The 230686-nt window shown below is 60.6% G+C and carries 201 protein-coding genes and 4 pseudogenes (1 of these 205 cut by a window edge); 89 read left to right on the plus strand and 116 right to left on the minus strand.

Annotated elements, in window-relative coordinates:
- The first annotated feature begins 165 nt into the window (after window positions 1-165).
- Complete coding sequence (locus CHC01_RS08995; protein WP_089263983.1) at window positions 166-615, plus strand: nuclear transport factor 2 family protein; 450 nt, start codon at window positions 166-168, stop codon at window positions 613-615.
- Window positions 615-1451 (plus strand): SDR family NAD(P)-dependent oxidoreductase, encoded by an 837-nt coding sequence (locus CHC01_RS09000; RefSeq protein WP_244558278.1) that lies wholly within the window; start codon window positions 615-617, stop codon window positions 1449-1451. The genes CHC01_RS08995 and CHC01_RS09000 overlap by 1 nt, the downstream gene beginning before the upstream one ends.
- Before the next feature lie 15 nt (window positions 1452-1466).
- Here CHC01_RS09000 and CHC01_RS09005 read toward each other — a convergent pair whose 3' ends face one another.
- The 3 genes from CHC01_RS09005 to pdxR all read right to left on the minus strand — a co-directional run bounded on the left by CHC01_RS09005 (window position 1467) and on the right by pdxR (window position 3493).
- Complete coding sequence (locus CHC01_RS09005) at window positions 1467-1712, minus strand: DUF6719 family protein (RefSeq protein ID WP_089263984.1); 246 nt, start codon at window positions 1710-1712, stop codon at window positions 1467-1469.
- Window positions 1713-1725: 13 nt separating this feature from the next.
- Window positions 1726-1878, minus strand: a complete 153-nt coding sequence (locus CHC01_RS32280) for a hypothetical protein (protein WP_165826841.1) — start codon at window positions 1876-1878, stop codon at window positions 1726-1728.
- Between the two features lie 121 nt (window positions 1879-1999).
- The gene (gene pdxR, locus CHC01_RS09010) at window positions 2000-3493 is read right to left on the minus strand and encodes a MocR-like pyridoxine biosynthesis transcription factor PdxR (RefSeq protein WP_089263985.1); all 1494 of its coding nucleotides are present in this window, start codon (window positions 3491-3493) and stop codon (window positions 2000-2002) included.
- A gap of 73 nt (window positions 3494-3566) precedes the next feature.
- Between pdxR and CHC01_RS09015 the strand changes: the two genes are divergently transcribed.
- Entirely contained in the window at window positions 3567-4319 is a 753-nt protein-coding gene (locus CHC01_RS09015; protein WP_502695638.1) for a pyridoxamine 5'-phosphate oxidase family protein, read from the plus strand.
- 42 nt (window positions 4320-4361) lie between these two features.
- Here the strand turns inward: CHC01_RS09015 and CHC01_RS09020 are convergent, their stop codons facing one another.
- On the minus strand, window positions 4362-5144 hold the full coding sequence (locus tag CHC01_RS09020; protein ID WP_089264649.1) for a cobalamin-binding protein: 783 nt from the start codon (window positions 5142-5144) through the stop codon (window positions 4362-4364).
- Window positions 5145-5257: 113 nt separating this feature from the next.
- Between CHC01_RS09020 and CHC01_RS09025 the strand changes: the two genes are divergently transcribed.
- Both CHC01_RS09025 and CHC01_RS09030 read left to right on the plus strand, forming a co-directional pair.
- The gene (locus CHC01_RS09025) at window positions 5258-5656 is read left to right on the plus strand and encodes a PaaI family thioesterase (RefSeq protein ID WP_089263986.1); all 399 of its coding nucleotides are present in this window, start codon (window positions 5258-5260) and stop codon (window positions 5654-5656) included.
- Window positions 5657-5829: 173 nt separating this feature from the next.
- A complete protein-coding gene (locus CHC01_RS09030; RefSeq protein ID WP_089263987.1) occupies window positions 5830-6462 on the plus strand; it encodes a GNAT family N-acetyltransferase in 633 nt (210 codons plus the stop codon).
- A 90-nt stretch (window positions 6463-6552) separates the two neighbouring features.
- On the opposite strand, the gene CHC01_RS09035 is transcribed toward CHC01_RS09030, so the two are convergent.
- Together CHC01_RS09035 and CHC01_RS09040 are read right to left on the minus strand one after the other, a co-directional pair.
- Window positions 6553-6852 carry a hypothetical protein gene (locus CHC01_RS09035; RefSeq protein WP_089263988.1) on the minus strand — a complete coding sequence of 100 codons (300 nt, stop codon included), beginning with the start codon at window positions 6850-6852 and terminating at the stop codon, window positions 6553-6555.
- 126 nt (window positions 6853-6978) lie between these two features.
- Entirely contained in the window at window positions 6979-7662 is a 684-nt protein-coding gene (locus CHC01_RS09040) for a DUF2161 domain-containing phosphodiesterase (protein WP_089263989.1), read from the minus strand.
- Between the two features lie 128 nt (window positions 7663-7790).
- Between CHC01_RS09040 and CHC01_RS09045 the strand changes: the two genes are divergently transcribed.
- Entirely contained in the window at window positions 7791-8270 is a 480-nt protein-coding gene (locus tag CHC01_RS09045; RefSeq protein ID WP_244558279.1) for an MgtC/SapB family protein, read from the plus strand.
- 264 nt (window positions 8271-8534) lie between these two features.
- Window positions 8535-10640 carry a DEAD/DEAH box helicase gene (locus CHC01_RS09050; RefSeq protein ID WP_089263991.1) on the plus strand — a complete coding sequence of 702 codons (2106 nt, stop codon included), beginning with the start codon at window positions 8535-8537 and terminating at the stop codon, window positions 10638-10640.
- 141 nt (window positions 10641-10781) lie between these two features.
- Here CHC01_RS09050 and fabG read toward each other — a convergent pair whose 3' ends face one another.
- From fabG to CHC01_RS09070, 4 genes are all read right to left on the minus strand, one after another.
- Entirely contained in the window at window positions 10782-11462 is a 681-nt protein-coding gene (gene fabG / locus CHC01_RS09055; RefSeq protein WP_089263992.1) for a 3-oxoacyl-ACP reductase FabG, read from the minus strand.
- 12 nt (window positions 11463-11474) lie between these two features.
- Entirely contained in the window at window positions 11475-12692 is a 1218-nt protein-coding gene (locus tag CHC01_RS09060) for a multidrug effflux MFS transporter (RefSeq protein ID WP_176454540.1), read from the minus strand.
- Between the two features lie 46 nt (window positions 12693-12738).
- On the minus strand, window positions 12739-13887 hold the full coding sequence (locus tag CHC01_RS09065; RefSeq protein WP_283805443.1) for an MFS transporter: 1149 nt from the start codon (window positions 13885-13887) through the stop codon (window positions 12739-12741).
- A gap of 225 nt (window positions 13888-14112) precedes the next feature.
- Complete coding sequence (locus CHC01_RS09070) at window positions 14113-14700, minus strand: TetR/AcrR family transcriptional regulator (RefSeq protein ID WP_089263994.1); 588 nt, start codon at window positions 14698-14700, stop codon at window positions 14113-14115.
- Window positions 14701-14899: 199 nt separating this feature from the next.
- Here CHC01_RS09070 and CHC01_RS09075 point away from each other — a divergent pair, with 199 nt between their 5' ends.
- From CHC01_RS09075 to CHC01_RS09090, 4 genes are all read left to right on the plus strand, one after another.
- Window positions 14900-16108 carry an efflux RND transporter periplasmic adaptor subunit gene (locus tag CHC01_RS09075; protein WP_089263995.1) on the plus strand — a complete coding sequence of 403 codons (1209 nt, stop codon included), beginning with the start codon at window positions 14900-14902 and terminating at the stop codon, window positions 16106-16108.
- Window positions 16109-16234: 126 nt separating this feature from the next.
- Window positions 16235-19465, plus strand: coding sequence for an efflux RND transporter permease subunit (locus CHC01_RS09080; RefSeq protein ID WP_089263996.1), 3231 nt, complete (start codon window positions 16235-16237; stop codon window positions 19463-19465).
- A 192-nt stretch (window positions 19466-19657) separates the two neighbouring features.
- Entirely contained in the window at window positions 19658-20365 is a 708-nt protein-coding gene (locus tag CHC01_RS09085; protein WP_089264651.1) for a GrlR family regulatory protein, read from the plus strand.
- Between the two features lie 81 nt (window positions 20366-20446).
- Window positions 20447-21298 (plus strand): tetratricopeptide repeat protein, encoded by an 852-nt coding sequence (locus tag CHC01_RS09090; protein ID WP_089264652.1) that lies wholly within the window; start codon window positions 20447-20449, stop codon window positions 21296-21298.
- 5 nt (window positions 21299-21303) lie between these two features.
- Here the strand turns inward: CHC01_RS09090 and CHC01_RS09095 are convergent, their stop codons facing one another.
- Window positions 21304-21777, minus strand: a complete 474-nt coding sequence (locus tag CHC01_RS09095; RefSeq protein ID WP_089263997.1) for a ClpXP protease specificity-enhancing factor SspB — start codon at window positions 21775-21777, stop codon at window positions 21304-21306.
- Window positions 21778-21925: 148 nt separating this feature from the next.
- Between CHC01_RS09095 and CHC01_RS09100 the strand changes: the two genes are divergently transcribed.
- Complete coding sequence (locus CHC01_RS09100) at window positions 21926-22207, plus strand: hypothetical protein (protein WP_089263998.1); 282 nt, start codon at window positions 21926-21928, stop codon at window positions 22205-22207.
- A gap of 17 nt (window positions 22208-22224) precedes the next feature.
- Here CHC01_RS09100 and CHC01_RS09105 read toward each other — a convergent pair whose 3' ends face one another.
- The 7 genes from CHC01_RS09105 to CHC01_RS09135 all read right to left on the minus strand — a co-directional run bounded on the left by CHC01_RS09105 (window position 22225) and on the right by CHC01_RS09135 (window position 29221).
- A complete protein-coding gene (locus CHC01_RS09105) occupies window positions 22225-22842 on the minus strand; it encodes a CPBP family intramembrane glutamic endopeptidase (RefSeq protein ID WP_089263999.1) in 618 nt (205 codons plus the stop codon).
- Between the two features lie 162 nt (window positions 22843-23004).
- Window positions 23005-24033 (minus strand): Bug family tripartite tricarboxylate transporter substrate binding protein, encoded by a 1029-nt coding sequence (locus tag CHC01_RS09110; protein WP_089264000.1) that lies wholly within the window; start codon window positions 24031-24033, stop codon window positions 23005-23007.
- The gene (locus CHC01_RS09115) at window positions 24026-25165 is read right to left on the minus strand and encodes a mandelate racemase/muconate lactonizing enzyme family protein (protein ID WP_089264001.1); all 1140 of its coding nucleotides are present in this window, start codon (window positions 25163-25165) and stop codon (window positions 24026-24028) included. Before CHC01_RS09115 ends, CHC01_RS09110 begins: the two co-directional genes overlap by 8 nt.
- 7 nt (window positions 25166-25172) lie before the next feature.
- Window positions 25173-26126 (minus strand): hydroxyacid dehydrogenase, encoded by a 954-nt coding sequence (locus CHC01_RS09120; protein ID WP_244558280.1) that lies wholly within the window; start codon window positions 26124-26126, stop codon window positions 25173-25175.
- 1 nt (window position 26127) lies between these two features.
- A complete protein-coding gene (locus CHC01_RS09125; RefSeq protein ID WP_089264003.1) occupies window positions 26128-27033 on the minus strand; it encodes a fumarylacetoacetate hydrolase family protein in 906 nt (301 codons plus the stop codon).
- A 16-nt stretch (window positions 27034-27049) separates the two neighbouring features.
- A complete protein-coding gene (locus tag CHC01_RS09130; protein WP_089264004.1) occupies window positions 27050-28189 on the minus strand; it encodes a mandelate racemase/muconate lactonizing enzyme family protein in 1140 nt (379 codons plus the stop codon).
- 57 nt (window positions 28190-28246) lie between these two features.
- A complete protein-coding gene (locus CHC01_RS09135; protein ID WP_089264005.1) occupies window positions 28247-29221 on the minus strand; it encodes a Bug family tripartite tricarboxylate transporter substrate binding protein in 975 nt (324 codons plus the stop codon).
- A 122-nt stretch (window positions 29222-29343) separates the two neighbouring features.
- Between CHC01_RS09135 and CHC01_RS09140 the strand changes: the two genes are divergently transcribed.
- Entirely contained in the window at window positions 29344-30048 is a 705-nt protein-coding gene (locus CHC01_RS09140; protein WP_244558281.1) for a GntR family transcriptional regulator, read from the plus strand.
- Window positions 30049-30057: 9 nt separating this feature from the next.
- Here CHC01_RS09140 and CHC01_RS09145 read toward each other — a convergent pair whose 3' ends face one another.
- Window positions 30058-30519 carry an MEKHLA domain-containing protein gene (locus CHC01_RS09145; protein ID WP_089264006.1) on the minus strand — a complete coding sequence of 154 codons (462 nt, stop codon included), beginning with the start codon at window positions 30517-30519 and terminating at the stop codon, window positions 30058-30060.
- Window positions 30520-30847: 328 nt separating this feature from the next.
- On the opposite strand from CHC01_RS09145, the gene CHC01_RS09150 reads away from it, so the two are divergent.
- The gene (locus tag CHC01_RS09150) at window positions 30848-31831 is read left to right on the plus strand and encodes a Bug family tripartite tricarboxylate transporter substrate binding protein (protein WP_210291553.1); all 984 of its coding nucleotides are present in this window, start codon (window positions 30848-30850) and stop codon (window positions 31829-31831) included.
- A 30-nt stretch (window positions 31832-31861) separates the two neighbouring features.
- Window positions 31862-32656: a class II aldolase/adducin family protein gene (locus CHC01_RS09155; RefSeq protein ID WP_089264008.1), complete on the plus strand. Its 795-nt coding sequence runs from the start codon at window positions 31862-31864 to the stop codon at window positions 32654-32656.
- A gap of 231 nt (window positions 32657-32887) precedes the next feature.
- On the opposite strand, the gene CHC01_RS09160 is transcribed toward CHC01_RS09155, so the two are convergent.
- From CHC01_RS09160 to CHC01_RS09170, 3 genes are all read right to left on the minus strand, one after another.
- Window positions 32888-33205, minus strand: a complete 318-nt coding sequence (locus CHC01_RS09160) for an NIPSNAP family protein (RefSeq protein ID WP_089264009.1) — start codon at window positions 33203-33205, stop codon at window positions 32888-32890.
- A 33-nt stretch (window positions 33206-33238) separates the two neighbouring features.
- Window positions 33239-34213 carry a Bug family tripartite tricarboxylate transporter substrate binding protein gene (locus tag CHC01_RS09165; protein ID WP_089264010.1) on the minus strand — a complete coding sequence of 325 codons (975 nt, stop codon included), beginning with the start codon at window positions 34211-34213 and terminating at the stop codon, window positions 33239-33241.
- 218 nt (window positions 34214-34431) lie between these two features.
- Window positions 34432-35331: a helix-turn-helix domain-containing protein gene (locus CHC01_RS09170; protein WP_089264011.1), complete on the minus strand. Its 900-nt coding sequence runs from the start codon at window positions 35329-35331 to the stop codon at window positions 34432-34434.
- 334 nt (window positions 35332-35665) lie between these two features.
- Between CHC01_RS09170 and CHC01_RS09175 the strand changes: the two genes are divergently transcribed.
- Window positions 35666-36088: a group III truncated hemoglobin gene (locus CHC01_RS09175; RefSeq protein ID WP_089264012.1), complete on the plus strand. Its 423-nt coding sequence runs from the start codon at window positions 35666-35668 to the stop codon at window positions 36086-36088.
- A gap of 84 nt (window positions 36089-36172) precedes the next feature.
- Window positions 36173-36394, plus strand: a pseudogene (locus CHC01_RS09180) (hypothetical protein).
- Between the two features lie 94 nt (window positions 36395-36488).
- On the opposite strand, the gene yghU reads toward CHC01_RS09180, so the two are convergent.
- On the minus strand, window positions 36489-37361 hold the full coding sequence (gene yghU / locus CHC01_RS09185) for a glutathione-dependent disulfide-bond oxidoreductase (RefSeq protein ID WP_089264013.1): 873 nt from the start codon (window positions 37359-37361) through the stop codon (window positions 36489-36491).
- Between the two features lie 197 nt (window positions 37362-37558).
- On the opposite strand from yghU, the gene CHC01_RS09190 reads away from it, so the two are divergent.
- A complete protein-coding gene (locus CHC01_RS09190) occupies window positions 37559-38806 on the plus strand; it encodes an MFS transporter (RefSeq protein ID WP_089264014.1) in 1248 nt (415 codons plus the stop codon).
- A 20-nt stretch (window positions 38807-38826) separates the two neighbouring features.
- On the opposite strand, the gene CHC01_RS09195 is transcribed toward CHC01_RS09190, so the two are convergent.
- Together CHC01_RS09195 and blaBJP are read right to left on the minus strand one after the other, a co-directional pair.
- Window positions 38827-39231 carry a GFA family protein gene (locus tag CHC01_RS09195; RefSeq protein WP_089264015.1) on the minus strand — a complete coding sequence of 135 codons (405 nt, stop codon included), beginning with the start codon at window positions 39229-39231 and terminating at the stop codon, window positions 38827-38829.
- Window positions 39232-39327: 96 nt separating this feature from the next.
- The gene (blaBJP, locus tag CHC01_RS09200) at window positions 39328-40215 is read right to left on the minus strand and encodes a BJP family subclass B3 metallo-beta-lactamase (protein ID WP_089264016.1); all 888 of its coding nucleotides are present in this window, start codon (window positions 40213-40215) and stop codon (window positions 39328-39330) included.
- 178 nt (window positions 40216-40393) lie between these two features.
- Here blaBJP and CHC01_RS09205 point away from each other — a divergent pair, with 178 nt between their 5' ends.
- A complete protein-coding gene (locus tag CHC01_RS09205; protein ID WP_089264017.1) occupies window positions 40394-41377 on the plus strand; it encodes a zinc-binding metallopeptidase family protein in 984 nt (327 codons plus the stop codon).
- Window positions 41378-41576: 199 nt separating this feature from the next.
- Here CHC01_RS09205 and CHC01_RS09210 read toward each other — a convergent pair whose 3' ends face one another.
- The gene (locus tag CHC01_RS09210) at window positions 41577-42560 is read right to left on the minus strand and encodes a Bug family tripartite tricarboxylate transporter substrate binding protein (RefSeq protein ID WP_244558282.1); all 984 of its coding nucleotides are present in this window, start codon (window positions 42558-42560) and stop codon (window positions 41577-41579) included.
- An 839-nt stretch (window positions 42561-43399) separates the two neighbouring features.
- A complete protein-coding gene (locus tag CHC01_RS09215; RefSeq protein WP_089264018.1) occupies window positions 43400-44149 on the minus strand; it encodes a cation efflux transmembrane domain-containing protein in 750 nt (249 codons plus the stop codon).
- Window positions 44150-44210: 61 nt separating this feature from the next.
- Between CHC01_RS09215 and CHC01_RS09220 the strand changes: the two genes are divergently transcribed.
- Together CHC01_RS09220 and CHC01_RS09225 are read left to right on the plus strand one after the other, a co-directional pair.
- Window positions 44211-44603 (plus strand): MerR family transcriptional regulator, encoded by a 393-nt coding sequence (locus CHC01_RS09220; RefSeq protein WP_089264019.1) that lies wholly within the window; start codon window positions 44211-44213, stop codon window positions 44601-44603.
- A 220-nt stretch (window positions 44604-44823) separates the two neighbouring features.
- On the plus strand, window positions 44824-45114 hold the full coding sequence (locus CHC01_RS09225; RefSeq protein WP_089264020.1) for a hypothetical protein: 291 nt from the start codon (window positions 44824-44826) through the stop codon (window positions 45112-45114).
- 85 nt (window positions 45115-45199) lie between these two features.
- On the opposite strand, the gene aptA is transcribed toward CHC01_RS09225, so the two are convergent.
- Window positions 45200-46531 carry an omega-aminotransferase AptA gene (gene aptA / locus CHC01_RS09230; RefSeq protein WP_244558283.1) on the minus strand — a complete coding sequence of 444 codons (1332 nt, stop codon included), beginning with the start codon at window positions 46529-46531 and terminating at the stop codon, window positions 45200-45202.
- A 147-nt stretch (window positions 46532-46678) separates the two neighbouring features.
- On the opposite strand from aptA, the gene CHC01_RS09235 reads away from it, so the two are divergent.
- Complete coding sequence (locus tag CHC01_RS09235; protein ID WP_089264656.1) at window positions 46679-47227, plus strand: cupin domain-containing protein; 549 nt, start codon at window positions 46679-46681, stop codon at window positions 47225-47227.
- Window positions 47228-47248: 21 nt separating this feature from the next.
- On the opposite strand, the gene CHC01_RS09240 is transcribed toward CHC01_RS09235, so the two are convergent.
- Window positions 47249-47875: a TetR/AcrR family transcriptional regulator gene (locus CHC01_RS09240; protein WP_089264021.1), complete on the minus strand. Its 627-nt coding sequence runs from the start codon at window positions 47873-47875 to the stop codon at window positions 47249-47251.
- Window positions 47876-48111: 236 nt separating this feature from the next.
- On the opposite strand from CHC01_RS09240, the gene CHC01_RS09245 reads away from it, so the two are divergent.
- Genes CHC01_RS09245 through CHC01_RS09255 form a run of 3 tightly spaced genes read left to right on the plus strand, consistent with a single transcriptional unit; the run spans window position 48112 to window position 50180 of the window.
- Entirely contained in the window at window positions 48112-48390 is a 279-nt protein-coding gene (locus CHC01_RS09245) for a hypothetical protein (RefSeq protein WP_231080520.1), read from the plus strand.
- A gap of 23 nt (window positions 48391-48413) precedes the next feature.
- The gene (locus tag CHC01_RS09250; protein ID WP_089264022.1) at window positions 48414-49625 is read left to right on the plus strand and encodes a patatin-like phospholipase family protein; all 1212 of its coding nucleotides are present in this window, start codon (window positions 48414-48416) and stop codon (window positions 49623-49625) included.
- Window positions 49626-49679: 54 nt separating this feature from the next.
- The gene (locus CHC01_RS09255) at window positions 49680-50180 is read left to right on the plus strand and encodes a hypothetical protein (RefSeq protein WP_244558284.1); all 501 of its coding nucleotides are present in this window, start codon (window positions 49680-49682) and stop codon (window positions 50178-50180) included.
- 35 nt (window positions 50181-50215) lie between these two features.
- On the opposite strand, the gene CHC01_RS09260 is transcribed toward CHC01_RS09255, so the two are convergent.
- Complete coding sequence (locus CHC01_RS09260; RefSeq protein WP_089264024.1) at window positions 50216-50512, minus strand: type II toxin-antitoxin system RelE/ParE family toxin; 297 nt, start codon at window positions 50510-50512, stop codon at window positions 50216-50218.
- Window positions 50512-50745, minus strand: coding sequence for a hypothetical protein (locus tag CHC01_RS09265; RefSeq protein ID WP_089264025.1), 234 nt, complete (start codon window positions 50743-50745; stop codon window positions 50512-50514). The genes CHC01_RS09260 and CHC01_RS09265 overlap by 1 nt, the downstream gene beginning before the upstream one ends.
- 112 nt (window positions 50746-50857) lie before the next feature.
- On the opposite strand from CHC01_RS09265, the gene CHC01_RS09270 reads away from it, so the two are divergent.
- The 3 genes from CHC01_RS09270 (at window position 50858) to CHC01_RS09280 (ending at window position 54403) form a co-directional block, all read left to right on the plus strand.
- Window positions 50858-51217, plus strand: a complete 360-nt coding sequence (locus CHC01_RS09270) for a hypothetical protein (RefSeq protein ID WP_089264657.1) — start codon at window positions 50858-50860, stop codon at window positions 51215-51217.
- Between the two features lie 214 nt (window positions 51218-51431).
- Entirely contained in the window at window positions 51432-52688 is a 1257-nt protein-coding gene (locus CHC01_RS09275; protein ID WP_089264026.1) for an amidohydrolase family protein, read from the plus strand.
- Between the two features lie 242 nt (window positions 52689-52930).
- Window positions 52931-54403: an amidase gene (locus CHC01_RS09280; RefSeq protein ID WP_089264027.1), complete on the plus strand. Its 1473-nt coding sequence runs from the start codon at window positions 52931-52933 to the stop codon at window positions 54401-54403.
- Window positions 54404-54432: 29 nt separating this feature from the next.
- Here the strand turns inward: CHC01_RS09280 and CHC01_RS32970 are convergent, their stop codons facing one another.
- Window positions 54433-54645, minus strand: a complete 213-nt coding sequence (locus CHC01_RS32970) for a hypothetical protein (protein ID WP_244558343.1) — start codon at window positions 54643-54645, stop codon at window positions 54433-54435.
- Between CHC01_RS32970 and CHC01_RS09285 the strand changes: the two genes are divergently transcribed.
- Together CHC01_RS09285 and CHC01_RS09290 are read left to right on the plus strand one after the other, a co-directional pair.
- Complete coding sequence (locus CHC01_RS09285; RefSeq protein WP_244558327.1) at window positions 54542-55420, plus strand: Dyp-type peroxidase; 879 nt, start codon at window positions 54542-54544, stop codon at window positions 55418-55420. The two genes, CHC01_RS32970 and CHC01_RS09285, sit on opposite strands and share 104 nt — an antisense overlap.
- A gap of 48 nt (window positions 55421-55468) precedes the next feature.
- Window positions 55469-55870: a DUF1330 domain-containing protein gene (locus CHC01_RS09290; protein ID WP_089264029.1), complete on the plus strand. Its 402-nt coding sequence runs from the start codon at window positions 55469-55471 to the stop codon at window positions 55868-55870.
- Window positions 55871-55918: 48 nt separating this feature from the next.
- On the opposite strand, the gene CHC01_RS09295 is transcribed toward CHC01_RS09290, so the two are convergent.
- Together CHC01_RS09295 and CHC01_RS09300 are read right to left on the minus strand one after the other, a co-directional pair.
- The gene (locus CHC01_RS09295) at window positions 55919-57382 is read right to left on the minus strand and encodes an L-lactate permease (protein ID WP_089264030.1); all 1464 of its coding nucleotides are present in this window, start codon (window positions 57380-57382) and stop codon (window positions 55919-55921) included.
- Window positions 57383-57489: 107 nt separating this feature from the next.
- A complete protein-coding gene (locus CHC01_RS09300; protein WP_089264031.1) occupies window positions 57490-58167 on the minus strand; it encodes a nitroreductase in 678 nt (225 codons plus the stop codon).
- A gap of 266 nt (window positions 58168-58433) precedes the next feature.
- On the opposite strand from CHC01_RS09300, the gene CHC01_RS09305 reads away from it, so the two are divergent.
- The 6 genes from CHC01_RS09305 (at window position 58434) to CHC01_RS09330 (ending at window position 65438) form a co-directional block, all read left to right on the plus strand.
- On the plus strand, window positions 58434-58892 hold the full coding sequence (locus tag CHC01_RS09305; RefSeq protein ID WP_089264658.1) for an ester cyclase: 459 nt from the start codon (window positions 58434-58436) through the stop codon (window positions 58890-58892).
- 188 nt (window positions 58893-59080) lie between these two features.
- On the plus strand, window positions 59081-59494 hold the full coding sequence (locus CHC01_RS09310; protein ID WP_244558285.1) for a hypothetical protein: 414 nt from the start codon (window positions 59081-59083) through the stop codon (window positions 59492-59494).
- A 54-nt stretch (window positions 59495-59548) separates the two neighbouring features.
- Window positions 59549-60820 carry a divalent metal ion exporter subunit IhpA gene (ihpA, locus tag CHC01_RS09315; protein WP_089264032.1) on the plus strand — a complete coding sequence of 424 codons (1272 nt, stop codon included), beginning with the start codon at window positions 59549-59551 and terminating at the stop codon, window positions 60818-60820.
- A complete protein-coding gene (gene ihpB, locus CHC01_RS09320) occupies window positions 60817-61827 on the plus strand; it encodes a divalent metal ion exporter adaptor subunit IhpB (protein ID WP_089264033.1) in 1011 nt (336 codons plus the stop codon). Before ihpA ends, ihpB begins: the two co-directional genes overlap by 4 nt.
- 21 nt (window positions 61828-61848) lie before the next feature.
- Entirely contained in the window at window positions 61849-65070 is a 3222-nt protein-coding gene (locus CHC01_RS09325) for an efflux RND transporter permease subunit (protein WP_089264034.1), read from the plus strand.
- Window positions 65070-65438 (plus strand): hypothetical protein, encoded by a 369-nt coding sequence (locus CHC01_RS09330; protein ID WP_089264035.1) that lies wholly within the window; start codon window positions 65070-65072, stop codon window positions 65436-65438. The genes CHC01_RS09325 and CHC01_RS09330 overlap by 1 nt, the downstream gene beginning before the upstream one ends.
- Before the next feature lie 65 nt (window positions 65439-65503).
- Here CHC01_RS09330 and CHC01_RS09335 read toward each other — a convergent pair whose 3' ends face one another.
- The 3 genes from CHC01_RS09335 to CHC01_RS09340 form a co-directional block, all read right to left on the minus strand.
- Entirely contained in the window at window positions 65504-66301 is a 798-nt protein-coding gene (locus CHC01_RS09335) for a lysozyme family protein (RefSeq protein ID WP_244558286.1), read from the minus strand.
- Between the two features lie 16 nt (window positions 66302-66317).
- Window positions 66318-66494, minus strand: a complete 177-nt coding sequence (locus tag CHC01_RS32285) for a hypothetical protein (protein WP_158005736.1) — start codon at window positions 66492-66494, stop codon at window positions 66318-66320.
- Between the two features lie 264 nt (window positions 66495-66758).
- Window positions 66759-67205 (minus strand): lipid-binding SYLF domain-containing protein, encoded by a 447-nt coding sequence (locus tag CHC01_RS09340; protein WP_089264036.1) that lies wholly within the window; start codon window positions 67203-67205, stop codon window positions 66759-66761.
- A gap of 336 nt (window positions 67206-67541) precedes the next feature.
- Here CHC01_RS09340 and CHC01_RS09345 point away from each other — a divergent pair, with 336 nt between their 5' ends.
- Window positions 67542-68885, plus strand: a complete 1344-nt coding sequence (locus tag CHC01_RS09345; RefSeq protein ID WP_244558287.1) for an alpha-hydroxy acid oxidase — start codon at window positions 67542-67544, stop codon at window positions 68883-68885.
- A gap of 198 nt (window positions 68886-69083) precedes the next feature.
- Here the strand turns inward: CHC01_RS09345 and CHC01_RS09350 are convergent, their stop codons facing one another.
- From CHC01_RS09350 to CHC01_RS09390, 10 genes are all read right to left on the minus strand, one after another.
- Window positions 69084-69434: a hypothetical protein gene (locus tag CHC01_RS09350; RefSeq protein ID WP_089264037.1), complete on the minus strand. Its 351-nt coding sequence runs from the start codon at window positions 69432-69434 to the stop codon at window positions 69084-69086.
- Window positions 69435-69661: 227 nt separating this feature from the next.
- Window positions 69662-70522 carry a hypothetical protein gene (locus CHC01_RS09355; protein WP_089264038.1) on the minus strand — a complete coding sequence of 287 codons (861 nt, stop codon included), beginning with the start codon at window positions 70520-70522 and terminating at the stop codon, window positions 69662-69664.
- A 524-nt stretch (window positions 70523-71046) separates the two neighbouring features.
- Window positions 71047-72900 carry a TniQ family protein gene (locus CHC01_RS09360; protein ID WP_141137064.1) on the minus strand — a complete coding sequence of 618 codons (1854 nt, stop codon included), beginning with the start codon at window positions 72898-72900 and terminating at the stop codon, window positions 71047-71049.
- Window positions 72901-72912: 12 nt separating this feature from the next.
- On the minus strand, window positions 72913-73995 hold the full coding sequence (locus CHC01_RS09365) for an ATP-binding protein (protein WP_244558288.1): 1083 nt from the start codon (window positions 73993-73995) through the stop codon (window positions 72913-72915).
- 2 nt (window positions 73996-73997) lie between these two features.
- Window positions 73998-76172, minus strand: a complete 2175-nt coding sequence (locus tag CHC01_RS09370) for a TnsB C-terminal domain-containing protein (RefSeq protein WP_089264041.1) — start codon at window positions 76170-76172, stop codon at window positions 73998-74000.
- A 17-nt stretch (window positions 76173-76189) separates the two neighbouring features.
- A complete protein-coding gene (locus CHC01_RS09375; protein ID WP_089264042.1) occupies window positions 76190-76750 on the minus strand; it encodes a PDDEXK family nuclease in 561 nt (186 codons plus the stop codon).
- A 98-nt stretch (window positions 76751-76848) separates the two neighbouring features.
- Window positions 76849-76995, minus strand: coding sequence for a hypothetical protein (locus tag CHC01_RS32290; protein ID WP_176454541.1), 147 nt, complete (start codon window positions 76993-76995; stop codon window positions 76849-76851).
- A gap of 491 nt (window positions 76996-77486) precedes the next feature.
- Entirely contained in the window at window positions 77487-79469 is a 1983-nt protein-coding gene (locus CHC01_RS09380) for an AAA family ATPase (protein WP_089264043.1), read from the minus strand.
- Window positions 79470-79511: 42 nt separating this feature from the next.
- A complete protein-coding gene (locus CHC01_RS09385) occupies window positions 79512-79850 on the minus strand; it encodes a DUF6634 family protein (RefSeq protein WP_089264662.1) in 339 nt (112 codons plus the stop codon).
- A gap of 216 nt (window positions 79851-80066) precedes the next feature.
- A complete protein-coding gene (locus CHC01_RS09390) occupies window positions 80067-80516 on the minus strand; it encodes a hypothetical protein (protein WP_089264044.1) in 450 nt (149 codons plus the stop codon).
- 764 nt (window positions 80517-81280) lie between these two features.
- Between CHC01_RS09390 and CHC01_RS32295 the strand changes: the two genes are divergently transcribed.
- The 6 genes from CHC01_RS32295 to CHC01_RS33460 all read left to right on the plus strand — a co-directional run bounded on the left by CHC01_RS32295 (window position 81281) and on the right by CHC01_RS33460 (window position 103294).
- A complete protein-coding gene (locus CHC01_RS32295; RefSeq protein WP_176454542.1) occupies window positions 81281-81421 on the plus strand; it encodes a hypothetical protein in 141 nt (46 codons plus the stop codon).
- Between the two features lie 656 nt (window positions 81422-82077).
- The gene (locus CHC01_RS09395) at window positions 82078-83325 is read left to right on the plus strand and encodes a hypothetical protein (RefSeq protein ID WP_141137065.1); all 1248 of its coding nucleotides are present in this window, start codon (window positions 82078-82080) and stop codon (window positions 83323-83325) included.
- An 11-nt stretch (window positions 83326-83336) separates the two neighbouring features.
- Window positions 83337-99845 (plus strand): calcium-binding protein, encoded by a 16509-nt coding sequence (locus tag CHC01_RS33285; RefSeq protein WP_089264046.1) that lies wholly within the window; start codon window positions 83337-83339, stop codon window positions 99843-99845.
- Between the two features lie 19 nt (window positions 99846-99864).
- The gene (locus CHC01_RS09405) at window positions 99865-101625 is read left to right on the plus strand and encodes a type I secretion system permease/ATPase (RefSeq protein WP_502688607.1); all 1761 of its coding nucleotides are present in this window, start codon (window positions 99865-99867) and stop codon (window positions 101623-101625) included.
- Complete coding sequence (locus tag CHC01_RS09410) at window positions 101622-102947, plus strand: HlyD family type I secretion periplasmic adaptor subunit (RefSeq protein ID WP_089264047.1); 1326 nt, start codon at window positions 101622-101624, stop codon at window positions 102945-102947. The genes CHC01_RS09405 and CHC01_RS09410 overlap by 4 nt, the downstream gene beginning before the upstream one ends.
- Before the next feature lie 80 nt (window positions 102948-103027).
- Entirely contained in the window at window positions 103028-103294 is a 267-nt protein-coding gene (locus CHC01_RS33460; protein WP_176454543.1) for a helix-turn-helix domain-containing protein, read from the plus strand.
- Here CHC01_RS33460 and CHC01_RS09420 read toward each other — a convergent pair.
- From CHC01_RS09420 to CHC01_RS09430, 3 genes are all read right to left on the minus strand, one after another.
- A complete protein-coding gene (locus tag CHC01_RS09420; RefSeq protein ID WP_089264049.1) occupies window positions 103253-104092 on the minus strand; it encodes a metallophosphoesterase family protein in 840 nt (279 codons plus the stop codon). The two genes, CHC01_RS33460 and CHC01_RS09420, sit on opposite strands and share 42 nt — an antisense overlap.
- A gap of 491 nt (window positions 104093-104583) precedes the next feature.
- Window positions 104584-105456 carry an NmrA family NAD(P)-binding protein gene (locus CHC01_RS09425; protein WP_089264050.1) on the minus strand — a complete coding sequence of 291 codons (873 nt, stop codon included), beginning with the start codon at window positions 105454-105456 and terminating at the stop codon, window positions 104584-104586.
- A 45-nt stretch (window positions 105457-105501) separates the two neighbouring features.
- The gene (locus CHC01_RS09430) at window positions 105502-105924 is read right to left on the minus strand and encodes a DoxX family protein (RefSeq protein WP_089264051.1); all 423 of its coding nucleotides are present in this window, start codon (window positions 105922-105924) and stop codon (window positions 105502-105504) included.
- 125 nt (window positions 105925-106049) lie between these two features.
- On the opposite strand from CHC01_RS09430, the gene CHC01_RS09435 reads away from it, so the two are divergent.
- Together CHC01_RS09435 and CHC01_RS09440 are read left to right on the plus strand one after the other, a co-directional pair.
- Window positions 106050-106994: a LysR family transcriptional regulator gene (locus tag CHC01_RS09435; RefSeq protein ID WP_089264052.1), complete on the plus strand. Its 945-nt coding sequence runs from the start codon at window positions 106050-106052 to the stop codon at window positions 106992-106994.
- Window positions 106995-107002: 8 nt separating this feature from the next.
- Window positions 107003-107407 (plus strand): annotated as a pseudogene (locus CHC01_RS09440) (SRPBCC family protein); the annotation flags it as partial.
- Between the two features lie 318 nt (window positions 107408-107725).
- Here the strand turns inward: CHC01_RS09440 and CHC01_RS09445 are convergent.
- Window positions 107726-108619, minus strand: a complete 894-nt coding sequence (locus CHC01_RS09445) for a hypothetical protein (RefSeq protein WP_089264053.1) — start codon at window positions 108617-108619, stop codon at window positions 107726-107728.
- Window positions 108620-108758: 139 nt separating this feature from the next.
- Here CHC01_RS09445 and CHC01_RS33290 point away from each other — a divergent pair, with 139 nt between their 5' ends.
- The gene (locus tag CHC01_RS33290; RefSeq protein WP_283805444.1) at window positions 108759-108881 is read left to right on the plus strand and encodes a hypothetical protein; all 123 of its coding nucleotides are present in this window, start codon (window positions 108759-108761) and stop codon (window positions 108879-108881) included.
- 320 nt (window positions 108882-109201) lie between these two features.
- Window positions 109202-109423, plus strand: coding sequence for a hypothetical protein (locus tag CHC01_RS09455; protein WP_089264055.1), 222 nt, complete (start codon window positions 109202-109204; stop codon window positions 109421-109423).
- An 819-nt stretch (window positions 109424-110242) separates the two neighbouring features.
- On the opposite strand, the gene CHC01_RS09465 is transcribed toward CHC01_RS09455, so the two are convergent.
- Window positions 110243-110887, minus strand: coding sequence for a hypothetical protein (locus tag CHC01_RS09465; protein ID WP_089264057.1), 645 nt, complete (start codon window positions 110885-110887; stop codon window positions 110243-110245).
- Window positions 110888-111367: 480 nt separating this feature from the next.
- Here CHC01_RS09465 and CHC01_RS09470 point away from each other — a divergent pair, with 480 nt between their 5' ends.
- Window positions 111368-111889, plus strand: coding sequence for an MltR family transcriptional regulator (locus CHC01_RS09470; RefSeq protein ID WP_089264058.1), 522 nt, complete (start codon window positions 111368-111370; stop codon window positions 111887-111889).
- A gap of 74 nt (window positions 111890-111963) precedes the next feature.
- On the opposite strand, the gene CHC01_RS09475 is transcribed toward CHC01_RS09470, so the two are convergent.
- Window positions 111964-112200 (minus strand): hypothetical protein, encoded by a 237-nt coding sequence (locus CHC01_RS09475; RefSeq protein WP_089264059.1) that lies wholly within the window; start codon window positions 112198-112200, stop codon window positions 111964-111966.
- Between the two features lie 48 nt (window positions 112201-112248).
- Between CHC01_RS09475 and CHC01_RS09480 the strand changes: the two genes are divergently transcribed.
- Window positions 112249-112740, plus strand: a complete 492-nt coding sequence (locus CHC01_RS09480) for a hypothetical protein (RefSeq protein ID WP_089264060.1) — start codon at window positions 112249-112251, stop codon at window positions 112738-112740.
- Window positions 112741-113174: 434 nt separating this feature from the next.
- Here the strand turns inward: CHC01_RS09480 and CHC01_RS33465 are convergent, their stop codons facing one another.
- Window positions 113175-113270, minus strand: coding sequence for a hypothetical protein (locus CHC01_RS33465; RefSeq protein WP_502695639.1), 96 nt, complete (start codon window positions 113268-113270; stop codon window positions 113175-113177).
- Between the two features lie 183 nt (window positions 113271-113453).
- Here CHC01_RS33465 and CHC01_RS32995 point away from each other — a divergent pair, with 183 nt between their 5' ends.
- Window positions 113454-113594, plus strand: coding sequence for a hypothetical protein (locus CHC01_RS32995; protein ID WP_176454544.1), 141 nt, complete (start codon window positions 113454-113456; stop codon window positions 113592-113594).
- A gap of 51 nt (window positions 113595-113645) precedes the next feature.
- Here the strand turns inward: CHC01_RS32995 and CHC01_RS33295 are convergent, their stop codons facing one another.
- Window positions 113646-113771 (minus strand): hypothetical protein, encoded by a 126-nt coding sequence (locus tag CHC01_RS33295; protein WP_283805445.1) that lies wholly within the window; start codon window positions 113769-113771, stop codon window positions 113646-113648.
- A gap of 832 nt (window positions 113772-114603) precedes the next feature.
- Between CHC01_RS33295 and CHC01_RS31865 the strand changes: the two genes are divergently transcribed.
- Window positions 114604-115143, plus strand: coding sequence for a hypothetical protein (locus CHC01_RS31865; protein ID WP_141137067.1), 540 nt, complete (start codon window positions 114604-114606; stop codon window positions 115141-115143).
- On the opposite strand, the gene CHC01_RS09500 is transcribed toward CHC01_RS31865, so the two are convergent.
- On the minus strand, window positions 115140-115343 hold the full coding sequence (locus tag CHC01_RS09500) for a hypothetical protein (protein WP_089264063.1): 204 nt from the start codon (window positions 115341-115343) through the stop codon (window positions 115140-115142). The genes CHC01_RS31865 and CHC01_RS09500 overlap by 4 nt on opposite strands.
- Before the next feature lie 244 nt (window positions 115344-115587).
- Here CHC01_RS09500 and CHC01_RS32425 point away from each other — a divergent pair, with 244 nt between their 5' ends.
- Complete coding sequence (locus CHC01_RS32425) at window positions 115588-115755, plus strand: hypothetical protein (RefSeq protein WP_176454545.1); 168 nt, start codon at window positions 115588-115590, stop codon at window positions 115753-115755.
- Window positions 115756-115773: 18 nt separating this feature from the next.
- Here the strand turns inward: CHC01_RS32425 and CHC01_RS33470 are convergent, their stop codons facing one another.
- Window positions 115774-116319 carry an OmpA family protein gene (locus tag CHC01_RS33470; protein WP_089264065.1) on the minus strand — a complete coding sequence of 182 codons (546 nt, stop codon included), beginning with the start codon at window positions 116317-116319 and terminating at the stop codon, window positions 115774-115776.
- A 221-nt stretch (window positions 116320-116540) separates the two neighbouring features.
- On the opposite strand from CHC01_RS33470, the gene CHC01_RS09515 reads away from it, so the two are divergent.
- Entirely contained in the window at window positions 116541-121721 is a 5181-nt protein-coding gene (locus tag CHC01_RS09515; protein WP_089264066.1) for a tetratricopeptide repeat protein, read from the plus strand.
- Window positions 121722-122271: 550 nt separating this feature from the next.
- Here CHC01_RS09515 and CHC01_RS33000 read toward each other — a convergent pair.
- From CHC01_RS33000 to CHC01_RS09530, 3 genes and pseudogenes are all read right to left on the minus strand, one after another.
- Window positions 122272-122496 (minus strand): annotated as a pseudogene (locus CHC01_RS33000) (hypothetical protein); the annotation flags it as partial.
- Window positions 122497-122577: 81 nt separating this feature from the next.
- Complete coding sequence (locus CHC01_RS09525; RefSeq protein WP_089264067.1) at window positions 122578-123006, minus strand: hypothetical protein; 429 nt, start codon at window positions 123004-123006, stop codon at window positions 122578-122580.
- Window positions 122985-123254, minus strand: coding sequence for a hypothetical protein (locus CHC01_RS09530; RefSeq protein ID WP_141137068.1), 270 nt, complete (start codon window positions 123252-123254; stop codon window positions 122985-122987). The genes CHC01_RS09525 and CHC01_RS09530 overlap by 22 nt, the downstream gene beginning before the upstream one ends.
- A 468-nt stretch (window positions 123255-123722) precedes the next feature.
- Here CHC01_RS09530 and CHC01_RS09535 point away from each other — a divergent pair.
- A pseudogene (locus CHC01_RS09535) lies at window positions 123723-123986 on the plus strand (thiamine pyrophosphate-dependent enzyme); the annotation flags it as partial.
- Window positions 123987-124018: 32 nt separating this feature from the next.
- Here the strand turns inward: CHC01_RS09535 and CHC01_RS09540 are convergent.
- The 4 genes from CHC01_RS09540 to CHC01_RS09555 form a co-directional block, all read right to left on the minus strand.
- A complete protein-coding gene (locus CHC01_RS09540; protein ID WP_089264069.1) occupies window positions 124019-124381 on the minus strand; it encodes a hypothetical protein in 363 nt (120 codons plus the stop codon).
- 9 nt (window positions 124382-124390) lie between these two features.
- Window positions 124391-125206, minus strand: a complete 816-nt coding sequence (locus tag CHC01_RS09545; protein WP_141137069.1) for a hypothetical protein — start codon at window positions 125204-125206, stop codon at window positions 124391-124393.
- 22 nt (window positions 125207-125228) lie between these two features.
- Window positions 125229-126101: a hypothetical protein gene (locus CHC01_RS09550; RefSeq protein ID WP_089264071.1), complete on the minus strand. Its 873-nt coding sequence runs from the start codon at window positions 126099-126101 to the stop codon at window positions 125229-125231.
- A 336-nt stretch (window positions 126102-126437) separates the two neighbouring features.
- Complete coding sequence (locus CHC01_RS09555) at window positions 126438-128057, minus strand: hypothetical protein (protein WP_089264072.1); 1620 nt, start codon at window positions 128055-128057, stop codon at window positions 126438-126440.
- A 734-nt stretch (window positions 128058-128791) separates the two neighbouring features.
- Here CHC01_RS09555 and CHC01_RS09560 point away from each other — a divergent pair.
- Entirely contained in the window at window positions 128792-129250 is a 459-nt protein-coding gene (locus CHC01_RS09560) for a hypothetical protein (RefSeq protein WP_141137070.1), read from the plus strand.
- A 1-nt stretch (window position 129251) separates the two neighbouring features.
- On the opposite strand, the gene CHC01_RS09565 is transcribed toward CHC01_RS09560, so the two are convergent.
- The 3 genes from CHC01_RS09565 to CHC01_RS09575 form a co-directional block, all read right to left on the minus strand.
- Window positions 129252-129494, minus strand: coding sequence for a hypothetical protein (locus tag CHC01_RS09565; protein ID WP_089264074.1), 243 nt, complete (start codon window positions 129492-129494; stop codon window positions 129252-129254).
- A 196-nt stretch (window positions 129495-129690) separates the two neighbouring features.
- Window positions 129691-130155, minus strand: a complete 465-nt coding sequence (locus tag CHC01_RS09570; protein WP_141137071.1) for a hypothetical protein — start codon at window positions 130153-130155, stop codon at window positions 129691-129693.
- A gap of 460 nt (window positions 130156-130615) precedes the next feature.
- A complete protein-coding gene (locus CHC01_RS09575; protein ID WP_176454547.1) occupies window positions 130616-131686 on the minus strand; it encodes an HNH endonuclease in 1071 nt (356 codons plus the stop codon).
- A gap of 149 nt (window positions 131687-131835) precedes the next feature.
- Between CHC01_RS09575 and CHC01_RS09580 the strand changes: the two genes are divergently transcribed.
- Complete coding sequence (locus tag CHC01_RS09580) at window positions 131836-133095, plus strand: T6SS phospholipase effector Tle1-like catalytic domain-containing protein (protein ID WP_089264077.1); 1260 nt, start codon at window positions 131836-131838, stop codon at window positions 133093-133095.
- A gap of 16 nt (window positions 133096-133111) precedes the next feature.
- On the opposite strand, the gene CHC01_RS09585 is transcribed toward CHC01_RS09580, so the two are convergent.
- The 6 genes from CHC01_RS09585 to CHC01_RS09610 all read right to left on the minus strand — a co-directional run bounded on the left by CHC01_RS09585 (window position 133112) and on the right by CHC01_RS09610 (window position 142556).
- Window positions 133112-133807: a hypothetical protein gene (locus CHC01_RS09585; RefSeq protein WP_089264078.1), complete on the minus strand. Its 696-nt coding sequence runs from the start codon at window positions 133805-133807 to the stop codon at window positions 133112-133114.
- Entirely contained in the window at window positions 133794-134330 is a 537-nt protein-coding gene (locus CHC01_RS09590; protein ID WP_089264079.1) for a Mov34/MPN/PAD-1 family protein, read from the minus strand. The genes CHC01_RS09585 and CHC01_RS09590 overlap by 14 nt, the downstream gene beginning before the upstream one ends.
- Window positions 134327-136111, minus strand: coding sequence for a ThiF family adenylyltransferase (locus tag CHC01_RS09595; protein ID WP_089264080.1), 1785 nt, complete (start codon window positions 136109-136111; stop codon window positions 134327-134329). Before CHC01_RS09595 ends, CHC01_RS09590 begins: the two co-directional genes overlap by 4 nt.
- Window positions 136104-137321 (minus strand): nucleotidyltransferase domain-containing protein, encoded by a 1218-nt coding sequence (locus CHC01_RS09600; protein ID WP_089264665.1) that lies wholly within the window; start codon window positions 137319-137321, stop codon window positions 136104-136106. Before CHC01_RS09600 ends, CHC01_RS09595 begins: the two co-directional genes overlap by 8 nt.
- Before the next feature lie 16 nt (window positions 137322-137337).
- Entirely contained in the window at window positions 137338-138570 is a 1233-nt protein-coding gene (locus tag CHC01_RS09605; RefSeq protein ID WP_141137096.1) for an SAVED domain-containing protein, read from the minus strand.
- Window positions 138571-138812: 242 nt separating this feature from the next.
- Complete coding sequence (locus tag CHC01_RS09610) at window positions 138813-142556, minus strand: vitamin B12-dependent ribonucleotide reductase (RefSeq protein WP_089264082.1); 3744 nt, start codon at window positions 142554-142556, stop codon at window positions 138813-138815.
- 754 nt (window positions 142557-143310) lie between these two features.
- Here CHC01_RS09610 and CHC01_RS09615 point away from each other — a divergent pair.
- The gene (locus CHC01_RS09615) at window positions 143311-144210 is read left to right on the plus strand and encodes a DMT family transporter (RefSeq protein ID WP_089264083.1); all 900 of its coding nucleotides are present in this window, start codon (window positions 143311-143313) and stop codon (window positions 144208-144210) included.
- Here the strand turns inward: CHC01_RS09615 and CHC01_RS09620 are convergent.
- Window positions 144173-144784 (minus strand): cytochrome b, encoded by a 612-nt coding sequence (locus CHC01_RS09620; RefSeq protein WP_089264666.1) that lies wholly within the window; start codon window positions 144782-144784, stop codon window positions 144173-144175. The genes CHC01_RS09615 and CHC01_RS09620 overlap by 38 nt on opposite strands.
- A gap of 177 nt (window positions 144785-144961) precedes the next feature.
- On the opposite strand from CHC01_RS09620, the gene CHC01_RS09625 reads away from it, so the two are divergent.
- Window positions 144962-146422, plus strand: a complete 1461-nt coding sequence (locus CHC01_RS09625) for a glycosyltransferase family 2 protein (protein WP_089264084.1) — start codon at window positions 144962-144964, stop codon at window positions 146420-146422.
- 3 nt (window positions 146423-146425) lie between these two features.
- On the opposite strand, the gene CHC01_RS09630 is transcribed toward CHC01_RS09625, so the two are convergent.
- Together CHC01_RS09630 and CHC01_RS09635 are read right to left on the minus strand one after the other, a co-directional pair.
- The gene (locus CHC01_RS09630) at window positions 146426-147622 is read right to left on the minus strand and encodes a GAF domain-containing sensor histidine kinase (protein ID WP_089264085.1); all 1197 of its coding nucleotides are present in this window, start codon (window positions 147620-147622) and stop codon (window positions 146426-146428) included.
- A 200-nt stretch (window positions 147623-147822) separates the two neighbouring features.
- Window positions 147823-148338 (minus strand): BA14K family protein, encoded by a 516-nt coding sequence (locus CHC01_RS09635; protein ID WP_089264086.1) that lies wholly within the window; start codon window positions 148336-148338, stop codon window positions 147823-147825.
- Window positions 148339-148625: 287 nt separating this feature from the next.
- On the opposite strand from CHC01_RS09635, the gene CHC01_RS09640 reads away from it, so the two are divergent.
- A complete protein-coding gene (locus CHC01_RS09640; RefSeq protein ID WP_089264087.1) occupies window positions 148626-149036 on the plus strand; it encodes an NADH:ubiquinone oxidoreductase subunit NDUFA12 in 411 nt (136 codons plus the stop codon).
- 306 nt (window positions 149037-149342) lie between these two features.
- A complete protein-coding gene (gene aspA, locus CHC01_RS09645) occupies window positions 149343-150758 on the plus strand; it encodes an aspartate ammonia-lyase (protein WP_089264088.1) in 1416 nt (471 codons plus the stop codon).
- A 22-nt stretch (window positions 150759-150780) separates the two neighbouring features.
- Here aspA and aroQ (CHC01_RS09650) read toward each other — a convergent pair whose 3' ends face one another.
- The 4 genes from aroQ (CHC01_RS09650) to CHC01_RS09665 all read right to left on the minus strand — a co-directional run bounded on the left by aroQ (CHC01_RS09650) (window position 150781) and on the right by CHC01_RS09665 (window position 154166).
- Window positions 150781-151218, minus strand: a complete 438-nt coding sequence (gene aroQ, locus CHC01_RS09650) for a type II 3-dehydroquinate dehydratase (protein WP_089264089.1) — start codon at window positions 151216-151218, stop codon at window positions 150781-150783.
- A gap of 14 nt (window positions 151219-151232) precedes the next feature.
- Complete coding sequence (locus tag CHC01_RS09655; protein ID WP_089264090.1) at window positions 151233-152513, minus strand: TRAP transporter large permease subunit; 1281 nt, start codon at window positions 152511-152513, stop codon at window positions 151233-151235.
- Window positions 152510-153085 (minus strand): TRAP transporter small permease, encoded by a 576-nt coding sequence (locus CHC01_RS09660; RefSeq protein ID WP_089264091.1) that lies wholly within the window; start codon window positions 153083-153085, stop codon window positions 152510-152512. Before CHC01_RS09660 ends, CHC01_RS09655 begins: the two co-directional genes overlap by 4 nt.
- Before the next feature lie 61 nt (window positions 153086-153146).
- Entirely contained in the window at window positions 153147-154166 is a 1020-nt protein-coding gene (locus tag CHC01_RS09665) for a TRAP transporter substrate-binding protein (RefSeq protein WP_089264092.1), read from the minus strand.
- 163 nt (window positions 154167-154329) lie between these two features.
- On the opposite strand from CHC01_RS09665, the gene CHC01_RS09670 reads away from it, so the two are divergent.
- On the plus strand, window positions 154330-155064 hold the full coding sequence (locus CHC01_RS09670) for a GntR family transcriptional regulator (protein ID WP_089264093.1): 735 nt from the start codon (window positions 154330-154332) through the stop codon (window positions 155062-155064).
- On the opposite strand, the gene CHC01_RS09675 is transcribed toward CHC01_RS09670, so the two are convergent.
- Genes CHC01_RS09675 through CHC01_RS09685 form a run of 3 tightly spaced genes read right to left on the minus strand, consistent with a single transcriptional unit; the run spans window position 155061 to window position 157337 of the window.
- Window positions 155061-155552 carry a GFA family protein gene (locus tag CHC01_RS09675; protein WP_089264094.1) on the minus strand — a complete coding sequence of 164 codons (492 nt, stop codon included), beginning with the start codon at window positions 155550-155552 and terminating at the stop codon, window positions 155061-155063. The genes CHC01_RS09670 and CHC01_RS09675 overlap by 4 nt on opposite strands.
- A 30-nt stretch (window positions 155553-155582) precedes the next feature.
- Window positions 155583-156530: a LipP1 family hormone-sensitive lipase gene (gene lipP1, locus CHC01_RS09680; RefSeq protein WP_089264095.1), complete on the minus strand. Its 948-nt coding sequence runs from the start codon at window positions 156528-156530 to the stop codon at window positions 155583-155585.
- A gap of 27 nt (window positions 156531-156557) precedes the next feature.
- Entirely contained in the window at window positions 156558-157337 is a 780-nt protein-coding gene (locus CHC01_RS09685) for an SDR family NAD(P)-dependent oxidoreductase (protein ID WP_089264096.1), read from the minus strand.
- Window positions 157338-157562: 225 nt separating this feature from the next.
- On the opposite strand from CHC01_RS09685, the gene CHC01_RS09690 reads away from it, so the two are divergent.
- Window positions 157563-158513 (plus strand): DUF2155 domain-containing protein, encoded by a 951-nt coding sequence (locus CHC01_RS09690; RefSeq protein WP_089264097.1) that lies wholly within the window; start codon window positions 157563-157565, stop codon window positions 158511-158513.
- 15 nt (window positions 158514-158528) lie between these two features.
- Here the strand turns inward: CHC01_RS09690 and aat are convergent, their stop codons facing one another.
- Window positions 158529-159215, minus strand: coding sequence for a leucyl/phenylalanyl-tRNA--protein transferase (aat, locus tag CHC01_RS09695; RefSeq protein WP_089264667.1), 687 nt, complete (start codon window positions 159213-159215; stop codon window positions 158529-158531).
- 287 nt (window positions 159216-159502) lie between these two features.
- On the opposite strand from aat, the gene CHC01_RS09700 reads away from it, so the two are divergent.
- Window positions 159503-160858: an NAD(P)/FAD-dependent oxidoreductase gene (locus CHC01_RS09700; protein WP_089264668.1), complete on the plus strand. Its 1356-nt coding sequence runs from the start codon at window positions 159503-159505 to the stop codon at window positions 160856-160858.
- 429 nt (window positions 160859-161287) lie between these two features.
- Window positions 161288-162733, plus strand: coding sequence for a DASS family sodium-coupled anion symporter (locus CHC01_RS09705; protein ID WP_089264098.1), 1446 nt, complete (start codon window positions 161288-161290; stop codon window positions 162731-162733).
- Between the two features lie 57 nt (window positions 162734-162790).
- On the opposite strand, the gene upp is transcribed toward CHC01_RS09705, so the two are convergent.
- From upp to CHC01_RS09720, 3 genes are read right to left on the minus strand one after another with little or no spacing between them, the layout of a single operon-like run.
- A complete protein-coding gene (gene upp, locus CHC01_RS09710; protein WP_089264099.1) occupies window positions 162791-163420 on the minus strand; it encodes a uracil phosphoribosyltransferase in 630 nt (209 codons plus the stop codon).
- Between the two features lie 39 nt (window positions 163421-163459).
- Window positions 163460-164704: a URC4/urg3 family protein gene (locus CHC01_RS09715; protein WP_283805446.1), complete on the minus strand. Its 1245-nt coding sequence runs from the start codon at window positions 164702-164704 to the stop codon at window positions 163460-163462.
- Window positions 164705-164714: 10 nt separating this feature from the next.
- A complete protein-coding gene (locus CHC01_RS09720) occupies window positions 164715-165971 on the minus strand; it encodes a GTP cyclohydrolase II (RefSeq protein WP_089264101.1) in 1257 nt (418 codons plus the stop codon).
- A 251-nt stretch (window positions 165972-166222) separates the two neighbouring features.
- On the opposite strand from CHC01_RS09720, the gene CHC01_RS09725 reads away from it, so the two are divergent.
- Window positions 166223-166720, plus strand: coding sequence for a Crp/Fnr family transcriptional regulator (locus CHC01_RS09725; RefSeq protein WP_089264102.1), 498 nt, complete (start codon window positions 166223-166225; stop codon window positions 166718-166720).
- Here the strand turns inward: CHC01_RS09725 and CHC01_RS09730 are convergent.
- From CHC01_RS09730 to CHC01_RS09770, 9 genes are all read right to left on the minus strand, one after another.
- Window positions 166647-167486, minus strand: coding sequence for a metallophosphoesterase family protein (locus CHC01_RS09730; RefSeq protein ID WP_089264103.1), 840 nt, complete (start codon window positions 167484-167486; stop codon window positions 166647-166649). The two genes, CHC01_RS09725 and CHC01_RS09730, sit on opposite strands and share 74 nt — an antisense overlap.
- A 147-nt stretch (window positions 167487-167633) precedes the next feature.
- Window positions 167634-168728, minus strand: coding sequence for a response regulator (locus tag CHC01_RS09735; RefSeq protein ID WP_089264104.1), 1095 nt, complete (start codon window positions 168726-168728; stop codon window positions 167634-167636).
- Complete coding sequence (locus tag CHC01_RS09740; RefSeq protein WP_089264105.1) at window positions 168725-169165, minus strand: response regulator; 441 nt, start codon at window positions 169163-169165, stop codon at window positions 168725-168727. The genes CHC01_RS09735 and CHC01_RS09740 overlap by 4 nt, the downstream gene beginning before the upstream one ends.
- On the minus strand, window positions 169162-170685 hold the full coding sequence (locus tag CHC01_RS09745) for a sensor histidine kinase (RefSeq protein ID WP_089264106.1): 1524 nt from the start codon (window positions 170683-170685) through the stop codon (window positions 169162-169164). Before CHC01_RS09745 ends, CHC01_RS09740 begins: the two co-directional genes overlap by 4 nt.
- Window positions 170686-170801: 116 nt before the next feature.
- On the minus strand, window positions 170802-172154 hold the full coding sequence (gene accC / locus CHC01_RS09750) for an acetyl-CoA carboxylase biotin carboxylase subunit (RefSeq protein ID WP_089264107.1): 1353 nt from the start codon (window positions 172152-172154) through the stop codon (window positions 170802-170804).
- A 30-nt stretch (window positions 172155-172184) separates the two neighbouring features.
- Entirely contained in the window at window positions 172185-172679 is a 495-nt protein-coding gene (gene accB, locus CHC01_RS09755; protein ID WP_089264108.1) for an acetyl-CoA carboxylase biotin carboxyl carrier protein, read from the minus strand.
- Between the two features lie 51 nt (window positions 172680-172730).
- Window positions 172731-173198, minus strand: coding sequence for a type II 3-dehydroquinate dehydratase (aroQ, locus tag CHC01_RS09760; RefSeq protein WP_089264109.1), 468 nt, complete (start codon window positions 173196-173198; stop codon window positions 172731-172733).
- 289 nt (window positions 173199-173487) lie between these two features.
- On the minus strand, window positions 173488-174225 hold the full coding sequence (locus tag CHC01_RS09765) for a DUF1236 domain-containing protein (protein ID WP_089264110.1): 738 nt from the start codon (window positions 174223-174225) through the stop codon (window positions 173488-173490).
- Window positions 174226-174338: 113 nt separating this feature from the next.
- Entirely contained in the window at window positions 174339-174545 is a 207-nt protein-coding gene (locus CHC01_RS09770; protein WP_089264111.1) for a DUF6894 family protein, read from the minus strand.
- Between the two features lie 134 nt (window positions 174546-174679).
- Between CHC01_RS09770 and CHC01_RS32435 the strand changes: the two genes are divergently transcribed.
- Together CHC01_RS32435 and CHC01_RS09775 are read left to right on the plus strand one after the other, a co-directional pair.
- On the plus strand, window positions 174680-174847 hold the full coding sequence (locus CHC01_RS32435) for a hypothetical protein (protein WP_176454549.1): 168 nt from the start codon (window positions 174680-174682) through the stop codon (window positions 174845-174847).
- 141 nt (window positions 174848-174988) lie between these two features.
- Window positions 174989-177001 (plus strand): pyrroloquinoline quinone-dependent dehydrogenase, encoded by a 2013-nt coding sequence (locus CHC01_RS09775; protein WP_089264112.1) that lies wholly within the window; start codon window positions 174989-174991, stop codon window positions 176999-177001.
- Window position 177002: 1 nt separating this feature from the next.
- Here the strand turns inward: CHC01_RS09775 and CHC01_RS09780 are convergent, their stop codons facing one another.
- From CHC01_RS09780 to CHC01_RS09790, 3 genes are all read right to left on the minus strand, one after another.
- On the minus strand, window positions 177003-177911 hold the full coding sequence (locus CHC01_RS09780; protein WP_089264113.1) for a cation diffusion facilitator family transporter: 909 nt from the start codon (window positions 177909-177911) through the stop codon (window positions 177003-177005).
- 198 nt (window positions 177912-178109) lie between these two features.
- Window positions 178110-178874, minus strand: coding sequence for a DsbA family protein (locus CHC01_RS09785; RefSeq protein ID WP_089264114.1), 765 nt, complete (start codon window positions 178872-178874; stop codon window positions 178110-178112).
- 133 nt (window positions 178875-179007) lie between these two features.
- Window positions 179008-180267: a GGDEF domain-containing protein gene (locus tag CHC01_RS09790; protein ID WP_089264669.1), complete on the minus strand. Its 1260-nt coding sequence runs from the start codon at window positions 180265-180267 to the stop codon at window positions 179008-179010.
- Window positions 180268-180573: 306 nt separating this feature from the next.
- Here CHC01_RS09790 and CHC01_RS09795 point away from each other — a divergent pair, with 306 nt between their 5' ends.
- Together CHC01_RS09795 and CHC01_RS09800 are read left to right on the plus strand one after the other, a co-directional pair.
- Window positions 180574-181587, plus strand: coding sequence for an adenylate/guanylate cyclase domain-containing protein (locus CHC01_RS09795; protein ID WP_089264115.1), 1014 nt, complete (start codon window positions 180574-180576; stop codon window positions 181585-181587).
- A 111-nt stretch (window positions 181588-181698) separates the two neighbouring features.
- Window positions 181699-182826: a patatin-like phospholipase family protein gene (locus CHC01_RS09800; protein ID WP_089264116.1), complete on the plus strand. Its 1128-nt coding sequence runs from the start codon at window positions 181699-181701 to the stop codon at window positions 182824-182826.
- Between the two features lie 241 nt (window positions 182827-183067).
- Here CHC01_RS09800 and CHC01_RS09805 read toward each other — a convergent pair whose 3' ends face one another.
- The 4 genes from CHC01_RS09805 to CHC01_RS09820 all read right to left on the minus strand — a co-directional run bounded on the left by CHC01_RS09805 (window position 183068) and on the right by CHC01_RS09820 (window position 187530).
- Window positions 183068-184297: an ATP-binding protein gene (locus tag CHC01_RS09805; protein ID WP_176454550.1), complete on the minus strand. Its 1230-nt coding sequence runs from the start codon at window positions 184295-184297 to the stop codon at window positions 183068-183070.
- 26 nt (window positions 184298-184323) lie between these two features.
- Window positions 184324-185049 carry a response regulator gene (locus CHC01_RS09810; RefSeq protein WP_089264118.1) on the minus strand — a complete coding sequence of 242 codons (726 nt, stop codon included), beginning with the start codon at window positions 185047-185049 and terminating at the stop codon, window positions 184324-184326.
- A gap of 105 nt (window positions 185050-185154) precedes the next feature.
- Window positions 185155-186003: a DUF3313 family protein gene (locus CHC01_RS09815; RefSeq protein ID WP_089264119.1), complete on the minus strand. Its 849-nt coding sequence runs from the start codon at window positions 186001-186003 to the stop codon at window positions 185155-185157.
- A 114-nt stretch (window positions 186004-186117) separates the two neighbouring features.
- Complete coding sequence (locus CHC01_RS09820; RefSeq protein WP_502695646.1) at window positions 186118-187530, minus strand: M48 family metalloprotease; 1413 nt, start codon at window positions 187528-187530, stop codon at window positions 186118-186120.
- A 114-nt stretch (window positions 187531-187644) separates the two neighbouring features.
- On the opposite strand from CHC01_RS09820, the gene CHC01_RS09825 reads away from it, so the two are divergent.
- From CHC01_RS09825 to CHC01_RS09835, 3 genes are all read left to right on the plus strand, one after another.
- Window positions 187645-188847, plus strand: coding sequence for a pyridoxal phosphate-dependent aminotransferase (locus CHC01_RS09825; RefSeq protein WP_089264121.1), 1203 nt, complete (start codon window positions 187645-187647; stop codon window positions 188845-188847).
- A gap of 17 nt (window positions 188848-188864) precedes the next feature.
- Window positions 188865-189473 carry a biotin transporter BioY gene (locus tag CHC01_RS09830; RefSeq protein ID WP_089264670.1) on the plus strand — a complete coding sequence of 203 codons (609 nt, stop codon included), beginning with the start codon at window positions 188865-188867 and terminating at the stop codon, window positions 189471-189473.
- 118 nt (window positions 189474-189591) lie between these two features.
- Window positions 189592-190932, plus strand: coding sequence for a dicarboxylate/amino acid:cation symporter (locus CHC01_RS09835; RefSeq protein WP_089264122.1), 1341 nt, complete (start codon window positions 189592-189594; stop codon window positions 190930-190932).
- Between the two features lie 75 nt (window positions 190933-191007).
- Here the strand turns inward: CHC01_RS09835 and CHC01_RS09840 are convergent, their stop codons facing one another.
- Entirely contained in the window at window positions 191008-194190 is a 3183-nt protein-coding gene (locus CHC01_RS09840; RefSeq protein WP_089264123.1) for an Rne/Rng family ribonuclease, read from the minus strand.
- Window positions 194191-194890: 700 nt separating this feature from the next.
- Between CHC01_RS09840 and CHC01_RS09845 the strand changes: the two genes are divergently transcribed.
- The 5 genes from CHC01_RS09845 (at window position 194891) to CHC01_RS33300 (ending at window position 201620) form a co-directional block, all read left to right on the plus strand.
- A complete protein-coding gene (locus tag CHC01_RS09845) occupies window positions 194891-196189 on the plus strand; it encodes an N-acetylmuramoyl-L-alanine amidase (protein ID WP_089264671.1) in 1299 nt (432 codons plus the stop codon).
- Between the two features lie 246 nt (window positions 196190-196435).
- The gene (locus CHC01_RS09850) at window positions 196436-198928 is read left to right on the plus strand and encodes a penicillin-binding protein 1A (RefSeq protein ID WP_089264124.1); all 2493 of its coding nucleotides are present in this window, start codon (window positions 196436-196438) and stop codon (window positions 198926-198928) included.
- Between the two features lie 108 nt (window positions 198929-199036).
- A protein-coding gene (gene prfB, locus CHC01_RS09855; RefSeq protein ID WP_139285829.1) for a peptide chain release factor 2 occupies window positions 199037-200168 on the plus strand; the annotation gives its coding sequence in 2 pieces (ribosomal slippage) (window positions 199037-199105 and window positions 199107-200168; 1131 coding nt in all).
- Window positions 200169-200183: 15 nt separating this feature from the next.
- Window positions 200184-201062, plus strand: coding sequence for an NAD(P)-dependent oxidoreductase (locus tag CHC01_RS09860; RefSeq protein ID WP_089264126.1), 879 nt, complete (start codon window positions 200184-200186; stop codon window positions 201060-201062).
- Window positions 201063-201236: 174 nt separating this feature from the next.
- Window positions 201237-201620: a hypothetical protein gene (locus CHC01_RS33300; RefSeq protein WP_116662286.1), complete on the plus strand. Its 384-nt coding sequence runs from the start codon at window positions 201237-201239 to the stop codon at window positions 201618-201620.
- Between the two features lie 85 nt (window positions 201621-201705).
- Here the strand turns inward: CHC01_RS33300 and CHC01_RS09870 are convergent, their stop codons facing one another.
- Window positions 201706-202335: a helix-turn-helix domain-containing protein gene (locus tag CHC01_RS09870; RefSeq protein ID WP_089264128.1), complete on the minus strand. Its 630-nt coding sequence runs from the start codon at window positions 202333-202335 to the stop codon at window positions 201706-201708.
- A 228-nt stretch (window positions 202336-202563) separates the two neighbouring features.
- Here CHC01_RS09870 and CHC01_RS09875 point away from each other — a divergent pair, with 228 nt between their 5' ends.
- Together CHC01_RS09875 and CHC01_RS09880 are read left to right on the plus strand one after the other, a co-directional pair.
- Window positions 202564-203433, plus strand: coding sequence for a fumarylacetoacetate hydrolase family protein (locus tag CHC01_RS09875; protein ID WP_089264129.1), 870 nt, complete (start codon window positions 202564-202566; stop codon window positions 203431-203433).
- Window positions 203434-203629: 196 nt separating this feature from the next.
- Window positions 203630-204610: a tripartite tricarboxylate transporter substrate binding protein gene (locus CHC01_RS09880; protein WP_089264130.1), complete on the plus strand. Its 981-nt coding sequence runs from the start codon at window positions 203630-203632 to the stop codon at window positions 204608-204610.
- On the opposite strand, the gene CHC01_RS09885 is transcribed toward CHC01_RS09880, so the two are convergent.
- From CHC01_RS09885 to CHC01_RS33010, 5 genes are all read right to left on the minus strand, one after another.
- Window positions 204607-206754 carry a carbamoyltransferase C-terminal domain-containing protein gene (locus tag CHC01_RS09885; protein ID WP_210421661.1) on the minus strand — a complete coding sequence of 716 codons (2148 nt, stop codon included), beginning with the start codon at window positions 206752-206754 and terminating at the stop codon, window positions 204607-204609. The two genes, CHC01_RS09880 and CHC01_RS09885, sit on opposite strands and share 4 nt — an antisense overlap.
- A 74-nt stretch (window positions 206755-206828) precedes the next feature.
- Window positions 206829-208187, minus strand: a complete 1359-nt coding sequence (locus CHC01_RS09890) for a M23 family metallopeptidase (protein ID WP_089264672.1) — start codon at window positions 208185-208187, stop codon at window positions 206829-206831.
- A 91-nt stretch (window positions 208188-208278) separates the two neighbouring features.
- Window positions 208279-209073: a peroxiredoxin gene (locus CHC01_RS09895; protein ID WP_089264132.1), complete on the minus strand. Its 795-nt coding sequence runs from the start codon at window positions 209071-209073 to the stop codon at window positions 208279-208281.
- A 20-nt stretch (window positions 209074-209093) separates the two neighbouring features.
- Window positions 209094-209234 (minus strand): hypothetical protein, encoded by a 141-nt coding sequence (locus CHC01_RS32440; RefSeq protein WP_158005733.1) that lies wholly within the window; start codon window positions 209232-209234, stop codon window positions 209094-209096.
- A 195-nt stretch (window positions 209235-209429) separates the two neighbouring features.
- Entirely contained in the window at window positions 209430-209990 is a 561-nt protein-coding gene (locus CHC01_RS33010; RefSeq protein ID WP_244558289.1) for a hypothetical protein, read from the minus strand.
- On the opposite strand from CHC01_RS33010, the gene CHC01_RS09900 reads away from it, so the two are divergent.
- Entirely contained in the window at window positions 209946-213179 is a 3234-nt protein-coding gene (locus CHC01_RS09900) for a YhdP family protein (RefSeq protein ID WP_244558290.1), read from the plus strand. The genes CHC01_RS33010 and CHC01_RS09900 overlap by 45 nt on opposite strands.
- A gap of 45 nt (window positions 213180-213224) precedes the next feature.
- Here CHC01_RS09900 and CHC01_RS09905 read toward each other — a convergent pair whose 3' ends face one another.
- Window positions 213225-213968, minus strand: a complete 744-nt coding sequence (locus CHC01_RS09905) for an IclR family transcriptional regulator (RefSeq protein ID WP_089264134.1) — start codon at window positions 213966-213968, stop codon at window positions 213225-213227.
- 238 nt (window positions 213969-214206) lie between these two features.
- On the opposite strand from CHC01_RS09905, the gene CHC01_RS09910 reads away from it, so the two are divergent.
- Window positions 214207-215430 (plus strand): ABC transporter substrate-binding protein, encoded by a 1224-nt coding sequence (locus tag CHC01_RS09910; RefSeq protein WP_089264135.1) that lies wholly within the window; start codon window positions 214207-214209, stop codon window positions 215428-215430.
- Window positions 215431-215535: 105 nt separating this feature from the next.
- On the plus strand, window positions 215536-216306 hold the full coding sequence (locus CHC01_RS09915) for an SDR family NAD(P)-dependent oxidoreductase (protein ID WP_089264136.1): 771 nt from the start codon (window positions 215536-215538) through the stop codon (window positions 216304-216306).
- 75 nt (window positions 216307-216381) lie between these two features.
- Here CHC01_RS09915 and CHC01_RS09920 read toward each other — a convergent pair whose 3' ends face one another.
- The 4 genes from CHC01_RS09920 to tyrS form a co-directional block, all read right to left on the minus strand.
- Window positions 216382-218076 (minus strand): methyl-accepting chemotaxis protein, encoded by a 1695-nt coding sequence (locus CHC01_RS09920; RefSeq protein WP_089264137.1) that lies wholly within the window; start codon window positions 218074-218076, stop codon window positions 216382-216384.
- Between the two features lie 176 nt (window positions 218077-218252).
- Window positions 218253-219947: a methyl-accepting chemotaxis protein gene (locus CHC01_RS09925; protein ID WP_089264138.1), complete on the minus strand. Its 1695-nt coding sequence runs from the start codon at window positions 219945-219947 to the stop codon at window positions 218253-218255.
- Window positions 219948-220057: 110 nt separating this feature from the next.
- On the minus strand, window positions 220058-221275 hold the full coding sequence (locus CHC01_RS09930) for an MFS transporter (protein ID WP_089264673.1): 1218 nt from the start codon (window positions 221273-221275) through the stop codon (window positions 220058-220060).
- A gap of 84 nt (window positions 221276-221359) precedes the next feature.
- The gene (gene tyrS, locus CHC01_RS09935; RefSeq protein ID WP_089264139.1) at window positions 221360-222610 is read right to left on the minus strand and encodes a tyrosine--tRNA ligase; all 1251 of its coding nucleotides are present in this window, start codon (window positions 222608-222610) and stop codon (window positions 221360-221362) included.
- Window positions 222611-222765: 155 nt separating this feature from the next.
- On the opposite strand from tyrS, the gene CHC01_RS09940 reads away from it, so the two are divergent.
- From CHC01_RS09940 to CHC01_RS09945, 3 genes are all read left to right on the plus strand, one after another.
- On the plus strand, window positions 222766-223875 hold the full coding sequence (locus tag CHC01_RS09940) for an anhydro-N-acetylmuramic acid kinase (protein ID WP_089264140.1): 1110 nt from the start codon (window positions 222766-222768) through the stop codon (window positions 223873-223875).
- 107 nt (window positions 223876-223982) lie between these two features.
- Window positions 223983-224117, plus strand: coding sequence for a hypothetical protein (locus CHC01_RS33305; protein ID WP_283805447.1), 135 nt, complete (start codon window positions 223983-223985; stop codon window positions 224115-224117).
- A gap of 75 nt (window positions 224118-224192) precedes the next feature.
- Window positions 224193-225719, plus strand: a complete 1527-nt coding sequence (locus tag CHC01_RS09945; RefSeq protein ID WP_244558291.1) for a porin — start codon at window positions 224193-224195, stop codon at window positions 225717-225719.
- A gap of 99 nt (window positions 225720-225818) precedes the next feature.
- Here the strand turns inward: CHC01_RS09945 and CHC01_RS09950 are convergent, their stop codons facing one another.
- The gene (locus CHC01_RS09950; protein WP_068736626.1) at window positions 225819-226466 is read right to left on the minus strand and encodes an alpha/beta hydrolase; all 648 of its coding nucleotides are present in this window, start codon (window positions 226464-226466) and stop codon (window positions 225819-225821) included.
- Window positions 226467-226742: 276 nt separating this feature from the next.
- On the opposite strand from CHC01_RS09950, the gene CHC01_RS09955 reads away from it, so the two are divergent.
- The 4 genes from CHC01_RS09955 to sufD form a co-directional block, all read left to right on the plus strand.
- On the plus strand, window positions 226743-227951 hold the full coding sequence (locus tag CHC01_RS09955) for a cysteine desulfurase family protein (protein ID WP_089264141.1): 1209 nt from the start codon (window positions 226743-226745) through the stop codon (window positions 227949-227951).
- A gap of 108 nt (window positions 227952-228059) precedes the next feature.
- Complete coding sequence (sufB, locus tag CHC01_RS09960) at window positions 228060-229541, plus strand: Fe-S cluster assembly protein SufB (protein WP_089264142.1); 1482 nt, start codon at window positions 228060-228062, stop codon at window positions 229539-229541.
- A gap of 155 nt (window positions 229542-229696) precedes the next feature.
- Window positions 229697-230455, plus strand: coding sequence for a Fe-S cluster assembly ATPase SufC (sufC, locus tag CHC01_RS09965; protein ID WP_089264143.1), 759 nt, complete (start codon window positions 229697-229699; stop codon window positions 230453-230455).
- A gap of 11 nt (window positions 230456-230466) precedes the next feature.
- Window positions 230467-230686 carry the beginning of a Fe-S cluster assembly protein SufD gene (sufD, locus tag CHC01_RS09970; RefSeq protein WP_089264144.1) on the plus strand. 1100 nt of this gene lie beyond the right edge of the window, so the window shows 220 of its 1320 coding nt (coding positions 1-220); the start codon lies at window positions 230467-230469; the stop codon falls past the right edge of the window.

The following is a 230686-nucleotide window of genomic DNA, read 5'->3' on the forward strand; positions in this document are numbered from 1 at the left end:
TAGTTCGCGTGATCTTTTTGCGCTGCGTTGTCGCGCCAAAATGATAGCGGATTTCTGTCTTTCCCTCTCGTCATCCCGTTACTGCCGATGATAGCGTTTTGCTACACCACCGTTAGGTGGGTGGATTCGCTACTAATTGAATTGGTGGGAACCGAGGGATTTTTTATGCGATTTGTTTCGATCGGCTTGACGTGTGTCTCGATATTTCTGACCGGCGCGGCGTTAGCTGCAGATGCCAGCACCCAGGAAGCCAACAAGAAAACCGTCGTCGAATTCTATGAGAAGGGCCTCAATCAAAAGGACTTCGAGGCGGCATCCAAATATTTCGGTCCGCGTTACGTTCAGCACAATCCCAATGCGGCTGACGGCATCGAGGGCTTCAAAGGCTTTATTGGTTTCCTGCGGGAGAAATTCCCGGACTCGCATAGCGAGATCAAGCAGGTCTTCGCCGACGGCGACTATGTGATCCTGCATGTGCATGCCGTGCGCGAAAAGGGCACGCGCGGTAACGCGATCATCGACATCTTCAAGCTTGAGAACGGCAAGATCGTCGAACATTGGGATGCCGTTCAGCCGATCCCGGAAAAATCCGCTAACACCAACGGCATGTTCTGATGGATATGGCGCAGCCCCAGCGTGACGATCGATTGAAAGGCAAGGTCGCCATTATCACCGGTGCGGGTTCCCGCGGCGATGGCATTGGCAACGGACGTGCCGCAGCGGTGTTGTTGGCGCGGCATGGCGCGCGCGTCGCGTTGGTCGACACCGACGTAGACGCTGCCGAAGAAACCGCGCGATTGATCGCTGTGGAGGGCGGCATCACGCAGATCTATGACGGCGATGTCAGTGATCGCGCGTCATGCGAGGCGATCGTCGAACGCACCGTCGAAGGCTTTGGCCGTCTTGATATCCTCGTCAACAATGTTGGCCTCACCGGGCCGCGCGGCGACGCCATCGAGGTCGACGACCGCGCCTGGGACGGCGCCATGCGTATCAACGTTGCCTCAATGATGCTGATGGCGAAGTATGCGATTCCGGAAATGATGAAATCCGGCGGCGGCTCGATTATCAACCTGACGTCGATCGCCGGCCTGCGTGGTGGCCATCCGAGCTTGTTGTATCCAACGTCGAAATCGGCGGTGATCGGCCTCACCAGAGCGATGGCGGCACATCACGGCCGCGACGGCATTCGCGTCAACTGCATCGCGCCCGGCACGGTCTATACGCCGATGGTGGCGTCGCGTGGCATGAGCGATGAGATGCGCAAGGCGCGCGCAGCGGGCACACTGCTGGGCACCGAAGGGACCGGCTGGGATATCGGCTATGGTGTTCTGTTTCTTGCCAGCGACGAGGCCCGCTGGATCACAGGGATTACGCTAGCGATCGATGGCGGTGCGAGTGTGGGCCAGACCGGTTCACCGGTGCCGCCAAGCGAGCCGCTGCGGCATTGATGAGCATGTCTTCGACTAGCGCGTCTTGGTGCCCGCGCGGGGAACGCATTTGCGAACACGCGTCACACCGGACGTGGTCAGCGTCGTGCCGGACACTTCCTTGATCTGGCCGGTGGGGCAAGAGCCGTCATCGACCAGAATGCGCTGGCCGAGGCGGACATCAACAATGTCCTGTTCGCGGTTGACCTGATCGATCGCAAGCGCCGGCGTCGCTAACGCAAGCGAAGCCAGAATTCCTGATAGCCAAATTGCCGAGCGCATTGTGCGACCTTTATTACTTGTTCTGGATCTTGAGGCCGTCGGGGCCGACATTGATCTGCAGCCCGCTGGGTTCTTTCTTGGTCTGGTAGAGATTGTAGCCGAGCACGCCGATGCCGACGATCAGCGCGCCGATGATCAGATAGAGCACGTTGCGATTGCCGGACATGAGGTCTCCGTTGGGGGCAGATCTGCCTGCTGGGCATTTTGTCTGCCTGGATTGTAGGGATGCGCATCCGATTCTAGAAGCGCAGCGGTTGCCGGCATTGAGTGCCAGCCAGCCTCAAGTTTTAGCCCCCCACGCGGGTTCCACGCGTCTTTGCTGCAGGCTTGCGGTGGGCGCGCAAACTCGCCGCTGAGGCTTTCGCCAGTCTTTCCGCCGATGTGACAAGCTCACGAATGGGATGGCCGGCGAAGCCGAGCACGAAGCCCGGCGCAGGGCGGGCGCGCAGATAGGTGTCAGCCAGCAACCAGCCCTCGACGCCGGCTGCAGCCTTGGCCTTTGCGGCGATCTCAAGCGACGTCGCGGGCGCGAACTTCGCCACCAGATGCAGGCCCTGTGACGGCACCGGCACGGTCAGTTGCCCGTCCGACGCATCCGTCAACGTTGTCGCCAGAGCGTCGCGCGCCTCGCGATAGATGTTCCGCATCTTGCGCAGGTTGGCCGCGAAGGCGCCGGAGTTCAACATGTCGGCGACGGCGCCTTCCATCAATGTGCCGGGAAAGCGGTCCATCGCCGCGCGCGCCGTCGTGACCGGGCCAATCAGGCGTTCGGGCAGGGCGCAGTAGCCGATGCGCAGACCGGGAAACAGAGTCTTGGCAAACGTGCCCATATAGATCACGCGTTGCAGGTGATCGATGCCGGCGAGCGACAGCAACGGCGCGCCGTCATAGCGAAACTCGCTGTCGTAATCGTCTTCGAAGATCCATGCGCCGGCGTCCTTCGCCCAGTCGAGCAATTCAAGACGCCGCGGCATCGCCATTTGCACGCCGAGTGGAAATTGATGCGAGGGCGTGACATAGGCCGCGCGCGCAGATGGCGCCGTGGCACGGCCCCTGGCGACGATCAGGCCGAAGTCATCGACCGGCACCGACACCGGCCGGGCGCCGCAATGTTCGATCGATTTTCGTGCGGCGGGGTAACCGGGGTCCTCGCACCAGATCTGTTCGCCTGGCTTGAGAATGGCTGACAGCACGATGCGCAGCCCGTGCTGTGTGCCCGATGTCAGCATGATCTGATCGGGATCGCAGCGCAGCCCGCGCGCTGACAGAAGATGATTGGCGATGGCGGTGCGTAGTTCATGACTGCCGCGGGGATCGCCGTAGTGCAGATGCTCGGCGCCGAAAGCGCGCAGGCGGCGGCCGGCGAAAGCGCGAAAACGGCGCAGCGCCTGTTCGTCGATATCGGTACAGCCGAGAGCGAGCGTGCCCCGCTGCGGCGCGTCGATGGCGATGGCCTTTGTCGGCTTGCTGCTACTCCGCGTCGGAATCCGCGCGGCGACGAAGGTGCCGGAGCCGACGTGTGCGACGGCAAAGCCATCGGCGATTAGACGCTCATAGGCATTGGTGACGGCATTGCGTTGAAAACCGGTTTGCTTCGCAAGGATACGCGATGGCGGCAGAGCTTCGCCGGGTTTGGCAACGCCGCCGGTGATGGCATGGCACAGCGCCTGATAGAGCCGATCCTGCGAGGACGATCCTTCGGTGATATGTGCGCCCGTGAGATCGAGCGGTAGCTCGGGTTTCGGAATTGGCTTCGCCAAATTGGTCGGAATTTTTCGCATGGAATTGGCACTATCGCAGACCAAATGCGGCGGTACAACACATTCGAACACTTCCAATTGACGGGGGATTGCCGTGACCACAGCCCAACTGAAGACCGCTGAACCGACGAACGCAGACATCGCGTCATATCCGCTCACGGCGCGCAATCGCGTGAAGCGACGCCATGACCGCGGCTTCTACGACCACGAGACCGTGCATCAAATTCTGGACGCATCGATGATGTGCCATGTGTCCTATGTGATCGACGGGCAGCCCTATTGCACGCCGACCTTCTTCTGGCGCGAAGGCACGAAACTGTACTGGCACGGCAGTAGCGCGAGCCGCATGCTGAAGAACCAGACCGCGCAGCAACGCGTCTGTCTCACGGTGGCCTTTCTCGACAGCCTCGTGCTGGCACGTTGCGGCTTCAATCATTCGGCGGACTACCGTGCGGTGATGGCATTCGGAAACGCTTATCTCGTCACCGATCCCGACGAGAAGGAGCAGGCTGGCATCGCCATGGTCGACCGTTTCTTTCCGGATCGTACGGCAAGTCTGCGCGAGACCACGGCACAGGAGATGAAGGCGACGTCCTTTATCGCCATGGAGATCGAGGAGGCGTCGGCAAAAATTCGCGCCAAGGGCGTGGCTGACGATGACGAGGATTACGAACTGCCGATCTATGCCGAGCGCATTCCGGTGAGGACGGTGATCGGTGCGCCGGAGCCGTGTCCGCGGTTGTTGCCCGGCGTCGAACGGCCGGCATCCTTGCAAGCATATTCGGAAGGCCGGCTGCTCGAAGATGCGCTGACAGATGCCTATTTTCTGCAGTACCCGAAGGGGTAAGGGGCGAGCATCTCAGGATGACGGCGTCGGTGCTCGTGCCGGTTACGGCCACAGCGCCGCGACGATCGCGTCGAGTCCGTCCGTCAACGCTGCTGGTCCTGGCTGCAGGATCAGCGGCGATTTGATCTCATAGATGCGATTGTCGCGCACGGCAGGAATCGCGTTCCAGTCCGGTCGCTGCCGGATTTTATCGGGCACGACTTTCTTGCCGCACCACGAAGCGAGGATCACATCGGGGGCCGCGGCAATCACGTCGGCTGGCATGACGATGCGATCCTTCGCTGCCTTCTGATGTCGAAGCTGGGGAAAAGCGTCTTCGCCGCCGGCGATCTCGATCAGTTCGGACACCCAGCCGATCCCGGTGATCAGCGGATCGTCCCACTCCTCGAAATAGACGCGTGGCTTCGTCTGCCGCAAGTCTGCCGCAGCTTTGACGCTAGAAAGTCGCAGCTCAAACTGCGTTGCGAGTTGATTTGCGCGTTCGCTCGCGTCCACCATCGCGCCGAGCGTTCGGATCATCGCCAGAATGCCGGCGATGTCGCGCTGGTTGAATACATGAACGGCGACGCCGGCGCGCGTCAGGTCTGCGGCGATTTCAGCCTGCAGATCGGAGAAGCACAGCACAAGGTCAGGATCGAGTGCGAGGATCTTCGGCACATCGGCTGAGATGAACGCGGACACCCGCGGCTTCTCGCGCCGCACCTGCGGCGGCCGCACCGCATAGCCGGAGACGCCGACGATGCGATCCTGTTCGCCGAGCAGGTACAGCGTCTCCACGGTCTCTTCCGTAAGGGAGACGATCCGGCTTGGCGGGAAGTGGCGCATGATGCCGATATGCCTGTTAACAAAGCTCTTGTCACGACATGCCGTTGTGTCGTGAAATTTCATCAAGCCCGCATGATGATGGGCAAGACAAACCGCAGGGAGTTGAGGCCAGCATGACGCCGCTCGACAAGATCCACAGCCTCGCGATGCCGTTTTCCGTCTCGATGGGTGTGACCTTTACCGACGCCGACCAGGAACGCGTCGTTGCCACGATGCTGGTGCGCGAGGACCTGTGCACACTCGGCCATACGATCCATGGCGGCGCGGTGATGGCGCTCGCCGATGCGGTTGGTGCGGCGGCGACGGTCATCAATCTGCCGGAGGGCGCCAAGGGAACGACGACCATCGAGAGTAAGACCAATTTCACAGGCGGGGCGAAAGCAGGAAGCACCGTGCGTGCGATCGCAACACCGGTTCATCGGGGGCGCAGAACGCAGGTATGGCAGACCCGAATCGAGACCGAAGAGGGCAAGCTGGTGGGCGTCGTGACGCAGACCCAACTGGTGCTGTAAGGCGGTGGTATGTCGCGTTTAAGGTTTTGTTAATGCTGGATAATTGCATGGCTCACTTGCAGTGGGCGCTGGCAGGTGCGGCATCTGCGCCCTTGTATTTTATGGTGCGTCGCACAATATAGGGTGTCTAGGGAATCGACGCTTTCCTCGAGGGCAACTTGAGGATTTTGACCATGTTAGACGCAGCCACCACCATCGCCATTTCGACCAGGGCTCCGGCCCGCGGACATGTGCGTGTCCTTGCAGCCCGCGAGCTGCCGCTGTTCCGCGATCATCTCTTGAGATTGGACCGCGAAAGCCGCCGCGATCGTTTCAACGGTTCGCTCGACGACGAATGGGTCGCACGTTACGCCGAGAAGTCCGTCAATACCGGCACCGTCATTCTCGTTTACTTCGAGGATGGCATCGTACGCGGCGCCGCTGAATTGCATCAGGCCGACCTGTCGCCGGACTCGCTGCCCGAGATCGCCTTCAGCGTTGAATCGATCGTGCGCCGCAAGGGCGTTGGCAGCATCCTGTTCACCAAGCTGATCGCCAAGGCGCGGTCGATGGGCTACGCGAGGCTGCGTATTACCACCGGCGCGCAGAACGATGCGATGCGCGCACTGGCCAACAAGTTCGGTGCGCACCTGTCGTTCCGGCACGGTGAATCCACGGGAGTTATAGACCTGCGCGATCCCATGGGCGCAGGTGTCGCGCCGCAGCCCAAGACCTCGGCGCTCGATGTGGCGCGCGCGGTGGCCGACTATAACCGGGCTTATTGGGGTCTGTGGTTGAAGCTCGCCGGCTGGGGCAAATCGTCCTGAGCCAAGAAACTATCGCGACAAAGAATAAAGGCCTCGTGGTGAACGAGGCCTTTATTGCGACTGCGGGCAGGGCTGTGAGCGCCCTCAAAATCAGATGCGCTTGTCGTTACCGAATTTGCGCGTCACGCGACGTTCCACGACCACCGAACGCTGAGCACCTTGCTCGCCTGCGATAACGCGGGTCACGCGCAGTGTGCCGGTCGAACGATTGGCCTTCTTCACTTCAGCCTGCACGGCGTCGAACGGCATGCCCATCAGCGAGGCGGCGATCTCCGCCTGCTGATCGAGATCCTCGGTGATACCCATCGCGGCGAAGATGGCTTCTTCCAGGGTCGGGGGATCGCGCCGTACGCGCCGCGTTCCATATTTCGTGTTCCAGTCTTCGCTCATCGCTCGCCTCAGTGTTGATTTGCGATACCTAAGCGAGCAGTTGTTGCATTGCAATATGGAATTACCGCGACAAAGCAGCCATGCAAACTTGTTCCCGGAAAACGAGAAAGAGTTTGATCGGTAGCTTTACGACAAAGCGGATGGCGGGGCGGTATCCCGTTGGGGTTGCGGCCAACGTTTCAGCGCCGCGTAACCCGCATCGGTGAGCGCGTAGGTGCCGCGCGCCGGACTTTCGAACCAGCCATAGACGTTGCGATGCAGGATCTTCTGCGCATCCGGATAATCCGGCGTGAGCTCACGCACCTTGCGCGGACCGACGACAAGCATCGCTGCGCAAGCGAGCGCCTGCTGACGATAGGCCGTCATGATCGGCGCGCGCGTGCTGCCGCCAAGGGCAGGATCGCCTTGACGTTTCTTGTGTTCGGTAACGAGGCGTGAACGCTTCTTCGGATTGCGTCGGGGCGCGACAGTGGCAGGCGCGACGAGAACCTCGACACCGCCGGCTTCCGTAATTCCGAGCATGCCGAAACCGAGTCTGCGGCACAGGTTGCGGTAGCGCGCATCGCTTTCGCGCCCCTTGCCGCGGATGGAGAGCTTGGCGGCGACCCAGACTTCATCACAGGCGCCGGCGCGATCGACAGCCTGCAGGATCAGTTCGAGATTGAAGCTGAGCTTGAGCTCGCCGATCACGACGATTGGCGGATCATCGCCATTCAGCGCCACGAGATCGCAACCTGATATCTCGCCTTTGACGGTAAAGCCAAGGCCTTCGAGGAAGCGTTTCACCGGGAGGTAGAGCGAGGTTTCCAAATCGAACGTCCAAGCCGAGGTCCATGAGACGATGCGCCGCTGCAACCGCGACTCACCGGCGGAGTTTATCCGGGTTGGCCCGCGGCGACACCCGAGGCGCCTTATCCCTGTGCGATCGGAGACCCGCGGTGAAGACCCTTCTGGAAATGTCGGACAGCTTTCGTCTGTTGCCGCATCTGATCGCTATGTCGATCGCTTATGTTCTAGCGCTGCCCATCGGCTGGAATCGTGAGCGCGCCGAGCGCAGCGCCGGGCTGCGGACCTTTCCGCTGGTGGCGCTTGCCACCTGCGGCATCGTCCAGGCGACCGAGGGGTTTCTGAACGGTCATCCCGAAGGCACAGCGCGCATTGTCGAAGGTCTGATGACCGGCATGGGGTTTATCGGCGGTGGCGCCATTTTGAAAGACAACGGCTCGGTGCGTGGTACCGCCACAGCAGCCAGTCTGTGGGCAACCGGCGCAACTGGCGCTGCCGTGGGCCTCGGCGCCTATGATGTGGCGGTCGTCATCTCGCTGTTCACCTTCCTGACTCTTTGGCTCCTGGTACCTTTCAAGCAGGAGGGGCCAAAGACGGAAGAGGACGTTAAAAAGCCTCCCAGCGAAATTTGAGCGACAAAATACCGGTGCTGGCGCAATTCTGTGAGGGTTAACCTCAATTCGCCCGATTTCGCCGGCACATGGCAGCAATGATTGGCCTTTTGCTGCGAAGCAGCGTAAAGCTCCGTCGATCCCGATACGCACCGGACTCCTGGACCCGACGTGACCGCCAACTGAAGGGCGGCAGATTCGTTTCCGTTTGGTCCCAAGTATTGATCCCGTGGATCTCAATGAGTCCGACCGCGACGCGGTCCGCTGCAACCAAGGTTTACATCTGTGTCATTTCTCTCGACTGGTCTGTCGCTCGCCCGCGCGTTGGCTGAGCGCAACTACAATGAATCCACCCCCGTCCAGGCCGCTGTCCTCGCTGACGATGCTGTCGGTCGTGATCTTCTCGTGTCGGCGCAGACTGGCTCCGGCAAGACCGTCGCTTATGGTCTGGCGATCGCCGAAAATCTGCTCGAAGGCGCGGAGAAGCTGCCGAAGGCTGGATCGCCGCTGGCGCTGATCGTCGCACCGACGCGCGAACTCGCGCTGCAGGTGCATGGCGAGCTGACCTGGCTCTATCAATATGCCGGCGCACGCGTCGTTTCCTGCGTGGGCGGTATGGATCCGCGCAAGGAGCAGCGCGAGTTGGCCGCAGGCGCGCACATCGTTGTCGGTACGCCCGGACGTCTCTGCGACCATCTGCGTCGCAATCGCCTCGACGTCTCCGAACTGAAGGCCGTGGTGCTCGATGAAGCCGACGAAATGCTCGACATGGGCTTTCGCGAGGACATGGAGTTCATCCTCAGGACCACGCCGGCATCCCGCCGTACGCTGCTGTTCTCGGCGACGCTGCCGCGCGGCATCGCCAATCTCGCCAAGCAGTATCAGCAGCAGGCGTTCCGCGTCGAAGTCGCAGGCACCGAAGGCGGTCACTCCGACATCGAATATCGCGCGATCCGGATTTCGCCGAACGACGTCGAACACGCTGTCGTCAACGTGCTCCGCTATTTTGAATCGCCGAGCAGCATCGTGTTCTGCAACACCCGCAACGCGGTGAACCATCTGCAGACCGTCCTGCTGGAGCGCGGCTTCTCGGTCGTCGCTCTCTCGGGCGAACTGTCCCAGAACGAGCGTACTCACGCGCTGCAGGCGCTGCGCGATGGTCGCGCACGCGTTTGCGTCGCTACCGACGTGGCTGCGCGCGGTATCGATCTTCCGAATCTCGGCCTCGTCATTCACTCCGATCTGCCGAACGATCCCGAAGTGATGCAGCATCGTTCGGGTCGTACTGGGCGTGCCGGCCGCAAGGGCGTCAGTGTTCTCTTGGTGCCTCCATCGCGCCGTCGCCGCGCCGAGATGCTGCTCAATCTCGCTGGCACGGATGCCGTCTGGGGATCAGCGCCGACCGTCGAGGAAATCCGTGTGCTCGATCAGCAGCGCATGCTGCAGGACACGCTGTTCACTGAAGAGTCCACCGAGGACGATCTGACGCTGGCGCGCGCGATGCTCGCCGAGCGTTCGGCCGAGGAGATCGCAGCGGCGCTGGCGCGGCTGTATCGCTCGCGTCTGCCGTCGCCTGAAGATGTGCAGGATCCCGGCACGTTCCGCGGTCGCGAGGATCGCCCAGGCAGCCGTCGCCGGGACGAGGAAGGCGCGCCGGTCCGCAAGACCCCGAAGAAGAGCGAACCGATGGGCGAGGGCGCCAAGTGGTTCCGTGTCGCCATCGGCCGGCAGAAGAATGCCGAAGCGCGCTGGCTGCTGCCGATGATCTGCCGTCGCGGCGGCATCGAGAAGGCGGATATCGGCGCGATCAAGATCTATGACGGCAATTCGGAATTCGAGATTTCGGCAGCCGCGGCCGAGAAGTTCGCGACGATGATCAAGCGTCCGGACAAGGAAGACAATATCCACATCGAGCCGCTGGCCAACGGTCCGGAAGGCGCGGTCGCATCGAACCGCACGGCGCCGGAAGATCGCGACTATTCCAACAAGCGCCCGCGCAAGCCCAGCTTCAGATCCGATGGCGACCGTCCAGATTTCAAGGACAAGGGTGCCTATAAGGAGAAGTCCTGGAAGGACAAGCCGAAGAGCGATAAACCTTATCAGGGCGACAAGCCGCGCTACGAGGGCAAACCGCGTTTCGACGACAAGCCGAAGTATGAAGGCAAGCCCAAGTTCGACGGCAAGCCGAAATACGATCCGGTGCGCGCCGACAAGCCGGCTTATGCAAAGCCGCGCAGCGAAGACACGCGTTACGAAGGCAAGCCGAAGTTCGACAAGAAACCTCGCGCGGACAAGCCGCCCTACGTCGCCAAGGCCAAGCGCGATGGCGGTGCGCCAGCTGCCAAGCCGGCTTTCGGCAAGAAGAAAAAGATCTGGGGCAACGCCGGGTAGTCTGGGCTCCGACCTCATGGTGAGGAGCGCGCTACTTTAGCGCGCGTCTCGAACCATGAGTTGGTGATATGCAATCATCCTTCGAGACGCGGCCAAGCGGCCGCTCCTCAGGATGAGGGCGGAGCGTGGGACAAATAGTGGCTAAACCCGTCCGCTTACCGGCAGCAGCGCGCCGGTCAACGCACTCGCCGCATCGCTCGCCAGGAACAGGATCACGCTGGCGAGTTCGTCCGGCGTGACCCACTTTGAAAAATCGGCATTGGGCATATCGCGGCGGTTCGCGGCTGTGTCGATCGTCGACGGCAATACGGCATTGACCGTGACCTTGCCCTTCAGCTCGGCGGCGAGCGTTTCCGTCAGCCGATGCACGCCAGCCTTCGAGGCGGCGTAAGGCCCCATGCCGGCGCCGGCCTGTAGCGCACCCATCGCACCGATATTGATGATCCGTCCGGCCTTCGACGACGTCAGATGCGGGATTGCCGCGCGCGAGGCATTGAGAGCCGTGAGCAAGTTGAGCCGATGCATCGTCTCCCAGCTCTTGTTGTTACCGTCGGCAATATTCTCGAAGGTGAATGCGCCGGCGATATTGATCAGCACGTCGATCTTGCCGAATTGTTTGACCACTGCAGCGATGGCGGCGTCGGCTTGCGCGGCATCGGAGAGGTCGACGCCGCCGATCTGCAAGCGATCTGGCGTTGAGGCCGGCGTCTTGGCGGAATGGTCGATGGCGGCAATGGTTGCACCGCTCTTAACGGCGCGGTCGAGCACGACCTGACCCAGCGCACCGGACGCTCCGGTGATGACGACGATCTTTCCGTTCATGGGGTACTCCTGTTACGCGCGATGATCCTGCCCGGAATTGGCCTTGGGTAATAGCCACAGATAGATCGCGCCGGCGGCGAGCGCCATGCCGGCCATCAGGCCGGTCATCACCAGCGCCGGATGCCCGAACGGTTCGAACACCGCGATCATGGCGCTGGCGAAGGCGCCCATGACCATCTGCATACATCGCATCACGCCGGCTGCCGCACCTGCCACATGCGGCAGGTTCTGCAAGGCTTCGTGGTTGGTGCTCGGTGCAAGCAGGCCGAAGGAAAAGATCGTGAGCGCCATCAGCGGCATCAACGACAGCGTCGTGATGGCGCCGGCAGGCACCAAAGCGACGGCTACAACAGCGCTGGCGATCATCAGCAGCAGACCGGCCATGATGATCTTGCGTGAGGCCACATGGCGGCGGCTCAGGCTTCCGCTGATCAGCGAGGCAACCAGCACGCCGCAGGAGGTCAACCCGAACAGCAGCGCAAACATCGTGGTGGAGAGACCGAGGCTGCCGATCAACACGGATGGCGCGCCGGAGATGAAGGCGAACATGCAGGCAAAGGCGAAGGCATAGAGCAGGGAGAAGCCGACGAAGATGCGATCGGACAGCACCATGCGATAGCTTTCGATCAATTGCGCGGGATTGAGCGAGCGGCGTTTCTCGACCGGCTGGGATTCATCGAGGCTGATGGCGCCGACGATCAGCAGGATAAGTCCGACGGCGGCCTGGGCCGCGTAGATGGTGCGCCAGTCGCTGACGGTCATCACCCAGCCGCCCAGCACGGGCGCGATCATCGGCGCGATGCCGAGGACCGCCGCGATCTGCGACAGCTTGTGGCGCGCCGTGCCGTGTTCGAACAGGTCGCGCACGATGGCGAAGGGCAGGATGGCGCAAGCGCCTGCGGCGAGGCCCTGCAGCAATCGAAACGCGAGGAGCACGCTAAACGACGGCGCGAGCGCACAGGCGCCCGCCGCGGTCGAGAACAGCAGCAGTCCATCCAGCAAGGTTGCGCGGCGCCCGAAGCGGTCAGCCAAGGGACCGCAGATCAGCGGCGAGATCGCAAAGCCCGCCAGGAACAGGCTGAGCGTCAGCGGTCCGCGTCCTGCGGCGTCGGCGAAACTCGCCTCGATCGCCGGAAGACCCGGCAATCCCATGTCGATCGACAGAGGGGGTAATGCGGTCAATGTGCCCAGAAAGGCAGTGAAGGCGAAACTGTCGCGCCTGAGGGCCAAAATCGATTCCTTGAAAATGCGAAAAAGTGTTTACGCGGTCGCGGCGCTATTCTGCCGGACTGATCTGCGCCGGCAAGATCCGGCGGTCAATGGAGCTGCTCAGCGTGAGCCCGAGCCCGGCCATGGCGACGAGCGCTGCGAGCAGCGGAAGCTGCGCGTAGTGCATGCCGGCATTCAGCGCGACGCCGCCGATCCATGCGCCGGTGGCGTTGCCGAGATTGAACGCGCCCTGGTTCAGGGTCGAGGCGAGGTTCGGCGCATCCGTGGCGGCATCGACCACCCAGATCTGCAGCGGCGAGACCAGCGCGAAGGCGATACCGCCCCACAGGATCAGCAGCACCAGCGTCGGGAGCGCCATGTGCACCACAAGCGCCAGTGCGCCGAGCACGATGACGAGACAGATGAATGCACCGATGATGGTCGAGAGCAGGTTGCGGTCGGCGAGGCGGCCGCCGATCAGATTGCCGATGGTGAGACCGACGCCGATCGCCAACAGCGCGCCAGTGACACCGTGTGGCGTCAGGCCGGTGACCTCTTCGAGCAGTGGTGTGATGTAGGTGAACAGGCTGAACATGCTGACTGAAGCCATGGTCGAGATCAGCATCGGCAGCAGCACCGGCCAGCGGCCGAGCGCGCGAAACTCTTTCGCCAGTCCGCCGCGCGTGCCCGGCATGCCCGATGGAACGAAACGCGTGATCGCGAGGAACGCAACGATACCGATCACCACGACCGCCCAGAATGCCGCACGCCATCCGGCGGCCTGTCCCAGAGCTGTGCCGAATGGCACACCGAGCACATTGGCCAGCGTAAGGCCGGCGAACATCAACGACACCGCTTGCGTGCGCTGCTCACGTGGCACCAGATTGCTGGCAACGACGGCGCCAATTCCGAAGAACGCGCCATGGGCAAAGGCAGTGACCACGCGCGCGGTCATCAGCAACCAGTAATCCGGCGCGAGGGCGCAGCCGAGATTACCGATCGTGAACAGCGCCATCAGAGCCAGGAGAGCAGTCTTGCGCGGGATGCCTGCGGTCGCCATTGCCACGATGGGTGCGCCGATCACGACGCCCAATGCATAACCCGACACGAGATAGCCGGCTTGCGGGATGGTCACCGACAGGCTGCGCGCGACGTCGGGCAGCAGGCCCATAATGACGAACTCGGTCGTGCCGATGCCGAAAGATGCCGCAGCCAATGCGAGAATAGGAAGGGATAGTCGGATGGGTATTCTCCTGAGCGGAAATATTGCGATGCAATATCAGGAGATGTGCCACGACCTCAGGGATTTGGCGACCGCCTCGCGGGGGAGGCAGCATTGCGCATCTCGGTCATCAAACTGTCGAGAGGCGTTTCGATGGAGCGGCTGTCAGCGGACAATAGGCCGGCTGTGCGATCTCAGCATAAAATGCAGGCGGACGGCTCAGACCGGAGGCCAGCTGCGCATGGCCATGTCGGCGAGTTTTCGCAATTGCTCGCGCGGTGCGCCGCCTGCGGCTTGCACGGCCATGCCCTGCAAGATGGCAGACACGTAGCGCGCGAGATCGCCGGCATCCGCATCGGCTGGCAGATCGCCTTCGGCGATCGCGCGTGTAAAACGGAGGCGCAGATCGTCCTCGCTCTTCGAGCGACGCGCCATCAGTTCCTGCTTGATCGTCTCCGCGGCATCACCGCAGCAGAGGGCGCCCTGGACCGCGAGACACCCGGGATTCCTGGGATCAGTCACCGCCTCAACGGATTCGTAGAGGATATGTTCGACCGCTTCACGGGCCGTGGCCTTCTCCAGGCCGGTGCGGAAATAGCCGCCGGGGCCATCAACGTAGCGATCCAGCGCCTTGCGGAACAGATCTTCCTTGTTGCCGAACGCGGCGTAGAGACTGGGCTTGGTGATGCCCATGGCTTCGGTGAGGTCGGCCATCGACGCGCCTTCGTAACCCTTGCGCCAGAACACATGCAGCGCGAGGTCGAGGGCCGTTTCGGTATCGAATTCACGAGGACGTCCCAGTGCCACGACGGGCCCTCCAAAGTTTTCTACCGTTCAGTAGATAAGTCTCTTGACAGTGGATGTCGATAGTCCATCTATACCGGACGTTACGAATGTGTGCGTTGCAGCGAGATGCCCGGCGGGACCGGCCAGACGCGGAATGTACAGCTTAGCTACTGAAATGACAGGGCTTTACAAGGCCCACGCAGATTAAATGGGGTTCACAATGGCACATAATTTCCCTCGCAAGATCGCTTTTGGCGCCGGAATCGCCTTGGTAGCGGTCGCCGTTGGCGGCGGTGCGGCGCTGATGAATCTGTCCAGCGTTGCAGCTCAAGCCGAGTCCGGTGCGGTTGTTCCCGCTGCTGTTCAGGCTTCGGTTGCCCTGGTGGAAGCCAAGGCCACGGCGCCTTCGGACGAGTTCTCTGGCCGCCTTGAGGCCATCGAGCGCGTGGAGATTCGCTCCCGCGTCGCAGGCGCCGTCCAGGAGATCCACTTTCGCGAAGGCGCGCTGGTCAAGAAAGATGACCTGCTCGTGCTGATCGATCCGGCGCTCTACGCCGCAGATGTCGATCGTGCCCAGGGGCAGGTGTCCGCGTCGCGGGCGCGCCTGATCCTGACCAAGGCCGATTTCGACCGCGGTCAGCAACTGACCAGCTCCAGCATCACCCAGCGCGACCTCGACAATCGTATCAATGCGTATCGTGAGGCCGAAGCCAACCTCAAGGCTGCAGAAGCCGCGCTCAAGACCGCCGAGCTCAATCTCAGCTACACTGAAGTGCGCGCGCCGGTCGCGGGCCGGGTCGGCAAGGTGGAGATCACCGTCGGCAACCTGATTTCGGCCGGCCCGTCCGCGCCGCTGCTGACGACGCTGGTCTCGGTCAATCCGATCTATGCAAGCTTCAATGCCGACGAACAGGTGGTGTCGCGCGCGCTGAAGACGCTGGCAGACGAGAAGACGCCGGGCGATATCGACCGCATCCCGGTTCACATGACCACCGTCACTGATAGCGCACCGGTGAAGGGCCGCATGCAGTTCATCGATAATCAGGTCGATCCGCGCAGCGGCACGGTGCGGGTGCGTGCGATGTTCGACAATGCCGATGGCCGGTTGATGCCCGGCCAGTTCGCGCGGCTCACAATGGGCCAGCCGAAGGCAGAACAGACGCTGCTGATTAGCGAGCGGGCAGTTGGCACCGACCAGAACAAGAAGTTCGTCATGGTGGTCGATGCCAAGGACAAGGCGCAATATCGCGAAGTGATCCTGGGGCCCTCGGTTGATGGCATGCGCGTGATCCTCAACGGCCTCAAAGCCGGTGAACGGATCGTCGTCAACGGACTTCAGCGCGTGCGGCCGGGTGTGACCATCAAGCCGGAGATGGTGGCGATGAACGCCGCGTCTCTCGTCTCGATCAAGGCCGTTGCGCAGAACTGATAACGACCGCCCTGTCCGCAGGCGGGCAGGGCGCACTTCCCAATACACAGCACGTCATCGAGGTCGAGCGATCGGCCGCGCGGGGCCCTTGTACCCCGCAGGTTTGGATTATCACGGAATAGCGCCATGAACTTTTCAAAATTCTTTATTGATCGTCCGATCTTTGCCGGCGTGTTGTCGACGGTGATTTTTCTCGCCGGCCTGTTGTCGATGCCGGTGCTGCCGATCTCCGAATATCCGGAAGTCGCGCCGCCGACCGTGGTGGTGACAGCGAATTATCCCGGCGCCAATCCGAAGGTGATTGCGGAAACGGTCTCGACGCCGATCGAAGAGCAGATCAACGGCGTCGAGAACATGCTCTATATGAGCAGCCAGGCGACCACCGACGGCAGGATGACTCTCAACGTCACTTTCCGTCTCGGCACCGATCCCGACAAGGCGCAGCAGCTGGTGCAGAACCGCGTTTCGCAGGCCGAGCCGCGTCTCCCCGCGGAAGTCCGTGCGCTTGGCGTGACCACAATCAAGAGCGCCCCCGATCTTACCATGGTCGTGCATTTGCTGTCGCCGAACGACCGCTATGACATGACCTATCTGCGCAATTACGCCGTGCTCAACGTGAAGGACCGCCTCGCGCGCATCGAAGGCGTCGGTCAGGTTCAGCTGTTCGGCTCGGGCGACTACTCCATGCGCGTCTGGCTCGATCCGCAGAAGGTCGCCGAGCGCGGTCTGTCACCCGGCGACGTGGTGCGTGAGATCCGTGCGCAGAACGTGCAGGCGGCAGCGGGGCAGGTGGGCGGTTCGCCCAATGAGCCAGGCCTCGATCTACAGCTCTCCATCAATGCACAGGGACGCCTGCAGACCGAAGAAGAGTTCGGCGAGATCATCGTCAAGAACGGCGACAATGGCGAGGTGACGCGGCTGCGCGACATCGCGCGCATCGAGCTCGGCGCTGCCGACTATGCACTACGCTCGCTGCTGAACAACAAGTCCGCAGTGGCGGTTCCGATCTTCCAGTCGCCGGGCTCCAATGCGATCCAGATCTCCGACAATGTCCGCAAGACGATGAAGGAGCTGAAGGAAAACATGCCAGACGGTGTCACCTACGACATCGTCTACGACCCCACGCAATTCGTTCGCGCCTCGATCGAGGCGGTGATCCATACGCTGCTTGAAGCTATCGCACTGGTGGTGCTCGTCGTCATCCTGTTCTTGCAGACATGGCGCGCCTCGATCATCCCGCTGATCGCCGTGCCGGTATCGGTGGTCGGCACTTTCGCCGTGATGCATGTGTTCGGTTTTTCGGTGAACGCGCTGACGCTGTTCGGCCTCGTGCTGGCCATCGGCATCGTCGTCGACGACGCCATCGTCGTGGTCGAGAATGTGGAGCGCAATATCGAGCGCGGGCTCGATCCGAAGAGCGCGGCCTATCAGGCCATGCGCGAAGTGACCGGCCCGATCATCGCGATCGCGCTGGTGCTGGTCGCCGTGTTCGTGCCACTGGCCTTCATCACAGGTCTGACCGGCCAGTTCTACAAGCAGTTCGCGCTGACGGTGGCGATCTCGACTGTGATCTCCGCCTTCAATTCGCTGACACTGTCGCCAGCACTCGCCGCGCTGCTTCTGAAGGGCCATGACGCGCCGAAGGATGCGTTGACGCGCTTCATGGACAAGACGCTCGGCTGGTTTTTCGTCCGCTTCAACCGCTTCTTTGCCAGAAGCTCCGACGCTTATAGCGGCGGCGTGAAGCGCGTCGTCTCGCGCCGCGCGGCGGTGATGGGAATCTACGTTCTGCTGATTGGCGTCACCGGTTATCTGTTCCATGCAGTCCCGGGCGGTTTCGTGCCCGGTCAGGACAAGCAGTATCTGGTCGGGTTTGCGCAGCTCCCCGACGGCGCTACGCTGGATCGTACCGAAGAGGTGATCCGTCGCATGGGCGAGATTGCGCAGAAGGAGCCCGGCGTCGAGAATTCGATCCAGTTTCCGGGTCTGTCGATCAACGGCTTCACCAACTCGTCCAACTCCGGCATCGTCTTCATCGGTCTGGATGCGTTTGACAAACGCAAGGATCCGAGCCTGAGCGGAAATGCCATTGCGTTGTCGCTGAACAAGAAGTTTGCCGGCATTCAGGACGCCTTTATTGCCATGTTCCCGCCGCCGCCTGTGTCGGGTCTTGGCACGATCGGTGGCTTCAAGCTGCAGATCGAGGATCGCGCCGGTCTCGGCTATGAGGCGCTGAACGACGCCACCAAGGCTTTTATCGGCAAGGCAATGCAGCAGAAGGAGCTGGCCGGTCTGTTCTCAAGCTATCAGATCAATGTGCCGCAGCTCTATGCGGATGTCGATCGCACCAAAGCGCGGCAGCTCAATGTGCCGGTTACCTCGGTGTTCGACACGATGCAGATCTATCTCGGCTCGCTCTATGTGAACGACTTCAACAAATTCGGTCGCACCTATTCGGTGCGCGTCCAGGCTGACGCCAAATTCCGGGCGCGGGCCGACGATATTGGCCAGTTGAAAGTTCGCTCCGACAGCAACGAGATGATCCCGCTCTCGACGCTGCTGCGCGTTAAGGAAAGTGCAGGGCCGGAGCGCGCCATGCGCTACAACGGTTTCCTGTCGGCCGACATCAATGGCGGCGCGGCGCCCGGCTATTCCACCGGCCAGGCGCAGGACGCCGTGGCGCGTGTCGCCAAGGAGACGCTGCCCAAGGGCATCGACTTCGAATGGACTGAACTGACCTATCAGGAAATCATCGCCGGCAATTCGTCGCTGATCGTGTTCCCGGTGGCGATGCTGCTGGTGTTCCTGGTGCTCGCCGCGCAATACGAAAGCCTGACACTGCCATTGTCGATCATCATGATTGTGCCGATGGGCTTGCTGGCGGCGATGTTCGGCGTCTGGTTGACCAAGGGCGACAACAACGTCTTCACCCAGATTGGTTTGATCGTGTTGGTGGGTCTGTCGGCGAAGAACGCCATCCTGATCGTGGAGTTTGCCCGCGAGCTGGAATTTGCCGGGCGGACACCGATCCAGGCCGCGATCGAGGCCAGCCGTCTGCGGTTGCGGCCGATCCTGATGACGTCGCTGGCCTTTATCATGGGCGTCGTGCCGCTGGTGACGTCCATTGGCGCAGGCTCGGAGATGCGTCATGCCATGGGTGTCGCGGTGTTCGCCGGCATGATCGGCGTCACGGCCTTCGGCATCTTCTTCACGCCGATGTTCTATGTGTTGCTGCGTGCCATGGCAGGCAACCGTCCGCTGACCCAGCATGGCGAAGCGACGGTCGATCAGGCGGCGCCGCTGGCACCGGGATCGCACGAAGCAGAATCGCGCCCGCACGCCACATCGCATTCGTGACACGCGGGAGGGTAAGGTAACGCCTGACGAGGGCTGCTGGTCCACGGATGCGCCGTTTCGACCCATTCTAAGGCGAGGAATTGCGTAGCCTGCGTCCAAGACTGTTGGAATCGCCCCCAATTGGCCGGGTGCGCTTTCCTCCACTGCACATCTTCCGCTACAATGCGAAAGGCGCTGCAGGGGAATGGTGGGTTGCGGACGGGTTTCTACAAATGCGAATACCGGGTTGATGAGGCGGTCGGCCGCAGTGTGATGTTTGTCGAGCATGGCAGCATGCTCGGCGGCAATTCCGCTTTTGCCCATATCGGCAGCTATGAGCTCCGGGGTGACGAGGTGGTGGCGGAGATCGAGAGCCGCCGCCACATGAACGATCCCAACTATCCCTCGCTGCTCGGCCAGGATGTGGCGACCATCAGCGTCACCGGCCGGCCCTATGGTGACACCTATCGTTTTCAGGGTTCGTCGCCGCAAATGCCGGGTGCGAAATTCGAGTCGGTCATGACGACGATCGATGACGGCGAGATGCCTCCGGCCGGACCGATCGGTGCGGGTGGCATCGCAAACGGGCTGTATTCGATCCATCTGCGCACACTCGACGGCATCGATGGCGGGCTCAACGGCGTGATGCTGCTGCATGACGGGCGCATCCTCGGCGGAGATGCGTTCTTCTATTATCTCGGCGCCTATTCCTCCGCGGACGGACGCTGGAAGGGCGAGATGCTCAATCAGGAGCACACGCCGGCAAAGGGCGAGAACCCGGTCTTCGGCGGCTATGAAATCGGTATCGGCTTTTCCGGCACCTGCGACGAAACCGGCGCCGAACTGGAAGCCACGGCGCTGGCCGGCAAACGGAGCCTGCGGTTGCAGGCAGTGCTGAAGCTGATCCGCAAGGCCGCGTAGGTTCCAGGCTGGCGCACGGCTTGATGGGGTGCGCGCCTGTCCGTAATGTCACCGGCGAATGACACAGGTGGCGACAAATCCATGACCCAGCGTATCGGCGCGACCGCTCTGATCTGTTTGCTCGGCGTCGCCGCCGGACTGGCTGTGCTGTCCGCGCCAACACGCGCGCAGGCCCAGTCCGCCGATCTGGTTCTGTGCGATCGCCTCGCGGCCGATCCTGCCGATCCCGACAAGCCTGCCGATGTGAAGGGCGTGGCCGATATTGCCAAAGCCGATATTGCCACCGCCATCAAATTCTGCCGGACCGCGTCCGGCGGGTCGCGCCGTGCGATGTTCCAGCTCGGGCGTGCTTACGCGGCCAATGCGCAGGCAGCTGAGGCGCTCGCGGCATGGCGCAAGGCGGCTGACAAAGGCAGTACCTCCGCCATGGTCGAACTCGGCGTCGCCTATGGCAACGGAACCGGCGTCGCGCGCGACGAGGCGCAGGCGCGCAAACTGTTCGAGCGTGCGGCTGAAGCCGGCAATCCGCGCGGCGTCAGCAATCTTGCGGCACTATCCGGAGGCGCAGGCGCGGGTTCAGACCCGGTGCGTGCACGGCAATTGCTGGCGAAATCCGCGGAGACCAATGCCGAGGCGCAATATCAGCTCGGCATGATGTTGTCGGAAGGCATCGGCGGCGCGAAAGACGATGTTGCGGCACGCAGCCTGTTCGAGAAGGCGGCAGCACAGAACCATGCGGGAGCGTTGGAGCGCATGGGCGCGTTCGCGCAAAGCGGCCGCGGTGGTGCGTCGGATAAGGATGCCGCGAAGGCCTATTATGAGAAGGCCGCAGTGCTCGGCGACGACGATGCGAAGAAGGCGTTGGAACGCATCAAGTGCCCTTATGTGCTCAAGGACAAGCGCGGCAACGTGGTCAGCAATATGTGCTTCTGATCAGCCTAGCCTGACTGCGGTCTGTCGCAGGCGCGCGCCGGCGTACCCACGTCGAATTCGCGCCGGTCATTCACCGACGGATCAACGAAATAGATGACGGCGTTGAACGGCACCGTGACGCGCGACTTGATCCCCTTGAACCACAGGTTGACGCTGAAGCGATCCGCGGTGACGTTCAGTCGTTCGAACTGGTGCTGCAGCACGAACGTCATCTTTTCGGGATATTTGGCGCGCTGGGCATCGGGCACGATGACGCCGTCGAACGAGGTCCTGAACGTGATCTCGTAATAATGACGGCCGCGCAGACCGCGTCTGGCGACGTCGGCAAGCGTGAATCTCATCTCGGCATACTGGGCGAGCGGGTCGGTGGTGCAGGGCTGCTGTGCTGCCGCGTGTGATGTGAGCGCGGCCAGCATCATCATGGCAACGGCGAGTGATGCGGCGAGGGTGCGGATGTCGCGAGGCAAGGACGGGGTCATGATCCTTTGTCGCGGCGGGAGTGAGCGGGTTCATGACGCTCGACCATGGCAGCGATTTTCTGCCGCATGCGTCCGCAACCATTTGTTTGAAATTGGCCGCCTAAACTCCCGGCTCTGAGTCGCCTTTTGCGTTTCCCTGGAGCCGCCTGTGAACGAGAGCCTGATCGCCATCTGCCAGTTGTTTCTGGTGCCGCTGACCATTCTGTTTGCCGCGGTGGGGGTGGCCAATGCGCGCTTCGTCAAGCTGTTGGTGTGTTTGCTCGGCGTCGGTCTCGCCGGCCTCTGGCTCTATCGCATCTATCTCTGGACCGGCCTGTCGGTGATCGATCGCCGCACGGCCTACGGCCTCGCGGGAGCTTTTGCGCTATGCTGGGTGCTGACGCTGCTGCATCAGATCAAGAGCAGCTTCGGCGGCGGATACGATCGCTAGGCTCAGGCAAATCTGAATCAGGCCAGCCCGAGCGAGAAGGCCAGCGTGCCGATCGCGGCATGCGACAGGATCACCGGCCAGATGTTGCGCATCCGCAGATAGGCGAAACCCCAGACGATGCCGACCAAGAAAGTGTTGAGCAACAGGACGCTGTCGCCATAGGCGACATGGATCAGCGAGAACACTGCTGCGGAATAGATCACATAGGTCCAGGGCCTGACCTGCAGCCGATCGGTCATCAGTTTCGGTATAGACCGGCACACGACTTCCTGGCATGGGCTGGAGACCAGGACATAGAACGGCGCGAAACTGAGCCAGACTGGCGGTTTGTGGTCGAAGGTCAGAAAGCGGGTCTGCGCCACCATGATTGCCGCGATGCCTGCCGTGATCGCGGCACAGAACAGCCAGTGCCTGATGTCAGAGGGACGGCTGAGGCCGAGTTCCGCGACCGAGAAGCCGGCCAGCAGGCACAGCGCGATACACAGCACGGACACCAGCAGCAACGCGGGAATGCGATATTCGAACGGCAGAAAGCCCCAGTGAATGGCGAGACCAGGCGCCAGCAGCAGCGCGGCAAATCCCGGCAGTGGAGCGATCAATCGCCATTGGAATCGTTGCTGTCGTAAAACCGTCATGATGTTCTTTAGCGGACATCATGCGGTGTTTTAATGGCAGAGCGGTCGTGCAAGCCGCTATAGACGAAAGCGTGATCGGCAACATGGTGACACGCGTCGGCCGAAGCGGCGCGTTTTGAACGTCGGTCAACGGCAATGCCGGCGGCGGATCACCACGGCCGTCTATTCCGGTTTGATACCAGCGTCTTTCACGACCCGGGCCCATTTCTGGATCTCGGTCTTGATCTGATCGGCGAATTGCGCGGGCGTGCCGCCAACGGGTTCTACGCCCTGGTCGATGAAGCGACGCCTGACGTCGTCCTGTTTCAGGATCGCATTCATCTCGGCATTGAGCTTGCGCACGATCTCCTCGGGCATGCCCGCGGGACCGACGACGCCGAACCAGACATTGACCTCATAGCCGGCCACGCCGGCATCCGAGACGGTGGGAATGTCGGGTGCGAGTGTGGATCGCGTCTTACTGCTCACTCCAAGGGCACGAAGCTTCCCGCCGTTCACTTGCGGCAGCACGTTGGGCGTGTTGTCGAAGGCGACATCGATATGGCCGCCGAGCATGTCGTTCACCATCGGTGCGCTGCCCTTGTAGGGAACGTGCACGATGTCGATCCGCGCGAGACTCTTGAACAATTCCATCGACAGATGGTTCGACGAACCGATACCGGTCGAGCCGTAGCTGACCTTGCCGGGATTCTTGTTGGCGTAGTCGATCAGCTCCTTGACCGTATTGATCGGTAGTGACGGCTTCACCACCAGCAGGTTCGGTGTCTGCCCCGCAAAGACCAGCGGCGTGAAATCCTTCACCGTGTCATAGGGCAGGTTCTTGTAGATGCTCGGATTGGAGCCGAACGGAAAGGCGACCCCGAGCAGCGTATAACCATCGGGGGCGGACTTGGCGACGGCTTCGGTGCCGATCAGCGTGCCGCCGCCGGGCCGGTTCTCGACCACCACCGGAACGCCCCAGGCGTCCTGCAGTTTCTGCGCGAAGATCCGCCCGAGCGTGTCGTTGAAGCCGCCGGGCGGATAGGGGACGATGTATTTGATCGTCTTGCTTGGAAAGGTCTCGTTTGCGGGCGCGGTCGCCTGCGCATGAACGCAGGCGGTGCCGGCCAGCAGGAGAATGAGTGTGCGGCAGGCGAAGTGAACGAGACGCGAGGCGCGCAGTACAACTTCAACCTGTCGCGAATCAGACATAGCAGGGACCCTCGATCAATGGATGAGCGTTGATGAAGGCTTCGTCGATCTCGACGCCAAGGCCTGCGATCTCCGACGGCGCAACGCAACCATTGGCGTCAAGCTTGTAGGGAATGCCGCCGACTTCATCGCGGAACGGGTTGTGCTTGGCGACGTCACCTTCGAAGTAACCGGGGTCCTCGACGGCGGCGAGCACGTTGATGGTCGCGGCCATATTGATCCCGGTCGCCGAGGTGTGCGGATTGAACGACAGCTTCCACGCCTGAGTCATGCCGGCGATGCGCATGGACTCGGTGACTCCGCCGGTCTTCGACAGATCCGGCTGCACGAAGCTCACGGCGCGATCCTCGATCAGGCGATTGAACTCATAGCGCGTGAAGTGGTTCTCGCCGGCAGCAAGCGGCGTCGACCCCATCGCGGCGGCGGCCTGATAGGAGCGATAGTCGAGCGCCGGGAACGGCTCCTCGAGCCAGCCGATCTGCAGATCGTCATAGGCCGGCATCACGCGGCGGACATCGTCGAGCGTATAGCCGGTGTTGGCATCGACCAGGATTTCGATGGCATCGCCAACGGCCTTGCGGACGGCAGTGGCGCGGGCGACGTCGTCACGCGGATTGTCGCCGACACGCAGCTTCACCGCGCGGTATCCTTTCGCGATGTAACCCTGCGCTTCCTCGGCGAGCGACTCCGGCGCCTGCCAGCCCAGCGAGATGCCGCCGGCATAGGCCTTGATCGGCTTCGACGCACCGCCGAGCAGTCTGTAGAGCGGCCAGCCGGCTGCCTTGGCGCGGATGTCCCACAGCGCCAGGTCGAGACCGCTCAGCGCCATGGCTGCAGCATAACCCATGCCATGGCTCGACAGCTGCATCTGATAGACGCGGTGCCACACGCCGACGACATTCATCGCGTCCATCCCGATGACGAGTTCAGCGATTGTTGTGTCGATAAGCTTGGCGATCGCACCCGGGCAGCGACCGTGATGCGCTTCGCCCCAGCCTGTAACGCCGCCGTCGGTCGTGACCTTGACCAGCACGGCGTCACGCTTGACGGCGCGGCCGATACCGAGGCGGACATTCTGTCCCTGCGGAACGCGATAGGAAATCGGAACGGCTTTGATTGCAGTAATCTTCATGGGAGCCTCACGCTGCCTTGTGACCGGGATTGACGAGATTGAGCGGTTGTTCGCCGCGCAGGATGCGCAGCATTTCTTCGGCAGCGCCGATGGCCATGCTGCGGCTGCTGCTGGCGGTAATCGCCGCCGAGTGCGGCGTCAGCAAAAGGTTGGGACAATCGAATAAAGCGTTATCCGCGGGCAGAGGCTGGATGTCGAACACATCGAGTGCCGCGCCACCAAGTTTGCCGGCCTTGAGCGCGGTGATCAGCGGGGCGCTCTCGACGACGGCGCCGCGCGAAACGTTGACCAGAACTGCATCGGGTTTCATCTGGTCGATGCGCGCGGCATTGACGAGGCCGCGCGTCTCGTTGGTGAGCGCGCAGCAGATCACGAGGGCATCGCTGCGAGCGAACAGCTGATCCAGCGATACTTCCTCGACATCGGCGGGCAGCGATCCCTTGCGCCGAGATGTCCCGATCACCTTCATGCCAAAGCCTTGCCTAGCGATCTGCGCGACACGGCGACCGATGGTGCCGACGCCGAGAATGCCGAGCGTCGAGCCGTTCAGCTCGATAAAGCTCTCGGCGGTCGCGCGCGATGCACCCCATCCCTTGTCGCGCATCAGCGCGTTCATGAGATGAATCGGGCGGCGCTGATGCAGCAGTGCCGACATCGCATATTCCGCGACGGCACTCGTATTGCTGCCCGGTAGATTAGCGACCGCAACGCCGCGTGCCGTAGCCGCATCGACGGGGATGAAATCGAGGCCGACGCCGTGACGGACCATGCCCTTCAGGCGCGGCGCGTGATCGACGATGTCGTCGGGCAGTTTTGCGCGTACGATGATGCCGTTGGCGTCTTTCGCCCATGCGCGCAGCGTGTCCGGCTTGGTATCGGGCGCCGTGATCAGCCGCGCATGCGGCGACAGGATCGCTTCGCCATCGGCATGCATCGGGTTAGTCAGGAGAACGGTGGGCATGTCAGGCATCGAAAGCCGGTCCTTCGGTAATGGGGTTGGCGAGCTGGCCAAGTCGCTCGACACTGGCGGTCACGGTCGAGCCGGGTTTCAGCCAGGCCGGTGGCTTGTGCATGGCCGCGACACCAGCCGGTGTTCCGGTCGCAATGACGTCGCCAGGCTCAAGCGGCCCGCGATGCGACAGCCAGGACACGAGGTCGGCAACGCCGAAGATCATGTCCTTGGTCGATCCCTTCTGCAGTACCTTGCCGTCGATGGTCAGCGACACCTGCAGCGCCTGCGGATCGGCGATCTCGTCAGATGAGGCGAGGAACGGTCCGAACGGGCCGAAACTCGAAATGTTCTTGCCACGGTCGAAATGGCCGTCGGCCTTGATCATTTCGCTGGCGCTGATGTCGTTGAAGCAACCATAGGCCGCGACGCATTCGAGTGCTTGTTCCTTCGAGACATTCACGGCGCGCTTGCCGATCACGGCGGCGAGTTCGGCCTCATAGGTGACGCCGCCGATCCCTGCGGGCAGGATGATCGACCGGCCGGCGGCACTGACTGTGCGCGCAGCTTTCATGAACAGGACTGGTTCGGATGGCGGGACGATGCCACGTTCGGCAACCGCGTCGCGATAGTTATGAGCGATCCCGAAGATGCGCCGCGGCGCGGGGAGCGGCGCCAGCAACGTCACTCGGTCCGCAGTCAACCGCGCGGCATCGGCCAGCCCGTGAGCCGTGATGATACTGACGACCTTGCCAAGACCTGCGTCGAGAAACGCCTGAATTTGTGGTGCTATGCCGTTGAGGCCCACCCGCATCGCCGGGTGAGCCAGATCGATGACAATATCAGTCGGACGCGTGGCGTCGCCCACAAGGACGCCGGCGCGCGTCAGGCCGGACTCGACGAAGGTGACAAACTTCATGCGTGCGTCCTCGTCATCACGCTACGCGATACTTGTCGATCACCGCGCGGTCGACCTCGACGCCGAGGCCTGCGCCGGTCGGGACAGCGATGACGCCGTTGACCTGCTGGATCGGTGTTTTCGCGAGATGGTCGCGGAACGGGTTTTCTTCCTGTTCAAATTCGAGCATCGGCGGCATCGGGAACAAGCTGGGCGGCTGGTTCGGGATCGAGGCGAGGAAGTGGATCGTGGCGGCGAGGCCGACCACCGAGCCCCAGGCATGCGGCACGCATTCGACGCCATGGGTGCTGGCGAGCGCTGCGATCTTCTTGCATTCGGTGATGCCGCCGGCGGCGCAGACGTCCGGCTGCACGATGTCCATCGCCTTGCGCACGATGGCGTCGCGAAATCCCCAGCGGGTGAATTCGTTCTCGCCGCCGGCGACCGCCATGTCGAGTGCGCGGGTGACTTCGATATAGCCGTCGATATCCTCCGGCGAAATCGGCTCCTCGAACCATTCGATATCGAGCTCTTCGAGCTTGCGGCCGAGCTTGATCGCTGCGGGCACCGTGAGGCAGTGATTGGCGTCGACCATCAGCTTGATGTCGGAGCCGATGGCTTCGCGCACGGCCTTGACGCGCTCATAGTCGCGCTTGATGGAGCCGAGGCCGATCTTCATCTTGATCGCCTTGAAGCCGGCCTTCTTGTAACCGACGGCTTCCTCGACTGCTTCATCGACAAGACGTTCCATGTCGGTGAAGTATAGGCCCGTCGCATAGCAATCGACTTCGGTGCGGAAGGCGCCGCCGATCAGCTTGTGCACCGGCTTGTTGCAGGCCTTGCCGATGATGTCCCAGAGCGCGATGTCGATGCCGCTGATGGCGGCGATCGACATGCCCTTCGGGCCATAGTCCTTGATGCGGTTGTAGAGATCTTCCCAGATCACCTCGACATCGAAGGGATCGCGGCCGATGACGCGCGGCGCCAGCTGGGTGTCGATGAAGGCCTTGGCGACAGCGGAGGGGCCGTAGCATTCGCCCCAGCCGACGATGCCGTCGCTCGTTTCGATTTCAACGAGGCAGGTGCCACGCGTCTTGTAGAGCCAGCCGCGTGACGACGTGAACGGACGCTGCACGGGAGCGGCGACGACATGGCAGGTGATCTTCTTGATATTCAATGTGGTGTCCTCGTCGAGATCGATCAGGTGGATGCGGCCGGCGGGTGCCGGCAGCGGTTATTCTTTCGGGAAGGTCTGCGCCGCGACCTTGCCAATCGCGGCGGCAACGCTGTCGACTTCCCTGGTGAGCGCGTCGCCGGTCACATCGTCGACCAGGAAGACGTTCTTCTTGGCGAATTCCTTGAATCGCGGATCTTGGATGGCGGTGCGGAAGGCGGTGGTCAGCTTGGTGCGGACATCGTCCGGCAGGTTCGCAGGGCCGACCACATAGGCCATCTGCACGACGGGCCCATACGGGAAGACGTCGATGCCCTTTTCCTTGAAGGTCGGGACATCTGGAAACATCTCAAGCCGCTCATTGGCGAAGATGCCAATGGGCTTAAGCAGGTTGTCCTGAATCTGGCCGAGCGTTTCGGACGGTTTGAGCACGCCGGAGTCGACATGCTGTCCGATCAGATCGGCAACGACTTTCGAGCCGCCGGTATAAGGAACATTGACATAGTCGACGCCGGCTGCGCGTGCGGTCATGGAGGCGAAGATGTGGTTGAGATTATAGTTGCCGGGCGTGCCGATAGTGACCTTGCCGGGCTTCGCCTTCATGTTGGCGATGTAGTCGGGGAGGGTCTTGATCGTGCCGGTGGAAGGCACAAGCAGCATCAGAGGATCGGTGGAGACGCGCGCGACGTGGGTGAAATTGCTGTTGGTGAGTCCGTTCGCCTTGTTCTGGGCTATCAGCGCCAGCGTCGAACTGGTCCCCATGCCGATGGTGTAGCCATCCGGCGTGGAGCTCGCGACGCGTTTCATGCCGATGACGCCGGTGGCGCCGACGACATTCTCGATCACGATCTTGATGCCATGCTCGCGCAGGATCGGGTCCAGCGCACGTGCGGCGACGTCGTTGGAGCCGCCTGCATTCCACGGCACGATGAAGGTGATGTCCTTCTGCGGAAAGTTGGATTGCGCGTGAGCAGGCAGGGACCAGCATCCCAATACCAATCCGAGCGCGGCAAAGCTGACGCGTTGAACAAACATTGTTTTCCTCCCATTTTTGGTGTTTGTTATAACAAACATCTTAATGGGTCAATGGAACATTTCACCGCGGGTTGCAGGGCACGAATTTGCGGGACTCGGCAGGGTGAGGTAGCGAGCACGGAATGACCGCACTGAAACGGATCGAACGCGAACCGCTCTGGGACTTGGCGCATGCGCAGCTCCGGGACGCGCTACTGGCTGGCCGTTTCGCGCCGGGCACGGTGCTGACCTTGCGCGCGCTCGCAGAGAGCTTCGGCACGTCGATCACGCCGGTACGTGATGCAGTCACCCGGCTCGTCGCACAGGGCGTGTTGCAGCAGGGACCGCGCAATGCGGCGATCGTCCCGCATCTGACGGCGCGCGAACTCGCGGACCTGACGGTGGTACGCTGTGCACTGGAGGGGCAGGCGGCAAGGGAAGCCGCGACCCGACGCAACACGGCGGGACTCGAACGTCTGAAGTCACTACTGGCGACGATGCAGTCGCTGATTGCGGCAAAAAATCTCGAAAGCTATCTCGATTATCATCGCGAGTTTCACTTCGAGATCTATGCGATGTCGGGCGTCCCGATCCTCGTGGAGACCATCGAGAATATGTGGCTGCGCTGCGGCCCGGTGCTGTCCTTCGTGATCCCCGAATATGTCGTGCTGCTGAAGGGCTGGGATCACCACACGGCAGCGCTCAAGGCTATCGTCGCAGGCGATGCCGATGCCGCCGAGCGCGAGATCGTCGCCGATATCACCGAGGCCGCCGACTATCTCGCAAGCCTTGCCGATGCCAACGGACAGTTGCGCCGGCCGCTGCGCGAGGCGCTGGCGACGTTGTAGCTGCTGCGCTCACACATCCGTCCATGACGTGAACAGCGCCGCCTGACCGCGTCGCTCGCCGTTCTCACTTCTCAGTTCCCAGACGATGCCACCTTCGATCCAGAAGCGGCGACCGGACTTCGCGATCCGCAACCCACGATAATTGTCGATGAAGCCGTTGCGCGCGACGGCATCCAGCAGGCGCTGGCGCTCGTCGCGGTTCGGCGCTTCCGCCGACAGCCGCGACGGGATGGTGACGAATTCGTCCCACTTATATTCGAAGCAAGATTGCGCGGTGCGATTGGCATAGGTGAACACCGGATCGGCGTCGGTGTTATGTGCGAGCACCGCGAATGGTGCGTCGCTGTAGAGCCACGCTGCATCTTGCCCAGGCGCCAACAGGGGCTTCCCGACAGTGCGGAGATAGCTCCCGGTGAGGAGTTTGAAGAAGGGTGCATCGAGTGCGAAAGCAGGGAGCGTCGGAGCGGTCACGGGACTCTCTCGGGGATAGGCTATGAGGACATAGCCCGCATGGCTCTATACGACATCGGCAGCGAAAGCGGTGCTGACTGCCCCGGAATGCATGGAGCAGCCGCTATCGGTCGGCAGGAAGGATCAGGTCGTGATCAACCTGTTTTCGAACGCCACGGTGCATTGATTCACCGAGACGGCCGCGTCCCGTTCGTCGATTGCGCGTCCCGTGTAATCCGATAGCTGCCCGGCTTATTTAGTCGTCGCATCGGCTGGGCTCTTGTTTTAGCCTCTCCCGAAAATGTCGTTCCAGGCGAAAGCCCAATGGACCGGCGCAAAGGGAGAAAACGTGAGCAACAACAAGAAGGGGCGATGGTTTGCCATCGCCGCGGTCCTTGCCGCATCGCTGTTCGCCGTAGCGCCAGGGCAGGCGCAGCAATATCCCGAGCGCAACATCACCATGGTCGTGCCATTTCCGCCCGGCGGAACGACCGACATCGTCGCGCGCATCCTCACCGAACAGCTCAGCACCGAACTCGGCAAGCAGGTGGTGATCGAGAACCGCGGCGGCGCGAGCACATCGATCGGTGCGCAAGTCGTGGCCGGTGCCGACAAGGATGGTTACACCCTGCTATTCGCCAGCGCGACGACCTTCACGACCAACCCGCATCTGCTGGCCTCCATCAAATACAAGCTCGAGGACTTTGCGCCGGTCGCGATGGTGGTGAAAGTGCCGTTTGCCTTCGTCGTGAAGAAGGACTTTCCGGCCGCCGACGTCGCGGCGTTTCGTGCCTATGCGCTGGCCAATCCGAGCAAGGTCAACAATGCCACCAACGGACCGGGCAGCACCGTGCACCTCATGGGTGAGATCGTGGCCCGCGGACTCGGCGTGAAGCTGCAGCATGTACACTATCGCGGTGCTGCGCCGGCGATGAACGACATGCTTGCGGGCATCGTCGACAGCAATGTGGAGGCGCTGACCAATACCGTGCCAAACCACAAGGCGGGCATGTACCGCGCGCTGGCGGTCTTGTCCGAGGAGCGCCTTCCGCAATTGCCTGATGTGCCGACCTTCAAGGAGCTCGGATTCCCCTCGATCGTCGGCGCGACATGGTTCGCAGTCTTCGCGCCCGCGGGTACGCCGCAGCCAGCACTGGACAGGTTGAGCGCTGCCATCACCCGCATCGTCAAGACGCCGGAATTTGCAAAGAAGATGGAGCCGATCGGCAATCAGCCGTGGCCGATGACGCCGGCGGAACTCGAGACCCATGTGAAGAGCGAGCGCGACCGCCTGGGCAAACTCATTCGCGAAGCCAACATCACGGTCGACTGACCGCGTGAACCAGATCAAGGGAGAACATCAATGAATGCAGCCGTCAGCTCACCCGCCGTGAAAGTCGTCCGTTCGGTGCAGGATCAGGTCAGCCCCGAGGAATGGCAGTCGCGCGTCAATCTCGCGGCCTGCTACCGCCTCACGGCGATGTACGGCATGACCGAGATGATCGCCAACCACATCTCCTGCCGCGTGCCGGAAACGGAAGACCAGTTCCTGATCAATCCCTATGGGATGCTCTATGAGGAGATCGATGCGTCGAGCCTCGTCAAGATCGACGTCGACGGCAACACGCTGTTCAACGCGTCCGACTACGCTGTGAATGCTGCGGGCTTTGTGATCCACAGTGCCATCCACATGGCGCGTCACGATGTCGATTGCGTCGCGCATACTCATACAGTGGCCGGCATGGCTGTATCGGCGATGGAATGCGGGTTGTTGCCGGTGGCGCAGACCTGCATGCGCTTCCTTCATGTCGCCTATCATGACTTCGAGGGCATCGCGGACAATCCAGAAGAGCGGGAACGACTGATCGCGCATCTCGGCAATCACGAGGCGATGGTGTTGCGTAATCACGGCCTGCTGGTGGTGGGCAAGACCATCGCCGCGGCTTTCAACGTGCTGTTCCGGATGGAGCGGGCCTGTCAGGTTCAGGTTGCAGCGTTGTCATGCAACACCAAGCTGATCACGCCGCCGCAGAAGGTCCTGCAGGATACTTATGACCGCATGAAGCCGCGCGACAATGTTCCGGGCCTCAGCGGCGAACTGGCCTGGCCGGCGCTGCTCCGCAAGCTCGACCGGGTCGATCCGTCCTATCGAAACTGAGCTTGCGCTAGAGTCTGATCCATCTTCGATGGATCAGACTCTAGCTATTTTCTCTATGAGAGCATGATCTTGTCCGAAAACCGGTGTCCACTTTTCGGGATCATGCTCTAGCAGGCTCCGCGGCTGCCGAGCCCGCAGGCGTGGCATCCACCTGATGAACAGAAGGATGCGCGGCATCAAGAATGCGGCGCATCATAGGTTCGGCAGTCAGATGCGCGACTGCAGGTCCGCCTACGGCTTGAAGAAGGACACCGGCGTCATCAACTGGTTTTCCTGGCTGATGAGGTAGGCGGCCTCGGCGCTGATCTTCAGGTAGTCGGCCCAGGCCGGGTCCTTCTGCAGCGCCTGGCGCTTGGCCTCGCGATCGGCTGGGCTGTCATAGACCCAGATGTGCATATAGCTGTTGACGTTGCCGGTCTCGGTTTGCATGTAGGCCAGCGGCTTGCCCAGATGGCGGCTCTGGATCTCGTAACCGTGCTCGGCATACAGCGCCAAGTGTTTCTTGATCGTGCCGGGGCGGCAGGTGTAGGTGCGAACGTCAAGCAGCATGGGGTTTCCTCGAGCGGTGGCGGATCAATAGGGTCATTCGGCGGTGGCGCCGGACTGCGCGACAAGCACGGCCCAGCGCGCCACCTCGTCGTTCACGTATTTCTGGAATGTCGCCCGATCGTCGCCGACGGGGTCGGCGCCGAGCCCTTTGAGCCGCTCCTGGACAGCGGGGTCAGCCACGCTCTGAACAATGGTCTGCGCAAGCTTCTCGACGATAGCGGGGGGCGTGCCGGCCGGTGCGAACAGGCCGAACCACGAGCGCGCGTTCATGCCGGGGAACGGCGTTTCTGAGAAAGCGGGCACGTCGGGCAAGGCGGCGTGACGCGTGCTGCCCGTCACCGCCAGCGCCTTGAGCTTGCCACTCTGCACCAGAGAGAGAACTTCGGGCAGGTTGGCGAACATGATCTGCACTTGGCCGCCGATCATATCGTTGAGCGCCTGCGCGCCGCCCTTGTAAGCGACGTGCGTGATCTTCGCACCAGCCAGTGTGCTGAACTGCTCGCCGGACAGATGGGACGCGGTGCCCACGCCGCCCGACGCATAGTTGACGCTCGCGGCATTGGCCTTGGCGTAAGCGGCGAGTTCGCTCACCGAATTGACCGGCACCGACGGGTGCACCACCAGCAGCAGGGGCACCGACGCCAGGTTTGACAAGGCCGCGAAATCGCGGGTGAGGCTGTAGCTGAGCTTCTGGTAGAGCGATGCATTGATCGCGTGGCTCGATGTGGCCATCAGCAGCGTATAGCCGTCAGGCTCCGAGCGCGCCGCCGCGGCACCGCCGATATTGCCGTTGGCGCCGGCCTTGTTTTCCACCACGATCGACTGGCCGAGCCGTACCGACATGGCTTGCGCCACGGTGCGCGCGATCACGTCGGTGGCACCACCGGCGGCGAACGGCACGATCACGCGCAGGGGACGTTCTGGATAATCGGCCATCGCGCTGACTGAGGTGAGGGCCAATGCTGCGGCCACGACGAGGCTCCGCAACGGGATGATTGCTTTGTGCATTTTGTTTCCTCTGCCTCTTGTTTTTATGTCCTGCCGACGGCGCGCTCCGCAGATGCGGGGCGGTCGTGGCGGTGGGCGTCATGCCATGCCGACCTGCGCATACAAACGCGCAGGTGGCGATGGCAGCGCCCGGTCAGGCGTCCATGCGGGACACTCTATGCAGCCGCGCGGCGACGGCGCTAGGACGGATCAGACGTTGTGTTGGACTTTTTCGCGTGTCAGTCCAGTGGACGGCAATGCTTCCTCCGGAAGTCGCCCGGCGTGAGGCCGGTCTGCTTCTTGAAGAAGCGCGCGAAGTAGGCCGGATCCTCGATATTGAGGCGGAACGCGATCTCGGCGATGCCCGTTTCGGTGTTGCTGAGCCAGCGCTTGGCTTCGAGGACCACGCGCTCCTGCACCACCTGGCTGGCCGTGCGCGCCACAGTGCGCTTGACCGCATCGTTGAGCTGGCGCTCGCTCACGCCAAGCGCCTCGGCGTACTGGCCGATGGTACCGAAGCGCAGGTAGTGCGTTTCCACCAGCATCGCGAAACGGCGCGCGAGCGCCTGGTGTGGACCAACGCCACCGGCGGGCTCGTTGTCGGGGCACACACGGCGCAGGCGCGTGAGCAGGATCAGCAGGCTGGCCCGCACCACATCGGGAAATCCCGGCTGGCGATCGCGTGCCTCACGCTCCATCTCGCAGAGCAGTGGCAGCATGCCGTCATGCTGGGCCTGCGTGAGATAGAGCGCGCTGTTGCCGCGCGCAGGGTGGAAGAATGGAAGTTTCGCGACATCTTCGGCGCGCGGAAACATCCGCGCGAAGAAGTCGGTGCTGAAGTTCAGCACGTAGCCGTGAGGCTTGACCGATGACGTCCAGGCATGGACCTGGCCCGGCGAAAGAAAGAACACTGAGTGGTCGCGCACGTCGAAATGCGCGAAGTCGAGTGTGTGCGTGCCGCTCGCCCGGGTCATCCAGAGCAGATGGTAGTAGTTGTGCCGGTGCAGGAAACCGCGCGGGATGTCGTCGCGGTCCTCCAGTCGTACGAGGTCGAAGTAGAACGAGCCTTCGCCCGCGAAATCCGAGGTTTCAAAGGTCGGAAACTCGCCGGAGCGGGCGGAGAGGAGAGCTTCGGGCAAGTGAAGGTGTCCTTGCGGTTTCGGGGCACGGTTATCAGCGTCATCCTATCGCAAAAAGCCGGAGAGTACCGGGTGTTGGCGAATGCGACGCCGGACGGTCTCTCCGAGGAGTTCGGCAGCTCTATAAGAATTCTGGGTGCCGCTCCATCACACCCGGGAAATTGCGTCGGGGGATGCTCCTGCAGGCATTTTATGGCGTTCGCTCGGAAGGGGACCTGATGGAACGGACGCAGACGGCGGGTCGTCGCAACTGAGCTTGCGCTGGATCAATTGCAAAACGGATTTCGGGCGATGGCGGTTGCCGAGCTGGCCGCCGTCGCCTACATCAGGGCGCATGACGCAGACCTCCGAAATCGGCTTCACCAGCTTCCAGCCCTCCCTGAATGAAGAAAATATCGCGCTTCTGGTGCAGACCTTTTACGGCCGTGCCCGCGAGGATGATTTGCTGGGGCCGATCTTCAACAGCGCCGTGACCGACTGGGATCATCACATCGCGCAGATCAGCGATTTCTGGTCGTCGATGATGCTGAAGACCGGGCGCTATAATGGCCGGCCGATGCGTCCACATCTCGTGCTGCCGCTGAAGGGCGAACATTTCGATCGCTGGCTTTTGCTGTTCGAACAGACCGCGCGCGAGATATTTCCGGCTGAGGTCACCGAGGCCTTCATGATCCGCGCGCGCCGTATCGCTGACAGTTTCGAGATGGGCGTTGCCTCTGTGCGCGGCGAAATCGCTGCGCCGCGACATAGCGTTTAAGCGGTAGGAACGTGATGCATAGCCGGTCTTGCGAGAGCCCGTGGTTGCGCTAGGCTGCAGCTCCAACAAACCGGGAGTCGGTCCATGAAACGTCTGTCTGTCCTCGTTCTCTTGAGCCTGTTCAGTGCTGCGCCCGCAATGGCGCAATCCTGCAATGCCGTCAGCGGCGACGGCAAGCCGCTCGCGGGCGCTGCCAAGAAGAGCTTCATGAAGAAGTGCTGCTAGGACAACGCCAAGAGCGCCGAGGGCAAGCCACTGGCCGGCGCCGCCAAGACCTCATCGGTCAACAAGTGCATGAAGGGCTGAGGCTGCAGCCTCACGCATCCAGACGTGCAAAAGCCCCGCTTATGCGGGGCTTTTCGATTCCGGGCCGAAGCGACATCAAAGCGAGGTCTTCGCCTCAGCTCTTCGCTTCGAGCTTGTCCTGAGTCTTCGTGTCGAAGTCGCTGGCGTCATGGCGTTCGCGCAACTGGCCGGCCGGGTCGCCCGAGGTGCGATTGACCATGCGACCGCGCTTCACGGCAGGTCGTGCTGCGATCGCCTTGGTCCAGCGCTGCAGGTTCTTGTAGCTCTGCACATCGAGGAACGTGCCGGCATCGCCATAGATCGCGCTCTCCGCGAGGCCGCCATACCAGGGGAAAATAGCCATGTCGGCGATGCTGTAGTCCTTGCCGGCGATGAACTCGTTGTTGGCGAGTTGGCGATCGAGCACGTCAAGCTGACGCTTGGTTTCCATCGCGTAGCGGTCGATGGCGTATTCGATCTTGGTCGGCGCATAGGCATAGAAATGGCCGAAGCCGCCGCCGAGGAAGGGCGCGCTGCCCATCTGCCAGAACAGCCAGGACAGGGTTTCGGCGCGCGCCTCGCCGCCCTTTGGAAGGAAGGCGCCGAATTTCTCGGCGAGATGCATCAGGATCGCGCCGGATTCGAACACGCGAAACGGCTTGTCGCCGCTGCGGTCGATGAGAGCTGGAATCTTGGAATTAGGGTTCACATCGACGAAACCCGAACCGAACTGGTTGCCGTCGATCCGGATCAGCCATGCATCGTATTCCGCGCCTGTATGGCCGGCAGCGAGCAGTTCCTCGAACATGATCGTGACCTTCTGGCCGTTCGGCGTCGCCAGCGAATAGAGCTGGAACGGATGTTTGCCGACCGGGAGCTCCTTGTCATGGGTGGGGCCGGCGATGGGCCGGTTGGTCGAGGCAAATTTGCCGCCGTTTTCCTTGTCCCAGGTCCAGACTTTGGGAGGCGTGTAGGGGGCGTCGGTCATGTCAGGCTGGCTCCGGAAAAGGGGCAGGGTTGATGGTTGCCGGGGACAGGTAGGGATGAATGCAATTGCATGCAAGATGGCGAGGCGTCCTATGCCGGAAGCCGCCTTGTGCCGGGCGAAGACATGCGATGTAACGACTCCGCACCGCCGTCGCTGCCGATGGCGGGATTCTCCTGCTTGCGAAGATTCCCCTCCCGATGAGCGACACCCCAGCGCAGACCGTCGGCGCACCGCCCGCCAAACGATCTTTCGCGGCGCTGCATCACCCGGGATTCCGCGCCCAGTTCATCACCTATGTGCTGGCCATGATGGCCGACAATATCGAGCATGTGATCAGCTACTGGGTGGTGTTTCAGAAATTCCAGTCGCCCGCGCTCGGTGGGTTTGCCATCGTCTCGCACTGGCTGCCGTTCCTGCTGTTCTCGGTCACATCTGGCGCGCTGGCGGAGCGTTTCGACCCGCGGCGCGTGATCCAGTGCGGCATGGCGCTGTTCATTCTGGCATCGCTGGGCTGGGGCTATTTCTTCATCACTGACACATTGCAGATGTGGCAGGCCATGGTGCTGCTGGTGATCCATGGCTGTGCGGGCGTGCTTTGGCAGACGCCGAACCAGATGCTGCTCTACGATGTCGTCGGTTCCGCCGACCTGCCGAGTGCGGTGCGTTTGAACGCGATGGCGCGCTATCTCGGCGTCATGGTCGGGCCTGCGGTCGGCGGCGTGATCCTGCTCGCGCTGGGCCCGGCCTATGGCATCATGCTCAACACCATTTTCTATCTGCCGCTGGTGCTGTGGCTGATCAAGGCGCCCTATGGTCCGCGCTTTCGCACCGGCGCGCCCGCGCCTCAGCGCGCCGTGCGGGGCTTTGCGGACATCGTCCAGACCATGCGCGACGTGCGCCACCGGCCGGTGATCGTCTCCATGATCGCACTGGCCGGCGCGGCATCGTTCTTCGTCGGCAACGCTTATAGTTCACAGATGCCGGGCTTCGCCAGTGATCTCGGCCATGGCGATCCCGGCATGTCCTACAGCATGCTGCTGGCGGCTGACGCAGCCGGTGGCCTGCTTGCCGGCCTGGCGCTGGAGGGCAGGCAATTGCTGGCGCCGAAGCCGCGTACGGCGATCATTCTGGCGCTGCTCTGGTGCGGTGCGTTGGCGATCTTCGCGCTGACCGGTCACTACGCCATTGCGCTGGTGTTCCTGTTTGCGGCGGGATTCCTCGAATTGTCGTTCAACGCGATGGCGCAGAGCCTCGTGCAGCTCGATGCACCCCTGGACAAGCGCGGCCGCGTCATCGGTCTGTTCAATATGGCGAGCCTGGGCTTGCGCGCCTTCAGCGGCATCTCGGTCGGCGTCGTCGGCAGCATGATCGGGATCCATTGGTCGCTGGCGCTGTCGGCGCTGGCGACCATGATTGTTGCTGGAGGCCTGCTGGCGCTGCCCTAGCGAGGAAAAACCTCGGTGTCCTACCAGTCGACCAGCCGGTCGTTGCCGCCGAACGCAGCCGGCATGGCAGCGTAATGCGGCAGGCCGTCGCGGACCGGAGCAATCGCCTCGCTGCAATTGATATGCAGGCTCGGCTTGAACGCGTCCCCGAGCAGATAGCCGTTGATGCTGCGCATGCCGATCCCGTCGAGTTCGATAATCAGCCGCGTGGCACATTTTGCGCAACTGAGGCGCGGGGTCGTCTTCAGCGCGAACGACGTCGTGTCGCCTTGTACGACTTCAACGCCGTCAGCCGGATAGACGGCCTCGGCCACATAAGCCGCGCCGTGGACGGTCTGGCAGTCGGCACAGTGGCACCAGAAATGGGCGATGGGGTCGGCTGAAATCCTGAGCTTCACGGCGTTGCAGGGGCAGGCGAGTTCCATGGGCGCACCTCATCTGATGCGCAAAACTACCAGCCGACCGCAATCGCCGACAACTGCCGCGGCTTGCGACAAATCGCTCGCCGCGGCTGGCAGTCGCTATTTGCCGCTTTGCAGCGCAGCCGTTTGCTTGGCGAGCTGCTTGTCGAAATCCTGTTCGAGCGTTGCAGCGTAAGCGGCAAGCTCGCCCGGTTTCACGAACGGATTCGGCGCGCCGTCCTTCATCGCCGCGCGTTTGGCCTGCATGCCATAGACTTCCGGATGCGGTCCGAGCAGTACGTCGATCTTCATGGCCTTGGCCTTGGCATAGGTCGACCGATAATCGTCGACGATGCCGGCATGGGTTGGATTGCCGACCAGCCGGTTCAGCGCCACGGTGCCGCTGCAGAAGAACAGGACCTCTCGGTTCTCGCTGCCGTCCTTCACGGTCATTTCCCAGCTCGTGCAGCCCGGCGAATGGCCGGGCGTCGCATGCGCCGTCAGCGTGGTGCCGCCGAGCGTGACCTTATCGCCTTCGGTGACGGTGCGATCCACCTTGACCGGCGGGAAGCCTATATCGGCGTTCTTTTCATCGCCCGGATAGGTGCCGCTTTCGAGCAACGGCTTGTCCCGTAGGCCTGCGATCAGTTGCGCGCCGGTGTCCTTCTTGATCTCCGCAAAACCGCCAGTGTGATCGAAATGGGCATGGCTGTTGAGGATGATCTTGATATCGGCTTCCTTGAAGCCGAGCTTCGTGATGTGCTCCTTGATCATCCCGGTCGATTGCGGGACGCCGGTGTCCATCAGGATCAGGCCGTCGGATGTCTTGATGAGATAGACCGCGATGCCGTCGGTGCCGACGTAATAGATGTTGTCGATCAATTGAAAAGGCTCGAATGGCGCGGTCCATTTGACCATCACCTGCGCCAGAAAATCCTTCACCGTTTGCGCTTGTGCGCCACTTGCGAATAGTGCCAGCGCGCAGATGGCTCCTGCGAGTGTCTTCATGATGGCCTCCCGGTTTGATTTTTATTGGTTCTTTTGAACGCCGGGATTGAAGCGCGATTTGGGCAGGTCTCTCAAGCGCCATTCCTGCATGCCGGTATCGCGCATAACAGGCACGGCCGGGCGGCGAATGTTGCGAGCGCGTTGAACCATCCCGGCCGTTTTGGGTTAGACTTCACCCATGAAACAACTGATCTGCCCCAACTGCCAGACGCGCGTCTTCTTCGAGCAGAGCGATTGCGTGCAATGCGGCGAGGCGCTGATCTTCGACACCGCGCAGTCCAATGTCGTCAGCGCCGCGGCGGCCATGTCCTGTGCCAATCGCGATCTGATCGCGTGCAACTGGGCCACGGATGACAGCGATCCGTTCTGTCCGTCCTGCCGGCTTACGCGAACAATTCCCAATCTGGTATCCGATCGCAATGTCGCGCTCTGGAAGCGGGTTGAGCAAGCCAAGCGGCGTCTGACCTACGACCTGATGCGACTCAGGCTACCCCTTGCTGTGTCGAGCGGCGCGCATATCGCGTTCGACATTCTCTCGGACGAGACCGCCGGACATCCGATCATGACCGGGCATTTGTCGGGGCTGATCACGATGAACCTCTCGGAAGCTGACGATGCCGAGCGCGAGGCGCGGCGCGCGGCGTTTCGCGAACCGTATCGAACGCTGCTCGGGCATTTCCGCCACGAGGTCGGGCATTTCTACTGGGAAGCGCTGGTCGATCAGTCGCAGCTCATCGGTCCGTTCCGTCTGATCTTCGGCGATGAAACGCGCGACTACGGTGAAGCACTCGCGGCCTATCACAATCGCGCCGATCGCTCGTGGAATAGCGATGCCTTCATCAGCGAATATGCGACATCGCATCCGTGGGAAGACTGGGCCGAGACCTTCGCGCATTTCCTGCATATCGTCTCGACGCTGGACACCGCGTCGTCGCTGCCGCTGTCACTGGACGAACGCTCGCGCCATACGCTGGACGATCCCTATCTCGAGCGTGACTTCGAAGCGTTGCTGTCGCTGTGGGATGCTGTGTCCTACAGCATGAACGAACTCAATCGTTCGATGGGCATGAGCGACGCTTATCCGTTTCACCTGACGCAAGCGGTGAGGGGAAAGCTACATTTCGTGCATCTGGCGATTTTGAAAACGCGCAGCGAAAGCTGAAAGGCCTTACGCTGTCATTCCGGTTCGGGCCGAAACGCGAAGCGGTTCGGCCCGAACCTCAGCCACTCCAATTGGAGTGGCGGGGAATCTCCAAGTGTTCATCACTCTTCAGCGCCGCGGAAGGAGGAACTCTCGTCTTGAGATTCCGGGTCCGCGACCGCCAAGTGGCGCTCGCGTCCCGGAATGACGATGTTGGCTCTTACTGCTCCATCTTGATGCCGGCGTCCGTGATCACCTTCTTCCAGCGCGCGATTTCGTCGGTGACGAAGGCGCGGAATTCATCCGGGGTGGTGCCCATGGGGACGATGCCCTGATCGTCGAGCTTCTTCTTCAGCTCGGGATCGGTGAGGGCTTTCTTCGCTTCGAGCGCGACGCGATCGACGATCTCCTTCGGTGTGCCTGCGGGCGCGATGATGCCGGACCAGGTGCCGGAGACGAAATCCGGCACGCCGGCTTCCGCCATGGTCGGCACGTCGCCGGCCGCCGGGACGCGCTCCTTGGCGGCCACGGCGAGCGCCTTGGCATTGCCGGACTTCACCTGCGACATTAGCGGACCGATGACGTCGAACATCACATTGATCTGGCCGCCGACCGTATCCTGCAGTGCGCCGGACGTGCCCTTGTAGGGAATGTGCTGCAGGTTGATGCCTTCGCGGCTCTTCAGCATTTCCATGGTCAGATGCGCCGCCGAGCCGATGCCTGACGAGGCGAAGTTCAGCGAGCCGGGCTTCGCCTTGGCGAGCGCGATGAATTCCTTCATGTCCTTGGCGGGCAGAGATGGCGTCGCGATCAGGATCAGCGGCGCGACCGAGGTCAGCGACACATAGGTGAAGTCCTTCATCGCATCATAGGGCAGCTTCGGATTGAGCGTCGGATTCACCGAATGCGCCGCGATCACGGTGCCGAAGGTGTAGCCGTCGGGGGCTGCCTTGGCGACGGCGTCGGTGCCGATGGCGGCATTGGCGCCCGGCTTGTTCTCGATGACGATGGGCTGGCCCAGCGCGATCGCCATCTTTTCCGAGACGAGGCGCGCCATCAGGTCGGTATAGCCGCCCGGCGTATAGGGCACGACCATGCGGATCGGCCGGTTCGGCCAGCTCTGCGCAAAGGCAGTCTCGGCGCTGCCGGCGCAGGCGGCCATAACGGCGATCACGCTCGCGGCGCGGACGAAGCTCTTCATCATTTCATTTCCTCGACTGCCGGCGCGCTCCAGAGCGGCGGGAGCGCCGTAGCGCTCGCTCTGGATCGCAGACCGTTCTTCTTGTTGTCTGCCCGTTCTGCGCCGTGACGGATGTCGCGGAATGCAGAGTCCCGCATGCAGGCTACCGCATCGCATGGTAACGGGGAAAGTAGACGAAAGGCCGCTAACGTCTGCTGCCGCAGCGTGGAATTTGTCGATGTGAGACGCGGATGCATGTGACCAGGATGCTTGTGACCAAGGAGCATGTGACCTCCCGTGATGACGTTGTTGATCGCTGTGATGCAGGTGAGGGACGGGCGTGAGCCATCGATGCCCGCGCCTGTGCGCGTGAGTGGCAGTCCCGATGGCCTCCCTCAAGAATGAGGGAGATGAAGCGCCGAAAGGCGCGACTTGGTAACAGTGCCGCAGCGTAGTGTCCGGATCGCCGGACAGCAGAGGCCGCGGAAACGCCTTTCGACGCTCCATCGTGGCGATTTCTGTCCCCGGGACCGTTCTTCCGGGCAAAGGCGCAGACTTCCGCAGTCCGCTTATCCCGACGGTTTCCCGCCGTTCACCAATGCCACGTCCAGCCAGCATGAGTGGCAGACCCCCGTAGTGGGGCCGGACGGTGACCCAAGGCCTCCCGAGTGCGTGAGGAAACGTCTTCCTCCCGCCCGCAGGCGCCACATCCCGCCCCGCGCCAGTCGGCGTCCCGGTAACGCTCCCTCAAGTGGAGCGGGATGGATGGGAATATATACTGGAATGGATTGGCGTCAAGGATTATTTTCAGAATTGTCGCCGCGGGGCGAGGATGCCGGCGATGAAGAGATGGCATGTCAGACTCAGGAACGCCCTGAAACACCGGCGCGCGCGGGCTGTTCGGAATATTCAGCCCAGGCCTGACGGAGTATCTGCACCGAGGAGGAGAGAAAGATGAAGGCCATCACGGCGGCCACCGCCAGATCCGGCCACGCACTCGACGAGCCCCAGACTCCCAGGGCTGCGAACATGACAATGACATTGCCAATGGCGTCGTTGCGGGAACACAGCCAGACAGAGCGCACATTGGCATCGCCGTCCTTGTAACGCATCAGCAGCAGCACCGAGGCGAGGTTGGCTGCCAGCGCCAGGAAGCCGATCGCGCCCATGACCTCGGCACTTGGAACGCCGAGGATAAGCGTGTGATAGACGGTCGAACCGAACACCCACAGAGCCATGACGCTGAGCGAAAGGCCCTTGAACAAAGCCGCCGTTGCCCGCGTCCTGATGCCGGTGCCGATGACCGCGAGGCTCAGCCCGTAAGTGACTGTATCGCCGAGGAAGTCGAGCGCATCCGCTTTCAGCGCCTGCGACCCCGCGATCTGTCCCGCGATCATCTCGACAAGAAACATGATGCCGTTGATGGCAATGACCGTCCACAGCACGCGCTTGTAGCGGGGATCGACGCCGTCGAAGACCGGAACGCCACCGGAGCAACCGCATGCCTCGGTCCCGCAGGCCGCCGGGGAGACAGGTTCCGCGTTCGCCTTCGAAAAATCGATGGGCGGCGGCTCGCAGCAGGTATCGGTGGTGCAACAGGTCTTGTCGGACATCGGCTTCCTCTCAATATGAGACAAGCGTACAATCTCTAGCGACTAGAGGTTCAAGAGAAAAATGGATTACGCAATCGGAGAAGCGTCGCGCCTGACGGGCATCAAGGTGCCGACGATCCGTTACTACGAGGGGATTGGCCTTCTGGCCGCGCCCACGAGGACGGAGGGAAAGCAGCGCCGTTATCGCCCGGAGGATGTCGCCCGCCTGAATTTCATCCGGCACGCACGCGAGCTCGGCTTTGAGATCGCCGACATCGCCGAATTGCTGACCCTGAGCGAGGGACCCGATCAGTCTTGCGCAGAGGTCGACCGGATCACGCGCCGGCACTTGTCGGACGTCGAGCGCCGGATCGCGCAACTCACCGCGTTACGCGGAGAATTGAAGCGCATGGTGGAAGAGTGCAGTCATGGCAGGGTCAGTGACTGCCGGGTGATCGAGACGCTGTCCGAATAAAGCGAAGCGCGGCGATTGCTCGCCGCGCCGAGGTACCCGTCCTCATGAAGATGTGATGACCGATATTGGGCGACTCGTCGCGACGTGATCGGTTGCGAGCTTTGTTGTTCGCGGCATCAGACCGGATAGTCACAGTTGATCGCTAAAATGGCGCGCGACGTCGACCCGTCGGCGCGCTCCCACCTTGGTGCGTGCGCATCCTCAAGCCAATGAGCCCGCGATGCCGATCCAATTCCGCAAGACCTCAATCAGATCTCGCAAGCGAACACTGGGACTGGCCGCCTTCGGCCTGATCGTGGACGCGATCGTCAGCCATCCCCGCGTCGACGTGCCGGCGATGGTGAATGTCGCGATGATGTCGCGCTTTGCCATAGCGCCTGTCATGGCGTCGCTCGGCGGTCTCTCATGGACGACCAGCACAGGTTCGAGCGACACCGTTGCGCCGACGCCGGTGATGAGCGTGGATCATGTGACACGGATGTGCGCGCGGGCGCATGGCAGCGCCAGCTGATCGACAGCCGGGATCTCTTGAACAACAAGGCCCGGATGAAGCAGGCGCTTCCTCCGGGCCATGTGGGATCAGACGAGGTGTCGGCTCAGGCGACGCGCTTGATGGCGTCGCTCAGGATCGAGACGATCTCGTCGATCTGGTTCTTCTCGACGATGAGGGGCGGCGACATCGCGAAGGCGTCGCCGCTCTGGCGCAGATAGAGGCCGCGGTTGAAGCAGTCGACCATGACGTCATAGCCGCGCGCAGCCGGTGCATCCTTGCGGGGCGCCAGTTCGACGGCGCCCATCAGGCCGCAATTGCGGATGTCGATGACATTGGGCAGGTCGCGGAGCGCGTGCAGGCTATCGCGCCAGTAGTCGGACAGCGAGGCACCGCGCGTCAGCAGTCCCTCGCTCTTGTAGATGTCCAGCGTCGCGATGCCCGCGGCGCAGGCGACGGGATGCGCCGAATAGGTGTAGCCGTGGAACAGCTCGATCTGGCTTTCCGGACCGGTCATCAGCCCATCATAGATCTTGCGGCTGGCGAACACGGCGCCGCAGGGCACGGTGCCGTTGGTGATGCCTTTCGCGGTGGTCATCAGGTCCGGCGTCACGCCGAAATAATTTGCGGCGAACGGCGTGCCGAGACGGCCGAAACCGGTGATGACTTCGTCGAAGATCAACAGGATGCCGTGCTTGGTGCAGAGCTCGCGCAGGCGCTGCAGATAGTTCTTCGGCGGCGGCAGCACGCCGGTCGAACCGGGCACCGGCTCGACGATGACGGCGGCAATGGTGTCGGCGCCATGCAGCGCGACCAGCCGTTCGACGTCATCAGCCAGTTCGGCGCCGTGTTCGGGCAGATCCTTCGAGAACGCGTTGCGTGCGAGATCGTGGGTGTGGCGGATGTGGTCGGTGCCGGGTAGTTGGGCTGACGAGAAGGCGCGGCGGTTATTGACCATGCCGCCGACCGAGGTGCCGCCGAAGCCGACGCCGTGATAGCCGCGCTCCCTGCCGATCAGGCGCGTGCGCGAGGCCTGGCCGTTGGCGCGATGATAGGCCAGCGCGATCTTCAGCGCGGTATCGCCCGACTCCGAACCGGAATTGGTGAAGAAGATGCGGTCGAGGCCGGCGGGTGCGATCTCGGCCAGACGATTGGCGAATTCGAAGGCGAGCGGATGGCCCATCTGGAATGCGGGGGCGAAGTCGAGGGTGGTGAGCTGCTTCTCAACGGCGCTGGCGATCTCGCGGCGGCCGTGGCCGGCATTGGTGCACCAGAGGCCAGCCGATCCGTCGATCACCTTGCGGCCGTCTTCGGTGGTGTAATACATGCCCTGCGCGGATGCGAACATGCGCGGTGCCGCCTTGAACTGGCGGTTGGCCGTGAACGGCATCCAGAACGACTCGAGTTGTAGCGTGTTCGGAATCTGATGAACGGTCACGGCGCGGCTCCCTTGGCTGATTCAGCATCTGGATCATGTTCGCCCGAATGCAACAAGTCCTTTTCTCGATCTGATTAACCTGTTGATTTTATTGAATGGGCCGGGTCATATTTGTTCGATCAGAAACACTCGCAACAGGGATTTGGCGTGACCATCGATCTAGGCGAACGGCTGCGCTTCGTGCGTGGGCGTCACAAGCTGTCGCAGCGTGAACTGGCCAAGCGCGCGGGCGTGACCAATTCGACGATCTCGCTGATCGAGTCCAACCAGATGAACCCGTCGGTCGGCGCGCTCAAGCGTATTCTCGATGGCATTCCGATGGGGCTCGCCGACTTCTTCGCCATCGAACCGGACCGGCCGCGCAAGGCATTCTACCGCTCGGATGAGCTGACCGAAATCGGCAAGACGCCAATCTCTTATCGCCAGGTCGGGGACAATCTGTTCGGCCGCAGTCTGCAGATCCTGAAGGAGCGCTACGAGCCGGGCAGTGACACCGGACGGGTGCCGCTGGTGCATGACGGCGAGGAGGGCGGCATCGTGGTGTCAGGCCGGCTGGAAGTGACCGTCGACGAGGAGCGCCGCATCCTCGATCCCGGCGATGCCTATTATTTCGAAAGCCGCCGCCCGCATCGCTTTCGCTGCGTCGGCGCGAAACCCTGCGAAGTGATCAGTGCGTGCACGCCGCCGACGTTTTGAGGACCTAAGCTCACGCCCGGGCTAACGGGAAGTATCGATTCCTCGCATCAGCAGGTCGATACTGGCATCGGTGAAGACCGCGACGTCGATCTGCCTTCGCGTTCCAAACAACAGTGACCACACGGTCAACAGCAGCGCGGGGCTCATCACGATTTCGGTGAATGTGCTTGTCTGCGACGGGCGGAATTCGCCGGCCGCGACTCCCGCTTCGATCACCATCCGGAACTGGTCGATGACCGGCCGCATGAACTCGTCATAATGCCGGTCGACGAGGTCGGGGAAACGGGAGCCGTCGGCGATCAGGAAGCGGAGTGTTTCGCGGAAAGGTCTGTCCTCGGCAATCTTGCGATAGACGAAGACCATGAGCGCGCGCAGGCGCGCGTTGTATGATCCTTCCAGCGTCCCGGCATAGCTTTCCAGTTCGGGAAAGAACGCCTGGGACTTGTATCGGATCATCTCGTCGAACACGCGCTCCTTGGTTTCGAAATAGAAATAGATCGTGCCCTTGGTGACGGACGCGCGGGCGGCGACATCCTCCAACCGGGTGGCGGCATAGCCGTTTTTGGCGAATTCCTCGAAGGCCGCGTCGAGGATCTCGATCGGTCGTTCCGCTTTTCGTCGGGCGCGCTTCTTCAGCTCAGCATTCATGGGGGCAGGATAATCGATCCCTTGCACAGGTGCTATTGACTTTTGAGTCAGTCAATAATAGTGAGTGATTGCTCACTTAACACGCGCGGTCAAATGCATAGTGCTTTCAAAATGATGTCTCCGTTGCCAGCCGATGCGGCTGGCACCGCAGATCGGCGACGCAAGCTGATCGAAACCGTGGCCACAGCGAAAGCGACACTGATTGCCCATCAGGCGCCCGACCGGGTGAGGGCTGCATGATGAATGCGGATAGTGACGCATCGCCGCCGCGACTGTTCCGTGGTGCCCGTGTCCGGATGAGCGTTCTCGGTCGTGAGCGGCATCCCAAATACGGCGATCGCCAGGGAGTCATCGTGGGCCGCGGCTCGCCGAGCAGTTGGCGGGTGAAGTTCGACGAGCGCACGACCGTCCAGGCGATCCACCGGGACTACCTCGAACTCGTCGCTCAACCCGCGGCGGCATCCCTTCAGGTCGCCCAGCGACGCGGTTCTATGGACGGGGCGTCGAACCCGTGAGCGCTCTCCTGACCGAACATGTCATGCGTGGCTATCGTTGGCGGCCGTCGGTTTCGTTGCTTGTCGCTGCGGCGCTGAGCCTTCTGGTCGCCGGATGTGCGTCACTGCCACGGACGCCGCATAGCGCCGCGGATGCATCCAGTGCGCGCGTCCTCGATCTTACGGACCTGCGCCGTTATGCGGACGAACCGGCCTCGACATTCCGAAGCGGTCAGAATCAGGTCGTGTTGCGGGGACCTCGAACCTATCTGGCGCTGTCCGGAGGCGGGGCGGACGGCGCCTATGGCGCCGGCGTGCTCAATGGCTGGACCGAGGCAGGGACGCGGCCGTCGTTCTCGATGGTATCCGGTGTGAGCACCGGCGCACTGATCGCGCCCTTCGCATTTCTCGGTCCCGACTATGACGCGACCTTGCGTGACGTCTACACCAGCGGCGTTGCCGCGAGCCTGCTCGATGCACCCAATCCGTTCAATGCGATCTTTGGTTCTGGCCTGTTCGGCAACACGCGGCTGCGCGAGCTGGTGGCGAAGTATATCGACGAGACCTTTGTCGCGGCTGTCGCAGCCGAACATGCGAAGGGGCGGATGCTGTTCGTCGTCACGACCAACCTGGACTCCCAGCGCACCGCCATCTGGGACATGGGACGGATCGCTTCGCTGCGTACGCCCGAAGCACTGAACCTGTTCCGGGATGTTGTCGCGGCTTCGGCAAGCCTGCCCGTGGTGTTTCCGCCGATGCTGGTGACCGCGGAGGCGAACGGCAAGCGCTTCGAGGAGATGCATGTCGATGGCGGCGTCACCGCGCCTGTCCTGACATTGCCGGAGGCCTTCCTGCTGCGCGACGCCACATTCGCCAAAGCAGAGAAGCTGCAACTCTACGTCCTGATCAACAACAAGATCGAACGGGAATTTCAGGTCATTCCCAATTCCACCATCGAAATCGCTGCGCGGGCGTCATCGACTGTGACGAAGATTCAGACACGCTCCATCCTTTACAGCACCTATGCCTTCGCCCGCCGCAACAAGTTCGGATTCAATCTGACCTATATCGAGGGCGATCGACCGCCATCGCCGATGTCCGGCTTCGACACCGCCTATATGCGCGCGCTGTTCCAGTACGGTTACGAGAGGGCGCGGGACAACCGTCTCTGGTCGAAATCCCCGCCCTCCGACGATCAGGATTCCGTGGCGGCGTCACACACAGCAATCACGCGGCAAGTCGCAAGCGGCAACTGATGCGCGATGCGACGTTCAAACCCGGCACATGCGTGCTGAAACAGGAGTGACCTCATGAGACTTTCCATGCTTCGCAAGATCGTTTCGCCCCGCCGGCTTGCGCTGGTGTCGATCCTGCTCGTCGCCGCCTCAGGTTCGGCGGCGGCGCAGTCGCCGCCGTTCACAGGTCTTACCGGATCCTGGGCAGGCGCGGGAGCGATCTCGCTGTCCGACGGATCCAAGGAGCGGCTTCGCTGCAAGGCGACATACCAGGTCAGCAATGGCGAAAGGCGGCTCCTGCAGAGCTTGCGTTGCGCGAGCGACAGCTACCGCTTCGATCTCAACAGCGACGTGGTCAGCCAGGATGGGACCATCGCCGGAACGTGGAGCGAAACCAGTCGCGGAATCAGCGGAAGCATCGCGGGCAGGGAGTCCGGCGGCCTCATCTCGGCCGTCATCGATGCGCCGGGCTTCTCGGCCAGCCTGTCGCTCTCGACGCGCGGCAACAAGCAGTCTTTCTCGATATCGTCCGAAGGCGACATCCGGAACGTCACCATCAATATGAGCAGAAACTGATCGGGGATCGCGTCGCAGCGATCGCAGGTGTTTCGCTATGTTTTCTCGTTGTCGTCGGGCAATTGTCGCGCTGCATGGTGGACGTGGAGGATTTCAATCGTGTCTGCTGTCACGCGATAGAAGACGACATAAGGATAGCGGCCGAGCGGTGCGGCGCGAACATGCGGGCGATCGGGAACGAGGCGGGCACTGTCTGGCCATCGTGCGATGCGCGCGACGACAGCCTGGATACGCCGTCCGACAGTGGGGGCGATCGCCGGATAATGGGCGATAAGCCAGTCAGCAATCTGATCGATGTCTGTGAGAGCTTCGTCTGTATAGACGACCTTCATCAGCGGCGGAATTTGGCGAAGGCGGCTTCGACATCAGTCACGGTGGCAAACCGGCCAGCATCGGCAGCCCGCAATCCGCGATCGATGCCGGCAAGTTCTTCCGGCGTTGGCTGATACGCGTCCCCCTTCACGCCGGCTTCAAGCTCGCGGGCATAGGCCGCCAGCTCGTCCTGCACATGTGGCGGCCACGTCTCGACGCGTTCCAGGATATCGGCAAGGGGCTTGGTTTTCATGGCGTCAAGGTATCACGACGGAGACACAACGTCACGGGGATGCCCTGAGGAATCCATCCGACCCACCTGAATTTGAATGGCTGCCCGCGTGCCAAATCTCTATGCTGTGGGCATGTCGCGATTCATGTGTCTATCGATTGCTCTCGTCCTGTCGCTCACCTCCGCCGCTGCGCTGGCGGCGCCGGTCAAGAAGAAGCCGCAGCAATGGAAGGGCTACGGCTTCCTGCCGGGCTACCACCAGCCACTGAACAACAGCGTTCCGCTGTTCATGCAGAAGCGCGCGGACCTGCGCATGGCCAAACGTGATCGGCGCCATTGGTACATCGACCGTACCCCGGTCTATTACCGCTGGTCCGACGGCGAGAAGTATTATTTCGGCCGGCCCGGCTTCTATCGCGGCCAGTACAATGGCGGCAGCATGGGCCCATGCTGGACGCGAACCCCGATCGGACCGATCTGGAATTGCGGCTAGGCGAGGCGGCGCATCTCGCAGCGCCGATTCCCGTGAAAGTTTCCGGTCGACGTTGTCGCGACCTTCATTAAATCATCGCAGCGACTATCTGTTGCTCCGGGTTGATCGCGGCGGAGTTCAAAAGCGCCGTGAAATCAAAATCAACGAAAGCACATTTCGAGTTCCGGCCACTATCTTCGCCCGACAGGACTTTGGTTCAGGGGCGGAGATATCAGTGGCTAAGATTTCACGACGTGATGTGTTGGCAGGTGGCGCGGCCATGCTTGGGTCGCTTGGCGCATCCGGGGGGACGTTCGGCCAGCAGCCCACTGAGAGTTTCGATCTCGTAATCCGGGGCGGCGAGGTCATCGACCCCAGCCAGAATCTGCGCGGCATTCGCGATATCGGCATCAAGTTCGGGCAGGTCGCCGCCGTTGAGCCGAGCATTCCAGCGGAGCGCGCAAAGCAGAGCATCGATGCCAAGGGCAAACTGGTGACGCCCGGCCTCGTCGATCTTCACACCCATGTCTATCCCTATGGTTCGGCGATCGGCATTCCGCCGGATGAGCTAGTGCCGTTCTCGGCGACGACGACCTATGTGAGTGCCGGAGATGCCGGCGCCAACACATTTGCCGGATTCAAGCGCGATGTCGTCGGGCATTCGCGCAGCCGGCTGTTTGCCTTCGTGCACATCTCGACCATCGGCCTTGCGGGCTTTCCCGTCGGCGAGTTGCTGAATATCGATTACGCCAATGTCGATGCCGCGGCGCGCACGATTGCGGAAAATCCCGATCTCGTGCTCGGCGCCAAGGTGCGCGAGACGCTGGCATTCGTCGGCAATAACGGTATCGAACCGCTGAAGCGCGCCATTCTGGCCGTCGAACGCTCGGGCACCAAGGGGCGGGTGATGTGCCACATCGGCAATGCACCGGGCGATCTGTCGGTGCTGGTCGATACGCTGCGTCCCGGCGATATCCTGACTCATCCTTACAGCGCACTCGGCAACAACACGGTGCAGAACGGCAAGGTGCTTCCCGCGCTGTTGGAGGCCAAGAAGCGCGGCGTCATCATCGATGTCGGTCATGGCGCCGGCAGCTTCGACTATGACATTGCCGAGGAGGCGATCCAGCAGGGGCTCGTGTTCGATACGATTTCCAGCGACGTCCATGTGGCCGCGGCGAACACGCCCAGCAGGCCGTATTTGCCCTGGGTGCTCAGCAAGTTTCTCGCGCTCGGCTTCTCGCTCGACCAGGTGATCGCGGCCGCCACGATCAAGCCGGCCAATGTCATCAACCGCGTGCCGAAACTGGGCACGCTGCAGGTCGGCGCGCCCGCCGATGTCGCCATTCTCGAACTCGTCGAGGGGCCGATCGAACTGCTCGATACCTCGAACAAGCCGCGCACCGGCAAGGCCTATCTAAAGGCGGTTCAGACCGTGCGCGGCGGGGTCCCGTTCGGACGGCCGTATTCTCTGCCGTTCTCGGCAAACTGACGAGAGCGGCGCGGTGCCCGGGTGAGCGAAGCGACAACCGGGGCTATGCTGGCCCGGCTATGGTGCCGCACGCTGACGTCCTGCTGGAATTTACCGCCGCCGGGGAGGGGGACGGCGATCGCGCTTCGGCACGCTGGTCTGCCCTGCGTCTGCCGCGCGCTCAAGGCACCTGCCACGGCTTTCGAGAAAACAGCCATCCGGTCTAGGCTCGCACCAACCGAATCTCGAATTGGACGTGCGACATGACATTGGCGATGAGCTGGGACGAATGGGCCAAACACGACGCCGTGGCGCTGGCCGCGCGCGTGCGCAAGGGCGACCTGACGCCGGCCGATCTGGCGGCGCAGGCCGCCGCCGGCATCGCCAGCACCAATCCCGCGCTCGATGCCGTCGTCGAAGTGTTCGACGACGTCGTCGCCGATCCTGCCAAGGACGGTATGAATGCCGAGGGCGCGTTCGCTGGCGTTCCTTACCTGATGAAGGATCTCGGCCCGACCCTGAAGGGACGGCTGCAGGAATTCGGCTCCATGATCATGCAGGGGCATCGCCCCGCGCAGGACAGCTTCCTGACCGGCAAGATCCGGGGCGCCGGGCTTAACATCATTGGCCGCAGCACTACGCCGGAATTCGGCGTCTGCAGTTCTGCCGAGAACAAGCTCTACGTCACCCGCAATCCCTGGGACACCGACTACACCACCTGTGGCTCCTCCGCCGGCTCTGCGGCGATGGTCGCGGCCGGCGTGCTGCCGATCTCCCACGCCACGGATGGCGGTGGTTCGATCCGCATTCCCGCAGGTGTGAACGGCCTGATCGGTCTGAAGGTCTCGCGCGGCGTCTATTCGCTGGCGCCCGCGCTGTCGGATCTCTCCGGGTTGGTCTCGATCCAGGGCTGCGTGAGCCGCAGCGTGCGCGACACCGCAGCCTTCGTCGACAATTGCCGCGGCGGAGCTCCTGGCGAATTCATGCCGTTCTGGTCGCCGGCCGAACCCTATAGCGACCTGATCAAGCGCGACCCGGGCAAGCTGCGCATCGCGCTGTCGCATGAGTGGGGCGACTACAAAGCGCCGCCGCATTTCGTTGCAGAGCTGGAGCGTGTCGGCAAAATGCTCGAAGGGCTCGGCCATCACGTGGAATGGGCGCTGCCGGAGGTGGATTTCCGCAAGGCGTTCGCCGCGCAGACGACCTGCTACATCAGCAATTTCGCGCAGGTGATCGCCGGTCATCTGGCGCGGCTCGGTTTGGATAAACCGACCACCGATCTGCTGGAGCCGATCAACATCAAGATCTGGGAGAGCGGGCTGAACACGTCCTATACCGAGCGCAACGCGATGCAGGCCGTGTTCAATACGACGTCGCGCGCTTTCGGTAATTTCTTCGAGCGCTACGACATCATCCTGACGCCGATCACCGCCAAGCCGACACCGAAGGTCGGCACATCGGAATATCTCACCACCAGCACCAATCCGTCGGTGCATGACTGGTTCGCCAATCTCTGGAAGAATTTCGCCTATACGCCGCTCGCCAATCTGTGCGGCATCCCCGGCATCTCGCTGCCGCTGGCGGCGCAGGAAAACGGGCTGCCGCTCGGCATCCAGGCGCAGACGCGTCAGGCGAATGACGGCCTGCTGCTGCAACTGGCCGCGCAGATCGAGCGGGCGATCGATGGCAAGTGGAATGGCGGTAAGCTGCCGGCAAAGCATGTGAGCCGGCAATAGGCGTGTCGGCGTATCTTGTCTTCGTCGTGCTAAAGATGCGTGACACAGCGGATATCGAATGGATCGAACATGGTTTCAAGCTTGCCGGCTCCCGTGTCCCAGTCGGTCGCTGCCAGACTAACGCGGGCGGCGATATTCCTGGTCGTGACGATCAATCCCGGACCGGCCCCCGAGAAGGCGGTTCGTGGCTTGTGCGGCGACCTGTCGAGCTTGCTGCGCGGCGTGGGATTCCGCAATCTCAATGGGCAGTTGTCCTGCATCATGGGGTTCGGCTCTGACGCCTGGAGTCGGGTGTTCGGAGCGCCGGGTCCGAAAGACTTGCATCCGTTTCGCGAAATTCGCGGCGTGCATACCGCCGTTTCGACACCCGGCGACATCCTCTTTCACATCCGCGCGGCGAGCATGGATCTCTGTTTCGAGCTGGCGACGCACATCATGTCGCGGCTCGCCGACGCGGTTTCGGCCGTGGACGAGGTGCACGGTTTCAAATTCTTCGACGACCGCGATCTGATCGGCTTTGTTGACGGAACTGAAAACCCTGTCGGTCTGGCCGCTGACGCGGCCACCCTTGTCGGCGATGAAGACCCCGGCTTTGCCGGAGGCAGCTACGTGATCGTGCAAAAATATCTGCACGACGTCGCGCGATGGAACAAGGTGCCCGTCGAGGAACAGGAGAACATCATCGGCCGGCACAAGCTGTCCGATATCGAACAGCGCGATTCCGAGAAGAAGCCGTATGCGCACAACGTCCTGACGTCGATTGAAGAGAATGGGGAGCAGCTTCAAATCCTGCGCGACAACATGCCGTTCGGCGAAGTGGGCAAAGGTGAGTTCGGCACCTATTTCATCGGTTACGCCCGTTCCCCGCAGCGCATTGAGAAGATGCTGGAGAACATGTTCATCGGCAACCCGCCGGGCACTTACGATCATCTGCTGGATTTCAGCCGCGCGGTGACGGGGACGCTGTTCTTCGTTCCCACGGCGACGTTCCTGGATGATGTCGATCCCGAGGCTTAACCGGTGTTCGCTTATTTGCCCGCGGCTTGCTGAAACAGGAGATTGTGCATGGGTGTCGATCTCTTGAACATCAAGGGGCTCAAAGAGCTGGAGCATCAGGGCCCGATCGTCATGGTCAATCTGATGCGATTCCGCGAGCGCTCGCTCGACGGCGATGGGTCGGGCTGGGACGCCTATCTGCGTTACAGCGCGCTGACCGTGCCGATGATCAAGGCCCGCGGCGGCACCTTGCTGTGGACCGGTGACGCCAAGGCCGTCGCGCTCGGCGAACCGGACCACCAGCAGTGGGACTATCTGGCGCTGGTGTATTATCCCTCCGTTGCAGCCTTCATCGAGATGATGACGTCACCGGATTATGAAAATCACTGCGACCCGCACCGGACCAACGGCTGCGCCGAGCACGTGATCATCTGCACCAGCGAGGCTTACAGCAAGTTCAAGATCGGCTGAGTGGGCCGCCACCGGCTTTCAGCCAACCGGCGGCATCGATCCAGAACCTCAGATGAGCCGGGTGGCGATGAGGACGGAGATGACGAGCAGCACCACGACGATGACCACGACGAAGGGGAGCATCGCGCGATAGGCGTCCCGCTCGTGGCCGGGGGTGCCTGCGAGATTGCAGACGATCGACATTCGCACCGGCGAGACCATGTTGAGCGACAGTGCCGCGGCGTGCTGAAGCGCGACGACGGCGCCGACGTCGAGACCGGCCTCGGTCGCAAGGCTGAGCTGCGACGGCATGAACAATCCGTTGGCCGCATTGCCGCTATTCGCCAGGGCGCCGAACACGGCCGAGATCATCGGCGTGACCGTCACCGACCAGACCCCGAACGTGTCATACATGCCGCGGGCGAGGCCGCCGGCGATGCCCGAGCGCGACAGCAGTTCGGCCATCATCGAGAACACGATGACGGTAAGCACCGCGAGCCGACCGGTCTTCCAGGCGGCTGCGATCTCGGCTGGGAAGGCTTGCCGGTGGCCGCGCAGCAGCGCCGTCAACACCGCCGCTGCGACCAGCCAGGTGCCCGCGTGAAACAACGGCGCCCAGACCGGCGCGCCGTCGAAGGGCTGCATGCTCCATGTGGTCTGGAGCAGTTGATTGAGCGGCGGCACGAGGCGTGTCAGCGCGAGCCAGCCGATCAGCAGCGTGAATGGCAGCATGCGCCGTGCCGCAGCGGCGATCGCCCCGCGGTCCGGTTTTTCGTCGATGAGATAGCGCAGCACGATGGCCGGCCCGAACGCCGCCAGCATCGCCGGCTCGGGTCCGAGAAACGCCGTCGCAACGATGGCGAGGCCGAGACTGCCGAGCAGCCAGAGCGCTTCACTGGCGCGCTCGCGCCAGTCTGCTCCGATGCCGGCGCGCTCCGCCATGCGCCAGTAGATCGGCAGCCACAGGATGTTGAACACGAGGTAGATGAGGCTGGTGCGCAGCGCGAGCGCCGTGGGATCGGTCCGCGCGAAGGCGGCGCCGACCACCGCGCCGCTGCCCATGGCGCCCCACACGATCATGGTCTGGCTGATCAGCGAGAAGGCGAGAAGCTCGATTGGTTTCAGGCCCAGGCGGCGGATCAGCACCATCGTCCCCATGATGCCGATGCCGAATCCGGTGGCGGATTCCGCGAAGGGCCCGATCAGATAGCAGGCGGTGAACAGCAGGCGGCGCCGCGCATGCGCATCCGGCAGTGACGTCTCGACCGGCATGGCGGCGTCGCCGGGGCGGATCGCCATCTGCCAGAACAGCAACCCGCCGAGAATATAGGGCACGACGATCCAGCCGATCCATGCGCCGCGCAGCAGCGCCGTTCCAGCGTCAGCGATCCCGAACAGTTGCGGGGCGGTGGCCAGCGCGACTGCAAGCGCCGTGGCGAGGCCGATGAGCGAGGCGGGGAGCGTGCCGGCGAGTCCGCTCGCGATGGCGCCGATCACCGCCAGCGCGGGCAGCGCCCAGATCAGGTAAAGCACGTTCCGCCCCCAGGTTTCTCGTTGGGGGCTGGATGCGCGGGAAAGGCAGGGACGTCAACCGCGCTGCGCGCATAGGGCGCGTGCAACGTCGATCAGCCCAGCGCTTGCTAACCGTCGAAGCCGACGAACACCGTCGCTTCCTCGACCGACTTGCGTTCGGACACCACCGCATTGGCGGGAAAGCTGTCATCGGGCCATCCGAGCGCAATGCTTTTCATGATGACCTGATCGTCGGCAATGCCAGCATGCTCGCGCACGACTGGCGACTGCATGATGCCCTGGCTGTTGATCACGGCGCCGAGGCCGCGCGACCAGGCCGCATTGACGAGGGCGGTCGCAACGGCGCCGCAATCGAACGGCGTATCGTCGCTGCCGTCCAGCACGCGGTCATAGGTCACGATCACGCAGACCGGCGCGTCGAACTGACGGAAGCCGCGCAGCACCCAGTCCTGCCGCATCTCCTTGTCGTCCCTGGCGATCCCCATGGCCGAGAACAACTGCTTGGCGACGCCGACCTGCCGGTCGCGGTGATGACCCGCAAACGCGTGACCGGTACGGAATTCGCGCGACTGCGGGATGCCTGCGATCATCCGTTCGGTATTGCCGGCGCGGATCCTGTCGAGCGGCTCGCCAGTGACGACGTAGAAATTCCATGGCTGCGTGTTCATCGACGACGGCGCGCGCATCGCCAGATTGATGATTTCCTCGATCAGCTTTTTGGGGACCGGATCTGGTTTGTAGCCACGGATGCTGCGGCGGCCGAGAATGACGTCATCGAACTTCATAGGCCTGGAATCTCCCGGGGGCGTTTTCTGAATTGGGCGGGATATTCCCGGTTTCTTCGGCCGTGTGCAAGATTGACGTGAGGGGCAGGAGGCGGTCGCCGCTCAGTTGCAGGGCGGAACAGCGAAGCGTATTCCGCCGCGCAAACATCTCGACGGCGGCGGATTACGCTTCGCTAATCCGCCCTGCGATTGCTAGTGTCGTTGTTCAATCCCATCATGCCGGGCCGAGGGCGATGAACACACGCAGCGATCATCTTGAAAAGCCAATGACGTTCGACGGCGTAACGCTCACGCCGCAGAAGGAGGTGGTCCGTGCCTTCTACAAGGATATGTGGGACCATGCGGACGTGACTTTGATCCCGCAAATTTTCCATGAGGACTTCACCTTCAGGGGATCGCTCGGACCGGTACTGGTCGGACATGCCCAGTTCGCCGACTACGTCCGCTGGGTCACCGGCGTGCTGCAGAATTACACGACGGACATTCTCCTGATGATCGAGGAGGGCGATCGCGTTGCCGGCAAGGTCTACTTCCATGGCGTTCAACGCGAAGCAATGTTCGGCAATCCGCCGACAGGAAAGCTCGTCGGCTGGCTTGGAGCGCCGATCTTTTCGTTCGACGGGCCGAAGGTGCGCGACCTGTGGGTGCTCGGTGACATCTACGGCCTGCTGGGACAGATCAGGACAGATGGCATGCAGGGCAACGAATTTTCCACGTCTCGGTGAGACCGGGCGAGAGCGAACTCAATCCGTCCGATTGAGTTCCTCTCCTGCAGCTACCTCCGGCGATCATGACCATGTGGCCAGACGTCGCGCTTGCCACATTTGCGATCTGGTTACTCGTTAACATGGTAACACGCAGGCAATGCGTACCCTGCGCATAACCATACGTTGTTACATTGTTGCGGATCGACATGAATCGCCGATCCGTGCTACCTCGCTCGCAGAGTTTGAAAGAGACGCTGAAAGTGATGATTTTCGCCCGCATTCTTCCCCATGGCCTGCTGCGCATCCCGCGCAGGGCGTTGGTGATGGTCGTGCTGGCGACGTACATTTTCGCCGGCGCCATGCACGGTCTCTGCGAATTCGATGTGACCAATCCGTCCGGAGCGACGACCGTCTCGCTTGCGGAGAAGGCGACCGGCCATTCCGACAAGGGAGTCGTCGCGGACAATCACTGCCACGGCTGCTTCTCTGTGACGGCACAGCCGCTCGTCTTTGCGGCGATGCCCGTCTCCATCGAGACCCGCACTGCGGTTTTCCACGATGTCGAGCGTCGCAGCCTGCCGCGCGGGATCGATCCTCCCCCACCCAAATTCCTGACCTGACCGTCATCGCCGGGCGCTTGGCGCCCAGACTCCGTCATTCGTCAGGTTTCCATCATGTTCTCGAAGATCGCCACGCGTTTCGCGTGCGCGGCTGTGCTCTTCGTCAGTTCGTCGCTGACGGGGGTAGCTCATTCGCAAACCCTCACCATGGGTGCTGCGCTTCAACGCGCGCTTGCCGCCAGTCCGCGTCTGACAGCCGCCGAGCGTGACGTCGGGATCGCGCGTGGCCAGCGCATCCAGTCCGGCGCGCTGATCAATCCGGAGATTTCGTACGAGCAGGATAATTCGTTCGGGTCGGGTGCCTACAGGGGAACCCGCTCGGCGGAGACCACGCTGCAGGTCAGCCAGATGTTCGAGCTGTGGGGCAAGCGCGATGCGCGCGTCGCCGCCGGTCAGGCGGGTCTCGATGCGGCGGGCATCGGACGCCAGGCGGTCCGGCTCGAAGTGCTGTCAGAGACGGCGATCGCCTTCGTGAGCGTGCTCGGCCTGCAGCGGCGGATCCAGATCCTCGACGAACAGAGCGAGGCGATCGACAAGATTTCGCCGCTGCTGCAGCGGCGCGTCGAGGCCGGTGCATCATCCATCGCGGAGACCGGACGTGCCGAGGTCGCATCGGCACTGGTCAAGGCCGACCGCGAGCGCACCAGGTCGTCTCTCGCGAGCGCGCGCCGTGAACTGGCGATCCTGATGGGCGATAGCGCGCCGAAATTTGCGGCCGTCTCCGGACGGCTGGACGCGACCGGCAGACCGCCGACCTTTCAGTCGGTGGTCGCGGCCATCGATGCCAACCCGCAGCTCGTCCGCTGGAAGGCGATCTATGCGCAGCGCAACGCCGAACTGCTGCTCGCCCGGCTGAAGCCCTATCCGGACGTCACGGTATCCGCCGGATGGCGCCGCTTCAGTGAGACCGGCGACAACGCCGTTCGGCTTTCGCTGTCGGTGCCGATCCCGGTGTTCGACCAGAACCAGGGCAACATCCTCTCGGCGCAGGAAAGCCTCGCCAAGACCGCCGCCGAACGCCAGGGCAACCGCAACATGCTGATCGTGGTGGCGGGCCGCGCCTACGACTCGCTGCAGGGCTCGCTGCGCGAACTCGCCATCCTGCGCGAGACCGCGATCCCCAAGTCCAGGGACGCGGCCGACGCGATTTCCGAAGGCTACGGGCAGGGACGCTATTCGCTGCTCGAAGTGCTCGACGCCCAGGCCAGTGTCGCGCAAGCGCGCCTGCGCGAACAGGAAGCCCAGCAGAATTTCCACGTTGCCGTCGCCACCATCGAGGGGCTGGTCGGCAATCCGTTTGCACTGGCGCGGGGGAGCGCACGATGAACAAGCCAATCATGGTCCTGGTGAGCGCCGCCGCGATCTTCGCGCTCGGCGCCGGGGTCTACGCCACCGCACCGAGCAAGTCCGACACGCAGACCGCGGCTACTTCCAAGGCTGCCAAGCAGGGCGACAAGACCAAAGGTGAAAAGGCGAAGGGTGAGAAGGGCCACGACGAGAAAGACCACGGTGAAGAGGGCGTCGTGGAAATGAGCGATGCCCGCGTCGCCTCGTCGAACATCGAGATACTCTCCGCCAAAAGCGAGACGCTGCACGACTCTCTGGTGCTGAACGGCATCCTGCAACCCAATCAGGAGACGCTGGTGCAGGTGACCCCGCGCTTTCCGGGCGTCGTGCGCGAGATCAAGAAGCGCATCGGCGACACCGTCGAGAAGGGCGAACTCCTCGCGAAGATCGAGAGCAACCAGAGCCTGAGCGTCTATGAGATGAGGGCGCCGATCTCGGGGACGGTGATCGATCGCCAGATCTCGCTCGGCGAATATGCCTCCGAGCAGAAGCCGGCCTTCATCGTCGCTGACATCTCGACGGTCTGGGTCGATCTGTCCGTCTACCGTCGCAACCTGCCGCGCGTCCGGATCGGCGACAGGATCCTGATCGATGTCGGCGATGGCGGAAAGCCGATCGAGGCCAGCCTGTCCTACATCTCGCCGGTTGGCAGCAGCGATACGCAGAGCGCGCTCGCCCGCGCCGTCGTGCCGAATATCGACATGCGCCTGCGCACGGGCCTGTTCGTCTCGGCACGGCTGATCCTGTCAGCCAAGCCGGTCGCGATCGCCGTTCGGGCGTCGGCGATCCAGACGGTCGAGAACCGCAGCGTCGTATTCGTCCGCAACGGCGACAAGTTCGAGGCGCGTGACGTCGAACTCGGCGCGCGCGACTCCGACAATGTCGAGATCCTGTTCGGACTGCTCGACGGCGACAAATACGCGGCGAAGAACAGCTTCATCGTGAAAGCGGAGCTCGGAAAGGGATCGGCGTCCCATGAACACTGAGCTCGCTCTGGGAGTTAGGTCATGATCGACAGGCTTCTTGCATTCTCCGTGCACCAGCGCTGGCTGGTCATGATCGCCGTGTTGATGATGGGCGCCTTCGGCGTATGGAACTTCACGCGCCTGCCGATCGATGCCGTTCCTGACATCACCAATATCCAGGTTCAGATCAACACCAACGCGCCGGGCTTCTCGCCACTGGAGGTCGAGCAGCGCATCACGTTCCCGATCGAGACGGGGATGGCCGGCCTGCCGAACCTCGTGAACACGCGCTCGCTGTCGCGCTATGGCCTCAGCCAGGTCACCGTCGTGTTCAAGGACGGCACGGACATCTATTTCGCGCGCCAGCTCGTCAATGAACGCGTCCAGCGGGTGAAGGACTCGCTGCCGACGGGCATCGAGACGGCGATGGGACCAGTCTCCACCGGCCTCGGCGAGATCTACATGTACACGGTCGAGGCGAAGGAGGGCGCGAAGAACGCCGAAGGCAAGCCCTACACGCCGAGCGACCTGCGGACCGTGCAGGACTGGATCATCAAGCCCCAGCTCCGCAACGTGCAGGGGGTCAACGAGGTCAACACCATCGGCGGTTTCGAGAAGCAGTTCCACGTGCTTCCGGATCCGGCCAGGCTGATGGCCTATCGCCTCAGCTTCCGCGACGTCATGACGTCGCTCGCCAACAACAATGCCAATGTCGGCGCCGGCTATATCGAGAAGAACGGCGAGCAGTATCTGGTGCGCACGCCCGGACAGGTCGCCGACGTCGAGGAGATCCGGCAGATCGTCATCGGCTCCCGGAACGGCGTCCCGGTCCGCATCCTCGACATCGCGGAGGTCAAGGAGGGCACCGACCTGCGAACCGGCGCGGCGACCGTCGACGGCAAGGAAGTCGTGCTCGGCACAGCGATGCTGCTGATCGGCGAGAACGGCCGGACCGTCGCGCAGCGTGTTGGGCAGAAGCTGGAGCAGATCCAGAAGTCGCTGCCGGAGGGCGTCTCTCTCCGTGCGATCTACGACCGCACCCATCTGATCGATGCGACCATCGCGACCGTCGAGAAGAATCTGGTCGAGGGCGCGCTGCTCGTCATCGCGATCCTCTTCCTCATCCTCGGAAACTTCAAGGCGGCCTTCGCCACCGCGCTCGTCATTCCGCTGTCCATGCTGTTCACCATCACGGGCATGTTCGAGAACAAGGTCAGCGCCAATCTGATGAGTCTCGGCGCCATCGATTTCGGCATCATCATCGATGGCGCCGTCATCATCGTGGAGAACTGCCTGCGTCTGCTCGCCCATGAGCAGGCGAGGCGAGGGCGCCTGCTCAGCCGCGAGGAACGCTTCGAGACGATCATCGAAGCGTCGCGCGAGGTCATCAAGCCCAGCCTGTTCGGCACGCTGATCATCGCGGTGGTCTATCTGCCGGTGCTCACGCTGACCGGCGTCGAAGGCAAGATGTTCACGCCGATGGCGCTGACCGTGCTGATGGCGTTGCTGGGCGCCAGCATCCTGTCGATGACGTTCGTTCCGGCCGCTGTCGCGCTGTTCGTGACCGGCAAGGTCTCCGAGAACGAGAACTGGTTCATGCGTGCCGCACGCCGGACCTATGTGCCGTTGCTCGAACTCGCGATCCGTCTGCGCGTCGTCGTGGCGGCTGCGGCCGTGGCGCTGGTCGTCGTGAGCGGATACGCTGCGACGCGGATGGGCGGCGAGTTCATCCCGAGCCTCGACGAGGGCGACGTCGCGATCCAGGCGATGCGCATCCCCGGAACCAGCCTCACGCAATCGCTCGAGATGCAGATGGCGCTCGAGAGGCGGCTATTGAAGATTCCGGAGGTGAAGGAATCCTTCGCCCGCACCGGTACTGCGGAGGTAGCAACAGATCCGATGCCGCCGTCGATCTCCGACGGCTATGTCATGCTCAAGCCGCGCGACCAGTGGCCCGATCCGAAGAAGCCGAAGCTCGATCTGATGAAGGAGATCGAGGCCGCATCCGAGGAGGTCGCGGGTAGCCTGTACGAACTCTCGCAGCCGATCCAGCTTCGCTTCAACGAACTGATCTCGGGTGTCCGCAGCGACGTCGGCGTCAAGATCTTCGGCGACGACCTCAATGTGCTGGCAGGGATCGCGGGGCAGGTGCAGTCGGCGCTACAGAACATCCAGGGCGCCGCGGACGTGAAGACCGAGCAGGTCGCAGGGCTTCCGGTGCTGACGGTCAAGCTGGACCGCAAGGCACTGGCGCGCTTCGGCATCAGCGTCTCGGACGTGCAGAACCTGGTCGAGATTGCGGTGGGCGGCAAGACCGCCGGTCTGGTGTTCGAGGGCGACCGCCGCTTCGACCTCGTCGTGCGCCTTCCGGACGAACTGCGGACGGATATCGAGGCGATCAAGGCGCTGCCGATCCCGCTGCCGCCGCTGGAGGGGCTGCCGAGCCCAAACAAGGCGATGCCGGCGGCGTTCGGCACCTCGCCGCTGGCCCAGATGCGTTACGCGCCGCTGTCGGAACTGGCGGAGATCTCGGTCGCACCGGGCCCGAACCAGATCAGCCGCGAGGACGGCAAGCGCCGCATCGTCGTCTCCGCCAATGTGCGTGGACGTGACCTCGGCTCCTTCGTCGGCGAGGCGCAGCAGCAGATCGCGCAGAAGGTCAAATTGCCGGCGGGTTACTGGATCGGCTGGGGCGGCCAGTTCGAGCAGCTCGTCTCGGCAACGCAGCGTCTGACCATCGTGGTTCCGATCGCGCTGTTGCTGATCTTCCTGCTGCTGTTCATCAGCCTCGGCTCCGTAGCTGACGCTTTGCTCGTCTTCAGCGGCGTACCGCTGGCGCTCACGGGCGGCATCTTCGCGCTGCTGCTGCGCGACATTCCGCTGTCGATCAGCGCGGGCATCGGCTTCGTCGCGCTCTCGGGCGTGGCGGTGCTCAACGGTCTTGTCATCATTACCTTCATCGCGCGGCTTCGCCGCGACGGAAAGAAGGTGGTGGAGGCCGTGCGCGAAGGCGCGCTGACCCGCCTCCGGCCTGTGCTGATGACGGCGCTGGTGGCCTCGCTCGGCTTCGTGCCGATGGCCATCGCGACGGGGGCGGGCGCCGAGGTGCAGCGCCCGCTCGCGACCGTTGTCATCGGCGGCATCGTCTCGTCGACCATCCTCACGCTGCTCGTTCTTCCCGCGCTCTACATCCTGTTCCGCCGGGAATCGTCACCTGCCCATGTGGAGGCGATGCCTGTCCACGCCACTCACGGAGACCATTGATGAAGACAATCCTGCTCGTCCTATCCGCGCTGCTGCTGGCGGCTCCGGCGATGGCGCAGCACGCTCATCAGAAGGGGCCGAATGGCGGACCCATGGAGGATGTCGCCGGCGTGCATGTCGAGATGATCGCTGCGGGGAAGGTGCTGACCTTCAACATCCTCGACGAGGCCAACAGACCGCTCCCGGCCAGCGGCTTTTCCGGCGCGGTGTTGCTGATAGCCGGAAGCGACCGCGAGACGCTGCCGCTCGTCACCGCCGGGACGGCATTGAAGGCCGAAGCGAAAAGCGACATCGCCAAGGGCGCGTCGGTGAGCGTCACGCTGAAGACCGCCGACGGCAAGTCCGGGCAGGCGAGGTTCAAGAACTGAGGGGATCAATCCCGGATGACGCAAGAGCTTCATCCCGGCTGCGCTTGCTCGACCCAAACTACGCGCTATTTATCGCTATCGGATGCCATCAGCAGGAACTTGCGCTTCAGCGCGTTGACCCTGGAGACGTAACTCGCAACGGAATGGTCGCCGCATCGCTCATTGGCCGTCATCTGGAAGCGACGGCGTGCATAAGCGGTGGCGGGTCCTCCACCGCACAGATGGATGAAGGCGGCGAGATCCTGCACCTGTTGCGGGGTCGGCGCCACGCCGCCGGCGCGCGCGAGGACCGCGGCGACATTGCGGTCCAGATAGATCGATGCGAGCTCGGTGGCATGGCTCGGGATGGCACGAATATAGGGGCCGAAGCCGCAGCCCGTATCCTGAACCGCGTTCGCCCGGATGCAGAAGCGCGAAACTTCGGCATAGGCCGGATCGGTCATTTGAAAGAGACCGACGGCGCTGGATGCCGGCCGGTAGATCGCGAACGGATTGAAGCTGAACCGCCAGCGCCAATAGGTGCGATCCAGGGGATTGCCGGAACTCTCGACCTGCGCCAGCGCGGCGAGCAATTCGGGCGTGATCGACCGCGTCGAAAAGGCGCGAAACAACGGCCCGTAATGCCGCCACGTCTCGGCCGGCTCCTTGTCCAGCCTGTGGCCGACAAAGAAGAACAACTCGGTCGGCTTGTGGATCACGTGATAGATGAGGTTGGACAGCACGAGGGTGACAAGCACGATTGCGACGGCGCCAGTGATTTGAATGGCGCGCGGCAGTTTCGCGAGCTTCCGTTGCGCCGAGCGCAGGCTGCGCCGCCAGCGGCGACGGCGTTTGGCGCTGAAGATGAATGGGCCCTTCGTCATGGCTGATGGCAGCGCGCTAATCCGCTTGCGGCTGGCTGATGCCGAGCTTCTTGACGCGGGTGCGGACTGATAGCGGTGACCGCTTCAACCGGATCGCGATCTCGTTGACGCTGCGACCGACCGACAATTGCCGCCGCAATTCTTCGTCCTGCTGTGAGGTCCAGACGGCGTCGGATTTCTGGCTTAGTTTCATGAGAACTTATAATAGTCTGTAGCCCGGATGAAGCCAACGGGTCGCGCGTCGCGCGCCCGATGATAAACTCCGCGTAATCCGGGCTACGCTTGCTTTCGCAATACGCAGTCGCCCCGCTTCACAGCGCCGGACGGCGAGCGGCCAGGTTTCGTGACGCGCGGGTCGCGATGGTTTCGCCGGCAGCAAGCATCCCGACGTTGGTGGATTACGCTTGCTGGTTGGATGTCGCAGTGAAGGCCAACGCATTGACGTTGGTGCATCCGATTACTGGTTCTGGATGGAGACGCTCATTCCGCTCAGGTCGAAATCGAACTGGAGGCCCAGTTGCTCGCCTTCCAGCGTCAGGACGACGCCCTTGGCGTTGCGCATCTGGATGGCGCGCCTGCCTGCACCGACCGCCACACCTGCACCGAGCGCCGTATAAATGCCTTCGATGTCCGAAGCCTGATGCATATTTTGCGCCGCGCCGACCAGATCGGTCGAGGAGCCCCCAAACGTCAGGCCCGCGCTCACGCCGCCGATGCGAAACGGATACATCTCCCCACGGAAACTGAGGATTCCGCTCCCTGCCTGCGCGCCGATGAACCATCCGGCCTTGAAGAACTTGAAGCGGACTTTGCCGGTGTCCGCGTGAGCGGGCAGCGACAGTGCGGCGGACAGCAGAGTTGCGACGGTGAGACGCGTGAGGCAGCGAGCTATTTGAAAGCGCATATTGATATTCCGGTCATCGGGCTGCCGCGTGACGGCCCCGCGGCAACTAGATAGAGCATCGCAGGACTCGTCAATAACGGAGGTCGACGCGTGGTCGCCTCCCAACGGGCGCAACGTCCGACATCAACGCGTGGGGCGCAATAGGGAAGCGTATTGCGCCGATACGACGATGGCGGATTACGCTGCGCTCATCCGGTCACCGCTTGCCGATGGACATGCGACCAGAATTGTCATTATATCGCCGGAATGTCATTGCCTACCTGATGATACAGACGTGACGACGATACAGACCAATCCGCCTAACCTGCAGCACTCATTCGCATTCGAAAGAACACGATGACAGGTCTCTCGCGCAGGACGACGCTGGTGAAGGCGACAAGTGCAGCCGGGGCGCCGGACGTTTCAGAGCGCACCATGATCGCGCGCCGCCAACTCCTGCGTTTTTTCGCCGCTAGTCCTCTTCTCACGGCGACCTCTCTCGGTGCGATCACCACCCTGTTGACGGCTAACTCGGATGCGCTCGCGCAGAGCTACGACGTGCTGCGCGGCTCGCGACGAGCGTTCGGCCCGGACGGCATCATCACCGCTCCGGCCGATGCGCTGGACGTGTTTGAGTTCGAGCCGGCGGCGAAGAAGGCCGTGCTCAGCCAGGACGCGCCGGCCCACTGGGGCTACCTCCAGAGCGGCGTCGACGGCGACGTGACGCGCGACGCCAATCACACGGCCTTCGCGAAGTACAACATTCGCGTCCAGCGTCTCATCGATGCGCGAAAGATCGATACCAGCGTGAAGATCTTCGGCGAAACCTGGGCCAGCCCCATCTTCATGTGCCCGGTCAGCAGCCTCGGCGCCTACGATCCCGAGGCGGGGGTCACCGTGGCGCGCGCCGCTGCCAAGCGCAACCATCAGATGATTCTCTCGACGGTCGATAATGCGAGCATCGTCGACGTCAACAAGGCGCACGGCCGGCCCGCCTGGTTCATGTTGTATCCGACCGATGACTGGAATGTGACGCGCGCGCTGGTGCAGCGCGCCGAGAGCGCGGGCTCTCCGGCGATCGTCCTCACGGTCGACCGCCAGGGCGGCCGCAACACCGAAACCCTGTTCCGCGAGCGGCGCCAGGACCTGCGCGAGTGCTCGGGCTGTCACACACCGGGCTTCACCAATGAGGTCAGCCGCAAGGCCAACTTCGCGGACATCGACGTTTCCAAAGTCACCAACCTCTACGGCACCGGGATGACGTGGGAGTTCGTCGATCGCCTGCGCGGGATCGTCAAGGGCAAGCTCGTGCTCAAGGGCATCATGACGGGTGAGGACGCCAAGGAGGCGTTGCGCCACGGCGTGGACGGCCTGATCGTCTCCAACCACGGCGGGCGCGCGGAAGAGAGCGGGCAGTCGACGATCGGTGTGCTGGCAGAGGTCGTGGATTCGGTGGGCGGCCGCATCCCTGTGCTCATCGACGGGGGTGTACGCCGCGGCACCGATGTCCTGAAGGCGCTCGCTTTGGGCGCCGCGGCCGTCGGCATTGGCCGGCCATACGTGTGGGGCCTGGCGTCGTTCGGCGAGGCCGGCGTGGACCGGGTGCTGCAGATCCTGGACGATGAGTTCATCACGATCATGCGGCAGGTGGGGGCGCTGGACATCAACCACATCACGCGGCGCTGCGTCACCAGCGCCTAGCCGTGCCCGACCTCTGATGAATGAACGGCGCCTCGTGCCTCGACCATGGCCGTCGATGGCTTGACTGCGCACTGCGTCGAGAGACAGTTGCGGCGGATTACGCTGCGTATTCCGCCTTATGCTTTCTTGCTGTTCGCTCCCCGAGATGAACAGCTTTTTCTGTTCATCTCGGGTCAGTGATTGTTCGTCTACATAAGATTAGCTGGTCTTATCGTCTGCTGTAGGCAATGCAGTCGCACTTCCGATTTCGAAATCGGTGTCAAAATGATTGAGAAATGTTTCAATCAGATGGCCATGATAGTAACCATACACGACCTTAGTGATATTTGTGTTTTGAGGTTTCACGATATTGAATACGAGCTGATTTGCTTCGATTGACGGTTTGAACCATGCCTTCTTACGCCACTCATTCGCTTTGTGCGTGTAGTATTTGCCGTCGTCACTTTTTTCCCAAGTCTCGATCTTTCCGCTTTTTTCGTGCTGCAGGATTGCAGCGTCGAATTTAGACAATAGAGATTTAGGCGTCCCGGTCGAAAAGATAATAGCCATCTGCTGTACCTTTGCTCATAGGTCATCGTGCCCCGAAAGGGCATTTGAGCCAAGGATTCCGCCTAGACGCGTCAAGAAGAAATCGCTACTTTCCTATTGCGAGTAGGGAAGCGACTCTTGCTTTCCGAATCTCCGCAAGTGCCTTGGCGGGTGCTTCGCGGTGCCAGCGTCGGAGTTTCCGCTCCGGCGCTGGTAGTTTTTTGAGGTGTAGTCATCTTTTCAGGCTATCACCCCGAGATTTTAGGAAGAGTATCGCTGACGGCGTGTTGCATATCGATTTTCGAGACCGTGCGGCCCGCTAAGTAAGCATTCCACGCCTTGATAATTAGTGCATTTCGAACATTCTCGTGAACGCGATTGTTGCTAGCGGCTGCAATTTCGACCAAACGTTTCTGCAGATATCTCGATGGCGCGCGAATGCGTTTAGCTCGTCCTGTTGCCCACTCGTCAAAGAACGCGTCGGCCTTTTGCGCGTCGCGCTCGGAAAAAAGATAGTGAAGAGCGGCCAAGGGGCCAACCGGATGATAGCAAGTTCTCCTAACGTCGAGTGCCATCTGAATGGAGTGCTCCAGTCGATTGGCGTCAATCTTCTCACGATAGGCCGCTAAAAGTTCTTCGTTAGAGAATTGTGCGCCTCGATTGGACGGGTCGGTACTGCTTAATATCATCAACCATCGTACGGCGGCTGCAACGTGATTTGCATACTGTACGCCGGCTATAAATAAGACGTCCGCGCCGCTTCGGTTTTTTCCAATATCCATTCTAGCAAATAGCTGAGGATCGATTCCAAATACAACATGCGTAGTAAGTGGCTGGCCGGTGCGTACGCAGGCGGCAAGACGATTTTGCCCATCCTTCAGGAATCCATCAGTCCCAAATTTGATAGTGTCGCCAGTGAGGCCCCACATGCCTGACAAGAGATCTGCCGCGTATTTTTTAATCTTGGCGGGTTTTGTGGGGCGATTACTCGGATTCAAGTCGGCTAAAGTATACTCCGCCAACTTCGGAGAAAATTCGATAACGCGACTGTTCGCTGGCGGGTGTTTGATAAGTGCGTCTAGCGTGGTTACCTGATCCTTGAACGTCATGGACGAAGTTATCTTTCGCTCCACAACAGTAGTCCCAGCTGTTTGGCTGCTAGCTCGTTTAAGGACAGTCCTTTTCAGCATGGTGCAACCTCGATTATCTCTGAGCTAAGAATATGAGTTTGTAAGTAAAAATCAATGGAAATCGCTGAATTTTTTGCTTATCTTCGTAAGTCATTGAAAATACTATTATTTGTAATGTAAAAAAATGATTTTTTGGATTTTTCTTATCCGTTTCTTCGAGACTAAAACGAAAAAAAAGCCGCTCTTTCGAGCGGCCCTTTTTATTCGTAGATGCCTGGGTCAAGCCCGGCCATGATGTTACGGCGGCCAAAGGATGCCGCAGTCGCCCGCACAAATCATTGAACTTACGGTGCAATTATTTGAGAGTGCCGCAAAGTAACGCCTTTGTTCGCATTAAAACGCCGCAGCTTCGCTATCGATACATTGCCGCGGGTGCGGCGAACTAAAAAAGCCCCCGGCGATAACCGAGGGCTTCATTGTCATTGATTGATGAGAGTAAGATATCAGCGCTTGCTGAACTTCTTTGCGATGGTCCGGCGATCGTAGAATGGCAGATCGACCTCAGAGAGAACGAACGCCGGAACAATATCCAAGGCGTCAAGTTTCGAGCGGATAGGTTTTCTGCGGGTCCCGAGTTCTCTCGCCAATGTATCGATGGACGCAAACTTTGCCATAAAATCGTGGAGATCCGCTTCACGTACATAACGCTGAGGACAGCGGTTCACGGGATTCAGCATCATACCGGAGGTCAAGTGATTGCTGCTGATAAGAGCCTTCACCGCGGCGGACGATGCCCGAAGATTCCGCTCGACGGCACGCAACGTCAGGCCTTGCAATTCAGGCCCACGAACGTGGTGCTTCACCTCGTCGGGATCGACAAGGACCGAAAGGTAGCCAAACTCGTCAGCACGTCGACGGACACGGGATAATTTTCGGTCAAAAATGAGTTGTACGATTTCCGCGGCCGCACAGTTTGCGCGCTTTGCTGCATCGGGAATTGAGGACATCGAGTTATCGTCCGGACCGGCGTTTGTTGCATGGGCCAGCAACCGAGCCAGGAAGGCGTCGAGGTCCTGTTTTGCGAAGGCGTGGACTTTGAGAGTTTCGGTTCCGCCTCGAATGAACGGTTTGATGAACCCCGCTTCGTACAGGAGATGTTCATGGGGACGAGGTGCATTGATGTATTGCCCAACCTCCTTGAGCGACATTGCGCCCGCTACCCGCTCAAGGAAGTCTTGTGTCGTCGTTGCATCGAATACAATCCGGTCATCGGTAAGCGTGATAGATTCAGATGAAATATGACCCGCTGCGTGCAGAAGCTTGCGGAGTCGTTTTGGGTGAGCCCCAAGTTCCAGCGAAGCGGAGCGAACGGAGTGCAGTCGGCGAGTTTGAATTTTTACGCCGAAGATATCGTAGCCCGGTCCAACGGGCATCGTTTCTGTTACATGGTTCGTGATGATCTCACGAAGGGGATCATAAGCAAAGTCGTCAGATTCATGCGCCAGCCACTCGTATAGCCGCCCAAAAATCGATCGGGGACCCCAGTCGTTCTTGCTTAGTGCAAAGGTTTCTTGAAGTCGGGAGAGCAGGGACCGAATCCCAGGTTCTCCAGAGTTTGCGATCTCGAAGCCGACCGCGCCAGCCTCGTGCCAATCGTAATCCGTAAGTCTATTGGCTCGAAATCGGATACCGTGCGTTTCAACGGCGCCGAGCACTTCACACACTTTCGCAGCCGCGTAAAAGGGCAGTCGCTGCAACCAAGCGGTCGCATCGGCCGGATGGCTCAATCGATCAATCAGATGGTTCTCCAAAGCTGACGGCCGGCGTTCCTGCGATTTTCGGAGGAAGTCAGGCATTTGCTGCAAAGACGGCCCGATCAGCTGAGCAAAGTCATGCACGCGGTGTGGATTGTCATCACTAGCTACCTCGACTAGCGCCGTTTTGTGCCGCAGACAGGTCCTGATAGGGGCAACGAGCCATTGGGTACGTCCATAAGGGCGCAGGGCATCGGCACCTTTGCCCATATCCATGTCCTCAGTGAGGCAATGAGGGCAAGCCCGCATCGTGGCCCTGCTGAGGGTGTCACGAACCAGATCCTGGTCATGAAGCCGATAACGACGGTCAGCGACCTTCACGATCGATGCCATCGTAAGGCGATCGAGATCGGCTCGACATCGCGTGGCTACCGCTTGCAGGGCTTTCGGATCGCCATCGACGATCGCCTGAAACTTGAATCCCATATCGAGACAAAAATCTCTCGCCGTCCGGCTAAATACTTGAGCCATTCGGGAGCAGAAGCTCATGGGTGATTCACCATCACCCATGTCGACGATCATTCTGGAATGAAGTTGGTTCAACGGTTCCTCCCGTTACGATTTCTTGCTTTTCTTTTTTCCGGCTCGCTTGACCTCTTCAGGAGGCGGATCGTCGGTTCCTTGGAGTCCGGAAGTGTCAATCAGGTCCCAATCCGTCGCGACCAAGAAAACATTCTCGTCGCGAATGCACCCGGTGCGTGCTGCGTAGGCTGCTCCGAAATGTTCGATCGAGAGTGCGTCCTCCGCCAGCCGGAGCGCTTGTCCGACTGCATCCTGGATGAGCTCAATGACCACGCCGAAACGTCCCATTGCCGCGTGAAGCAGGCGGGCAATAAACTCACTGTTCTTAGCGATTTCGACCGAACGACCGCCTTTCTCGTTCGCGTAGAACGTAATCAGGCGACGGACCATCGGCCCATCGTCCGGGAGCTGGAGATTGCGGAATACGACGTGACGCGTGCGGCGCCAGACCTGCGGATCTTTGGCCAGGAAGGTCGCAATGCTCGGAAGGCCGGACAGAATGAGCCAGACGGGCCATTCCTTGTCCTGCATTAACCCCTTCAGGGTGTCCTGAACCTTTCCGATCTCAAGCGAACTTCTCGATTGGAATACGTGTTGCAGCTCGTCGATGTGAAGGAACCGAACGCGCCGTAAAGCGAGATTCGTGTGGACTAGGTCCCATGCCACGTTCTCGTCGAGCTTGCGCTCAACGGGATATCCGATGGCCTTAAGAATGCTTTCGCCGAGAAGTCGCAACGTACAGGGCGACGGCGCGGTAACGGAGACCAACGGACAATCTGCTTCCTTGCGGCCGTAATCTGCGAATTCCTCCCGCTTCAGGAATAGGCGCTCAAGCGCACGGGATTTCCCGGCCCCGGATTCACCGGTCACCGTAAGCGCGCGGCCTTCGCGCAGACGTCCGACGCGACGGTTATCCTCGACGGCTTCGGCCTCCAGGAGCGCGTCGATCAGGAAGTTCATCTCTTCGTCCAGGAGTTTGTCGCGTTCCGTTCCGAAGTATGCGGAGTGAAGGTGGGTCATCGTGCTACTCACGCTTGCTCGCTGCTGCGACCGGAGCCGCCGCATGCGCGACACGGGATCTTCATCGTCAAGATTAAGGGAAGTGATGTCGGTCATGCTCAGTCCTCTACGAACCAGTTGCCATCGGTCGTGTCGTCACGCGGCTCTTCGGCCGTAGAGCCGGTGTCCACTCCAGCGTCGTCCGATTGATCTTCGTCGCCGGTGGACACGTCCAGGACATCGGGAGCATCTTCGCCGCCACCGTCACGGACGAAATCGAAATTGCGGACCACGTCACGATCGAATTTCTCAATGTCCGGAGCGGTCAGGAGGGGCGAGGCAATCCCCGCGCGTTTGGTCGCCATCTGGGAGAACTCCGCGATATCTTGGAGCGCCTGTTGCACGATGTGCGCGGTGATTTTTGCCATGTCGGCGTGCTTCTGTCGGAGAACGCGTGCCGCACGCATCCAGTGCTCGACCGACACGCCTTGGAATCCAGACGTCAAGCAATCGACCGAGATCCATCCCGTATCAGCAACCCCTTCAGATCCGGGCTTAGGACGGACGGAGATGCGGCTCAGATCCGTGCGGTCGATGCGCACCAACACCGGTTTCATTCGCGTCGTTCGGCGAAGGCGCTGAAGCTCGGGCGATTGATAGTACAATCCAAGGAAGCGGACACCGCGATTTCCGATTCTGGCCTCGAGGGTGAGGCCGAAGATGTGGCGGTTGACCTCCTCATCGGGCGGCGGCATGACCGGGAAGATCTTGTTCAGGCGCAGCCATGCGTTGCGCGGGGTTTCTCCGCCGAGACCCGAATGAGGCGTGTTGTGATAGACGTCGACGATCCACCGAACGATCATCCGGCCCATTTCGAAGGGGTCGAGCTCCGCGTTCGCTTCGGACTCATAGTTGCCCTTGGCGACGGGGTTTTCGAACGACCGTCCTTGAAACTTCGAGACCAGGCCGGAGTGGAGGGTCCGGTAGAACCGCTCCTGGGTGCCGCGCATTTGCGGCACTCCCGTCGTCGGAAATTGCGTCTCCGATCCAAGATCGATAATGCAGGAACGATACCCGATGGTTTTATACCAGGTGGCGGAGTCGTTAGCGTAGCACTCGCCGGTCCCAAACATATCCCACGGCGTTACGCACCCGGCGGCGGAAGCATAGGCGGACTTGTCGTTGACCGACATTTCCAGCGTTGCGACCGCGCTGGCTTCAGACGGATTGTCGACGACGAGGGCTGCCAGACAACACCGGGTGCGAGTATCCATTGCCGTCGACACCCAAAGGCGTCGTCGCTCCACTTCGGCCTGCTGCTTGGGCGTGAGACGGTGCCAGAGTTGTGCGTCGGTCAACAGCGTCTGCAGCGGAATCCTGTTTTCGTCGATTTCAACGCGTTCCAGCGGACGCGTCACGGAAAGACCGTTATGGACGATAAAGAATTTCTTGCGCGCCGCCGCGGGGGATTCACGCCCGGCGTAGACGTGGAACGGATCCAGGCCGTCGATCACGCGCTCGAATGCAGCTCGGCTCGGCACCTTCAGCAGGCGCTCGCCCGAGATCTTGCGCCTGTCGTTCTCCTTGCTGATTTCTCCGTGAAGAAGGATCAGGAGCGAAATCTTGCTCGGCTGTAAGCGGCTTGCATACATGTCGGCGTATTTTTGCATCAGCGCGCGCTCCTCGCTTCCGAAACGCGGGGTGCGATTACCGGAGCGGCGATAGCTATGACAGAGCGCCATCGCATCCCACGCACAGGCGGAATACGCAGCAAGCCATCGGCGAAGGGCTCGGGGGCTAGGGGGGCGCCGAACAGCGACATCCTCGCTTCCGCACCGGCCTCCGTTCAATTCGGACAGGACCAGGTTTGCAAGAATGGAACGGACCGCTGCCTTCATGGAATCATCGGAGCGGGTGGCAACGCCTTCCGCTTCCATCCGCAGAAACTCGTCACAGAATCCCTTCCGGAACAGCACACGTGCCAGCAGCTTGGGCGGGAGGTCGCTGACGAGCGTCTCCGGCCGGGCCGCTCGCAACTGCGCCTTGCTGGAGAGGAAGAAGCCCCGGCAGTGACGCCACTTTCCGCTCTTGCGCAATTCATCGATCTGCGTGTGGGTAAAGGACTCGCACATGTCGGGATTGTCGAGACGACGCAGCACGTGTCCAAATTCGTCGTCGGACTTCGGCACATAATCGACGCCGTCGATCGTGACCTTGTCGGTCGGATCGAGACGAAAACGCGGTACAGAGGTGGTCGAGAGGGCCGTAGAATTTTGAGAGGTAGCGTTGTTCATCGTGTTTCCTGACTTGTCTAATGGGGTTTGACGAGACTGCTGTACGTGATGCGGCCAGGGCCAACGTGCTCCAGAACGCAATCATCGATCAGGCAGACCACGGCGTAGAAGCCGTGGCCGTTGTTGATGGAGGCCGCGAGCAGGGAATTGATGCTCGCCGCACCGCGCATTGTTGCAACGACCTTGGCGATCGCTGCGATGTCGTCCTCGCACCGTGTGCGACGAGCGCGATGGATCAGCCGCGCATTGTCAGCGCGGACGCGAGTGATGTGCTCACCGGTACGGACCGCAAAATCATCGGCGAACCCTTTGGGCGCTTGCGCCCGGATCAGGTCGATCGTTTCCGTGATCCCGCTGGAGGCAACCCGCTTCGAAGGCTTCACGGCGAATGCGGTTTTCTGACCGCTTTTCAGGTGAGCCACTAGGTCGAACGTGTGTTTTCGCTGTTTGTCGTCGACGTATCCGATCGCATCCTGATCTCGAACATCGTCCACGTCCGGATGGGCGAGGAGGATGTATGCGAGATCACGTTCGAGGGTGCTCTCGTAGGTGATTTCTCGGTTCTTCTTGGGATTCACGAAGGCTCCGCTGGTTGACCGTGAAGATGGGGAGGGCCGCCGACTGGCGAGCGAGGCAGACGGCGGACACCAGGCGGTGCCTTCATCCGCTCGAAGCGTCAGGGCCTTCCTATGCGCAAGCCCTCGTCATCGTCCTTCACCGCGGCATCGCAGGTGGACGCGAGGTGCTGGGCAATGTCATCTACAGGGGAGAGCGACTGCGGATGGATGGGGAGGTAAATGCGGGTCTTCTTCCGGGTCGTCATGACGCACGTCTCCTTCGTTCGGCGCACGTAAGGGCGCCAAGATGAGGCCTTATCGAGAAATCGAGTCCAAGCGGACCGGGTCGTCGGAATGGAATGTTCGAATGCGGAGATTGATCTGCGAATGAATCCGCAGCGTCAGCGCGATATGATGTCGTTAGTCTGATGGCTGGTGGTGATCATGGGTGATATCTCCTCATCCAGCGCAGGGGATGCGCCGGATAGCCTTCGATTGACAGTTCAGGCGGGCAAGCCGCCAGACCGTCAGGCCGATATGTTGAGGATCGCCGATTTGACGTAGAACGAGCCACAGATGGAGGCGCGAACGAATGCGTTGAACATAGTGTGCCTCCTCTGGTCATGATCACCGCAGTTGATGATCGGGTGCTGTTCCCTCGCGATGCGCGAAGTAGATGTTCGCACAAGGCAAGTTCGTCGGTGGTGCTCAAATACGGCAGCAACGATTTTAGCGCAAGATCTCAGTAGACGGCGTGCTAATCCACTGGAGTCTGAGTTGCTCCTTCATTATCCAGGCGATCACAATTCGATGAAAAATTATTCGGATTAATTTCGCCGAGCAGTTCGGAAACATCCGTCGTAGTTAGGGTTTTTCGAAGTGCAAGAGAGGTTTCGAGTAATTCGAGCGCCTGTTTGTTTTGGCCAATGATCGTTCGCGCTCGATGTGCGCACGCCTTGAGCCTCGCGTGGACCTGGCGACGGAGGTGAGAATCGCGACGAACCTGTGCGAGGATTTTCGCTGGGTCGTCCGAAGTCAGGTAGACAAGACTTCCGCCCAGCCCAAGCGATGCGTCCATCCGTGCCGCCAGGATCGTGGCGAGGTGAATGTCTGAGTTTTCCTCTCCTCCGCCACCGTCTGCGTGGCCACCCAGAACGACGTCTTCAGCAGCGAGACCAGCGAGCAGGGTGGTGATTTCGGCGAGATAGCTTGCTCTCGATCGATCAAAGCCAGGTGTTCGGCGAAACGTCGTCTGTCCGCCAGTATTCTGTTGCGTGATCTCTTGCATCACCCGGATGTCGATCAGGGTGCTTCCAGATTCAGCGCTCAACAGGCTCCCGACTAACGCATGCCCGGCCTCGTGAACACACATGCGTCGAAGGGCGGCCTCCGACAGACGGATGCGAGAAGGAAGGCCATGCTCGAGATCGGTGCTCGTCATTGGCCGGTGTGCATGTCGCGCGCGCCTGCGTGCATCACGGACCAGCTGTTCGATGATTGCGCCGGTCGCGCCCTCAAGGTGGGTTGCGATATCGGCAAGATCGACATCCAGCAGATCTTCACCGAGGTGATAGCGCAGAATACTGAGGCGCGCCTGACGATCCGGAAAGGGAATCTGGAGGTGCCTGTCGAGACGCCCTGGTCTGAGAAGGGCCGGATCGACCTTTTCAGGGTAGTTTGTCGCCGCAACCACGACGACGCCTTCCCGCGCTTCCGCGCCGTCCAGACATTCCAACAGGGCGTTCACGACTTCCCGAGAGTATTTCTCATTTGGCCCGCGGAGATTTCGGCGATCTCCCACAGCATCGATCTCGTCGATGAACAGAATGCTCGGTGCAGATTTGACGGCTTCATTGAAGGCGGCGCGCATCGCTTTCAGCAGGTCGCCGAGATGACCCCGGGCTTGCCACCTCGCAAGGGAATGGACATGCACAGGAACGCCGCAGGTGTTGCCTAAGGCTCTTGCAAACGTCGTTTTCCCGGTTCCAGAAGGACCACTAACCAGGACTCCGCGATCGACGTCCGTCCACGGGATGCGCTGCTCGCGGTAGTCCAAGATGTCTCTTGCCAGCGATTTTCCCCAGTCGGCCACTTCGCCGAGCCCGGCCATATTCTCGAGACGAGGGTGGTTGGACGCGGCGGTGATCGGCGGCTCCTTGGAAGCGGACAGGTATCTCTGGATTCGCCCGGTGGCTTGCCGCAGAGTAATTCCTCGCTGCAAGCAGATGTTCAACACATCGATTGGGAGGGCGGCTGCCGCGGAGAGGATGCTGGTGGACGGTGTGCTATGGAAGAGCGTTTGAAACGTTGCGGCCAGTGCGCGTTCATCGACCGGGTCGAGCATTACGATTCCGTCCGCGAGGGTCCGGAATGCGGCAGGCATGTCCGTTCGGTCCGAAGCGAATCCGAAAACGGTTCCTTTGTCCGATAGCGTTTGAATTGCATCGCTTGCGTTCGTGACCTTTCGCGTATTCTCCTTCAGCCACGCCATTACGTCATAGATCGCTCTCTTCTCCGTAGTTTCGCGCAAAAGCGACAGGCTTTCTTGGGCGAATACTTCGATATCTTCCGCGCGATGGACGACGAAACCGACGAATGCTGGCCTGCCGCGTAAGGCATGATGCAGGTCAAGTTGGCGCAACCCTCGAACGATGAGATTGCGTGCGATCAGCGCGGCGGCGTTCTGGGGGCGAGTTTTGACATGACGCCGCGACGGATCTGCGAACTTCTGACTGTTCATAGACAACTCCCAAACATCGGAAAACGGATCAACGGGCGACAGTCAGTGACGGTCTTCTGGCGCGAAGGCAGGCTCGCCCAAGGCATAAAACCGGGACAGCGTTCGCGCATATCCAAGCGTTGGCGCCAGCAGCCAAAGCTGTGAAGTGATGGTCGTCCGTCGGTCCCGGATCCGCGGATGGCCGTGGACGATACCCGTGAGACATGGTTCGGTGCGCACCGTCGTCTCCCAGTTCTCCAAGACGGGTGCGTCGTCGAGCACTCGCCGCCCGGGGTGTTGCCCAACTCGAACGCGCTCAAGATCGCGCAGTAATTCGCGCAAGAGATTGATTTCGACATCAAGTTGGGGACTAGGAGAACGATCTTTGATCAGACTAGCCATGACATAGCTCCGCCTCTTGCGGTCCCGGATCATTCCGGCACCAGGGAAATTTGTGAATTTGGTGATGAACGAGCCGCAGATGCGAAATTCGCGGCATCGGCATGATCAGGATGAATGGAGATTGAGTTCGAGAGTGCACGGTGAAACCCGCACCGACCGATCTTCAATTGGCCTTAGATCGGCATCAGCAGCGCATTTCCCGAAACGTCCCGGTGGTCAGAAATCTACAAGCAGCCAGGAATCGCTTAGTGCGCGGTATCGCGGATCGATCACAGACCGCAAATTCAACGCCCATGAAATCAGAATCGGCGAAGCGGCATCGCGTTGGATCGCGCATGCAACCGTGGCGGACAGCGCAAGATCAATTTCCCGAGCGCCCTTTGGATGGATCTTAAGTTGCCGAACCGCAATGCCAATGGCTGCGGCGGCGTCACCGCTGACTGCGGCCGACCATCGCGGCTCGAAGTTTATCTGCGTGCCCTTTAACGCTCCTCGCAATGGAGCGAGATCGCTTCGCGAAAAGTCGTCTGCCATCCGGGTGCGCCACCAAACCAGCGGCGAATCGGCGTCCGGCGTGGCGAGATTCAGTGGCGTCGCTGGTGGCTTGAAAGGCCAAGGCTGAAAGGTTTCACCGGAAATACGGGCATGATTCATCGTCACGGGCATGCGCTATCCTTCGTGCTTGATAGATTTGAGGACTGCTTGTTCGAGATGACACGGCGACCCAGCGAGGATTCGATACGCGAATCCTTACTGTGTGAAAGACTCAATGATGGAGGAGCTTTGGTGCTTTCTGCCCGGACTGGTCTCGCGCCTCGTCGGTGCGAAGGATCCAACCTTAGGTAAAATAATATCACGGACGAGTATTCGTGTCCGGGAGGGAGCTTCCGGGATGGTTAACGGCAGAGGGCGCGAGATGAAAGTGCTAACCACAGGCAGTCGTGACTGAGCGTCGGACGCTAAATGTTCTTCAGCACTCGTTTTGCTGAAGCTCTATCCGGTTCGGATTTCCGTTTCATCTTTGCTCCATGCGGCGACGAAGAGGCAGAAACCTGCTCTTCGCGAAGTCGATCAATTCTCATTCCGGATGAGCCGCGCCAACGGAAGCATCGGACGCGGACGCCCGTTCAGCGAGGCGTCGTTCATCGGATTGTCATGTGGGATGATGACGCCCCCTAGCTGCCAGTGCACAATTAGTCGCTTCCAAGTATTTGGTGATGTCCTTCCATGGATCGACGCTACAGTGGATTGTGCCGGGGGCGCCTTCCTCCAGGATCATCCTTTTCGATAGTGGGCCTAGCGGGCTCAGTCCTTCCGCGGAAAGGAGATCTCGGATTTTGCGTTCAGCGAACTTGGCATACGCATAGCATCTCAATGGGTCGCCTCGCGATCTCGCAACGGAGAAGTGTGACAGAGCAGACAATCCGGAAATGAGCACTCTGCTAGATGGCTGGCCGCTCGATGACGACGGCTCCGCGAAGCTCGGCGAGCGGCGCTATGTCGCAGCTTGGGCTGATGACGGCAATGGGGCAGGTGGGTATTTGGAATTCAGATTTAACAAGCCGAACTGACGCCACGCTCTAAAGCAAGCCGCCTTGATAAAATGGCTGGATACACCCAACCAGAGGCGCGAAGTGAAAATCATAATTGATATCAGTGGGGATAACCAATGGCGCTTGTCCCCAACGTCGCTTACAAACGCGAACCGCTCGTCTCCGCTCTCTTATACTCACGCCGCGTGGGCTTCTCTAAAAGCGGGGCGCTTTAAGTTTACCGAAGGGAGAATGCCGTACATTTATTCTAGAATAAATAGGAGCGCTGCGTCTTTACAATCTTAGAGGGATTGTTACTGTTAATGTCTGGGCATGAAGTGAACTAACGAAACAGTTAGACGGCGGCCCTTGAGGCACTTCCTCAATGGCGGCAATATATTATTTGGCGGCACCAACGTGTTCTGCCGCTGTGCGCACCTTACTGATAGCCGCCCTAATCAGCATCACTCTAGCTCTTCCTTGCTACGAGCCGACCGGGCGAGACACGGTCAAATTCGATTGGTTTGACAGGATGGCTGTCGAACGATCCCATGTAGGCCAGCTGCTGACGATCGATGTCGGATGCGGGTCTGAAGTCCGGCAGATTCGTGGTGAGGCGCGAAGCTCGCACTCACTCTGGGCTCCCTACTTTCTCGAAAAAATTTCAATGTTCCCCGGTCTGGGAGAGAGCGCGGTTGCGTAGGCTCATCATTTTCGGGGCAATTACTGCTGTGCTGCTATTCGGTGTGCGGCAATGGGGGGCTTGGCGATCAACGCCGGTTCAGCAATACGCGCAGGAACGCGGCTACTTCTATCGGCTCAGGGCTGGATTTGAAGTCAAGGAAACCGGTGAGCGGCTGGATTTCGATTATGTGGTGGCCTGCAATATACGCCTGACGCGTTGGCGTGACGGCGGATTGTCCAACGATACCAGCTTCAGTCCGCGTGTCATGGTCAAGGCGGTCGCAGGCGGTCAGGCGGTGATGCTGCGCACGCTGGACGCCTGTCACGGTCTGACTTCGGAGAACGAGGATATTCCGCCGGATGTACTGCCGCTGGCGATCTGGTTCGACAGCGTCGCGAGTTTGTCGACAGGGCTCGGTTATGTCAGCGAAGCCGCCTACGAAAATCCGCTCGGGAAGCTGAGATTCCACGGCGCCCGCGTCGATCACGCAACCCGCGCCGACTGGGAAGCCTGGCGCAAGGCGTCGGCCGACGACTATGTCGAGCAGGGTATGTTACCAGGGCCATGGGGGTACGACTTTCCAAATATTCCTGACGCCAGCGATCCAGAGCTCTACAGGTACGTGTCGCAATGTGACGGCTACATGCGGCAAAAGCTGCCAGAAAACATGCGCGAAAAACTTCGTGCGATCTGGCCGCAGGAGCGTCCGCGGTTCTGGACGCTGTCCAGCGAAGAAGAGCGTCTGACCATCGGGGAAGTCATTTCCGATCCCAATCAGCCGTTTCCACCGGGCATTGGGCCATGGAGCCGGCGATTCGGTTCGCCTGGCGACTCGCGCGCCAGCGGGTTGCCTGTCCAAAGCGGGCGATTGGTCGGCAGTTCGTTGAATGCAGATGGCAGCCGCAGGGCCCATGTTCCAAGCCGCTGGCCCACCGAAAACTATCCTTCGCTGTGGCCGACACTGACCTCGGTGCTTCCCGTCACCATGGGGCCGATCCCTTCACCCGGCGCCTATGCGCAAAAGCTTGAGTATCGCGAAGGCCAACTAAATGGCTTCGCTGCCTGCCAGAATAGCGCGGAAGCGCAGGGGTACAGGATCCGGAGCGAGGATCCGGCCTGGATGACCAAGCGTCATTTGTTCCAGGTGGATGATGTGGTCGTCAAGGAACTAAGTCAGAAGACGCCAATGCTTTCGCATCCGGTGTACGTCGGCGAACGAGACGAGGCCGTATTTGTTTACTTTTCAACTCTCTTTTAGGGGATAGACCGATGGCTGGCTCACTTACCGGAATGGCGCTCTATGCTGCTCTGTCGGAGCACATCTATCGACGCGATGCCTCGCTGGATCAGTCGATAAAGCTCGTGGACATCACAGGAGCAAATGCCCCTCTTGCAATTCAAAATCTGCCTGCGGGTCTGAATCTATCTAGTGACAACGGGTACATTTATTCCACTGGCGGCGGAACGAGCGGCTTCGTAGCCATGGTAAATGTCATCGGCGACAAGTATGTCGTCACGTTCCGAGGGACTGACTCGAATGTCTCAGCTTGGGAATCCGTTTATGCTGGATTCATGAACGGAAATACGCCGACTGCGCCGACGACGCCCAACACATATCAAGGCGTGCTCGACTACGGAGACCTTTATACAAGCAGGAATCTTGGATTCGGATCGACATCGACAACACAGTGGGACGCTGCAAAGGCGTTGGTTGATCTCGTGCTCAACACGCTTGCCAACGGCGACAAATCGAAAGTCGTCGTCACCGGGCAATCGATGGGGGGCGGACTTGCAGGACTGGCTTCGGCATATTTTGGCGTTGAGGGCGATGTATTCGCTCCGGCTCCATATGCGGCCCAGCTCAAAATCGAAGCGGTCCGGCTGGCGCTGCCAGAGTTCTTGCAGCAGAACTCAAGTTATTTCAGTGGTTTGTTTTTCAGCTTGAGCGCTGATGCAAAGGTGCAAGCGCTCGCGACCTCGTCATTTACGGGTTTCCGCGATTACCTTTTTGCAGATACGCAAGCGTCATTCGAGGCGATGAAAGCTGCGCTGGCAGCTGCGACACAGACATATACGGATTCGTTTCAGCTAAACATCAACAGCAAACTGCATGTCCAGCGGGTTGATGGAGAGATGCTGACGGCGCCGACATTTCTCGGCACGTTGACGGGAGCTGTTTCCGAACAGCTGAAGGCTGCCGAGAAAATCTACCAGATCGGTGACGCGAGCGACGAAGGAAAGCACAGCCCAGCGCTTCACGCATTACTTGCTCTGACCGACCAAGGCTCACAGAAATTCGAGGATCTGCTGAGGAAAGATCAGATACTTCGCTACAGTATCGTAGGCGAGCCAAACGCTGGCGGTTCAAAATTGAATTTGGTTTCCGCACCTATCGACCATGGCCGAGTAGGGCCGACCGACGATCCAAGCAAGCTGCTTTCAAGCGGACCGAATTCAAATCTGATGGAAGATCTGCTCTGGAAAGCCTATGGGACCGGCGCAAACAATCTGTACGATTATTTCTACAAGTTATTCAATGACACGCTTACAAAGGGGGCGGCTTCAACAGGAATGGACCGCGATAACAGGTCGGCTTTGTCAATCCATGACGGAGTGGTCAAGCTGGCGCTGCAGGTTCTCCGTGATGCAGCGCAGAACACCAGTACGCTTAATCAAGTGAAGGCCAATCTGGGCGGGACCTGGAATTTTGCGGGAGGGAGCGCTGACGGCGTCCCCTATCAAGATAAAGTCATTATCAACCTGTCCCAAATTACCGCGACAGATCCCCTTCTCAAGGATTCCAACGGCCAGGCGTTCGGCGTTCGTGACATCAATTATGCCATTGCTACGGCGGCCAAAGAGGCGATCGCGACCGTCGTCCGCGATTCTGCGTCGCAATCAATCTTGGTAAAGCAGCTGATTGGTCGTTCTCCCGCCGAGATCGAGGCGGGCGTCGCTTTTGGGAATTGGGATAAGCTGGTCGTCCAGGCCGGCTTAAACCCTTTGAGCTACGACGCTCGCGCCACAGGCGTGACTGCGGATGCCACAAAGTCCCATGTTGTCTTTGGCGGCAACGGTGAGGATACCATCAAGGGATCTACAGTTAAGGACTATCTCATCGGCGGCGACGGGAAGGATACGTTTGAGAGCGGTGGCGGAAATGATCTGATCATCGGAGGAAACGGGGAAGACAGGTTCATTGCGCGGATTGGATCCACGGTCGCGGACGGCGTCATCTTTCTCGGTGGGCCGGACAAGGACACCGCGGTCTACGGCGATGATTTCAACGGAATCAGCCTGTCGATCACCGCATCTCGGGCAGCGCAGTATTCAGGTCAAGTGGGAGCAAATGTCGGCTACGGCGCCCGGATCGATCAACTCATAGGTGTTGAGCGCCTGGAGCTTGGAAAGGGTAACGATACCGCTGCATTCACCAATGCAGCTCAAAAATTGGGTATGACCATCGCGCTGTCAGGTGGCAGCAACACGTTCTTGCGGACCCAAGATCAGCAGTCGCCCAATCCCGCACAAGTCGAGGCAAAGAAAGGCGCCTTCACCACCATCGAATTCTCGACGGTGGGCGCAACGGGTGCGCAGACCCAGACGCTGACGACGTCCGCTGACTTTCAGGCCAGTGAGCGATCTAACGCCGTCATTGTCATCAACGGCCATCAACTTGTCGGCGGTGCGACGTTCGATTTCGACAAATTTGAGTATATCAGCAACGGCAACGTCAAGCCGATCCATTTGATGAACAGCAGCCAGTCGTTCCCGGTTGTGGCGACTGACGCCCAGCTGCAGCGCTGGATCGACCAGCAGACCGATGTGACGGTCAAGTATTTCGCCGGCATCAGCGGAGGGCTGGCCGGATTTTCCTTTGCGGCAATCCTGTACGCGGATCTTGCGAAATTCGTCGATAGCTGGAACAGCGCCTATATTCAAAGGATCGTCGGCGTCTATGGCGAGGTCTATAATCTCGGTTCGCTCGCGGCCGATGGCACCCGGACGCTGACGATCACGCTCAATGCGGCCCTCGATGGCGTCAATCAAACGGTTGTCATCAATAACTGGAAGCAGGGCGATTACGGCATCAGTATCTCGCAGTTCAGCTACGGCCAGGGCCTGGATAGCGGCACCAACAAGAATGGCCAGGTCGACTCCCCGGGAACGGTCTCGCTGGCGACCCTGCGCGCCCGACTGGCAGAGATCGGCATTGTGCCGAGCGCGCCGACGGCTCCCGGTCCCGCGGCACGCAGCGCGGACGATGGATCTGATGATGCCGTTTCGCTGGTGCGGGTCGGAAATGCGGAAGCCAACGATATTGCGGGCGGTCTCGGCGATGACCTTTTGCGCGGCTACGCGGGTGATGACAATCTGCTCGGCGATGCCGGTCATGACATTTACGTCTTCGCCGTCGGCGACGGCCACGATACCATTGAAGACCTGTCCCCTGAGGGCGGCGTAATCCGATTTGTCGAAGGTCTCGACGTGTCGTTGATCACGAAACAGCTGGTGGCCGGAAGCGGCGGCAATCAGGATCTGCTGATCACCTATGGGCAGGGTGATACGATCCTGATCAAGGACTGGTCCACGCTCTCCCCGGAACAACAAGCGCTTTGGACGTTCGAAAGCGTGACCGGAAAGTTCACGCCTGCCAATTCAGCCGATGAGCCAGATCTGTCAGTGGTGCCGGAAGAAGCCGGTGGGGTGGCGCTGACGCTCATAGAAGGTACCGGAGGAGCAGACGTTCTCGATGGTATTGACATCGACGAGCAGATTAGCGGGCAGGGTGGGGACGACGTCATCAATGCGTACGGCGGCGCCGATACCATTGATGCTGGCGATGGCAATGATATCGTCGATGGTGGTGCGGGTAGCGACACCATACGTGGCGGTCGCGGGGACGATCGCATCGCTGGCGGTGATGGTGACGACATCATCATCAACGACTTTGGCGACGACGTCTTTATCGGCGGTCGCGGCAATGATAAATTCTACATCGAGAATAAGGACAACGGCAACGATACCTTCATCTTCAATCGCGGGGATGGCCAGGACATCATTGCGTCGGCGTTCAATTCCGACACCTTGAGGCTCGGACCGGGCATTTTACCGTCCGACATCCTGATCCTGCGTCCGTTGCTGCTTAGCGCCCCTACGAATCCGAACGGTGACCTCGCCGGCGACATGGTGATCAGGATCGCGGGGACGGACGATCAGATCACCTTCCGCAACAGCTATGTACTGAATGGTCTCGGAGATCCCAATGCGGACATGAATTCAATCGGGCCGCTGCGCATTGTATTCGACAACGGGGTAATCTGGAGTCGCGAAGATTTGCTGCGCATCTACGCGGCGCAGGCCGCCACCAGCTCCGCCGACGAGATATTGGGTTCGCCGAATGACGAGACATTCCAGGGCGGCCTTGGCGACGATGTCGTCTACGGCAATGGGGGCAACGACACCTTTGTATGGAACCGGGGTGATGGCAACGATACCGTCGTTTCTCTGGGGGGAGGCAAGGACCTCACCCGGCTCGCATTCGGTTCGGGAATAACGACGTCGGACGTCAGCTTCTCGATGTCGCAGGGTTTGGTCGTTGCCGGGGAGAATGGCGGAATCATCGCTGGCGGTTTCGACAGGATTGTGTTCGCCGACGGCACGGTCTGGACCCGGGCGGATATCAATCAGCGCTTATTGAATACGCAGATAACCGGCGGAAACGACACCATCGTGGGAACCGTTGAGGCCGATGTCATCAATGGCGGTAACGGAAACGATACGATTGAAGGAAAGGGGGGCAGGGATATTCTGGACGGCGGAGCCGGCAACGACACGCTTACTGGTAACGGCACCGTGATCTACCGGTTTGGATCGGCGTTTGGCCAGGACGTCGTGCACGACACGTCCTACGAGTCCACCTATCCCCTCCAGGACGCCGATTCTCATCGCGATCGCATCGAGTTCACGGCTTACAATCTGGCTGACTTCATGATCGCTCGCACCGGATCCTACGATCTGCTGATGTCCCGCATAGGATCGACCGATCAGGTCACGATCACCGGATACGGGATCCCGCCGGGCGGCAGTATCGAAAACGTCCTGTTCCAGGATGGCACCATGCTCGCCTACAACCAGATCAATGCGATTGCCGACCGCATGGCGACCGCAACCAATGTGATCAATGGAACGGCTTCGGCAGATTCGATAACCGGTACGGCCACCGGCGACAGGATCATGGCGGGCACCGGTGTTGACACCATTCACGCCGGCGATGGCGACGATCTGGTCTATGCCGGCGACGGTGACGACATTGTCACCGGAGATGCCGGCAACGACATTCTGCTCGGCGGTGCCGGGATTGATAATATCTCCGGCGGCGCAGGCAGCGACATCATCTACGGCGGTACCGGCAACGATGTCGTGTCCGGTGATGCCGGCGCGGACGTTCTGTTCGGCGAAGGCGGCAACGACCAACTGGTCGGCGGCGCCAACAACGACACGCTCTACGGCAACCTCGGCGACGATGCGCTGACGGGCGGCGCCGACAACGACACGCTCTACGGCAACCTCGGCGACGATGAGCTGACGGGCGGGGCCGGCGGGGACATGCTGGTGGGCGGAGCCGGCAACGACACCTATGTGTTCAACAGGGGGGATGGTCAGGATATCATTCGTGCCGCGGTCGACCGGACTCCGGGCGAAACAGAAACGCTCGTGCTGGGTGGCGGCATCACCCTGAGCGACGTTCACTATGCGCTCGACGGGCGCGACCTCATTATCAGCTTCACGGCCTCGCCGGCAGATCGGGTGACCGTCAAGGATTTCCTCGGCGCGGGGGTACTTTCGAGCATCGTCATCGGTGGCGTCGTGCAATCGACCACGCAGATTCTCGACAGCCTGACGGGGGCCACCAGCGCTGGCGGAAATGCACTGCCCACTGCTTCCAGCGGCGGGACCAGCTTGGTCTACGGTGGTCGCGGCAACGACACCCTCACCGGAAATGACCAGGGCAACACTTATGTGTTCGTGAACGGTGATGGTCAGGACCGGCTCGACAGCCCGCGGCCGTTCTTCCGATCCGGCACCGACGATCTGATGATCAACGGCTACGCGTCGTCCGACGTCGTTCTGTCGCGCGCGGGAACCGATGGCCTTGATCTTCGGGTCACTTTTACGTCGGGATCCGATCGGATCGATATATCCGGACAGTTCGGCAACGGATTCATCGGCATCGACAGTATCGGCTTTGACGACGGCACAGTCTGGCTGATGAGTGATATCAAATCGCGCATCATGTCGCAGGCGGCCACTGGCGGCAACGATGTCATTACTGGCTTCGACGACAGCGATGATATCGTTCGCGGCGGAGCGGGGGACGATGCGCTCGCCGGCGCCGGAGGCAGCGATCGCTATGTCTTAAATATTGGCGACGGCCGCGACACCATCACCGACTCGTCGGGAAGCGACGACCGGCTGGAATTCGGCGCGGGGATCTGGTCGAACAGCATTGCTGTGACACGTTCCGCCACCGACGCGAACGACGTCATCCTGACAGTGTCTGGAACCGATGCCGTGACCCTCAAGGGATTTCTCGCCGGGTCGGAGAGCGGTGTCGATAAGGTAGTGTTTGCGGATGGCACGGTGTGGTCCAAGACCACCGTTGCCAATGCGATTTTGGCATCAAAGATGACGACGGGCGCCGATACGATCGTCGGCACCGGGTTCGCGGACGCCATCGCGGGCGGATTGGGCAATGACACCTTATCGGGTGGCGCTGGCGGCGACACCTATTCATTCAACCGCGGCGACGGTCAGGACAACATCGTCGAGCTGCAGGCCGACGGCAATGACCGTCTGAAATTGGGCAGCGGCATCACCGTCGCCCAGGTCACCCTGCGCAAAGGGAGTGTCGATCCCACCGATCTCGTGGTGGATATCGGAGGCGGCGAAACCATCACGGTCAAAGGGCAGCTTGCCGGTGGGGGCGCTGGTATCGAGGCCATCATGTTTGCCGACGGCACGGTGTGGGGACCGGTCGACATCGATCAGAAACTGATGACGCTGGCGCAGACCTCGGGTGCCGACACGATCTACGGGTCCGGCAATGCCGACACGATTACCGGGGGCGCCGGTAACGATGTTCTGGACGGTCGCGGCGGCGCCGATGTGTACGTTTTCAACCGGGGCCACGGACAGGACACGATCTTCGACAGCGGCACAGGGCTGGATCGCATCGAATTCGGCGCCGGCATTGTCGCAGCCGACGTCGATTTTTCGCATGGATCGAATCCGAACGATTTGATCATCACCCTGCGCGGCTCTACCGACTCGATCACGGTCAAGGATCACTTCGTAGTCGGCGGTGCCAGGATCGGCCAAGTCGTGCTGGCTGACGGCACCGTGTGGTTCACCTCCGACATCGCCGTGCTGGCCGGCAATCACGCGCCGACCGTGGTGAGCGCGATCGGCACCAAAAACGTCGCGCAAAATGCTCTTTTCAGCTTTGCGGTCCCGGCCAATACGTTCGTGGACAGCGATGCCGGCGACACGTTGGTGCTGACGGCGACGCGCGCTGATGGCAGCGCGTTGCCGGCCTGGCTGCGTTTCGACGGTGCCACCTTCAGCGGCACGCCGGCCAACGCCGACGTGGGGCTTCCGATCCAGGTCCGGCTGTCCGCGACCGACCGGGACGGCGACATCGTTACGCACGACTTTACGGTCAATGTGACCAACATCAACGACGCGCCCGTATCGACCACGCTGATCGCCAACAAGCAGGCGACGATAGGGTCTGCCTTCTCGTTCCAGTTCACGACCACTCAGTTTGTCGATCCCGATAACGGCCTGGCGGGCGTAACGGCCCAGACACTGACTTATACGGCGAAGCTCGGCAGCGGCGCTGCGCTGCCGTCGTGGCTGACCTTCGATGCCGCGACACGAACGTTTTCCGGTACGCCCGTTGCGGCCAATTCAGGGGCGCTGGACATTGTCATCACGGCGTCGGACGGCGTGGCTACCGGCACTGCACGGTTCGGGATTTTTGTCGGCACCTCTGGCAACACCGCTCCGGCCGTGGGCACCGCGATCGGTACGCAGACGGCTGCCGAAGATTCGCCGTTCACCTTTCAATTGCCCGCCGGCACGTTTTCGGACTCGACCGCGGGTGACCGGCTCCGCTATACGGCGACGCTTTCGAGCGGCGCGGCGCTGCCGAGCTGGATCGTGCTCGATGCGGTGACCGGCGCGTTCTCGGGGACACCGGGAAATGCGAATGTCGGCCAGTCCACGATCCGCGTTACCGCCACCGATATCTTCGGTGCGTCGGCTTCGGCCAACTTCACGCTCAACGTGACCAATGTGAACGATGCTCCGACGGCTGTCGGCACGCTGGACAACTTTGTCACCAACGAAGACGCGCTGTTCAGCTACACCATTCCTCCGGCGCTGTTTTCCGATGTGGATGCTGGCGACGTTCTGCTGCTGTCCGCACGGCTTGCGGACGGTTCGCCGCTTCCGGATTGGTTGATCTTCAACCCGGCGACACGCACGTTGTCCGGCATTCCCGACGGCGAGGACGTCGGAATTCTGAAAGTCATCGTCGTTGCCACCGACACTTCCGGAGCAAGCGTCGAGCGCAGTATGTTCGTCCTCGTCAATTCGGTCAACGACGCGCCGGTGGTCACGCATGCGCTTGAGGATATTGCCGTCGATCGCGGGCAAGCCTTCACATTCACCGTTCCAGCAAATACATTCGCCGACGACGGTGGAGGCGTAAGCTTGGTCGCCAAGATGGCTGACGGCACCGCTCTTCCGGATTGGCTTTCATTCGATCCGTTGACGCGCACATTTGTGGGAAATCCGGATTACTCGTCCGTCGGTGACTATGAAGGGGTGCACGTCTATCGCATCGCGTTGACCGCGACGGATGGGGTAGGAGCGTCGACAACAACGATTCTGAATCTCGAAATACGCGGTCCACATCAAGGCGTGCTCATCATGGGCACCGCTGGAAACGACGATCTGGTCGGGCAGCTTGGCCCAGACATCATCTACGGGCTCGGCGGGAACGATACGCTCCAGGGGCGCGAGGGGCCGGATACCTATGCCTTCGATCTTGGATTCGGACACGATACGATTTTGGACCACTACCAGACTGGGCCCGGTCTCGAAACAACGACAGTGGGAGACATCATCAGTTTCGGCGCTGGCATAACCAAATCGAATGTTACCGTCACGAATCCCGACGCGTGGAACAACAGCCAGATCACCTATCACTTTGACGACGCGACGCTGATCGAGGACTTCTTTGCAGGAGACATCCTCCTGACCGTTGGGTCGACCGGCGATACGGTCCGTATCGAGCACCAGACAGTCAACTCCCGTTTCGATGACTACAGGCACTCGGTCGAGCTGGTTCGCTTTGCCGACGGATCGACTTGGTCGGCGGCAGATCTGACAAACATGGTTACGACAGGGGGAAGCGGAAATGACACGTTGGCCGGCGACAGCTCCGACAATGTCATCTCCGGAGGAGCCGGCAATGATCGATTGATCGGTCGGGAAGGTAACGACACGCTCTGGGGTGGACTTGGGGACGACGATCTTTACGGCCAGGAAGGCGACGATACATATATCTTCAATCGCGGAGACGGCCATGATCGAATTGTCGACACCAATAGCTATACGTCATTCAACCACGGCTTTGACACCCTACGATTTGGTGCAGGCATAAGGCCGTCAGACCTTATATTCACTAGGAACACGGAGAACCCTGACGCCTTGTCATCCGTTGCCGGCAGCTTGCTGATTCAGATCGCAGGCACCAACGACAGCATTCGCGTTTATCGTCAATATTCGATCAGAAACGATCTCTCCCAGGGCATCGACCGGTTCGAATTCTCCGATGGAACGGTCCTCAACCGATCGCAAATCGATGAACTGGTTAATCCCGGCAATCTGATACAGGGAACAGACAGTGCTGAAACGCTGACCGGAACGAGCGCCGGCGAGCGCATCGTCGGGAAAAAAGGCAATGACATGCTGCTGGGAAGCGGCGGTGACGACACGTATGTCTGGAACCTCGGCGATGGCAATGACACTATCCAAGAATACACGATCACGAGCTTCGATGTTCTGGAGCTCGGTGCCGGAATTCGGCCGCAAGATGTTACCCTTTCCCATGTGAGTGGGCCGTCTGGCGACCAACTGGCCGGCTATCATCTTTATTTAACAATTGCTCCCACCGGCGAAAAGATCACGATCAATTGGGAATTCCACGGCACGTCGTACAGCACGATTGAAGAAATCCGTTTCGTCGATGGCACCGTATGGACGACGGAGTCGATCATCGCCGGATTTCTCGCATCAACGCCGGGCAACGACATCATTCAAGGTTTTCCCTATCGCAACGACATCATGGATGGCGGTGCCGGGAATGATGAACTCCACGGTTCATTCGGCGCCGACACCTACGTGTTTGGTCGAGGTTACGGCGTAGATATGATCTACGATAAGCCTGACGGCATTTTCCAGACGGTTGTTGACCGCATTCAGTTCAACAGCTCCGTCTCATCCGCCGATGTCGCACTGTCTAGGGTCTATCGCACCGACGCCGATGGCATTCAGGTCATCGATACTGTATTTTCGATTTCCGGAACGACCGACAAATTGATTATTGCTGGAGCCCAATACCAATCCGAGGCTGACCAGTTCACTTCCATTACATTTGGTGGGGATTCAGCATATTGGGCTGGCGACAGTCTGGCTGCCCGATACCTCGCTCAGGTTGCTACGACTGGCAACGATAACGTGATTGGCTTTGCCAAGGATGAAGTCATCAGCACCGGCCTCGGCAACGATACGATCGACGGCACTTATGGCAACGATACCCTGATCGGCGGCGCCGGAAACGATACCTATGTGCTCTCGCGCGAAGGGATCAAGATCATTCATGACGCTGGAACTGCCGCGGACCTCGATACGCTACAGCTATCGAACATTCTAGCGGCGAATGTCAGGATTATCAGAGCGGGGAACGAAAACGATCTGATCATCACGACAGCCAATCCAAACAGCGATGGAAAAGCGATTCTGCAGGGGCGCCTGATTGGGGCTGAATACAGCGCGGATCAAATCCGGTTCGCTGATGGCACCATCTGGAACTACGCGACGATCCTGTCGCACGCTCAGGCGGCTGCGGCAGATGCACACCTGGTCAACGGAACGACCGCGGCGAACACGATCGCAGGAACAAGCTTGGCCGAGACGTTCGATGGCAAGGCGGGAGATGATGCGATCTCCGGCGGAGCTGGCGAGGATATCTACATCTATCGATCCGGCGACGGCAATGATGTGATCACAGATACCAGCACGGCGGACGAGATCGATACGCTTAAGCTCAAAGACTTGACATCAGGGCAGGTCACTCTTCTGAAATCAGGCGCGGATCTCGTGATCCATGTCAATGCGACCGGGCAGGACATTACGATCAAGGACCAGTTCACAACTGATAAATTTGGTATCGACGAGATCGTGTTCAGCGATCGCACGGTTTGGGACCGCGCAGCGATCGGCAACCGGGCGAGCAACCATGCGCCGACCGACGCGACCATATTTGGCGCGGCGGTTTACGAGAATGAGGTCAATGGCGCAAGTTCCGGCACTGTATCGGGCTTCGATCCCGACGGTACGTATGCGTTCACCTATGCGCTGATCGACAATGCCGGCGGTCGCTTCGCCATTAACGCGAGCACCGGGCAGGTGACCGTCGCGAATGGTGCTCTGCTCAACTATGAGGTGGCAACGTCCCACAATATCACGGTGCGCGTGACGGATCCGGGCGAGCTTAGCATCGACAAGACGTTCACGATCAATGTGTATAATGCCAACGAAGCGCCGACCAACGCGACCATGGTCGGCGGATCTATTGCGGAAAATTCCACCTATGGCACCCTCGTTGGATCGGTGACGGGGATCGACCCCGACGCGGGCGATGCCTTCACTTACTCTTTCACCAACGATGCTGGCGGCCGCTTCACCATCAATGCCAGCACCGGCGCGATCACCGTCGCTAGTGGTGCGCTGCTCGACTACGAGACCGCTACCTCGCATAGCATTACGGTGCAGGTCACGGACCAGGCTGGATTGACCTTTGATAAGACGCTGACGATTACGCTGACTGACGTCAACGAATCCGCCAACCATGCTCCCACCAATGCAATACTCACCGGCAGCTCGATCGCGGAGAACGCGTCGAATGGCACGACAGTGGGGATGGTCGCCGGGGTCGATCCGGACGCCGAGGCGACGCTGACCTATTCGCTGACGGACAATGCCGGTGGTCGGTTCGCGATCAATGCCACGACAGGCGTGCTGACCGTGGCCAACGGCACGCTGCTGAATTTCGAGAGCGCAGCTTCGCACAATGTGACCGTGCGGGTGACCGACCAAAGTGGACTGACCTTCGACAAGGTGTTCACGCTGGGCGTGACCAACGTCAATGAGGCGCCCAGCAATGCGACGCTGACCGGCGGCTCGGTGGCCGAGAATGCGGCGAATGGCACAGTGGTGGGGACGGTGGCCGGCGTTGATCCGGATACCGGCGCGACGCTGACCTATTCGCTGACGGACAACGCCGGTGGTCGGTTTGCGATCAATGCCACGACGGGGGCGCTGACCGTTGCCAACGGCGCGCTACTCGATTTTGAGACCGCCAGCTCGCACAACATTACGGTGCGGGTTACGGACCAGGGTGGATTGTCCTTCGACAAGGGGCTGACGATTGCTCTGACCGACGTCAGCGAATCCACCAATCATGCCCCGACCAACGCCACGCTGACCGGCGGCTCGGTGGCCGAAAATGCGGCCAATGGCGTGGCGGTGGGAACGGTGGCAGGGGTCGATCCAGACGCCGGGGCGACGCTGACTTATTCGCTGACGGACAATGCGGGTGGTCGGTTCGCGATCAATGCCACGACAGGCGTGCTGACCGTGGCCAACGGCACGCTGCTGAATTTCGAGAGCGCAGCCTCGCACAATGTGAGCGTGCGGGTGACCGACCAAAGTGGGCTGACCTTCGACAAGGTGTTCACGCTGGGCGTGACCAACGTCAATGAGGCGCCCAGCAATGCGACGCTGACCGGCGGCTCGGTGGCCGAGAACGCGGCGAACGGCACAATGGTGGGGACGGTTGCCGGCGCGGATCCGGATGCCGGCGCGATACTGACCTATTCGCTGACCGACAATGCCGGGGGGCGTTTCGCGATCAATGCAAGCACTGGCGCCATCACCGTCGCCGATGGTTCGCTGCTCGATTACGAGACCGCGACCTCGCACGCGATCACGGTGCGCGTCGTCGATCAGGGCGGGCTGGCCTTCGACAAGACGTTGACGATTGCTCTGACAGAGGCGGAAGGTGAGAGCTATCCGTTCACTCGTGGTGATGGACAGATCGTCATAGGAGGGGATTACGGTTCCATAAGCTTTGATTCATCAATTGCTGCCAGCGATATCCTGCTGCAATCGGATGGATCGGATCTGGTGATCCTCGTGCGGGGGACCGAAGACAGCATCCGCATTGGCGGTGATCTGACGATTAACGACTGGGGAACGTCGAGCGCAATCCAACAGCTCAAGTTCAGCGATGGCAGCACGATGGATATCGGGCAGCCTGCGCCAGGCGTCGGGTCGCCAATTACGTTTACGTGGGTTGGAACTGACACTTCGGTTTATAACGGGAGCATCTACGGGAACGACGTTTTCGAGATGGTCTCGGGGTCTGGCTGGGGATTCGACACTGGTGGTCAGACCACTGTGCTGTACGGCGGGGGGCAGAGCTATATCTGGGCAAATGGCGGCACCGGCGTCATCAAATTCGCTCCGGGAATATCGGCCGACGATATAATACTCCAATCGGTCGGTTCGAATCTCATAATTCTCATAAGAGATACTGACGACCAAATTCTGGTCTATGAAGGCTTGGCGCTAAATGACTGGGGAGCGTCGAGCGCAATCCAGCAATTCCAATTTAGTGACGGCAGCACGATCGATATCGGGCAGCCAGCGCCGGGAGTTGGGTCGCCAATCACGTTCACCTGGCTTGAGGCCGGTAACGGAAGCGCGTACGGGAATAACGTTTTTGAGATAGCTCCAGGTGCGAGCCTTACATTCAATAACGCTAACAGTGGCCAGAACACCGTTGTATTCGGTGGAGGTCAGAATGACATCAATGCAAATGGAGCCACAGGCGTCATCCAGTTCGGGGCTGGAATATCCGCCAGTGATATCATTCTTCAATCGCAGGGCTCGGATCTGATAATCCTCGTGAGAGGTACGGACGATCGCATCCAGATCTATGGTGGTGGCTTGACGATCAATGATTGGGGGGTGTCCAGCGCGATTCAGCATCTCCGGTTCAGCGACGGCAGCACGATGGATATCGGGCAGCCTGCGCCAGGTGTTGGATCACCAATCACGTTCACGTGGGTTGGAACGGACACTTCTGTTTATAATGGAAGCATCTACGGGAATGACATCTTCGAGATCGTCTCGGGATCAGGCTGGGGCTTCGACGCCGCCGGTGGTCAAACGACCGCTCTATTCAATGGTGGGCAGAGTTACATCTGGGCCAACGGGGGGACAGGTGTAGTCAAGTTCGGGCCAAGCATATCGGCGAGCGATGTCATCCTTCAATCCGAAGGTTCGGATCTCGTAATTCTCGTGAGGGGGACGGACGACCGCCTCCAGATCTATGGCGGCCTAACAGCCAATGACTGGGGAACGTCGAGTGCGATTCAACAACTCCAGTTCAGCGACGGAAGCACGATGGATATCGGGCAGCCTGCGCCAGGCGTCGGATCACCGATCACGTTCACCTGGGTTGGCACCAGCACTTCGGTTTATAACGGCAGCATCTACGGAAATGATGTCTTTGAGATGGTCTCAGGATCTGGCTGGGGCTTCGACACGGGTGGCCAGACCACTGTTCTATACAGCGGGGGGCAGAGCTATATCTGGGCAAATGGCGGCACTGGCGTCATCAAGTTCGCTCCAGGGATATCGGCCGACGATGTAATACTTCAATCGGCGGGGTCAGATCTGATGATCCTCATAAGAGGCACCGAAGACCGAATTCAGATCTATGGTGGCCTGGCGCTCAATGAATGGGGAACGTCGAGCGCGATCCAGCAATTCCAGTTCAGCGATGGCAGCACGATCGATATCGGGCAGCCTGCGGCAGGCGTTGGATCGCCCATTACGTTCACGTGGTTGGAGCCTGGCAGCGGAAGCATTTACGGGAATAATGTTTTTGAACTCCCTCCCGGGACGAACCTCACATTTAACAATGAGAACGATGGCCAAAACACAGTTGTATTCGGCGGAGGTCAAAACAATATTGATCCAAACGGAGCCACAGGTATCATTCAGTTTGGAGCCGGAATATCTGCCGGTGATATCATCCTTCAATCTGAAGGTTCGGATCTTATAATTCTCGTGCGGGGGACCGAAGACAGCATCCGTATAAGCGGTGATCTGACGGTTAACGAATGGGGAACGTCGAGCGCGATCCAGCAGCTCAAGTTCAGCGATGGCAGCACGATGAATATCGGGCAGCCCGCGCCAGGACTCGGATCACCCATCACCTTCACTTGGGTTGGAACCAGCACTTCAGTTTATAACGGCAGTATCTACGGGGACGACGTCTTCGAGATGGTCTCAGGGTCAGGCTGGGGCTTCGACACTGTCGGCCAGACCACTGTTCTATACAGCGGGGGGCAGAGCTATATCTGGGCAAATGGCGGCACCGGCGTCATCAAGTTCGCGCCAGGAATATCGGCCGACGATATAATACTTCAAACGGCCGGTTCGAATCTCATAATCCTCATAAGAGATACTGACGACCAAATTCTGGTCTACGAGGGCTTAACGGCCCATGAAGGGGGAACGTCAAGCGCGATCCAGCAACTCCAGTTCAGCGATGGCAGCACGATGGATATCGGGGAGTTCGAGCCAGGAGTTGAATCGCTAACGGTAACAGAAAATAGTGCTGATACTGACGTTGCTGGCGTGACGTTGGATGGAACTGCGGAGTCTGAAACGCTGACAGGCACGTCTGAAGAAGATGTATTTAGCGGACTCGGCGGCAACGACACCCTTCGCGGTTTGGGCGGCGGGGACACCTATAAGTTTGGGGTGGGTTCAGGTAACGACTTGATCCTTGAGGCGGGTACCGATTCCGGGATCGATGTGGTGCATCTCTCTGCGCTCGCAGTTTCGGACGTTACATTTGGCCGATCGGGCAGCGATCTCCTCATCAAGATTAATTCGTCAAACGAAGAACTCATGGTCGAAGGCCAATTCGATGGCCATCCGCGGATCGAGCAGGTGCATTTTGCAGATGGAACGGTTTGGGAGGGCAGTCAGATCACTGATGCGGCGGCCTGGATCCACGGGACCACTGGCAACGATACGATTTCGGGCACGGTCTGGAATGACACCATTTCCGGCGGTGCGGGAAACGATACATTGTCGGGCGGGGCTGGTGACGATCTATTCGTGTTCAGGACTGGTTTCGGTCAGGACAGCATCTCCGATTTCAGCGTGGGGCACGACAAGCTCGAATTCGGCGATGGATTGTTCTCCGATGCGGCGGCCGCATTCGCTGCGGCAAGTGCCCAAGGGAGTGACACGATTATTACGATAGATGCGTCAACGACCGTTCTGCTGCAAAACGTCGCTTTGGCGAACCTGCACGTGGACGATTTCCGGGTCGCATAACTAACGCTGGTGGGAAGTAGTGAGTAAAGCAGAAGCGGGTAATCCGCCGACTCGCATCAGCGACGCAGTGAAGGGAGCGACGGCGGCTTGCCGCCGGGCCTTTCTCGCCATCGGGGTCTTCACGGCCGCGATAAACCTTCTGATGTTGACCGGCTCATTCTTCATGTTGCAGGTCTATGATCGGGTGATACCGAGCCGAAGCGTTCCGACATTGATCGGACTGATCGTGCTCGTGACAATGCTTTACGGCTTCCAAGGTATTCTTGACTTCATCCGTCAGAGGTTGCTGGTCCGGACGGCCCGTGGAATTGACGAACGGCTGGGTTCATACGCCTACCAAGCGATCGTTGAGCTTCCCTTGGGACCGAACGGCGGCAAGGACGGCCTTCAGCCCGTCCGCGACCTGGATCAGGTTAGGAGCTTTCTGTCGAGTTTGGGACCGACGGCTCTTTTCGATCTGCCGTGGATGCCCCTCTATCTGGGCCTCTGCTTTGTCTTCCATTTCTGGATCGGCATAACGGCTCTCGTCGGGGCGATCCTTCTGGTCGTGCTCACCATCTGCACGGAGGTCCTCACGCGGGATCCCGTCAAATCATCGTCCGGATTCGGCTCCATCCGGATGGCAATGGCGGAGGGAAGTCGGCGCAATGCGGAGGTCCTTCGCTCCATGGGCATGACGAAGAGGATGTCTGCCCGTTGGTCCATCTCCAACGACCGTTATCTGGATGCCCAGCAAAAGGCCTCCGATGTCGGTGGCGGTCTGGGTGCGACTTCGCGAGTGCTGCGAATGCTGCTCCAGTCGATGGTGCTGGCCGTGGGTGCCTATCTCGTCATCAATCAGCAGGCGTCAGGTGGGGTCATCATCGCCAGTTCGATCCTGACGTCGAGGGCCTTGGCGCCGGTCGAGCTTGCCATTGCGCACTGGAAGAATTTTGCGGCCGCGAGGCAGAGCTGGCGCCGCCTGACGGGAGTGATCGACAAGCTTGGAGCGATAGGAGCGCCGATGGCGCTGCCTGCACCGCATACGTCCCTGTCTGTCGAGGGAATTAGCGTGGCGCCACCGGGCGTCCAGCGGCTGGTGGTGCAGAACGCGACCTTTAAGCTAGAGGCAGGTCAGGGGCTTGGCATTATCGGGCCGAGTGCGTCTGGTAAGTCTACTCTTGCCCGCTCGATCGTCGGCGTCTGGCAGGCCGCGCGCGGCAAGATCAGAATCGACGGTGCGGCCTTAGAGCAATGGGAGCTTGAGGCTTTAGGGGCCCATATCGGCTACGTGCCTCAGGACGTCGAGCTGTTCGACGGCACGATCGCAGAGAACATTGCAAGGTTTGCGGCTGAGGCAGATCCAGCCGCCGTTATCGATGCCGCAAATCAAGCGGCGATACACGACATGATCCTGCGCCTTCCGGAAGGCTACGACACGAAGATCGGGGAAGGCGGGTCCGCTCTCTCTGCGGGCCAGCGGCAGCGCGTGGCTTTGGCCCGGGCGCTCTACGGTTCGCCGTTCCTGGTTGTGTTAGACGAACCCAATTCGAACCTCGATGCGGAAGGTGACCAAGCGCTTACAAAGGCAATCGCTGGGGTTCGAAAGCGGGGAGGTATCGTCATTGTTGTCGCACATCGTCCGGCTGCGCTCGCCGCAGTCGATCTCGTCCTGATGATGTCGAATGGGCAGGTGCAAAACTTCGGGCCGAAGGATGAAGTCCTGAAACAGGTCCTGGAACCCGCGCGACCGGCTCTGCGGGCTGGGCCTGCGGTTGTGGATGCAGAGCGACGCGCATGACCCAGGGGAACGTGAAGCAAAGCGATTGGACACCAGCCGATCGATCGGTCCGCACCCATGGGATTTGGGGCGGGGCGGTGCTGCTCCTGCTCGTGGTCGGTGTTGGGGGCTGGGCAGCATTCACGGAGCTTTCTGGCGCCGTGGTGACCTCAGGGGTGCTTGTCGTCGAGTCCGAGGTCAAGAAGGTCCAACATCCGACCGGCGGCGTCATCGGGGAGATCCGGGTGAAGGACGGCGACCGGGTGCGCGAGGGAGACGTTGTGATCCGGCTCGACGAGACGGTGACGCGCGCCAACCTGGCCATCGTGATCAAGAGCCTTAACGAAATGGTGGTCCGCCAGGCCAGACTGGAGGCAGAGCGCGACGGGGCAGAAAGCGTTGTCTTTCCCCCTGAGCTTGTCGCCCAGCAGGATCAGTATGAGCTCGCGGGTGTGATCGCGGGAGAGCGACGCCTGTTTGAACTGCGCAAGTCGGCGCGCGCGGGACAGACGGCTCAGTTGCGTGAGCGGATCCTACAGTTGCAGGAGGAGATCTCTGGCCTTTCCGGGCAGTCAGCTTCCAAACGTCGCGAGATCGAGTTCGTCAACCGCGAGCTCGTCGGTCTCCGGGATCTCTGGGACAAGAAACTGGTGCCGATCAACCGGGTCATGATGCTCGAGCGAGAGGCCGTGCGGCTAGATGGCGACAGCAACCAGTACGTCGCAAGCGCAGCCCAGGCGAAAGGCAAGAAGGCAGAGACGGAACTACAGATCATCCAGATCGATCAAGATCTACGAAGCGAGGTCGCTAAGGAGTTACGGGAGATTCAAGGAAAGTCAGCGGAGCTCGTCGAACGAAAAGTTGCGGCGGAAGATCAATTGAAGCGGGTCGATCTCCGGTCGCCACAGAACGGTAACGTTCATCAGCTCGCAGTGCATACGGTCGGCGGCGTCATCGGGCCCAGCGAGCCGCTCATGTTGATCGTTCCCGAGAATGACGCCCTCACCGTGGAAATCCGGATCGCTCCTCAGGACATCGATCAGATCCGCCTAGGGCAGTCGGTGAACCTTAGGTTTTCAGCATTCAATCAACGGACGACGCCGGAAATCGTGGGTTCTCTCAGCCGGATTTCCGCCGATATCTCCCAGGATCAAAAAACGGGCATGAGCTATTATCTTGGCAGGGTATCCCTTTCGTCGGCTGAGCTATCGAAGCTCGCAGGCCTCAAACTGCTGCCAGGCATGCCAGTCGAGGCCTTCGTTCGTACCGAAGATCGAACAGTTCTGTCCTATCTGGTGAAGCCGTTGCACGACCAGATCGCAAAAGCGTTTCGTGAGAGATAGTGCACGCTCGCGCTGGTCGCGGATGCGCGGTCGCTAACCTATGGGTCGAATGTGACGAGCTATGCCGCCTCGGCGGAGAGGTGGAGAGCCGGAAAGGCGCGCGCAACTGGAGCCAAGATGAACTGTCTGCGAAGTCAGGCGTATCACGGCGCTCCATCGCCATGTACGAAGCAGGGCGGACGCGCCCTTACGACGACACACAGCGAAAAGCTGAGGCACACGTTCGAGGCCGCGGGAGTGCGTTTCCATTTCGTCGAAATGGTTGGCCAAGGAATCACTTTTCACTCTGGAGGCGAAAAGTCGTCTTAGGCGGCGGCGCTCGGAGATTGATATGCCGACTTTTCTGACAGTCGGCACTCTTCCCGTGGAGTGTGAACCGTCAATGCATCTCCATATCCGCGGTCCAAACGCAGCGGTTCGAGCGCTTGGACAGAACCATCGTAATTCGTCGCGTAGAATTCGACCGCGTCCGTTTCGGGATCGATGACGGCCATCGAAAGTACGCCGGAATGATAAGCGCCCGTGTCCAAGGATATACGGTTTTCGGTGACGACGGGTCGTGTTGGCTCAAGCATCGTATGGCCGTGAACGATGATGTGTGAGAGCGGCCCCACGTAATCGAGAAATTTCTCTCTGATCCACATCATATCTTTTTCGCTCTGCTCTCCGATGGCGACGTGCGGATCGATACCGGCATGTACGAACGCGTATCGTCCCACGATCTCAATCAGCGACGCTCGCCTCATCAGATTTACATGATGCGCGTGGCGAACTGCGACATCAACAATCTCTTCCGCGGTGTGGGGATCGTCGTATCCGATAAAAGAACGGAGCGTGTTATAACCTCCGTTGCATATGAATCTGTTCTTCAAATGCTCGTCGCTGGGGTTGTCGAGCACCTCGAGAAACATCTGCTCGTGATTTCCGCGAAAGAGACGGCTGCCCGGCCATCGTTGGATGCAGTCTTGAACAATGCTCATCGCTCCGAGCGGGTAATGTCCCCGATCCACAATGTCACCGAGGAAGAAGACCAGCGGAATCCGACGATTACGTTCTGCATAGTTGCCAATGAAATCGACCAAGCGAGCGAGGAGGTCGGAGCAACCATGAACGTCCCCGATCGCATAGATTGTCGAATTGTTCACAGCATTCCCTCATCGTGGCAAAAGGGAAGGCAGCACGTCGCGAGTCTTCGCATTTTGGCGATCACCAGAGACCACAATTTCCTGAAGAACGGTCCTGCAAATTCCGTGGCATTTGATCCATTGGTCGTATGCTGAGCAACGATCCCGTTGTCCACGTTCGTTGGTGTAGGGGGATTCAGACGCCCTCTTTAGGCTTCTCCCATCGCAGTGGAGGCGGAAGATTTGGCAGCAACGGTTTGCCCTACCGTTGCGACGATTTCGGATGCGATTTGCTTTGCCGCGTTCAGAAGTTCATCCACGTGGCAAGCGGCATGATAGATCATTGCTTGGCCGCCTTGCGTATTACTTCCGTCATCATTTCGGAAGATTTCCCGCGGAAGTCCTCTTGAGATCGGCGAGCGATGCGTGAGTTCGAATTCGGCCGTTGACGACGCGTCGCGTTGGGAACGCCGGGGGCGGGTCTTGATCTTCCCTGATGTGAGCATAGCGGATTACGCCGTGATGGCCTTCTGCGCCGCTGCGAAGACATCCCGTGCAGACGTCGTCCCCGCTACGTGCTCCGTACCCTCGACGCCGAGGTCCATCCATCCCGCATTCACGGCCTCGTACATTTCTTCGGCAGGTCCGCTGTGGCCCTTCGGGATGCCGAATTGCTCTAACGCTTCCGCCCATCCCGCACGCGGGATTGCAAAGGCTTTCACGTCGAGATTCAGGACTTCGCCCAATTGCTTCGCGACATCGTCCGCAGTGACCATCGAACCAATCTCGACGATGCGCTGCCCTGACCACGCTGGCCCGGTCAAAAGGCTTGCGAACTCCGCGCCGATGTCGTTCGTCGCGACCATGGTCGATTTCCGGTTTGTCGGACTGTAGAAGACCGGTAGCGTTCCACCTTGCGCGCCCTGCAAGCCGAATAGAAAGTTTTCGAAGAACCCGCCTGCGCGCACAAAAGCAACTGGCGATATCAGGTCGCGAAAACCTTGCTCCAGAAGCGACAAGGCCGTGATCACCCCGTGCCCGCTGGTTCTGTTCGCGCCCATCGACGAAAGCGCAACTACGCGCGGAGGCGCTGCCTTGCTGAGCGCCTCGACATAATTTGCAATTACGCCCTTTGCTTCTTTGTAATCGGGCGACGGCGGCCAGACCGGGGGCAACATGACAAACGCGCCTTCGATCCCTTTGAGCGCTCGCTCGATGGCTGCCGGGTCATTCCAATCTCCGTCTACCAGTTCCACGCCCTGGTTCGCCCAGTTAACCGCCTTCTCACGGTCGCGGACCAGCGCGCGCACCTTCTTGCCTTGCGCCAGCAAATGCCTTGCGGTCGCGCCGCCGACTTTTCCCGTAATTCCCATTACTAAAAACATGTGTTTTCTCCTGATCTTGAGGGACAGAACACTGCCCCCGTTGGTTCAATGGGTGAGCGGCAGAATGGCCCGGATACGGGGATCACGCAGATAGAGGCCGCCCCATGTCATCGCGCCGAGAAGCAGGGAAACGAGCTCCGGCGGTGATCCCATCTCACCGATGCGGACATGGGCGCAGATCGCTCCTCCCAAAAAACCCGTCACCAGGATCGCGCCGAGGACGGCGGTGGCCGGGATGGCGTAAAGGAGGGCGCAGGCGAGGATGACCGGACCCACGATACGGGTCAGATCCATCGCGAACCCGGTTTCTTGCAGCATGCTTGCGATCTGTGCCGGGGCAAAAAGTTGAATGGCGCCGTCTGCGACCAGAGCGACAACGACAATCGCGCTCATTATCCGGCTGGCCCACAGCGCGCGATGCAAGTTCACGGCTTCCGGCGCTTGATGAAGTTTCATTGTTTCAGACACTTGGCGTTCTCCGAGAGGGTCACCTGTCTTTCAGGCTCCCTAGTTACTGTGCCTCATGGACGTGATAAACAGTTGGAAAATGAACCCACTGTTCCTTGTAGGGTGAACAATGCGAAAGCCTGAAAATGCAGAATCTTGAGCCGATCCGCATTTTCCTGACGGTCGCGGACATGGGGAGCTTCACCCGCGCAGCCGATAGCCTGGGCATGCAGAAGGGAAGGGCCTCAACGGCGGTCCGGAAGCTGGAAGAAGATGTCGGGGTCCGGCTCCTGCACCGGACGACGCGCAACGTGCAGTTGACGGAGGACGGACGCGCATTTCATGCCCGTGCCCGTGACCTGCTGGCTGACGTCGATGACCTGAACTCGATGTTCGCAGGCGATCGCGTGGCACTTCGCGGGCGTTTGCGGGTCGATCTCCCAACCGAGGTGGCGCGCATGACAATCGTGCCGGCCTTGCCGGATTTCATGGCTGCGCACCCCGAGCTGGAATTGGAGCTGTCGAGTACGGATCGGCAAGTCGATCTGGTTCAGGAGGGGTTCGACTGTGTATTGCGGCTGGGACCCATCAGGGACGAGACTCTGATTGCCCGTCCGTTGGGCCTGTTGCGCATGGCCAATGCCGCCAGTCCCGCCTATCTGGCGCGCTTTGGCGTCCCTCTATCGCTGGAAGATCTCAAGCGTCAGGAACATCGCACAATTCATTTTTCGACAAGGCTGGGCGCAAGACCCCATGGATGGGAATACCCGGACGGCGACGGCTATGCGACCCTTCAGTTGCTAAGTGCGCTACACGTCAACAGCGCACAAACCTACGAAGCCGCCGCTCTTGCCGGTCTTGGGTTGATACAGGCGCCACTCCTGGGGATAGGCCCATATCTGGAGAGCGGAGCGTTAGTGGAGATACTGCCCGATTTTCGTCGCCGGGCGCTCCCCGTGTCCCTGGTCGTCGCACATCGGAGCAATCTGTCGCGCCGAGTCCGCGCATTCATGAAATGGATCGAAGATGTGTTGACGCCGTACTTGGAACAAGACGAACTCTTCATCAAGGCCTCGAAATCAAAACGTTGAATCACGCGCTGGAGAAGACCACGCCCAGCACGATCCGTCTGCATCGCGTCATTGCCGCCAAGCCCGAGAAGCTCTATCGCGCGTTCCTCGAACCCGACGCGGTTGCGAGCTGGCTGCCACCCTACGGGTTCACATGCACCGTCGATGAGCTGGATGCGAAGGTCGGTGGGCATCACAGGATGTCATTCTGGAACTTCACCACCGGCGGCAGTCACTCCTTCGGTGGGACCTATCTGGAACTCGTTCCCGGTGAGCGTCTCGTCTACACCGACCGCTTCGATGATCCCAACCTGCCGGGCGAGATGAAGGTCACGGTGATGTTGAAGGCCGTGTCTGTCGGCACGGAGGTGAACATCGAGCAGCAGGGCGTGCCCGACGTGATTCCGGCCGAGGCCTGGTATCTCGGCTGGCGTTGGCATTCGTCGCCTAGGGACTCGATGGCGGACGTATCAGTGTGCCTATTAATACGACGCGATCCGTTTCTGGCAGAATTTCAGGGACGTTGGATGCTGGGCTCTGATTACCCAGCGTCGCAAATTCACCCAGCCCCTCTACGTCGTGGGGAAGCCAAATGAAGCCTCCATGATTGAGCCGTAAATTTATTCTCGGCTTGGATCTGGGAACGACTCTTGGGGTTGCCAGAGTATTACGGATGGAGGTCTTGATGCCCAGACAATTAGGAAGATGAGGCGGATGCGGCCTGAGCGGGTGCGTTCGCTCTTGATGTCAGCTTATTCTGCTGAAAGTTTCTTTGATATTGTCGTTTGGTCAGCCACGTCCGCCAACGGGTAATAGAAAAACCGGTCCTCAGGATCGTAAATGGGAGTGAATGTTTTCTCCCAATCAAAAAGCGGTCGCCCGAACAAAGTCGTTGCCATTGCACCATCTCCGCGCGGCCACCGCACAGCGATTGGCAAAGTATTAGCGTGCTCATACACTTTGATGACTTGCGGAGCGCCGCCGATCGCTCCACGGCCGTCACGTATATCCCAAAAGTCGGGTTCGCGCTTCCTATCGGTGAATCTGGAGTCACTCAACATGTTGCATAGAACCTCAAGAGGCTTGTAGTCGAGGTGCTTCCTATCTTTCATTATTACGCCGAGGTTCTCGATAAACTCGTGCGTATAATTACCTATGCAAACACACAGCTCGCCGTTGGGCAAACCAAAGCGTTTTTTTCTTTTTGAGCTTCTGAGAATATTGAACTGCTTGAGTTGTTTGCTGTAGTGGATCGGGTAAATGAAAAACTGCTTGTAACGCCATGACCATCCCCCAAAAAGGAATCGAGTAGTTCTCATTGCTGGTTCAAATTCCAACGGGTCAGTATTTAGCCAGGAATCGCGATACAAGTTCAGTAACGCAATAACGCGACCCAGCATCTGTGTGACGTCTTGGCTGCGATCAGTCGATTGGTGAAAGTCCTCAACAGCTGCTTGAAGCTGAAACAAGAATGGAAAGGCGATTATCGTCTCGCCGCTAAAAGCTAGAAACGCGTCACCTCTCGGAAGGGGAAATACTTTCTGGCAAATATCAACATGACCAGCGCTACTGAGACGACTGTCGCTTGCAACGACAAGTTCGTTGTATTTACCGGCCTTGCGAATCCAAGCAATAGATATGGTCATTTCGTATCCCCAGACGACTCAATCCAATCATGCAACGGGCTTAAACGCTATCACAACATGCCGGGGCTAAAGTCTTCAGCATCTCTATCGCATCTTCCGGCACCGCATCGGCAAGGTGCTCAAGAGCGTCATTGACGAGATGTGGACACGTGACGGCTGGAAGCGGATGAAGAAGGGATACGCCAAGGTCGGCATCCTTCTGACCAATCAATCCGCAGTCCGGGCTGAGGAGCTATGGTGGGAGCGCAAGGACGCCCGGTAATGTTTGCGTTCTCGAATGACCCGTTCGAACCTCTAACCGAGGTTGAACGGGCTTTTGCGAGGGCGAAGCTCGAAGAGTTGGAGGCCGTAAAGCCGTTCGTGATGCCGGAATGCGCAAAAGAGCAACTTTCGTCAGCGCCGGTACACTGTAGTCCGCGGTACACCCACAAGGCGCCGGTCCGGGATGGTGCGGTTTACAGCGAGGAGTTCATGCGTCGGCTCTTCCGGAATGTCCTGCTCGCCAACCGATAGGATTGCTTCAGGAGCAACTAAATCTCAAGATCCGCATTGTATGCGGTTGTTGGGTGGTGGGGTTGCGTTATGCGTACGGTTATTTTCGGTATCGCATTGCTGTGGGCCGGGCAGGCGTCCGCCCAACCCATCCTCGCCCGCGAGCCGCTCACCCTAACCCCCTTCGCCGTGGTCTATGTTCAGAGCAGCACCTGCGGTTACGGCAAGGTGCTTAAGGTCGTCGGCTCGTTGAGGGGTGTGCAGCGCAAACGAACCTGCGTGTCCGTGATTTCGGCCCATGCAGAATTCTAATCCGCCCCGCCGAAGGATCGCCCCGATAGCTGTTCTGGCTGCCTGGCTTGTCGCCGTAGCCGCTGTGGGTATTTTCCTGACAAGACTATAAACCTCATACTTCCGCTGCAATCCGTTCAGATTATGTTCCTAGCGAACATGGGTGGCCCGGAGGAGTGCTCTTATGATCGGGCGCGTTTTAATACCTAGCTCGTGAGCTGCGAGATGCTTCGGATATGAGTAGGTGAATGGTACACTGGCAATCGAAATGTTTTGGTCGAAATCCAGCAAACTGGACGTAAAACGGAGTATTTGGACGATTTCTGCACGCTCTTTTGGCGGACAGATTGCATATCGATGCGCTACAAAGATATCTGAATAGCTCTGAGTAGCAGTTCCATGGAACGAGCCAAGGATCTGCACTGTTAGTCATTCGATAGCCTCAAAGTTGGAGGCTCGGGGACAACTTTCGTCGAGGAATCACTATGAGAAAAGTGACACCTAAAATGGTGCCGGGAGACGTGCGCCCAAAATCCGACGGGGCAGCGTTGGTGCTGTCCGAGTCGAAAGGGGTCGTGGAATCGTTCGGGCGCCCTCTGGGATTCGCCCTCATTATAATCGCGCTGCTCAGTAGGGTTGCCATCCCCCTGGGTTTGGCTGCCGTGGCAGCATTTAAGATGGCGGCTCATATTCCATACTTTAAAGGGTAATGCGATTAGGTCAGCAGACGGGCTGGGACCGGCAGTATGGTCTTGCCATTCTGCCGACCGAGAACCGGAAGTCTGGGATGCCGCAGGAGCGCCACTTGGCGCGGGACCGACAGCCCCCGGGCGAGGGAATTCAAGCTGCTCCTATCAGTGTCGTTGCGACTCCGATGAAAAAGCCTAGTAGTGTTTTTACCGTGTCGAAAGCGAACTTGAGCACTTCTGCATTCGACGTGAAAAAGATGGATACAATTGAGACTAAAAACGTCAGCGCAAGAACGCCAAGAACCAACCCAAGCACCCACCTTCTGGCCTCATTAGGCAGTCCTCGACCATCCACTGTTTCAGCGTGTGCCCGGCCGATAAGCCATTCTTGGGGTGAGAGGGAGGACCGCCTCTCACGTACATCAGGTCGCCCGAGATAATCTATCGCACCTGATAGTTGAAACAGATTCTCACTAGCAAGGCCGATTTCTGCGAGGGCATCTTCCCTGTTAATGGGTGTCGTCTTCAGGATCTGTCTTGCTTGGTCCAGATGATCTTGAGCGCGTTTCAGCGCATCATTAGTCTTGAATAAAACGGTCTGCCTTCGCTCTTCAGCCATCTGGCTCCGCTCGATAGCTTTGTTCGCCTCAATCGCCTGATTGAAGTACGCAACAATTGACACCGTTACTGAAAACAAAGCGACTATCAGATAAAATAAATACCCCGCACGAGCTAACTTAGAAATGCGTTGTAGCGGGGTAAGCGAGGCCAGAGTGTCATACTTTGGATCAGTCATCAGCGCATCTCCCAAGACATCGGTGGAAATTAGCAGTCCCCGCGTAGGTAGCAATATATTTGCTCTGCATCAGCTCGATGTGAGGCGTCCAAAGCCCGTTTCATGCAGACCCTGCAAGGGGAGGTCCCAAGTCGGGAAACGGACCAGGCCACCGTGTCCAGCAACGGGGCCAAGTAAAGGGCGCCAGGAGCAGCTTTGGCCGTTTGTCCTTGCCGCCGTCCTCAACAAAAAGGCCCCTCAGCGGGGCCTTCGCTCATTCGACACTTAGTTCTTCTCTTGTATAGAGGTGAAGATGTTCTTGGTCTCCGGGCTGCGTTGGCCTGCCTCGAAGCTAATGGCGCCAACGCCAAATACGGCGGCGACTACGATTAAGAAGATGAGCATTGTAGGGTCTTCTCATTGATTTCTATCCGTCCTGGGGGCGTGTAGGAATCATGACGCAGATTTTTGGAGCTGTCATCAGGGTAACGGAGAACTGGCGTGGGCGAGTCACTGAAGAAATATCTCAAAAGTCGCCCGTCAGACCAGGAGATAGGAGCAATCTTTTTCGAAATGGGCGACGATGGCGCCAGAGGATGCGCTCTCGCTGGCGCGGCTGTGCTCGAAGATGTCCTGCGAGGAGCCATTGAGCACCGCTTCAGCCATATGAGCGAAAAAGAGCTTGCCGAGTTGTTTGACGGGACAGCTCCTCTTTCAACTTTCTCGGCGAAAATAAAAATAGCTTATGCGATGGGCATCATCGGCAAGTTGACCCGCCACGACTTGGAAAAACTCAGGGAAATTCGAAACGCCTTCGCGCATAGCATCAGGCATCTATCCTTCGACCTCCCGGAGATTGCAAATATCGTGGAGAGCTTCAACGCGCTGAAGGACAGTCCAGAGGCCGAAAAATTCTCTGTGCAGCATAAATTCGTAACCGCAGCGACTTCGCTAATGATGGTCCTTGTCGGAAAGATTCATACCCCGCCGTACAAGGTGGCAGGCAAGGACCATCTCGACTAGTTGACAGAGCCTTGCCAACATCTGCGGAGCTGTGTGCACGATCGAGCATGACGGCCCAAGCATGTGACCGGCCGTTATTTCACCCGGTAGCAGCTCTCTGTATTAAGATTGCCGACTTTGGGTTTGTCCAGGAGGCATATCATCGCCCACTTATCGCCCTGAAGCGCGATATGAAAGCGTCCGTCTGGAGCCGGGGTTACGGCCACGATCTTCGCTCCGAGTGCAATTGCGTCGCCAGCGTCCCCGGCGAATGCTGCGTCTGCGCTTCCGAGCGCGGCGAGTAGCAACGCGGCAATACCAAACTTCGTCATGACGCTCTCCCATTGTCTGCAATCTGAGGATGTGAGCATAATTCAAGAGTGAATGCCAAGCCTGCCCGTAAGCCCGGATGTCCGTCCGATTATCTCCCTGAGTATGCTGACCAGGCCGCGAAGCTCTGCCGCCTCGGTGCCACTGATAACGAGATTGCCGACTTCTTCGACAAGGACGAGCGGACCATCAACCGCTGGAAGATTGACCATCCCGAGTTTTGTCAGGCCCTAAAAGACGGCAAGCTCGTCAGCGACATGGATGTGGCCGACCGGCTGCACCAGCGCGCTCTCGGCTTCGAGTTCGAGGAAGTCCAGGCTCACAAACCGAAGACCGTCGAATATAAGGACGGCAAACGGCTGAAAGAAACCGAGCGTCTTGAAATTATAATGGTCAAGCGGGTCGTCCCGCCCGACACCACGGCCTGTATCTTCTGGCTCAAGAACCGCCGCGAGGTCGGATGGCGTGAACGCCAGGAAGCTCCGCAAAAGGGAGAGGATGACGCCAACGAAGTCATCACCCTGGAGATAAGCGACAAGTAACCGGGTGGCAAAGGTCTATCGCCGCCCGAAGCTCTATCCCAAGCAGACGGCTGCTTTCTTAGAGCCGCTCGATGCACAGGGCAACCCAGCCCGCTATTCATGGATTGAGGGAAGCACTAAGAGCGGCAAGACCGTCTCGTGCGTGGCGTAGCTGGTCGAACAGGCCATGCTCAAGGGTAAGGCGGCAGGGAGTTTTGGTGGGGCGCGCCTGTCTCCGGCACTGCCAAGATTGCCTTTGGCCGTATCAAGCGCGGTCTCAAGGGCAAGAAGATCGTCAACCACACCGATATGACCATCACCATCGGCAATGGTGCGGTGCTGCGCTTTAAATCTGCCGAGAAGCCGGACAATGACGCCGCTCAGTACGTCGGTTTCCGATGCGTCCGGCAGTCATACGGCCCATCGCTACCCGAACCTTTGATGTTGGCGTTGTATTACTTACCCATGGACGGAGCTGCCAGAAACGCATCGTAGGTGGCCGCAGGCATTTCGCAGTAGGGGTAGTAGGTAGCGTTGAGTTGCACGACCATGAACTGCTGGGCCTTGTCATAACAGGCACGATTGACGAAGCTGCTGCGCGTGATCTCGGTGCACGCAAAAGTCTTCAGGCCAGCTGGCCGTAATACTTTACATCCACGGTCTCGCAGTGGCCCAGGAGGCACCCGCAACCGAAGAGCTGAGTAGCAGAACAAATCGAAGCATGGGGAATTCCGATGTTCGAGAAGGTCGTGACCTGGCTGAAAGTAGGTAGGCCTAAGCCTCAGGATGAATCGGCCGACGCGGAAATGAAAGAGCTTGCCGAGCTTATCGAGCACGGAAAGCCGGACGGCGAAAACGTTGAAGCGTGTGGCTAAGCTGCTGGGGCAGACGGATTAGTTGACGTCGGTTTCAGACCTGCTCGCGATTCAGACATGCAAGCAGTTCAGGCCGTGAAGCGTGGCGGTCGGCGCGATGGCGTCGGTCGGCGAGCCCATATTCAACGGCGCGCGCACTGTCAGCCCGCATACATAGTCGGAGAACAGAAAGGCCATGTTTCCAACCAAGTGTCGGCTGCTTCGAATTTATCACGTTAGAACGCAGGTCTCTACGTGTGTGATACCAGGATCAACTGAGGTCGTTGTATAATACTGAAACGGGTACGGCGTATCTCCAATCAAAAGATGCCCCTTTACCTCGACACTCTGATTTAAGCCTCGATATGTAACGAAAAGAACCGTCACGATTATTGGGAAGGTGGGGCTGCTCAGAGAACCCAAGATGACGTCGGCATTATCGACGACGGGGTTGATGTTCCCATCGATGGGATGTCGCGCATTGCAGACTGGCCTGCCATTGACCAGAATCATACCTTGGCAAGAGACCAGCGCCTCGACGTGGAAGCCTATTTTCTTGAGGGTCCGCGGAATGGGAATCGTCTTGGGCAGAGAGATTAAGGTCGTCGACATAAGCCACCCCTCCAAAAGAAGCAAAAGTCATAACTACAACGTTAAGGTGTCTTTGGCGAATCTATTAGTGCAGCTTGCGTCTTTCGTAGATGCAAATCGTGGGCACCATACTTTGCTTCCCAAGTTTTTCGTCCGTGCCGGCGATATTCGTCATGATGGGTGGTGCAGAGAGGAATAGTCGGGATGATACTGCGCCGGGAAAAGAGTGGTGCATTCGTCAAACGTGACGATGACATGGGGAAGGGCAATGCCTAGAAGCCTGACAAGCAGACTGCGGCTAAAGCGCGCTGGGGCGCTGATTTAAAAGAAGACGAAGCAGATGCCGCCTGGGCGGCGGCTTATGCTTTGGATTGCAAGCTATTCAGTTGAAATCCCGCGGACTCGCCCCTAAGTTGCAGTGGCCCCGGGGGAGAGATACATGCGTCAGTTCGGACTATTGAGCGCTCTTGTCGTTTTGGTTTGCTCAAACCCATCTTCGGCAGAGAACCTCTCGGATTGGCAACGTGTGCCTTTTGACAATGATGGGGCATCTGTTTTGGTTCAGTTGTATCAAGTTTCTGGTCAACCCGTTCCGGCGTACTTTGGTTATCGTTGCTATAATGACCAAGACAAATTCGGGTTAGGAAACGCGGCTTTTTTCGTGAAGCTGGATAATGTCGAGATGGCATGCCTGAAAAATCCCGTGCAGAATGTTACGCTGCTCATTGATGGCAAGTCATACCCACAGGTCTATCAATGCGATGAAAAGAGACTTGGCGGTGCCCTTTATTTCGAATGGGGCTCGGAAAGCCGCGCCGATTTGAACAACATGTATGATCTCGACGTCGCTATCGATAAGTCGAAGTCAAAGGAAGTGCTGGTCACCATCACTGACAAGAACCATTTCATGTTTAAGGGGTCTCTGAAGAACGCGTCGATTCGGAAAAAGTTGATGAACGCGTGTGCGCCGAAGCGCTAGTCTCGGGTTTGGCGGCGCGCTGCCAGACTCCGGTCTCGTCTTAACTTGGCGGGATACATATCAATGGCACTGACGCAAACCTGAATATAGGTGATGGCGCCGGAGAGCTGCACTGCCTCCCTGAATTTCTCGGTGATGCCGGCGTAGCGGCTCACATCAATCCGCACCTCCGTCATCGTCTCGGCTGGTCGTCGCGCCATATGGCTTCCTTCGTTATGTCTTGCTGCCCCGGCTGAAGTGTTTCGTCCTGAACTGTTTCCTGAGTGCCTTGCGAACTTCAACCAATGCCACGTGCAGCGGCAGGGCAGTTTCCATGGCGTCCATGAAAGCTTCCGCGGCATCATCCACGCGGCGATAGGATGCCGCCAGAGCGGTAGCATCCTGGTCGCGGGTCGTGGTATCCCCCAATAAAAAGGAATCTCGTCATTGAACGGGGCGTCTGCCTTGGCAACTGTGCTTGCAGCGATTGGCTCGTCGGCTTTCACGTCACCCTTTACGCGGATGACCGCGCAAGGTCTCGGCACAACGGATGCGCGCAAGTTGTTCACCCGTCTCCCCAAGAAGGGCTATCTGCATCCCGCCGATGATACGCGCGGTCATGTTGTGCTATAACGCAAGCGGGCAGGGGCGCTAGCGTTCGAGTCTCTTGGCGCTAATGACGACGACTCTGTCATCGGCGGACGCATTTTTGCTATCCGGCGCCCGGATGCCATTTCCCGTGATCTTTATAAAACGACTTGCGATGTTGTGCCGAATTAGTGCTTCACGAACAGATCTGGCACGACGACGTGATAGCGCTACGTTGTAGCTGACGGAGCCGATTGCGTCGGCATATCCATCAACATTTATCAGTGAGTTCGCTGGCATCTCGTTTCGGAAGTCTACGAGGAAACGCCGGATACGTTTGCGCGCATGGCCGTCCAATCGTCCGGATCCGTTCGAGAAGCGTATCGTTGTTGCTCGACTATTGGCAGTGGTCGCATTTGCGCATCCCGATGAGGTCGGGCATCGCAGGATGCGCTTCGACTGCAAGGAGCGGATTATGTCTGCTTCTGTGCCAACTGCTTTGGCAGTTTGGTCAGCTGGCGCGCAAATACTCAGCATCAATGCCAACAGGGCGGCCCATCCGACATCTAGGCCTTTGCGGCATTTATAAACTGTGTGGGCTCGTCTCATTTTCCCCCCTGACGCAGGCGTACCGAAAAAAAGGAATAGTCGTCTTCGCCAAGCCGGCGATTTCTGATTGTATCAGCCTGCGCGCGAGAGTTAGGGTAGTGTCCTGCTCATAGCGTGGGAAGCACTCGCCCTATAATTTCAGAATCCAAAATCCAGTGATTTTATCTTTAGTGCGTATTTGTTCAATTCCTGCCTCCGTACTAACTGCTTAGGAAATTGATATGATTGCCAAACATTGGAAGACGATCGCGATCTTTTCGACATTCTGGCTGTCATCAATTGGATACCCAGCGAGCGCCGCAACTGAAGGCGCTGCTGCTGCCGCTGACTGGACCCGAACTTGCAGACGCATCGACAAACGAGATGTTTGCCTAATTAGTGCGCGTGCTGTTGAGGCAAACGGATTGGTTGCTTCCATCGCTCTTATCAAAGACAGCCCGCAAATAGGCAACCCATTCAGGGTTCTTCTTCCGCTGGGGGTGCAGATTGTCCACGGGACACGGATACTGGTGGACAGCGCGACTCCGCTAAATGGCGCGTACGATCGCTGTTCTAAGGGCGGGTGTGCCGCGAGTTACCAACTGGCACCAGATGCCATTGCGAAGATACAAAGCGGCGCGAAGCTTACGATCCAAGCCATCAATATTGATGGCAAACCGCTCAATTTCATTTTTCCCTTGGCGAATTTCGAAAAGGCAAATCAGTTTACTCCTGAGAATTGGACGTCGCTATCGGCGCTGAGGCGTGAGCACCTGCAGCTGTTCCTGTACGGCGGCGAGTACGATGCGACGGCAACGCCGAAAGGCGGGAAGGTGTCTGTTGGCTATATTCCCTGGAGTAAGTTCTGCGCCAAGGACGAGAAGACCGGCACGGCACTAGCCTGCCATACGCGCGTCATAGCTTGGAACCCAACTGGAACAGCGGCTACGTCAGTCGCCTTGGTCGAGCCTGCGGGGGGACAGAAGAAACTCCTACGAATATACGTTCCATTGATCGCAGCTGTCGGAATACCGATCCGGCTATCAGTCGATGGGGCGCCTCTCGACAGCGCCCCATTCGTCATCTGCAATGCCATGGGGTGCATGGCTGACGTGGATTTGAAGGAGACTCTGCGCGACAAGTTGATGGTTGGTAAATCGCTTTTGCTCCAGTTTACGGAGCAGAGTGGGGTGACTGTATCACTACCCATGCCGTTGGCTGGGCTTGTCGCAGCGCACGGGTCTACGCCGATCGACGCGAAAGCCGATGAACTGAAGAATATAAGAGCCCGCCAAGAAATTATCGCAAACCTTGGAAAAGGGAAATGGAAGGGAGAAAAGGGGGTCGCCGATGTCGAGCCTCCCAAGCGGCTTTCAGCCGAGCCAGCCACAACTCCAAATACCGTACAGCTTTCGTCAAAAGTTCAGCCTACTGATATTCCCGGGATTTTGAAGCGATACGAAGCAGCACTACTTCGGAGTGACAATCCGGGAGCGCTACAAGAAGCGGAGCTTTACGAAGCAGCGGTCAAGAGTAAGTTCGGTGTCGGTCACGAGCTTTACGGTCTGGCACTTAATAACTTAGGCTTCGCACAATATCGACTAGGCATAATGGATAAAGCGGAGGATTCGCTCAATCGTGCGGTGACGATCAGATTGGCCCAGGGTAATAGCACCGACCTAGCCTGGACATACTTCAATCTATCCAATGTCTATCTTGACCAGAGAAAGTACGATAAGTCCGAAGGACTTCTCCTGCGAGTAGTCGATCTGCGAGAGAAAACACTTGGCAAAGAGCATGTCGAGGTCGCGCAAGCACTTTTCAATCTCGGCCTTATCAAACAGAGAACCAAAAAGCCTCGCGAAGCAGAAGAGTTTCACAAACGGGCATTGACGATCCGCGAGAAAGCGCCAAATGCGAGCGAATTCAACGTGGCTTCCTCGTTAATGGGGCTCGGGTTTGTTTTGGAAGAGCAAAAAAAATACGATGAAGCTCTCGTGGTCTATAAAAAAGGACTCGGGTCTGCGGAGCGGGTCTTTCCGCCAATTGATCTTGCGAACTACCTTTATAATTTCGCGGTCGTGTATCGCCCGCTTGGCGAATATGGCGAGTCTGAGAGACTGATCAAGCGCGCTCTGCCGCTGTTTGAGCAGAAGCTGGGTGCCAATAGCTCAAAGGTCCAGGCCGTTCTGAGCGAATTAGCGTTTGTCGTACGATCGCAGGGCAGATTGGACGAGGCTTTAGAGCTCGTGAAGCGCAGCTTCGCGATTGAGGAGGTCAACCTCGGAGCTAACTCTCCCGCCGTTATCGAATCCAAAGCGAAACTCGGCAGACTTTACAAAATCGATCTTAGGTACGCTGAAGCCGAGCAACTCTTTCTGCGGGCCTTGACACTACAAGAACAAAAGGTGGGAACAGATCACATTTCTTTGGCGCCACGTCTAGAAGAGCTTGCCTCGAGCTACCAGGCGGAGGGGCGGAATAGCGAGGCGGAAGTGCAATACAAGCGTCTTGTCTCGATTAGGGAGAAGGCGCTGCCCGAGGTAGACGCGGCTCTTTCAAAGGCTCTTTTTGAACTAGCGAAAGTATATCGATCCCAGGAAAAGATTGAAGAAACAAAGGAGATTGAAAGTCGCCTCAATGATATCAAGCGTAAGGCACTCGACGCGCGTGCTCCCGATGCGGCCAAGACACTTGAAGGCTTGGCGAGCGAGTACAATAACCAAGCGATGTATATTGGAGCAGAGGAACTCTATCGGGCCGCTATTTCAATCAGACAAGAGAATAATGGTATCGAGGATGCACCGCTTGCCATATCTGTGAGTGGCCTGGCTTCTGCACTCAGATCGCAGACTCGATATCGAGAAGCCGAAGAACTCTATAAGCGGTCATTGCAGATCAGGGAGCGTGTATTGGGCGCGAACGATCCGTTAATCGCTGCGAGCCTTATAAATGTGGGGCTTGTGCATTCGAACCAGGGGAGACTCGCTGACGCGGAATTCTTCTATAAGCGGGCTCTTAGCATCTACGAGGGGGAATCGTACGCTAAGACCGACAGGATGGCGTTTGACTACAGGATAGTTACTCCTCTCAGCAATCTCGCTGTCGTCTATGTCCAGCAAGGTAGGTTTGGCGAGGCCGAGGGGCTTTATCAAAGATCGTTGGCTATCAGGAGGCAAATGGTTGGCGCTGGTGATCCAGGGGTGGCCCGAACATTGAATAGCATTGGCATTCTAAATAGACGGCAAGGTCATCTCGATAAAGCTGAAGAGTTTGAAAAGCAGGCGTTGGCAATCGCGGAAAAGATATCCAGCACTAGTCCGCTCGTCGTTTCGGTATTGAATAGCCTCGCTTACACGTATCAGACGCAGGGCAAATTCAGTGAAGCCCAGCAGGCATATAACAAGGCGATTCAAATTGTTCAAAAGAACTCGAGCGACGGCGGTCTGCAATTGGCCGAACTTCGGAACGATTTCGCAGTATCATATTTGCTGCAAGGCAAGTTGCCGGAGGCGAAAGCTCTACTCATAGAGGCTTTGGCTAAGCGGGAGGAGAAACTAGGCGATCATCATCCGCGTGTTGCAGAGACGTTGGACAATTTGGCCAAGGTCAGCGACGCTATGGGGAGGGCAGACGACGCATTATTCTATTCGCGAAGGGCGACGAAAGTCATTTCAAATTCTGGCGTCGGGAGTAGCGGAGGAATTGTGGGCGATGAGAGGTCAAGCGAGTTGACTACAACGCAGGCGGAGTATTTTACGCAGCATGTGCGAAGCCTAGCTGTTACAATACGGTCGGCAGGTAAGGCCGATCCAGAAATAAGTGCAGAGGCATTTGAGGTATCACAACGAGCAACACAATCGTCCGCAGCGGCTGCGCTCCAGCAGATGAACGTGCGGTTCGCTTCAAAAGATAGTGCGTTGTCGACACTCGCCCGAGAGCGGCAAGATCTGCAGGCATCATGGCGTGCTCTCGATCAAAGACTCAGCGAGGCGATGTCGAAAAGAGAGACGATTTCCGAGCGGGCTGTGGTAGCGGGATTGCGCGGTCAAATCGTTGAGCTTGAGGGCAGACGTTCAGCTGTCATTGCGCGCCTCGACCGGGAGTTTCCTGATTACACAGCGCTAGCCGCGCCTAAACCATTAAGACAGGAAGAAGCGAAGGACTTGCTTGGAGAAGACGAGGCGCTGGTCTATTTTTTGGTCGGCGACAAGCAAACTTATGTTTTTTCGCTCTCGCGGGAGGGGCTTATATGGCGAGAGATACCATCGGGCGCGGCCGCTTTGAGCGATACGGTAAGGCGTTTTCGACGCGGATTGCATGATTTTGAGGAGCAGCGCCTTGAATTTGTCAAGACCCGGAAACGACCGGAGCTGTTCGATTTATCAGTGGCACACGAGTTGTACTCGACGCTCATGGCGCCAATCGAGGAATTCATCAAAGACAAGCGGCATGTGATGATCGTGCCGTCTGGGCCGCTTACGGCGCTGCCATTCCATCTGCTGGTGACAGATAAACCTATTGTAGCAAAGCCGGAACTAAAGGATATTGCGAGCTATCGAAATGCGGCTTGGCTGATTAAGCGGCAAGCTGTGACGGTGTTGCCATCTGCGGCCAGCCTTCGCTCCATCAGAATGATTGCCAGCAAGCAGCAAGCGAGCAAAGGTCTCATTGCTTTTGGTGATCCCATTTTTGACCCTTCAGAACGTACTCGTGCTCTTGCCGAACAAAGAGCATCGACTAGAGTTGCGACGAAGGTGCGGGCTTACACGGAGTTTTGGCGTGGCGCTGGTGTAGATCGCGCAAATCTTGCTCAAAGTTTGCCGTCACTTCTAGATACTGCGACAGAGTTAAAGGCTGTGGGAAAACATCTTGGCGCTCCTTCGAGTGACATTCTGTTGGAGAAAGATGCGACTGAAACCAATGTGAAGAGTAAACCTCTCGCGAATTACCGTGTTGTATACTTTGCTACGCATGGTCTTGTTGCCGGTGACGTAAGCGGAATGGGTGAACCATCTTTAGCTCTGACCTTACCTCGCGAGCCGAGTGCTTTGGACGATGGGTTGCTTACGGCGAGCGAGGTCGCTCAGCTCTCACTAAATGCTGACTGGGTTGTACTGTCGGCCTGCAATACCATGGCAGGCGACAAACCCGGGGCCGATGCGTTGTCGGGCTTGGCGCGAGCATTCTTTTACGCCGGGGCTCGAGCGCTTCTAGTGTCGCACTGGTCAGTCGATTCAGCTGCGGCTACCCAACTGACGACCTCGACCTTTTCCAAGATCGCAAGTGACTCCAAACTAGGTCGATCGGAGGCGCTAAGGCGGGCGATGCTCGATTATATGAACGATGGTTCAAATCCTCTGAACGCCTATCCAGCGTTTTGGGCGCCGTTCTCGGTCGTCGGCGAAGGCGCGGCAAGGTAATGCATTGATTCCTCTGTTTACAGGAAACGGCAATGGAGGGAAGGCCGGGCGGTTCCGCCGATTTGGAATGGGATGGGCGCGATGCAGCAGCGCATCGTATCAACGCGCATCCATTCACGTCAGCATCAAGGGAGAGTGCTGGGAATACCTGGAAGATATTTTCCGGCGCAGTTGTCTTGGACACCATGCTGGCAGGTGGTTCAGGACGACAGTTTCGATCAGATGGGGCGCCGGAGCGTTGCCATCGTACGGTTAGGCAAGCCAATCCGAACTGATCGCGAATAGCAATACGCCCGTCCGCAATTCGCTTAGTCGGAACCTTGTCCGACATTCAGCTTTGCACAAACTCCGCTCGGCCCCCAAAGAGCTCCGTGACCAAGGCCCGGCTGATCTTGGAATGTTGCCGTGATTAAGATGCGAGTCATCCCGCGCGCTTGTCGGAGCTCCTTATTCAGAGCTTTCCGGTGGCCGCCGGATAGGGCGTGGGGTGATATTTCGGAGCCATATGGGAGTCCAAGCGCGACGGTCAAAAATGGAAAATCAAAAAATGCTATGTCGTCTCAAATGTGGGCCAGCAGCCGTCCTCCTCAAGGCGTCCCGTGCGTTCTTGGCAGCCGCTGTCGAGCAGCTTCATGCCCACGTCTTTCCAGATGGCATGGGGTCCGTAGATGCGCGCCGTGTCAATCGTCTGAATTTCAACGATCCGGTCACAGCGACGGCAAGTCACTCTCAGGACGTGCCGAGGATTTTCGGACAAGCGCCGCTGCTGGATGGGAACTCCGGTTCTGGTCGGACTACGGCCGGAATTTGAGATCTTCCACGACTGCGCGCCGCGGGAAGTCCAAATTGCCCGAGGCTAGATAGGTGAACGTGTCCCGACCGGAGTATCCGTCGTCACCGTCATCCGTCGATCCGCTGACGTCGAAATGCACCAGCGCCGTGAACGACACCCCGTCGCCGCCCGTGAACTCGACTTCATCGACCTCGATGTCGTGAATCTCGGTGTACTCGTGAAAAACTCTATCTCCCAAAGAGTATGGCGGCCCCAATAGCCCTCCTGGCCAAGGCTCTCGACAACAAAGTCGTCGAACAGCTCCCCCAGCGTTTCCCGGTCGCAGCGCCCCGCAACCGACAACTCGATTTCGTCGGTGAATTGATCAAATTCGCGCAGGATCTCGATAAGATTGTAGATGCGGCTGCTGTCGTCGTCCGTCTGCGCAAACTTGAGCAAATGGGTGTACGGGCCTTCCGATCTGCGCTCAGTCACCGTGTCATCGGCTTCCATTTGCTGTCCCGGATTGCCAGCATCACCTTCGCCACGGGTGCGGACATCCGATCGGCCGGGCCGTTGGCCGCAGCTTCGACCGCACGCCAGTCGATGAGTACGGTTCCGTCAGGTCCGATTTCATAAAGGCCGACGCCTCCGGTAGCGCCCGTGATCTTCTCAGTTCTGACGGGCCGCTGCGTTAATTCCTGCGCCGAAGCGCTGGCGGGCAGCATGATGGCAAGTACGGCGATCCTCACTATTTGCATCTGTCGCATCCTTCTTCATGCCTGGGCTGCGATCTTACAGGGCAGACAGGTCGGATCGTCAACGGCCGAGGATTACGGCGTCTGAACGCGGGCCAGCAAGCATCGTCCTCTCAGCTGCCGGTCCGTTCCTGGCAATTGCGATCGAGGAGGCGCATATCCTGGTCAATCTGCGAAAGGCGCGCCTCAGGCGCCTAGTCCACCAAACGTCTCACTAAGGCGCGGACCGTAGAGCAGGGCGCCCGTCTCCGGCCTCCTCATCCGCAATGGTAAGTGGATATCTGAGTGGCGACAGATCCGCCGGAGACTGACAAACGACGATGCGGAGCCCGGAACCTGTTCACGTTCAAGCACTTAACACAAAACACTTGTAACCGCACAGCAGAATATACGTGTAATCACCCCAAGGAGGCTCTGTTCTCCCTTTTAGAGGAGACGGAAGCGTCCGTTTTGATCTCCGACCAACGGCCCGAGGATCACGCCTACGGGATGATCAGGTGGAAGCAAGCCGTCGACGGTTTCGCCGATGCGGGGATGACTTTCGGCAATCCGGATTACGTCGCGTACGCGCAGTCCTACGGTGCCCAGGGTCATCGCGTGACCGAGGCGGGCGGTCTGGCACCGACACTGGAGAAGGCCTTCGCGGCCGGGGGGCTCCACCTCGTGGTGGTGCCCGTAGACTACAGCGAGAATGTTCGTGTTTTGGTGGACGAACTAGCCGACATGCAGCACTAGGGCGCTTTGCCCCTAACGCTGCCCCATCTCGCTCATGCTTGGAAGCTTAGCGACCGGTGGATTCCTTTCTGCATCTCTTCCAGGAACGGTTTGCCACGTTCGTCAACGACGGTATTTGGGCGCGCGATTTCCACGACGACCGAGAGCATGTTGTAGAACCAGCTCGTGTCTTCATCCATTGGCGGCAGGGCATGGACTTGGTTTAAGTAGCGGACCGCTTTGACGATAAGCGGGATATCTCGGTCCAGCGACTCTTCTACAAAGCCCCGGGCGATCTCCTCAAACTTGACCGCCAGCGAGCTTAGTAATTCGGCATCGATGGGTTTCCGCGACCACTTCGTCGTCCGAGCCAGTTCGAAACAAGCACTTTTCAGATCGTTTTCGCCGGTGCTCACGATTTTTCCCTACGGCAATGGATGGAACGGTTGATCGGCGCCCACAAGCCACTTGGTCTCGTTCAGGCCTGGCCCTTGAATGCTGGTAAAGTCTTTGCCCCCGTATGGGACCGACCTGTTCCAGTATTCTGCAAACCATTGGACTTTCTGAAAATAGCGAGGATTGTCGATAGACTCGTCCAATTTCTCTAGGATTATGTTTTGCAAGTCCGTGATGTGGTCGAGGCTCGTCCGCTCGGGAGGGCTCAAGTTGATGTTTTCGAGTTTCGTTCGATAAGCGAATTGCGACGTGGCCCGAAGGGTGTGAACGAACATCGGACCATCATCGGATTGCTTTATCCAATCGTCCAGCGAATGGTCGTCGCCCTCTGCTCTATATTTCTCGAAGTCCAGCCAGACGGCTCTTGTTGCCATTATACGCGGGTAGAGGGCGACTTCTGATTCAAGGCGGTAAGCGTCAACGAGAGCATCGCCAAAAACGACGTTCTCGTCATGGAAGAGGCGACCCTTCACGAGGCCACCTCGAATGAAATAACCCTTGTTCAATAGGCGTAGTGTCAGATTTTCGAGCGCCCGCAGTATCTCGGTCAGACCTTCACGGGTCACGTTCGTCGAGATAGCAACCGCATCCGAGATGCTTTGGGTACGAAAATCGGTCTGCCAGTATTGTGTGCTCAGGCCATCAGTTTTGTGGATGGTCGTCAGGAGGTCGCGCAACTCAGTGATCGACAAGGCACCTCTGCCAAGTTCGCCGATCAGACCGCGAAACCCCAGAATATCGACGAAAGCGCAGTATCGCTCCCCGTACTCCAATTCGGATGACACAAGCTTTCCTCACTTTTGTGGTCTATACTCGTCCTGCTGCGGTTGTATCCGCTTTGCGCCTGACCCGCTCGGTTTCTATTTCCTTCACGAGGGCGCCAGGCAAATAAATGTTCTCCTGAACCCATTCCCAGAACCTATCGGCTTCAGCGAAATGGCTGGTACCACAGTCGAGTGGATCGTAGAGCCGCGTCATCAGAATGGGATTTTGCGACGCGGACATGAATGTCGATTGTTCGTGCTGATAGCGATGGTCGGTGAAAGGGAAATTCCAGTTGAGCAGCACTCTCTGCAATTCCACGCCGCGCTTGCCTTCCATTGTCTGTTCTAAGTTGCTCTGCATGTTTTCATGCCGGGTCGGCCTCCTCGCCAATGCTTCACGCCGGGAGTATGTCGGCAACCCGTCATTCTCGCCGTCGCCCACGTATCGAACTTCCAGAGCTTGCGTGAGTCGTCTGACTGAAAATACGACTTGGTCGAGCTTGAAGAGATCTTCGGCGTTCCTGACATATCCATAAATCAAGTAACGGTTGTGCGCGTTGCCATCCTGATAGAGCCGAGCGAGAAATTCCATCACCGTTTCGTTGCGCCACATGCCAGCTGGCATATTCTCGGGTCTGGCGAACTCAGAGATCAATAATTCGGGTGCCAGAGGCTGTACCGCGTCATATAGCCGGACGATATCGTGTCCGTATCCATTCGAGGAGTGGCCGTTCATCAGCAAGACGGCCTTGAAATACTTTTCTAAGCAGTGAACCGCCAGCCAGAAAAAATCGACGTTCAGCCTTTGCTGAAAGCACCATCTTGCCAAGATGTAATTGTCATCGGCCGTGGAGATGAATAACTCCCGCACGACGCTGTTCTTTTCAGCATGAAGGTCTGGAAAGTTGTAAGGCATTGCTGTGTTCTATCTCAATAGATGGGCACCATGGAATGGACTGACATCTGGTGAGGCGTTTGCTGTCAACGGGTCATCGTCTTCCATTTGCCGTCCCTGATCGCGAGCATTGCCTTCGCCACCGATGAGTACGGTCCCGTCAGGTCTGATTTCAAAGAGGCCAATGCCCGCGGGAACGCCCGTGATCTTCTCAGATCTTACGGGTCGCTGCGTTATTTCCTGCGTTTACGCAACTGCTGGTAGCAGCATGGCAAGTATGGCGTCATAAGACCAGCGTCAATTTGGAAGAGGCATTTTGGAGCAGCATGAAGGAGATCGCCGGTGTGTTGTGTTGGTTTAATTCGAAGTCGATGCTGCCTTTGCAGTGAGGTATTCGTCCCTTTTACGGTCTTCTTCTGCGTCGAAACGAGCGGCTTCGGCGAGAAGCCATTCTGCCAGCGCTGCGGCTTCCTCGACGTCATCGATTTCAGCGATGAACATGACTTCCTCCGTTATTTCGCGAAGAGCGTCCGTTTCGTTGGCGACGCGCAAAAATCTTTTGTGCAGGACCTGAATGCGGGATGCGAGCGCACGATGTTTCCAGTAGGCCTCCCACGAAGGACCGATTGACCGGTTGGCTATTGCCCGATTGGCAGCCTCATCCCAATCAACAACGTGCGATGCGTGGGCCTGCAGACTGAGGATGCAGGCCTTAATATCGGCTCTCGTCAGGCTTATATCGGCAATATCACGACGACGCGCCTTGAGTTGAGGGATTATATCGGCGCAGTCTGAACAGATTTCAAATGCCGCTGGTCCGCGCATGATAAATGCGTGTGTGAAGCCGGGAAGGGTATTTCGTCTCGCACTTCGGTTTACTTCCGAGGTATCTTCGACCGCTTCCGAGAGAATACGAACACCGCCAGCCCATTTTCCGCTTCCGGATTTGCGAACGATCTGACGTTTTGTTCGTTCGCAAATCGGACAATGCCAATCCTCCTTCGCCAGTTGCCAGCGCTTGGAGGAGACGGGGTCACAGTAAGAATCATACTCCTCATCAGTGGGACCGACTACGCGGGCGCGCTTTGCCTGCGGCTTCGGCGCCAGGACGTTTGAATCCTTTTGCACGGAGCGTGCAAGAAATTCCGATATGGATCGACGCAGTTCTGCGCCGCGTTCGTCACGGTCGGATGCGCGCAAGAATTCCATGTACAGTTGGAATTGCGGTTGGAAGTGCTTCCAGGTTTGCTGAATGGAAGGACTCCCCCTTTCACGGCGAAGCAAACCCGAACGCATCATATGCAGCGTTTGGTCCACGAGTTCGACGCGAGCCTTGAGCGCCGGCTCGCATTTTTGCCACGTGGCCTCCACCTTATCGAAATCAACCCGATGGTCGGTGTTGGGTGAGGACTCGATAAACTCCCTTATTTCTGTCGGAGCGAAGCTGAAGTAGGAAGGGATGCGGTCCTTTAATGCAAGCTTGGCTTTGCCGTCCGCGGCATTGCACTCGGAACACACAAGCTCTCTGGAAAACGTAGACACTAGATTCTCAATTGAATCGACGATCGTTGAGCTTCCGGGCGGAAGCTCAAGTACCCAGCCTTCGCCGAATAACTCGCGACCTCGGCGGCCGACATAATCGCGAAAATGGTCGTGATGCTCCTCCAAATTAGCGAGCAGAATGCCGCGGTTCGAAAGCCGGAAGATGTCGGGTTTGAATCGATGACATACAGGACACGACCAGTACTGTACGGTTAGGGCCCAACTCTGATTGAGATCAAGGCCCCTCGCTCCGTGGCGTACGACAGCCGCCTTGGTCTGACGGCTCCACCTACCGTCGCGATCTCCGAAGAATGCTTCCATCTCTTCGTCGGCGAGCTGCGACGGGCGCCAGAAAGACAGATTCACAGACCACAGCTGGGAATCCTTGTCTTCAAAGTCGGGGGCAAAATCGAAATCTTCGGAGGTATCGGTCATTGTTGCACTCGATTTCCGTGTTCTTCATATGTTCCACACATTGATTACCTTCGCAAGGCTGGGCCCTTGGTGACTTCTGCCTAAGAGGGAGATGCTGGAGGATCATCTGAGTTATCGGGCTTTCGGAAATTTTAGGCGGTGCTTTACCTTTAAATATGCAGTTACAACAGGGTGTTAGCAGAATAAACTTGTAATGGTCCGGCAGAATAAACTTGTAATGGTCCGGACTTAGCCGGGCGGCGCATACCGTGGAGCACCATTGCCACGCTCCATCAAGCTTCCCTGCCGCCGCAAAGGCAGAAAGCGCGCCGTGGTCGATCTGGGGTGAGTCATCAACGAGGGTATCGACATAGATCTCGGGCTCCTCTGAATTCAACAAGCCCCAGGGTTTGGGAAGAGCGCCTAGATGGAAACCTTCCGACAGGCCGAGACGAAACATTGCGTGCTCAGCAGGTTGAGCGGATCGATTTCGCACTGTGTCGCCAGCAACGACACGGGTTAGCTAAGCTCCGAGTTGCGATCGAAAGAGAGTGACGCCCGCTCACCACTGAGAAAATCGAAAGTCACGTGCAGATCTGGCACCGTGGATCTCCGTCGAGATCTCATCCAATGCAGCTCTCACACTGACTACAGCATGCCGTCTGTGTGTCTGGACTGCTTCATCGACGGGCGTCGGTTTGCGCCGGCGATGTCGTTCCGTCAAGATTAATGAGATTAACGGAGCAATGCGGACCATGAGCGAGATCCTGACCGTCGCGGAGAAAGGCAACGCCGCAGAGGCGCAGGTTGATCCGTCAGATGTCTTGAAGGACGGCAAGCGGTATGAAAGAAATCTCGAAAATGTCGGATCCCTACGCAAAATAGCTCCGCACGTGATCGAAGCGCTGGAGTATTCGGCTGAAACACGGAGCATTTCTGTCCTTTCAGCTCTTCTAGAAGACGTGGCAGTCTACATTGCCAAAGAGACCGACGCGGCAACCCGGCATCTATTCTCAAGCCTGATCGAATTCGCGGCGCGGGGACGCGAGATTGAATTGCTTTACGGAAAAGACAGTCTTCTCGACCTGGACCACCCCGACATCCGGTACTCAATCGAGCTAGGCATCATCAAACAAGCAGATGTCGGGCGAATTCTCGCAACAAAGAAAACACTGCCCCCAAGTGTTTCATCTCTGCGGTATGTCGGTCGATAGACTAGAATTTTGGGCCATCGACACTTGGCTCGTCGTCATCTCGCTTCGACTGGGAGTGACGGATCGCCTCTGCCAACGCTTTACTAAGGGTTGAGAATGTACCGACGGTAACGTTAGGACCAGTGACGCGGTGAGGGCCCACTTTCTTTCCGCCTACGACCTTGCTCTCGATTTTATAACCGTCCGGAACGCCGATACCGACTTCGTTGACCCATTTCTCTTCAGGCTGTTCGTTTCTTTTCATCGGTGAATTCCTTACTTCTTTCTACGTGTCTCACACGTGTCAACTGTCTGGTGATGGTCGTCGCGGTTCGGTCAAGCGCCTTGAATGCGCATCCAGAACGCAGCGTTCAACGTTTGCGCCCATCGTTGTGGCTCGGAGCCCAGCGTGGTGCCTTATGGCGCCATTAGCACAGTTGCTGTTGCCTTAAGCCTGCTGCTCAGTTCTTCACTGGAGCACGGGCGGAGCCGACAAAATGTCTGACATGCGTTTGGTCGTTGAGGAATTTCTCAATATGGGGGCGTACCGATAGCCCTGCATGGAAGTGGGGGCCTCCGTCGGAGACGAGGCTCTCGGGAAAGCCCTCGATGCGCCACCCGGACGGGGGCATCGCCGAAGATCGCAGCGCCTGACGCCAATCGCCCGGTTTAAACGACACCACGTCGATCGCATCGACATCGTTCCATCTCACACTGAAGACCTTACGGCCGTGATAGACGTCCAGGATTTGCGCGCCAATGGGCGCGCTCTGCGTGATCTTCAGGTCGCCAACGTGATGCTGACGGATCTTAAACTGCCTGTCCCTGTCCACCAGGATGACATTCATCCCTTGGCGATCGAGCAGGGCGAGCGCGATATCACGCAGTTCTCGGGCTTCGTTCAAACGAGCGGGTGAGACTTTCACGGCAACTCCAGAGAGTTCATTGGCGAACCGGTCGAAGTTCTATATGGACCGTTCGGGTCATATCAAGATCCGAACGTAACCGCGATGGGCAAAGGTTATCGCTTCGTTGACGTGGTTGTGCTCAACAACAAGCCCAACACGAATGGCTGAAGGATTTCCAAATGCGTGCGCTCTGCGAAAAGCCACAGCGTCACCAAACTGGACAAAGGGATTGTGCGTCTGCCGTTTCGGCCGAGACGTGACGTTGAGCCGCAGCAAGTGATCGAACTCTCGCGAAGTCCAGTATTTTCAGCGGGTTTTTTGTGGGGTTGACGCGATGGTCATCGGAGGCGTTCCAATATGGCTAAAAAGACCTTCAAAATGGACGATCTTCCCGTTCGTTGCATGCGGATTTGTGGTCGCGGGTCTGTGGCCCGTGTGAAGCGCCCTTAATCAGTCTTCAGGAAATCGAAGACACCTCTTACGCTGAGGGCGTGCCGTTTCCGGCATCAACTACGTCTGACGATGTCGATTCCGTGAAGCGTTGCTGGTAACGCGCGACGAAAACGTCGAGAATGTCCGCGAAATGCGCCTGAAGTAGACTAAAATCGGTCGCACCAAGTCCAATGGTAGCCCAGTTTTGCTTCTCGAATTCGACACGATCGATTGAGAACTCGGCGGTCCGTAATGCTTGCCGCTCAAGATCGAAAGCGTAGATATGTTCGATAAGATCGCAAGGACCTCCGGCGGATGCGAACAATCCTCCAATTCGCAAGATGCCCATGATCTCGACGTAAGCGATCATTTCACCAGTTTGGGGGATGGAGCGAATGACGATCTTGTGGCCTATTGGAATGTCCGGGCCGAAAAATCCCGGTAATCCAGCGGTCAGATAGCGGAACGTACCGGCACGCGTCTGCATCCCGGAAATGCATGCCATTAGCCGGTCCCATGTCATGAAAGTGCGACCGGTTGTGTGGCAAAGGTAGAGCCATATCGCCGTGATCACGCCGCCGAAGACTGCTTGTGGGCTGAAGTCTAGACTGAGCTTCAGCATGTCGCCATCCTCGACGCCGACCACTTGCGCATGCAGCTTGGCCGCGTCGAGGTCGAACTGCGGGAATTCTTTCTTCGCGCGGTTGAGGAGTTGCTTGAAGGTCTTCATGTTTCCTGCGGAGATTTGAACATGGTGATCCTCACCGATCTTCGAGACCTCATAGGTCACGTCGGCAGAGGTCATGCTCCCGTCCGCTTCGAGCCGAACTCGACGCCCGTCTCTGGTATCGACAAGCTTGGCGGGATGCTTGCCCTCGTCGCGCGGGAAGTTCAGCAGAGTAGGCCAATCACCGAATGCCTTGACCAGTGCGTTGTCGGCAGCTTTGTCGAGCGCGGTGTTGCACGTCTGACAGATGATACCCTTAGGCTTTAGACGCCCTCCCAATGCGTTGGGAAATACATGCGCTGCGGAGTCGTTCACCGAAGTCAGCGGTGCTCCGCAGCCGCGGCACTTCTTGACTAAAGCCGCTGCTGCTCTGCGTTTTGCCTCGCCCATGCGATCTCCATATTCTTGCTTCGATGATCCTAAGACTACCATCTTAGTACCACCCTTCCGGGTGTTCATCGCCACAACGCAAACCCTAACCAATGATCTGAGCGCTTGTGCGTGATATAGCCTTCTCAAGTGCAGTCTAGGGGAAATCAATGAAGAACATCGTCGTATGCTGCGATGGAACGGGGAACGAGATCAGCGAGAACATCTCAAACGTCCTGAAGCTTTATCGCATGCTCCGGAAGACGGGAAAGACTCAACCGAATCAGGTCGTCTTCTACGACCCCGGGGTGGGTACGCTTGCTAGGCCTGATCCATGGACGAAGCTGAAGCAGGATGCCGTAGCCGTGCTGGGTCTGGCGACCGGGTACGGTCTCGATGACAACGTCCTTGCGGCTTATGAATTTTTGGTCAGTCAGTACGAGGAAGGTGACGAGATTTATCTCTTTGGTTTCAGCCGCGGAGCGTACACCGTTCGCGTCCTTGCGGGGCTGGTCCACCGGATCGGGCTGCTGTCGCAGCAACAACGGAATCTCGCCGGCGCCGCCTTGACCGCATACAAGCAAGTCCGATCAGAGGCGGATCCCGCTGCTGCAGCGGCTCCGAATGAACCGGGGCATGGCGGAGACGCGGCTCAGCCTGTTCCGTCGACGAAGGATGACCGAGCTTCACAATTTGCCCGGATCGTCTCGTCGCGATTGCCGACGATTAGGTTCGTTGGCGTATGGGACACGGTGGCAAGCGTGATCGTCCCCCGGCCCGACAGGTTCTATGCCTTCAGCCTGCAGACGCTAGCCAACACAAGAAGCAATCCGAGTGTCCGCGTCTTCCGCCAGGCGATAGCGATGGACGAGCGTCGCAGGATGTTCAGGTTGGACGCCTGGGACGAGCCACAGACGTTCATGCACAACAGGTTCAGCGCGACGAACAATGCCGAGCCGCAGGACGCTCGCCAAGTCTGGTTTTCCGGTGTGCACGCCGACATAGGGGGCGGCTATCCGGAGATCGAGAGCGGCCTCTCGAAATTTCCTCTGATCTGGATGATCGACGAGGCGGTGAAGCACGGCTTGTCAGTCGACCCGCAAACCGTCAACCAATTGGCGTGGGGAAAACAGCGGAGGGGAAGCCCTTTCAGCTACGTGCCGCCCGACATCATGCGCGATCCGCACGACTCGATGTCGAGCGTTTGGCGGTTGTTGGAGCGTTTGCCGAAGAGCGACAAGTACAAGGAGTGGGGCGCCCGTAAGTCGTATCTCGGCCACTATATCCCTGATGCCGAACCGCGATTCATCCAGCCGGAAGCTTTCGTGCACCAATCCGTCATCGACAGGATGGCCGCCGTCCCCGGTTATAGGCCGGAGAATTTCCCGGATAGGCCCAAAATCATTCCCATGGCAGTCGGCCCGACGTAGCTCTGCTTTGAGCGGGCTAGCGTTGTTGGGTGAAATCTCGTGCCGTCAGCTTGTTCGTGCGGAATCTTGGACTCCAAAGCCTGCCGAGTCTTTCCCAAGGCGCACCGGCCTGCGCATAGATTACGTGGACGAAGAACCGGTCGACGCTGTAGCGCCACACTGCGAAGTAGTGGCCGCTCTCGATCTGTGTGACCGTCAGGTTGGACCACCCCACAGTGCCGTCGCCTTCGCCGATCTGCAGGTAGACTTCCGGGTGGCAGCTTCCGGTCATGATGGCCTTCGCGAACGGCTCTATCGGAATGCGCGTTTCGCCGCCTTCTGAGATCATTCCGCCGAACAGTTTCACGAAGAACAGATGGGCGTCCGTCATCCGGCGGCGAGTGTTGTAGCAGAATACGCGGTCTCCCCGGACAGCTGTACCCGTGCGCAGTCTGGGGCGGAGATCGTTCAGCCCGGCTGACAAGATTTCCCAAGCGAAATCGTGCGGCTGCGTCCGCTTGCTGTTGCATTCGTTGCAGATGCGGGCACCCATCTTGAGGATGTCGGCCTTGAGGCTTCCGACCTGTTTCGAATGCTCGCCGCTCATCCAGTAGTGGGGATTGGCTTGGCTGATCTCACCGAATACCTGCTTGAGATCCGTTCTTTTGATCTTGTGCTCGCGGGTCGTCGCTTCCGGATTGCCGCAGATCCAGCACGGCTTAGCGTCGGTCATTTCGGACGGTCCCGTATGTTGGAGTGGCTGTTGCTGGCCGCTGAGGTGCGGTCCCACGCGACAACGGTAGTTCGTAGACACTGGCTTTGTCGCAGACGGAAACGCACATCCCGGCAGGAATGTCCTTCCTGCCCACGATCACCATGATGAAGCCGTTCAGCACGTGGCGGGACCGCTTCACGCAATCGGTCGTGTTGCGGATGTCGATCTGCGACGGGGATGCCACGTCTTCGGGATGGGTATGCCAGCAGCCTACGAAGTGGAGGTTCAACGCGAACATGTCGTCGATTTCGCGCTGCTCGGCTTTTTCGTCCGGCCAATACGAATAGCGCCCCCTTCGGTCCGATCTGCGCGGGCCCGTGATCGCGCATATTTCTATCGCCGGGAGGGCGAGACGCGCGAACAGGAGGCCTCCGGCCTCACGTTGCCAGAAGCGGATCTGCCGATGTCGTTCGAAGTGGGAAAGGACCTTGTCGACGAACTCGAGCGATTGTCCGGATTGGCCAATGTCGTAGGAGATCACGCCGCGATACCCTGGGAGTCGCGGCCCCAACGGCGTTCCACCGTCGTGGCGCCCGCGAGTGCGGAAGGCGCGAGCGAGCGCAGTTCGTCGCTCCATGTGCCCCCGGCATCCTCCACGAAAGGACGGCGGGCCAGCCAGATGCGATGGGTGCCGGATGCGGCTTGGCCAAGCAACGCATCCAGGGCCGCCTGGGCGATCATGGACGTGACGAAGCCGAGTTCGACGGGACCGTATGGATCGAAAGCCGCGCCGCAGGCAGGTTCGTAGCGCCTAGTGTCTTGCGCCCATCGCACGGCGACGAGGAACGGCGATCCGTATGGGTCCAGACCCGCGCGAAGTCGGTCTCCGGCCGCGGAAATGATGATCGCGTGCCCCGCTGCGGCATGAGGCTCCGTCCAGCCGTAAACGATAGGGACGCGCCGTTCCTGAACCGCCTGCCATTCGTCGAGAAGGGACTCGGCAGACCAATCGCCGAGCGCCGACACGATGAGATCGACTTTGGCGAGCGGATCTTCGCCGCGGAGCAGGACATCTTGCACGGCCGCTCCGAAACATTTCACGTCGACGTGGGGCAGGGCAGAACGGATTTCCCGCGCTAGCGCAGTCGCCTTATTGGAGCCGATGTCGCCGACGCCGAGCGGATGCCTGCCGACGTTGGCGCCCTTCAAGGTTTGATTATCCACGAGGATCAGCTTCCCCACGCCTGCCCGGGCCAACGTCGTCGCTACCGGTGCCCCGACAGAGCCGCAGCCCAAGACTGCCACGGTAGCTTCCCTGAGCGGCTTGGCACGGGCGTCCTGTCCCCGGCCATGTATCCAGGCAGCGTCGACCCTGTCGACGGAATTTCGGTCTACGGCATTTCCCCCGAACAGGCGTTTATGCGCCAAGTCTTCGGGGACGCTGGAAGGGCGAAAACCGGCGACGAGCGGGTCGCGTCCGCGGACGATCTTGGGACGGTTCACGACCATCGTCGCCAACGCAGCGCCTTCGCCGGTATCGGCGCCGAGCAAGACGAACATGCGCTCGCGCGCGTCGCGAGCCATTCCGTCCAGGAGATGGGAAACGCCCGCGCGGGCGGTCATGTCGTAGACGTCTTTTGCCGTTGACGGATACTCCGACGGGAGGGGCACCCGCTCGAGCCATGCCAAGACCCCTGGCCGGACGCGAAGGTCGGTAGCGGGAAGGGCCGGGGAAAGGTTGCGCAGCCAACCGCGAAGCTCGTCTTCGTTTTCCGCGATGATTGTTCGTCCTCTGCCGTCCCAGACGCTAACGGGGCGCGACGGCGGCCTCGGATCGATCAGGGACAACACGGTGCGGCGGGTACCTTTTTCCGCATGGCTCCAATAGGTCAGGAATTCCGTGCGGAAGTCGTCGTCCAGCTCGCCCCTGATCGCCGCTTCGATCATCCTGAACGTTTCTTCGAGCAGCGCGACGACGCTGCCATACGGATCGTCGACCGACAAAGTGCTGTGGTTCGGCAGCAGGCAAAGCACGCCGTCGCTCTCCACGTGAGGCCACGTCAAGAAGGAGGGACGGTCTACAAGCGCAATGCGCGCGGGAGTAGACGGAAAACCCGCGGTCACGACGATGTCGATGCGCCTCTTGCCGTCGGAAAACTCTGCGTCGAACCGCCACCCCATCTCCGCCGACCGGCCGCGATAGTTTGACAGTTCACGGCGGTCGAGCCTGCGCGGCCGCAGACCGCGGCCCTCCCATCCGGACACGGCAGCCGCGACTGCGGATTCGAAGCGTTCGACGAGAGGGACGCTGCCCTCAGGCATTCCGGCGGTCTCCCTCGATGCGGGGCGGCGCACGGCGCACCTGCGCTTCGCTGCTGACGAGGCCGGCGGTCAGGATGGTTGGTGCGCCGAGGCGCTTCGCCGAGCGCGTACGCACCTTTTCAGCCATGCCGCAGCCGACGGACTTCGCGAGCGTTTCCGTCATGAGCTGCTTGTTGGAAAGTGCCGCCGCGTGCGTGAAGTCCTCTCGGGCGCGGTCGAGCCATTCGAAGAACGCCGCCGCCCGCTCGGGGTGCTTGCGCCATTTATCCGCGAAATTCTCGGAGGGATCGCTGGGGTTGGCGACGACGTAGCTGCCGTCGGGCGCGTGCCGGATATGGGCGTCCATGCCGCTGAGGATCGCGAACAACGAGTCGGAGATCTTTGTTTCGCCGTTGTATGCGTGGGCCGCCAGCGTCGTGAGGATGATCGAGATAGGGCGCTCGTCGGAACGTGCGATGAACATGATGTCGCGATGACGCTTGAGGATCATGATCGCCGACTGCAGCGGCGTGCGCACGGCGTAAAGGGGGATGGCTTCAGTGCCGGCGCGGATGCCTTTGCGAATCAGGGCTCGCTTGCGCTCTTCGAAGATCACCTCCATCCGGCTATGGAACCACTTGAGGTATCCGCGAGGATTGGAGCGCGGCCATTCGCTCGATAGGAACGCATAGTGCGGATGATCGATGTCCGTGATCGCGATGGCCGTGTCCGCAAATCTCGCATCGAAGCCGCGGGATAGCAGGAGTGCGCGCTGTTCGGCGGCGTTGAGGATACCGGGGGTGACGTCCATGTGGAATTGGGCGCCGTCAGCATATTCCAGGCGCCAGCAGCGCCGGTGCTCCTCGACCGGGTTGATCATGCTCTGTGCGCGGGCGTAGAGCTTCATCTCGGTTCCGAGCAGGTGCTTCACTTGCTGCTGCGTGACGTCCGCCTTGGTCAGCTTGCGCAACTCGCTGACGGCATCGATGTCGTAATGTTCTTCGTCGCTGATCGGCGGGATCACGGTCCCGAGGCCGAACGAACCTTGAATGTGGACCTGAGGATCGAACGGCCGCATGCTGGAGGCCAGACGGTTGAGCCACTCTCCGAGTGACTTGTAGCTTCGTTCGGCTTGTTCATAGCGGGATTCCGGGATCGCCAGTGAATCGGCGAGGTCCTCGAGAATCTCTTCGGCTTCGAGAGTGACGGTCGGACGCGTGTGCACGTTCATTTCGGCCTCCAAGGCGTTAGCTGGTGTGTTTGAGTTCATGGGCGAAGAAGAAGCCCCCCAGCTTCTTGTTCTGGTCGAAGATACGTAGCGTCGGATGTGCTTTTGGCTGCCAGGCCCGGCCGGCTTCGACAGCGGCAGAGACAGGCACTGCTGGGAACACGTTGACGACGACGTTCTCGCCGTGCGCGACCTTGATGTCGTCGAGCGTCTTCCGGAACAGCTTCGCGAACGCTGCGAGGTCCTCAGGGCGGCGCATGACGTCGTTGTGCGCGCCGGCGGCTGCGATCGACCAGATTGCGGCATCGGCGGGGAGCGTCGTTCGGATGCGTTCGTCGGAGATTTCGGCGCTGAGTTCGAGCTTCAGTGCGACCGGTCCACCAGTATTGTTGGGGCGCCGGACGTCGTATTCGAGAACTGTCGCTCGGGGATCCCACTTCCAGCCCTTTGGATCACGCAGCAACTGCCGAACTTCGGCGGTAGCGATGTCTGAGATGAGGCGGCCGAGTTCGAACAGAAGAGGCATGGGCCCGAGGGCAAAGACTGCCAGCCGCCGGATGTCCTGCCGTTCCATCCGGCCACGGACTTTCTCGGCGAAACCGTTTCGCAGATTGCGCAGTTGGACAGTCCAGAATTCTGGTTCGTGATCGGGAAGTTCGAGGGTCGCAAGATCGAGATCAATCCAGCCATCGTCAAGCGGATACGAATCCGGAAGCAGCGACCATTTCACCGCATCCTTCGCGACCGGGGACTCGTTGGTGCCGATCCGTGCGGCGTATCGGATCACGTGTGTACCGAGGTCTTCGTCGATGTCCGTGACGATGCGAATGCGTGCTTCATGTCGCTGCTTCATCTCGCGCAACACGCCGACCGAGTGCTGGTCGACCATTTCACGGTCGATAACCCTGTGATGCTCGTCGCAGACCAGCATCAGGTTGTCCGGATCGCGCGCCAACAGTGGCGATAGCACGGGGTCGCCACGCGGTCCGTAGGCAGAATCACCGACGATGTGAGCGATGTAAGATTTGTTGGCGTTGCGGGCGCCAGAGATCTGCTCGCCGATCAGCAACTTGTTGCAGCCGGTGTACTGGCAATGGCCCGCCGAGCGCCCCCAAAGGACGTTCAGGATTTTGTTAGGTATAGACTTGCGAGCCGGCTTCTTAGCCTTCACCGCCGATGGCGCTTGATGACGCGGGGCACGGGCGGGCGCCGGCACTCGTCCGTCTCCTTCATTATCTGCAACCTCGGTCATCAATTTGCGTCCCGTAGTTGATTCACGATTCGTTCGTCACACCATTTTCGCGGCGGGCCGAAGCCCGCCGCGAACTGTTTGTTTTCACTTGCCGCCGCTGAAGGCGAGTAGGGGGACCTACTACCCGTGGCCGCAGTGGGGCCGGTCTTTTAGGCTGCGGCGACACTTTGGGAGCATTTGCGGCGTACTTTGGCCGAATCTGGCCATCCTATGCGAGCATTTTCACATGACGTCGTTTGATATCAGCTGCACCCCGTCGTGCTTCCGCACGTATCGCACTTCATGCAGGTTCCATTCCGCACCAGCGTGAAGTTCGAGCATTCGCCGCACATGTCGCCTTCATAGCCCTTGGCTTTCGCTTCGGCGCGGCGTTCGGCCTTGCTGGGCGCGGCGGCTGCGGCGCTTCCCGCCTTGCTCCAGGCTTGCGCCTCGAGTTTTTCGGTCGGCGAGAGCGCGTGCTCGGGCTCGGCGGTCTTGAGCGCGACGGCGGCATCGCCGCTGCCGTGGCGGGCGGTGGCGCCTGACGCGTTCAGCGAGGTGACGTTGCCCGAAGCGCGGGCGTCGGTGTTCTCAGCCGGGGCCGGCGCGCGCATGACGACGAGGTTGTCGGTGCGCGAGCGGGTCAGGCCCTTGGAGACATATTTGTTCTGGTCGGCTGGCGCCTTGCCTTCATCTTCGCCCTTGCCGAGCGCGTCGAAGCCCGACTCGGAGACGTCGACATGGCCGAGATCGAAGCGCGACATGTAGGAGACCGCGAGTTCGCGGAACACATAGTCGAGGATCGAGGTCGCGAACTTGATGCTGTCATTGCCCTGCACCGGGCCCGCGGGCTCGAAGCGGGTGAAGGTGAAGGCGTCGACATATTCCTCCAGCGGCACGCCATACTGGAGACCCAGCGAGACGGCGATGGCGAAGTTGTTGATGAAGGAGCGCAGCGCCGCGCCTTCCTTGTGCATGTCGATGAAGATCTCGCCGAGCCGGCCGTCATCATATTCGCCGGTGCGCAGATAGACCTTGTGACCGCCGACGACGGCCTTCTGGGTGTAGCCCTTGCGGCGATCCGGCATCTTCTCGCGGTCGCGCATCACCACGATGCGCTCGACCAGACGCTCGACCACCTTCTCGGAGATCGCGGCGGTGCGGGCCGCCATCGGCTTCTCCATCAGGTTCTCGAGCGCATCCTCGTCCTCGTCATCATCGCTGATGAGCTGCGAGTTGAGCGGCTGCGAGAGCTTGGAGCCGTCGCGGTACAGCGCGTTGGCCTTCAGCGCGAGCTTCCATGACAAGAGGTATGCGGACTTGCAGTCCTCCACCGTGGCGTCGTTCGGCATGTTGATGGTCTTGGAGATCGCACCCGAGATGAAGGGCTGCGACGCTGCCATCATGCGGATGTGGCTTTCCACCGAGAGATAGCGCTTGCCGATCTTGCCGCAGGGATTGGCGCAATCGAACACGCTGTAGTGCTCGGCCTTCAGGTGCGGAGCACCTTCCACCGTCATCGCGCCGCAGATGTGCACGTTGGCGGCTTCGATCTCGCGCTTGGTGAAGCCGAGCGCGGCGAGCAGATCGAAGCCGGGGGCTGCGATAGCCTCTGCTTCGATCTTCAGCGTGTCGCGCAGGAAGTCCTCGCCAAACGTCCACTTGTTGAAGGCGAACTTGATGTCGAAGGCGGTCGGCAAGGCTGCCTCGACCTTCTTCAGCGCTTCGTCGGTGAAGCCCTTGGCTTTCAGCGTCGAGGCATTGATGCCCGGCGCGTTGGACAGCGAACCGTGACCGACGGCATAGGCCTCGATTTCGGCGATCTCGCTTTCGCGATAGCCGAGCACGCGCAGTGCTGCGGGGACGGCGCGGTTGATGATCTTCCAGTAGCCGCCACCGGCGAGCTTCTTGAATTTCACCAGCGCGAAGTCAGGCTCGATTCCGGTGGTGTCGCAATCCATGACGAGACCAATGGTGCCGGTCGGCGCCACGACGGTGGTCTGGGCGTTGCGATAGCCATGGAGTTCGCCGAGTTCGAGGGCGAGATCCCAGGCGATCTTGGCGCGGGTGACGATGTCGGCCTGCGGGCAGGAGGCATGGTCCAGCGCCACGGGGGCGACGGCGAGGCCTTCATAGCCGCGGGTTTCGCCATGGGCTGCACGGCGATGGTTGCGGATCACGCGCAGCATATGGGCTGCGTTCTTCTTGTAACCGGGGAACGGGCCGAGCTCCTTGGCCATTTCGGCCGAGGTCGCGTAGCTGACGCCGGTCATCACAGCGGTGAGGGCGCCGCACAGCGCGCGGCCTTCCTTGGAGTCGTAGGACAGACCCATGGTCATCAAGAGACCGCCAATATTGGCATAGCCGAGGCCGAGGGTGCGGAACTCGTAGGAGAGTTCGGCGATCGGCTTCGACGGGAACTGCGCCATCATCACCGAGATTTCGAGCACCATGGTCCACAACCGGCAGAGATGCTCGTAGGCATGGATGTCGAAGGTGGCGGAGGCGGTGTCGTAGAAGGTCAGCAGGTTGGCCGAGGCGAGGTTACACGCGGTGTCGTCCAGGAACATGTATTCCGAGCACGGATTCGACGCGCGGATATCGCCCGACGACTTGCAGGTGTGCCAGTCGTTCATGGTGGTGTTGAAGTGCAGGCCGGGGTCGGCCGACGCCCAGGCGGCGTAACCAATTTTCTCCCAGAGATCGCGGGCCTTGATGGTCTTCATGACCTTGCCGTCCTTGCGGGCGATCAGGTCCCAGGTGCCGTCGGTCTCGACGGCGCGCAGGAAATCGTCCTTCAGCGAGACGGAGTTGTTGGAATTCTGGCCGGCAACGGTGAGGTAGGCTTCGGAATCCCAGTCGGTGTCGTAGATCGGGAAGTCGATGTCCTTGTAGCCCTGCTTGGCATACTGGATGACGCGCTTGATGACGTTGTCATTGACCAGCGAGCGGCGGGCGAGCTTGATCTCGCGGCGCAGCGCCGGGTTCTTCTCGGGATCGAAGCAGTCGTCGCCGGAGCCTTCGCAATTGACGCAGGCCTTCAGGATCGCCTTGAGGTGCTTCTGGTTCATCTTCGACCCAGTGACGAGGGCCGCGACCTTCTGCTCTTCCTTCACCTTCCAGTCGATATAGGTCTCGATATCCGGATGGTCAGCATCGACCACGACCATCTTGGCGGCGCGGCGCGTGGTGCCGCCCGACTTGATCGCGCCGGCGGCGCGGTCGCCGATCTTCAGGAACGACATCAGGCCCGACGAGCGGCCGCCGCCCGACAGTTTTTCGCCTTCGCCGCGCAGCTTCGAGAAGTTGGAGCCGGTGCCCGAGCCATATTTGAACAAACGGGCTTCACGCACCCACAGGTCCATGATGCCGCCTTCATTGACCAGATCGTCCTCGACGCCCTGGATGAAGCAGGCATGCGGCTGCGGATGTTCGTAAGCCGACTTCGACTTGGTCAGCTTGCCGGTCTTCCAGTCCACATAATAGTGGCCCTGGCCGGGACCATCGACGCCGTAGGCCCAGTGCAGGCCGGTGTTGAACCACTGCGGCGAATTCGGCGCGACCATCTGCTTGGCGAGCATGAAGCGCAGCTCGTCATGGAAGGCGTGGGCGTCGGCTTCACTGGTGAAGTAGCCGCCCTTCCAGCCCCAATAGGTCCAGCAGCCGGCGAGGCGATCGAATACCTGCTTGGACGAGAGCTCAGAGACGAAGCGCTCTTTCTCGGGCAGTGCGGCGAGGGCCTCGGTGTCCGGAACCGAGCGCCACAGCCACGACGGCACGGTCTCTTCCTCGACCTTCTTCAATTTCGCGGCGACGCCCGCTTTACGGAAATACTTCTGGGCCAGCACGTCGGAGGCGACCTGCGACCACGAGTCGGGCACTTCAACGCCTTCAAGCTTGAACACCACGGAGCCATCCGGATTGCGGATCTCGGACGTGGTGTGGCGGAAGTCGATCCCGGCATAGGGCGACTGTCCTTCGGTGGTGTAGCGGCGTTGAATCTGCATCGTGGTCGTGCCCCGTCTTAAGCCCGACACCCCATCTGGCGGCATCGGCGATTTCTGTTAGCGACGTCCGGGTTGCCCCAAATTCGCCGCAGCTTGGCCGGGTGAACCGGTCCTGTTTTCTCTGTGGAGCATGTGCTGGCCGTCATCTCGGCCACCCGGGACTGCCGGGGTCATGCTTCCTTGGATCGGGCTTCCTCGCTGTTGCGGGTCGACCTGATCCTAACGCCTCACCACGCTGTTTGAGCCGGTTTCCGGCCCGTTTTTTAGTGCTCCAAACGCCGACTTTCCGGCCCGGATTCCAGGACGCAAATCCCCGATCCCGTAGCCTCGACTGGAGGACGGAGCGGTCAATCTGGAACCCGTTTGGGAGCGTCCGACGGGACAAAAAACGACCCGCGCCGAACAGTTCGAAAACTAGGCCAAACCGATCTCGCCCGTCAAGGAGTAGTCGGGGTTCCTGAATCAAATACTAAATATGGTGGAAAGGGTGGATAACCAAGGGGGCAGAGCGCGCCTCGATTGAGGTCAAGTATCAGTGAGTCCTCATGGATTCGGAAGTCAAAAATATTTCTAAAACTGTCCGGAATCCGAGCTGCGCCCACTGTTCACAGCCCAACTTTATTTTGTCATCCAGGGATTGCGTTTGGGGGGACTCAGGCGCAGCGGTGGTTGCCGGGCAGGTTCCCTCCACCGGCAGTGGTCAGACCCTTCAACTGCGCGCATGGTCCCGCCGATTCCTCAGCCGGTTCCCTCCATGACAATGCCCAGTCCCCCCGTTTCGCGCGCGCGAAACGCTCCCTTCGGTCTCGTGTTGCTCGCCATCGCGTCGATCGCCTGGGGTCTGAACTGGCCGGTGTCGAAAGCGCTGCTGTCGGAATGGCCACCGCTGTCGGCGCGCGGCAGCACCGGCATCGTCGGGGCATTGCTGCTGGCCGGGATCGCCGTCTGGCGCGGCGAAAGTCTTCGCGTACCGCATCATCAATGGTTGCATCTGGTCGTGCTGGCGGGCCTGAACGTGTTCGGCTGGATGGCTTTCGTCGGCTTGTCGCTGCTGTGGCTGCCGGCCGGCGAGGCCGCGGTGATTGCGTTCACCATGCCGGTCTGGGCTGCCGGACTGGCCTGGCTGATCCTCGGCGAGCGCCTGTCGATGCAGCGGATCGTGGCCATGCTGATGGCCTTTGCCGGCATCGCCGCGTTGATGGGGGGCGATGGTCTGGCCGCGAGCGCGGAGAAGCTCCCGGGAATCGCTCTGGCGCTACTGGGCGGGTTCGGCTTTGCGCTCGGCACGGTGCTGGCCAAGAAGTTCGGGCTCACGCTGCCACTGGTGACGTCATCCGCCTGGCAGATCGGGATCGGTTGCGTGCCGGTGCTGTTGCTGGGTCTGATCTTCGAAAGCCCGCATTTTGCAGCACTGACGCCGCTGGGCTGGGGGCTACTCGCCTATGTCGTGCTGGTGGGGTTCTGCATCGCTTACGTCTGCTGGTTCGCGGCGCTCAAGCAGTTGCCGGCCTCGGTGGCCGCAATCGGGACCATGGCGGTGCCCGTGATCGGCGTGATCAGCTCGGCCATCGCCCTGCAGGAACCGCTCGGCGCCATGCAGATCGCGGCCCTGGTATTTACGCTGGCGGGCGTTGCGCTGGCGACAAGGGGCTAGGCGCGGGCGCGTCGCCACCGGGCCACATCCGCTGCAGTTCGGGATGACCGTCCCAGAATTGATGCTTCAGCGCGGCGGCGATGTGCAGGCCGACCAGCGCATAGAGCGCATAGGACAGCCACACGTGAATGCCGCCGAAGATGTCGTGCAGGCGTTCCTTGAAGGCCGGCTCGATCGACATGATCCAGCCGATGCGTGGCCACTGGAACAGGCCGAACAGGTACATTGGAATCTCGCCGGCCGCCTTCCAGGCGGAATCGTGCATCCAGCCGGACAGCGGCAGTCCGATCATCAGCACATAGAGCGCGAGATGCGCACCATGTGCGGCGGCCTTCTCGGCGGGCGGATAGGTCTCGGGCAGATCAGGCGGCCTGTTGGCCGCGCGCCACAACAGGCGCATCAGCACGAGGCCGAGCACGGTGATGCCGAATGACTTGTGCGCATCGATGACGAACCGGATGTTGTCCTCAGGAATGAGGTTCACGCTCCAGATCAGCGCGACATTGAGTGTGATCAGAACGGCAATCAGCCAATGCAGGATCATGGCGATGCGGCTGTAACGTTGAATCGGCATTTTCTGTGCGTGCATGGAATAAGTTTAAACAGGATTTGCCTTTTGAGGCATGACGACTTTGTGTGTTCGTCGTGACCGCAATCACGCGCTATTTGATCGCGGCTCCGCAACTCGATCACGATTCACGCGTAGCTCTCGCAGGATCGGTTTGCTCGAACGCGCGATTGAATTGACGGCATGACAATATCCCTTCAGGCGGCCTTCGCCGCCGCATCGCCGCGTATCACACCGCGCCGGATGCCGTTCATCAGCCTGATGATCTATCTCGCCGTGCTCGCGCTATGGGCGCTGCTGTTCGGCCGCGCGTTCTTTTTGAACAGCATCTGGGCGTGGTCAGCGGGCATGGTCTATATCGCCTATGACACAGTGCTGATGCTTTATGTGGTGTGGCAGACGCTGCCGCTGGCAGTGTCCGCGCGTGGTCCATCTGGAGCGGTTGCTGCGCAATTGCGTCCATCGGTGGGGATCCTGATAGCCGCGCATAACGAGGCGCTGAATCTGCCGGAGGCACTGGCGGCCATCGCGCGGCAATCCGATGCGCCGGATCTGATCCTGATCGCGGATGACGGCTCGCGCGATGCAACTGATACGCTGCTCCGTGACCGTTACGGTCTCGCCATTCCGGCGGTCGGCCAGAGCAGCATCGGCCAGTTTGGCAGATCGAGACTGCAATGGCTGCGCCTGCCGCATCAGGGCAAGGCGCGGGCGCTGAACACGGCGATCCTCAACGCCGATACCGACATCGTCATCACGCTCGATGCCGATACGTTTCTGGCTGACGATGCCATCGCCGAAATGCGCGGGGCCTTTGCTGCAGATCCCGCGCTGGTCGCGGCCGGCGGCATTCTCGTGCCGGTCTGCGACGACAGCGCCAGCGGCCGCGTGATGCAGTGGTTCCAGACCTACGAATATATCCGCAACATCATCTCGCGCTTCGCCTGGATGCGCGGCAACAGCCTGCTGTTGATCTCCGGCGCCTTTGCTGGCTTCCGCAGGGAGGCGCTGGTGGCCGTCGGTGGCTTCGATGCGGAGTGTCTTGTCGAGGACTATGAGCTGACCCACCGCATGCATCGCTATGCCGTCGATCACGGCCTCGACTGGCAGCTTCGCATGATCGGCACGTCGCTGGCGCGCACGGAAGCGCCGTCTCACGTCATGACGTTCCTGCGGCAGCGCCGGCGCTGGTTCGCGGGCTTCCTGCAGACGCAGTACTGGAATCGCGACATGACCGGCAATCGCCGCTATGGCCGGCTCGGCATGCGCATGCTGCCCATCAAGGCGCTGGATACGCTGCAGCCGATCTACGGCCTCACGGCCTTCGTGTTGCTGCTGGCTTTGCTCGTCACCGGCAAGACTGCCATCGCCGTGCCAGTGTTTGGTCTGATCACCGCGAAGATCGTCGCGGATTTCCTGGTCTATCTCTGGACCGTGCATCTCTATCGGCGCCTGACAGGCGGCCGCACGCGGACGAGTTTCGCCGCAGCGGTGTTCGCGGCGATCCTCGAACCGTTCAGTTTTCAGTTGCTGCGTCACGCCGGCGCGGCGTGGGGCTGGATCGCCTTCCTGCGCGGCAACAATGAATGGGGCTTTGCGCCCGTTACGTCGCCCTCGCGTGAGGCGCCCAATGCGGGCGAGTAGTCGCTAGAGCGGTTTCGCCGCCAACGGCACTTTCACGGTGAAATGCGAGCCGTGGGTGAGGTCAGACTTCACCTCGATAACATGGCCGAGTGCTTCGGCCGTGCGCCGAACGATCGATAGTCCGAGGCCAAGGCCCTCGCTGGCCGGATTGATCTGGTGGAAGGCATCGAAGATCGCGGTGAGCTGTTCGGCGGGAATGCCGGTGCCAGAGTCCAGTACCTCGATGGTCACCGCGTTTGCGTGCTTGCGACAGCCGACCAGCACGCGACCGCGCTCGGTATATTTGATGGCATTGCCGACGAGATTGCCAAGGATCGCGCGCAGCATGCCGGGATCGCTGACAACCTGCGCCTTGCTCGGCACAATGACGAGGTCGAGGCCCTTGGCTTCGGCATGCAGGCGCCAGTTGGCGCTGATCGACTCGAACACGTCAGAGATCGGGAACGATCGCAGGTTCGGAATCCCAAAGCCGGCATCCAGCACAGATGTCTCGGCGAGACGGTCGAGCTCTTCCGCCATCCGCATGCCGGCGTCGATGGCATAGCCGAGCCGCTCACGATCCTTCTCGTCGGTCAGCTTGTTGCGGATGCGGTCGATCGCCATGATCATGACCTGCAATGGCTGCTTCAGGTCGTGGCCTGCGACCGCCATCAGCCGGCTGATATTGCGCTGAAGCCGATCCGACAGATGCAGCGCCCGGCGGAATTCCATCTGCGCCATGACCTGGCGGGCGAGGGCGGCCAGCACCTCGCGCTGTTCGACCGAGAGCACGCGCGGCTTGTCATCGAGCACGCAGACGGTGCCGAGCGGCAGGCCGTCCGGTGTGCGCAGCAGTGCGCCGGCATAGAAGCGCAAATGGGGCTCGCCGGTCACCAGCGGATTGCAGTCGAATCTTGGATCCTTGGTGACGTCCTCGACTTCGAGAAAACTGTGTTCGAGGATCGCGTGCGCGCAAATCGATTGATCCATCGGCGTCTGCCGCACGCCAAGACCGATCTCCGACTTGAACCACTGCCGGCCGTCATCGACGAGGCTAATGATCGAGATCGGCGTCTGGCAGACATAGCTGGCGATCTTGGTGATGTCGTCGAAGGATGGCTCAATGGCGGTGTCGAGAATGCCGTAGGAGCGCAGCGCCTTGAGGCGTTCGGCTTCATTGGGATGGAGCCTGGCGATCTTCGGCTTGTCTGACGCGTCCACTGAACCTGCTCACACCCGACGTCGACCCATCGAACCGGTAGATAGGTCCACATGTCTACCAACACTACGCGCGAGTTCCCTGAATGTCCCCCGTACGCTGCACCCACGTTCTTAGACCTTGAGACAGCAGGCGCAAACCAGAAACGACAAAAGACGATGCCGCGAGGCACCGTCTTTTGCGTAACGCTTAGATCGTCGTGTTACGGGCAGGCGTGACGCAGGCCGTCATAACCGAGATAGGTGCCCGTGCGGACATTGTACGACTTGTAGGTGCGGATGCAGTAGTCAACGTCGCCGCCGCCGGTGTCAGGAGCGACTTCGACCACATCCGGCGCGTCGTCATAATAGCTGCTGCCGTAATACGGGCTGCCGCCGTAATAGCCGTAGGAATTCCCGTAATAGCTGCTGGCGGCCAGACCGCTGCCAATAATGGCGCCGGCTGCGAAGCCCGGGCCGTAACCGCCGCCACGCCAGCCACCACCGCGCCAGCCGCCGCCGTGATTCCAGCCGCCGCCGCCGGGGCGCTGGCCGCCATGCCAGCCGCCACCTCCGCCACCAAAGCGCTGACCGCCGCCAGAGAACGTGCCGATCGTGCGCGCACCGCCGGGGCCGACGCCCACGACCTTGGTGTTTTGTGCGTAGCTGGGGGGCACCGCGAAGGCGGGGATGGCCACAGCGACGGCTGCTGCGACACTCAAGATTTTCAAATTCGTCATCGTTTGCTCCTGTCTGGGATGCATCTTCAACCCCCTGAAGGGACTGCCGTTCCCTGCCGCCACGCGGTTATTGCGCAACGACAGAATGATCGTCCGGAACTGTATGCGGCATGAATGGATTGCGCCGTTTCTGCGACCGCCGGTACTTTGGAGATAGGGTTCGGGGGAGGCCGATACGAGGCTTGTCACGATCAGTTGCAGGCGGCGATCGGTCGCGGCGGCAACTGGACATTTGGCGGCCCGGATGGCATCAACAACCCGACGAAAACCTTCGAACGGTTCAAAATATGAAACAGTTTCTGCTGAAATTCTTCACGTGGTGGAGCGGGACGACCTTCGGGACGAACCTGTGGACGTCGCGATTCGGCGAACTGGTCGGCACCGACGAGCAGGGCAACACATATTACCGCACCAAAGGCGGCAAGATCGACCCGACGCTGGGCTTCGAGCGCCGCTGGGTGATTTACAATGGCTATGCCGAAGCCACCAAGATCCCGCCGGACTGGCATGGCTGGATCCACCACACCGTGGACGTGCCGCCGACCGAAGAGAATTATACGCCGCGCGAATGGCAGAAGCCGCATCAGCCGAACCTGACCGGCACGCCCGCGGCCTATCGTCCGTCGGGCTCGACACTGGCCAGCGGCCGGCGTCCCAAGGCGACCGGCGACTACCAGGCCTGGACGCCGGGCTCGTAACAACTCACCCGTTCTGGACGACCGGTTGTGCGTGCCGCTCTGCGGCGCGCGCGGCCTCGCATTGTTTCCAGCCGCCAGCTCTTGCAGTGAGACCGGCAAGCACGTCCGGCGTGCGGCCTTGGATGAGCCCGCCTTGCAGGGCGGCGCCGGATTGTACTCGATCGACTGGGCTGGGGCGGATACGATATAGCCGTAACATGTGAGTTCGAGATGTTAGGTTTCGAAAGCTCACTGGGCATGATCGGGGACGGGGACGGCTGACGAGATCAATCGTCTGTTCACAGCGACAACTCAGGAAGATCCGACATGACCAACGACACGCGCAGTGAGCACGACCTGTTGGGCAACCGCGATGTTCCGGCCGACGCCTATTACGGCGTTCATACGCTGAGGGCCGTCGAAAATTTTCCGATCACCGGGATTCCGATTTCCATCTATCCCGAACTCATCAGTGCGCTTGCCGCGATCAAGCAGGCGGCGGCACTGTCGAATATGGAGCTGGGGCTGCTCGACAAGTTACGCGGCGATGCGATCATCGCTGCCTGCGAGGAAATTCGCGCCGGTCGCCTGCATGACCAGTTCGTGGTGGACGTCATCCAGGGCGGCGCCGGGACCTCCACCAACATGAATGCGAATGAGGTGATCGCCAATCGTGCGCTGGAAATTCTCGGTCATGGCAAAGGCGACTACGGGTACCTGCACCCGAACGAACAGGTCAATATGAGCCAGAGCACCAACGACGTGTATCCCACGGCGTTGAAGATCGCGACGTATCACGGCGTGTTTCACCTGATCGATGCGATGGCCGTGTTGCGCCAGGGTTTCGAACGCAAGGCCGAAGAGTTCAAGGATGTCCTGAAAATGGGCCGCACCCAGTTGCAGGATGCGGTGCCCATGACGCTCGGTCAGGAGTTCAGCACTTACGGCGTCATGATCGGCGAGGACGAGGACCGGCTCCGCGAGGCAGCACTGCTGATTTGCGAGATCAACATGGGTGCGACAGCCATCGGCACCGGGATCACGTCCCATCCGGACTACGCGCGTCTGGTCTGCCTGCATCTCGTCGCCATCACGGGCATGCCGCTGGTCACCGCCGTAAACCTGATCGAGGCCACGCAGGACTGCGGTTCGTTCGTTCAGCTGTCAGGCGTGCTCAAGCGGGTGGCCGTCAAGATTTCCAAGATCTGCAACGACCTCCGGCTGCTGTCGAGCGGCCCGCGCGCCGGTTTCAACGAGATCAATCTGCCGGCGGTACAGGCGGGTTCCTCGATCATGCCGGGCAAGGTGAACCCGGTTATTCCTGAGGTCGTGAATCAGGTTGCGTTCGAGGTGATCGGCAACGATCTCACGGTTACCTTCGCCGCCGAGGCTGGCCAGCTTCAGCTCAACGCGTTCGAGCCGATCATCGCGCACAGCCTGTTCAAGAGCGTCAGCCATATGCGGGAGGCTTGCCTGACACTGGAAAAACGTTGTGTCGCGGGTATCACCGCGAACCGCGAACGTCTCCGCGCCTATGTCGAGAATTCGATCGGTCTCGTCACTGCGCTCAATCCCTATATCGGCTACGCCAATGCCACCGCCGTCGCGGTCGAGGCCCATGCGACCGGCCGCAGCGTCTACGATCTGGTGCTGGAAAAAGGTTTGCTACCTGCAGCGACCCTTGCCGCCATTCTCCACCCCGACGTACTCACCAAGCCCCAGAGCATGTTGATCCGCGAATGAAGGCCGCATCGGTCCGGCGCGATCAACGCGTCGGCATCTGCGCGACCGCCAGCATCGCCGCGACATAGCCGTACGGTCCGAGACCGCAGATCACAGCGGTGGCAGCCTGCGAGAGCACAGAATGGCGATGATACTTGTCGCGCGCGTGGATGTTCGAAATGTGCAGCTCCACGATCGGTCCGTCGAACGCTTTCATGGCGTCGAGCATGGCGATCGATGTGAACGAATAGCCCGCGGGATTGATGATGATGGCGTCGGCATCCTGACGGGCCGACTGGATGAGATCGACCAATACGCCTTCGTGGTTCGACTGGTGGAACGCCAGCGCCAGTTTGAGTTTGACCGCCTGTTCCTCGCAGCTGGCCCTGATCTGGTCGAGCGTGGTGGTTCCGTAGATATGCGGCTCCCGCACGCCGAGCAGGTTGAGGTTGGGACCGTTGAGGATCATCACGCGTTTCATTATCGAACTTCCTTCTAGCCGCCGAGCCACTTCGCCGGCACCATCACGAGCGACGGAAACAGCGTCAGCAACGCCAGCACCACCAATTGTGCGATCATGAACGGCCAGACGCCGCGCATGATCTCGTCCATGCTCACCTTCGCCACGCCGCACACCACATTGAGCACCACGCCGACAGGTGGCGTGATCAGTCCGATCGCGTTGTTGATGATGAACAGCACGCCAAAATAGACCGGGTCGATGCCGGCCTCGCGGACGATGGGCATCAGCACCGGCGTCAGGATCAGGATGGTCGGCGTCATGTCGAGCGCCGTGCCGACGATGACGACGATGATCATCAACACGATCATCAGCAGCGTCTGGTTGCCCATGAAAGGGCGGGCGAGCTCGACGATCTGGCCGGAAATTTCGGCCACCGTGATCAGCCAGGATGACACCAGCGCCGCAGCGACCAGGAACATCACCACGGCAGTGATCTGGGCTGAACTGATCAGGATGTTCATCAGCTGCGCCAGCGTCAGCTCGCGATAGACGAACGTTGCCACGATGAAGGAATAGACTGCGACGACGACGGCAGCCTCAGTCGGTGTGAAGATGCCGAAGCGGAGGCCGACGATGATGATCATCGGCAGCATCAAGGCCCAGAAGCCGTCGATCAGCGCGCGAAAGATCTGCGCAAGGCTCTGGCGCGGCGGACTCACCGAGTTCTCGTTGCGTGCAACCCACCACCAGGCAAAGCACAGGCCGCCGCCGAGCATCAGGCCCGGCACCACGCCGGCGAGAAACAGTTTTGAGATGGAGACGCCAGCGGCGACGCCGAAGATCACGAATCCGATCGAAGGCGGGATCACCGGCGCGATGATGCCGCCGGCGGCGACGAGGCCGGCCGCGGAGGCGCGGTTATGCCCGGCCGCAACCATCATCGGGACCAGCAATGCGCCGAGCGCGGCGGCGTCGGCAACGGCAGACCCGGACAGCGATGCCAGGATGCAGGAGGTCAGGATCGCGACATAGCCGAGACCGCCGCGCAGATGGCCGACCAGGGCGATGGCGAAGTTCAGGATACGGCGGGCAAGGCCACCGGTGTTCATGATCTCGCCGGCCAGGATGAAGAACGGCACGGCCATCAGCGGGAAGGAATCGACGCCATTGATGACGTTCTGCGCGATGATCTGGGAGTCGAAGATATCCAGATAGGTCATCAGCGCGACGCCGCAGATGATCAGGGCGAATGCGATCGGCATGCCGATGGCCATCGCGCCGAGCAGCGAGAAGGTGAAGATGCTGATGGTCATCGGCGGTCGTTCCCGTTGGCAGGGGCGGGCGCCGCAGGGACATGCTCCTCGGATTCACTGATGGCGATCAGCTCCGACGTGGCGAGCTGGCCGCTGAACAGGCGATAGAGGTCATGCAGCAGGATCGGGATCGAGGCGACGCCGAAGACGAGACCTGCGGCGTAGAACAGGCCGACGGAGAGACCGGAGGCGGGCGCCGTCGTGTCCCAGTTCAGCACTGTCTGTTTCCACGAGCCTTCGGTGAGCAATACAGAGGCGTAGAGCATCAGCGCGTGACTGAGTGTGTAGCAGATCTTGCGGCCCATCGGCGACAGCAGCTTCACGAAACTGTCGACGCCGAGATGGGCGTGTTCGCGGAGGCCGACGATGGCGCCGAGAAACACCATCCAGACGAACAGCCAGCGCGACAGCTCCTCGGAAATGGCGATGCCCGAGTTGAAGACGTAACGTAGAACCACATTGCCGAAGACCAGGACCACCATGGCGGCGAGCAACACCGCCATGACGATCTTGATCGACCGGTAATAGGCTTCGACGATCCTGCTTGTCGCAGTAGTTGATGAAGCGGACATGGATGCTTTCGCAGTGAGCGTGGGATCGTCGCGTAGTGAAGGTTGGTGATGCGCGGCTCACTCAGTCCTTGTGAACGCGCTCAAGTTCACTGTTGAACAGCTTGACGATCTCCTGATCGTAGTCGGCGGAGAATTTTGCCGCGATCGGCTTGGTTTTGTCGCGCATCTTCGCAAGCTCGGCCGGAGCGATCTCGTTGACCTCCATGCCCTTGGCCTTCAGCTCGCCGATGGAAGCCGCTGCGGCATCGCGGCTGACCTTGCGCTGATAGTCGCGGGCCTCGTTGGCGGCATCCTGCAGGATCTTCTGCTCGTCCTTGGAGAGCTTGTCCCAGAACACCTTGCTGACCAGGATGATGTTGGTGGAGTAGGTGTGGTTGGTGACGCTGAGATATTTCTGCACCTCATAGAACTTGTTCGACAGGATCACTGAGAACGGATTTTCCTGGCCGTCCACCGTGCGTGTTTCCAGCGCGGTGTAGAGCTCGGAGAAGCTCATCGGCACCGGATTGGCGTTGAACGCCTTGAAGGTCTCGAGATAGACCGGGTTCGGGATCACGCGGATCTTGATGCCGTCGAGGTCTTCGCCCTTGGTGATCGGGCGGCGGCTGTTGGTGACGTTGCGGAAGCCGAGATCCCAATAGCCGAGACCGATCAGACCCTTCTCCGGCAGCTTGGCCAGCAGGGCCGAGCCGAGCGGGCCGTCCAGCAGCGCGTCGGCCTGTTTCGGCGTCGAGACGATGAACGGGAAATCGATCAGCCCGTAATCCTTGACGATGCCGACCAGCGAGGTCGTCGCGGGCGACTGCATTTCCTGAGTGCCGGCGCGCAATGCCGACTGCTGCTGCATCTCGGAGCCAAGCTGGTTGGCGGGATATTCGCGCACCTTCATCTTGCCGCCGCTCTTGGCCGCAACGAGTTCGGTGAACTTCTGCACGCCTTTGCTGACGGGATGATCGGTGTTGTTGAGGTGACCCCAGCGGATGGTGCGCTCCTGCACCTGGGCCGAGGCCGGGCCACCGGCGATGGCGAGGGTGGCGGCGATGGCGGCAAGCCAGACGGCGGACTTCGAGTGTACGGACATGTGGAAGCTCCCTTGGATGGTATTTTTACTTCTTGGCGCCACCGTCATCTACGACAAAACAAAAATCAACCGATATTTTACATTATCTATGATGATTTGTGTCTGAGGCGCGGGGTGATGTATGGTGGCGCAGCGCGACCATTCCTCGTCACCAGGACCTTTCATGCTGGATACCCCCATTGCGGACCGCGCCGGAGAGACCGTCGGCGACAGCGCCTATCGGCGTATCCGCAACGACGTGATTTTCGGCACGCTTGAGCCCGGCCAGAAGCTGAAGCTGGAGAAGATGAGCGTCGCCTATGGCACCAGCGTCTCGACGCTGCGCGAGACACTGAACCGATTGTGCTCGGAAGGCTTCGTCGTCGCCGAAGGCCAGCGCGGCTTCGAGGTTACGTCGATCTCGGCCACCGAATTCCAGCAGATCGCCGAATTGCGCGAACTGCTCGAGGGCCATGCCATCGAGCAGTCCTTCAAATCAGGCGATCTCGATTGGGAAGCGCTGGTGGTCTCGGCTCATCACAAGCTGTCCGCCATGGAAAAGGCCATGCTGGCCGGCGACAAGTCGAAGACCGAGGCCTGGAAACAGTGCGACTGGCAATTTCACCGCGCGCTGATCGCGGCCTGCGGCTCGCAGGTGCTGCTCGATGCGCTGTCGGCGGCTTACGACAAGTATCTGCGCTACCAGATGCTGGCCGTGGTGTTTCGCGGTGAGGTCGCTGCCGTCGAGCACCGTGAATTGATGAATGCTGCGCTGGCACGGGATTCCGCGAAGGCGCGAAAACTGCTGCACACCCACATCCATGACTGCGTGAAGCATGCGCTTGGCAATTCGGACTGGCTGAGACCGGCTCCGTCGCGGCAGCAAGCCATCCAGCAGCGCAGGAAACCGAAAACCTAGAACGGCTCGTCGTTGGGAGTCCGCTTCTTCTTTCTTCCCGGACGCTCCCAGACGACACCCGGAAAGCCCTTGAGCGGAACCAGCGGCTCGCCGGTGTAGGTCCACTCCTGCAACTCCTCGATGCCGATATGATAAAGCGGCTGCCGGCCGGTGCGGCTGCCGAATAACGCGCGGGGAATGTTGACCATGTGCGGCGAGCGGGCGCGCTCGTAAAACACCGGCGTGCCGCATCGGGCGCAGAAGCTTCGCGCGGTTCCCGACGTTTTGTCTTCGAAGCGTGTGATCTCCGCTTCGCCTGCGGTGACGCGGAAACGCTTGCGCCAGCTGCCGACATAGGTGGCGTAGGCCGCGCCATGCGCCTGACGTGTTGCGCGGGAATGATCGTGCCACGCCCAGCGCGCCGGAAAATCGATTTCGAACTGAACCGTGCCGCACAGGCAATGGCCCCTAACCGGACCGCCGGGTGCGATCTTCTCCGGCTTCTTCATTGCGATTGCTCCCGGGGCGCCGCCAGCGCGCTAGCCCAACCCTTTCAGCCATTCCCCCATCTCGTGGAGCGCGGTGTTCGCCTTGGGCAGGATCTTGCCCATGGTGATGAAGCCGTGGAATTGCCCGGGATAGGTTTTGTAGGCCACGGCGACGCCGGCCTCTGACAAGCGCCTGGCATATTCGTCGCCTTCGTCACGCAGCGGATCGGCGCCGGCGGTCATGACATAGGCCGGCGGCAGGCCCGCGAGCTTGTCCATGCGGGCAGGCGAGGCGCGCCAGTTGTCCACGTCGGCCTTGCTGGTGAGATAGTGGTCGGCGAACCAGCGGATGACGTTGTGTGTCAACAGGCAGCTCGTTTCCGGCTCGCTGTGTGAGGGATGGTTCATGCGAAAATCAGTGGCGGGATAGATCAGCAACTGGCCGGCGAGCTTTGGCCCGCCATTGTCCCGCGCATCGATGGCCACGATGGCCGCGAGATTGCCGCCAGCGCTGTCGCCGCCGATGCTGATCTGCTTCGCATCCACATTGAGCTGCACGGCATTGTCGGAGATCCAGCGCGTCGCGGCGATGGCGTCGTCGATGGCTGCCGGAAACTTGTGCTCGGGCGCGAGGCGATAGTCGACCGAGATGACGATCGTCTCGCCTTCATGGGCGAGGATGCGACACACCACGTCGTGGCTATCGAGATCGCCGATCACCCAGCCGCCGCCATGGAAGAACACCAGGCATGGCGACATGCCGTCCTTTTTGCGCAGGGTCTTCGGTGTGTAGAGGCGCACGGGAATAGTGCCGGCCGGGCCGGGCACCGTCATGGATGTCACCGACGCCAGTTCCGGCGGTTCGGGATTGGCGACCGGGCGCGCTTTCAAATACCACTCGCGCGCTTCCTGCGGTGAGATCGTCTCATAGGGCGGACGGCCGGCATCGCGAAAGACGTTGAGAACGGCAGCGGCATCGGGATCGAGAACAACGGGCATGTGATCTGCTCTTGGTTTTCTTGATGTTTAAGCGGAGGTGCGGCCGCCATCGACGGTGTAGGCGGAGCCGGTGACGTAGCTCGCATCATCGGAGGCGAGGAAGGCCACGATCGGGGCGACTTCCCGGGCGAGGCCGAGCCGGCGCTGCGGCACGCGATCGACGACCTTCTCGACCGGGGCAGGCGCCCCGCGGCCGACGCGTGCGTCCACAATCGCACTCAGCATGCGGCTGTCGATCAGGCCGGGACAGACGCAGTTCACGCGCACATTGGTGCCGGTGCATTCCTGCGCTGCGCTCTTGGTGAGGCCGATCACTGCGTGTTTGCTGGCGCTGTAGACGGCGACTTCGGCCGAGCCGATGATGCCGGCGATGGACGCGGTGTTGATGATCGAGCCCTTGTTGGCCTTCAGCATCACTGGCAGCACGTGCTTCATGCCGAGAAAGACGCCGACCACATTGACGTCGAGCACTCGCCGGAAGTCGGTAAGCGACATCTTCACGATGGGCGTGATCGTGCCCTCGATGCCGGCGTTGTTGTAGAAAATGTCGATGGTGCCGAAGCGTTTCACCGTGGCGGCGACATAGCCGATGACGTCTTCCTCGCTCGTCACGTCGGCGGTGAGAGCGAGCGCTTCGGCGGAGGCGGGGAGTTCTGCGACCGCGCGCTGCAATGCGCCGGCATCGCGATCCACCGCGACGATTTTGGCGCCGCGCGCCGCCAGTAGCTTGATGGTCTCGGTGCCGATTACCCCGGCCGCGCCGGTGACGACGGCGATTCTGCCGTCCAGACGGATTCCGTCAGTCATCTTGAACGTTCTCCCCATGCTCCGGTTTGTTCCGGATTGATGGCTGGTCGCGTATCGCGCGCCTGCCTGATGTGGACTATTTCACGGGGAGAATGACCTGACCAGCCGGGCGGTATGGGGAGCAGGGTGCCCTTTCGCCGCCGCATTCGGCGTGTTAACCGGAGGCGATTACGCGGCCATTCTCCTACAATGTCGCGAGCCTGATTCTCGATTGAGCCGCGCCGCATGTTGCGAACCCTGACCATTGCCGGATTTGCGGCCCTTCTGGCCGCCACCTCACTGTCGCCTGCACCTGTGCAGGCGCAGTTCGGTCCGCTGTTCGGCGACACGCCGCCGCGCCCGCCGGGGGCCGTGCCGCGTGGCCAGCAACCCCCGCCGCCCATGGACGACGAGGAAGAGGTGCCGGAACTGCCGCAGGGCCGTCTGTTGCCGACCCGTCCCGGCATGGGCGCACCGCCGCCCGGCGCCGTGCAGTCGCAGCCGCTGGCGCCGCCGCCCGGCAGCAACACCACTATCGTTCCGCAGAACCCGCCGGGAACGCGGCAGTCCGATCTGCCACCGCCCTTGGGCGTATCGCCCGGTCAGCCCGCGCCGCAACCCGGGCAACAGCCCGGTGTCGCCAACGCGCCGCCTGTCGCCGCTCCCAACGGCCGCCAGCCGCCCAAGGTGGCGCCGCCGACGCCCGCCACGCTGCAGCCCGGCGATGAAGTCGTCACCGAGCCGCCGGCGCAGAAGATCGTCAACAAGAAGGCGAGCTTCTCGGGCCTCGACAAGATCACCGGCCGCATCATCAATTTCGACGCCGATATCGGCGAGACTGTGCAGTTCGGCGCGCTCCGCGTGAAGACCGATGCCTGCTACACGCGTCCGGCGACCGAGGCCGCGAATACAGACGCCTTCGTCGAGGTCGATGAAATCACGCTGCAGGGCGAGGTGAAGCGGATCTTCTCCGGTTGGATGTTCGCGGCCAGTCCGGGCCTGCACGGCGTCGAGCATCCGATCTACGATATCTGGCTGACCGATTGTAAGCAGCCGGAAGCCACGGTTGCGACGACACAGCCCGACGCACCGCGTGCCCCGCCGCCGGCCCAGAAGCGTGCGCCGCCGAAACAGCAGCCGCGTGCCCAGCAGCAGCCCCTGCAGCCGCCGCCGGGCTTCCCGGCGTTCCGGCAGTAAGCGTTACGGCGCGTCTTAAGAGGCGCTATTCCGTCCCGCGATGATGTCCAGCACCGTCGCGCCCTTGAGCGGGAAATCCATCGGCAGTCTGTCGAATTCCGCAATGCCGTCGAGCGACGCGTCGAGCAGCTTGCGATAGCGGGCCCGCGGCACTTCCTGTGCGCCGAAGCTCAGCAGGTGATCGGTGACATATTGGGTGTCGAGCAGCTTGAAATCGCCGGCGATCAGCCGGGCGACCAGATGCACCAGCGCCACCTTCGAGGCGTCGCGCGCATGATGAAACATGCTCTCGCCGAAGAAGGCACGGCCGAGCGAGACGCCATACAGGCCACCGGCCAGCGTGTCGTCCTGCCAGACTTCGACGCTGTGGGCGTGGCCCATCTCATGCAGCTCGCCATAGAGATCGCGGATGCGCGTGTTGATCCAGGTGTCCTCCCGGCCCGGCTTTGGCGCGGCACATTCGGCCATCACGCGCTTGAAGGCGGTGTTGACGGTCACCGTGAAAACATCGGAGCGCACCGTGCGGGCGAGGCGTGAACTGATGCGAAACCCATCCAGCGGAATGACGCCGCGCTGCTCGGGCTCGACCCAGAACAGGCCGGGATCGTCGGCGCTTTCCGACATCGGGAAGATGCCGCAGGCATAGGCGCGCAACAGCAGTTCGGGCGTGACCTCGGAAGAGGCGGAGTCGCGTGAGCTCATGCGGCCAGCATAGCAGGCGGAGGCGGCGCGGGCGACGGTCTCGGCGCTCAACAGGCGCTGAGCGGATTGAGGGTGCCTCGGAGGATCGAAATCACGAACCAAGCAATGCTTATGCCCGGCATTTGGCTTACTTATTGGATCGGTCCTGGTCGCGCAGGGCACACTGACGCCAACGCGGGCTGATCAATCTGGAACCGCTCAACAACCGGCCTGGCGCGCCCGATTGTTGCTTGATTGTTCGGACGACGGGCATAGCTATCAGGATGCAGGCAGGGAGCCTGTTCACCATGACGAATATCGTGACAATCGACGGCAAGGCATCGATCAGAACGACAACGCCTCATCGGGTGGTCGTTGTCGGTGCCGGCTTCGGCGGGCTGGAGACCGTATATCGGCTGACCGGTTCCGATATCAGCATCACCATTGTCGATAGCCGCAATCATCACCTGTTTCAGCCGCTGCTGTATCAGGTCGCGACCGCATCGCTGGCGACGTCGGAGATCGCCTGGCCGATCCGTTATCTGTTGCGTGGACGCAAGGATGTGACGACACTGCTCGGCACCGTGACCGGCGTGGATGCGGCGGCGCGCCGGGTGCTGCTCGATGACGGGCAGACGCTGCCCTATGACACACTGGTGCTCGCCACGGGTGCCGGCCACGCCTATTTCGGCCATGATGAATGGGAGCCGTTCGCGCCGGGCCTCAAGACGCTGGAAGATGCGACCACGCTGCGCCGCCGTATTCTCACGGCCTTCGAGCGTGCCGAACGCGAGAGCGATCCCGTCAAGCGCGCGGCATTGCTGACCTTCGTGATCATCGGCGCCGGGCCGACGGGTGTCGAACTCGCCGGCACCATCGCGGAGCTCGCGCGGGTGACGCTGCCGGAAGATTTTCGCAATATCAATACGCGCGAGACGCGCGTGGTGCTGATCGAGGCGGGGACACGCGTGCTCGCTGGATTTCCGGAGGACCTGTCGGCCTATGCACAGCGCTCGCTGGAGAAGCTCGGCGTCGAAGTCGCGCTCGGATATGCGGTGTCGGATTGCAACATCGATGGCGTTGTCTACGGCGACAAGGCACTCGGTGCCAGGACGATCATCTGGGCGGCAGGCGTGCGCGCGTCGCCGGCTGCCGAATGGTTGGGCGTTGCCGCTGATCGCGCCGGGCGTCTGCAGGTCAATCCGGATCTCACAGTGCCGGGTCATCCCGAGATATTTGCTGTCGGTGACACCGTGACCATTGCTGCCCCTGATGGCAAGCCAGTACCTGGCATTGCCCCGGCAGCAAAGCAGGAAGGGCGCTATGTCGCGTCAGCAATCAAGCAACGTTTGCGTGGTGAGACGCCCGCACCGTTTCGCTATTCGCATGACGGCAGTCTCGCACAAATCGGCAAGAAGCTGGCCGTGATCGACTTCGGTCGCGTCAGGCTGCGCGGCGCGCTGGCGTGGTGGATCTGGGGCATCGCCCATATCTACTTCCTGATCGGGCTGCGTAATCGTCTTGCAGTTGCGATCAACTGGCTGTGGATCCACACGCTGGATCAGCGCGGCGCGCGGCTGATCACGCAGGGGCGTGCCGTGGTCGACAGCCAATCCGTGCCGTCGCATAGCGGCGAGGAGAAGCGCGTCAGTTCGGCGCGCTGAAATCTTAGGGCGGTTTGGCAAAAATAGATGCCATGGATGCCGCCAAGTGTAGGGCGGCTGATCCAGTCTGAGAGCGTCGCCTGACTATACGCACCGGCGAGCTACACGCACGCAATGTGCCGATGACTGGCTGTGGCAGCTTCACGCATGATTTGTCCTCGGGCTTGCTCCCATGCGGTGAAGAAAACCATCCGATAGACGAGCATTTCCTGCGCTCCATGTCGCGTTCGGGGGCTGCCGGCGCAACGGACCCGGCTGCATGACAGCGCGACGTTTGCTGCGGATGCGAAAGGAAAGAGAGGCGCGCTCTAAGATGGTGATACATGCGGCGCAGATCGCGTTGGCGGTTGCTCGCCGGGCAATAACTGGTGTTACGTTGCCGGACGTATTGTCGCAGGTACGGCGGCTCGGCTCGCCGGAGGAGATGCCGTGTCGCTGAGCTGGAAGAAGATTGCACCTCTCGCTGTTTGGCTGGTGCTGTACGTCATCCCGATTCCGGCAGGGCTTGTCGCTAATCAGTGGCATTATTTTGCCGTTTTCGCTGCGGTGATTACCGGCCTGATCCTGGAATCCATGCCCGTTGGCGCGGTCGGTCTGATCGGTCTGACCTTTGCGGGCGTGATGGGATATGTCGAACACGATCCCAACAAGTCGCTGCGCTGGATGTTGAGCGGATTCTCCGAAAGCACGGTGTGGCTGATTGTCGGTGCCTTCGTATTCTCGATCGGCTATCGCAAGAGCGGTCTTGGCAGGCGTCTGGCCTTGCTGCTGGTTCGCGGCCTCGGGCGCAACACGGTGGGACTGGGTTATGCCGTTGCGCTGTCCGATCTCGTTCTCGCGCCGGCGACGCCATCGAACACCGCGCGCAGTGGCGGCACGGTCTATCCGATTGTCAGCAACATCCCGAAGATCTACGGATCGGAGCCGGGTCCGACAGCCGGCAGGATCGGAACCTACGTGATGTGGACCGCCTTCGCGGCGACTGCGGTCACGAGCTCGATGTTCCTCACCGCGCTTGCGCCCAATGCGGCTGCACTGAGCATCGCCAAGAAGATCGTGAGCGTGGACGTCGGCTGGTCACAGTGGTTCATCGGCTTCGCGCCCCTCGGCGTGCCGCTGATTTTGCTTCTGCCACTGCTGAGCTACGCAATTTGCCGACCGGAGGTGAAAGAAAGCCCGGAGATCGTGGCGTGGAGCGCGGGTGAGCTCGCATCCATGGGCGCGTTGTCGCGTAGCGAATGGATCATGGCCGGACTGGTCGTGCTTGCGATGTTCCTGTGGATCACCGGATCCAATCCCGACATCTCGCTGCCTGGCCTCGGTTCGAACTTCATCAATGCGACCATGGTGGTGTTCGTTGTGATCTCGCTGATGCTCGTCACCGGCGTCATCACGTTTTCCGACATCATTGCCGAGAAAGCAGCATGGGAGGTGTTTTTCTACTTCACATCGCTGCTGACGTTGTCATCCGGCCTCAACGACATCGGTTTCATCAAATGGGCTGCCGCCGGCCTGGCGGCTCCACTCGCCACATTCAGCCCGACCATCGCGATGATCCTGCTGGTCTCGATCTTCTTCTGGATCCACTATTTTTTCTCGAGCATTACGGCGCATGCGGCGGCGATGCTGCCTGTCGTGCTGGCGGTGGGGTCGAGCATTCCCGGAATCCCGATGTCGACTCTGACATTGCTCTGCATCTATTCGCTTGGCCTGATGGGCGTGATCTCGCCCTATGCCACCGGACCCGCGCCGATGTATTTTGGCAGCGGCTATATCGGCAAGGCCGACTTCTGGAAGTTCGGCCTGATTTTCGGGTTGATCTATTTCGCCGGCTTGCTGCTGGTCGTGATGCCCTGGCTGCTGATGATCAACTGAGCCACAGTCCAAGGAAGTGTCGTGTGGTCGGAGGCGCCCGCGTGTCGGTGCACCTCGCTACCTGGTGCCGTAAGCGCGGTCACCGGCGTCACCGAGACCCGGCTCGATATAGGCGTGCTCGTTCAGCCGGTCGTCGATCGCCGCGGTCCAGATCGGGACGTCCGGATGATAGCCGCGTAGACGTTCAATACCTTCGGGCGCGGCCAGCAGGCAGACGAAGCGGATATCCTTGGCGCCGCGCTCCTTGATGCGATCGATGGCAGCCACCGCGGTGTTTGCCGTGGCCAGCATCGGATCGATCACGATGACGAGGCGCTCGTCGAGATTGGTCGGCGCCTTGAAGAAGTATTCCACGGCCACAAATGTTTCGGGATCGCGGTACAGCCCGATATGCGCGATACGCGCTGACGGGACGAGGCCGATCATGCCTTCGACGAAAGAGAGGCCGGCGCGAAGGATCGGTGCGAAGACCAGCTTCTTGCCGGCGATTTCCTTGCCGGTCATCTTCATGATCGGCGTTTCGATCTCGACATCGGTGAGCGGAAGGTCGCGCGTCACCTCGTAGCACAGCAGCATGCCGATTTCGTTGAGCAGTTCGCGAAAGCCCTTGGTCGAGCGGTTCTTGTCGCGGATCAGCGTCAGCTTGTGCTGCACCAGCGGGTGATTAACGATCGTGACGCCGTCCATGAACCTCATCCGTTGCGAGAGTGTAAAACCGTCTTTGATCTAGAAAACCGTACCGTCGCTGATGACCTTCACCGGCGGCGAATGATCCTCGCGGCGCTCGCGCGCCAGGATGCGACCGGCGGCCCATGTGCCTCCTTCGAGCACCTTGGCCAGCGGCAGCGACGTCGCGTCGAGCTTCAGTCTTTGTCGCAGGCCGCCGGCGACGCGGTCAAGTAGCGCCACGGTCAGCGCTCGCCATTCCACCACCAGCGGCGACGATACGTCGTGCTCTCGCGCGGCGTCAGCGGGATCGCGGAATTTCAGGACACCGCCATCAACGAAAAGGCCACCATTGCGATATTCGGCCAATCCCGTGAGGCCGTCGATATCGGTCACATCGATGCCTGCGGTCTGCAGCGGTTCGATCAGCGAATAGGCCAGCCATTGCGACAGCTTGTGGAGGGGCACAAGGCCGCTCGTCGCATCCGAGGTCGTCATCGCCGGATGCTTCCAGCAATCACCGAGCGCGATGCCCTCCAGCGTCAGCCGCGACGGCCAGATCGGGCCGAGTTGCAGCAGCAGTTCCAAGAGGATGATGGGAGCGGGCAGGCGGCCATTGTCAGCCAGCGACGCCAGGCGGTCGAACAATCCGCCGGGCCGCGGCCTATCCCTGGTGCCGAACACATCGGGCTTCGACGCCACGTGTTCGCCAAGCCGGCGCAGCAGATCGGCGCGGCCGTCGATGCCGACCATTGGATTGGTGTCGGAGACCTGCATGCCGCGCTTGAGATCGCTGACGTCGAGCTCTGCGAGCTTGCTGGCATCGGCGCGCAGTGGCTGCGCGGGATCGGCAGAGAACGTGCCGCCGGCGAACATCGCAAGGCTCGCGAGACCGAGACCTTCGGAGCGGCCGATGGCCGCGCCGGTTTGGGGATCGGTATAGCGCCAGGTTGGACCGGCCCCGGCATCGAGGAACACGCTGGTGATGGCGAGATCGAATTCCGCGCGTCCGCGTGCCGCGCGATCAGGCCATGAAATGCCATCCGCGACATCGGCCCAGCGATTGTCGCCGGCATTGACGAAGTGACGCCAGCGCGAGTGGAACGGGACATCGAGCGACGGATAGGAGGCGCGCGTCGTGTCCAGCACCAGGTTGATCACGTCGTTCATGCGCGTGAGATCGATACGGAAGTTCGGCAGTTTGTCGTCGAGGCCGAGGTTCAGCATGCGTTGCGCACGGGTGCGCACGGCGTGAGCTGACAGTAACGAGAGGGCGGCAGAGGCTTCCGGGGTCTGGGGATTCACTGCTGATATCTCAATACTTCTCAAGCCCGCGACCGACGGAGTCGATCAGATCCTGCGGTGTCACCGGGGCCGGCGTGAAGTAGCCGGCCGCCTTCTTGGCGGCGATCTCCACATGCGCATCGGCCGGGATCATGTCGTCGGGGATCGGCACGCGCTCGACGATTTCGACGCCCTGACTGGTCAACGCATCATGCTTCATGTCGCTCATGGAAATGAAGCGATCGATGCGCTTGAGGCCGAGCCAGTGCACCACATCCGGCATCAATTGCTGGAAGCGTGCATCCTGCACGCCGGCGACGCATTCGGTGCGTTCGAAATACTGCGCAGCGGCGTCGCCGCCTTCCTGGCGCTTACGCGCATTGTAGACCAGAAACTTGGTGACCTCGCCGAGCGCGCGGCCTTCCTTGCGGTTGTAGATGATGATGCCGAGACCGCCAGACTGGCCGGCGCGTGCGCATTCCTCGATGCCGTGAATCAGATAGGGACGGCAGGTGCAGATATCGGAGCCGAACACGTCCGAGCCGTTGCACTCGTCGTGAACGCGGCAGGTGATCTTGGTCATGTGATCCGGCAGCTTGCTGACGTCGCCGAACAGATAGGCGGTAGTCCCGCCGATCGGCGGCAAGAACACCTGCAGGTCAGGCCGCGTCACGAGTTCGGGAAACATGCCGGCGGTCTGTTCGAATAGCTGGCGGCGCAGATTGTTCTCGCTGGTATTAAAGCGTTTGGCGAGACCGGGCAGATACCACACGGGATCGATGGCAATCTTGACGACGGAGACGCTGCCATTGGCATGCACGACGTCGCCGTCGTGTTTGAGGCGACCGCCGGCGATCGCGGCCTGCAGCTCGGGCAGATCGAGCCGCGCCTTGGTGATCGCAATGCTCGGGCGGATATCGATCCCTTCGGCGATCTCGGGCGCAAAGTTTTCGGCAACGAGATGACCCCAGGGATCGAGCGATACGATCTTCTCGGGATCGGTCCATTGTCCGAAAGGCCCGACGATAGCAGCGGGATGGGTATTTGTGAGATCGGGACGCTTCAGCGGATCAAGCGCGCCGGATGAAACCGCGAGTGCGCGATAGACCGAATAGGAGCCGCCATGGGTGCCAATGACGTTGCGGTCCTGCGGGCGGGAAACGGTGCCGATGACCGGTCCACGTTCGCGTGCGGAGGCTGCGCCCCACTGGATCGGGAAGTGATGCTTGGCGCCCGGCGCAGGATGCGACGTCAGGCGAATATGATCGATCCGGTTGGAACGGCTCATCGCAAAGGCCCCCTAAAATGGCAACGGCCCGTCTGGAAGGACGGGCCTTATTGCTAAGGAAGCAACTAACTATAACTATCTCCCGAACAAATGCAACAGGAAGAAAGACGTGGTAGCCGGGGCGGGACGTCTCGCAAGCTCCGCCGCACCCAATATGCGCCGGTTGCCGACAATTTCGGCGCAATCGGGCCTTGTGTCACGCGATCGTCACGGCGAGCATACGCTTTATCAACCATGTTGGAGTGCCTGATATGCGCGCCGTTCTGGATCATTGCAGCGATGGCGTGAAGCACAGCGTTGGAGCTGGCGATACGATCATCCGGGAAGGACAGACCAGCGGGCATTTGTTCGTGCTGATCGAAGGGCAGCTCGATGTCGTCAAGGGCGACACGGTGGTTGCGAGTTTGACCGAACCCGGTGCTGTAGTCGGTGAAATGTCGGTGCTCCTCGAACAGCCGCATACCGCGACCGTGCGCGCCGCGATGGAGACGCAAGTCTATGAGTTCGAGAATGCGACGGATTTCCTGCGGGATCACCCGACCGTCGCGCTGATGATCGCGCGGTTGCTCGCGCAGCGGCTCAATGTGGCGACGAGTTATCTCGCCGATATCAAGCAGCAATATGCCGGCCATGGTACGCATCTGTCGATGGTCGGTGAACTCCTGGACAACATGGTCAACCTGTCGCCGACGAAGGTGTCACCAGGTTCGGATCGGGGCTCGGATCGACAAAACGATCCACGGATGTGAGCCATGCGGGCGCGACCTTGATCGGTAACGCCGGACGCTGCAGCGGAGCGTTCAGATCGATATGGTCAGCGCCTTCCGCCGATAGCCAGAATGCTGTGCCGTCATCGAGGTCGAGTACGATGTAAGTTGGCGGCCGACCGAACTGTCGGCCTGCATTGAACACCCAGGTCTCACCAATCCGGTCGTACCATGAGCCGTCTTTGACAAACGGAGACTCATGCACGTGGCCTGAGATCACCATCGCGGGCCGATGCGCCTCGATCCATTGCACCAGTTCGACATCGCCGAAGTAACGCTTGCCGCCCCAGCTCGTCGGCGAGTTGGTCGGCGGTGCGTGATGGACCCAGATCCAGCGTTTTGCACTTTGTGCGGATGCTTCGCTGAGTTGTTGCACGATACGCTGCTGCACCAGCGGACCGTCCCACCATGGGCAAACCGTGAAGAGCGTATCACCGATGGTGAGACTGTCACCATCACAAGCAATGCCGAGTTGCCTAACATCGCCGACCCATCGCGCGATCTTCTCGCCTTCATCGTTGCGTTCGTCGAGATCGTGATTGCCAGAGCACAGGATCACCTTGGTGCGTTGGGCAAGCAGGCCGAGATACTTTTTCACCACCAGGATTTGAGCGCGGAAGTCGACGACCGAGGCGATATCAAGAGCGTCGCCAGCAAAGATCACGAGGTCGAATTGCGGCGCGACGCTGAGTAGCCAGTCGAACTGGGGCAGCGAATAGTGGAGATCGGCTACGACAAGGCAGCGCATATGAAATCCAAGGTCCGGAAAGAAATAGAAATATCAGCAGACTGAAAGGTGCAGTCTAGGCATGCGATGGAACCGCGCAAGGCGAACGGGCGCGGCATATTTGTGCAGGTTGGGGGTGTTTAAGGCGCGGCCGCAGCGCAGGCAGGCCTAGCCCGCCGCACTCACAGGCGGCTTGGCCGCGGGCTTGGTGACGGCACAGAACCGCAGCACGATGCGGGTGCCGGTATGGTCGGGATCCCGCTCGACGGAAGCTTCGAGCTTGCTGGCCATGGCATTGACGATGCGCTGGCCCATGCCGGTGGAGCGCGGGTCGACTTTCACGTTGAGGCCGACGCCATCGTCAGTGATCGACAGTTCGAGCTGGTCGCCCTGCGCGGTGAGCACGACATGGATCGGGCCGGCGCCGTCGGGATAGGCGTATTTGACGGCGTTCATCACCAGCTCGTTGACGATGATGCCGATGGCCACGGCGCGGTCCGGGTCGATCTCGACGGACTCAGCTTTCAGCGTCAGGCGCGACATCCGGTTGCCCTCGGCCGAGCGACGGAGATCTTCCAGCAGGGCTTCCAGATACTGATTGAGCAGCACGCTGTTGAGGTCGTGCGAGGTGTACAGCCGGCGATGGACCTGCGCCACGGCCGCGACACGGCCCATGGCATTGGTCAGTGCCACCTTGACGTGATCTTCACTGGTTGAATTGGCCTGTAGATGGAGCAGCGAGGCGATGATCTGCAATGAGTTGCCAACGCGGTGATTGACTTCGCGCAGCAGCACTTCACGCTCGGCTGCGAGGGCCGCGTAGCGATCACGCGATGCGTGGACTTCGGCTTCGGCGTCGTCGCGGGCCTTTGATATCAGGGCCTGTTTGATGGCGGTCGTGCAGGCGACATGCAGCAGCGGCAGGAAGTCGCCCTGGGTGTCCTTCACCAGATAGTCGGCGGCACCCGCCTTGAGGGCGGTCACGGCAATCTTGCTGTCCTGCGACGCCGTGACGAACACCACCGGGGGCGGCGAGGGCAGTTTCTGGATCTGCTCAAGCGTTTCCAATCCGTCGAGGCCCGGCATGTACTGATCGAGCGCGATGACGTCGATGCCACCCTGCTTGATCCGTTCGATACCGGCTTCGCCATTGTCGCAATGCTCGACGCCAAAGCCCTGCCGCGTCAGGCCGCGCGACACCAGCCGCGCAAGACCTGCGTCGTCATCGATATACAGCAGCGTAGGCGTCGTGGCAGATGTCATGTGGACGCTTGCGGAACCTGAATGACGGAGAAAAACAGACCGAGTTGGCGGATCGCGTTGGCGAAGCTCTCGTAGTTCACGGGCTTGGTGATGTAGACGTTACAGCCCAATTCGTAGCAGCGTTTGATTTCCTGCGCGTCGTCGGTGGTGGTGAGGACCACGACAGGCGCGCATTTGAGAAATTCGTTCTCTTTGACACGCTTCAGGATATCGATCCCGGTCATGTCGGGCAGGTTGAGGTCGAGCAGAATCAGCAGGGCTTCGCCCTTGTGATCGAGGCCAGTGCTATCTTTGCCGAACAGATAGTTGACGGCGTCTGTACCGTTGGTGAACGGGATGATCTCATTATTGACACCCGAGCGCCTGATATTGCGTTCGATCAGACGGGCGTGACCCTCGTCGTCTTCGATCATAATGATGGTAACTGGCTTACTCATGTTTGTTTATCCCGGTTATGCCCCGTCCATCTGGCCGGCAGCGTGACGGTGAAGTTGCTGCCGTTGCCGAGTTCCGATGACACCGACATGGTGCCGCCCATTCGTCGCACCAAAGCGCGCACATGGGCCAATCCGATGCCCTGGCCGGGCTTGTCCTGTGTACCCGCACGGCGGAAAAGATCAAAGATGCGCTGATGATCCCGGGGATCGATGCCGCGGCCGTTGTCGATAATCTCGAAGATCGCAAAGCCCATCTTGGTGCGGCCCTTGACGCGAATGTCGCCAGGGACGCCGGGCTTCAGATATTTCAACGCATTGTCGATCAGGTTGCCGAAGATCTGTTCCATTGCGAGACGATCGCTCTCGATGTCAGGCAATGGCTCGATGCGGATCTGGGTTTCGGTCTCGGCTGCCTGATGCGCTACGGTGGAAGCGATGCCTTCGATGAGTTCGCGAGTGTCGATCTTGACGGGCTTGAATTCGCGTCGGCCCTCGCGGGTTAGATTGAGGATCGCGCTTATCAGGCGGTCCATCTTGCCGATCGACGATTTGATGAAGCCGAGCGCTTCGGTGAAATCGGCGGAGAGTTGCTTGTCCTGTTCGGGCAGCGCCGGCTCCGGCAATTCGCCGTTCACATCGGGCACGACGGGGTCCGCATTGGCGAGCGTTGCGATGCGCCTGAAGATATCGCCGCGCAGCTCTTCGAGCTCGCTGGTGAAGCCCATGATGTTGACCAGCGGCGAGCGCAGGTCGTGGCTGACGATATAGGAGAAGCGCTGCAGCTCGTCGTTGGCCTCGCGCAAGTCGGCGGTGCGCTCCTCAACGGCGGCTTCGAGGTCGATGTTGCTGTCGCGCAACCTGGCCTCCGCCTCATCGCGGGCGTTGGACGAGCGGCGCACGAGGAAGATCGACAGCGCCGCCAGGAGCACCACCAGGCCGGAGCCGGCCACGGTGACCCACGAGGCCCATTGCTGGCTCTGGTCGGCCGTCCGGGTGCGTTCGACGAACAGGCGGCCTTCCTCGGCGCGCATCGCGCGGGTGATATCGGCGATGTCCTGAACGGCCTGATTGGCGCCGCCGCGACGCAGGATGTCGATGCTCGACTGGATGTCGTTGTTCTTGATGCGGTCGATCCCCCTGGCGAATTCCGCCAGTCGCTGCTCGACGGCTGCACGCAGTTTGACCGTGTTGGCGACCTGGGCTGGATTGTCGTTGGCGAGTGCCACCAGTCTGTCGACGGCCGGCAGGATCGCGGCCGCAGAGGTTTCGTATTCGGAAAGGAATTGTGGACCGCTGGACAGCAGATAGGCGCGGGTCGCGCTTTCGGTCCGGCGGATTTCCAGCAGCAGGTTCGATATCTGGTTCTGGACTTCGACGGTGTGGACCACCCACCTGGAATCGTCACGTGCCTGGTTCACCAGGATAACGGAGGCCGCGCTGATGGCGGCAAGCACCAGCAATCCCGCCAAGAGCACCAGGATTTGCCATAGCGCTCGCCTGCGGGCGGCGTCAGCGGTCACGTAATACTCGCTTGGATTGCAGATTGGACTTCAATATGGCCCCCGCCGCCGGACGTCTCCCGGCAGCACAAAAAACGCGGATCGAGGCGATTGGTTCCAGACTGATCCCAAATGTTTCAGGTCTTGGGAGGCTTGCCCGCGAGATACTGTTCCAGCCAGTGGATGTGGTAGTCGCCCTCGATAATGTCGCTTTCCCGGGCCAGAGCCCGGAACAGCGGCAGGGTCGTCTCGACGCCGTCCACCACGATCTCGTCCAAGGCCCGGCGCAGCCGCATTAGGCATTCCGGCCGGTTCTTCCCGTGAACGATCAGCTTGCCCACCAGCGAGTCGTAATAGGGCGGGATCTTGTAACCCTGATAGACCGCGGAATCGATGCGCACGCCGAGGCCGCCGGGGGCGTGATACTGGGTGATCGTACCGGGCGAGGGCCGGAAGGTCTCCGGGTTCTCGGCATTGATGCGGCACTCAATGGAATGGCCGATGATGTTGACCTCTTCCTGGGTGCAGGGCAGGTCGCCGCCGGCGGCGATGCGGATCTGCTCCAGCACAAGATCGATGTCGGTAATCATCTCGGTGACGGGATGTTCGACCTGGATACGGGTGTTCATTTCGATGAAATAGAACTCGCCATCCTCGTACAAGAACTCAATGGTGCCAACGCCGAGATACTGCATGTCCTGCATCGCCTTGGCGCAGATGCCGCCGATCCTGGCGCGCGCTTCCGGTGACAGGATCGGCGAGGGGCCTTCCTCCCAGACCTTCTGGTGACGGCGCTGCAGCGAGCAATCGCGCTCGCCGAGATGCAGCGCGCCGCCGCGGCCGTCGCCCAGCACCTGAATTTCGATGTGGCGCGGCTTCTGCAAATACTTTTCGAGATAGACCGACGCGTCGCCGAACGCAGCCTTGGCCTCGTTCGAGGCAGTGGACAGCGCCATCAGCAGATCGGCTTCGGTCTGCGCGACCTTCATGCCGCGGCCGCCGCCGCCGGCGGCTGCCTTGACGAGGACCGGGAAGCCGATCTCGCGGGCGATGGCTATGGCATCGTCTTCGGGGCCGACGCCGCCGTCGGAGCCGGGCACGACGGGGATGCCGAGCCGCTTGGCGGTCTTCTTGGCTTCGATCTTGTCGCCCATCAGGCGGATGTGCTCGGCCTTGGGGCCGATGAACTTCAGATTATGGTCGGCGAGGATCTCCGCGAAGCGCGCATTTTCCGACAGGAAGCCGTAACCGGGATGCACCGCATCTGCGCCGGTGATTTCACAGGCGGCGAGCAGCGACGGGATGTTGAGGTAGCTGTCTTTCGACGCCGGCGGGCCGATGCACACGCTCTCGTCGGCGAGGCGCACATGCATGGCGTCGGCGTCCGCTGTTGAATGCACGGCCACGGTCGCGATGCCGAGCTCCTTGCAGGCCCGCAGGATGCGCAATGCGATCTCGCCGCGGTTGGCGATCAGGATTTTCTCGAACATGGCGTTCCGAAGTCAGAGGACGTTGTGGTGTTACTCGATGATGACCAGTGCTTCACCGTATTCGACCGGCGAGCCGTCTTCGATCAGGATCTGCGTCACGGTACCGGCCCGCGGCGCCGGGATCTGGTTCATGGTCTTCATCGCCTCGATGATGACCAGAGTCTGTCCGGCAGCAACCTTGGCGCCGACTTCGATGAAGGCCGGCTTGCCGGGCTCCGGGGCACGGTAGACGGTGCCGACCATCGGCGAGGGCACGGCGCCAGGATGCTTGGTCATGTCGGCGGCGGCCGGTGCGGCAGCAGCTGCGGCGACAGGCGCGGGTGCAGCAGCCGGTGCGGGCGCATAAGCTGGCACAGCGGCAGCAACGCTGATGTTACGCGCGACGCGCACGCGCAGACCGGCGCGCTCGACCTCGATCTCGGTGAGGTTGGTTTCATCCAGCAGCAGCGCCAGTTCGCGGATCATGCCGCTATCGTTGCTGGCTTTCGGCGTTGCGGTCTGTGTGTCGTCAGGCTTGCGGGCCATGGGCAATCCAATGTCTGAAGTGAAAGACGAATAATGAGCGAAGCGGGCGCGTCACGCGATGGCGTTGGCACCGATTTTTGCGGCGAGGCCGCTGATCGCAAGGCGATAGCCCTCGATGCCGAAGCCGCAGAGGCTGGCAAAGGCTGCCTTGGCGATGAAGGAATGGTGGCGGAAGCTTTCGCGGGTGTAGACGTTGCTGACATGCACTTCCACGGTGGGAATGCGCACACCGACGATGGCGTCATGCAGGGCGATCGAGGTGTGCGAATAAGCGCCGCCATTGATCACGATGCCGGCCACGTGTTTCTCGCGGGCCTGATGGACATAGCCGATGAGCTCGCTCTCGCTATTGGACTGCCGGCAATCTGCGGTCAGGCCATATTGCGCGGCCGTGGTCACGCACAACTTCTCGACATCGGCCAGAGTTGCATGCCCATAGGTGTCCGGCTCGCGGATTCCCAGCAGGTTGAGGTTGGGGCCGTTGAGCACGTAGATGGTGTTGGTCGTGGTATTGGCCATCGGACATCCCGGGCAATAGCAATGGGCGCGGGTGGGCGCCGGTCTGCGGGGGTTATAGGTAACCTGACTGCAGAGGGGAAGCCTTTAGACCCCCGGTTCCCCCAGCCAAATACCTCACCCAATTCATAAAAAGCCCGCTGGAACCTATGGAAAATGCTTATTAACCAAGGTTAAAGCCACTGGCGCCATTTCCGGTGATCTGCCGGATCACGACAGGGGCGGAGCGTCCCGGATAGCAAACGGGCGGACCCTTTCGAGCCCGCCCGGGTGTCACATCAGATGCCCCGCCTTAGGCGTCGATGACTGCGACGATCTCGAGTGTTCGCGGGTTCACGACGATGATCTCGTTGCGAACCAGGAAGAACTCATAGCCGCGCCAGTCCGGATAGACGGTGATGATCTCAGCCGGAAGCGGGTGGAAGCGGACCTCGCGCGGCACACGGGTGCCGACCGAGATCGAGAAGTTCACATTGGTCACCTGCTGGATATTTTGCTGCTTGATGACCGTGGTGACCTTGGTGCGCTGCTCGGTGGTCAGCTTGGCGCCCGCGCCGGCCTGACCGGTGGTCGTGGTCGACTTGGTCTCCGTCGATGTCGACTTGGTGTCGGCACCTGACTTGGAGTCGGTCGACTTGGAATCGGCCTTCATGTCCTTGCCGGCTTTTCCGCTGTCACGAGTCGAGTCGGTCGTACGCTTGTCGTCACGCTGCATCTTGTCGTCGGACTGCGTCGACTTCACCGCCGGCTTCTGCTCGGACTTGTTGGTGGTGTCGGTCGCTTCGTCCTTGTTGACTGGTGCGTTGCGTTCGGCCGGCGCAGCACGATCAGCAGCCGCGCCGCCTGCGGGCGCGCTCGTTGCGCCGCTACGTGCAGCACCGCCCGCCGGCGCCTCACGGGTCATTCCGGCACCTCCGGCGCCACCACCCGACGTTGCAGCTCCTGCGCCGCCGGGATTTTGCGCGCTAGCCAAACCCGAACCTGCAATCAGTGCAGCGGCGGCGACGCTCATCAATAAACGGTTGTTCATCTTGGTTCTCCTCGCGATGCATTGCCCGCCGTACAACGGCATTGGCGGAGGGATGTTCCTGAGAAAGTGTAGTTCCATTGCTTTTGTTACGCTTGAGTATACGTCACGCCGCGTCAGGGCTTGATCTTCGTCTTGTAGACTTCATCGCCGTTGTCATCGATGACGACGACCTTCCGGTCACAGTCGCCTGCGATATCAACTGCGATTTGATGAGCAATATTCTTGGCGACATCCCTGGCTTGCGTGTCGTCGCTACAATCCAGACCTACGGGGTCCTCAAGCCGGAAACCATCGACAATCTCGAAATGATATTTTGGCATTGCTCTTTCTCCTCCTCCGTAAAGGGCAATCCACCACCGTTGGGGATGTTCCTAAGTCGGAAATGGAATGAAGACGGTCTCAGCCGGAACCAAATGGCAGCACGTGCATTGCACCATCAAATAAGGAAAATGCGATGCCTGCCTTTGTGGAGATGATCGTTCAGAAGATAGCGGAAGCGGCGCCGATCGAGAATTCGGTGTCCGATTTTGTCGCCGGCGTCCTGGAAAATACGGCAAACAGGCTATCGCGCTTTGAGCAGCGCTCGGATGACGGCGAGACGACAGTCGAGGACGTCGCGTAACCATCATTGTAATATTGATCAGGTTTCAAAGAGGCCGGCTGTTACGCAGCCGGCCTCTTTACGATGCGTTCGACATGGACAGGGCGGCCTCAACGACTAACATCAGATCGTATCGGTCGGGATCTGCGGAGCTGTGCTTCGATGAGGAATTGGATTGGAGGAATCCTGGCGCTCGTAGTCCTGTCGGTAGCACCTGCTCTTGGATGGGAGCATTGGGGTAGCGACCGTGGTGGCTCTCGCTTTGCGCCGCTTGACCAGATCACCTCCGACAATGTCGGCCGCCTGATCGAGGCCTGGCGCTTCCAGACTGGCGATCTCCTGCGTCGCACACCTGCACAGATGGCACGCACCAAATTCGAAGCGACGCCCCTCCTGGTTGAAGACAGCCTCGTCTTCTGTACGCCATTCAACGAGGTGATTGCACTCGATCCCGCCAGCGGTCGGCAGAAGTGGCGTTTTGATGCGCGGGTCGCAGCGGATGTGCGTCCGGCCAATCGATGGGTGTGCCGCGGCGTCGCCTATTGGCGTGACGATCGCGCTGCATCTGGCGCTACTTGTCGCAGCCGCATCTTCATGGGTACCAACGATGCCCGTGTCATTGCGCTGGATGTCGCGACCGGACTGCCATGTGCCGACTTCGGCGCGCAGGGTGAGGTCAAGCTCGACCCGGGAATGCCGCTTGATGGCCCCGGTGAATTTCAGATCACATCGCCGCCGGTGGTCGGGCGCGACGTCGTCGTGGTCGGTTCTGCACTCGCCGACAATCGGCGTGTGAGCGCGCCCAAGGGGACCGTCCGCGCGTTCGATGTGCGAAGCGGCGCGCCGCGATGGTCGTGGGATCCGCTGGTCCATGACGGTATCGAAGCCGGCCACGCCAATGTCTGGGCGCCGATGTCGGTGGATGACGAACGCGGATTGTTGTTCCTGCCGACGTCGTCACCCAGTCCGGATTTCTGGGGCGGCAAGCGGCCCGGCAACAATGCCCATGCCAATTCGGTGGTCGCGCTGAAGATCGACACCGGTGAGCTGGTCTGGTCGTTCCAGATCGTGCATCACGATGTATGGGATTACGATGTGCCGGCGCAGCCGACGCTGGCCCGCATCGATCTGGCAAGCGGTCCGCGCGACGTCGTGATCCAGGCGACCAAGCAGGGCTTTCTGTTTGTGCTGGATCGCACCAGCGGCGCGCCGATCTGGCCGGTGGAGGAGGGGGCCGTTCCGCAAGGCGGCGTCGAGGGCGAAGCGCTGTCGCCGACGCAGCCGTTTCCGACGCATCTTCCGACACTGGTGCCGCAGCGGGTAACGCCGGATGAGGCGTTCGGTGTGACATTCTGGGATCGCGGCAAGTGCCGGGATGAACTGGCCAGTGGACGCAACGAGGGCCTCTATACGCCACCTTCGACGGGGGCCGGCACCTTGCTGTTTCCGATGACCGGCGGCGGCGTCAACTGGGGCGGCGTTGCCTTCGATCCTGTCAGGCAGGTGCTCTATGCCAATACGAGCCGCGCCGTGCATCGGGTGACGCTGATCCCACGCGCCGAGGCGCAGAACTACAAGCCGCCGGCAGGTACGGATTTTGGCGCGCAGCGCGGTGCGCCCTTTGCCATGACGCGGGCGCTTGTAACGTCGCCGCTCGGCATGCCCTGCAACAAGCCGCCATGGGGCGCGATGGTTGCGGTGGACCTCAAGGCGGGCAAGTTGCTGTGGGAGTCGAAGGTCGGCACCAGCGAGGACACCGCGCCATTGGGGCTCGCATTGGCCACCGGCATGCCGCTGGTCAATGGTCTGCTGCCGACGCGCGGCGGCGTGATCTTCACCGGCGCGATGGATGCCTACCTGCGTGCGTATGATGCGAAGACCGGCGCCGAACTCTGGCAGGGGCGACTGCCAGTGCCGGGCGTCGCCAATCCCATGACTTACGTCATCGGCGGAGAGCAGTATGTGGTCATCGCCGCCGGCGGGCATTCGGAAGTCGGCACTTCGATCGGCGACAGCGTTGTGGCGTTTCGTCTTGCGCACGACGGAGAGGCGCCATCGCTGCGCTCGCTTTATATCGATCGTCCTGGCGGCCGGCTTCGCGCCGGCGCGATCGTGCTGGGCGTGGTGCTCGTCCTGTTTCTAGCCTGGCGTGTTCGGCGCAAAGCGCGGGCGTGACTTAAACCCAGCGCTTGTCAGCGGTGAAGTCCACTGTCAGCCAGTAGCCGGGGCTGAGCCCGCCCATGGCCAGGGCAATCTCCGCACGGATGGCGTCGAGTTCGGCGAAGGTCTTGCTGATCTCGCCGGACGGTGCCACCAGCCCGATCTCGATGAATTGCTGACGGCCGGAGCGCATCACATGCGAGCTGCAGTCGCTGAAGCCATGCTTGTGCGCGATCGATTGCGCGAGCTCGCGAACCTCCTCGTCGAGATCGCTCGGTGCGACCTGCAGGATGTCACGCCCGGCATTCCAGATCGTCGAGAGCGGAAACGGCAGCAGGCAGATCGCAACCACCAGCAGGATCAGCGGATCGACCAGCGGCGCATAGGCCGCTGCCGGAGTCTTCGCCATCACCGCTCCGAGCAGGAAGCTGATGCAGACCGCCAGACTGAGTACACCGCCCATCAGCCAGGCACGGGCATCGATGTCGAGCAGTTGCGAGCCGTGTTCGCCGGCCGAGCGGCGGATATAGATGCTCATGCCGAAGCTGATGGCACCCGCCACCGCGGCGAAGATAGCGCCCGGGCCGAATTCGATGGCGCGACCGCCGGTAATCAGTCCGTTAAGGCCGTCGATGAAGGCATAGGCGCAAGCGAAGCTGAGCACCGTGCCGTTGATCAGCGCGAGGATTGGTTCAAGGTGCCAGTAGCCATACTGGAAGCGGTCGTCTTCGCCTCTGCTGATCAGTCGTGCGGTCAGCAATGCAACGCCGGTCATGGCTGCGTCGATCAACGTGTAAAAACCGTCGAAGGCGATGGCGCGCGAACTGATGGCGAGCCCGAAAGCGATGCTGGCAAATGAAATGAGAAGCGTGACGTAAATCGAAATCTTCAGGAGCCGCTGCTCCTGTTTGGTATCGGTCAACATTGGGAACTTAGGCGGGGTGTCCGCTGCATCCTTTTACCGTTGGGGATAGGTTACCCTATCACAGATGGCGTTCAGCCGCTTTGACCGCTACCGCAAGATAAATAAAAAACCGGCTGCGATGCAGCCGGCTTGTCATATTTCCGAGATGTTCAGGACGGCGCGGGCGACGGTATGAATCACCCTGCCGGTGGTCTGGATTTACGAACAGAGCGCCTTGCCGCAGCGGGCCTGGTTGATCTTCTCCTTCAGCGCGTCTGCGCCGACGGCACCGATGATCACCTGCTTGCCGATGACGTAGCTCGGCGTACCGTTCATGCCCATGGATTCCGCAAGCTTGAAGTTCTCTTCGATGGTCGCGCGCACTTCCGGGCTGGCCATGTCCTTTTCCAGCTTGGCGACGTCGAGACCTGCTTCCTTGGCCGCTGCCAAGGCGCGGGCCTTGTCGGCCTGGCCGCGGCCGCTCAACAGCTTCTGGTGGAAATCGAGATACTTCTTGCCGGTCGGGTCCTGCATGCGCACGGCGACAGCAACCTGGGCGGCTTCAACCGAGCCGGGCCCGAGCACCGGGAATTCCTTCAGCACGACCTTGAGCTTCGGATCGTTCTTCATGATGCCGATCATGTCGTCCATGGCGCGCTTGCAGTAGCCGCAATTGTAATCAAAGAACTCGACGAAGGTGACGTCGCCATCCTTGTTGCCGACGATGACGCCGCGTGGCGAGTTGAAGATGGTGTTTGCGTTCGCGGCGATCGCAGCCTGATGCTTCTCGGCTTCAGCCTGCGCCTGACGCTTGGTCAGCTCGGCCGAGACCTCTTCGAGAATTTCCGGATGGGTGATCAGGTAGTCCTTGATGATCTTCTGGATCTCGCCGCGCTGGGCGTCATTGAACGTCTGCGCCGATGCAGGCGCGCCGCACAGGGCGAGGGCCACTGCGGCAGAGACGAGAAGGCGGAACGAAGGCATGGGCAAATTATCCTTTGGAAAAGGCCGAGTCAGAAAGCCACGTGTCATTCGGGAAGCTACTTAGCATTTTGAGGGTGAAATACGCGTTATTTGTGAAGGCGGTCACGCGCAATTCATCATGGCGCCGCAGGTCTCAGAAGCCGGAATGGTGGTGATCCGGCCCGGTCATTGCAGTAAGGGCATGCGGTGCCGGCAAGGGAGCGCTTCCGATCTCGTCATCGAAGATCGGTGCCAGCGGTGGTGCGGGCTCATAGAGCACGACCCGGTTCTTGCCGCTATGTTTGGCCTGATACAGGGCGTGGTCGGCAGCCGCCATCAACCGTTCGGGGGAGGCGATGAGGTCAGAGGACCACTGCGCGACGCCGATGGAGGCGGATAGGGTCCTCACTGTGTGTCCGGCATTGCCAAATTGTCGCGGGCAGGCGGCCAGCACGCGCCGCGCGATCTCGCCGGCCTGCTGCAGGTCGGTGTCGGGCAGCACGATGCAGAACTCGTCGCCGCCGCATCGGGCCAGCGTATCGCCGGGGCGCAACTGATCTTGTGCCGCTTGGGCGAATTGCTTCAGGCAGTCATCGCCGGCGCTGTGACCGAAGCCATCATTGACCGCCTTGAAGCCGTCGAGGTCGATCGCCAGCAGTGCGTATGGGCGTGCGGTCCGCCGCGCCATCGCACATTCCTCGTCCATCCGCTGCAACAGGCGGCGGCGATTGCCAGCGCCGGTCAGATCGTCGATCAGCGCCAGTTCGGCTGCGTCGCCACGCAGGCGGTCGATCGCCATCATCAGCAGTCCGTAATTCCATGTCATGGCGAGGAATGCCGCCACCAGCATGAAGCCGGCCTGTACCGCATCGACCGTCACCATGGTCGTCTCGCTGCCGCCCAGATGAAGCAGCGCGGCGATCGCGCGGCAGGCAAAAGCAACAAGCAAGAGAATCGAGAGGTAGCCGGCCATCCGTGCGCCGTGATTGCTGCGCCGGTGATCACGCGACAGTAGCAGCGGTAGCGTCAGCGCCACGGGAACGCCCTGGCTCAGCGAGTAGACGACAACGCGCATCGCATAATCGTCGATGACCAGTCTGAAGAACATGAAGCCGGCGAGGCTCGCGGAAATTACCAGGGCGGTGGCGATCCAGGATGTAGGCCTGTCGTAAAAGCGGCGGATACCGACCTCTGACAGACAGTAAGCGAGAACCGTCATCTGCGCGGCGAACAGCAGGCCGACGGGATTGGGAAACAGCAGGCCGAGAGCAGGGCCGATCGACGCGCTCAGTGAAGCGGCGCTCCAGTAGCGGGCCGGGACGAAGTTCGGATAGCAGCGTGCGACATAGGCCCAGACGAGACCTGATGACAGGAAGTTGGCGAGCGTGAACCAGAAGATGGTCGTCGTGCTCATCGCCGCCGGTCCCACGTGCGTGTGACGCCGCTGTGTGCGGTTTCGTGATCCGATGGCTGCATTGGTCTCCCCGCCGGACGCGATGAGCGCATCCATTTTCACTAAATGCAGCGAGTTCCGTTAACGGAACCTGACCGCTGCCGGCGAGAAGCTTGGGGTGGTTGTAAAAGGATGAAGATCAGATCGGCGTGCACGGCAGGGCCCGGTGAGGCGCCGCAGGCGGGCAACCTTTGCCATCGGCCCGTGTCAGCCCTCCCTTGGACGATTTGATATACCCTCCCGTCGGCTGTGCCGGTGGGAGGGACCATGAACGCCAGGCTTGAACGGAAACTAAGGGTCCTCACGACGATTATGGCCGCTGGCGCCGCCGCCGGCGTGGCGTTCAGTGCCACCCACGATCTGCCCATTCTGCCCGGGCTCGTGATCGGATTGGTGATCAGCACGGTTCTGGGCGGCTTCGAAATCATGGTGGCCGATGGTCCGATCCGGATCTGGCTGAGCGGTCGCTCGTTCACCGCCAACCTCCTGATCAAGAGCGCGTTCTACGCCGTCGTGATTTTGGCCGTGCAATGGTTTCGGCTTGCGGATGTGCTGATCGGGCGGACGGTCGAGATCGCGGAGGATACGTTCTGGTCCAGCCTGGTCTATTCGGTCGTCGTCTCCATCGTCGTCAATCTGGCTTTGGCAATCACCAATCTCGTCGGCGGACGCGCGTTGTTGAACTTCTTCACCGGGCGCTATCACACGCCGGTCGAGGAAGAGCGTTTCGTCCTGTTCGTGGATATTGCGGGCTCGACCAGCCTGGCCGAGCAACTCGGTGGCGTCGGTATCCACCGTTTCCTCGATCGGACCTTTCGCCTGCTATCGCTTCCGGTTGTCGACTATCGCGGCGAGGTACTTGCCTATGTCGGCGACGAGATGATCGTGACCTGGCCGAAACGGGACGGTGCGGTCGATTGCCGTCCGTTGCGCTGCTTCATCGCCATGCGCGACGAATTGGCGCGCAAGACGGGGCAGTTTGAACGTGAGTTTGGCGCGGCGCCCCGCATTCGCGGCAGCCTGCATTTCGGGCCGGTGATCATCGGCGAAATCGGCGACGTCAAACGCGCGATCGTCTTCAATGGCGACGTCATGAACACCGCCTCGCGGCTGGAAGAGCTCAGTCGTGATGTAGAGGGCGGTTTTGTCGCATCGAAGGCGGCGATGGATTGTTTTGCCTCGGCACCGCCATTCACGGTCAGTGCACTCGGTCATCTTCCCATTCGTGGACGCGTGGATGGAATTGTCGCATTCGGATTGCAGCCGCCGCACGAAACATAATGAAATAAACGCGCAAACAAATGGCAAATCAACCGTGCAAGAGTTTCCGGACATGGAAACCCGCATGGTCCAGTATTCAAGATTCACTTTGATCGTTGCGGAGCTCGCGTGATGCCTCGCGCGACGCTTACCATTATTTGCACGGCGCTGCTGCTGTCGGCGTGTGCGTCGCTGCCGCGCGCGCCGCTGATCGCAAGCGCGCGCGCGACGATCCCGCAGATTCCGTTGGCCAGGATATCGCCCGACGAAGGCTATCGCATCTTCGCGGGATCGCGGCGCGGTGCCGCACCGCTCACCATCCTTGCCTTGTCCGGCGGCGGCGCTGACGGCTCCTATGGCGCAGGATTCCTGAAAGGCTGGTCCGACTCCGGGCTGCGCCCCGAGTTCGATATCGTCACCGGCTCCAGCGTCGGCGCCCTGATTGCGCCATTCGCGTTTCTCGGCCCGGGCTATGACGGCCGTCTCGAAGCGATCTTCACCAGCGGCGCGACTGAAAATCTGATGCGTATCGCGGGTATCAACGCCGTTGTTGGATCGGGCGTCTTCAAGGCGGGGCCGATGAAAGACCTCATCTCAAAATATGCCGATGATCGGATCATCGATGCGGTCGGCGCACGGTATCGCAAGGGCAAGATGCTCATCGTGGCCACCACGAACCTCGACACCCAAGGGACGACGCTCTGGAATATGGGGGAGATCGCAAGCAGCGATAGTCCTGGCCGCTATGAGTTGTTCCGGAATGTTCTCGCTGCGTCGGCCGCTATTCCCGGGATTTTCCCGCCGGCCTTGATCGCCGTCGAGTCCGGCGGAAACATGTATTCCGAGATGCATGTCGATGGCGGCGTGACATCGAATATTCTGGCTGTGCCGGAAAGCGTGTTGACGGCCCATGCGGGATCGCTGGCTACGAAGTCTCGGGTCTTCGTGATCGTTAACGGCAAGCTGTCGCCCGACGCCTCCTATACGTCGGATCTGACGCTTCCGATCGTGGCGCGCTCGTTTCAGACCTCGGTGAAGGCCAATACGCGCAATGCGATGATCGCGACATACGATTTCTGCAAACGCAACAACTGGGATTTCAAAGCAACGGCCATCGACGCGGGCAAGCTCACCACGAGCGATCCAACCAATTTCGATACTGATTATATGAAAGAGCTCTACGCCTACGGTCGTGCCAAGGGCGGTTCGGCCAGTGGATTTCAATCCAACCTGGAAGGGTTGAGGGGGCAGGGTAGCTAGATGTGTCGCATCGCTCCAACAGCGTCTTTGGAACGCTCCCGAATACGGATATCCGTTCGGCGCCTCTGGTCTCGTACAAAAGACATCGCGTTCCTGAGCGTGGAGGTTGCGTATTATCCGTTGCTCGTCTTCGGGATCGCGATGATCTTGTGGTCCGGCTGAACAGGGGCTGCTTGCCAAGGATTGTTCGCCAGCGATCGTCTGCAGCGGCGACCGTGTGGTCGCATGGCGAGCGCGTCGTTCAGGCTGCGACCGATGATACGTTCGCGATATCGATCTCAATGGAAAGCGTCTGCCTTAACCCGTGAGGTTGCCGGTTCTCGATCTCGAGCGTGCCTCCCTGTCGTTCGACAATTTCCTTGGCGATGGCCAGGCCGAGCCCGGCGCCGGGGATTGACTGGCGGCGGGCCGGATCGGCGCGAAAGAACGGTTCGAAGGCACTTGCCAGGAATTGTTCGGGAATGCCGGGACCGTTGTCATCGATCAGGACGACAGCGCGGCGATCGTGAACGCGCAGGCTTACGATGGCGCCGCCGCCATGGGTCGCAGCATTGATGATGAGATTGCGTAGGGCGCGCTTGAGTGCGAGCGGTGAGATCTTGACGCTGCTGTGATCGAGTCCGGCAATTGTCACCCGCATCTTGATCAGGGCGAGTTCGGCACAAACGTCCCCGACGAGTTCGTCGAGTCTGACGTGTTCGGTGCCTTTTCCGACGGTCTCTTCCCGAACGAGCTGGATGGCGCTGTCGGCAATGTGATCCATTTCATCGAGGTCATGCAGCCACTCCTCACGCTCTCGTTCGTTGAGAAATTCGGCGCGCAGACGCATGCGTGTCATGGGTGTCCGCAAATCGTGCCCCGCGGCAGCCACAAGTCTGATCTTGCTGTCCATCGCTTTTTTCAGACTTGCGCCCATCATGTTCAGTGCCTGAGCGGTTGCCTTGATTTCGATAGACCCTTCTTCTTTGAGCACGGGCAGCACGCCGTCCTTACCAACGGACATCGCCATGCTCTGCAGCAATTTAAGCTGGTTCGTCGTCTGATGGGCGACCGTAAGAGCAACCCCGATGACGCCAACCGTGATCAGTACCATCCAGCCGGCGAGGCCCCACCACACTTCAGGAGGCGGCGCGTGCTCGCGTATGGGCCAGCTCAGCCAGCCGGGGCCCATCTTGATGGACGCCCATCGTTGGCCATCCGGCGTTTGCTTGACGAAAATGTCGAAATTGGCTTGCGATTTTTGAAATGCTTCCTGCAGAAGCTTGGTCGGCGCTTCCAGAAGCTTTCCCTCGATGGGCGCCGGCTGAAGATGAAAGACTGCATCGTTTCCGCGAAAGGTGATGCTGTTGGAAAATGCAGCGACGCGAGACGTCAATCCGTCACGAAAATCCTTTTCGACCAGCCCGAGTATCATTTGCGACATCACGGCGCTGGCCAGGATCACCACACAAAGGACCGAGCCCACGAGCATCAAGGAAAATCGAATGCGTATGGAGTTCATGTGTCTGCGCCAATGGTTTCAACGCGTGCCGAGAAAATGTAACCGCCGTTGCGCACGGTTTTGATCAACTGGAAATCATCATTGTCGCCAAGCTTCTTGCGCAACCGGCTCATCAACACGTCGATCGAGCGATCGAACACGTCGTCGGAGCTTCGGTTCGTCAGTTCGATCAATTGATCACGCGAGAGTAGGCGACCCGGCCGTCTGACGAGCACAAGCAACAGTTCAAATTCAGCTGTCGTGAGATCGAACGGCTGCCCGTTTTCGTCCAGCAACTGCCGCGCGCCGGGATGGAGTTTAAATCTGCCGAAGTGATGTTCGAGCACCTGGGAGAGCTGGATATCCTGCGTCACCTTGCGGCGAAGCACCGCGCGGATGCGGGCGAGCAACTCGCGCGGATTGAACGGTTTGCCGAGATAGTCGTCCGCGCCGATTTCGAGGCCGATGATCCGGTCGACATCCTCCTTCAGCGCCGTCAACAGGATGACGGGTATCTCGGAACCCTCCCGCCGAAGATCGCGGCAGATATCGAGCCCCGACCCATCGGGGAGCAGGACATCGAGAACGATCAGGCTGACCTCGTTGGTCTGCAGCGCTTCCTTCATCGTTCGCTGGTCGGAGGCGATGGATACGCGGTAGCCTTGTTCGGTCAGATAGCGTCCCAGCAGTTTTCGTATGGCAAGATCGTCATCGACGATGAGGATGTGAGACATGGTCTGCATTGGGCGGCATCCGGCTCCAGGCGGTTGTTCGTTCAACGTGACTGCTGATGTCGTAGCATAGCTGTCTTGGGCGGAGGGACGGTAATCACTGTCATGCATGTCCGGTCATTCCGTCACCGGCATCGCGTCGTCGTTCCACTCGGGAGGTGCTCCCATTTTCCCGCCGATGAAGGCGGAAACGCCGGTGCGCCCGAAGGCGTCACAGGCAGCGTATTTAGGCTTCCCCCCAAAAGCCGAATTCACGCGCTGTAGACTGGGCGTGGACAGCTTCTTGTCGAACGGATTTTCACCGGTAATGAGGAGCTTGCTGAAATCTGCGCCGAACTCGCCCGCCAGATCGTAGGCGTCGCCGGATGCCGCAACGCGCGGTGTGCTCGTCAACATGTCGGCATCGCGAGCCCAGACGAATGCCGCTTTCTGCTGGCCTTGTACGTCGCGGGCTTCCGCTTCCACCGACAGGCCGCCCATGCCGTACGGGATCCGGGGTACGACGATGGGAAAGCCTGCACTGATGAACATCGGTGCGGCGGAGGCAACCTTGGCGGCCCCAGCGACATTCGGATCGGTGACGGTCACACGCGTCACGGTGACATGCACCATCAGGTCGGCGGGTTGCCCGGATGGGACCACATTGAAGCGGTCGCTCAGTCCGATACAGACGGAACGGTCGACAGCATTCGCGATGACGCGACGTTGCTTGTCGGTGAGGGCGGCTCGAGATGCGGCATGAGAGAATGACGTGGGTATGATGCTGACACTCCTGGCCGCCAGGACACCGGCCTTGTCGACGCGCATCTTGGACTTGGTAGTGATGCCGTCGGCCGGCGCGAGGTCGTTATACGAGGCGAGAGACCCTGATGTCTCCAGCTGCGCCGTGGCGCATCCAGCGACAGTTGCTGTCAGAGCGTGCAGGCATATCAGTTTCAACACGTGGTTGATGGCGTTCGCGCGCATAGAGATGTCCCCCAATAGTCAGGGACACTGCGTACGGAGACAAATTGTCAGCCACATTGCGAAAGATTACGGATCGGCCGCCATTTGTTTCAGAACATTGCAGAGGGAGGCGCGCTAGTTCTTCCCCGGCATTTTCGCGGCGATGATGTCATCGGCCTTCACCCAGCCGGGCGTGCCCACGGCAAACCGGGCCTTGGCGCGCGAGGCAAGATCGCGGGCAGTCTTGTTGTCGCCGCGCAGGAAGGCCGCCTGGGCCGAGGCCAGGTCGGCCTCTGCGAGTTCGCCCTTGCGGCCATAGGCCATGGCTAGCTGCATGTAGCCGACGGGCGCTTCACTCTCACGCGCCACAGCAGTGCGCAAGATGCGGATCGCCTCGTCGGTATAGGCCTTGTTGTCGGAGGCGACGAGTGCCTGGCCGAGCATCATCTCGATCAGTGGCGCGTTGTTGGAGAGCTGCACCGCGCGGCGCAGCGGCGTGATCGCCTCATTGGGCTTGCCGCCTTCCAGCAAGGCCTGGCCGCGTAACTCGTAGAAATATGGATTGTTAGGCTGCGCCTTGATCAGCGCATCGATCTGCTCGACAGCCACGCGCAGATCGCCATGGCGATAGGTGGCGATGGCGCGGGCATATTGCGCGGGCAGGCTGGTGTCGGACGGCGGATAGCGCCGCAATACCGTGTCGCGCTGCTCCATGAAGCCGGCGGTCTTGGCGCGCATCAACTCGTGGCGCAGCATCAGGGCGGGATCGTCCTTCTTGTCCCAATAGGGACTCGACTTCGCGAGTTCCTCGAGGGCGGCAACGCGCTCCCGGGGCATCGGATGCGACATCATATACGGGTCGCTTCCGCGTGCTGCGAACAGGCTGTCGGTGCCGAAGCGCTGGAACGTCTCGTACATGCCCTTGGACGACTGGCCGGTCTGGTTCAGGAATTTGACGCCGGCGCGATCGGCGTTTTCTTCCTGCTGCCGCTGATAGGACAGCATCGTATTCATCATCATCGCTTGCGGCGCGGCGACCGCTGCGGCGCCGATATTGCCGGCAGCACCATTGGAGTTGCCGCCGCGCGCTCCGGCCGCCATGGCGCCGACGCCGAGCAGCATCGCCACGATCATCTGGGTCTGTGCCTGTGCCATGCGCTCGCGCAGCTTTGACAGATGGCCGCCGGCGAGATGGCCGGTTTCGTGGGCGAGCACGCCGATCAGCTGGTTCGGCGTCTGTGACTGCATCAGCGCGCCGTGATTGACGAAGATGCGGCGACCGTCAGCGACAAAGGCATTGAAGCTGGCATTGTTGATGATGACGACCTGGATGTTCTGCTTTTCGAGGCCTGCGGCGCGCAGGATCGGGCGCGTATAGTCACGCAGCAGCTGTTCGATCTCGGCGTCGCGCAGCAGGCGCGGAGCGTCGCCTTGCTGCGCATGGGCGGCCATTGGCGTCAGCGTCAACGCCGCCGCGGTCAGCAGCGTGGTCAACTTCGAGAACAATCGAGATGCAGCCCTTTTAGGCTGCAGCTGCAGGTCTTTCATCATTGGCCGAGGTTCGGATTCGATATAAGCCCTAACAAGTCAAATATTGCGGCGGGAGCGCGGCGTTGCTCCCATGCCGTAACGTGCATAACGCCGCGCAGATAGCAGATTTCCATGCCAGATACGATCCTCAAAACCCGGGCACACAGCCTTCTTGCGGCGTCCGGACGCAGCGATGTTCCCCCGTTCATGGTGATGGATGTGATGGCCGCCGCGGCGCGGATCGAGGCCGCTGGCGGGCACGTGATTCACATGGAAGTCGGGCAGCCGGCAGCGCCCGCGCCGAAGGTGGCCATCGAGGCTGCGCAGGCCGCACTGGCGCACGGGCGGATTGAATATACCGCTGCGCTTGGCACCCCGTCGCTGCGCGCGCGGATCTCCAGGCATTATCGCGACGTCTACGGTTGCACGGTCGATCCGGAGCAGATCGTGGTGACCACCGGCTCCTCCGGCGCGTTCATCCTGTCCTTTCTGGCCCTGTTCGAGCCCGGCGACCGCGTCGCCGTCACCGTGCCTGGCTATCCGCCGTATCGGCATATTCTGACTGCGCTAGGCTGCGAGCCGGTGCTGATCGAAACCCATGCCGACAAGCGGCACGCTCTGACCGCCGAGGATCTGCTCGCCGCGCATAGCGAAAAGCCGCTGAAGGGCGTGCTGGTCGCGAGTCCGGCCAATCCTACGGGCACCATGATGTCGCGCGAAGCGCTCACCAGCCTGATCCACGCGGCAGATGATGCGGGCATTCGCTTCATCTCGGATGAGATCTATCATGGGCTCGATTATGCATTTCCGGCCGTGACCGCGGCCGAGCTGTCGCCGAACGCGCTGGTGATCAATTCCTTCTCGAAATACTTTTGCATGACCGGGTGGCGCGTCGGCTGGATGGTTGTGCCCAAGCCGCTGGTGCGGTCCATGGAACGACTGCAGCAGAACCTGTCGATCTCGGTGCCGACGCTGTCGCAGATTGCGGCAGAAGCTGCGTTCGACGGTCATGCACAGATGGAAGACATCAAGCATGGCTATCAGGAGAACCGCCGCATCCTGACCGCAGGATTGCCGCAAGCCGGCCTCACGGACTTCCTGCCGGCCGATGGCGCCTTCTATCTCTATGCAGACGTGTCGAAATTCACGTCGGACAGCTTCGATTTCGCCAAGCAGATGCTGGAACAGGCGCATGTCGCCGCAACGCCCGGCAGCGACTTCGATCCGATCCACGGCAAGTCCTATATTCGCTTTTCGTATGCGAGCTCGACCGAGGACATGCATGAGGCGGTCGCGCGGATCAGCAAATGGCTCGGGCAGGGTGGTCCGAAGTGAGCGAGCCTGTCTTGTCGATGGATTCATCTGTCTCGAATTTGCCCCACGTCTCGATCGCCAGTGTGTGGTGGCCAAGCCGCGGTGAAGGCTTGGCTTCTGCGCGCCGTGCCATAGTGCTGGCGGCGTTCGGAGTCGCGTTGTTGGCGGTTTCGGCGAAGATCAATCTGCCACTGCCATATGTGCCGATGACCCTGCAGACGCTGGTCGTTTTGATGATCGGCGCCGTCTATGGCTGGCGCCTCGGCACGTTGACGATCATCGCCTATCTCGCCGTTGGTGCATTGGGATTGCCGGTGTTCGCCGGGCCGGTTGGCGGTCTCAAACCGCTCACAGGGGCGACGGCTGGCTTCCTGTCCGGCTTCGTCGTTGCTGCATTCGTCACGGGCTGGTTCAGCGAACGCGGATGGGATCGCTCGATGGTCCGCCTGTTCGTTGTCATGGCCATCGGCCACATCGTGATCATGGCCATGGGCTTTGCCTGGCTGGCTTACGGTATGAAGCTCGGCGCCGAGAAAGCCTGGTTGGTCGGCGTGATGCCGTTCCTGGCGGGGGCATTAGTGAAGAACACATTGGGCGCGATCCTGGTACCCGTCCTGCGCGGAATGGTTGATCGCCGGTATCGCTGAACGCTCGGCGCGATATTTGTTCGTTAATCGCCCAAGTAATTCCGCGTGGCGGCTTGCAAGAGGCCGCCCATGTGACTAATGACCGCGGCAGTAAAAATGCTCAGGGAGTTGAAGCGGAATGTCTGCGGTAACGGCAACGGCGGGTCCGGGAGTGGCCGCTCCGGTCAAAAAGCCCTGGTACAAGGTTCTCTATATTCAGGTGCTGATCGCCATCGTGATCGGTGTGCTGGTCGGGTGGCTGGAGCCTCAGTTCGCCACCAATGAATGGATCAAGGCGCTCGGCGACGGCTTCATCAAGCTGATCAAGATGGTGATCGCGCCGATCATCTTCTGTACCGTGGTGTCTGGCATTGCACATATCCAGGACGCCAAGAAGGTTGGCCGCGTCGGCATCAAGGCGCTGGTCTATTTCGAGATCGTCTCAACCTTCGCGCTGATCCTCGGCCTTGTGATGGGCAACCTGTTCCAGGTCGGCCATGGTCTGGTGACCAAGACCGAAGGTAGCGCAGGCGCAGTCGCCAATTACGTCAAGCAGGCTGAAGCAACGAAGTCGGTCGATTTCGTGCTCAACATCATTCCCGACAGTGTCGTTGGCGCCTTCGCCAAGGGCGACATCCTGCAGGTGCTGTTGTTCGCGATCCTGTTCGGTTTTGCGCTGATGGCGCTGGGCGAGCGTGGCCACAGGTTGCGCGACATGATTGATGAGACGTCGCATGCCGTGTTCGGCGTGATCGCCATTGTCATGAAGGCGGCCCCTCTCGGCGCATTCGGCGCGATGGCCTACACCATTGGCAAGTTCGGCCCGGCGGCGCTCACCAACCTGTTGAGCCTGATCGTGCTGTTCTACGCGACTGCAGCACTGTTCGTGGTGGTCGTGCTCGGCATCATTGCCCGCATCGTCGGCTTCAACATCTTCAAGTTCATCGTCTACATCAAGGATGAGCTTTTGATCGTGCTCGGCACTTCTTCGTCGGAAAGCGCGTTGCCGCAGCTGATGGAGAAGCTGCAGCGTCTGGGCTGTTCGAAGTCGGTCGTCGGCCTCGTGGTGCCGACCGGCTATTCGTTCAACCTCGACGGCACCAACATCTACATGACCCTGGCGACGCTCTTCATCGCCCAGGCGCTCGGTGTGGATCTGTCGTTCGGCCAGCAGGTGACTATCCTGATCGTGGCGATGCTGACCTCCAAGGGCGCTTCGGGCGTCACCGGCGCCGGCTTCATCACGCTGGCAGCCACGCTGTCGGTGGTTGATCCGCGTCTGGTGCCCGGCATGGCGATCGTGTTCTCGATCGACAAATTCATGAGCGAGGTGCGCGCGCTTACCAACATCACGGGCAACGGCATTGCTACGGTGTTCGTGTCGTGGTGGGAAGGCGAGCTTGATCACGACACGATGCACGCCAATCTCAACAAGACCATCGATCCATCGGATGTCGAAACGGCAATCACCACGGACTGATCCGCAGTAGATCGCAGCACTAAAAAAGCCGCCCGGTTTTGCCGGGCGGCTTTTCGTTGTTGCGTTGGAAGGCGCTTAGTCGCTGCCGAGGACGCGTGACCACCAGCCGGCTTTGCGCGGCTGGGCTTCGACCGCAGGGGCCGGTGCAGCGGCTGGAGCAGGTGCCGGCTCCGGGGCTGTAGCGACAGGCGCTGCCGCGGGCTGTGGCTCCGGAGACGTCGAACCGAAGTTGACCTTCTCGCGCACCGTCGAGCGACGACGTGCCGCAGCCTTGTCATCTTCCTGCGGTGCCGCGGCTTCCTGCACGGGGGGAGGTGCTGCGACAGGAGCAGGGGCAGCCGGCGCCGGCTCAGGCGCTGCCGGAGCGAACATCGGCACGGCGTTGTGACGGCTCTGTTCGGCCTCTGGCTGTGGTGCGGCATAGGACGTCACGGCGTCCGGAGCTGCGTGCTGGTGCGGCTGTGCGTCGTTACGCGTGTCCTGGCCTTCGAGATCGGCCACGGCATCGCTGGCTTCCGAGGTCTGCGTCGGTCCGAGTTCATCGGAGATCGATCCGGCCAGACCTTCGTCGTTACCACCACGCCGGCGGCGTCCGCCGCGACGGCCACGGCGACGCGGGCGACGCTCGCCATCGGCCGGCTGATCGGCACGGGCCTCACGAGGCTGATCGTCGGCCTCGTCGTCTTCGCCTTCGCTGTCGTCGCCAACGGTCTCGACGTTACCTTCGACCGCGCCCTCAGCGGCGGTCTGGAACTCGCCGCCCTCGCGACCGGGAGCGCCGCCTTCGCGGGTTTCACCGGAGCGACCGCGACGGCGCCGACGGCGCTTGCGCTTGCGGCCATCGCTGTCTGCATCGCCGGTGGCGCTTTCACCCGAGGTCTCGTCGTCGGTGAGACCTTCGGTCTCCTCGGTTTCGATTTCGGCTTCCGTCTCGAACAGGTCTTCGTCGTCGAACGGTTCTTCTTCCAGCGGCGGCGGGAAGGCCGCAACCTGGGCCGCGAGCAGCGCCTTGGCGGCTTCCAGCGTATGCACCTGTTCGCCGCGGTCGATCACGAAGGACTGCTGACCGCTGACATTCGGATCGGCGATGACGGCGAGCGTCACCTTGAAGCTGTTTTCGAGATCGCGCAGATGGCCACGCTTGTGGTTCAGCACATAGAGCGCGACATCGGTGCGGGTGCGCACGATCAGGTTATGCGTGGCGCCCTTCATCAGGATTTCTTCGAGGCCGCGCAGCAACTGCAGGGCCACCGACGAGACCGAACGGACATGACCGCTGCCGCCGCAATGCGGGCAGATATCTGTGGAACTTTCCAGCACGCTGGCGCGGATGCGCTGGCGCGACATTTCGAGCAGGCCGAAATGCGAGATGCGGCCGACCTGAATGCGCGCGCGATCCTGCCGCAGGCAGTCGCTCATCTTGCGTTCGACAGCGCGGTTATTGCGCTTCTCGTCCATGTCGATGAAGTCGATCACGATCAGACCGGCGAGATCGCGCAGGCGGAGCTGACGCGCAACTTCCTCGGCGGCTTCGAGATTGGTCTTCAGCGCGGTGTCTTCGATGTGGTGTTCGCGGGTCGAACGGCCCGAGTTCACGTCGATCGAAACCAAGGCTTCGGTCTGGTTGATGACGATATAGCCACCGGAGCGCAGTTGCACGGTCGGCGAGAACATCGCGTCCAACTGGCTCTCGACGCCCATGCGCGAGAACAGGGGCTGGCCGTCGCGATACTGCTTCACCGCGCGCACATTGCTCGGCATCAGCATGTGCATGAAATCGCGGGCTTCCTGATAGCCGGCTTCGCCCGCAACCTGGATTTCGTCGATTTCCTTGTTGTAGAGGTCGCGCAGCGAACGCTTGATCAGCGAGCCTTCCTCGTAGACGAGGGTCGGGGCCTGGGACTTCAGCGTCATGTCGCGAACGGTTTCCCACATCCGGATCAGGTATTCGAAGTCGCGCTTGATTTCCGGCTTGGTGCGCGAGGCACCTGCGGTGCGCAGGATGATCCCCATGCCTTCCGGCACGTCGAGGTCCGACACCACTTCCTTGAGACGCGAACGATCCTGTGCCGAGGTGATCTTGCGCGAGATGCCGCCGCCACGGGCAGTGTTCGGCATCAGCACGGCGTAGCGGCCGGCGAGCGACAGGTAAGTGGTCAGCGCAGCGCCTTTGTTGCCGCGCTCTTCCTTGACGACCTGCACCAGCATAACCTGGCGGCGCTTGATGACTTCCTGGATCTTGTACTGGCGACGCGGACGGAAAGCGCGCTCGGGGACTTCCTCGAGAACGTCGTCACCGCCGACGGATTCGACCTGATCCTCTTCGGCTTCTTCCTCGCCGTCGTCTTCGTCTTCCTCGTCGTCGTGTTCGTCGCTGTCAGCGGCAGCGGTGTGCTCACCCTCGGCACGCTCTTCGTGGTGAACGTCCTCGGCATGCGCCGCGTTCTCTTCGGCGTGAGCGGCCTGAATCTGTTCGTCATGCGCGTGATCATCATGCGCTTCGGCGGCAACTGGCGCCGGCGTCTCCGCAACGGCTTCGACCGGAGCAGGCGAGAAGCCCGCCGAAACAGGCTGTTCGGTCACAGGCTCGGATGCAACGACCTCGGACACGACGACCTCGGGAGCCGCAGCTTCGGCAGCGACGCTCTCGGACGCGACCGGTGCGGCGGCATGATCGTGGTGATCATGGTCGTGCGCATGATCGCCTTCGGCGTGCTCATGCGCGTGGGTATGCTCGTGACCGTCATGGTCATGATGGTCGTGATCGGCAGCGTGGTGCCCGTCATCATGGGTATGGCTGTGGACCTCGAAGACCGGATCGCGCGGCTGTTCGGCCTGCGACGGATCGATCGCTGTCGTATCGACGACATCGCTCTGCACCCGCTCGCCACGGTCGCGGCGACGGGAGTTGCGATGACGCGAGCGCTTACGGTTGGAGCGGTTTTCGGTCTCTTCCTCAGCTTCGCGATGAGCCCGTTCATCCGCCTCGATCAGCGCCTGACGGTCGGCGACCGGGATCTGATAATAGTCCGGATGGATTTCGCTGAAAGCGAGAAAGCCGTGGCGGTTGCCACCGTATTCGATGAAGGCGGCCTGCAGCGACGGTTCGACGCGCGTGACCTTGGCGAGATAGATATTGCCGCGGAGCTGCTTGCGCTGCGCAGTCTCGAAATCAAACTCTTCGACGCGATTGCCGCGAACCACGACGACCCGGGTCTCTTCCGGGTGGGTCGCATCGATCAACATTTTGTTTGGCATTTGGAAGCTCATGGAGGCGGACGGCGTGCGTGGCGGCAAGCGCGTATCGCGCAGCCGGGTGACGCAACGGTCCACCTGATTCGGGGGTGAGGGGAAGGCCGAAACACAGCCCTGAACGCCGTGCCGATCGCGAGGTCAGTGCGGGGCGACGCGCGAGGCTTGGGCCTCGCATCGGCATAGTTCCCACCTGGGTCTCGGTCGGCATCACAGTCTGGCGCATCAAGCGTCGGCCCGTCTGAACATCTTGGCGGCAAAGGCGCCGCCTTTTGCTGACGTCCGGCGCGCCGCAGAACGCGGTCACCGGCTGTCGCATACTCCGCCCGTAAGGCCGGAATAATCGGTCATGAAGTGTCTAAAGCCGCCCCGGGAGCGAGAAAGGACCTGGGACCGGACACCGCCTGGGCTAAGACCGCCTCTCTGGGCAACCGCGCGCTGCGCTGATTGTAGAGAGGAGGCCGGAAAACGCTGGATCCACCGATAGATGGTCGGGGGGAACGAGCGTTGCACCGGGAGGCTGAACGCGACACAACCGGGAGTTAAACCGTCAGCTCTTCGTACATACGAGGAATGGGGGGCGCATGCAAGGGAAGCGTCACAAGGCTGCAACACTCAGGCTTATTCGATATGGCCGACTTAAGCTCCGGTTAACCCTGCAATCCTATTGGGTTAATGAGGGGCTGCTTCGGAGGCAGTGGATTCGTTGACGAGCCGCGCAAACCACATCGTCAGGCTGGCCACGGTGCTCTTCAGTGCCGGTTTCGGGCTGTTTTGGTGCCCGAACTCCGCCCAGGCCGCCGGCGAGACGCCACGCGCGGAAGTCGAGGGCGCTTTCCCGATCGCCTCCGACGTGCGGATCGCCGGTGACGAGAAACAGACCCGTTTCATTCTCGATCTCGACCGGAAGATCCCGCTGCGTGCCTTTGCGCTGGCTGACCCATATCGGGTGGTCATCGATCTTCCCCAGGTCAATTTCCATCTCGATCCTGGCGCCGGGACGGTTTCCCGCGGCCTGATCAAGGCGTTCCGCTACGGCCTGGTGATGCCGGGCGGGTCGCGCATGGTGTTTGACCTGACCGGACCAGCCAAGATCAAGAATTCCTACGCGCTCGATCCCGCCAACGGGCAGCCGGCGCGGATGGTGATCGAACTCGAATCGGTCGATCGCACCACATTCGTACAGGCGCTGGCGGTTGAGAATCGCCCGGATCTGCGACCGGCCGTCGGAACGACTGCTGCGGCGTCTCCGGTTGCCACCAAGGTGGTCGCCAGCGCCGTGCCCGATGCCGCGCCGGACGCCCGTCCAGTCATCGTGATCGATCCCGGTCATGGCGGCATCGATAACGGCACCCAGGCCGGCGGCGAGAGCGAGAAGGGGATCGTGCTGGGTTTCGGTCTGGCCCTGCGTGATCGTCTGGAGAAGCTCGGCAAATACCGGATCGTGATGACCCGCGCCGACGATACGTTCATCCCCCTGGATGAACGGGTGAAGGTGGCGCGCAACCAGTCGGCTGCTTTGTTCGTCTCCATCCATGCCGACGCATTGCCGCGAGGCGAGGGGGATGCGCAGGGCGCCACTGTTTATACACTGTCTGACAAGGCCTCGGACGCGGAGGCGGAGCGGCTGGCAGACTCGGAAAACAAAGCGGACGCCATCGCCGGCGTCAATCTGACGGAAGAGCCAACCGACGTTGCCGACATCCTGATCGACTTGGCGCAGCGCGAAACCCGGACCTTCTCAAACCGCTTTGCCCGGCTTGTGGTGGGCGAGATGAAGACCACGGCGCGGATGCACAAGCATCCCCTGAAATCGGCAGGTTTCCGCGTCCTCAAGGCGCCGGACGTGCCCTCGGTGCTGATCGAACTGGGTTACGTGTCCAACAAGGACGATCTCCAGCAGCTGATGTCCGAGAACTGGCGCTCCAAGACTGTCGGGGCGGTCGCCAAGGCGATCGACGGGTTCTTCTCCAAGCGGATGGTCTCTGCCGGCCCGGGAAACTGACGACCGGAACTGAAAATGACAAATCTTTCAGTACGAAAGCCCTGGCCTTCAGTATGAAAGCCCTAGTTTGGCCACAGCCGGAGCTCTATAAAAATTTCCGTGTGGCTGTCAGAATCGGTCAAGACTGACGGCCATTTCGGGTTGTCTCCTTGCTGATTTTTGCCGCGGGACTTGTTGCTGACTTCGCGCCCATGGGGGCCGCCGTATGCTATATTGCGGCACAGCGATTGAAACGGATCGTCGATAATGCGTCTGCTGGTGCGGTTTCTGGGTTTCTTGTTCGCTGCAGGAACCGTGGTGTTCCTGGTGGGCGTCGCCGCCGCAGCCGGGCTGATCTGGCATTATTCCAAGGACTTACCAGACTATTCGCAGCTTCAGGATTATGAGCCGCCGGTGATGACGCGCGTCCACGCAGCGGACGGTGCGTTGCTCGGCGAATACTCCAAGGAGCGCCGACTCTATCTGCCGATTCAGGCTGTGCCGAAGCTCGTGATCAACGCGTTCCTCGCGGCCGAAGACAAGAATTTCTACGAGCATGGCGGTCTCGATTATTCGGGCATGGCGCGCGCGATGGTGCTTTACGCGCAGAACCTTGGCTCCAACCGCAGGCCGCAGGGCGCGTCGACGATCACGCAGCAGGTTGCGAAGAACTTCCTTCTGACCAACGAGGTCTCCTTCACCCGCAAGATCAAGGAAGCCTTGCTGGCGATGCGCATCGAGCGCACCTATTCGAAGGACAAGATCCTCGAATTGTATCTCAACGAAATCTATCTCGGCCTCGGTGCCTATGGCATTGCCGCCGCCTCGCTGGTCTATTTCGACAAGTCGGTGAACGAACTGACCGTGTCGGAAGCGGCGTATCTCGCAGCTTTGCCGAAGGCGCCGTCGTCGCTGCATCCGATCAAGAACCGCGACCGTGCCATCGAGCGCCGCAACTATGTGGTTGATCGTCTGCTGGAGAACGGCTGGATCAAGCAGGCCGATGCCGACAAGGCGCGCAAGGAGACGCTGAGCGTCACCGGCCGCAACAGTTCGGGTCACATCTTTGCCGGCGAGTATTTTGCCGAGGAAGTGCGCCGTGACATTCTTGAGCGTTACGGCGAAAAGAAGCTCTATGAAGGCGGTCTCTCGGTCCGCACCACACTCGATCCCAAGCTGCAGGTGATGGCCCGCAAGACCATGACCAACGGCCTGATCAATTTCGACGAGGTGCGTGGCTGGCGCGGAGCGACCAACAAGATCGATATTTCCGGTGACTGGGGCGTGAAGCTCGCCGAGGTCAAAGCGCTGTCCGACATCGCGCCGTGGAAGCTCGCTGTCGTGCTGGATGTCAGCGATCAGTCGGCGCGGATCGGCTTCCAGCCAGGCCGTGAACTCGGCGGTGCCGTGCTCAAAGATCGCCAGACCGGCCTCCTCACGCTGGATGGCGTGCGTTGGGCCAAGCCCGCGGCCGGACCGACGAAGGGCAAAACACCGACGGCCGTGTCGCAGGTTTTGGCCGCCGGCGACGTGATCTATGTCGATCCGCTCACAAACAAGGACGGCTCGGTCGTCGAAGGCCAGTTCCGGCTGCGGCAGTATCCGGAAGTGTCCGGTGCCATGGTTGCGATGGATCCTTTGACTGGACGCGTGCTCGCCATGGTCGGCGGCTTCTCGTTCGACCAGAGCCAGTTCAACCGCGCCACGCAGGCCTATCGTCAGCCCGGCTCATCCTTCAAGCCGCTGGTCTATTCGGCAGCGATGGACAATGGCTACACGCCGTCCACCGTCGTAGTCGACGCGCCGATCGAGATCGATCAAGGGCAGGGCGCCGGGGTGTGGCGTCCGGAAAACTATTCGACCGGCAAGTATTACGGCCCGGTGACGCTGCGTAATGCATTGATGCGCTCGCTGAACACCGTGACAGTGCGACTGGCGCAGGACGTCGGCATGCCGCTGATCGGCGAATATGCCAAGCGATTCGGCGTCTATGATGAATTGCCGAACTATCTCTCCTATGCGCTCGGCGCCGGTGAAACGACCGTCATGCGGATGGTGACGGCCTACTCGATGTTCGCCAATGGCGGTCGCCGCGTGAAGTCGACGCTGATCGACCGTATTCAGGACCGCTACGGGCATACGATTTTCAAGCATGACCAGCGCGAATGCCGCGGCTGCGACGCGCCGGAGGGTTGGAAGAACCAGGCCGAGCCGCAGCTCGTCGATCGCCGCGAGCAGGTGCTCGACGCCATGACCGCCTACCAGATCACCTCGATGATGGAAGGCGTCGTGCAGGGCGGCACCGCGACCGTGCTCCGCGAAGTTGGCAAGCCGATCGCCGGCAAGACCGGCACGACCAATGACGAGAAGGATGCCTGGTTCATCGGCTTCTCGCCTGACGTCGTCGTCGGTATCTATGTCGGTTACGACAAGCCCCGGAACCTCGGCAACAAGGCCACCGGCGGTGCGCTGGCTGCGCCGATTGCGAAGGACTTCATGAAGCTTGCACTCGCCGATAAGCCGGCTGTGCCGTTCCGCGTGCCTGCCGGCATCAAGCTGATCCGCGTCGACGCCAAGTCGGGCATGCGCGCCGGACCGGGCGATGGCGGCCGCACCATCCTCGAGGCGTTCAAGCCGGGCACTGCGCCGCCGGACAACTACTCTGTGATCGGTGTCGCCGATGCGGATGGTCGTTCGCTCTCGGTGTCGCCGGAAACCGACCGCAGTTTCATGCGACCGGGAACGGGCGGGCTGTATTGAGGCTCATCTGACCCACAGCAGATCCTTGCGGATTGCGCTTTGCCGCGCACGCCGCTACATCCCGATCACCATTCGTATTGCGGCTGATGCCGCCAGATCAGAGTTTCCATGCGCGCTGAAATCGAACGCCTCGTAGAAGAGATCAAGCAGTCAGTCGGGCTGCTGAGGAGGCATCTTTGACGTCGATGCATCCACGGCACGACTTGCAGAGCTGAACGCTCTCGCCGAAGACCCCAATCTCTGGAACGACCCGCAAAAGGCCCAAAGGCTGATGCAGGAGCGCACCTCGCTAGAGGATTCGCTTCAGGGCATCGGCAAGGTCATGCGCGAACTCGACGATAATATCGAAATGATCGAGCTCGGCGAGGCCGAGGGCGATCAGGGCGTGGTGACCGAAGCCGAGAATGCGCTCAAGGCGCTGAAGAAAGAGGTCGCGCGCCGCGAGCTGGAAGCGCTGCTCTCTGGCGAGGCCGATCGCTTCGACACCTATCTCGAAGTCCATGCCGGCGCCGGCGGCACCGAGAGCCAGGACTGGGCCTCGATGCTGCTGCGCATGTATACGCGCTGGGCTGAAAAGCACGGCTTCAAGATCGAGTATCTCGAAGAGACGCAGGGTGAAGAAGCCGGCATCAAATCGGCGACCATCCAGATCTCCGGCCACAATGCCTATGGCTGGCTGAAGACCGAAGGCGGCGTGCATCGTCTGGTGCGTATCTCGCCTTACGACTCAAACGCCCGTCGTCACACCTCGTTCTCGAGCGTCGCGATCTTCCCGGTCGTGGACGACAGCATCAAGATCGACATCAACGAGTCCGATGTCCGCGTCGATACGATGCGTTCAGGCGGCGCCGGCGGTCAGCACGTCAACAAGACGGAGTCGGCGGTGCGTCTGACGCATATTCCGAGCGGCGTGGCCGTGGTCTGTCAGGCCGGCCGTTCGCAGCACAAGAACAAGGCCCAGGCTTGGGACATGCTGCGCGCGCGTCTCTACGAGATCGAGTTGAAGAAGCGCGAAGAGAAGGCCGCCGCCGATCAGGCTGCCAAGACCGATATCGGCTGGGGTCACCAGATCCGTTCCTACGTGCTGCAGCCCTATCAGATGGTGAAGGACCTGCGCACCGGCGTGCAGACGTCGGACACCTCAGGCGTGCTCGACGGCGATCTTGATGAGTTCATGGCGGCGACGCTGGCGCAACGCGCCTTCGGCACCTCGCCAGGCGCCATCGACGACGTGGACTAAGCCATGCCCCAAGTTTTGCCTCATGTTGCGTTCATCGGTATGGGACGCATGGGGCACGGCATGGCCGGCCGCTATCTCGAAGCTGGTTTCAGCGTTGCCGTCTGGAATCGGAGCAGGGCGAAAGCAGAAGATCTGATCGCACGTGGCGCACGCTGGGCAGCTTCGCCGGCGGATGCAGCCGAAGGCGCCGATGCCATCGTCACGATGGTCGCCGATGACGAGGCTTCACAGACTGTGTGGCTCGGCATTGATGGTGCGGGGCGAACCGCGAAGGCGGGCGCGCTGGCGATCGAATGTTCGACAGTGTCGCACCAGCACGCGCTCGACCTTGCCAGGGCGCTGCAGGATCGCGGCCTGATCTATATCGATTGCCCTGTCACCGGCCTGCCGGATGCGGCTGCGAGCGGCAGGCTCACGCTGCTGGTCGGCGCGGATACTGCGGACCTCGACAAGGCCCGGCCGTTTCTGGCGCCGATCGGATCGACGATCCGGCATTTCGGCCCCGTCGGATCGGGTACGGTTTACAAGCTGATCAACAACCTGATGGGCGCAATCCATATCGCTGGGCTCGCCGAAGGTCTGGCCATCGCAGAACATGCCGGGCTGGACATGAAGCTGGTGTTGGAGTCCATCGCAAGCGGCGTCGCGGCAAGCCCACAGGTGCTGCGACATGCGCCGCGAATGGTGGCGCGCGATTATTCAGGCGCATCCTTCACCGCTGCACTGCGCCATAAGGATGCGGCCTATGCTGTGAGATTGGCGGAGCAGCTTTTGCAGGCGAGGCCCCTGGTCGGCGCAGCGGCTGTTGAAGCCTATGAAAAGGCGAAGGCTTTCGCGCCAGACGATGACGAAGCCAAAATGATCGAGCTCATCTCGCAACCGAGAGTCGGCTGAGTAAGCTAACCCGCCCGCCAAAGTCTGCGGCGTCTTGAAACAGTTGCGTCGCTGCGCGACCGCTTCCGTTCTTCTTGTCACCCGATATCATCCGCGTGCCGGAACTCAACATCCGGCGCTGGCTTATCCCGACGCCGCATGTCGCGGTGTCACGAATTCAACGGGGTGTGGGGCATGAAGAAGATCATTCCAATTCTTGCTGTTGGCGTTGCATTGATGCTGGGCGGCTGCGGCCGCGATCCCGGACCAGCAGGTCCGAAGGGCGAAACCGGCGCGCAGGGGCCGGCCGGTCCGCAGGGTGCGCAAGGCGTTCAGGGCATTCCCGGCGCGCAGGGACAGGCGGGTGCACAGGGACCTCAAGGTCCGCAGGGCACGCCCGGCGCCAAGGGTGACAAGGGCGATGCGGCACCAGTGAGCTTCCGCGCGGTGCAGGCAGATGGCGCGATTAGCTGCGAGGCGACGGAGACGCTGGTGTCTGTTGTCTGCCCGAGTGGCGGCGCACCGGATGGCACCAAGTGCACCACGACGCCAACCGTTGGTCTCTGCCTGAAGAAGTAATCGTGTGGCAGATTGAAATCGGCTGCTAGCAAACAGGTCCCTCGCTCGCAGGTGAGCGAGGGCCCTTCAAACTTGCGGACGCGTGCTAGGCCTTGCCGTCGCTGCGTCGTCCGTAACTCGGAGGCACCGAAATCACGAGATAGTATTCACACCGGCGCGCAGTCTTGTTCTCGAACCAGTGCTCGACGTCGACTTCGAAATACAGCGAGTCACCCTCATCCAGAACCGTCTCGGTATCCTTGGTGCGCACGGTGACGCGTCCGTGGGTGGCAAGGACGTGTTTGGATGTGCCCTGCGGGTAGGCGGGCAATTTGCCGGTCGAGGTTTTCGGGGGCAGGTGATGCAGGACGACTTCCACTGCCATGCCGGCCATGACGGGCGACAGCAGGAAGCGCTCGAAGCCCGTCTTTGAATCGCGAAAGATCTGGCGTTGATCCTTGCGCACCACAGCGAAGGCGCGGCGCGGCGCGTCGTCGTCGCCCATCAGCGTCGAGAACGATGTTTCCAGAGCCAGCGCGATACGTCGCGCGACCCCGATCGTCGGGCTCTTCTCGCCGCGCTCGACTTTCGACAGCATCGCCCGACTGACACCGGACTGCTTGGAGAACTGCTCCAGGGTCAGGTTGGCCTGTTCACGCAATATGCGAACCCGATCGCCGAATGCGCGACTGACGGGGTCTTCACGAACGACCTTCCGCGTCGCCGGTTTCGCCATATCGGGTGCTGCTCCAATGTTATTCGCGGATGTAATCCGCCGGTGATTCCATCTTAGGCGCCGTTGCCCGCCATGTCACATCCTGCTGCGGCAGATGACCGCGTGCGTCTTCTAAAGAATAAATAGCCGGGATGATCAGCTTGCCAAAATCTTCTATCGAAGATAGGTGTATCTTTAGAAGATGCCGGCGATCCGTTCGCCGGACAAGCAGACATATCAGGAGGAAGAATGCACCTTGTTACTTTCCTGCATGAGGGCCGGGCCACGGTCGGCATTGCAGATCAGGCGCTCACTCAGGTCTCGCCGCTGTCGCGCGACGTTGCCCCCGATATGATTGCGCTAATTGCCAATTTCGATAGCCTGAAGGGTACGCTTATCGCTTCAGCGGGCGCGCCCCTTCCTATCGCCAGCGTCGAGCTTCTTGCGCCAATCCCGCGTCCGGCACGCAACGTGTTTTGCGTTGGCAAGAACTACCATGAGCACGCGAAGGAATTCGCGGGCAGCGGTTTCGACTCCTCGGCAAAGGAAGTCGTGCCGGAAGCGCCAGTCATCTTCACGAAGCCGTCGAGTACGGTGATTGGTTCGGGTAAGTCGATCCCGAACTATCTCGATCCGACCGACAGCACCGACTATGAAGGCGAGCTGACGGTCGTCATCGGGCGTGGCGGCCGCGGCATCAAGAAGCAGGACGCGCTGGCGCATGTGTTCGGTTACACGATCATCAATGATGTCACGGCACGCACGCTGCAGCACAAGCATCGTCAGTGGTTCATCGGCAAGGGCATCGACGGTTTCTGCCCGATGGGTCCGGCGATCCTGACCGCTGACGAGATGCCCGACCCGACGAAAATGCGACTGACGACATCCGTCAACGGCGAAAAGCGCCAGGATGCGTCGGTGACCGATCTCATCTTCGACATTCCGACGCTGATCGAGACGCTCTCGGCAGGGATCACGCTGGAGCCGGGCGATCTGATCGCGACCGGAACGCCGGCTGGCGTCGGCCTCGGCTTCACGCCGCCGCGCTTCCTGAAGAAGGGCGACGTGGTTACGATCGAGGTCAGCGGCATCGGCAAACTCGAAAACCCGGTCGGCTGATTAAGCCTACACAGGTTGCGGTTTTGATGAAGAGGCGCGGGGCATCATCTGCCCCACGCTCAATTCTGCGAGCTTCAACAACTTAGGGCTTTGAAAGAGCTCCAAGGCGCGCAGGCGCTGTCTCCCGAGATGGTGCGTCGTCCCCTGGATGCGACTGAAACCAATGCGTTGCTCAAAAACAAAACGGGAGACAAGTATGAAACGTCGTGACTTCATTGCCGGCCTCGGGGGCTTGTCGACGCTCGCTTTGACCGGTCAGGGTGTACGCGCGCAGGAAGCCTGGCCGAGCCGCAACATCACCATGGTCGTGCCATTTCCGGCTGGCGGGCAGGCCGACATCGCCGCGCGTCCGGTCGCGAGCTATATGCAGAAGGTCCTCGGCAAGCCGGTCATCATCGACAACCGCAGTGGCGCTGGCGGCTCGCTCGGCAACGCGACCGTTGCCCGCGCGCAGCCTGACGGGCATACGCTGCTGATGACGCTGTCGTCGCTTGCGGTTCTGCCCGAGTCGGATCGCATCTATGACCGGCCGGTCGCCTATGAGGTCGACCAATTGCAGCCGGTCGCGCGCGTGCTCGCGGATCCGACCCTGTTTGCGGTGCCGGCCAGTGCGCCGTGGAAAACGATTCAGGAATTCGTCGCCGACGCCAAGGCGCGACCCGGAGCGATATCATACGGATCGTCGGGCCCGTTCGGTACGTTGCACGTCTCGATGGAGATGTTTGCGATCGCCGCTGGCATCAAGCTGCTCCACGTCCCTTATCGCGGCGCAACGCCTGCGATCAGCGATCTCCTGGGCGGCCAAATCCAGGCGCTGGCCTCGGCGCCGGGCACGCTCAAGCAACATGTGGATGCCGGGACATTGCGTGTTCTCGCAAACTTCGGCGGTGAACGCCTCGCTGCCTTCCCGAATCTGCCGACGTTCAAGGAACTGGGCTATCCCGATGTCGAATTCTACATCTGGGCCGGCCTGTTTGCGCCGAAGGGAATGCCCGCACCGGTCGTGACCAAATTGCGCGAGACAATGAAGCAGGCGATGAGCGATCCGGAAGTCACGAAGACGTTCGAGGCTGCCGGCAACATGCCCGCCTATCAGGATTCGGAAGAGTTCGCGGCGTTCGTGGCCAAGGACAGCGCGCGTCTGGTTGCCGTCGCAAGGAAGATCGGCAAGGTCTAACTGCGGCTGCGTGTCCACTCCGACAGCCAGGCCGTGAAGCGGCCGCTGTCGCGGGTGCCGCCATGCCAGGCGGCAGTCATCTGACCGTCGCTCGCAACCATCAGCACCACGTCGAGACCCGCCGAACGGCGCAGGGTCTCTACGGCGTGCTGCGGCGTCTGTGCGATCGGGCCAGCGACGTTGAATGAGGTATTCACCGAGAGCTCAACGCCGATATGGCGACCGAGCGCCTTGAGATAGGCATAGGTTAGTGGATCGTCCTCGGCGCGGACGATCTGGATACGGCCGGTGCCATCGGCATGGATAACGGCCGGAATTCTCTCCCGTGCATGAGGCTTCGATTGCGCCGTCAGCACCATGTAATTGTAGGCGTTGTAGTTCGCGTCAGACGCGCCCTCCAGCAAATCGAAATACTCGTGCGCCGCGTCAAGTGTCGCCATCGGCGCCAACGGGCGGATCGCCTCGCGATATTTCACGCGTTCATTGAGCCGTTCGCGCGTACCGGCGTCGCAGGAATTGGCGAGGATCGAGCGATGGCCGAGCGCACGTGGCCCGGTCTCCGCCGCGCCCTGATAAAGCGCGATGATTCCGCTCTGAGCGACCATGAAGGCCATCAGGTCGGCAATTGCATCGCAGCCCTCAGGCGTTGAGATATTGCCGATTGTCTGTGTCTTGATGTCGTCAGCCTGCAGTGCCGCGGTGATGTCGCTCTGTGTCGGCGCATCGCCGCAATAGAACGCGTGCGTCATCGCGGCGCCGCGTGGCGCGCCGATGAGATGCGCGAACATCCAGGCCGCGCCGATGGTCACGCCGGGGTCGCCGGGCGTCGGTGGAATCCAGAGATGCAGTCGTTTTGCACGCCCCTGAGCCTGGGTGAACCAGTTCTCGTCGAAATGCTGCAGCAGTCGCATGTTGCCGAGCGCGTTCAGTGCCACGCCGCCGGTGAGCACCAGCCGATGCGCGCCGGTGGTGCGCAGTAGATGATCGACGACGTGCTTCATCGCGTCCTCGAACACAAGCTGCGTCGCTGCCGCTTTATCGAGACGGTCCTGCGTATCCGGCCGGTGCTGGATATCTTCGACGCGCAGCACGGCGTCCGGATTCCAGAGCTGATCTGGTTTGAGCGGCTCGCCGAGAATCTTGATCAATGCGGACTTATAAGGCGCCTCGAACGGGTCGCAATACCAGTTGCCCATGGCGCGGTTGAGTTGGATCTCACCATTAGCACCGAAATGCAGCACCTCGCGCAAGCGTGCGTAATACGGATTGCTGGCGCGATCCATGTCGCCCCAGGCGGCCGCGCCCATATAGCGGCCCTCGCTGGAGAGCCAAGTCCAGCCGCCCTGGGTCGACGAGATGACGCTGTAGAACGCACCCAAGGAGTCGAAGACGCTGTTATTGCAATAGAGCCGCTGCATCTCGCCATGCTTGGTGACATATAGGGAGACCGAGCCCAGATCCCCTGTACCATCCAGCACGGCGATCGCGACCGGTTCGTCATCGGGGAAGGGCGATGCGGCAAAGGAGAACCAGGCGTGGTTGTCGTGATGGGGCACCATCAGCAGCGGGACACGCGCGGGCAGGCCGAATTGCTTGCGGAGCAGCTTCGGGGTCCGCGTCATCTGCTCGAGGCGCCGTGCGTCGAAGCTGACGGAGTTCTTGGTGCGCAGCAGCTTCAATCCGTCGGGCAGTTCTTCGACGATGCTTCGCACCAGGGTGCCGAGCAGATCGGGATAGTCCCAGGTCGTCAGCCATGCATCGATATCGGCGACGTCACGGCCCATCGCCTGCAGCGTGACGCGCATCGCATCGAGTGCTGCGCGGGGATATTGCGTAGTGTGCTTGTCGCCCGAGAAGCGTTCTTCTTCGTTGTTGACGATGAGGCGCGGCCCGTGAGCCTGCGTGACTTCGACCAGCGCCACGCCGGAATTGTGCGTGCCGGGCAGTCCGAGGCCGGCGAGCAGAACCGTTTCGCCGCGCGCCAGCTTGGCGCGGAGCTCCGAGATGCGACGGACCGTAAAGTGGGAGTCGTTGGCATGAAATCCTGCCAGCGTCATCGCCCAGGTCGCGACCCGTCGTGTGGCGCGGAAACAGAACCGGCCGAGACGGGGGAAACGGGGACCGATGCGTCGGGGGGATTTCAACGGGCTGCCTCGGATTGACGGAGACCCGCTTCAATCACATCAGGGGCAGGGCAACAATGCCCCGCATGCTGCAATTAGCCTGCGTTGAGGCGCACGCCGGCGCGGAGAAATTTCTGCGGGTCGACGGCCTCGCCGTCAATCCGGGTTTCATAGTGCAGATGCGGACCGGTGGAACGGCCGGTCGAGCCCACTTGGCCGATCACCTGGCCGATCTTGATGATATCGCCGACCTTGACGTTGATCACGGACATATGGCCGTAGCGGGTCGACAATCCGTTGCCATGGTCGATCTCGACCATGCGGCCGTAGCCGCCGGCATAGGCCGCGGAAACGACGCGGCCGTTGGCCGTGGCGCGGATCGGGTCGCCCGTGGCGCCGCGGAAATCGAGGCCCGTATGCATTGCGGGGCGGCCGAGGAACGGATCGCTGCGGACGCCGAAGCCTGAGGTGAATTCGACTTCGCCGACGACCGGCTTGCGATAGGGCACCAGCGCCATCGTCCGGTTTAGCTTGTCCATCTGCGCGCGGGTCACGTGGATGCGGTAGAGCTGGCGTTCGAACGGATCCGCGCTCGATGACAATTTGACCGGCACAAACGGGCCGCCCATGGGCGCGCGCGGTGTGGCGGATTCGAGTTTCGCCATATTCAGCCCGAGGTCCGAAATCGCGCCACGCATGCGGCGAACCTTGGAGTCCATGGATTCTTCAGCCGCGGCGAGTGTCGCAATCTGGCGGCTCTCGACCTGATCGAGCGAGGCCTGTAGACGACCAATCACATTGTCAACGCCGCCGAGTTTGGCGAACTGGTTAGGTTGCTGGGCGGTGAGAGCAGGGGTGCGGGACTCAAGCCGTGCTTCGCGATCCGGCGGCGCTACGAAGGTCACCGTGTCGCTGATCGGCGACGGCTTGGGGATCGATGTCGTAGGCTCGATCGCGGCGCCACGGGCCGGCGGCTTGCCGATCGAACCTGTAACAGACAGATCGGGCATGGTGCCGAGCGCCGTGGCGCGCGATTCCAGCGTGGTCTGCCGGCGCATGACCTGATCGAGCTTCTGGTCGAACTGCTCCTGGTCCAGCATCTGGCGGCTGGTGGTACGGTCGATCTTGGCGCGGAGTTCGGCGATGCGATCTTCGTAGGCATATTGCATGTCCGCCTGGCGCGCGATGAGCTTGGTCAGCACGTCGTCGCGAAAGGCGAAGTAAGTGGCTGTGGCCGCAGACCACGCGCCCAGCACGGTCACCGTGCCGACGACGATCCAGAACACCACAGGCCCGATGCGGACCTGCTTGCCGCCATGAGCAATCGTATAGTCGCTTTGATTGGCTTTCGCGGGCGGCGCCTTGACCGGCCCGACGCGGCGCGCCTGTGGCCGTCCATGGTCGTGTGCGTGGTGCTGAGGGTACTCGGCATATTGGGTAGGGCGGTTCGACATCAGCACTCCTGATGCCAGCCGGAGACTCGTCGGCTGGCTCAACGGAGGCGATTTGAGCCCTTCATGGTTAATTTTGAGCAAATGACATTGATCAAATCCGACGTGCCTCTTCGAGCACTGCGTCTGCGTGTCCGTCCACTTTGACGCCGTGCCAGATCTTGGCGACGTTGCCTTTTGCATCGATCAAAACCGTGGTGCGAAGAACGCCTTCGAAGGTTTTGCCGTACATCGATTTCTCGCCCCAGGCGCCATAGGCTTTCAGCATCGATTGTGTCGCATCCGACAGCAGCGGAACTCCCAGCGCGAACTTGTCGCGGAACGACTCCTGAGCCTTTAGCGGGTCGGCCGAGACGCCAAGCACGGCGGCGTTGGCTGCCTGAAAGTCGGCGGACAGGCGGGTGAAGTCGATGGCTTCCTTGGTGCAGCCCGGAGTGCTGGCGCGGGGGTAGAAGAAGATCACCAGCTTCTGGCCAGCATAGTCCGACAGCGAGACCGTGGCGCCGCCGTCACGGGGCAACTGGAAGGCCGGAGCCTTGGCCCCCTCGGCTGCGACACTAGGCGCCGGTGCGATTTTCTCGCGAGTTGCTTTCGGTGCCGCCACGGAGGGCGGCGCAGGCTTCGCAACTGCTTTGGGCGATGCCTTCGCGGCGATCGTCTTAGTCGCTGGAGCCTTTTTGGCGACAGGAGCCTTCGCGACTTTGGCGGCTGGCTTGGCTAGCGCCTTGGACACGGCTTTCGCCACAGGCTTGGCTTGCTTGGCGGCAGCCTTTTTGGCTGGGGACTTTGTCGCAGCCTTGGCAGGCTTCTTCGCCTTCGAGGGAGAAGCAGTCTTGGCCGTTTTCTTGGCGGCGGCCTTGGCGGGTTTCTTGCTGGCTTTCTTGGCCATGGATGTTCCTTTCTTCGCGTTCAGCGATTCAATTGCGCGGCGCGCCCGACGAGGCGCTTGGCCGCAGTTTCCAGCGTCAATCCGGCTTTCGCGCCCGATGCGTTTTCTGCCACTGTACAGATGGCTCGTTTCGAGGGATTCTTGCGCGATTTCTTGGACATACGCCTTCCTTTCGTCGCTTTCAGCGGCTCAGTGTGATGACATTGCAAAGCACCGGCGATCGGGTGGCGGCACGTTGCGGTGCAAATGCGCTGGCCCAAATATGCTGGTCTCGGAGTATGGTTACAAAGGATTCGACGCAACACACGTTCCGTGCGCCATAGGGGCGCCGCAACGACCGCACGACGAGTTATAATTCAAACCGAGGATTGGCAGCGATGCCGGCAGAAAAGCGCTCGTCGGTTGTCGATGCGCGAAGGGCCGGTGACGATCATTCTCATAGTCAGCGCCAGCACCGAGAGGCAATGGCCAGAAATAAGCCGCCACAAGCGTATCGATCGCGCGCCGATGACGAGTCCTTGCAATGGGATGATGCCGATTGGGATCATCAGCATGACGAGGCCGGGCATCACCGTGCACGCCGCTTGCTGTCCAAGAAAGATAGTGGCTGGCACCGTTTCGGCGATCGACTCGTTGCGGTTCGCGATTGGCTGTTCGGCGGTCGATGGGTCAAGCGGATCGCGGCTGTTCTCGGCATCCTTCTGATTATTTTTGGCGTTTGCTTTGGCGCCTTGTGGGTCCGGCTGGGCGCAGGCCCGATCAATTTCGACATGGCCACACCGTGGCTGGTCGAGGCGATCCAGGACAATATCGGGCAGGGTAATACGGTCGAAGTTGGCGGCACGCAGATCGAACGCGCCGGGCGGGTCCGGATGGCTGTGCGAATCCGCGACATCGTCGTCCGCGATCGTGATCACGCCGTCGTGGCCAGTGCTCCGAAAGCCGAAGTCCGGCTCTCCGCTTCTGCCATGATGATGGGCCGCTTGCGCGCCGAAAGCCTCAACCTGGTCGATGTCGTGCTGGCTGTGCGCATTACGCCGGATGGGCAGGTGACCGTGTCGACCGGCGAGAATGCTCGCCCGATCGCGACGGGTGTCGCATCGCCGCGCACACCAGGGTCGTGGCTCGGTCCGGGCCGACAACCGGAACTCACTTTCCCGCGGCAGCCGCAGCCGCCGGTGGTCCAGATTCCGCAGCCCCCTGCTGACAAGCGCGAGGCCTCCACCGGCTTGCTTGCGGGTCTCGATTGGCTCGACAGCCTGACCCTGTCGGGCCTGGACGGACAGAACCTCAACGAGATCGGCCTGAAGAACGGCAAGCTGGTGGTTGATGACCAGCAGCGCGGCAATACGTGGGACTTCAACAATATCAGCCTGACCCTGCGCCGACCGAGCGGCGGCGGCGTCATGATGACAGTGGGTGAAGGCGGCAAGGCCCCATGGACACTCGGCGTCACGGTCGGCGCGCCAGCCAATGGCGTGCGTGCGGTCAGTCTGCGCGCCGACAAGGTCTCGACCCGGAATATCCTGCTCGCGCTGCGCATGAAGGATCTGACTTACAGCGCCGATCTGCCGCTGACCGGTGAGTTGAGGGGCGAAATTGGGCGCGACGGCCTCCCGACCTATTTCCGCGGCAAGCTCACTGCAGGCGCCGGCAACATCATCGATAACGACACGCCGGATTATCCGATGCCGATCGATCAGGCGGAGCTGAGCGTCGAGTGGGATGCCGGCCGCCGTGTGCTGCTTGCGCCGTTCAAGTTCGTGTCCGGCGAGAACCGCATCACTTCGCTTGCCCATGTCGAGCCACCCAATGGCGCGACCGACTCGTGGCAGGCAGGGATCAGCGGCGGCACCATCGTATTGGGTGGAGGTCCGGGTGAAGCGCCGCTGATCTTCAACAGCATCGACATCGGCTTGCGTTTCGATTCCGATAACCGTCGGGTTTTGCTGACGCGGGCAAATATCAGCAACGGCGAGATCGGCGTCGCCGGCACAGGCAGTATTGACTACGCCGGCGAGCCGCGCATGACCCTCGGCTTTGCGGGAACGCCGATGTCCGCCTCGGCGCTCAAGCGCATGTGGCCGATCCTGATTGTGCCGGAAGTGCGCGAATGGGTTACCGAACGCATCGAGGGCGGACAGCTTCAGAGCATCGAGATCGGGGTCAATTCGCCAACGAAGAACCTGACACGGCGCGGGCCGCCAATCCCCGATGAGGGGCTGTCGGTGAAGATCCTCGCCAATGGGGTGGCGCTACGTCCGGTGGATGGCATGCCGGTGATCCGCGACGGCGATCTGCGCGCGCGCGTCACAGGACGGACCGCGACCGTGACCATCGGTCAGGCGAACTCCGAGACCGCGGGCGGACGGAAGCTCAATCTCAGCGATATCGTGTTCGAAGTTCCGGACATGGCGCCGAAGCCATCGCCAGCTCGCGTGCGTTTCAAACTGGAGGGACCGGTGGCGGCCGTGGCCGATGTCCTCAACTCCAACCGTCTGAGCGAAGTCACCGGCAACATGCTCGACCCGGCGACCACCAAGGGCAATGTGACCGCTCAGGTCGCCATGGGCATGCCGATCCAGCACGAACTGACCAAGGCCGATACGACCTACAACATCACCGCGGATCTGACGGCATTTTCCGCCGACAAGCTGGTGATGAATCAGAAGCTCGAAGCCAATTCGCTGAAGGTCACAGCGAACAATCAGGGCTATCAGGTCAAGGGTGACGTCAAGATCAACGGGCAGGCGGCATCGCTCGACTATCGCAAGCCGACCGATGGCGATGCCGATGTGCGTCTCAACGCGACGCTCGACGATGCAAGCCGCGCGCGGCTCGGTGTGGACCTCGGACCGGCGGTGGTCGGCAATCTCCCGATCAAGGTTGTCGGCAAGATTGGCTCCGGGGACCGTGACAGCAAGCTCGGGGTCGACGCCGATCTGACGCCGTTGAAGCTCGACAATATCCTGCCGGGCTGGATGAAGCTGCCCGGCAAGAGCGCTCGTGCGGTCTTCAACGTTGTGAAGAAGGGCGACACAACCCGTCTGGAAGATATCGTCGTCGATGGCGGTGGGGCTTCGATCAAGGGCTCCGTCGAAGTCGATCAGAACGGTGACCTCGTCGGTGTGAACTTCCCGACTTATTCGCCGTCCGAAGGCGACAAGACATCGTTGAAGGCAGACCGTGGTCCGGATGGCGTATTGAAAGTCACGATGCGTGGCGACGTGTTCGACGGCCGCGGCTTCCTGAAATCGGCGATTTCAGGCAAGGATGGGGATCCCAAGAGCAAAACCAAATCGGTCGACTTCGATATTGACGTGAAGCTCGGCGCTGTTGCCGGTTACTACGGCGAGGCGGTTCGCAGCGTCGATGCCAAGATTTCGCGGCGCAACGGTACGATCCAGAAATTCTCCCTGAGCGGAAAGCTCGGACGCGACACACCGCTGACGGGCGACATGCGCGGACGCTCCCAGGGCGCCGGCCGTGATGTCATCTATATCGAGACCAACGATGCCGGCGCCTTCCTGCGCGCGACCGACACCTATTCCAAGATGTCGGGGGGCCAGCTCGCACTGGCAATGGATCCGCCATCATCGGACGCCCGCGCCAAGGAAGGCCTGATCAACATCCGCGACTTCAACGTCAAGGGCGAGGCGCAACTGGCCAGCGTCGCCGGAGGCGGGCAGAACGCGGCGCAGAGCAGCGTCGCGTTCTCGCGGTTGCGTGCCGAGTTCACGCGGCAAAACGGCCAGCTCACCATTCGGGACGGCGTTGTCAAAGGCCCGACCGTCGGTGCGACCATCGAAGGTAGCATCGATTACCCGCTCAACCAGGTTCGGATGAGCGGCACCTTTGTGCCGATGTATGGGCTGAACAACATGTTCGGCCAGATTCCGATTGTCGGACTGTTTCTCGGCGGCGGCAGCAATGAAGGCCTGATCGGCGTCACTTACGAAGTCGTCGGTACGCCCGGTGCGCCGGTGCTGCGCGTCAATCCGATCTCGGCCATGGCACCGGGCGTGTTCCGCAAGATCTTCGAATTCGGCACCGGCAAGCAGAACAATTCGGTCGAATTCCCGAACCAGAACAACAACAGCAACTAACGACGTCTGTGGCTCGAGCGCAGCGCTCGCCGCATTGTGCGGGGCTTAGCTTGACGCGAGTTCGGATGCGAATCTCTGTATCAGCTTCTGGATGGTGGCTGCCGTTTCGGGACGCCGTGTCAGGCAGCGCGACGTCGGACCGGCAACCACCAGCGACAACCGGCGATGTTGCACCGGCAAGGGTACGGCGACGCCCGCGAGGTCGGCGATATATTCCGATGAACTTTGCTGATAGCCGCGCTCGGCCGCCTCTCTGAGTTCGTACTCGATCGCCTCTGCCGTTGTCGGTGTCGTGTGGGAGAAGGCTTCGAACTTGATCTTGCGATAGATCGCCTTGCGTTCCTCGGGCGAATGCTGCTCGAGAATGGCGCGGCCCACCGAACTCGCATGGACCGGAACGCGGTCGCCTATCTGCGCGAAGTAGCGCACCGAATGCGTGGACTCGACGACATCCAGGAAGATTGCTGACGTTCCGGCGAGGGCGGCGACGCCGGTCGTTTCGCCGGTCTGGTCGGCGATTTCGGTCACCAGCGCATGGGCTGCGTCCGGGAGCGGCTCGGCATCCGCGACAGCGCGGGCAAGCATTAGCCAGCGGGGGCTGGGATAGTAGCCGTTGCGCGCACGGGGCTCATAGAGCCAGCCCTTGTCGGCGATGGTGCCGACGAGATTGAACGTACTGGAGCGCGGCCAGCCGAGGTCGTCCGAAATTTCGGCCAGCGTCGCGGGGCGTTTGCGCCGGGCGAAATACTCCATCAGTTCCAGGACGTTGGCAGCTTGTCTGACCAGCATTGGAATTCTCATTCTTCCTTGTTGGCACGTCACACGTCGCGACACGCTTGCGATTCTGCGCGTTCTGGTTGGCCCCTGTATCGCTGAAACGTCCTTGAAGCCATCCAGATCGGCGGCGGTGGCCTTGACTTACAATTCACATATAGGTCTTATAAATTCATAAACAAGAATTATTCACGTGATTGCCGGGCTGGCGCCTTGCCAGGGTGAATCACGGAATTTGTCAGGGGAGGAATAGATGACCATTCGCAATACTGTTGCCGTGTCAGCCGTGGCGCTGTCGCTCGGATTGCTGTCCGCGCAGATGGCGTCGGCACAGACGCCGGTGAAGCTCGGCGTCCTCGCCGACATGTCCGGCATTTTCTCTGATATCGGCGGCATGGGTTCGTTCGACGCCACCAAGATGGCTGTCGAGGATTTCAACAAGCTTCCGGGCGCCGACAAGTTCAAGGTCGAGGTGATCCAGGGCGATCCGCAGAACAAGCCGGACATCGCGCGCAACATCGCGCGCAAGTGGTACGAGACCGAAGGCGTCGACGTCCTCGTCGACATTCCGACCAGCGCCACCTCGCTGGCTGTCGCGCCGCTCACGGCGGAGCTCAACAAGGTCGCGCTGTTCACGGCATCAGGCACGTCGGACCTGACGGGCAAGGCCTGCACGCCGAACTCGGTGCATTGGACCTATGACACCTGGGCACTGGCGCACGGTACGGCCGACGCCATGACCAAGGCCGGCGGCAAGAGCTGGTTCTTCCTTACTGTCGACTTCGCGCTGGGCGCTTCGCTAGAGCGTGATGCTACAGCCGTCATCAATGCCAATGGTGGCAAGGTGCTCGGCAGCATCAAGCACCCGACCGATTCGAACGATTTCGCGTCCTATCTGCTGCAGGCACAGGCCTCCAAGGCCGAGGTCATCGCACTGGCGAATGCCGGCGGCGATACCATCAAGGCGATCAAGCAGGCGTCTGAATTCGGTATCGTGCAGGCGGGCCAGAAGCTCGCCGGCATGCTGATGTTCATTTCGGATATCCACTCTCTCGGTCTCAACACGGCGCAGGGCCTGCAGCTCACTGAGGGCTTCTACTGGGATCTGAACGAGCAGACCCGCACCTTTGGCGAGCGCTTCGCCAAGCGCAACAACGGTCGCTATCCCAGTATGAACCAGGCCGGCGCTTATTCGGCGTCGCTCACCTATCTGAAGGCGGTCGCCAAGGTGGGCTCGCCGAAGGATGGCGCGGCGGTCGTCAAGGCGATCCGCGAGATGGGCACGTTCGACGATCCGCTGTTCGGCAAGACCACGCTACGTGAGGATGGCCGCGTGCTGCACGACATGTATCTGCTGCAGGTCAAGAAGCCCGCTGAGTCGAAGAAGCCGTACGATTATTACAATGTTCTGGCGACGATCCCGGCCGACACGGCCTTCCGTCCGCTCAAGGACGGCGGTTGCCCGCTGATCAAGTAACGGCTGCAGCAACGAACGATGAGAACGCGCAGATGTCGGTGACCCCGCGCTGCGCGTTTTTCTTTTTCTGAACCGCGATATCAAAACCATCACAAGGACAACAGAATGCGTCTCGCCAATAAACTCGCCGCCGTCACCGCTGCTGCATCGGGCATGGGACGCGCCGGCGTCGAACTGTTTCTCAAGGAAGGCGCCAAGGTCGCCGCCATTGACGTCAATGCGGACGCGCTGGCGCAACTCAAATCCGACATGAAGAAGCTGGGTCATGAGCTCACCACCATCCAGGCCGATCTGTCGAAAACCGAGCAGATGAAGAGTTCAATCAATGACGCCGCGGCAGCGCTTGGCGGTATCGATATCCTCTGGGCTCATGCCGGCACGCCGGGTCCGGCCGGCGTCGAGAATCTCGACCTCACGGCCTATGAATTTGCGATGGCGCTCAACGTCACCTCGGCGACGCTGGCGGCCGGCGAAGTGATCAAGCACATGCGCAAGCGCGGCGGCGGCTCGGTGATCTTCACCTCGTCGGTGTCGGGCATTGTCGGCTCCATGATGAGCCCGATCTATTCGGCTGCTAAGTTCGCTGTGGTCGGCCTCACCAAGTCGCTGGCACAGGCATTCGCTTCCGATCAAGTCCGCGTCAACGTGATCTGTCCGGGTCTTGCGGATACGCCGATGAAGCTCGGTTTCACCGGCCGCTCGGGCGTCGCAGCGGAAGCTGCGGCCAACGAGGCCAAGCTTTTGGCGGCGGTGCCCATGGGCCGTCTCTGTAAGGCCGAGGATGTGGCGCATGCCGCGCTGTGGCTTGGTTCGGACGATGCTTCCTTCATCACGGGCATCGCGCTGCCGGTGGATGGCGGCTTTACCGCGCGCTGATCTGCGATCACCGCAAAAATAGAGAAGGGCGCGGTCATGGCTGACCGCGCCCTTCTTGTTTGGCGGCAATGCGTATCAGGCGGCGCGTACGCCGGCGAGGAAGGTTTTGACTTCGCCGGAGAGTTGCTCGGCCTGTTTCGACAGGCCGGTTGCCGCACTCAGCACCATACCCGCAGCGTTGCCGGTCTCGTGCGCTGCCGAGCTGACACCGCCGATATTGGTGGTGACGTTCTGGGTCGCCTGCGCCGTCTGGGTCACGTTGCGAGCAATTTCCGCAGTCGCCGTACCTTGCTCCTCGATAGCAGAGCCGATCGTGGTGGCGATGGCGCTGACTTCTTCGATCGTGGCGGTGATGCCCTGAATTGCGTCGACGGCTTCCTTGGTTGCGCTCTGGATCTGCGCGATGCGGGTGCTGATCTCCTTGGTGGCATCGGCAGTCTGGCCGGCCAGGCTCTTTACCTCGGTGGCGACCACAGCAAAGCCGCGGCCGGCATCGCCGGCACGTGCAGCTTCGATGGTGGCGTTCAACGCGAGCAGATTGGTCTGGGCGGCGATGGTCTGGATCAGCTCGACAACATGTTCGATCTGCTGCGCGCCATCGGCCAGCGCGCGCACGATGGTGTCGGTGCGCCGGGCGCTGTCGACGGCATGCGTCGTGATTTTTGCGGATTGCGCCATTTGGCGCGCGATCTCGGTGATCGACGACGACAGTTCTTCGGCGGCAGATGCGACTGTCTGAACGCGTGTGCTGGCTTCGGTCGCAGCCGAGCTGACCATGGTGGCCTGCTGGTTGGTGCGATCGGCTGTGCCCGTCATGGACTGTGCGGTGGCTTCGAGCTCGGTCGACCCCGATGCCATCAGTCCGACAAGCTGGCCGACGGATGCGTCGAAGCGATTGGCAAGGGCGATCAACGCCTCGCGCTTCTCGGCTTCGCTCATCTGCTTCAGCTTGGACTGCTCGGCTTCTAGAGACCGTGCCGTGAGTGAGGTCTGCCGAAGCATTTCCAGCGTTTCCGCCATGCGGCCGATTTCGTCGCCGCGATCGGTTTCCTCGACCTTGGCGTCGAGCGCTCCGTTGGCGATGTCATGCATGCGTGACTGCAACCGGCGAAGTGCACCGAGGATGTCGCTAGAAATGAGCCAGGACAACAGCGCCATCAGCGCGAGGACGCCAGCACCGATAGCGCCGAGGCGCATCAGCAGCGCATTCATGTCGGCATCGAGGTCGTCCACATAGACGCCGATGCTGATGACGACGTTCCACGGCGCAAATTTGCGCGCGAACACGACTTTCGGCCGAGGCTCATCCTGTCCAGGACGTGGATACAGATAGGTCGCGGTCGCACCTTCAGGCTTGCTGTTGGCGGCGGCGATGACGGCGGAGGCGATCAGGACGCCGTTGGAATCCTTGCCGTTGGTGATGGTGCCTTCGAGTTTCGGAAGCGTGCCGTGGACCATCACGGTGGAGTCGGCGCGATAGGCGAGCACGTAGCCCTGTCCCTTGTCGAACAACATGCGTCGGCTGCGCAGGCGAAGCTGATCTTCAGCTTCCGGCAGCTTCATCTTGCCCGCTTCAACTTCGTCCTGGAGCGATTGCGCGAGGCCAGTGACGAGATCGACGGCGGTGCGGAGCTGCAAAATCCGATCCTCCATCATCCGCTTCTGACTAAGCGAAGCGGCGACCGCGATGACGGCGCAGACCGCAATGGCAGAGACCGCGACCATGCTGACGAGCTTGGTGCGGATCGTGAAGTTACTGAGCAGACTCATCTGGACCTCGGCGTGAGAGTGACCAGACAATAATACCGTCAACCTGCTTACCAATGGTAAATCACGGGTTGCAATGCATCCCTTTCAGCATGTGCCGCTTCGTCAGGTCCTGAAATGAAAAAGGCGCAGTCATTGCTGACTGCGCCTTTCATTCAATGGGGTTTAGTTCGTCATGCTTAGGCAGCCCGCACGCCGGCGAGGAACGTCGTGACTTCGCCGGACAATTGCTCGGCTTGTTTCGATAGGCCGGAAGCGGCGTTGAGCACCATGCCTGCAGCGTCGCCGGTCTCATGCGCGGCAGCGCTGACGCCGCCAATATTGGTAGTGACGTCCTGCGTCGCCTGCGCGGTCTGGGTGACATTGCGGGCGATCTCCGCGGTCGCTGCACCTTGTTCCTCAATGGCGGAGCCGATCGTGGTGGCGATGGCGCTGACTTCCTCGATGGTGGCGGTGATGCCCTGGATAGCGTCGACCGCTTCCTTGGTCGCACTCTGGATCTGCGCGATGCGGGTGCTGATTTCTTTGGTGGCGTCGGCGGTCTGACCGGCGAGGCTCTTCACTTCGGTCGCCACGACGGCGAAGCCGCGGCCTGCGTCGCCGGCGCGGGCGGCTTCGATCGTGGCGTTGAGTGCGAGCAAGTTGGTCTGGCCGGCAATCGTCGAGATCAGTTCGACGACATGCTCGATCTGCTGCGCGCCGTCAGCGAGGGCGCGAACGATGGTGTCGGTGCGGCGGGCGCTATCGACGGCGTGGGTGGTGATCTTGGCCGACTGCGCCATCTGACGCGCGATCTCGGCGATCGACGATGACAGTTCTTCGGCGGCGGCGGCGACCGTCTGCACGCGGGTGCTGGCTTGCAAGGCGGCGGTGTTGACGATACCGGCCTGGTCATTGGTGCGGGCGGCGGTGCCACTCATCGACTGCGCGGTGGCTTCGAGCTCGGTCGAACCGGATGCCATCAGGCCGACCAACTGGCCGACGGAGGAGTCGAAACGATCGGCGAGGGCAATCAGCGCATCGCGCTTCTCGGCTTCACTCATCTGTTTCAACTTGGCCTGCTCGGCTTCGAGGGAGCGGGCGGTCAGCGAGGTCTGGCGCAGCATTTCCAGCGTTTCGGCCATGCGGCCGATTTCGTCGCCGCGATCGGTTTCGCCGACTTTCTCGTCCAGCGCACCGTTGGCAATCGCGTGCATACGTGCCTGCAGCCGGCGGAGTGCGCTCAGGATGTCGCTGGCCATCAGAAAGGACAGCAGTGCCATCACAGCGAGGACGCCGGCGCCGAGCGAGCCAAGGCGGACGAGGAGAGCATTAACGTCGGCGTCGAGGTCATCGATATAAAGGCCGGTGCTGAACGTGATATCCCATGGGGCATAGTAACGAGCAAATACCATTTTGGCGGTCGGCTCGGTCTGGCCGGGACGCGGATAGAGATAGTAAGTGCTGCCGCCATTGGCGGTCTGGCGTGCGGCGTCGATGATTGCTCTGGAAATCAGGATGCCATTGGAATCCTTGGCGCCCGTATTCTTGTCTTCCAGCTTCGGGTTGCCGGCATTCACCAGGAGAACGCCATCAGGTTTGTAGGCGACGAGATAGCCTTGCTTGTTGCCGAAGGTCATGTTGCGAGCCAGTTGGCGATAGCGCATCTGGGCGTCGGCCAAGGTGATCTTTCCGGCTGCAATTTCTTCCTGCATGCTGTCGGCCATGCCGACCATCAGATCGACGGCAGTGTGAAGCTGCTCCATGCGGTCTTGCTGCATGCGCTTCTGGCTCAGCGAAGCGGCCACCGCGATGATGGCGCAAATAGACGCAGCAGAAACCAGCACCATGCTGGTGAGCTTGGTGCGAATGGTGAAACGGCTAAGCAAACTCATGTCGACCTCTGATCGGAGCACTACTGGCAAAGAGATACCAGCGAGTCGCTTACCAATCGTGAAAGCTGACAAACTCAATGAGTTCGCTGTGCGAACGCGTGTGTAGCGATTTAGCGGCGCAAGGCAGGGACGACGAGAAACGGGATCATGCCGATCACGACGCTGATCAAGGCAAAGGCGAGCAGCGAGTTGTAGCTCTGGGTCCAGTCATGCAGCAGGCCACCGGTCCATGAACCGAGCGCGGATCCAAGCCCGCTGCCGAAGGTGATTGTCCCATAGATCGTGCCGACCCGCTTGCCGCGAAAGATCTTCATCGCGGTCGCTGTCAGCAGCGGGCCGCGCGAGCCGATCATGCTGCCGAAGCAGACGACGAAGCCAGTAAGCAGCGCATAGTTCGGATACCATTGCAGCAGCCAGAGCATGACGATGCCGAGGAGCGACAGGCTGTAGCTGAACAGAATGGACGGCCGTCGACCGATCACGCCGTCCAGCCAGCTGACACCGAGCATGCCGAATAGCAGCACCACGCCGCTGAAGCCCCAGGCGGTCGCCGCCTGCAGCGGCGGGAAACCGACATCGATCAGATAGGCGACGACCTGCGGCGAGATCGCATACATACCGATGGCCGTGAAGAAGAAGGTCCCGAACAAAGCCCAGAATGCGTGATGGCGCATGGCGCTAATCAGGGTCCAACCCTCGTCGATAAGCGTCTCGCTTGTCTGCGGCTTCTCGAGATGCGGTGAGCCCGCGCCGAACCTGCGCCATGGCAGAAACAGCAAGGGCACCAGCAACGCCAGGACGCCAAAGCCGAAGATGCGATAGGCGCCGCGCCATTCGACGTGATCGATCAGCAACTGGGCGATAGGTAGCATCAACAACACGCCGGCGCCGGTTGCCGAATACACGACGGACATCGCGGTCGGCAACCGTTTGCCGAACCAGCGTCCGAGCAGCAGGGAGTTAGGCACATTGCCGATACAGGCGATTGCGAAACCGAGGCAGAGGCCGAGCGCGAGCTGAAATTGCCAGAGTTTCTCTGCATAGGCTGCTGCGAGCAGTGAGCCACCAAGCAGGGCGATACCGGTCAGGAACACGGTACGCGGACCGGACCGGTCGAACAGCCGTCCGACCAGCGGTCCCGCAAGGCCGACGCAGAGCGCGATGAGCGAATAGATCGAGACGACCTCGGCGCGGTCCCAACCGAAGGATTGCGAGATAGGAAGCAGGAAAACCGTGAAGCTTTCCTGGAGGCCGCGTCCCAGCACGGACAGTGTGAAACAGACACCGAGAACAGTCAGCCCGGTGCGTTGGGACGTCTTCAAATCCATCTGGCTCTTCTTCACGGCGTTTGCGACAGCTACGCCATGGAGCGCGTTTCGCAGTGCATGAACAAGTGCGCTGGATGAATGCGGCTATGCAGGCTTGAGCAGGATGTGACGTTTCTTGCCCATCGAGAGCTTGATGACACCTTCTATCAGCAAAGTAGGCGTCAGCATCATCTTCTCGTCAGTGACCGCAACATCGTTGACGCGCAGTCCTCCGCCCTTGATCTGGCGGCGTGCCTCGCCATTCGACGCGACGAAACCGGCATTGACGAAGGCAGCGAGGACGCCGACGCCTGCATCCAGTTCGGCGCGCGGTATATTGACGGTCGGCAGGCTGTCGGCGAGCGCGCCTTCCTCGAAGGTCTTGCGTGCGGTTTCCGCGGCCGCATTTGCTGCATCGCGGCCGTGTACGACCGCAGTCGCTTCGGTTGCGAGAATCTTCTTGGCCTCGTTGATCTCGGAGCCGCCCAAAGATGCGAGCCTGGCGATCTCGTCCAGCGGCAGGCGCGTGAAGACTTTGAGGAAGCGGCCGACATCGGCGTCCTCGGTGTTGCGGAAGTATTGCCAGAAGTCATAGGGGCTGAAGAGGTCGCCGTTGAGCCAGACCGCGCCCGAGGCCGACTTGCCCATCTTCTCGCCGGATGACTTGGTGAGCAGCGGCGTTGTCAGTGCGTAGAGCTGCGGGCCGCCCATGCGGTGGCTGAGATCGACGCCATTGATGATGTTGCCCCACTGGTCGGAGCCGCCCATCTGCAGCAGCGTGCCGTAGCGGCGGTTGAGCTCGACGAAGTCGTAGCCCTGCATGATCATGTAGTTGAATTCGAGGAAGGACAGCGACTGGTCGCGATCAAGGCGCAGCTTCACGCTGTCGAAGGACAACATACGATTGACCGAGAAGTGGCGGCCGACGTCGCGCAGGAATTCGACATAGTTCAGCTTCAGCAGCCAGTCCGCATTGTTGACCATCAGTGCGTCGGTCGGGCCGTCGCCATAGGTCAGCATCTTGCCGAAGATCTTCTTGATGCCTTCGATGTTCTCCGCAATCTTCTCGACCGTCAGCAATTGTCGCTGGTCGTCCCGGAACGACGGGTCGCCGACCATGGAGGTGCCGCCACCCATCAGCGTGATCGGGCGATGGCCGGTCTGCTGAAACCAGTACAACATGGTCACCGAGATCAGATTGCCGATATGCAGACTGGTCGCCGTGGCGTCATAACCCACATAAGCCGTGACCGGTCCCTTGCAGCAGGCGGCGTCCAGCGCCTCGGCATCCGAGACCTGATGGATCAGGCCGCGGCTCTGCAGGACGTTGAGAAAATCGGACTTGTAGGTGGTCATCGGTTTACGGCTCGGTTGGATAATTTTACGCTGTCTCAATGGATTGGCGGCAAGGTGGGGGCGTGCTGGCTGCCCCAAAGTGCCTGTGGCATTATAAGATTGGACGCTTTGACACAAGTTTTGACCGGAAATGAGGGCTTTGCCGTGTGCCTGATATGCTGACCGCGATCGGACTAATGAGCGGAACCTCGCTGGACGGGGTCGATGTCGCCCTGATCGAGACTGATGGCGAACGGGTCGGGTCGTTTGGCCCGTCGGGGTATCGGCCATATAGCGAGGCTGAGCGTGCCGTGTTGCGCCAGGCGCTGGCTGAGGCCGTGCAACTGAGCCGGCGCGATATCAGACCGGGCAGTCTGGCCGAGGCGGAGCGGGTGGTTACATCGGTCCATGCTGAGGCGGTCGAGGCGTTTCTGACTGATCATGGCATCGCACGAGGCAGCATCGACATCATCGGCTTTCACGGCCAGACCGTGCTGCATCGTCCCGCCGATCGACTCACCGTGCAGATTGGCGATGGGGCGAGTCTTGCCGGGATGCTCGGCCTGCCGGTGATCCACGACCTGCGCGCGGCTGACGTGGCTGCGGGCGGGCAGGGAGCGCCGCTGGTGCCGGTCTATCACCGTGCCTTGGCGCAGGGACTGCATCGCGACGGGTCCATGGCCGTGGTCAATATCGGCGGGGTGTCCAATGTGACTTACATTGATGGCGATATCGCGTTGATTGCCTGCGACACCGGTCCGGGCAATGCGCTGCTCGATGATTTCGTGTTGCGCGCAACGGGGCAGCCGTTCGATGCGGATGGCGCACTGGCGGCGCAGGGCCGCGTTGATGATGCGTGGATCGCGCGGGGATTGCAGAATCCGTTCTTTGCGGCAGCACCGCCGAAGTCGCTTGATCGCAATCACTTCGCTGCATTGCAACTGAGCGATACGACTCCGGCTGATGGTGCAGCGACGCTGACGGCGTTCACCGCTGCGACCATCGCCAGCATTGCGCCGCTGTTACCGAAGCCGCCGCGCAGCTGGATCATCACCGGCGGCGGCGCACGCAATCCGACGATGCTGCGCATGCTGCGGGAGCGATTGCCGGCCGCTAGCGTCGAGAGTGCGAATGACCTGGGCTGGTCGGCCGATGCGATGGAAGCGCAGGCCTTCGCGTTCCTGGCGGCGCGCTCGCTTGCGGGCTTGCCGTTGAGCTATCCGGCAACGACCGGTGTGCCGGAGCCGATGACGGGTGGTGTGAGAGCGGACTACCTCGCGAGCTAGTGCGAAGTTCGCCATAGCTAAGGCGATTCGACTCACTCAACGAATCAGGTTGATCGCGAATAACGGCGTCGATGCCTGTGGTAGTCGGCAAGCTGCCGCGGACACGGATGCGTGATGACATCACCAAATCTCGTGATGAGTTCGGTACGGAAATGCCGCGGCTTGCCGATTATGTTGCCGAAAGCACACAGCCGGAAAATGATGCTGCGACAATCGACCGCGCGCATTGTTTCGCAACATGATCTTCCACAACTCTGCCTCATGAATGGCACGCCCGGGGCAATCGCGCGTGCCGATACGATCGGTACGGAGGCGACATGACCACCACGATGAAGCAAATGATACTTGGTTCCGCTGCAGCGTTGCTGGCAGCGGGCACTGCCCAGGCGGCGGACCTTCCGGTGAAGGCCAAGGCTGTCGAATACGTGAAGATCTGCTCGATCTACGGTGCCGGCTTCTACTACATCCCGGGCACCGACACCTGCATCAAGATCGGCGGCGCGATCCGCCTTGACACGACTTTTAACGGTGGCCCGTATGACGCGCCGTTCTGGCAGGGCGGCGCCGGTGGCAACAATCTCTGGACCAAGGATAACTTCCTTACACGCGAACGTATCAACATTACGACCGATACGCGCACGGCGTCCGAATACGGCGTGGTGCGTACCTATGCGAACATGCAGCTCGACTTCACGCAGAACCGAGACAGCATCGCCGGCGGCTTCACGGAAGTGGATTTCGCATTCATCCAGTTCGCCGGCTTCACCTTCGGTAAGGCTGTGTCGAATTTCGATCCGCAATGGGCGCTGACCAAACCCTGGATCTCATCGGGCTTCCTTGCGGGTTCGAGCAATACGACCGGCATTCCCCAAATCGCTTACACAGCTGAATTCGGCAACGGCTTCTCGGGCACCATCGCGCTTGAGAACGCATCGCCCTATCGCAATGCCGGCCTCTACAACACCGCGAATTTCATCGTGGCGCCGGGCGCGGGCTCGTTCACCGGTGCCTTCTACGGCACCAATTCGAACACGTTCTTCGGCAACGCCACTGGTGGCAACCATATTCCTGATGTCGTAGGCAACCTTCGGCTCGATCAGAAGTGGGGCTCGCTGCATTTCGCTGCGGCCATGCACACGTCAACGGCCGGCTTCTACGGGACGAATGAAGCCTCCGGACATCCTGATGACGCCTACGGTTTTGCTGTCAGTGGCGCGGTGGAATTCAAGGTTCTGCCGACAGGCGCGAACGACAGCCTGAAGATTGAAGCGTCCTACGCCAAAGGTGCGGCGCGTTATGCTTTCACGGGCGGTTCGCTCGAAACATCCGGCGGCGGTCGTTTCGCCAAATTCGATGGCAATACGGTTGGCTTCGGCTATGTGCTGGATGGCGTGTTCTCGCCGGGTGGTTCGATCCAGCAGAGCGATGCCTGGGAAGTGAGTGCGTTCTATGAGCACTACTGGAACACGGCGTGGCGTACGTCGGTGTTTGGCAACTACAGTCATATCTCCTATGGCGACACCGGCAACGCGATGCTCGCCGCGGCATTCAGCCCGGCCGGCGGTCGCCTGGGAACGAGCAGTTCGTCCAACCCGGGCTCTACGGCTGGCAGCATTACTGGCACGACCAACAATTTTGATTTCGGAATTGCCCAGGTCGGTACACGTACTGCATGGACCCCCGTCAAGAACCTGACCCTGTCGGCTGAATTCACCTATAGCCGCCTCGATCAGAATCTCGACGGCACCTATACCGGCACGGCAACTGGCAAGCCCAATCAGGCCTACCAGATCAAGGATCAGAATCTTTACAACGGCTCGGTCCAGATCCTGCGCTCGTTCTGATCCCGATCAGGACCTAAAATTGAAAAGCCCTCGGCCAAATCTGGCCGAGGGCTTTTTGTTGGCAGACACGAAGCAACCGGCCTGAGGTCGGTCGACGCCTCAGCGCACGTTGGCGAGGCGCATGTCGAGATAGCCGGTGACCGATTCCATCAGCGGCTCGAGCTTGTTATCGAAGAAGTGATTGGCACCCGGAATGATATGCTGATCGATCACGATGCCCTTTTGGGTCTTCAGCTTCTCGACCAGCGTGTTGACGTCCTTCGGCGGCACGACCGCATCCTTCTCGCCGTGCACGATCAGGCCCGACGACGGGCAGGGTGCGAGGAACGAGAAATCATAGAGATTGGCCGGCGGCGCGATCGAGATGAAGCCTTCGACCTCGGGGCGACGCATCAGGAGCTGCATGCCGATCCAGGCGCCAAACGAGAAACCGGCAACCCAGCAGGCGCGCGCTTCGGGATTGATGGTCTGTGCCCAGTCGAGCGCTGCCGCTGCATCCGACAACTCGCCGGTGCCATGGTCGAACGAGCCCTGGCTGCGGCCGACGCCGCGGAAGTTGAAGCGCAGCACCGAGAAGCCGCGATGCACGAAGGCGTAATAGCATTGGTAGACGATCTGGTGGTTCATCGTGCCCGCGAATTGCGGATGCGGATGCAGCACCATGGCGATCGGCGCGTTCTTCTGCTTGGCCGGATGATAGCGGCCTTCAATACGGCCTGCGGGACCGGTAAAAATAACTTCGGGCATAGTGATCCTTAGGTCCCGTTCTTGGCGTGATCAGCCGGTTTCGCGCAGGGCTCGGCGAGAATGGCTCGGAGGGGACCCTGCGAGGAAAGGGCGATCGGGCACCGCCAGGTTGATGGCGGGCGGCACCGGGTGAAGTTGAGGCCGCGTTCTACCATGAGCGCAGGGGCGAAAAGCAAGCATATTGAACGTGTCCGCGGCCGTGACATGCGTTGCCGCGGGCGCATTTGGTGAGCAATTGGGCTAAGAGAGACGGCGCGCGGCACCGGACGACGTCCGATGCCGCCAGCAGGGCTCCAAGTCCTTCAAGGTAAAGCAGAATTGGCCAAAGACCGGGTCTATCTCGACTGGAATGCGACGACACCGCTACGCCCTGAGGCGCGGGCGGCGATGGTGGCCGCGTGGGATTTGGCTGGTAACCCGTCATCGGTTCATACCGAGGGCCGTCAGGCCCGCCGGATCGTTGAGGACGCCCGTGCGGCGGTCGCAGGCGCCTTGGGCGCAGATTCGCGAAACGTCATATTCACCTCAGGCGGAACCGAAGCCAATGTGCTGGCGCTGACGCCCGGGCTGATGCGCAATCCAGGCGTGCCCGTGCGGCGGCTGATCGTATCCGCGGTGGAGCACGCCTCGGTGCTGGCGGGCGGGCGCTTCGCCGCGGAAGACCTCCAGGTGCTGGGCGTGGACCGCGATGGCGTCGTGAAACCGGATGAGTTGAGGGCGCTCCTGGCGGGTGGGGAGCCGGCGCTGGTTTCCGTGATGTTGGCCAATAATGAAACCGGCACCCTTCAACCGATTCCTGAGCTTGCGGCGATCGTGCATGACGCCGGCGGCTTGCTGCATGTCGACGCTGTGCAAGCGTTTGGAAAGATACCGATAGATATCAATTTATTGCAGGCTGATCTTCTATCGATTTCTGCGCACAAGATCGGCGGTCCAAAGGGCGTTGGCGCGCTGGTCTTGGCCAATGGCGTCGCCGGGCTCGATGCGCTCCTCAGCGGCGGCGGGCAGGAACTGGGGCGTCGGGCGGGAACCGAGAATGTGTCCGGAATCGCCGGCTTCGGCGCCGCCGTGTCGGCCGCTATCGCGTCGCTGGATGATATGAAGCGGGTTGACGAGCTGCGTCAGCGGCTTGAGGCGGGCTTGCGGCAATCCAGCAATGGACTTGTGTTCGCCCAAGATGTGCCGCGTCTGCCCAATACGGTCCTGTTCGGCGCCCCCGGATTGCGCGCCGAGACTGCCGTAATTGGATTTGATCTCGAAGGTATCGCGGTATCGTCGGGATCGGCCTGTTCTTCTGGTAAGGTGCAGCCGTCCCATGTGCTGGAAGCCATGGGTTTCGGGCCGGAGCTGACCCGGGGTGCTGTGCGTCTCAGTCTGGGCTGGTCGACCACCGAAGCGGACGTCGATCGGTGCCTGGAGGCTTGGCGAAAGCTCTCGGGTACACTACTTAAACATAGCGACGAAACACAGCTTGAACGGTTCTAAGAGGGGTGATTTCCCGGCGGGAACATCGTAAAGAACCCCGACAAGCTTTGAGTTTCACGTTTCTGGATTGATCCACCGCGGTCCTTGAAACCGCGAGCGGAGGATAAAATGGCTGCCGTACAAGAGACCGTTGATCGGGTTCGCCAGATCGACGTCGATCAATATCGTTATGGATTCGAGACCATCATCGAATCCGAGAAGGCCCCGAAGGGCCTTTCCGAAGATACCGTCCGTTACATCTCCGCCAAGAAGAACGAGCCGGCATGGATGCTGGAATGGCGTCTTGAGGCGTATCGCCGCTGGCTGACCATGGAAGAGCCGAAGTGGGCGCGGGTCGAGTATCCGAAGATCGACTTCCAGGATCTCTATTACTATTCGGCGCCGAAGCCGAAGAAGACCATTGGCTCGATCGACGAGATCGATCCTGAAATTCTTGAGACCTACAAGAAGCTCGGCATTCCGCTCCGCGAGATCGAGGCGCTGGAAGGCGTCGTGCGTCCGGAAGGTGAGCGCAGGATCGCCGTCGATGCCGTGTTCGATTCGGTGTCGGTCGCGACCACGTTCCAGAAGGAGCTGAAGCAGGCTGGCGTGATCTTCATGCCGATCTCGGAAGCCATCCGCGAACATCCCGAACTGGTGAAGCAGTATCTCGGCACGGTCGTGCCGACCTCCGATAACTTCTATGCCACGCTGAACTCCGCGGTGTTTTCCGACGGCTCGTTCGTCTATGTGCCGCCGGGCGTGCGTTGCCCGATGGAGCTGTCGACCTATTTCCGCATCAATGAGCGCAACACCGGCCAGTTCGAACGAACGCTGATCATTGCCGACAAGGGCGCCTATGTCAGCTATCTCGAAGGCTGCACGGCGCCGCAGCGCGACGAGAACCAGCTCCATGCGGCTGTCGTCGAGCTCGTCACCCATGACGATGCCGAGATCAAGTATTCGACGGTCCAGAACTGGTACCCCGGCAATTCCGAAGGCAAGGGCGGCATCTACAATTTCGTCACCAAGCGTGGTGACTGCCGCGGCGACCGCTCGAAGATTTCCTGGACCCAGGTCGAGACCGGCTCCGCCATCACCTGGAAATATCCGAGCTGCATCCTGCGCGGCGACAATTCGCGCGGCGAGTTCTATTCGATCGCGATTTCGAACGGCTATCAGCAGGTCGATAGCGGCACCAAGATGATCCATCTCGGAAAGAACACCACGAGCCGGATCATCTCGAAGGGTATCGCTGCCGGCAAGTCGCAGAACACCTATCGCGGCCTCGTCACCGCACATCGCAAGGCGACGAACGCGCGTAACTTCACGGCCTGTGACTCACTCCTGATCGGCGATCAGTGCGGTGCGCACACCGTGCCGTATATCGAGGCGAAGAACGCCTCGACGCTGTTCGAGCACGAAGCAACGACGTCGAAGATCTCCGAAGACGTGCTGTTCTATTGCGTCCAGCGTGGCCTGTCGCAGGAAGAAGCCGTCGGCCTCGTGGTCAACGGTTTCGTGAAGGACGTGTTGCAGCAACTGCCGATGGAATTCGCAGTGGAAGCGCAGAAGCTGATTTCGATCTCGCTTGAGGGATCGGTGGGCTAATTCCCGCCATCGCGGATGCCCGCACAGCGGCGCTTCCAGGATGTCGGCAAAATTGAAAGCCATCCTTAGAGGCTCGCCGCGAATGGCGAGCACTCCAGCCTGAATCCGAGTGCGTTCAGGCGAGGGTGACGATGATGATCAAAGGATAGAGACTGATGACCGCATTGCTTGAAGTGAAAGACCTGCAGGTTCGTGTCGAGGATCGCGAGATTCTCCATGGGCTGACCATGACCGTCAATGGCGGCGAAGTGCATGCCATCATGGGACCGAATGGTTCGGGCAAATCCACGCTCAGCCACGTCATCGCCGGCAAGCCCGGTTATGAGGTGACCGGCGGCGAGATCCTTTTCAAGGGCGAAGACCTGCTGGAAATGGAGCCCGACGAGCGCGCCGCCAAGGGCGTGTTCCTGGCGTTCCAGTATCCCGTGGAAATTCCCGGCGTGACCACGATGAACTTCCTGCGCACTGCGGTGAACGCGCAGCGCAAGGCGCGCGGCGAATCCGAATATCTGGTGCCGGACTTCCTCAGGAAGGTCCGCGAGGTCGCTGCTTCGCTGAACATCCCGATGGATATGCTGAAGCGCGGCGTCAATGTCGGCTTCTCCGGCGGTGAGAAGAAGCGCAACGAAGTGCTGCAGATGGCGCTGTTCCAGCCGAGCCTGTGCATCCTCGACGAAATGGACTCCGGTCTCGACATCGACGCGTTGCGCGTCGCTGCCGACGGCGTCAATGCGCTGCGCAGCCCGGATCGCGCCATGGTGGTGATCACCCATTACCAGCGCCTGCTGAACTACATCGTGCCGGATCATGTGCATGTGATGTCGAAGGGCCGCGTCGTAAAGAGTGGCGGCAAGGAACTGGCGCTGGAACTCGAAGAGTCCGGTTATGCGCAGTATGAAGACGCGGCGGCCTGAGTGAGACAATCATGAATGTAGCTCTCGCAAAGACAACAACGGGCGCGGTGCTGGACGGCACATTCGCCGCCGCGCGCGGCCGGTTGCCGGGCGTCGGCACGGTGGCGGAAACGCGCCAGCAGGCGTTCGATGATTTCGCGCGTACCGGTCTGCCGACCCGGCGCATCGAAGAATGGAAATATACCGACCTGCGCAACCTGTTGCGTGACGTGGCGCCGCTGGCGCCCGCGC

Source organism: Tardiphaga sp. OK246, from assembly GCF_900188215.1.
GTDB classification, from domain to species: Bacteria; Pseudomonadota; Alphaproteobacteria; order Rhizobiales; family Xanthobacteraceae; genus Tardiphaga; species Tardiphaga robiniae.

What these genes read in the sequence shown, in the direction of transcription:
- CHC01_RS08995 (WP_089263983.1), top strand. Translation starts at nt 166, where the DNA reads ATGCGATTTGTTTCGATCGGCTTGACGTGTGTCTCGATATTTCTGACC.
- CHC01_RS09000 (WP_244558278.1), top strand. Translation starts at nt 615, where the DNA reads ATGGATATGGCGCAGCCCCAGCGTGACGATCGATTGAAAGGCAAGGTC.
- CHC01_RS09005 (WP_089263984.1), bottom strand. Translation starts at nt 1,712, where the DNA reads ATGCGCTCGGCAATTTGGCTATCAGGAATTCTGGCTTCGCTTGCGTTA.
- CHC01_RS32280 (WP_165826841.1), bottom strand. Translation starts at nt 1,878, where the DNA reads ATGTCCGGCAATCGCAACGTGCTCTATCTGATCATCGGCGCGCTGATC.
- pdxR (WP_089263985.1), bottom strand. Translation starts at nt 3,493, where the DNA reads ATGCGAAAAATTCCGACCAATTTGGCGAAGCCAATTCCGAAACCCGAG.
- CHC01_RS09020 (WP_089264649.1), bottom strand. Translation starts at nt 5,144, where the DNA reads ATGCGCCACTTCCCGCCAAGCCGGATCGTCTCCCTTACGGAAGAGACC.
- CHC01_RS09025 (WP_089263986.1), top strand. Translation starts at nt 5,258, where the DNA reads ATGACGCCGCTCGACAAGATCCACAGCCTCGCGATGCCGTTTTCCGTC.
- CHC01_RS09030 (WP_089263987.1), top strand. Translation starts at nt 5,830, where the DNA reads ATGTTAGACGCAGCCACCACCATCGCCATTTCGACCAGGGCTCCGGCC.
- CHC01_RS09035 (WP_089263988.1), bottom strand. Translation starts at nt 6,852, where the DNA reads ATGAGCGAAGACTGGAACACGAAATATGGAACGCGGCGCGTACGGCGC.
- fabG (WP_089263992.1), bottom strand. Translation starts at nt 11,462, where the DNA reads ATGAACGGAAAGATCGTCGTCATCACCGGAGCGTCCGGTGCGCTGGGT.
- CHC01_RS09075 (WP_089263995.1), top strand. Translation starts at nt 14,900, where the DNA reads ATGGCACATAATTTCCCTCGCAAGATCGCTTTTGGCGCCGGAATCGCC.
- CHC01_RS09080 (WP_089263996.1), top strand. Translation starts at nt 16,235, where the DNA reads ATGAACTTTTCAAAATTCTTTATTGATCGTCCGATCTTTGCCGGCGTG.
- CHC01_RS09090 (WP_089264652.1), top strand. Translation starts at nt 20,447, where the DNA reads ATGACCCAGCGTATCGGCGCGACCGCTCTGATCTGTTTGCTCGGCGTC.
- CHC01_RS09095 (WP_089263997.1), bottom strand. Translation starts at nt 21,777, where the DNA reads ATGACCCCGTCCTTGCCTCGCGACATCCGCACCCTCGCCGCATCACTC.
- CHC01_RS09105 (WP_089263999.1), bottom strand. Translation starts at nt 22,842, where the DNA reads ATGACGGTTTTACGACAGCAACGATTCCAATGGCGATTGATCGCTCCA.
- CHC01_RS09110 (WP_089264000.1), bottom strand. Translation starts at nt 24,033, where the DNA reads ATGTCTGATTCGCGACAGGTTGAAGTTGTACTGCGCGCCTCGCGTCTC.
- CHC01_RS09115 (WP_089264001.1), bottom strand. Translation starts at nt 25,165, where the DNA reads ATGAAGATTACTGCAATCAAAGCCGTTCCGATTTCCTATCGCGTTCCG.
- CHC01_RS09120 (WP_244558280.1), bottom strand. Translation starts at nt 26,126, where the DNA reads ATGCCCACCGTTCTCCTGACTAACCCGATGCATGCCGATGGCGAAGCG.
- CHC01_RS09125 (WP_089264003.1), bottom strand. Translation starts at nt 27,033, where the DNA reads ATGAAGTTTGTCACCTTCGTCGAGTCCGGCCTGACGCGCGCCGGCGTC.
- CHC01_RS09135 (WP_089264005.1), bottom strand. Translation starts at nt 29,221, where the DNA reads ATGTTTGTTCAACGCGTCAGCTTTGCCGCGCTCGGATTGGTATTGGGA.
- CHC01_RS09140 (WP_244558281.1), top strand. Translation starts at nt 29,344, where the DNA reads ATGACCGCACTGAAACGGATCGAACGCGAACCGCTCTGGGACTTGGCG.
- CHC01_RS09155 (WP_089264008.1), top strand. Translation starts at nt 31,862, where the DNA reads ATGAATGCAGCCGTCAGCTCACCCGCCGTGAAAGTCGTCCGTTCGGTG.
- CHC01_RS09160 (WP_089264009.1), bottom strand. Translation starts at nt 33,205, where the DNA reads ATGCTGCTTGACGTTCGCACCTACACCTGCCGCCCCGGCACGATCAAG.
- CHC01_RS09165 (WP_089264010.1), bottom strand. Translation starts at nt 34,213, where the DNA reads ATGCACAAAGCAATCATCCCGTTGCGGAGCCTCGTCGTGGCCGCAGCA.
- CHC01_RS09175 (WP_089264012.1), top strand. Translation starts at nt 35,666, where the DNA reads ATGACGCAGACCTCCGAAATCGGCTTCACCAGCTTCCAGCCCTCCCTG.
- yghU (WP_089264013.1), bottom strand. Translation starts at nt 37,361, where the DNA reads ATGACCGACGCCCCCTACACGCCTCCCAAAGTCTGGACCTGGGACAAG.
- CHC01_RS09190 (WP_089264014.1), top strand. Translation starts at nt 37,559, where the DNA reads ATGAGCGACACCCCAGCGCAGACCGTCGGCGCACCGCCCGCCAAACGA.
- CHC01_RS09195 (WP_089264015.1), bottom strand. Translation starts at nt 39,231, where the DNA reads ATGGAACTCGCCTGCCCCTGCAACGCCGTGAAGCTCAGGATTTCAGCC.
- blaBJP (WP_089264016.1), bottom strand. Translation starts at nt 40,215, where the DNA reads ATGAAGACACTCGCAGGAGCCATCTGCGCGCTGGCACTATTCGCAAGT.
- CHC01_RS09205 (WP_089264017.1), top strand. Translation starts at nt 40,394, where the DNA reads ATGAAACAACTGATCTGCCCCAACTGCCAGACGCGCGTCTTCTTCGAG.
- CHC01_RS09210 (WP_244558282.1), bottom strand. Translation starts at nt 42,560, where the DNA reads ATGATGAAGAGCTTCGTCCGCGCCGCGAGCGTGATCGCCGTTATGGCC.
- CHC01_RS09215 (WP_089264018.1), bottom strand. Translation starts at nt 44,149, where the DNA reads ATGTCCGACAAGACCTGTTGCACCACCGATACCTGCTGCGAGCCGCCG.
- CHC01_RS09220 (WP_089264019.1), top strand. Translation starts at nt 44,211, where the DNA reads ATGGATTACGCAATCGGAGAAGCGTCGCGCCTGACGGGCATCAAGGTG.
- CHC01_RS09225 (WP_089264020.1), top strand. Translation starts at nt 44,824, where the DNA reads ATGCCGATCCAATTCCGCAAGACCTCAATCAGATCTCGCAAGCGAACA.
- CHC01_RS09240 (WP_089264021.1), bottom strand. Translation starts at nt 47,875, where the DNA reads ATGAATGCTGAGCTGAAGAAGCGCGCCCGACGAAAAGCGGAACGACCG.
- CHC01_RS09245 (WP_231080520.1), top strand. Translation starts at nt 48,112, where the DNA reads ATGATGAATGCGGATAGTGACGCATCGCCGCCGCGACTGTTCCGTGGT.
- CHC01_RS09250 (WP_089264022.1), top strand. Translation starts at nt 48,414, where the DNA reads ATGCGTGGCTATCGTTGGCGGCCGTCGGTTTCGTTGCTTGTCGCTGCG.
- CHC01_RS09255 (WP_244558284.1), top strand. Translation starts at nt 49,680, where the DNA reads ATGAGACTTTCCATGCTTCGCAAGATCGTTTCGCCCCGCCGGCTTGCG.
- CHC01_RS09260 (WP_089264024.1), bottom strand. Translation starts at nt 50,512, where the DNA reads ATGAAGGTCGTCTATACAGACGAAGCTCTCACAGACATCGATCAGATT.
- CHC01_RS09265 (WP_089264025.1), bottom strand. Translation starts at nt 50,745, where the DNA reads ATGAAAACCAAGCCCCTTGCCGATATCCTGGAACGCGTCGAGACGTGG.
- CHC01_RS09270 (WP_089264657.1), top strand. Translation starts at nt 50,858, where the DNA reads ATGTCGCGATTCATGTGTCTATCGATTGCTCTCGTCCTGTCGCTCACC.
- CHC01_RS09280 (WP_089264027.1), top strand. Translation starts at nt 52,931, where the DNA reads ATGACATTGGCGATGAGCTGGGACGAATGGGCCAAACACGACGCCGTG.
- CHC01_RS09290 (WP_089264029.1), top strand. Translation starts at nt 55,469, where the DNA reads ATGGGTGTCGATCTCTTGAACATCAAGGGGCTCAAAGAGCTGGAGCAT.
- CHC01_RS09300 (WP_089264031.1), bottom strand. Translation starts at nt 58,167, where the DNA reads ATGAAGTTCGATGACGTCATTCTCGGCCGCCGCAGCATCCGTGGCTAC.
- CHC01_RS09305 (WP_089264658.1), top strand. Translation starts at nt 58,434, where the DNA reads ATGACGTTCGACGGCGTAACGCTCACGCCGCAGAAGGAGGTGGTCCGT.
- CHC01_RS09310 (WP_244558285.1), top strand. Translation starts at nt 59,081, where the DNA reads ATGAATCGCCGATCCGTGCTACCTCGCTCGCAGAGTTTGAAAGAGACG.
- ihpA (WP_089264032.1), top strand. Translation starts at nt 59,549, where the DNA reads ATGTTCTCGAAGATCGCCACGCGTTTCGCGTGCGCGGCTGTGCTCTTC.
- ihpB (WP_089264033.1), top strand. Translation starts at nt 60,817, where the DNA reads ATGAACAAGCCAATCATGGTCCTGGTGAGCGCCGCCGCGATCTTCGCG.
- CHC01_RS09325 (WP_089264034.1), top strand. Translation starts at nt 61,849, where the DNA reads ATGATCGACAGGCTTCTTGCATTCTCCGTGCACCAGCGCTGGCTGGTC.
- CHC01_RS09330 (WP_089264035.1), top strand. Translation starts at nt 65,070, where the DNA reads ATGAAGACAATCCTGCTCGTCCTATCCGCGCTGCTGCTGGCGGCTCCG.
- CHC01_RS09335 (WP_244558286.1), bottom strand. Translation starts at nt 66,301, where the DNA reads ATGACGAAGGGCCCATTCATCTTCAGCGCCAAACGCCGTCGCCGCTGG.
- CHC01_RS32285 (WP_158005736.1), bottom strand. Translation starts at nt 66,494, where the DNA reads ATGAAACTAAGCCAGAAATCCGACGCCGTCTGGACCTCACAGCAGGAC.
- CHC01_RS09340 (WP_089264036.1), bottom strand. Translation starts at nt 67,205, where the DNA reads ATGCGCTTTCAAATAGCTCGCTGCCTCACGCGTCTCACCGTCGCAACT.
- CHC01_RS09345 (WP_244558287.1), top strand. Translation starts at nt 67,542, where the DNA reads ATGACAGGTCTCTCGCGCAGGACGACGCTGGTGAAGGCGACAAGTGCA.
- CHC01_RS09350 (WP_089264037.1), bottom strand. Translation starts at nt 69,434, where the DNA reads ATGGCTATTATCTTTTCGACCGGGACGCCTAAATCTCTATTGTCTAAA.
- CHC01_RS09355 (WP_089264038.1), bottom strand. Translation starts at nt 70,522, where the DNA reads ATGACGTTCAAGGATCAGGTAACCACGCTAGACGCACTTATCAAACAC.
- CHC01_RS09365 (WP_244558288.1), bottom strand. Translation starts at nt 73,995, where the DNA reads ATGACCGACATCACTTCCCTTAATCTTGACGATGAAGATCCCGTGTCG.
- CHC01_RS09370 (WP_089264041.1), bottom strand. Translation starts at nt 76,172, where the DNA reads ATGAACAACGCTACCTCTCAAAATTCTACGGCCCTCTCGACCACCTCT.
- CHC01_RS32290 (WP_176454541.1), bottom strand. Translation starts at nt 76,995, where the DNA reads ATGACGACCCGGAAGAAGACCCGCATTTACCTCCCCATCCATCCGCAG.
- CHC01_RS09380 (WP_089264043.1), bottom strand. Translation starts at nt 79,469, where the DNA reads ATGAACAGTCAGAAGTTCGCAGATCCGTCGCGGCGTCATGTCAAAACT.
- CHC01_RS09385 (WP_089264662.1), bottom strand. Translation starts at nt 79,850, where the DNA reads ATGGCTAGTCTGATCAAAGATCGTTCTCCTAGTCCCCAACTTGATGTC.
- CHC01_RS09390 (WP_089264044.1), bottom strand. Translation starts at nt 80,516, where the DNA reads ATGCCCGTGACGATGAATCATGCCCGTATTTCCGGTGAAACCTTTCAG.
- CHC01_RS32295 (WP_176454542.1), top strand. Translation starts at nt 81,281, where the DNA reads ATGAGCACTCTGCTAGATGGCTGGCCGCTCGATGACGACGGCTCCGCG.
- CHC01_RS33285 (WP_089264046.1), top strand. Translation starts at nt 83,337, where the DNA reads ATGGCTGGCTCACTTACCGGAATGGCGCTCTATGCTGCTCTGTCGGAG.
- CHC01_RS09410 (WP_089264047.1), top strand. Translation starts at nt 101,622, where the DNA reads ATGACCCAGGGGAACGTGAAGCAAAGCGATTGGACACCAGCCGATCGA.
- CHC01_RS09425 (WP_089264050.1), bottom strand. Translation starts at nt 105,456, where the DNA reads ATGTTTTTAGTAATGGGAATTACGGGAAAAGTCGGCGGCGCGACCGCA.
- CHC01_RS09435 (WP_089264052.1), top strand. Translation starts at nt 106,050, where the DNA reads ATGCAGAATCTTGAGCCGATCCGCATTTTCCTGACGGTCGCGGACATG.
- CHC01_RS09445 (WP_089264053.1), bottom strand. Translation starts at nt 108,619, where the DNA reads ATGACCATATCTATTGCTTGGATTCGCAAGGCCGGTAAATACAACGAA.
- CHC01_RS33290 (WP_283805444.1), top strand. Translation starts at nt 108,759, where the DNA reads ATGTGGACACGTGACGGCTGGAAGCGGATGAAGAAGGGATACGCCAAG.
- CHC01_RS09455 (WP_089264055.1), top strand. Translation starts at nt 109,202, where the DNA reads ATGCGTACGGTTATTTTCGGTATCGCATTGCTGTGGGCCGGGCAGGCG.
- CHC01_RS09465 (WP_089264057.1), bottom strand. Translation starts at nt 110,887, where the DNA reads ATGACTGATCCAAAGTATGACACTCTGGCCTCGCTTACCCCGCTACAA.
- CHC01_RS09475 (WP_089264059.1), bottom strand. Translation starts at nt 112,200, where the DNA reads ATGACGAAGTTTGGTATTGCCGCGTTGCTACTCGCCGCGCTCGGAAGC.
- CHC01_RS33465 (WP_502695639.1), bottom strand. Translation starts at nt 113,270, where the DNA reads ATGGTCGTGCAACTCAACGCTACCTACTACCCCTACTGCGAAATGCCT.
- CHC01_RS32995 (WP_176454544.1), top strand. Translation starts at nt 113,454, where the DNA reads ATGTTCGAGAAGGTCGTGACCTGGCTGAAAGTAGGTAGGCCTAAGCCT.
- CHC01_RS33295 (WP_283805445.1), bottom strand. Translation starts at nt 113,771, where the DNA reads ATGGCCTTTCTGTTCTCCGACTATGTATGCGGGCTGACAGTGCGCGCG.
- CHC01_RS31865 (WP_141137067.1), top strand. Translation starts at nt 114,604, where the DNA reads ATGCGTCAGTTCGGACTATTGAGCGCTCTTGTCGTTTTGGTTTGCTCA.
- CHC01_RS09500 (WP_089264063.1), bottom strand. Translation starts at nt 115,343, where the DNA reads ATGGCGCGACGACCAGCCGAGACGATGACGGAGGTGCGGATTGATGTG.
- CHC01_RS33470 (WP_089264065.1), bottom strand. Translation starts at nt 116,319, where the DNA reads ATGAGACGAGCCCACACAGTTTATAAATGCCGCAAAGGCCTAGATGTC.
- CHC01_RS09515 (WP_089264066.1), top strand. Translation starts at nt 116,541, where the DNA reads ATGATTGCCAAACATTGGAAGACGATCGCGATCTTTTCGACATTCTGG.
- CHC01_RS09525 (WP_089264067.1), bottom strand. Translation starts at nt 123,006, where the DNA reads ATGGAAGCCGATGACACGGTGACTGAGCGCAGATCGGAAGGCCCGTAC.
- CHC01_RS09530 (WP_141137068.1), bottom strand. Translation starts at nt 123,254, where the DNA reads ATGCAAATAGTGAGGATCGCCGTACTTGCCATCATGCTGCCCGCCAGC.
- CHC01_RS09550 (WP_089264071.1), bottom strand. Translation starts at nt 126,101, where the DNA reads ATGCCTTACAACTTTCCAGACCTTCATGCTGAAAAGAACAGCGTCGTG.
- CHC01_RS09555 (WP_089264072.1), bottom strand. Translation starts at nt 128,057, where the DNA reads ATGACCGATACCTCCGAAGATTTCGATTTTGCCCCCGACTTTGAAGAC.
- CHC01_RS09560 (WP_141137070.1), top strand. Translation starts at nt 128,792, where the DNA reads ATGAGCGAGATCCTGACCGTCGCGGAGAAAGGCAACGCCGCAGAGGCG.
- CHC01_RS09565 (WP_089264074.1), bottom strand. Translation starts at nt 129,494, where the DNA reads ATGAAAAGAAACGAACAGCCTGAAGAGAAATGGGTCAACGAAGTCGGT.
- CHC01_RS09575 (WP_176454547.1), bottom strand. Translation starts at nt 131,686, where the DNA reads ATGGGCGAGGCAAAACGCAGAGCAGCAGCGGCTTTAGTCAAGAAGTGC.
- CHC01_RS09580 (WP_089264077.1), top strand. Translation starts at nt 131,836, where the DNA reads ATGAAGAACATCGTCGTATGCTGCGATGGAACGGGGAACGAGATCAGC.
- CHC01_RS09585 (WP_089264078.1), bottom strand. Translation starts at nt 133,807, where the DNA reads ATGACCGACGCTAAGCCGTGCTGGATCTGCGGCAATCCGGAAGCGACG.
- CHC01_RS09595 (WP_089264080.1), bottom strand. Translation starts at nt 136,111, where the DNA reads ATGCCTGAGGGCAGCGTCCCTCTCGTCGAACGCTTCGAATCCGCAGTC.
- CHC01_RS09600 (WP_089264665.1), bottom strand. Translation starts at nt 137,321, where the DNA reads ATGAACGTGCACACGCGTCCGACCGTCACTCTCGAAGCCGAAGAGATT.
- CHC01_RS09605 (WP_141137096.1), bottom strand. Translation starts at nt 138,570, where the DNA reads ATGACCGAGGTTGCAGATAATGAAGGAGACGGACGAGTGCCGGCGCCC.
- CHC01_RS09610 (WP_089264082.1), bottom strand. Translation starts at nt 142,556, where the DNA reads ATGCAGATTCAACGCCGCTACACCACCGAAGGACAGTCGCCCTATGCC.
- CHC01_RS09615 (WP_089264083.1), top strand. Translation starts at nt 143,311, where the DNA reads ATGACAATGCCCAGTCCCCCCGTTTCGCGCGCGCGAAACGCTCCCTTC.
- CHC01_RS09620 (WP_089264666.1), bottom strand. Translation starts at nt 144,784, where the DNA reads ATGCCGATTCAACGTTACAGCCGCATCGCCATGATCCTGCATTGGCTG.
- CHC01_RS09625 (WP_089264084.1), top strand. Translation starts at nt 144,962, where the DNA reads ATGACAATATCCCTTCAGGCGGCCTTCGCCGCCGCATCGCCGCGTATC.
- CHC01_RS09635 (WP_089264086.1), bottom strand. Translation starts at nt 148,338, where the DNA reads ATGACGAATTTGAAAATCTTGAGTGTCGCAGCAGCCGTCGCTGTGGCC.
- CHC01_RS09640 (WP_089264087.1), top strand. Translation starts at nt 148,626, where the DNA reads ATGAAACAGTTTCTGCTGAAATTCTTCACGTGGTGGAGCGGGACGACC.
- aspA (WP_089264088.1), top strand. Translation starts at nt 149,343, where the DNA reads ATGACCAACGACACGCGCAGTGAGCACGACCTGTTGGGCAACCGCGAT.
- aroQ (WP_089264089.1), bottom strand. Translation starts at nt 151,218, where the DNA reads ATGAAACGCGTGATGATCCTCAACGGTCCCAACCTCAACCTGCTCGGC.
- CHC01_RS09655 (WP_089264090.1), bottom strand. Translation starts at nt 152,513, where the DNA reads ATGACCATCAGCATCTTCACCTTCTCGCTGCTCGGCGCGATGGCCATC.
- CHC01_RS09660 (WP_089264091.1), bottom strand. Translation starts at nt 153,085, where the DNA reads ATGTCCGCTTCATCAACTACTGCGACAAGCAGGATCGTCGAAGCCTAT.
- CHC01_RS09665 (WP_089264092.1), bottom strand. Translation starts at nt 154,166, where the DNA reads ATGTCCGTACACTCGAAGTCCGCCGTCTGGCTTGCCGCCATCGCCGCC.
- CHC01_RS09670 (WP_089264093.1), top strand. Translation starts at nt 154,330, where the DNA reads ATGCTGGATACCCCCATTGCGGACCGCGCCGGAGAGACCGTCGGCGAC.
- CHC01_RS09675 (WP_089264094.1), bottom strand. Translation starts at nt 155,552, where the DNA reads ATGAAGAAGCCGGAGAAGATCGCACCCGGCGGTCCGGTTAGGGGCCAT.
- lipP1 (WP_089264095.1), bottom strand. Translation starts at nt 156,530, where the DNA reads ATGCCCGTTGTTCTCGATCCCGATGCCGCTGCCGTTCTCAACGTCTTT.
- CHC01_RS09685 (WP_089264096.1), bottom strand. Translation starts at nt 157,337, where the DNA reads ATGACTGACGGAATCCGTCTGGACGGCAGAATCGCCGTCGTCACCGGC.
- CHC01_RS09690 (WP_089264097.1), top strand. Translation starts at nt 157,563, where the DNA reads ATGTTGCGAACCCTGACCATTGCCGGATTTGCGGCCCTTCTGGCCGCC.
- aat (WP_089264667.1), bottom strand. Translation starts at nt 159,215, where the DNA reads ATGAGCTCACGCGACTCCGCCTCTTCCGAGGTCACGCCCGAACTGCTG.
- CHC01_RS09700 (WP_089264668.1), top strand. Translation starts at nt 159,503, where the DNA reads ATGACGAATATCGTGACAATCGACGGCAAGGCATCGATCAGAACGACA.
- upp (WP_089264099.1), bottom strand. Translation starts at nt 163,420, where the DNA reads ATGGACGGCGTCACGATCGTTAATCACCCGCTGGTGCAGCACAAGCTG.
- CHC01_RS09720 (WP_089264101.1), bottom strand. Translation starts at nt 165,971, where the DNA reads ATGAGCCGTTCCAACCGGATCGATCATATTCGCCTGACGTCGCATCCT.
- CHC01_RS09725 (WP_089264102.1), top strand. Translation starts at nt 166,223, where the DNA reads ATGCGCGCCGTTCTGGATCATTGCAGCGATGGCGTGAAGCACAGCGTT.
- CHC01_RS09730 (WP_089264103.1), bottom strand. Translation starts at nt 167,486, where the DNA reads ATGCGCTGCCTTGTCGTAGCCGATCTCCACTATTCGCTGCCCCAGTTC.
- CHC01_RS09735 (WP_089264104.1), bottom strand. Translation starts at nt 168,728, where the DNA reads ATGACATCTGCCACGACGCCTACGCTGCTGTATATCGATGACGACGCA.
- CHC01_RS09740 (WP_089264105.1), bottom strand. Translation starts at nt 169,165, where the DNA reads ATGAGTAAGCCAGTTACCATCATTATGATCGAAGACGACGAGGGTCAC.
- accC (WP_089264107.1), bottom strand. Translation starts at nt 172,154, where the DNA reads ATGTTCGAGAAAATCCTGATCGCCAACCGCGGCGAGATCGCATTGCGC.
- accB (WP_089264108.1), bottom strand. Translation starts at nt 172,679, where the DNA reads ATGGCCCGCAAGCCTGACGACACACAGACCGCAACGCCGAAAGCCAGC.
- aroQ (WP_089264109.1), bottom strand. Translation starts at nt 173,198, where the DNA reads ATGGCCAATACCACGACCAACACCATCTACGTGCTCAACGGCCCCAAC.
- CHC01_RS09765 (WP_089264110.1), bottom strand. Translation starts at nt 174,225, where the DNA reads ATGAACAACCGTTTATTGATGAGCGTCGCCGCCGCTGCACTGATTGCA.
- CHC01_RS09770 (WP_089264111.1), bottom strand. Translation starts at nt 174,545, where the DNA reads ATGCCAAAATATCATTTCGAGATTGTCGATGGTTTCCGGCTTGAGGAC.
- CHC01_RS32435 (WP_176454549.1), top strand. Translation starts at nt 174,680, where the DNA reads ATGCCTGCCTTTGTGGAGATGATCGTTCAGAAGATAGCGGAAGCGGCG.
- CHC01_RS09775 (WP_089264112.1), top strand. Translation starts at nt 174,989, where the DNA reads ATGAGGAATTGGATTGGAGGAATCCTGGCGCTCGTAGTCCTGTCGGTA.
- CHC01_RS09780 (WP_089264113.1), bottom strand. Translation starts at nt 177,911, where the DNA reads ATGTTGACCGATACCAAACAGGAGCAGCGGCTCCTGAAGATTTCGATT.
- CHC01_RS09785 (WP_089264114.1), bottom strand. Translation starts at nt 178,874, where the DNA reads ATGCCTTCGTTCCGCCTTCTCGTCTCTGCCGCAGTGGCCCTCGCCCTG.
- CHC01_RS09790 (WP_089264669.1), bottom strand. Translation starts at nt 180,267, where the DNA reads ATGAGCACGACGACCATCTTCTGGTTCACGCTCGCCAACTTCCTGTCA.
- CHC01_RS09795 (WP_089264115.1), top strand. Translation starts at nt 180,574, where the DNA reads ATGAACGCCAGGCTTGAACGGAAACTAAGGGTCCTCACGACGATTATG.
- CHC01_RS09800 (WP_089264116.1), top strand. Translation starts at nt 181,699, where the DNA reads ATGCCTCGCGCGACGCTTACCATTATTTGCACGGCGCTGCTGCTGTCG.
- CHC01_RS09805 (WP_176454550.1), bottom strand. Translation starts at nt 184,297, where the DNA reads ATGCTCGTGGGCTCGGTCCTTTGTGTGGTGATCCTGGCCAGCGCCGTG.
- CHC01_RS09810 (WP_089264118.1), bottom strand. Translation starts at nt 185,049, where the DNA reads ATGCAGACCATGTCTCACATCCTCATCGTCGATGACGATCTTGCCATA.
- CHC01_RS09815 (WP_089264119.1), bottom strand. Translation starts at nt 186,003, where the DNA reads ATGCGCGCGAACGCCATCAACCACGTGTTGAAACTGATATGCCTGCAC.
- CHC01_RS09820 (WP_502695646.1), bottom strand. Translation starts at nt 187,530, where the DNA reads ATGAAAGACCTGCAGCTGCAGCCTAAAAGGGCTGCATCTCGATTGTTC.
- CHC01_RS09825 (WP_089264121.1), top strand. Translation starts at nt 187,645, where the DNA reads ATGCCAGATACGATCCTCAAAACCCGGGCACACAGCCTTCTTGCGGCG.
- CHC01_RS09830 (WP_089264670.1), top strand. Translation starts at nt 188,865, where the DNA reads ATGGATTCATCTGTCTCGAATTTGCCCCACGTCTCGATCGCCAGTGTG.
- CHC01_RS09835 (WP_089264122.1), top strand. Translation starts at nt 189,592, where the DNA reads ATGTCTGCGGTAACGGCAACGGCGGGTCCGGGAGTGGCCGCTCCGGTC.
- CHC01_RS09840 (WP_089264123.1), bottom strand. Translation starts at nt 194,190, where the DNA reads ATGCCAAACAAAATGTTGATCGATGCGACCCACCCGGAAGAGACCCGG.
- CHC01_RS09850 (WP_089264124.1), top strand. Translation starts at nt 196,436, where the DNA reads ATGCGTCTGCTGGTGCGGTTTCTGGGTTTCTTGTTCGCTGCAGGAACC.
- CHC01_RS33300 (WP_116662286.1), top strand. Translation starts at nt 201,237, where the DNA reads ATGAAGAAGATCATTCCAATTCTTGCTGTTGGCGTTGCATTGATGCTG.
- CHC01_RS09870 (WP_089264128.1), bottom strand. Translation starts at nt 202,335, where the DNA reads ATGGCGAAACCGGCGACGCGGAAGGTCGTTCGTGAAGACCCCGTCAGT.
- CHC01_RS09875 (WP_089264129.1), top strand. Translation starts at nt 202,564, where the DNA reads ATGCACCTTGTTACTTTCCTGCATGAGGGCCGGGCCACGGTCGGCATT.
- CHC01_RS09880 (WP_089264130.1), top strand. Translation starts at nt 203,630, where the DNA reads ATGAAACGTCGTGACTTCATTGCCGGCCTCGGGGGCTTGTCGACGCTC.
- CHC01_RS09890 (WP_089264672.1), bottom strand. Translation starts at nt 208,187, where the DNA reads ATGTCGAACCGCCCTACCCAATATGCCGAGTACCCTCAGCACCACGCA.
- CHC01_RS09895 (WP_089264132.1), bottom strand. Translation starts at nt 209,073, where the DNA reads ATGGCCAAGAAAGCCAGCAAGAAACCCGCCAAGGCCGCCGCCAAGAAA.
- CHC01_RS32440 (WP_158005733.1), bottom strand. Translation starts at nt 209,234, where the DNA reads ATGTCCAAGAAATCGCGCAAGAATCCCTCGAAACGAGCCATCTGTACA.
- CHC01_RS09900 (WP_244558290.1), top strand. Translation starts at nt 209,946, where the DNA reads ATGGCTGTGCGAATCCGCGACATCGTCGTCCGCGATCGTGATCACGCC.
- CHC01_RS09905 (WP_089264134.1), bottom strand. Translation starts at nt 213,968, where the DNA reads ATGCTGGTCAGACAAGCTGCCAACGTCCTGGAACTGATGGAGTATTTC.
- CHC01_RS09910 (WP_089264135.1), top strand. Translation starts at nt 214,207, where the DNA reads ATGACCATTCGCAATACTGTTGCCGTGTCAGCCGTGGCGCTGTCGCTC.
- CHC01_RS09915 (WP_089264136.1), top strand. Translation starts at nt 215,536, where the DNA reads ATGCGTCTCGCCAATAAACTCGCCGCCGTCACCGCTGCTGCATCGGGC.
- CHC01_RS09920 (WP_089264137.1), bottom strand. Translation starts at nt 218,076, where the DNA reads ATGAGTCTGCTCAGTAACTTCACGATCCGCACCAAGCTCGTCAGCATG.
- CHC01_RS09925 (WP_089264138.1), bottom strand. Translation starts at nt 219,947, where the DNA reads ATGAGTTTGCTTAGCCGTTTCACCATTCGCACCAAGCTCACCAGCATG.
- CHC01_RS09930 (WP_089264673.1), bottom strand. Translation starts at nt 221,275, where the DNA reads ATGGATTTGAAGACGTCCCAACGCACCGGGCTGACTGTTCTCGGTGTC.
- tyrS (WP_089264139.1), bottom strand. Translation starts at nt 222,610, where the DNA reads ATGACCACCTACAAGTCCGATTTTCTCAACGTCCTGCAGAGCCGCGGC.
- CHC01_RS09940 (WP_089264140.1), top strand. Translation starts at nt 222,766, where the DNA reads ATGCTGACCGCGATCGGACTAATGAGCGGAACCTCGCTGGACGGGGTC.
- CHC01_RS33305 (WP_283805447.1), top strand. Translation starts at nt 223,983, where the DNA reads ATGCGTGATGACATCACCAAATCTCGTGATGAGTTCGGTACGGAAATG.
- CHC01_RS09945 (WP_244558291.1), top strand. Translation starts at nt 224,193, where the DNA reads ATGACCACCACGATGAAGCAAATGATACTTGGTTCCGCTGCAGCGTTG.
- CHC01_RS09950 (WP_068736626.1), bottom strand. Translation starts at nt 226,466, where the DNA reads ATGCCCGAAGTTATTTTTACCGGTCCCGCAGGCCGTATTGAAGGCCGC.
- CHC01_RS09955 (WP_089264141.1), top strand. Translation starts at nt 226,743, where the DNA reads ATGCCGCCAGCAGGGCTCCAAGTCCTTCAAGGTAAAGCAGAATTGGCC.
- sufB (WP_089264142.1), top strand. Translation starts at nt 228,060, where the DNA reads ATGGCTGCCGTACAAGAGACCGTTGATCGGGTTCGCCAGATCGACGTC.
- sufC (WP_089264143.1), top strand. Translation starts at nt 229,697, where the DNA reads ATGACCGCATTGCTTGAAGTGAAAGACCTGCAGGTTCGTGTCGAGGAT.